Here is a 230,686-nt window from a genome sequence, read left to right as displayed (position 1 = left end):
GCGGCGTCGCGCGCCTGTTCGTGATCGCGCCGTTCTTCATCATGCCCACCGTGAGTGCCCTGGTGTGGAAGAACATGATGATGCACCCGGTCAACGGCATTCTGGCCTGGGTCGCCGGGCTGTTCGGTCTGCCGGCCATCGACTGGTTCGCCAGTCTGCCGCTGACTTCCATCGTGATCATCGTCACCTGGCAGTGGCTGCCGTTCGCGGTGTTGATCCTGCTGACCGCCATCCAGTCACTCGATGACGACCAGGTCGAGGCGGCGCGCATGGACGGGGCAGGGCCGGTGGCGATCTTCTTCTACATCACCCTGCCGCACCTCAAGCGTGCCATCAGCGTCGTGGTGATGATCGAGATGATCTTCCTGCTGACCATCTTTGCCGAGATCTTCGTCACCACCTCCGGTGGTCCGGGGCTTGCCTCGACCAACCTGGCGTACCTGATCTACATCCGCGCCCTGCTGGACTTCGATGTGGGTGGTGCCTCCGCCGGTGGCGTGATCGCCATCATCCTGGCCAATATCGTGGCCTTCTTCCTGGTGCGTACCGTCGCCAAGAATCTCGAGAACTGATGACAAGCGCTCAGCACAGGGAGACTCAATGATGTCGACTTCAACTTCCAATTCCGTGGCCGCCGCCAGCGCTGCCGTCAGCGCCAGCCGCGCGCGCCGCAGCGTGATCAACAAGAAGCTTGTCCTGACCCTGGTGGCCTGGACCATCGCGCTGGTGATGTTCTTCCCGATCTTCTGGATGATCCTCACCAGCTTCAAGACCGAGGCCGAGGCGATCGCCACGCCGCCGAGCCTGTTCTTCACGCCCAGCGTCGAGGGCTATATCGAGATCCAGGCGCGTGCCGACTACTTCAAGTACGCCATGAACAGCGTGGTGATCTCGCTCGGCGCGACGCTGCTGGCGCTGCTGATCGCGATCCCGTCCGCCTACTCGATGGCCTTCCTGCCCACCAAGCGCACCCAGGGCACGCTCCTGTGGATGCTCTCCACCAAGATGCTGCCGTCCGTGGGCGTGCTGCTGCCGGTCTACCTGATCTTCCGCGATCTGGGGCTGCTGGATAGCCGTACCGGCCTGATCATCATCTACATGCTGATGAACCTGCCGATCGTGGTCTGGATGCTCTACACCTTCTTCAAGGACATTCCCAAGGACATTCTCGAAGCCGGTCGCATGGATGGTGCCAGCACCCTGCAGGAGATCTTCCACCTGCTGTTGCCGCTGACCCTGCCGGGCATCGCCTCCACCGGGCTGCTGTGCGTGATCCTGAGCTGGAACGAGGCGTTCTGGAGCCTGAACCTGACCACCTCCAACGCCGCGCCGTTGACCGCCTACATCGCCTCCTTCTCCAGTCCTGAAGGACTGTTCTGGGCCAAGCTGTCCGCGGCTTCGACGCTTGCCATCGCGCCGATCCTGATCTTCGGCTGGATGACCCAGAAGCAGATGGTACGCGGCCTGACCTTCGGTGCCGTCAAGTAACGGTTCGCCATACGCATGTTGCACGCATGCCATGCCACCCAAATTTGCCATCACCTGCCCTCGGGCAGGTGCGGATAAGGAAACTTCCCATGTCCACACTCACGCTCAAGAACATCGTCAAGGAATTCACCTCCGGCAGCGGCGCCAGCGCCTCCACCACCCAGGTCATCAAGGGAGTCGACCTGGAAGTGAAGGACCAGGAATTCGTGGTCTTCGTCGGCCCGTCCGGTTGCGGCAAGTCCACGCTGATGCGCATGATCGCCGGTCTCGAGAATGCAACCTCCGGTGACATCCTGATCGATGGCAAGCGCATGAACGATATCGGCCCGGCCGAGCGCGGCCTGGCGATGGTGTTCCAGAGCTACGCGCTCTATCCGCACATGACGGTGGGCGAGAACATGGGCTTCAGCCTCAAGCTCGCCGGCGTCTCCAAGGAAGAGCGCGCCGAGAAGGTCAACGCCGCCGCCGAGGTGCTGCAGCTCGGGCCGCTGCTGGACCGCAAGCCCAAGGCGCTCTCCGGTGGTCAGCGCCAGCGTGTCGCCATCGGCCGCGCCATCGTGCGCAACCCGAGCATCTTCCTGTTCGATGAGCCGCTCTCCAACCTGGACGCCGCACTGCGGGTGCAGATGCGCATCGAGCTGGCGCGTCTGCATGCCGAGCTCAAGGCGACCATGATCTACGTGACCCACGACCAGGTCGAAGCCATGACCATGGCCGACAAGATCGTCGTGCTGCAGGGCGGCGTGGTCGAGCAGGTCGGCTCGCCGATGGAGCTCTACCATCACCCGCGCAATCGCTTCGTGGCCGGTTTCATCGGCTCGCCGAAGATGAACTTCCTCGACATCACCGTCACTGGCGTGGCCGGCGAGGGCGTCACGGTGCGCCTGCCCGACGGCAGCGAGCGCCTGATTCCGGTGGTGAGCCAGACCGAAGATGGCGCCTCGGTCATCGTCGGCGACAGCCTGACGCTGGGCGTGCGCCCCGAGCATCTGATGCTGGACGAGCAAGGCCCGTTCAGTGGCCAGGTTCAGGTCATCGAGCGTCTGGGCGGGGTGACCTCCCTGTACCTGGCGACTCCGGATGGTTCCGGCGACACGCCGATCGGCGGCCTCAAGTCCGACGAGCAGTCCGACAGCGGCTGGATCCTGATGGCGGATGGCGACGTCAACAGCCGCGTGGGTGACAGCATCCGCTACGGATTCGATACCGAGCGGGCGCACCTCTTCACCCGTGAAGGGCTGGCGCTGCAGAACCTCAACCGCCACCCGCTGACCAGCCTGACGCGTCAGGACAATTCCCTGTCCAGTGCCAGCGCCGCACAGGAAGCCCGCGCATGAACCGCGCAGCCGAGAATCTGGAGGCCGGAGAGGAGGACGAGATGAGTACACCCTTGCAGCAGGTGATCTTCGATTGTGACGGCGTGCTGGTGGACAGCGAAGTGCTGGCCGAGGAGGAGCTGTCGCGTCAGCTGGGTGAGTGGCTACCGGACCTCGACACCGAGGCTGAGCTGCGCGCGGCGCTGGGCATGACCACCGAGGCCATCCTGGGGCATCTGGAGGCCATGAGTGCTCATACCCTGCCGCCGCAGGCGATGGAGCGCATCGACCACGCCATCGAGTCACGTCTGGCGAAGGAGCTTGCGCCCATCAGCGGCATGGCGGAACTGCTTGGCGGGCTGTTGGCGAATGGCGTGGCCGTGGCGATCGTCTCCAACAGCGCCGAGCGGCGGGTGCGCGCCTCGCTGGCCGCCACCGGCCTGGATCGCTGGCTGGGTTCGGTGCCGCTCTTCACGGCCGAGCAGGTCGCGCGACCCAAGCCCGCGCCGGACGTCTATCAGCTGGCGCTGCGTCAGCTGGGACGTGATGTTCAGGAGTGCGTGGTGATCGAAGATAGCCTCGCCGGCGTCAGCGCGGCAGTCGCGGCCGGTCTGCGCGTGATCGGCTTTACTGGCGCCGGGCATATTCCGCCGGGCCACGCCCAGCGTCAGCTGGAGGCGGGTGCCTGGCAGAGCCGTGCAAGCATGGAGGAGGTCAGTGGTCTGATCAGTCAGCTGCGTATCGGTCAGGCCAGCGACCTGAGCGCCACATGAGCACCGTCAGGGAGTGACAACATGCAGACGCTATCCGAGTCGGCCAGCAGTGAGCCGTTGACCTCGCCGCGCAGCGCCCGACTCGCCGGCAAGGTGGCGGTGGTCACCGGCGCTGCGGGCGGTATCGGCCTGGCCATCGCCACCCGCTATGTCGCCGAAGGCGCCTATGTGGCGCTGGCGGACATCAATGGCGAGGCGGCGGAGCGCGCCGCCCAGCAGCTGCGCGAGCAGGCCGGGCCGCAGGCACGCGTCCTGGCGGTGACGCTGGACGTGACGTCGAGCGTCTCGCGTCAGAGCATGCTGGAATGCGTGCAGGCACAATTGGGGCCGATCGATATCCTGGTCAACAATGCCGCCGTCTTCGCCATGGCGCCGGTGCTGGAGGTCAGCGAGGGCATGCTGCGCCACCAGCTGGCGGTCAATGTCGAAGGCCTGTTCTTCACCCTGCAGGCGGTGGCCAGAACGATGGTCGAGCGCGGGCAGGGCGGCAAGATCATCAACATGGCCTCGCAGGCCGGACGACGCGGCGAGGCGCTGGTCAGCGCCTATTGTGCCTCCAAGGCCGCCGTGATCAGCCTGACCCAGTCCTGCGGGCTTGATCTCATCCGCCATGGCATCAATGTCAATGGCATCGCGCCGGGCGTGGTCGACACGCCGATGTGGGATCAGGTCGATGCGCTGTTCGCCCATCATGAACAGCGCCCGCTGGGGGAGAAGAAGCGCCTGGTCGGTGAGGCAGTACCCTATGGACGCATGGGGCTGCCGGATGACCACGCCGGCGCCGCGGTATTTCTGGCCTGTGAAGACAGCGATTTCGTCGTCGCCCAGACACTCAATGTCGACGGTGGCAACTGGATGAGCTAAGGATGAGAGACACCTTCCGTCCCGCTGCAAGGGTGCGCATCCATGAATGAGGTAGTCACGTGACATCTTTACCCGATTCTCGCCTGGCCCACATGTCGCCCTCGTTGGACGACATGGCCAGCCGTGTGCTGGCGGAACACGCCTCCAGTCAGCGCACACGTACCATCGTGGCCCTCGCCGGCCCGCCGGCGGCGGGCAAGTCGACGTTGTCGGAATCCCTGTGCGAGACCCTCAATGCGCTGGAACCCGGCATCGCCGTGGTGGTACCGATGGATGGCTATCACTACGACAATGCCGTGCTGGCGCCGCAGGGCCTGCTCTACGTCAAGGGCGCACCGGAGACCTTCGATGCGCGCGGGCTATATCATGATCTCGTCAGGGTGCGCGCCGATGATGGCCCGGTTGCCGTGCCGGTCTTCGATCGCCCGCTGGACCTGGCGCGTGCCGGTGGCCGCGTGGTCGAGACCCACCATCGCATCGTGCTGGTCGAGGGCAACTATCTGCTGCTGCGCCACGCGCCCTGGGACGCGCTGCTCGGCTTGTTCGACATCAGCATCTTTCTGGATATCGAGGACGAGGTGCTGGTGCCGCGCCTGCTGCACCGCTGGCGCGAGATGGGCCAGGATGCCCGCGGTGCCCACGAGCGCACCCATCACAAGGACATGCTCAACGCGCACCTGATCAAGCAGGACTCGCTCAACGCCGACTGGCGTTGGCGCCTCGCGAATGCCCCCATCGGCCCCGACGGGGAAGACCGCTGAATGACGGATGGCAGGGAGAGCCCCATGTGGGTAGGCGTTGACTGTGGGACTCAGAGTACCAAGGTGGTGATCGTCGATCCGGCCTGCGGCAGCATCGTGGCCCAGGGCCAGCGCAGTCATGCGCTGCAGGAGGGCGCCAACGGCCGCCGCGAGCAGGACCCGCAAGACTGGGTGGCGGCGCTTGAGGGCGCCTTCGCTGATGCACTGGCCGCCTCGCGGCTGGACCCGCAGCGCATCGATGCGATCGGGGTGTCCGGTCAGCAGCATGGCATGGTGGTGCTGGATGCGGCCGGTGTGCCGCTCCATCCGGCCAAGCTGTGGTGTGACACCGAGACCAGCGAGCACAATGCCGCACTGATGGCGGCGCTGGGAGGAGAGGCGGGCTGTCTGGAGACGCTCGGCCTGGTGCTGCAGACCGGTTACACCGCCTCCAAGCTCGCCTGGCTGCGTGAGCGGCATCCCGAGCGCTACCAGCGCATCGCCAGCATCCTGCTGCCGCATGACTATCTCAACTTCTGGCTGACCGGCGAGCGCGTCGCCGAATACGGCGATGCCTCGGGCACCGGCTATTTCGATACCCGGCGGCGCTGCTGGCATCAGAATGTCTTCGCGCAGATCGCCCCGGAGCTCGACGCCCGGCGCGTGCTGCCCCGATTGATCGAATCCCACGAGCCGGCCGGGCGCATTCGCCCCGAGATCGCCGCGCGCTTCGGGCTGCGTGACGACGTCATCGTCTCCAGCGGCGGCGGCGACAACATGATGAGCGCCATCGGCACCGGCAACATCGCGCCGGGGCGGGTGACGCTCAGCATGGGCACCTCCGGCACGGTATGCGCCTGGTCGGCGGACTATCCGGCCGGCTGCGACCCTCAGGTGGCCAGTTTCAGCGCCAGCGATGGTGGCTGGCTGCCGCTGGTGTGCACCATGAATGTGACGTCGGCCACCACGCGGGTACGCGAGATGTTCGGCTTCGATATCGCCACCTTCTCCGCCCAGGTGGCAAGTGCCCCGCGCGGAGCCGAGGGCGTGCAGGTGCTGCCGTTCTTCAATGGCGAACGCGTGCCGATGCTGCCGCGTGCCCAGGCCAGTTTCCACGGGCTGGACAGCCGCAATGCCACTCCGGCCAACCTGTGCCGCGCGACCATGGAAGGCGCAAGTTACGGCCTGCGCTACGCACTCGAGTGCATGGGGCCGCTGGGCAGTGAGGCGTGCCAGATCCGTCTGGTGGGCGGTGGCGCCAAAAGTCCGCTGTGGCGTCAGATGCTGGCGGACATTCTCGGCCTCGAGGTGGTCTGCCCGCAGGTGACCGAGGCCGCGGCGCTGGGCGCCGCGATTCAGGCGGGCTGGTGTCTGGGACAGTCAGGCGATGAAGGACAGGGTCGCCACGGCGAGACGCTTGAGCAACTCTGCGAGCGGCTGGTCGCGCTGGATCACGCGACACTCGCCCGGCCCCAGGCCGAAGGAGTGGCCGCCTACCGCAAGGGCTACGCCGATTACCGCGCGCTGCTGGCCAGCGAGCACGGCATTGCCGCCGGCGGCTGAGCTCGTTGTCAGAGCTTGTTGTCAGAGCTCGTTGTCAGAGCACGGCGGCTGAACTCAATACATCAGCACGTCACGCCAAATACATCGCCCCCGTCGAGTCTCACTCGGCGGGGGCGATGTGTTTCACGCGCTTCACTGCATCAGTTGCAGCTCAGGCACGAGCTCAGGCATTGGACGAGCGTGCCCACAGATTGACGCCGCCATCGACGGCGTAGCGATCGATCTCGTCGAGCTCGGCCTGGGTGAAGTCGAGATGGTCCAGCGCCTTGACGCAATCGCTGACCTGCTCCGGACGGCTGGCACCGATCAGTGCGGTGGTGACGCGGTTGCCACGCAGCGCCCAGGCGAGGGCCATCTGGGCCAGCGACTGGCCACGGCGCTCGGCGATGGCGTTGAGGGCGCGCACCCGCTCCAGATTGTCCTCGGTGAGGTGGTCTTCCTTGATCGCTCCGCCGCGTGCCAGACGGCTATCCTGTGGCACGCCGCCCAGATACTTGTTGGTCAGTACGCCCTGGGCCAGCGGCGAGAACACGATGGAGCCGATGCCCTCGTCGTCGAGGGTGTCGAGCAGGCCGTCTTCCTCGATCCAGCGATTGATCATCGAGTAGCTGGGCTGATGGATGATGCACGGCGTGCCCAGCTCGCGCAGGATGGCGGCGGCTTCGCGGGTACGCTGGGCATTGTAGGAGGAGATGCCCGCATAGAGTGCCTTGCCGGAACGCACGGCACTGTCAAGCGCCCCCATCGTCTCTTCCAGCGGCGTGTCGGGATCAAAGCGGTGCGAATAGAAGATGTCGACGTAATCGAGATCCATGCGCTTGAGGCTCTGATCCAGGCTCGAGAGCAGGTACTTGCGGCTGCCCCATTCGCCGTAGGGGCCAGGCCACATGTGGTAGCCCGCCTTGGTGGAGATCACCATCTCATCGCGATAGCCGGCGAAGTCGCGCTTGAGCATGCGACCGAACATTTCCTCGGCGCTGCCCGGTGGCGGCCCGTAGTTGTTGGCCAGATCGAAGTGGGTGATGCCCAGATCGAAGGCGGTCTGGCAGATGGCGCGCGCATTGTCTTCGTGGGCGTTGTTGCCGAAGTTGTGCCAGAGCCCCAGTGACAGGCGGGGCAGTTTGAGGCCGCTCTTGCCGCAGCGCTGGTAGTGCATGCGTTCGTAGCGATCTTCAGCCGGGGTATAGCGCATGGCGGAGTCCTTTCACGAGTGGAGGCGTCGATGTCACACAGGGGGGAGGTGACATCGCATGACGCCTTCAGTCTAGGTCGCGTCTGCAGGTCTGATAAGCACATGCGAACGAATAGATTGTTCGCCAGAACGGACAATGCTGTGGCAGGCTCGATCACTGAAATTCCGGATGGCTGGCATGAGGAGCAGGCAGGATGCGGCATCACAAGCAGGTGGAGCGACTGATGTTGTTCGCTCAGGTGGCGGAAACTCTCAGCTTCACCCGGGCAGCCAAGACGCTGGGCGTGTCGCGTGCTCATCTTTCCGAGCAGGTGAGGCGGCTGGAGCAGGACATCGGGGCGCCCTTGCTGATCCGCACCACGCGGGCGGTACGTCTCACCGAGGAGGGCGAACGCATTCGCCAGCGCATGCAATCGGTACATGGCGAGTTGCTGGCACTGGAGCGCGAGCTTGAACACGACATCGAGCAGTCGAGTGAGTCGGAGCGTCAGGGCTACAGCGGCGTGTTGCGCATCACGGCGCCGGTACTGTTCGCCGAGCGTTATCTGGTCGAGGTCTGCAATGCCTTTCAGGCGCGCCATCCGGCAGTCGAGCTGCGTCTGGACGTCAGTTACGAGAGCCATGACCTGACCCGTGAGCCATTTGATGTGGCATTTCGCGCCACGCGCACGCCACCGGACAACATGATCGCGCGTCGCCTGCTCGATTACGTCCACTGCTGCTGCGCCTCGCCCGAGTACCTTGCCGCGCATGGCACGCCGCACACGGCCGCGGCGCTTGGCGATCATCGCTGCCATGTCTGGTCAGGGCACTCCGGCTGGCCGCTGGCCAGTGGTGAGGTCAGTCTCGCGGGGGGATTGGCCATCAATGATCACCGCCTGCTCAAGCAGCAGGCGCTGGGACATGCCGGCATCATCCGGGTTGCCCATTACCTGGTCGATCGTGAGCTGGCCGAGGGCCGTCTGGTGCGTCTGCTGGCGCACGAGGAGGGCGAGCCCAACAGCATCTACATGCTCTATCCCCAGCGCCTGCCGCAGTCGGCCAAGCTGCGCGCCTTCATGGCCGCGGTGGAAACCGCCATGCCACCTCGTGGTGCGTGAAGGAAAGACACAGACGCGAGAGTGGCGTATGCAAAAAGACCGCCGTGCCCTGATGGGCGCGGTGGTCTTTTCATTCGCCTCTTTTATCCAGGCTGGCGGGGCCTCTTTATCCAGGCTGGCGGGGCCTCAGAGGCCCAGCGCGGCGACCCCGGCCTTGGCGATCTGGGCATCCTGCTCCGGCTTGACGCCGGACACGCCGATGCTGCCGGCAATCTGGCCTTCGACCATCACCGGCACGCCGCCGCCCAGCATGCCTTCAAGCTGCGGCGCTGACAGGAAGGCGGTGCGTCCGCCGTTGATGGAGTCCTCGAACAGCTGGGTCTCGCGGCGACCCAGGGCGGCGCTCTTGGCCTTCTCCTGGGCGAAGTAGCCGGTCATCGCCGGGGTGTCGTCGAGGCGACGCAGGCCCAGCGGGTGGCCGCCATCGTCGGCAACGGCGATGGAAACGGCCCAGCCATTGGCCTCGGCTTCCTTCTGGGCGGCGTCCAGCATCTGATTGACGTCAGCGAGGGTCAGTACGTGGCGAGTGATCATCGGGCTTCCTTGGCAGTGGTGAGGGAAAAGGACAGTGAAAGAGATACTGAAACAGATAATGAAACAGATAGTGAAACAGATAGTGCCGCTTCATTTCTGCGGGAGCGTCTCGGGCAGGGCATCATCCACCAGTTCGATCCAGTGACTCACCGGCGTGCGTCCGGCGCTCGAGAGATGCGTCTGACAGCCGATGTTGGCGGTGGCGATGCGTGCAGGCCCGTTGGCCTCCAGCGCCTCAAGCTTGCGGTCTCGCAGCTGGCGTGACAACTCCGGTTGCGTGATCGAGTAGGTGCCGGCGGACCCGCAGCACAGATGGCCCTCCATGACAGGGGCCAGTGTGAAGCCCAGTTGCGACAGGATCTTCTCCACCTCGCCGCCCAGCCCCTGGGCATGTTGCAGGGTGCAGGGGCAATGGAAGGCCAGCGGCTGTTGGTCGGGCGCGGCCGCGAGACTCTGTCGATCATCGCGAGCGATCTCCTCGCCGAGCACCTCGACGATATCGCGGGCTAGGGCGCTTACGCGCGCGGCGCGCTCAGCATAGTCCGGGTCATCGGCCAGCATCTCGCCATATTCCTTGACGAAGGCCCCGCAGCCACTGGCGGTCTGCACGATCGCTTCCGCACCGGCTTCGATGGCCGGCCACCAGGCATCGATGTTGGCACGCATGCGCGCGCGACCGGCCTGCTGGGCGTTGAGATGATAGTCGATGGCACCGCAGCAGCCGGCCTCCTGAATGGGCGTGACGCCGATGCCGAAGCGCGCCAGCACACGGGCAGTGGCGGCATTGATGTTGGGGGCCAGGCCCGGTTGCACGCAGCCTTCCAGCATCAGCACCTGGCGCGAAAGCCCTTGCTGAGAAAGCCATTGGCGAGAAAGCGACTGATCGGAAGGCGTCGCGGTGACAGGGGCGGTCGGGGGCTTGGCTTGACGGTCGCGCTCGCGGGCCAGCGGGATCTTGTCGGCCAGCGCGCCAGGCGCGAGGGGACGAAAGCGCACGCCAAGTGCCAGCAGGGCCTTGAAGCGCGTGGGTTCGACCAGCGCATGGCGCAGGCCGCTGCGCAGCAGACGCTCTCGCCACGGACGGCCGACGCGACGCTCCAGTTCCTGACGCCCGATATCGAGCAGGGTGTGATACTGCACGCCCGACGGGCAGGTGGTTTCGCAGCTGCGACAGCTCAGGCAGCGATCCAGATGCCGCTGGGTTTCGCGGGTGATCTCGCTGGCCTGCTGGCGGGTGCTTGCGTCCTGGCTCTCGGGGTCGCTTTCCAGCAGCTGCTTGATCAGATAGATGCGCCCGCGCGGCCCGTCGCGCTCATCGCCCAGCAGCTGATAGGTGGGGCAGGTGGCATTGCAGAAGCCGCAATGCACGCAGCTGCGCAGGACCTTGTCGGCCCGCTGGATATGCGGTCTGGCAAGCGCGGCGTCACTGAAGTGAGTCTGCATTCAGGTGCGTCTCCTGTCGTGGCGTGAGTCACATCTCGGCATACAGGCGCCCGGGATTGAGGATGCCGTGGGGGTCCAGCTGCTGCTTGAGCTGAAGGTGATAGCGGGCATTGGGGGCGGCCAGCGGCATCAGCGGGCTGTCCTCGGCGGCGACGGTGCCCGGGGTATAGCAGATGGCATGGCCCCCCAGCCGGCTGGCCAGCGCGCGGATGCGCTGGGCCGGGGCATCGCTTGCAAGCCAGCGCTGTGCACCCGCCCAGTCACACAGCAGGTCGGCATCCCCCACAGGGCCCAGCAGTTCGCTGACGGCGGCTTGCCACTCGAGGTGGTCCAGCGCCAACGGCAGCGACAGTCGCCACAGTGCCTGATGCGGTGCGCGCGCGCTGAAGAAGGGCAGGCGCTGCTCACGCAGCTCAGTCCAGTGCGCCGTCGCCTGATCCTCCGTCAGGGCCTCGCCGCCCAGCTGCTCGCACCCGGCCTGGACCGAGCGCTCGCCCCCTTCCAGGCGCAGGGTGAGGCGGCCGTCATGCCAGCTGGTCGCCGTGATCGGCAGCGGCGTGCGGCCCCAGGCATTCAGGTGAGTCAGCGCCTCGGCGAGGCTGAGTTCCAGACACAGCGATTCGCTTGCCACCGGGCGCGGCATCACCTTGAGCGAGACTTCGCTGATCACGCCCAGCGTGCCCTGGGCGCCGCACATCAGGCGCGACAGGTCATAGCCCGCCACGTTCTTCATCACTTCCCCGCCGAAACGCAGCGCCTTGCCGTCGGCACTGATGATGCGCGTGCCCAGCACCAGGTCGCGCAGACTGCCGCTCCAGGGGCGGCGTGGGCCGCTGAGTCCCGAGGCGAGCGTGCCGCCGACGGTCGCCGCGGGCCCGAAGTGGGGCGGCTCGCAGCTCAGGTGCTGACCCTGCTCGGCGAGTACGGCCTCAAGCGTCGCCAGCGGCGTGCCGGCGCGCACCGAGACCATCAGCTCCACGGGGTCGTAGTGGGTGATGCCATGATGCGCGCGCATGTCGAGCACTTCCTCGGCGGCCACTTCGCGGCCGAGGAAGGCCTTGCTGCCACTGCCGGCGATACGCAGCGGGCGCTTCGCCTCATGGGCGGCGCGGACCTGTGCGCGGAGTGCCTCGCTGGCATCCTGTTGCTGCGGGTGCTGGCTGGCGGCAGGCGTAGCGCACTCGGCATGGCTCGGCACCTGATCCTGGAGCGAATCATCTGGCTCTGGCATGGCATGTCTCTATTAAAGTGGCGATGAAGTGGCGAACGTTATGTAGCGAAAGGTCAGGCGGCAGCGGATTCGAGAGCTGTCCATGACAGAGAAACCGTCCAGCCACGCGGCAGCTGTCTAGAAACGCGGCAGATCGGGATGCGGCAACTGGTTGTCATGTACGTGCATGGCACCGAATTCGGCGCAGCGCGCCAGCGTCGGGATGTTCTTGCCGGGGTTGAGCAGCCCAGCGGGGTCGAAGGCGGCCTTCACGGCATGGAAGACGCTGATCTCCTCGTGGTTGAACTGGGCGCACATCTGATTGATCTTCTCGCGGCCCACGCCATGTTCGCCGGTGATGCTGCCGCCGGCGGCCACGCACAGTTCGAGAATCTTGCCGCCGACCTCCTCGGCCAGTTCCAGCTCGCCGGGCTGGTTGGCATCGAACAGGATCAGCGGGTGCATGTTGCCGTCACCGGCATGGAAGACATTGGCCACCGCGAGCCCCGATTGGCGCGAGAGCTCCGCGATGCCGTTCAGCACGGCGGGTAGCTCACGGCGCGGAATGGTGCCATCCATGCAGTAGTAGTCGGGCGACATGCGGCCCACGGCGGGGAAGGCATTCTTGCGCCCGGCCCAGAAGCGCGCGCGCTCGGCCTCGTCCTGTGCCTGACGGATCTCGGTGGCGCCGGCGCGCTCCAGCACCTCACGAACCCGCGCGCAGTCATCGATGACATCGGCCTCGGCGCCGTCCAGCTCGCAGAGCAGAATGGCGGCGGCATCGATCGGATAGCCCGCATGGATGAAGTCCTCGGCGGCGCGGATCGCCAGGTTGTCCATCATCTCGAGCCCGCCGGGGATGATGCCGCAGGCGATGATGTCGCCCACCGCGCGGCCGGCCTTGTCGATATCGGCGAAGCTCGCCATCAGCACCTTGGCGGTCTCGGGCCTGGGCAGCAGGCGCACCGTGACTTCCGTGACCACCCCCAGCATGCCTTCGGAGCCGGTCATCAGCGCCAGCATGTCCAGGCCGGGCGAGTCGAGGCTGTCGGCGCCGATCGTCATCGCCTCGCCTTCGATGGTCAGCATCTCGAGCTTGAGCAGGTTGTGAACGGTCAGGCCGTACTTGAGGCAGTGCACGCCACCGGCATTCTCGGCCACGTTGCCGCCGATGGAGCAGGCGATCTGCGAGGAGGGGTCCGGCGCGTAGTAGAGCCCGAAGGGCGCGGCGGCCTCGGAAATGGCGAGATTGCGCACCCCGGGCTGCAGGCGCGCGGTGCGGGCGTCGGGGTCGATCTCGAGAATCCGCGCCATGCGCGACATCACCAGCAGCACGCCTTGCGCCAGCGGCAAGGCGCCGCCGGACAGCCCGGTGCCGGCGCCACGTGTCACCACCGGCACGCCCAGCGCATGACATTCACGCAGCAGGGCGGCGACCTGCTCGACCCGCTCCGGCAGGGCGACCAGCATCGGCATGACGCGATAGGCGGAGAGGCCATCACATTCGAAGGGGTGCAGGTCCTCCTCGCGGTGCAGCAGCGTCAGGTCCGGCAGCAGGGTGGTGAGATGCGCCAGCACCTGGCCCTTGTCGTGCTGGCCCAGCGGTCCATCCAGCGTCGGGTCATAGAGGATATTCATGCACTGCCTCCCGGGAGGTTGGGGTCTGCGCGGCTGCTGTCTGTCGTTTCTGTCTGCTGGTGCTGTCTGTCGTTACTGTCGGCTGATGCGGGGTTCGAGCGAGTCGCCTGTCGATTCCGCCGCACCTGATCTGCACACAATCTGGCCTGCCTCCCCGGCCTTGTCCATGCTTCACATCAGTGGTCTGACCAGACATTCGTCTAGTGTTTGTGCAAGGAAAACCACGCTTTACTGGCCTCACGCCCGCTGCCATCAGGCGGCTTTGCGTCATTCGATCGACAGGTCTGACCAGTCGGGAATCGCAGGCGCTGCCAGCGGGTTGATCAAGGCCCAGCACACAAAGGTCGAGCAAAAGGGGAGGGGCAGGATGCTGCGAACCATCGCCGAGTCAGGAGCTGACCCCCGCGCCGCGGATCAGGCGGCGGCGCGTCTGGAGCAATTGATTCTGGACGGCGTGCTCAAGCCCGGGCAGATGATCCCCTCGGAGCGCCGGCTATGTGAGCGGCTGGGCATCTCGCGGGCCTCGCTGCGTGAAGGGCTCAGGCTGTTGCGTGGCAAGGGCATCATCGAGACGCGCCATGGCAAGGGCTCGAGCGTCGCGGCGCTGCTGCCGAGCGGCGATATCAGTCCGCTGATGCACCTGTTTCGGGATCAGCCGCGCACCCTGTATGACCTGCTGGAAGTACGGGCCCTGCTGGAAGGGCAGTCGGCGCGACTGGCTGCCCAACGCGGCACGCCGGCGGATAGAGTACTGATCCGGCGTCATTACGAGGCGATGGCGGCCTGCGTGCGCGAGTATCCGCCTGACTTTGCGTCCTCAGCGCCGGGCGATGAGGCGCTGCCGGATGCCCAGCAGCTGGCGCGTCACGACCACGCCTTTCACCACGCCATCTGTGAGGCATCCCACAATCCGGTGCTGGTGCATACGCTCAAGGGCATCAATGACCTGCTGCTCAGCTCGGTGTTCGCCTCGCTGCGCAATCTCTACCATCGCCCGATTCCCCGCGGCCAGATCAATGCCCAGCACACGGCCATCTACCGCGCGGTGATGGACCAGCAGCCGGAGGCGGCGGAGAAGGCGGCGCTGGAGCATCTGCACAGCATTCGCGACAACCTGCGCGAGCTGGAGGCGGAGGACGAGCGGCTGGTGCGCTCGGCCATGCGGCTGGAAGGCTTCGAGTAGCGCGTCAGGGTTTTTGGCTCAGGCGTGCGCGCTGGCGGACAAGCTGGCTGGCAAGCGGGGCGGACTCAAGGCAAAGTGGTCAGCTCATCGCCCAGGACAACGTGCTGCCTTCATGTGGAAACTCTCTTCCGCGAGTGATTGGCTTGACCGCCTCAACCACTCCCGCCACGCCATGCTGTGGCTGTTCATCGCCTCGATGCTGGAAACCCTGCTGATCCCGATTCCCATCGAGGTCGTTCTGATCCCGTGGATGCTGCGCCACCCCGAGCGCCGCTGGCGCGTGGCCGCGGTGGCACTCGCCGGCAACCTGACCGCAGCATTGCTGGGCTTCTATCTGGGGGCCTTCGCGCTGGCGACGTGGGGCGATGGGCTAATCGGCTTCTTCGGCGGGCAGCAGGCCTTCGAATCCTTCCAGCAGCGCTTCAGCGAGCAGGGCTTCCTTGCCATCATGCTGATCGGCATCGTGCCGATTCCCTTTCAGAGCGCCATGCTGGTCGCCGGTGCCAGCGGCTATCCGGTCGCGTTGTTCCTGCTGGCAGCGTTGATCGGGCGCGGGGTGCGCTATTTCGGGCTGGCAGCCCTGGTGGCACTGGTCGAGGATCAGGCGCTGGCGCTCTGGCAGCGCTACTCGCGCCCGCTGGGAGTGATCGGGCTGGCGCTGACAGGCGTGTGGCTGTGGCAGGCCTTCATCGCCTGATGGCTCACTCTTGCCGGCTTGTGCTGACCTGCGACAGCAACGCCTTGCCGCGCTGATAGTCGGCCCGCCAGATCGCCTCGGGCACCATGCTGCCGCCGGTGGCCCAGACGACATGGGTGGTGTTGGCCTGCACCTCGCTGTCATCCAGCCCATTGGCCGCCCGCCAGGCGTGCCACTCGGGGGCGTCATTGCGCAGTACGTGGCGGATACCGGGTACGCCGGCCAGCGCGGACGGCTCAAGCATGAGGCCTTCGCTGTCATGCACCAGCGCGAGCAGTTCGAGCAGATGCTCATCGCGCACGGTATGGATTCCGCTGAGCAAGGGGGCCATCACGCGCCCGACGAAGGCCGAGGCGCGCCCCACCGCCAGGCCATCGGCGCAGGTGCGATTGTCCAGCCCGATATCCTCGACCGCGATGCCGTCATGTTCGCCGGTCAACATGCCCAGCAGCATGCAGGGGGAGTTGACCGGCTCGGCGAAGAAGCAGTGCACGGCGTCACCGAAGACCTGCTTGAGGCCGTAGGCCACGCCACCCGGGCCGCCACCGACGCCACAGGGCAGATAGACGCAGAGCGGGTGGCGGGCATCCACCGGGATGCCCTGCGCCGAGAGCTGCTCCGCGAGGCGGCTGGCCGCCGTGGCGTAGCCGACGAACAGGTCCCGCGAGCTTTCGTCATCGATGAAGTGGGCGTCGGGCTGCTGCGCTTCCTGGCGCCCCGCGGCGACGGCCTTGCCGTAATCCCCGCTGTGCTCCACGACCTCCGCGCCCCGCGCGCGCAGCAGATCCTTCTTCCATTGCTTGGCATCCGCCGACATGTGCACGGTGACGCGAAAGCCGAGCCGCGCGCTCATGATGCCGATGCTGAGTCCCAGGTTGCCGGTGGAGCCCACCACGACCTGTTGGCCGGCCAGCAGGTCACGTATCTCATCACGCTGGAAGGCGCGGTAGTCGTCTTCCTGATGCAGCAGCCCTGCGTCAATGGCGAGACGCTCGGCATGCTTGAGCACCTCGTGGATGCCGCCGCGCGCCTTGATCGAACCCGAGATGGGCAGGGCGTTGTCACACTTGATCATCAGGCGGCCTGGCAGCGGGGATTCGGTTGCGCTGAGGGGAGAAGCGGTCGAGGCTATGCCGCTCAGCGCCTGCTGCAAGCCGGGCGCTGCCATCAGCGGCGATTCGATGCGCCCTGACGCGGCGGCCGTCTCGGGGAAGGCTTCGGCAATCCAGGGAGCGAAACGCATCAGGCGTGCGGCGGCGTCCTCGATGTCGTGGGCTTCCACGCCACTCGCCTGCAGCGCCGGTGAGGCGAGCGCCTTGGCGGTCGCGACGCGTTCAGGGTTGAGCCAGCCGATTTCGCGGCCGGCCATCAGGCTAGCGATTTCCGGGTGACGCAGCGTCAGGGCGTGGAGGTCATGGGGCGTGGCAGACATGCGGTGTCCTTGTGGGGGCTCGATCCAGCGATCAGGTCAGATCACAGGTTAGCGCGTCTTCCACTGGCAACGCACGTAGCCCAGCTTTCACATTTCGTAAAGGTCAGTGACAAAAAAGACCGAATTTTTTGGCAACCGTCGGGATAGAAATGCAAAAGGTGCAGTCATAGTAAGCAAGGACATGATGTTATCGCGATGTTATGTCTGGCTTTAACTGTTCTTTGGTCCGCCACGGTTTTCCTGGCGGATTTTTTATGTCTGAAATACGCGGGCTTTGGCAGGTTTTCGCCTGGGACGTTCGAATTTTCCCAAGCTTTCAGCGACTTTCACTGTGGCCAGAGGTCTTGGTGGCAGGGCGCGGCACAGCGCTTCCCAACGACTGTCACCGCCTCGGGTTGCGGCGCGTAAATTGATGGGCGTCAGGCTGGCGGCAGAGATTGATTAGCCATTGGGTAATCTTCGAGGCGTTGGCCTGCTGGTGCAAGCATGCTGAAGGCGCTCTCGATGCACTCGGTTTTCTCAGCCATCACGTACAGAGCCCCCAGCGGCGATGACCGCTGGGGGCTCTGTACGTTAGGTCTGGCTCCAAGCAGTTTCTTGCTTGGTGAACTGTCTCAACAGCCGTTCTGCATCACCAGCAGGGCACTCAGGACATCGCGGCGGGTGACCATGCCGATCAGGCGGCCCTGCTCGACCACCGGATAGACCTTGGGACGCTGGCCATTCATGTGCTGCGCCAGATCCGTGATGCTGTCATTCGGGCCGACGCTGAGGACTTCGTGACGCATCAGGTCGCCGACCTGGGCATGCTGGCCGCAGTGATAGGCACTGTCGAGCAGCTTGCCGAGGATGTCCTGCTCGGAGATGAAGCCGATCAGGCGGTCCAGGTCATCCACGACCGGCACGCCGGGCAGACGGTGGTGGGTCAGGCCCTGGGCGAGTTCGAGAATGCTGGTGCGCGCCTTCACGCGATAACAGTCGCGGGACATGATGTCGCGAAGGGTCGAGGGCACCTTGAGCTGGGTGGCTTTCATGGGCAGGTCTCCTGCGTCACTGCTCTTCGACTCTCCGGTGAGGGAGCCGTGCGATGAATGCCGGCAGCCACTTTCGTGACTGCCGGCGACATTCAACATCTGTTCAGAGCATAGGGCATCACTGCGTGAGCTGCGCGTCCCGTTGCCTTGAGGGGGTATCAGTCACCCGGACCGCATTCCATGCAGCGCTCGACGATGGCCGGGCCCAGCTGCAGGTTGGCGTTGAGGTCACGCAGCGCGGTGCGCAGGCCTTCCTCGATCACCGGGTGATAGAAGGGCATTTCCAGCATCTGCTCGATGGTCATGCGTTGCTGATGGGACCAGGCCAATAGGTGGGCGAGGTGCTCGGCACGCGGACCGAAGATCTCGGCGCCCAGCAGCAGGCCGGTGCCTTGCTCGCCATAGACGCGCAGCATGCCCTTGTTCATGCGCATCACGCGGGAGCGACCCTGGCCGGTGAAGTCGACTTCGCCCACCGCGTAGCAGTCGCAGGCACCGTAGCGCTGTTCGATCTCGGCGGTCGAGAGGCCGATGGTGGCCATCTGCGGATCACTGAACACGACGGCGATGGTGCTCTTGCGCTGACCGGCACGCACGTCGGGGAAGCGACCGGCGTTGTCACCGGCGATACGGCCCTCATCGGAGGCTTCGTGCAGCAGCGGCAGGTCGTTGTTGGCGTCGCCGGCGATGAAGACATGGCTCGGCGTGTCGTCGTTCAGACGAGTCTGCAGGGTGTGACGATTGAAGATCGGCACGCCGCGCTCGTCCAGCTTCAGACCCAGCGCCTCGATATTGAGGCGATCGACGTTCGGGCGGCGGCCGGTGGCCGCAAGCAGGTAGTCGAAACGCTCGGTGAGGCGAGCTTCGCTGCCACGCTCGATGAAGGTGATCTCGACACCGGCGCCATTCTCGTCCTCGACACGTTCGATCTTCTCGACCTTGGCGTCCGGGTCGAGATAGAACTCCTCGTTGAAGACGCGATCGGCATTGGCACGCAGCTTCTCGTCACGCAGCGGGCCGATGGCGCCGCCGACACCAAACATGCGGATGCGCACGCCGAGACGCGTGAGCGCCTGGCCCAGCTCCAGCCCGATGACGCCCGGGCCGAAGACGGCGACGGATTCCGGCAGGTCGTCCCAGTCGAAGACGCTGTCGTTGATGATCAGGCGGTCACCGGCATTCTCGAAGAAGCCCGGGTAGCTGGGGCGTGAGCCGGTGGCGATCACGACACGCTCGAAGGTGACGCGGGTCTCGTTGTCGCCGATGATCAGGCTGTTGGCGGTCTCGAAGCGCGCATTGCCGCGCAGCTTGTCGTGGGAGGGGATGCCTTCCACGGACTCGACCACGAAACCGACGAAGCGGTCGCGCTCACGCTTGACGCGGTCCATCACGGCGCGGCCATCCACCTTGACCTCGCCTTCGATATTGATGCCGAACGGTGCGGTATCACGGGCGTGATGCGCGGCTTCGGCCGCACTGATCAGCAGCTTGGACGGCATGCAGCCGACACGGGCACAGGTGGTGCCGTAGGGGCCACCTTCGATCATGACCACGGAATCGGTGTGTGCCTTGGCGGCGCGATAGGCGCCCAGACCGGCACTGCCTGCACCGATGATGGCGACTTCAACCTGGCGTTCGTTCACGTCGTACTCCTCAAGGCGCGCCAGCGGCGCACCTGACAATGGGGTCTCAAGCGCGAGCGTGGCCCGCGCGTGATGAAAAGAGAAAGTTATCGGGGCCTGTCAGCGTGATGCGTTCAAGCGCTGGTCAGGCTGCCGAAGTAGCGGGCGACTTCATCGCTGCCGCCGACATGCTCACCGTCGATCCAGACCTGCGGCACGGTGGCCTGACCGGTCATGGCGCGCAGGGTGCGTGAGGTCACGCCGCGTGTGCCGACTTCGATGACTTCGTAGCTGATGCGCGCTTCGTCGAGCATCTGCTTCGCACGTGCGCAGTACGGGCAGCCCGGCTTGCTGAACAGGGTAGCGAAGCTGGGACGGCCGGCGTCCGGGTCCAGATAGTCGAGCATGGTATCGGCGTCGGAGACTTCAAAGGGGTCGCCCGGCTTCTGCGGCTCGATGAACTGCTTCTCGACCACGCCGTTGCGTACCAGCATGGAATAGCGCCAGCTGCGCTTGCCGAAACCGATGTCGCTCTTGTCGACCAGCATGCCCATGCCGGCGGCGAAGTCGCCGTTGCCATCGGCGATCAGGCTCAGGTTCTCGGCTTCCTGATGCTCGCCCCAGGATTCCATGACGAAGGCGTCATTGACGGACAGGCAGACGATCTCGTCGACGCCGACAGCATAGAAGCGATCGGCCAGCTCGTTGTAGCGCGGCAGGTGAGTGGAGGAACAGGTCGGGGTGAAGGCGCCCGGCAGGGCGAAGACCACCACGTTGCGGCCCGAGAAGATATCCTCGCTGGTGCGCTCGACCAGACGGCCGTCACGACGGATCTTGAAGCTGACGTTCGGGACCTGCTGGCCTTCGTGTGATTCGAGTTGCATGAAATTGGCTCCGGTCTCGATGAGACGTATCTAAAGGGGATGGCAGGCGACTGAGGCTCGATGACAATGTCGAGTGCATGAGAAATCAGTGCCTTGCGAAACTGGAGCCAGTCTAGGGGCAAGCCTCTTGCGGGTGAATTTGATTGCATCAAGCGAGGCGATAGCTTTTCTTGATGATGCTGCTGACAGTCAGGCGTGGGCTGGCTCATGGCCTCGTTCTCGGCAGGAACGTGCTGGCCAGCAAGCGGCTTTTTTACCGGAAATAGTTATACAGACTTGATATTTGCCCCTGTCAGCCATAGGTAGTGGGTACGTCACAGCATCGTCAGGCGTCGAGTCTGGCAAGCGAGGCAATAGATGAACGCACGAGAGTACATGGCGAAGCACGGCCTGGACGGCGACAAGGACAAGGAGGAGGACAAGCCTCAGAGTCTGGAAGAACATGCCTGGGCACGTGCACGTGAGTCCGGCAGCCATCGGCCACGCACCGGGACGCCGCATGACTGGGAAGACTGGGAGCGCTACCACGAGCAGCTGGCCGCGGACTCCGAGAAGCTGTCCCAGAAGATCGATCGTCAGGCCCGCGCTGGCGGATCCGCCTCAGCGCACGACGATGATGTCGACAAGGCCGATGCTGATCGAGAAGGGCAGTGATCAAGACCGTCAGTCCTCAAGACGGGAGCTGATATAGAAGGACAGTGATCAAGAAGGACACTGATCAACACGAGTACCGAACATTCATGACCTCCGTGGAGTCACGGTTGTCACAATCGCAAGGAGCAACTCATGGATATCATTCGCATCATTCTGGCCATCATCCTGCCGCCGCTGGGCGTTCTCATGCAGGTGGGTGTCGCCAACAAGCATTTCTGGATCAACATCATCCTGACCTGCTTCGGTTTCCTGCCGGGGATCATCCACGCGGTGTGGGTCATTACCAAGTTCTGACCGCCGCTGAGCCCCAGGCTCTGATATGGCTGCCCACCTCGGGCAACCCAGAGTTGAAAGACCCAAAGCCCCCGCTGCCTTGTGTGCAGCGGGGGCTTTTCAGTGGGCGCTCACCGGAGAAGCGCCATGTGACGTCGGTGATTCAGCGGCGGGGCTTGCCGAGGGCCCTGGCGAATGGCAGGCGACGGTAGTTCAACATGTAGACTTTCGCATAGCCTGATTTCAACGCTTTTCAGCGAGCGTGGCGCTTGTCGCCTCTCGCTTGCCCCCGTAGGGTCAAATGGGACTGAGGGCAGCGATCAGGGCCGGTGAAGCCTGTTCGATCACATGCTCCACGATAACAACAACACGTATGGATACCACGCATGGTCACGACTGCTGAGCCCGACGCGCCGCAGGAGACCAGCTCCTGCTTCGCGATCTTCAATGATGTGCAAAAGAGCTATGACGGCGAAACGCTGGTGGTCAAGGGCTTCAATCTTGAAGTCCAGCGCGGCGAGTTCGTCACCCTGCTGGGGCCGTCCGGTTCCGGCAAGACTACCTGCCTGATGATGATGGCAGGCTTCGAAACGCCGACCCACGGCGACATCCTCCTCGACGGTACCCCCATCAATGACTTGCCACCGCACAAGCGCGGCATCGGCATGGTCTTCCAGAACTATGCACTGTTTCCGCACATGAGCGTGGCTGAGAACCTGGCCTTCCCATTGGAAGTGCGCGGCATGAGCAAGGAGGAGATCTCGACCAAGGTGGCCAACGCGCTGGACATGGTGCGACTCGGCGAATTCGGCGATCGTCGCCCGGGGCAGCTCTCCGGTGGGCAGCAGCAGCGGGTCGCCCTGGCACGCGCGCTGGTCTTCGAGCCGGAGCTGGTGTTGATGGATGAGCCGCTGGGGGCGCTGGACAAGAACCTGCGCGAAGAGATGCAGTTCGAGATCAAGCGCATCCACCAGCGCCTCGGCGTCACCATGCTCTACGTGACCCACGATCAGACGGAAGCGCTGACCATGTCGGACCGCATCGCGGTCTTCAATGACGGCATCGTCCAGCAGCTGGCAACCCCCAAGGCGCTGTATGAAGCGCCGGAGAATGCCTTCGTCGCCTATTTCATCGGCGAGAACAATCGCCTCAACGGCCAGGTATCGCAGCTCGACGCTCAGGGTGAGCATTGCACGGTGACCCTCGACAGTGGCGAGCAGGTACGGGCACTCAAGGTGGCCGTCAATGAGGTCGGCGAGCGCACCCAGCTGTCACTGCGCCCGGAGCGGGTGCGCCTGCTGTCGGCGGAAGAGCCAGGCGCCGCGGGCACGCAAAGCCCTCCCGACAATGTCTTCTCCGCCGAGGTGCTCGAGGTGATCTATCTTGGAGATCATCTACGCACGCGCGTGGCGGTATGTGGCAGTGACGAATTCATCATCAAGACACCCAACGCCGAGGGCTATCCGCCCTTGCGGCCCGGGCAGACCCTGCAGGTCGGATGGGACGCCTGCGACTGCCGGGCGCTGGATGCCTGAGGCCAGCAAGGGTCAGAGCAGACCAGAAGAACAGGCGAGAAAAGGACAGGCTAGACAGGACCGGCGAGAAAGAAAAAGCAGCACGGGAGGTGAAGCACGCTTCCTCAGCAGAGCAAGAGCAGATTTCGCGACAAGAGTGCAGCACAACAACAAGAAATCAGGGAGATTCATCCATGTCAGTCATCAATCAGTTCACCGCGTCATTCACTACCTCACGTCCGGGCATGCCGCTGCGCAGCCTGCTGGCGGTTGCCGTGGCAGCGGCCGGCATGAGCGCCGGTGCGGCCCAGGCCGAGACGCTCAATATCGTCTCGTGGGGCGGCGCCTATACCGACAGCCAGAACAAGGCCTATCACGAGCCCTGGGAGGAGAAGAGCGGCGACACCGTCGTCAATATCGACAAGTCATCCAATGCGCTTTCCGGTCTGCGCGCACAGGTCCAGGCCGGCAACGTCACCTGGGACCTGGTCGACATGCTGCCCAGTGATGCCTTGATTGCCTGTTCGGAAGGCCTGATCGAGCCGCTGGACCCGGACACCCTGTTCGCGGCAGCGCCGGATGGCACGCCGGCCAGCGAGGACTTCATCGAGAATTCACTCAGCGAGTGCTTCGTTCCGCAGATCGTCTACTCCAACATCGTGGCCTTCAATACCGAGATGTTCCCCGAGGACAAGCAGCCGGATTCCATCGATGACGTCTTCAATCTCGAGGAATTCCCCGGCAAGCGTGCGCTGCAGAAGAAGCCGATCAACAACATGGAGTGGGCGCTGGTGGCCGATGGCGTGGCCCCGGAAGATGTCTACGAGATGCTGGATTCCGAGGAAGGCATCGAACGTGCCTTCGCCAAGCTCGATACCATCAAGGACAGCGTGATCTGGTGGGAAGAGGGCGCACAGCCGCCGCAGCTGCTGGCGGACAAGGAAGTGGCCTTCGCCTCGGCCTACAACGGACGCATCTTCGATGCCGAGGTCAACGAGAAGCAGCCATTCTCCATCGTCTGGGATGCCCAGGTCTTCGAGCTGGATGGCTGGGTCGTCCCGACCGGCAAGCTCGACAAGGTCAAGGATTACCTGATGTTCGCCACCGATACCCAGCGTCTGGCGGATCAGGCGAAGTACATCTCCTACGGGCCGGCGCGTACCTCCTCCGCGGCACTGGTCTCGACCCATGCGGACACCGGCATCGACATGAAGCCGCACATGCCCACCTATGGCCCCAACTTCGAGACCGCCATCCCCAAGGATGACGAATTCTGGGCCGACAACCTCGATGAGCTGAGCCAGCGCTTCAACGCCTGGCTGGCACGCTGACCCCTGCACTGACCCGCTGGCCCCGGTGGCGCACACCCGCGCGCCGGGGCCTTTTTGATCATGCCTGATGGCCCGTCGGCCATGCTCGATTCCGCCAGGTTGGCTTCCGTCACTGTCACGCGGAAGCCGGCTGGCGGCCCAGGCATCCTCGGATAGCCGATCAAGGAGTGCAGGATGAGCGATTCCTCCGCCCCGGCCACGTCCGGAAGCGCAGCACATGACCCCAATGGTGCCCCCGGCGCGGCGCTGACCACCGCCGATGGCGTACCGCTGAAACAGAGCCTCAATCGCGCCATCCGCCGCAGCCGCATCAAGGCGTTGCTGCTGGTGGCGCCATTGCTGGTCTTCATCGGGCTGGCATTCGTCATGCCCATCTTCGACATGCTGTCACGCAGTGTCGACAACCCGGAAGTCTCCACCTATCTGCCACGCACCAGCGAGGTGCTGGTCGACTGGGACGGCGAAGGGCTGCCGGAAGAGGCCGCCTACGCCGCCCTGGCGCAGGATCTGGCCGCGGGACTCAAGGCGCGCAATCTCGGGCGCGTCGCCTCGCGTCTCAACTACGAAAAGTCCGGCATGCGGTCGCTGTTCATGAAGAGCGCCCGCCGTGCCGGTCGCATGGAGGCCCCTTACAAGGCCGCGCTGATCAAGGCCGATGAGGATTGGGAGGACCCGGATATCTGGCGTCTGATCAAGCGCGAATCGTCGCCTCTCACCGCTTCCTACTATCTGGCGGCGGTGGATCGCCAGTTCTCACCGACAGGCGAGATCGTCGAGAAACCGGAGTATCTGCAGATCCACGTCTCGCTGTTCATCCGCACCTTCTGGATGAGCGCGGCGATCACCGGGCTGTGTCTGTTGCTGGCCTATCCGGTGGCCTGGCTGCTGGCGACCCTGCCGGCCAGTCGCGGCAATCTGCTGATGATTCTGGTGCTGCTGCCGTTCTGGACCTCGCTGCTGGTGCGAACCACCACCTGGATCGCGATCCTGCAGCAGCAGGGGGTGCTCAATGACATGCTGGTGGGTGTCGGGATACTCGCCGAGGAGGCGCGTATCCAGATGATCTACAACAAGACCGGCACCATCATCGCGATGACCCACATCCTGCTGCCGTTCATGATCCTGCCGCTGTACTCGGTGATGAAGACCATCCCGCCCAGCTACATGCATGCGGCGCGCTCGCTGGGCGCCGGGCCGATCACCGCCTTCCGGCGCGTCTACTTCCCGCAGACCCTGCCGGGTATCGGGGCGGGCTCGATTCTGGTCTTCATCCTCTCCATCGGCTACTACATCACGCCGGCACTGGTGGGCGGGCAGTCGGGCCGCTTCATCACCAACTTCATCGCCTATCACATGCAGACCTCGCTCAACTGGGGGCTGGCAGCGGCCATTGGCTCGATTCTGCTGGTCGTGGTGATCCTCTTCTATCTCGTCTACAACCGCCTGATCGGTGTGGACAAGGTCAAACTGGGGTGACAGATGGCCATACCTTCCTATGCAACTCGTGGTGAGCGGATCTGGCATTGGGTGTTCTGCGTGCTGTGCGCGCTGATCTTCCTGTTCCTGATCGGGCCGATCCTGGTGATCATTCCGCTCTCGTTCAATGCCGAACCTTACTTCACCTTCTCGGAGAAGATGCTGTCGCTGGACCCGGAGGGCTACTCGCTGCGCTGGTATCAGGAGTTCTTCACCTCGGATGAGTGGATGCGCTCGATCAAGAACAGCATCATCGTGGCGGTGTGCGCGACGGTGCTGGCCACGGTACTGGGCACGCTTGCCGCACTGGGGCTTTCCAGCAGCTTCATGCCGTTTCGCAATACCATCATGGCGATCCTGATCTCGCCGATGATCGTGCCGCTGATCATCAGCGCCGCGGCGATGTTCTTCTTCTTCTCGAAACTGGGGCTGACCCAGACCTATCTGGGCGTGATTCTGGCGCACACGGCGCTGGGCATTCCCTTCGTGGTGATCACGGTGACGGCGACGCTGTCCGGCTTCGATCACTCGCTGACACGTGCGGCGCACTCGCTGGGGGCCAGTCCAAGTCGCACCTTCTTCCGCATCATCCTGCCGCTGGTGACGCCGGGAGTGGTGTCCGGTGCGCTGTTCGCCTTCATCACCTCGTTCGATGAAGTCGTGGTGGTGCTGTTCATCGCCGGGCCGGCACAGACCACCATCCCGATCCAGATGTGGTCCGGTATCCGTGAGGAGATAAGTCCGACGATTCTGGCGGTGGCCACGCTGCTGGTGCTGGTCTCGATCCTGCTGTTGACAACACTGGAGCTGATTCGCCGCCGCAATGAACGACTGCGCGGCCTGACGCCGAGCTGAGCACTGTCCTCGACCCTCTGCCATCTGTCCTCTGCCGTCTGCCCTCTGCTCTTGAGTGCTGGGCGCTTGATAGTTGTGAGAAACAGGAGTCGCAAGAAACGCCCGTGCCCCCGCAGACAGACTCTGCGGGGGCGCGGGCGTTTCAGGGCCGGGGCTTGAAGAAAAGCCTGCTGCGTCAGGCCGCGCCGAGTCGCTTGTAGAGCGTGGTGCGACTGATGCCCAGCTCCCGCGCGAGACGCGAGACGTTGCCGCCCAGCGCGTCCAGCGCACTCTGCAGCTCCTCGGCGCTGGAGAGATCATGCAGCGAGGGCTGGCGGCTCGGTTGCGAGGGCTTAAGGGCAAGCTCGCCCTCTGCTGCGGTACAGTCGCCTTCTACCGCGAGGCAGTCGCCCGCCAGCATCACATGGCACGGCTCCAGGGCCGGCCCGTCGCACAGTGCCAGCGCCAGACGCAGCACGTTGTCCAGCTCGCGCACGTTGCCGGGCCAGTCATGCTGGGTGAGGCGATCGAGGAAGGCGGGCGTGATGCGCGGCAGCTCACGTTGCTGCTCCCGGCACAGCCGTGTCAGCAGGGCGCGACTCAGACCGGCGATGTCGTGACGCTCCCTCAGCGGCGGCAGAGCGATGGTGGCGCCACACAGGCGATAGTAGAGATCTGCCCGGAAGCGTCCGGCCTTGACCAGCTCACTGAGGGGCTGATGGGTGGCGGCGACCAGTTCGAAATCGACCCGCTGCGACTTGCCGCCGCCCAGCGGGGTGACTTCACGCTCCTGCAGTACGCGCAGCAGACGCGCTTGCACATGCAGCGGCATGTCGCCGATCTCATCCAGGAACAGGCGCCCGCCATTGGCCTCGAGCAGGCGGCCTTCGCGCCCGGCGGGGTCGGCACCGGTAAAGGCACCGCGCCGATAGCCGAACAGTTCGGCCTCGACCAGCTCATCAGGCAAGGCGGCGCAGTTGATGGCGACCAGCGGCTGATGGGCGCGATGACTGGCCTGATGCAGCGCCTTGACCACTTCCTCCTTGCCGACGCCAGTCTCGCCCTGCAGCAGTAGTGGCAGGCGGGCGTTCACCAGCCGCGCCAGCAGTTCGCAGACCCTGGCCCAGCCGGCATCGCCATGATGCAGGCGCGCAAGGCTCGGGTGGCACGCAGTCTTTCGAGTGGCGGCTTCGGCCGGTGTCTGGCTTGCAGAGCGCTCGGCCGGCGCACGGGCCACGACCCGTGGGCTGGGTGGGGCTGCGCACAGGGTGTAGCCCGTGAAGCGCGGGTGCTGCGTGAGTGTCACACACTGCGCCTCGGCGAGCTGGGACAGTGGCGCCCAGTCCAGCTGCCAGCGTGCCAGCGGCTGGCCCAGCAGCAGGTGGATGTCATCGCGGGTGGCGCAGCTATCGCTGTCCGCTGCATGGGCTGCGCTGTTCGATGCATTGGCTGCATTGTCTGCATTGTCTGCGCTGTCGGAGGCGGGCGTGAGTTCAAGGTGAGCCGCCAGCAGCTGCAGTCCCCGGCGACTGGCGGCAGCGACCTGACCTTGCGGTGTGATGGCCAGCAGGGCTGCGCTGGGCGAGTCCAGCTGCGAGCGGTTGAGATGCAGGCGCAACAGGTGATGGTCGTGCCCATGCGCCTCGCCCAGACGGCGTTGCTCGATGTCATCCGCCAGTACGCCGAGCATGCCGAGGCTGTACTGGCGCACACGGTAGGGATCGCAGATCAGCCCCAGGCACCCCTCGCAGGCGCCGGGCGTCAGGCCGCGACTGGCACTCCAGCTGGCGGGCGCCAGCAGTGCGGCACTGGCGCTGGCCAGCCCCTTGAGGCATTCGGCGTCATGCGCTTCGAGCGCGATGCGCGCCAGGCGATTGGCGCGCGGCGCATTCAGGGTCTCGGCGATGGCGTTGTGGCCCAGCGACTCCTCACGCCAGCGCGCGCCGGGGTGCAACAGGGCGGCATCATTGCCCAGCAGTTGTTGATGGCCGTAGCTTGCCAGCACCATGCCGTCGCGGTCGGTCAGCACCAGGCACGCCTGCCAGTGATCGAGCAGGTTGAGGGTATGACCGGCCACCGCTGACGCCACCGTCGTCATCAGGCTGGCGGCCTGACGCTGCCGCCAGACGAGCTCTTCCGGCGGACACCTGAGGGTTGAGGGCGGCAGCGCCGAGGGAGAAGAAGAGGGAAGAGCAGAGGGAAGAGCAGAGGGCAGAGCCGCCGCAGACGTTGCGCAGGCGGCGCCTCGATCGAGCGCCTGATCCTCCGCGTGGTGAGCTGGATGCTTGGCCGAATGATGAGCAGCATGGCGCGCTGAGTGCTTGGCGGCGTGGGGTAGTGGCATGCGACGTCCCTTGTGCGGTGGGCCTTTCAGGCCTCTGTTGTTATGGGTGCTGTTATCGATGTTGTTTCCGGTGCTTTTATCGGTCTGGGGGAGTGTTCACGGCAATGTTCACTTGTGCGTGGTGAGTGTTCAGTTCCGAGAACTTCAGTGTTCAGACACTGTTCATCAGAGTAGCGGCAGACGCGGCGGATGACGGGCTAGACCATGGTCTGCCCCTGCCTTGGTCGCATCCGGCAAGTAACTGAATGATCGACAGAAGAGCGGAATCCGGCGCCCTTCGAGGGCTAGAGGAGGGTGTCTGTGGGCAGGTGTCTGCGCGCGGCTGGCACAGGGTTCGCTTGAGGATAGTCACCAGGTGGGTGTGAACACTCGGCAGTGGTTGGCCGTGTCCTTGCCCCGATGACTTTCACCAGACGAGACAGCGCCATGTCCTTGAGCCTTGAGGCGGTCACCCGCCGGGTTGGCCGCGAGACCCATATCGACAGGGTGGACCTGACCTTCGAGCCCGGCTCCTTCAATGTGCTGCTGGGACGCACCCTGTCCGGCAAGACGTCGCTGATGCGCCTGATGGCGGGTCTCGATGTGCCCAGTGACGGGCGCATCGTGATGAACGGCGAGGACGTGACCGGCCGGCCGGTGCGCGAGCGCAACATCTCGATGGTCTATCAGCAGTTCATCAACTACCCGAGCCTGAGCGTCTACGACAACATCGCCTCGCCGCTGAAGCTGGCGCGCATGGCGCCTGAGGAAATCCGCCGCCGCGTGCACGAGATCGCCGAGATGCTGCATATCGAGCAGTTCCTTGCGCGTCAGCCGGCGGAGCTGTCCGGTGGCCAGCAGCAGCGCACGGCCATGGCGCGGGCGCTGGTCAAGGACGCCGACCTGGTGCTGTTCGATGAGCCGCTGGTCAATCTCGACTACAAGCTGCGCGAAGAACTGCGTCACGAGATGCGCAGCCTGTTCGCGACCCGCAACACCATTGCCGTCTACGCCACCACCGAGCCCGGCGAGGCGCTGGCACTCGGCGGCACCACCACCCTGATGCATGAAGGGCGGGTGCTGCAGTCCGGGCCTACCGAGGCCGTCTACCATCATCCGCTGAGTGTCGAGGCGGCGAAGCTCTACTCCGAGCCGCAGATCAATCTGTTCGAGGCCGAGGTGCGCGGACGTGAGCTGGCGTTCTCCGGCGCGGCCAGTGCCGGCGAGCAGGGCAGCCGTTTCGTGCTGCCCGCGCCACTGGTGGGGATCGAGAGCGGGGCCTACCGCTTCGGTATCCGCCCCAGCCATCTGGGGCTGGCACCGCTGGCCGATGATGATCTGGAGTTCGCCGTCACGGTGGATATCGCCGAGATCTCCGGCTCCGAGACCTTCCTGCATGTCAGCAATGCCGATCACTCGCTGGTCCTGCATCTGGCCGGCATCCACGACTTCGCCGTGGATGATGCCATCCGCGTCTATGCCCCCGCCCACAAGCTGTTCGTCTATGCCGCCGATGGTGGTGACGGGGCGGAACAGCATGGCGATGGGGCACTGATCCGCTCGCCCGAGCGACCCACCACGACTGGCGGAGGGCTGGCCTGATGGCGGAAATACACCTCAATGATCTGGCGCACAGCTACCTGGCGGTGCCCACCGCCGACAGTGATTACGCCATCCGACGCATGAATCATGTCTGGCAGCAGGGCGGCGCCTATGCACTGCTCGGCCCGTCGGGGTGTGGCAAGAGCACGCTGCTCAACATCATCTCCGGGTTGCTGGCCCCCTCCGAGGGCGAGGTGCGCTTCGATGATCGCGTGGTCAATCGGCTGCCGCCGGAAGAGCGCAACATTGCTCAGGTGTTCCAGTTCCCGGTGGTCTACGACACCATGACCGTCTTCGACAATCTGGCCTTCCCGCTGCGCAATCAGCGCCAGCCGGAGCACAAGGTGCAGTCCCGGGTGCGTGAGATCGCCCAGGTGCTGGAGCTGGAAGACCTGCTGACGCGGCGAGCCAGCAACCTGACGGCCGACGAGAAGCAGAAGGTCTCGATGGGCCGTGGCCTGGTGCGCGATGACGTGGCCGCCATCCTGTTCGATGAACCGCTGACGGTCATCGACCCCCACCTCAAGTGGAAGCTGCGCCGCAAGCTCAAGCAGATCCACGAGCAGTTCAACATCACCATGGTCTACGTCACCCATGATCAGCTGGAGGCCTCGACCTTCGCCGACAAGATCGCGGTGATGTACGAGGGCCGCATCGTGCAGTTCGGCACCCCGCGCGAACTGTTCGAGGACCCCGCTCACACCTTCGTGGGCTACTTCATCGGCTCGCCGGGCATGAACCTGGCCAGCATCACGCTGGAATCGCAGGGCGTGCGGCTCGGCACGGGGGAGGATGCGCCCTTGCTGCATATCCCACGGCCGCTGCTGGCGACACTGGCGGAGCGCAAGGGCGAGTTGAAGCTGGGCATCCGGCCGGAATTCGTCGAGCTCGAGGCCAGCGACAGTTCACCAGCGGCGGCGGTTCCCGACACCCGCGAGCATTGGCTGAGTGGTCAGGTCACGCTGGTGCAGGACCTGGGGACCTACAAGGTGGTGGATATCGACATCGGTGGTGGCTGCCTGTTCAAGGCGCGCATCGAGGAAGATGCGCCGCTGCCGACAGGCCGCGTGCGTCTGCGCTTGCCGGCCCGCTGGCAGCGCTTCTATCTCGATGAGCATCTGCTGGATCTGTCGCAGGCCGGCGCGCATGACAGTGGCGAGGCGGACAGCCTTGCCAGAGGGGAGAGTGGCGGCTCTGTCATAGGGGAAGATGATGAGCGGCCGGGAGGTAACGCCTGATGCAACGCACACACAACAATCGCGCCTGGTGGCTGGTGCTGCCGGTGGTCATCGTGGTGGCGTTCTCGGCCATCATCCCGATGATGACGGTGGTCAACTACTCGGTGCAGGACATCTTCGATCCCTCCACGCGTTTCTTCGTCGGCACCGAGTGGTATCGCGAGATCCTGCGTGACGAGCGCCTGCACGACTCGCTGATCCGTCAGTTCGTCTATTCCTTCGCGGTGCTGGCCATCGAGATTCCGCTGGGGATCGCCGTGGCGCTCTCGATGCCGCGCAAGGGCTTCATGGTCTCGCTGTGCATGATTCTGCTGGCCTTGCCGCTGCTGATTCCCTGGAACGTGGTCGGCACCATCTGGCAGATCATCGGTCGTGAGGACATCGGTCTCTACGGCTGGGCGCTGGGCCAGCTGGGCATCGACTACAACTACGCCTCCAATCCGGCTGACGCCTGGGTGACGGTGCTGGTGATGGATGTCTGGCACTGGACGTCGCTGGTGGCGCTGCTGTGCTATTCGGGGCTGCGTGCCATTCCCGATGTCTATTACCAGGCCGCACGCATCGACCGTGCCTCGCCCTGGGCCGTGTTCCGCTACATCCAGCTGCCCAAGCTCAAGAGCGTGCTGTTGATCGGCATCATGCTGCGCTTCATGGACAGCTTCATGATCTACACCGAGCCCTTCGTGCTCACCGGTGGCGGGCCGGGTACCACCACCACCTTCCTGTCCCAGACCTTGACCCAGATGGCGATCGGCCAGTTCGATCTCGGACGTGCCGCTGCCTTCTCGCTGATCTACTTCCTCATCATCCTGCTGGTCTCGTGGCTGTTCTATACCGCCATGACCCATCAGGACAGTGACGACGCCTGAGGAGACGAGTGATGACCACACGCAAGCGTCTGGTAATGACGATCTATCTGCTGTTCCTGCTGGTGCCGATCTACTGGCTGCTGATCATGTCCTTCAAGTCGAATCAGGAGATTCTCGGCGGCCTGACCCTGTGGCCCGAGAACTTCACCTTCGACAACTATCGGGTGATCTTCACCGACCCCAGCTGGTACATGGGCTACCTCAACTCGATGAGCTACGTGGTGCTCAACATGCTCATCTCGCTGGCGGTGGCGCTGCCGGCGGCCTATGCCTTCTCGCGCTATCGCTTCCTGGGCGACAAGCATCTGTTCTTCTGGCTGCTAACCAATCGCATGGCGCCGCCGGCGGTCTTCCTGCTGCCGTTCTTCCAGCTCTATTCCTCGGTGGGGCTGTTCGATACTCCGCTGGCGGTGGCACTCGCGCACTGTCTGTTCAACGTGCCGCTGGCGGTCTGGATTCTGGAAGGCTTCATGTCCGGCGTACCCAAGGAGATCGATGAGACGGCCTATATCGACGGCTACAGCTTCCCGCGCTTCTTCCTGACGCTGTTCATTCCGATGATTCGCCCGGGCATCGGGGTGACCGCCTTCTTCTGCTTCATGTTCTCGTGGGTGGAGCTGTTGCTGGCGCGAACCCTGACCTCGACGGAGGCGAAACCGATAGCGGCGGTGATGACGCGAACGGTCTCGGCCTCGGGCATCGACTGGGGCGTGCTGGCCGCCGCCGGTGCCCTGACGCTGATTCCCGGCATTCTGGTGATCTACTTCGTGCGCAACCATGTCGCCAAGGGCTTTGCCCTGGGCCGGGTGTGATCGGCACCAGGCCGAGCGCCGCTGTCATTGCCGTCAGCAAGTCTCTGCTGGCGGCCCACAAGAGGACATGATGATGGAATGGATGGCCTGGACACTGCCCACGTCACTCTTCTTTGCCGGTATCGGCACCCTGCTGCTGGGCATGACCGCCTGGCAGTTCGTGACCCCGACGCTGAGTCGGCAGGGATTTCTGCCCATCGCGACCACGCGGGGCGACAGACTGTTCATCGGCCTGCTCTCCAGCGGCTGGCTGCATCTGCTGTGGTTGGGCTTTACCGATCAGGTGCTGTGGATGATCAGCATCGTGTGTGTCGTCTGGATGCTGGTGTTGATGAAGTGGGGATGAAGTGGGGATGACATGCGGGGAGATGTGAAGAGGAGAGAGCGCTGACGACAGGCAGCGTCGCCCGGTGGCAACACGGAACCGGACAGCCTGAGGGGAGTCCCAAGCGGTTCTGACTGGCATCCGCCAGTGTCATTCGCCGCTCTGGAATCTCGTTGCATGTCGTCATCTCGTTCACAGCATCGCTCGTCTACTGATAGTGCTTCAAAGGGGGCTTCAAAGGGTGCTTTACATGGCGCTTCACGTGGCGACTCTCCCTCGCCGGGCCGCAAGAACCGCAGTCGTCTCTGGGCGGGCGTGACAGGGCTGAGCATTGCCTGCGTTGTCGCCCTCGGTTGGTGGGCCGGTACACCGCTCGACACCCCGGGCACCGCGACGCCTGATCAGCAGGTCGGGGATGGCGAGGCGGAAGATGCAGGGCAATCAACATTGTGGCAGCAGTATCAGCGCGTGTGGCAGGCCAATCAGACCCGCCCACCCGAGGCGCGCAAGCCACTGCCACTGCCTGACGTTTCCCGCGTCGGCTACCACCAGGGCGAGGCACTTCCGGCGCCTGAGCTTGAGCTCGAGTCGCGTGATGCTGGTGAAGCGTCAGATAAGGGCTCGGCGGGAAAGGGCACGGCAGCAAAGGGCACTGTAGATGAGAGCGAAAAGGGCGTGCTGCGCCGGTTCGATGTCACGGCCTACGGCGCGGATGGCAGTGACACCCTGAGTGATCGCCGCGCCATTCTTGAGGCGCATGCCGCCATGCGTGACTGGCAACGTCAGGGCAGTGATGACGCTGACCGCCCCGCGCGCCGCGGCGTGCTCTATTTCCCGGCGGGGGATTACGTGGTGTATGGGGCGGCCGAGCGCGACTGGTTTCACTCCCGCCTGGTGGCACTGAAAGCCGCGGTGGCGGACGCAGAACGCCAGCAGGCGCTGCGCGAGGCATTGCTCAAGATGCAGGGGTTGAGTCTGGCAGGCAGTCATTGGACCTTGATGGGCGCGGGCAGTGATGTCACGCACCTCAGGCAGACCCGGCCGATGCTGCCGTTGCACGCCAGCTGGTACTGGAGCACTCCCTGGCTGCTGCATCTGGGCAATCTGGCCGAGGGGGGCAAGCAGGAAGAATGGCAAGCCGTCACGCCGACGAGCCACCGGCAGCCGGCGGATACGCAGGACACGATCACGCTGGCGGATGAGGCGGATGAGGCGGATGAGGCGGATGAGGCGGATGAGGCCGATGGCGTAGCGCTCGCGCCAGGCGATGAGGTGTTGCTGGAGAGCATCGACAAGCGGCCTGAGTCAGTGGCGCGTGCCCTGGCGCCCTATCAGATGGAAAAGGACGCCAGCACCGGCGAGTCACGCTGGTTGATCGAGCGTGACGGAGTGATCAAGCGGGCGCGCTACCGCGTGGTGGCACGTGACGGCAAGCGCCTCACGCTCTCGTTGCCGGTGGTGCATGAGCGCTTTCCCGGTGAGCAGTGGCGCATCGCACGCCTGCACCCGGCGCGGGAAGTCGGGGTGCAGGGCATCACGCTCAAGGGCAACTGGCGGGGGCACTTCAAGCATCACCGCAGCGCCGAGGATGACAGCGGCTTCGGCCTTTTGGACCTGGATGGCATCACGGATGGCTGGATACGTGACGTACGGCTCGACAGTTTCAATCAGGGGGTGAAGGTGCGCCACAGTTCACAGCTGACGCTCGAAGACGTGACGATGACCGGCAAGCCCGGGCATATCGCGATGACGATCAGTGACAGCAATCAGGTACTGGCCCGCCAGGTAGTCGACCAAAGTCATGCCTGGCATGCGCCCGGGGTGGCCCGCTACGCGACCCATAACGTCTACCTTGAACTGGAGCACGCCGGTGACAGTGGTATCGAGCTGCATGGTCAGCAATCGCGCGACAACGTGTTCGATCGCAAGCGTGGCGGTCATGTGCGCGACCGCTGGGGCGCGAGTGTCGGCCATCAGCCCAATCATCTGCGCGGGCTGGTGCTGTGGAACCCGGTCAATACCGGCAAGCCGCATGCTGCCTGGCCCTTCATGCGCGCCGACTCCCACTTCGGCAAGGTGATCATGCCGACGGTCGTCGGGGCGACCGGGCATGCGCTGGGCATCGCCAATCGCCATGACTATGCCCGGGTGATGAATGCCAAGGGCGTGACCGAGTATGACCCCTTGCCGCCGATGGATGCCTTGCAGGCCCGCGTCGAGTCACCGGGCGAGGCCGTGAAGCCCGCCTCGCTCTACCGCGCCCAGCGCGAGCTGCTGCAGGAGACGCGAGAGTGACAGCAAGCCACTGAGTATCAGTGCATCAGTGCATCAGGGCATCAGGGCATCAGCGCAGCAGAGCAATCAGGACAGCAAGGACAACAGAGCAGCAGCCAACGACAGCAGATCGCAACGGCAGGAGGAAGAGCAGCACCGAGAGCAAGCAAGGCGGCGAATCGCGCCGCGCGACACGTGATTGACGGAAGTGGTTGTTGGAAGACGCGACACAACAATAACGCCAATGAAGGGACATCCCATGAGTCAGCACATCATTCGACCCGCACGCCTGCGTTACGCCATCGCCTTCGCCACGGCGGCGGGGCTCGCCGGCCTTTCCAGTCAGGCTATGGCCGATCAGTATCAGGATGCGGCAAGGAAGTGGATCGATCAGGAGTTCTCACCCTCCACGCTGAGCAAGGACGAACAGATGTCCGAGCTCGAATGGTTCATCAAGGCCGCTGAACCGCTGCGCGGCATGGAAATCAAGGTGGCCTCGGAAACCCTGACCACCCATGAATACGAGTCCAAGGTGCTGGCCAAGGCCTTCAGCGAGATCACCGGCATCAAGCTGACCCACGACTTGATTCAGGAAGGCGACGTCATCGAGAAACTGCAGACCCAGATGCAGTCCGGGCGCAATATCTACGATGGCTATGTCAACGACTCCGACCTGATCGGCACGCACTTCCGCTATGGCAAGGTCGTGCCGATCAGCGACATGATGGAAGGCGATGGCAAGGCCTTCACCTCGCCGACGCTGGACCTGGATGACTTCATCGGGCTGGATTTCACCACCGGCCCGGATGACAAGCTCTATCAGCTGCCGGACCAGCAGTTCGCCAACCTCTACTGGTTCCGTGCCGACTGGTTCGAGCGCGAAGATTTGAAGAAGCAGTTCAAGGACAAGTACGGCTACGAGCTGGGGGTGCCGGTCAACTGGTCGGCCTATGAGGACATCGCCGACTTCTTCACCAATGACGTCAAGGAAATCGACGGTGAGCGGGTCTATGGCCACATGGATTACGGCAAGAAGGACCCGTCACTCGGCTGGCGCTTCACCGATGCCTGGTTCTCCATGGCGGGCGCCGGCGACAAGGGCCTGCCCAACGGCCTGCCGGTGGATGAGTGGGGCATTCGTGTCGAGGAATGTCAGCCGGTGGGCTCCTCGGTGACGCGTGGGGGCGCGGCCAACGGCCCGGCGGCCGTCTATGCCACCACCAAGTATGTCGACTGGCTGGGCAAGTACGCACCGCCGGAAGCCCAGGGCATGACCTTCTCCGAGTCCGGCCCTGTGCCGTCCCAGGGCAACATCGCCCAGCAGATCTTCTGGTACACCGCCTTCACCGCCGACATGACGCGGGATGGCCTGCCGGTGGTCAACGACGATGGCACCCCGAAGTGGCGCATGGCGCCGTCGCCGCATGGCCCGTACTGGGAAGAGGGCATGAAGCTTGGTTATCAGGACGTGGGTGCCTGGACCTTCTTCGATTCCACCCCGGAGAAGAACCGTCATGCGGCCTGGCTGTACGCGCAGTTCGTCACCGCCAAGACCGTCTCGCTCAAGAAGACCCTGGAAGGGCTGACGCCGATCCGCGAGTCGGATATCCAGTCCCAGGCGATGACCGATGCCGCGCCGAAGCTGGGCGGTCTGGTCGAGTTCTATCGCAGCCCGGCGCGGGTGCAGTGGTCGCCGACCGGCACCAACGTGCCGGATTACCCCAAGCTCGCCCAGCTGTGGTGGCAGTACATCTCCCAGGCCGCCAGTGGCGAAGCCACGCCGCAGGAAGCCCTCGATGGCCTGGCCAAGGCACAGGACCGCATTCTCGAGCGTCTCGAGCGCGCCAAGGTGATGGACAACTGTGGGCCGAAGCTCAACGAGGAGCGTGATGCGGAGTACTGGTTCGCCCAGCCGGGTGCGCCGAAGGCCAAGCTGGACAACGAGAAGCCCAAGGGCGAGACCATCGCCTACGACGAGCTGCTCAAGAGCTGGAAGGAGTAAACGCGACTGGCGCGACACTGCGCCATCGAACAGCCTGCTGAAAGGCTGCAGCAACGACAACGCCCCTGCCGGTTTCCCGGCAGGGGCGTTTTTGTGCCACAGCGATCAGCGACAGTGTTTCATCACCGCCTCATTGCTGGCTCTCAATCGCGGCTTTCAATCATGGCTCTCAATCACGGTAGAGATCGATGCTCGGGCAGGAGCAGATCAACTGACGATCGCCGTGCACGTTGTCGACCCGGTTGACCGCCGGCCATTGCTTGGCGGCCTTGACGTGCTCGCTGGGGAAGGCACCGATCTCGCGGGAGTAGCTGCGCGTCCACTCGGCGTCCATCAGGTCGGCCTGGGTGTGCGGCGCGTGCACCAGCGGGTTGTCTTCCAGTGTCCACTCGCCTTGCTCGACACGGGTGATCTCGGCGCGAATCGCGATCATCGCCTCACAGAAACGGTCGATCTCGTAGAGCGACTCGGACTCGGTGGGCTCGACCATCAGGGTGCCCGCCACCGGGAACGACATGGTCGGCGCGTGGAAGCCGTAGTCGATCAGGCGCTTGGCGATGTCTTCCTCGCTGATGCCGGAAGCGGCCTTCAGCGGGCGGATATCGATGATGCACTCATGCGCCACGGTGCCGTTCTTGCCGCGATAGAGCACCGGATAGTGCCCATCGAGACGCGTGGCGATGTAGTTGGCGTTGAGGATCGCAAGCTCGGTGGCTTCACGCAGCCCCTGCGCGCCCATCATCTTGATGTAGGCCCAGGAGATCGGCAGGATCGCCGCGGAACCGAAGGCGGCGGCCGAGACGGCGGTGCATTCCGGCTTCACGCCTTCCAGCGGGGTGACCACGTGGTTGGAGACGAACGGCGCCAGGTGGGCCTTGATGCCGATCGGGCCCATGCCCGGGCCGCCGCCACCGTGGGGAATGCAGAAGGTCTTGTGCAGGTTGAGGTGCGAGACATCGCCACCGAAGTCCCCCGGGCGGCAGATGCCGACCTGGGCGTTCATGTTGGCACCGTCGATGTAGACCTGGCCGCCGTGATCGTGAACGACCTGACAGGCCTCGCGCACGGTTTCCTCGAACACGCCGTGGGTGGATGGGTAGGTGATCATGATCGCGGACAGCTTGTCGCTGTGCTGCTCGGCCTTGGCGCGCAGGTCGGCGATGTCGATGTTTCCGTTGGCGTCACACTCGACCACCACCACCTTCATGGCGGCCATCGCGGCGGAGGCCGGGTTGGTGCCGTGGGCGGAGCTGGGGATCAGGCAGATGTCGCGCGCGCCTTCGCCGATGGAGGCCTGATAGCGACGGATCGCGACCAGCCCCGCGTATTCCCCCTGCGCGCCGGAATTCGGCTGCATGGAGATGGCGTCGTAGCCAGTGATCTCGACCAGGAAGGCCGACAGCTCATCGATCATCTGCTTGTAGCCGACCACCTGATCCGACGGTGCGAAGGGATGGACGTTGGCGAATTCGGGCCAGGTGACCGGGATCATCTCGGTGGTGGCGTTCAGCTTCATGGTGCAGCTGCCCAGCGGGATCATCGCGTGGGTCAGCGACAGGTCCTTGTTCTCCAGGCGCTTCAGGTAGCGCAGCATCTCGGTTTCCGAGTGGTAGCGGCTGAAGGTCGGGTGGGTCAGGAAGTCGCTGTCACGCTGGCAGGCCGCCGGAATCGCGCTTGCGCCCTTGGCCAGCAGGTCCTGGTCCAGCGCGGCGACGGATAGGCCATGCTCCTCGCCGAGCAGCACGTCGAACAGCACGCCGACGTCAGCGGCGGTGGTGGTCTCGTCGAGATTGATGGTGATGCGGCCGTCGCCGTGGTGGCGCAGGTTGATCTCGTGGGTCAGCTCGCGACCGTGGATCTTGCCCTCATCCACACCGGTCACGGTGATGGCGTCGAACCAGCTGTCGTGGGCCAGTGCCATGCCGCAACGGCTGACGCCCTCGGCGAGAATGCTGGTCAGGCGATGCACGCGGGTGGCGATGCGCTTGAGGCCTTCGGCACCGTGATAGACGGCGTAGAAGCCGGCGATGTTGGCCAGCAGCGCCTGGGCGGTACAGATGTTGGAGGTCGCCTTCTCGCGGCGGATGTGCTGCTCGCGGGTCTGCATCGCCATGCGCAATGCCGGGTTGCCGCGCGCGTCCTTGGAGACGCCGATGATGCGGCCCGGGATGGAGCGCTTGAGCTTGTCGGTGGTGGCGAAGAAGGCCGCGTGCGGGCCGCCGAAGCCCATCGGCACGCCGAAGCGCTGGGAGGTACCGACGACGATGTCGGCGCCGAGGCTGCCCGGCGACTTGAGCAGCACCAGGCTCAGCAGGTCGGCGGCCACCACGCTCATCGCGCCATTGGCGCGCGCGGCGTCCAGCAGCGGCGCGAGGTCGCGCACCTGGCCGGTGTTGCCCGGATACTGGAAGAGGGCGCCGAAGATGTCGTGCTCGCCGACGTTCTCGGCGGCATCGATGATCAGCTCGAAGCCGAAGTAGTCGGCGCGGGTGCGCATGACGTCCAGGGTCTGCGGCAGCACGTCATCGGCGATGAAGAAGCGCTTGCTCTTGCTCTTCTTGTTGCCGCGCTGACACAGCGCCATGGCCTCGGCAGCGGCGGTGGCCTCGTCCAGCAGGCTGGCGTTGGCCAGCTCCATGCCGGTCAGGTCCATTACCGCCTGCTGGAAGTTGAGCAGTCCTTCGAGACGGCCCTGGGCGATTTCCGGCTGATACGGCGTATAGGCGGTGTACCAGCCCGGATTTTCCAGCACGTTGCGCTGGATGACCGCCGGCAGGTGGGTGTTGTGGTAACCCTGACCGATATAGGTCTTGAATACCTTGTTCTGACGCGCGAGGCGCTTCAGGTAGTCCAGTGCTTCGGATTCCGTGCGTGGCCCTTCGAGATCCAGCTCACGGCCCAGACGAATGGCGGTGGGCACCGTGCGGTCGATGAGCGTGGCGATGCTCTCTTCGCCCAGCGTCGCCAACATGCGCGTCACATTGGCATCGGTCGGCCCATTGTGGCGGGAGATGAAATCGTCGTGTCCGGCCAGCTGGGCCAGGGTAAGCGTCTCGTGAGCCATGCAAGAAATCCTGTGCTGCAACGGGGACTGCAGAGGGCAGTCCGCGGGAGGAACATCACCGTGCCAGCGAGGAAGCGGCGGGCAGGGCGTCGGGAATCATGGGGGCATCGACATCACTGCCGAGCATGCTGCAGTTGCTTCACTCCCCGCGCGACCTGCAAGGGCGGTCGTGTCAGGGGCGTCGTGCCATCGAAACGGGGTGGCGCAGTCACGAGGGTGGCTGTGCGCGAGTGCGGCTGTATGCGAGCGCGGAAAGGCGCTGAAACCTCCTGCCCTGAGCGTCTGCGACATGGACAGGAGGTTGACGGCGATCAGGCTTCGCTTTCGACCAGCTGAGAATAGGCATCAGCGTCGAGCAGCTTGTCGAGTTCGGCGCTGTCAGCGACCTTCATCTTCAGAATCCAGGCATCGTCATAGGGGCTTTCGTTGACGGATTCCGGCGCGTCTTCGAGGCTCTCGTTGACGGCGATGACTTCACCGGCCAGCGGCGCGTACAGATCAGAGGCCGCCTTGACGGACTCGATGACCCCGAACTCTTCTTCCAGCGCCAGCTCACGGCCGACTTCCGGCAGTTCGACGAAGACGACATCGCCCAGCGCTTCCTGGGCGTGGTCGGTGATCCCGATGGTCACGGTGCCATCACCGTTGTCCTGAACCCACTCGTGACTCTCGGTGTACTTCAGCGTGGCGGGAATATTGCTCATGAGTGTTTTCCTATGTGAAAAGATTTTCTGATTCAGGGAATCGGTACGTCATTATGCCCCAAGGTCCCGGCGTGTGGCAGTGGCAGACTGCCGCGTGATGCTACGACTTTGGGCGTGTATTGCTGACGGCCGTACCTCTATCGTGGTCTGTCACTCTTCGGGCGTCCAGTGTCTTGCGTGGTTCACTCATGAAGCCCGCCATCACGGGCCTGCCTGGCCCATGGCTGTGCATCGCTGGCCAGGCCGCCCGGCGCCTTTCCAGCGCGCCGTGACACCTCGTGAGAGGTTGAGTGCATTGCAGCAGCGCGGGAGATCGGTCGCGCCAGTGGGCGAGGATGTCCGAGTCACTGTTGCGAGGCGCTCAAACTCGCGTTATGGTGCCGACAGTTTCTTATCGGAAACTTGTTTCCATGTTGTGTCGTGAAGACCCGGCTGTCAATGCCTGATGCGTTCAAGCAAAGCGAACCTGATGAGAGCGCATGAGAGCGCTGGTGGCGCTGAGAGAGTCTTTACCTGAGGGTTACCGCGCCCTGCATGCGGCTCGACTTTCGGTTCGTCATTCGGCTTGGCTTGTTGTGAGACTTTTTTTCGTCAGTCTCGAGATCACTCGGCGCAGGATCTGCTGCCAGAAGACACGATGAGGCGATGAAACATGCGAGTTGGCGCAGTCTCATCGTACTTTTTACGCAATGATTGCCTCACCTGCCAGCGTAAAGCCCTGTTGGGCTAGTGAAGTGAGATAGCTTCCGCTAATGTGAGCTGTCCCAACGGTGAAAATGCCGTGGGAGGCTCGTCGCGGGTCGATCACCCGCCTGGGGATGGCACCGCCACGAGTCACTGCGCATCGTGTGATAACAACAATTCAGCGGAGGAAATCTGCGTGGAAATGATCAGTTCCGTCTTTAGTGCCATCAATGGCGTCGTCTGGGGCCCATTGATGCTGATCCTGTTGCTCGGGGTCGGCTTCTATCTTCAGGCAGGCCTCAAGGGCATGCCGCTTCGCAAGTTGGGTACCGGCTTCAAGCTGTTGTGGAGTGGTCGTGCGCCGGGCAAGGATGGCGACGGCGAGATTTCTCCTTTCAATGCCCTGATGACGTCGCTGTCGGCGACCATCGGTACCGGTAACATCGCGGGCGTGGCAACCGCCATCGCGCTGGGTGGCCCGGGGGCGATCTTCTGGATGTGGATCACCGCGCTGGTCGGCATGGCGACCAAGTACGCCGAGGCCGTGTGTGCCGTGCGTTATCGTGAAGTCGATGACACCGGCAACCATGTCGGTGGCCCGATGTACTACATCCGCAATGGTCTGGGCGCCAAGTGGGGCTGGCTGGGCGGTGCCTTCGCCTTCTTCGGTTGCTTCGCGGCCTTCGGCATCGGCAACACCGTGCAGTCCAACTCGGTCGCGGATGCGCTGGAAACGTCCTTCGCCATCCCGCACTGGGTCTCCGGTGTGGTGATGATGGTGCTGGCCGGCGCCGTGATTCTCGGTGGCATCAAGCGTATCTCCAGCGTGGCGGGCAAGCTGGTGCCGTTCATGGCCATTGCCTACTTCCTGGCCGGTATCATCATCCTGGTGATCAACGCCGACCAGATCGGCCATGCCTTCGGTCTCATCTTCACCTATGCCTTCAATCCGGTCGCAGCTACCGGCGGCTTTGCCGGGGCAGCGGTGATGGCCGCCATCCGCTTCGGTGTGGCGCGCGGTATCTTCTCCAATGAAGCGGGCCTGGGCAGTGCGCCCATCGCCCACGCGGCGGCGCAGACCAAGAACCCGGTCCGTCAGGGGCTGGTCGCGATGCTGGGGACCTTCATCGACACCATCATCATCTGCACCATCACGGCGCTGGCGATCATCACTTCCGGCCTGTGGTCTTCCGGGGAAACCGGCGCGGCCCTGACCTCGATGTCCTTCGATCAGGCGCTGCCGGGCGTGGGCAACCACCTCGTAGCCATCGCGCTAGCGGTCTTCGCCTTCACCACCATTCTTGGCTGGTCCTTCTATGGTGAGAAGTGCTTCCAGTACCTGTTCGGCACGCGTGCCATCATGCTGTATCGCATCGTGTTCGTGATCGCGATTCCGCTGGGCGCGATGGCCAAGCTCGACCTGATCTGGCTGATGGCGGACACCTTCAATGCGCTGATGGCGATTCCGAACCTGATCGGTCTGGCGCTGCTGTCGCCGGTGGTCTTCAAGCTGACGCGTGATTATTTTGATGGCAAGGAAGTGCTGGCTGGCGAAGATCGCTGAACGACGCTGATGACTCGCCTGGCCCTACCGTGCCACTGACTGCCTTCTGCATCGCCCGGGTCACCTGACCTGGGCGGTGCAGGCGCAGGGCGCCCTGTTCAAATCGGCAGTGCTTGAGAGCAGTGCCCATGACAACAAGCCTCCAGAGAGCGTGTGCCGTTCGGGCGCCATCTCTGAGAGTCATCGCAAGCCAACCTGGAGAATGACGATGTCCGATTCCGCCGCAGTGACGGGTCTCAAGCAGACCGCCCTTCATGACCTGCATGTCGAGCAGGGGGCCAGGATGGTCGAGTTCGCCGGCTATTCCATGCCCGTGCAGTACCCGCTTGGCGTCAAGAAGGAGCATGAACACACGCGCGCCAAGGCAGGGCTGTTCGATGTCTCGCACATGGGGCAGTTGATCCTGCGTGGCGAGAATGTGCAGGCGGCGCTGGAGGCCCTGGTGCCGACGGATATCATCGACCTGCCGGTGGGCATGCAGCGCTATGGCCTGCTGACCTCCGACACCGGCGGTATCCTGGATGACCTGATGATCGTCAATGGCGGTGATCACCTCTACGTGGTGGTGAACGCTGCCTGCAAGGATCAGGACATCGCGCATCTGCGGGTCGGCCTGCCGATGGATATCGAGCTTGAGGTGCTGGATGATCGGGCACTGCTCGCACTGCAGGGGCCGATGGCTCACGCGGTGATGCAGCGCCTGTCGCCCGAGGCCTGCGAGCTGACCTTCATGCATCATGCCCACGTCACCATCGAGGGCATCGAGTGTTGGGTCAGCCGCAGTGGCTATACCGGCGAGGATGGCTTCGAGATCTCCGTGCCCGATGCCGACGCAGAGCGCTTCGCGCGGCTGTTGCTGGCGATGGAGGAGGTGGAGTTCATCGGTCTTGGCGCGCGGGATTCACTGCGTCTCGAGGCGGGGCTGTGCCTGTACGGTCACGATCTCGATACCACCACCTCACCGGTGGAAGGCAGCCTGATCTGGGCGTTGGGCAAGGTGCGTCGTCAGGGCGGCGAGCGTGAAGGCGGTTTCCCGGGGGCCGATGTCATCCTGACCCAGATCGCCAACAAGGATCACACCCGCAAGCGGGTGGGGCTGGTCGCCCAGGGGCGAGCGCCTATCCGCGAAGGGGCTGAGCTCTATGATGCCCAGGACAACCGTATCGGTGTTGTGACCTCCGGCAGCTTCGGGCCGACCTATGGCAAGCCTGTGGCGATGGGCTACGTGGGCATCGCTCACAGCGCTCTCGAGACCGAAGTGTTTGCCGATGTGCGTGGCAAGCGCCTGCCGATGACGGTGACGAAGATGCCGTTCGTCGAGCAGCGCTACTATCGGGGGTAAGCGCACCGTGGCCAGGTGAGCCACAGTCAGGCTCGCTGCGAGGCGTGACGCTCCGTCGCTGGTAGCAGCGCCTTGAAGATATGCGAAAAAGGAGGAGGAACGAAAAAGGGACTGCCCAGGCAGTCCCTTTTTTCATGTCTGGCACTCGAGCACTCGAGCACTCGGGCATGCGGAAGGATGCGATACCCCGCGGCGTGCGCGAACGCCAGACGCAGAAAAGCCCGCCGAAGCGGGCTTTTCTGTCGGAGGAGGGGTTAGCCTCTTCCAGCTAAAATCAAAGCTTAGTCGATCAGCTTGATGTTAGCGGCCTGGAGGCCTTTCTTGCCCTGGGTGACGTCGAAGGAGACCTTCTGACCGTCTTGCAGAGACTTGAAGCCTTCAGCCTGGATTTCGGAGAAGTGTGCGAACAGGTCGTCACCGTTGTCGTCCGGAGAAATGAAGCCGAAACCTTTGGTGTCGTTGAACCACTTGACTGTGCCAGTTGCCATGATCGTAATTCCTTACTGATGATATTGCCGGGAGTTACCCGATAAACGTGGGTAAAACAAGGAGGATATACACCAGGTACCGAAGTGCTTCGATCACGACTGACGATATTCGACTTGCTAACCAACGAGAGCAATACTGCGCTGCTCGGGCGGCAAGGTCAAATGAAATATCAAAAACTTATCCTTTTGCCTAATAATCGTGCGCAGAATTCGCCCGCAAAGCCGTGCCAATAGTGCTGAGAATTTCGCCACACCGAGGGCAGGGAGTCCGCTTGTTTTTATCCCGTTATCTTGGTGTGAGTGATGACGCCTGTAGGAAAAAGACCATAGTGCGGCTTTGCTTGTATAGGGGGTTGAATGGCGCAAAGCCCCGTATGGCGGGCGATGGACACAAAAAAGCCGGCAGCGATGGCAGCGCTGCCGGCGGATGGCGTCGAAGCCATCAAGGCTCTCGGAGAGAGGATGTGATGCGCCCATCACATCATGAGAGATTTTCCTCAAAAGAGTCGGCAAAAATCCGTGGGATGTCGGGGCCGTGTTTTGCCACCCTCGAGCGCAATTGTTTCGTGAGTCAAAAGTGGCTCGATGGTCAAAAGCGGCGCGAGGGTGGCCAGTGCCCGGGGCAGAAGGTGCCTCAGGCGTCCAGCTGCATTTCCGGCACGTGTTCCGGGACGACCAGCTTGCCTGCGGTCAGACGCTCGATTTCCTCGACGCTCACGCCTGGCGCGCGCTCCAGCAGGTGGAAGGCACCATCCTTGATCTCGAGGAAGGCGAGGTCCGTCAGCACGCGACGGATGCAGCCGGCACCGGTCAGCGGCAGTTCGCACTGGCTGAGCAGCTTGGATTCGCCGTGCTTGGAGGCGTGGGTCATGGTGCAGATGATGTTCTCGGCACCGGCGACCAGGTCCATGGCGCCGCCCATGCCCTTGACCAGCTTGTTGGGGATCATCCAGCTGGCGATGTTGCCGTTCACGTCCACCTCGAAGGCGCCGAGCACCGTGAGGTCGACGTGGCCGCCACGGATCATGGCGAAGGATTCGGCCGAATCGAAGATGGCGGCGCCATCGATGGCGGTCACGGTTTCCTTGCCGGCGTTGATCATGTCGGCGTCGACTTCGTCTTCATAGGGGTAGCGGCCCATGCCGAGCAGGCCATTTTCGGACTGCAGCATCACCTCGATACCGTCGGGGATATAGTTGGCCACCAGTGTCGGGATGCCGATCCCCAGATTGACGTAGGAGCCGTCCTGGATTTCCTGAGCCACTCGCTGGGCCATCTGTTCGCGTGTCAAAGCCATGATTGTTTCCTTGTCTTGGGTGCCATCAACCATGAGGCACTGTGCCGTGTCGTGAAGGCGGTCGAGAAAGTTCGCCGTGGGGCCTGTCGCCCTGATGGCGGCGATTCATGCCGGCGGAGCCCTGGGCTCAACGCGAGCGGACGGTGCGTTTCTCGATGCGCTTCTCGAAGTTGCCCTTGATGACGCGATCCACATAGATGCCGGGCGTGTGGATGTCGGCGGGGTCCAGTTCCCCCGGCTCGACCAGCTCTTCGACTTCGACCACGGTGATCTTGCCGGCGGTGGCGGCCAGCGGGTTGAAGTTGCGCGCGGTATGGCGGTAGACGACGTTGCCGTAGCGGTCCGCCTTCCAGGCCTTGACGATGGCGAAGTCGCCCTTGATGGACTCTTCCAGAATGTAGGGGCGGCCATCGAACTCGCGCACTTCCTTGCCTTCGCCGATCGGTGTGCCGTAACCGGTGGCGGTGAAGAAGGCGGGGATACCGGCGCCGGCAGCACGCATCTTCTCGGCCAGCGTGCCCTGGGGAGTGAGGATCACTTCCAGGTCGCCGTCGAGCAGCTGCTTCTCGAACAGCGCATTCTCGCCGACGTAGGAGGCGATCATGGTCTTGATCTGACGGTCTTCCAGCAGGATACCGAGCCCGAAGCCATCGACGCCGCAGTTGTTGGATACCACGGTGAGGTCCTTGGCGCCGAGGCGCTTGATCTCTGCAATCAGGTTCTCCGGGATACCACACAGGCCGAAGCCACCGGCGATTACCGTCATGCCATCTTCGAGGCCTGCCATGGCCTCCGCGTAGCTGGTCACCACCTTGTTGAATCCTGCCATGCGAATCTCCTTGAGTATCCAAGCTGTTGTTGTCGGGATGTCTTCATCATTGCCGACAATCCTGAGTCTGTATATATTTAATAAGTTTGTTTTTTCTATCCATTGATCAGTTTTTGATAAGAATTGATCTGCTGTTTATCGCGCCTGCTCGCGAGGAAAAAGTCCGCCAAACCCCATGTTGGCAGGGGCTGACGCGGTAGCGGGGTGGAATGGCCTGAACTGTGCGGTCAGTCATGTGAGAGCTTCGTGGCTGTCATCTATGACCAATGGCCTAGATGCCCTGCAAGCGCCTGCTCTGCGAGCGCCAGACGATGAACTGCGCCGCATCGCCTTTGTGACATCTCTTGTGACATCTCTTGAAACACTCCCGGGACAGGACACGACATGACTCTGAAACAGTTGAAGGCCTTCGTGGCCGTGGCGCGCACGTTGTCCTTCGCCGAGGCGGGCACGCTGGTACATCTCTCGCAGCCGGCCCTGTCGTTGGCGGTCAAGAATCTGGAGGAGTCGCTGGGCGGGCGCCTGTTTCAGCGCTCGACCCGACAGGTCAGCCTGACGCCGGAGGGGCGCGCCTTCTTCCCGCTGGCCAGGCGACTGCTGTCGGACTGGGAGCATGCCGAGGATGAGATGCGGCAGCGCTTCAGCCTCGGGCGCGGCCGCGTGGCCCTGGCCGCGATGCCGACCTTCGCCGGAAATCTGCTGCCCGGGGTACTGGCCGATTTTCGCCGCCAATATCCGGAGATCACCATCGAAGTGAATGACGTCATCGCCGAAGAGGTGGTTGAGCGGGTCACCGATGGCCGTGTCGAGCTGGGGATCTGCTTCGACCCCGGCGTGCGCCAGGACCTGGTGTTCGAGCTGCTGTTCGAGGACCGCTATGTGGCGATCATTCCCCCCGGCCACGCCTTGCTGGCAGAGGCGCCGACCTCCATCGAGTGGTCACGGCTGCTCAAGGAAGACTTCATCACGCTGCAGCGGCCCTCGGGGGTGCGTCGCATGCTCGAGAAGCGCCTCGAGGATGCGGGCATGGCGCTGCATGTCGCCTTCGAGACCCACCAGCTGGTCACCTGCGGACGCATGGTGGCGGAAGGCCTGGGTGTCAGCGCGGTGCCGGCGATGAGCGCGGCGCAGATGAGTGCGCTGGGCTGTCAGTGCCTGCCGCTGACAGGCCCCGAGATTCAGCAGCGGGTCGGGGTGATCCGTCGCGGCCGTCATGAGCTGTCGGTGGCGGTACAGGCGATGCTGGAGACCCTGCGCGCGCGCTACCCGTCGACGGATTGAGTCCGGGGCGCAGTGACGCAGGGAGCGACAACAAGGAAGGCGTTAGAGCAGGAAGTGGGCAGGAAGAGAGCAGGAAGAGGGCAAGAGGAGAGCGAGAAGAGAGAAAGCAGAGAGCAACAAGAAAGATGACCTCAGCGAGAGGGCGTCAGCAGTTGGCGATAGGTCAGGCTGATGCGCAGTCCCTCCAGCTTGCGCGGCGGCAGCGCATGATGGAGGCGGTCCTGACAGCCACGACCCATCACCAGCAGCGAGCCGTGCGGCAGCCACAGATTGAACGCCGGCGTGTCGGCATAGGGGCTGCGCGGATGGCCCTTGAAGCGCAGGGGGCGCTCTCGTCCCAGCGAGATGGCGAGCACGATCGGGCGTGTGCCCAGTTCCGGCTCGTTGTCGCTGTGCCAGCCCATGCGGTCGGCGCCATTGGCGTAGCGATTGGCCAGCAGGCTGTTGAAATGCTCCGCGATCACGGGCTCGTTGCGCCCCAGGTCATCGCGTTGCGGGCTGAGCTCGTGATTGATGACATGTCGCGACAGCTCGCCCAGCTGCCAGGCGGTCATGTGCCAAGGGTTGGGTTCGAACAGACTGCCGGAGTAGCGATAGCGGGCGCCGACATCGCCCATCCACACCTGACGGCGTGGAATCGGGTGCGTCTTGCCATGCACGCTCAGGCTGGGGCGCTGCCAGTCGAGATCGCCCTCCAGCGTGGCGAGGGCCTGATCGGCCTGCAGTGGCGTCAGGGCGCGCGGCTTGAGATACAGCGGATGCAGAGGATGGCGGTACCAGCCGTGCGCGAGGGTGAGCCAGTCCTCGGGCAGCTCGCGCGGGCGAGCTGCCAGGGCCGAGCCATCCGCCGCCGTCTGGCGCGCAGCTCCATCAGCCGCGGACGTCGAATCAGAGGTCGAGAGGGCGGCGAAGAGATCATCGCCAGCAGAAGGAGTCGTCATGCGGCGAGAGTGCCAGAGCCGCGTCAGGTTGGGCAAGTGGCTCTCGATTCGCGCCGACCCCGGGCTGACGCATGCCTCGCGAGCGTCAGGTCGTCAGCAGCGCCTCGAAGGTCAGGATGGCCACCTCGGCAAGGCCCAGCCCCAGCAGCGCGCCGGCCAGCACATCACTGACGTAATGCAGGCCGAGGATCACCCGGGAAAGCGCGATCAGCAGCGCCAGCGGCGTGACGAGGATGGCAAGCTCCGGCAGCTGCTGAGCGGTCAGGCTGGCGAAGAGGGCAGCATGCAGGGTGTGACCGCTGGGAAAGCTGTAGCGGTCCAGCGGCGGCATGGTGCAGTTGATGGTATTGAAGGTTATGAACGGGCGTTCCCGACACAGCCGCGTCTTGAGCGCGCGGTAGAGCAGGGCCCCGGCACCGGCCGCCAGGCCGAATTCCAGAAACAGCCAGCCGCCCATGGCATGGTGCAGCGGCAGGCTCAGCGTCAGCAGCGCCCATACCGGCCAGTCGCCCAGGCGCGAGACGATACGAAACAGGGTGAGTATCGGCCGGAACAGCGCCAGGCGCGCGACCTGGCGGCACAGGCGCCACTCCAGAAGATCCAGTCGCTCAAAGACGGGAAGGCTGCGATCGTGCATCGGGCTTCTCCTCGGCGTGACGCAGGCAGGTCAGAAAGCCCTCGGCGATGCGGCTCCAGCCCAATGGTTCGACGCGCACGCGGGCGGCACGTCCCAGTCTGGCGATGCGGGCCGGCCGCTGGCAGGCCTCCACCGCCTGTTCGATGAAGCGTTCCGGCTGGCTGCAGGGCGCCAGCAGGCCCTGGTGATCGTCGCGGATCACCTCGGCGGCCGCCGCGTAATCGAAGGCGATCACGGCCAGTCCGCTGGCCATGGCTTCCAGCACCACATTGCCGAAGGTCTCCGACAGTGACGGGAAGACGAACAGGTCGGCACTGGCGTAATGGGCGGCCAGCGCCTCACCGGTCTGGAAGCCGGCGAAGATCGCCTCGGGCAGGCGCTGTTCCAGACGCTCGCGCAGCGGGCCGTCTCCGACCAGCACCAGGGCGAGGTCCGGTTGCACGGCCAACATGGCCTCATAGGTGCGGATCAGCAGCTCGATGTTCTTCTCGGCGGCCAGGCGCCCGACGTGCAGCGCGACGGGTTGCTGTGAGCTGACGCCCCATGACTTGCGCAATGCTTCGCTGCGATGACTGGGCGAGAAGCGCTCGCAATCCAGGCCGCGTCCCACCACCTGCACATGCTCGAAGCCTTGCTGCATCAGGCTGTCTGCCTGGGTGCGGGTCGGTACCAGCGTCATGTTGGCGGCGTTGTGGAAGCGGCGCAGGCCGCGCCGCACCAGCGGGCGTAGCGCCTTGAGCCGGTAGTGGGTGCTGTATTGATCGAAATTGGTATGAAAGCCCGCGACCACCGGCAGGCCCAGACGGCGGGCGACCATCAGCGCGCTGATGCCCAGCGGGCCTTCGGTGGCGATATAGACGACGGAGGGGCGATGCTCGCGCCACATGCGCATCAGGCGCTGCGGCGCCGGCACGCCGACCTGCACGGTGTCATATCCGGGCAGGCGGAAGCCGCGTACCTGAAGCTCCTGCTGGACCCGCGGCTCCAGGCTGCCATCTCGGGTGGCGGGACGAATGAGTTGGAGCTCACAGCCGCGTGCGATGAGTTGATCGCACAGATGACTCAAGGTATGAGCCACGCCATTGATCTCCGGATGCCAGGTTTCACTGACGAAGGCAATGCGCTCCATGACGTCTCCCTAGATGACTATTGTGGTCATTATCGAGAGAGGGAGTGACGGCGGCATAACAAGCAGGTGACGAAGCGATGACACACCCTCAACCCCTCACAGCTCAAAGGTATGAGGGTTGTCTCATGAATCGTCAAGCAAGGACGACAGTCACCGGCGTGGCACCGGCGCTGTCGTCATCTGGCGGGGATTGAAGGTGGCGCCATATCGGGCTGGCGCCGTGAAGCAACGCTGGTTCAGCGCTTCTCGAGAATCTCGCGCGGGTCGATCGGCTTGCCGCCGTGGCGCACGTCGAACAGCAATTCATGCTGACCGTTGTTGCCGCGTGCGACGCGACAAAGCGGCGTGCCCGGAGTGACCTGCTGACCCACCTTGACCAGAATCTCGCCGCACTGGGCCAGCACGCTCTGCAGGTTGCCGGAGTGGTGCAGGATGACCACGTTGCCCAGTTGGCGCATGGAGTCGGCGAAGCGCACTTCGCCCCGCGCCGGTGCACTGGCGATGCCGCTGGCGGCGGTACGAATCTGCATGGGCGCCAGCTGGCCATTGCCGTTGGTGCCGAATTCACGCGTCACGCTGCCGGCGGCAGGCCAGCGCCATGACTGGCCCGGCTTCTGCAGCGGGCCGGGGTCCGGGCGGGCGACCAGGCTGCCACCGCTGGCGCGCGCGGCCGGGGCGCTGCGGCTCGGGCCACCGTTGAGCGGCACCGAGATTAGCATGCCGACATCGAGATCATTGGGGTCCTTGCCGGGGTTGGCGGCCTGAATGCGCTGCGGGCTGGCACCGAAATAGCGCCCGACCTTGGAGTAGGTATCGCCGGGGCGCAGCTGATAGCGATACGGGCCGCCGGAGGGCGCTCGCTCACGCGCGGTGGGCACCAGGATGCGCTGACCGACCTTGAGGTCACGAATCTTGACGCCCGGATTGAAGCGCGTGAGGCGCAGCAGGGGAATATCGGCATCGCGCGCGATCTGCCCCAGGGTATCGCCCTTCTGGATGGTGACCCACTGGCCGGCCGGCGAGCCGGAGTAGCTGCCGGTCGCGCAGCCGCTCAGCCACAGACCGAGGCAGATCAGCGCCAGCCAGCGCAGCGCGACGCCAACACGCTGCAGAAGTGGACGGTTCACGTCAGGTTCGGCCTGCGCTCGTGCCGAGAAGTCCGCGGCATTCAGGCCGTATTCAGTGTTCATCAATGTCATTCCCTGCACGTGACAGTCGGGCATCCTTGTCCTTCCAGACCTGATTGAGCCATTGCTGGAAGCGCTCGCGATAGGCGGCGTCCGCATGATAGTTGCCGTCCAGCATCCAGGGCTCCAAGGGCCGCTGAGTGATGACGAGCGTGATGTCGCCCCCGTGACCGCACAGGAACTGCCAGAAACTGGCATCGGCATGCCGGTAATCGAGGGTGGCATCCAGAATACCGGAAAGTCGATCGCCAAGCGTGTTGATCACCTGGGCACTGCCGCCGGCACGCGGTTTGAGCAGGTGCTGGAAAGGGCTTTGCTGCTGGTTGTGCTTGGCGGGCGTGAAGCGAGTGCCTTCCACGAAGTTGAAGATCGCCATCGGCGCCTGACGCGAGCGCTCGCACATGCGTCGCGTCGCTTCGCGATCACGCTCGGCGAGCCGCGGATTGCTGGCCAGTTTCTGCTGGCTGTAACGGCGCATGAACGGGAACTCCAGTGCCCACCAGGCAAGGCCGATCACCGGCACCCAGATGAGCTCCTGCTTGAGGAAGAACTTGGGCATCGGCGTACGACGGTGCAGGGCGTACTGGAGAACGAAGATGTCAGTCCAGCTGCGGTGATTGGCGATCACCAGCCACCAGCGACGTCGGGCAGACCCATCGCGCAGCGATTGCGGCACGTGGATGTCCCAGCGCGGGCGCAGCACATGGCGAACCCACAGGTTGTTGGTGCCGATCCAGCCCATGGCGAGGCGGTTGAGCCCCTCCAGCATGTGCAACTGCAGGCGGCGCGATGGCGTGATCAGCTTGAGTGCGGCCAGCAGGTAAAGCGGCAGCGCCCAGCACAGGGTATTGATGATCAGAAAGACAAGGCTGATGACACCTCTGATACTCGACATGCATGACTCCTCCATCAGGTGGCGCCATCGTAATTCACCCAAGAGTGGATGCCCACCCCGCTTGCGTGGGGGATGGCAACCCTGCGTTGCACGAAGCGAACGCCCCTCAGGTCGAATGGCGGGGCGCACGCAGCTGTGATGAGATGCATCGCCGGTCGTGTGACGGGTCGGTGCAAGGGAAAGGTCGTGGCAGGGTTCACGCTGAAGTCACGCCGGGCACCGTCAATCATCGCCGCCGCTGCGCGGCGATATCTCAGGGAGTGAGAGTGGCATGTGGTTGCAGGGACTGTTGATCGGGCTGGCGCTGGCCGCCTTCGTGTTGATTGCCATCGAGGATGTGATCCATCTCAACAAGGCCAAGACGACCTTGTTGCTGGGCACCTTCAGCTGGTTGCTGCTGTTCATCTTCGGACCCGCGGCCCTGGCGGTGGATGATGTCCCCGAGGCCTTGAACGAGAACCTGCTCGAGATCGCCACCTTGTGGCTGTTTCTGATGGCGGCGATGACCTTCGTGGCCTTTCTCAATGCCAAGGGGCTGATCGCCAATCTGATCTACCGCCTGCTGCCGAAACGCATCGGGGAGCGCGGCCTGCTGTATCTGACGGGGCTCTTTGCCTTCGCCTTTTCATCGCTGGCCGACAACATCACCGCGACGCTGGTATCGCTGACCCTGGTGCTGTCGCTGGGCCTGGCGCCGAAGAAGACGCTGCGCTTTGCGGTGCTGGCGGTATTCGCCGTCAACTCCGGCGGGGTGGCGCTGATCACCGGGGACGTGACCACGCTGATGATCTTCTTGGCGGGCAAGGTGCGCATCAGCGAGCTGATGCTGCTGGCGCTGCCGTCCTTCCTCAGCGTGATGCTGCTGGCGACGCTACTGCTGCCCGGGCTGGGAGGCGAGGTGAACCTGGTGCGCGAGCCGCGCGAGACCCGGCGTCTTGATCGTCTGGTCGCCTGGCTGTTTCTGGCCACCATCCTGTCGACCCTCGGGCTCAACGTGCTGTTTGGCGTGCCGCCGCTGCTGACCTTCCTGTTCGGGATGTCGTTGATGTTCCTGCTCGGGCATGTCGCCGAACGCCGCAGCGACAGCGAAGAGCGCCGCATACTTGATTACATTCGTATTATCGAATTCGATACATTGCTATTCTTCCTCGGCATCCTGCTGATGGTCGGGGCGCTCAAGGAAGCTCGTCTGCTGGAAGGCCTGGCACAGCTCTATGCCCTGATGCCGGCGATGCAGGCCAATTATCTGGTCGGGCTGCTTTCGGCGCTGGTGGACAACGTGCCGCTGACCGCCGCAGTGCTCAAGGCGGATGTCAGCATGAACGATGCCGAATGGCTGGCGCTGACCTATGCCGCAGGCGTGGGTGGCTCGCTGCTGGTGATTGGCTCCGCCGCCGGGGTGATCGCGCTTTCCAAGGTGCGCGAGGTGAGCTTCATGAGTTATCTGCGCTTCTTCCCCGCGTTGTTGCTGGCCTACAGCGTGGGCTATCTGGGGGCATACTGGCTGGGCGGGCAGATCACGAACACGCCAGTGACATTGGCGCTGTCGTCTCTGGGCTGATGTGGAAGTTGATGGGTGTGTTCACTACGGCCACAGCCGCTGCCGCAGCGGCCGTTTGATCCACTGTCAGATGCACTGCCAGATGTGTGGTCGGAAGGGGAATTGGAGCTGTTTGCGGCCGGCTGATCATTTTTTGATCAATCTGTCTGCGCTCGCCTGATCTCGATGGCGATACCTAGATGTACAGAGATTCTTCACAGCTTTTTCCACAGCTTCTGTTGATAACCTGTCTGCGACGTTAGGTTTAGAGGCTCAGACACAAGACGCAGGCACGGCGGGGGAAAGCGGCGGGGGGAAGCGGCGAGTCGTGCAGTGATGACACCATGGGGTGATGCCATGAAGGGTGATGGCAAGAGAGGGTGTGAAGGGTATGGCATGACAGGGCATGTCACCCTCTGAATACAAGAGCCCCCTACGTTTGCGCAGGGGGCTGAATGCGACTCATCTCATTGCGCAGTGCTGCCAAGAGGCCATCACGCGCTGAGCTGGCACAGCGTATGTTCCGGCAGCAGTTGTTCTGCGGGACGCTGTTTTCCTTCTTGTTGAGTCGTCACCGGTGCCGTCGCCAGCAGGGCGATGCCGCCCAGCACCACCATATGCTCGTCACCGTCCGCGAACACCATGCGCTGGGCGTGGGCCGGGTAGTAGTGATACTGCAGCTTGGGATTGATGGGCAGTACCGCATGATGGCGCTCGGTCTGCGGTGCCATGCCGTAGGCCAGCATGCCCTCGCAGACCGCTTCCAGCGTTTCGCCAAGCTCTTCGGCATTGAAGCCGACATGGTGCAGGCGCGGCCCCATCACGGAGAGCCAGGCAGCCAGCGGATTGGCCTCGAGCAGGCGCTCGAAGGTTGGCCAGTCCGGCATGTCCCACGGACGGCAGGGCGCGAGCAGGTTCTGTCCTTTGCAGTCATCACGATGACTCTGACTGATCAGGCGCTTGAGCAGGTCGCGGTGCATCGGCGGCAGGCTGTTGGCCTGCAGTTCCGCCAGCATGACGGCAGCGCCACCATCCGGGGGAAGCAGCAGATCGACCAGCAGGCCGCGGTCGGCCATGGCGTACTGTTTCACGCGGCGATAGCCCTGGTGATACAGGCTGGGTAACAGTTTCTCGCTTCTGAAAGGCCCCTGATTCAGCGTCAGGAACATCAGATATTCAGGGTTGATGCTGTCTGGCCAGATATCCAGCGCCCCGATGTCGGGATGGCGGTGGACGAAGTCCAGCCATAGCTGCTGTTGGAATTCCTTGCGTTGCATGATGCCTCCTTGGACGGCCCCTATGACCTCATTGCTGGAGCGATTATAGGTAGTCGTGCAAAGGGGTATTCAACGCCATTATCCGTTTTTTCGCGTTTCTTGATCGGAGAGTAAAAATGCCAGTGCTGGTGGCGTATTGCGTGGTTCTCATGGTGTGGTCGACGACACCGCTGGCCATCTCGTGGAGCGCCTCGGGCTGGCTGCCTGCCTGGTCGGCGATGGGCAGAATGTTAATTGCCGCATGCCTCGGTTACCCATTGTTACGCATGATGGGGCTGAAAATGGACCTTTCGCGTGGGGCGCTGCGCAGCTACTCGGCAGCCGCTCTGGGTATCTGGGGTGGCATGTACTTCGCCTACCTCTCTGCGGCCTGGTTACCAAGCGGTATCATGTCGTTACTGTTTGGACTGGCACCTTTGCTATCAGGGCTTTATGCACGCTGGTGGTTGAAAAGTGCTCCACTTGACAAGTTGCAGTGGATGGGGTTTGCGTTGGCATTGAGTGGACTGGCCGTCGCGGTCTCGGATTCCCTGGCGTTGCCGCCGGGCAGCTGGAAGGGAGTCCTGACCATGCTGCTGGCCGTCAATTGCTTTGCCGCCTCGGGCGTACTGGTGCAGCGCGAACGGGCAGGGCTGCATCCGCTGGTGCAGACGGAGGGGGCGCTGCTGGTCTCGCTGCCGCTCTATCTGGTGTGTGCGCTGATCGTCGATGGCGTGCCGCAGGCCCTGCCGGAGGGGCGTCCGATGGCGGCCATCCTCTACCTTGGCATCTTCGGCTCGCTGATCGGCTACCTGTGCTACTACTTCGTGCTGTCACGCCTGTCGGCCAGTACGGTGGCGCTGGCGACCTTGATCACCCCCATCTTCGCCATGAGCCTGGGCGCGGTGCTCAATGATGAGCTGATCTCCAGCCGCGTGCTCGCCGGGGCCTTGCTGATCGTGATCGGGCTGTGCGCCTATCTGTTCGGCCCGCAGTGGCGGGCGCGCCTGACGTCCCGCCGCCTGTCGAAGGGCTGAGCAGGCCTCGGGCCGCCCGCCTGCCCCTCGGGAGGCGGGCCAGTACGCAAGGCCTTGCCGAGTGCCCCAACGACAAGGGCCGCCCCTGCCGGGGCGGCCCTTGTGGCTTTTCAGGCGCGACTGAGCGCTCTGGCGAGTGGTGCGACGTCAGTCCTGATTGTTCTGGAACAGACGCTTGAGCTCGACCATGGCGGCCTGCTCGCTGTTGACGAGCGCTTTCTGGTCGTGACGGTGCTCGTAGTTCTGCTTGAGCATGTTGTCATCCATTTCCCGGAATGCACGCGCCACTTCCGCCGCGCGAGCACTGGGGTAGCCCATCGCCACCAGCAATTCTCCGCCCATTTCCAGGCTGCTGGCATAGGTGTCACGAATCACGTGCTCCACGCCCAGTTCCATCAGCTCCCAGGCATGGTGGCGGTTACGGGCACGCACGAACAGCTTCAGGTGCGGGAATTGATGGCGCACCATGCGCACGATGCCTGTCGAGGTCTCGGCATCATCGACCGCCACCAGCATGATCCTGGCCTGCTCGGCACCCGCCGCCCGCAGCAATTCGGCGCGGCTGGCATCGGCATAGAAGATGCGCGACCCGAACTGACGCACGAACTCGACCTGGGTGATATTGGGGTCAAGGGCGGTGAAGTTGATGCCCTGGCTCTTGAGCATGCGCGCGCTGATCTGGCCGAAGCGGCCGAAGCCGGCGATCACCACCTGCGGCGTTTCCTCACCGAAGTCCTCGTCATAGGGGCGCTTGGCTTCGCTGGTGGCGCCGAGGTGGCGGGCATAGCGATAGAGGAAGGGCGTGGCAGCCATCGACAGGGTCACCGCACTGATCACCAGGCTGGTGAGGGTCTGATCGAAGATGCCGGCAGCCATGCCGGCGGTCAGCAGTACGAAGTCGAACTCACCACCCTGTGACAGGACCGCGGCCAGCGGCAGGGCCTCGGCCATCTTGAGGCGTGCGACGCGTCCGACCAGCGTGATGACGATGACCTTGCCGAACATCAGCGCCAGCGTCAGCGCCAGCACGGTCAGCGGGCGCTCCATCACCAGCGACACGTCGACCGACATGCCCACGGCCATGAAGAACAGCCCCAGCAGCAGCCCCTTGAAGGGCTCGATGTTGGCTTCCAGCTCATGGCGGTAGACGGTATCGGCCAGCAACACCCCGGCCAGGAAGGCGCCCAGGGCCATGGACAGGCCCACCCATTCCATCAGCAGCGCCGTGCTGATCACCACGAACAAGGCCGCGGCGGTGAAGATCTCGTGGATCTCGCTGCGCGCGACCATCTTGAGCAGGCGCGGCACGACAAGGCGGCCGACGATGATGACCGCCGCGATCATGCCGATGCCCTTGGCGATGCCGATCCAGTTGGCGCCGGTGGAGGCATCGAAGTTGTCAGCGAACAGCGGCATCAGGGCCAGCAGCGGAATCACCGCCAGGTCCTGGAACAGCAGGATGGCGAAGGTCGACTGGCCGTGCGGCGTCGCCAGCTGCTGATTCTCGCTCAATACCTGCAGCGCGAAGGCGGTCGAGGACAGCGCCAGAATCAGGCCCAGCAACACGGCGGCGGGCAATTCCAGCCCCAGCCACAGGCCGACAGGGGTGAGCAAGGCACCGCACAGCAGCATCTGGGCGCTGCCCAGGCCCGCAAGCTTGAGGCGCATGTCCCACAGGCGCTTGGGTTCCAGTTCCAGTCCGATCATGAACAGCAGCATGACGACCCCGAATTCGGCGAAGTGCAGTACTTCGCCAGGCTCCGAGATGAAGCCGATCAACGACGGACCCAGCAGTACCCCGATGGCTAGATAGCCCAGGATGGAGCCGAGGCCCAGACGCTGGAAAAGTGGCACGGCAACCACCGCGCACCCCAGCAGCACGGCGCCTTCCATCAACATGTTCATGTGCGTGTCCTTGTGCATACACGGGCGGAGAAGGCAGCGATTGTCGCTGGCCCCTCCTTTTGTCGCAAGCGGCAAGGTGCGCAAGACGCGACCTTGCGCACAGCGTTGTGGTGCGAGTGAGTGTCGTGACCAGGGGTGGGAGGCGGTGACGCAGGCACAAAAAAGCCCCCGCCAATGGCGAGGGCTTCAGCAGTGAAGCAGCTGATGGCGGCGATCAGGCCTGCGGCATCAGAGCTTCGTCCTGCACGTACTGGTTGAACTCGGTGAAGCCACCGATGTGGGTCTGATCGACGAAGATCTGCGGCACGGTCTCGACCGGCTTGCCGATGGTCTTTTCCATGTCGGCCTTGCTGATGCCTTCGGCATGGATGTCGATGTAGCGGAAGTCGAAATCATCGCGCTTGGCGGTGAGCTCTTCCGCGAGGTCCTTGGCGCGGACACAGAAAGGGCAACCCGGACGACCGAAAATGACTGCAAGCATGAGACTCTCCTAAGGTTCGTGACTCTCGTTCAGCCCGTACTGGGTGGGCCGAGAAAATGGCGCCGGCACTGCCGGTGAGTAATGGATGACCGCTATTGTGCTTGAGCCTGCCCGGGTTTGCCAATTGAGCCGTACTACCAAAGTCATTGGGGCAATCAATCGCTGCCGTGCTGAGGATTAGCCCATCAGCAGCAGATTGGCACCAAAGCCACCGACGATCAGCAGCGTGAACAGGATCAGCGCGAGCAGGAAAGGCTTCATGCCCAGTGAGCGCAGACGATCGATGCGAGTCTCGACCCCCAGGCCCGCCATGGCCATGGTCAGTGCCACGCTGCCGAGAGTAGAGAGGCTTGAGTGCACTGCCGCCGGGATCGCGCCGGTGCTGTTGATGCCGGCCATGGCGATGAAGCCCAGCGCGAACCACGGAATCGTCATGCTGCCGCCGGTCTCGCGGTCATCACCTTCGGTGCGGGCACGCATGGCCCACAGCTTCGGCAACAGCAGCAGGAAGGGTACCAGCATCATCACGCGCATCAACTTGACGATCAGCGCATTGGCCAGGGCGTCCGGGCCGACCGCTTCACCGGCGGCCACGACCTGAGCGACCTCGTGGATGGTGGAGCCGATATAGATGCCGAACAGGCCTTCATGCATGCCGCTCAGCGGGTAGAGCAGCGGGTAGACCAGCATCGCCAGCGAGCCGAACAGTACCACCGTGGCGACGGCCATGGCGGTGGCCGCCGGGCGTGCCTTGATCATCGATTCGGTCGCCAGTACCGCCGCGGCGCCACAGATGGCGGAACCGGCACTGGTCAGCAGTGCGGTGTCGCGGTCCAGCCCCAGCCAGCGCGTGCCGATGAAGTAGCCGCTGCTCAGCACCGCGGTGATCACCAGCACATCGAGGAAGACGACGCTCCAGCCCAGGCCGAGAATCTGCTGCAGGGTGATGGAGAGGCCGAACAGGATGATGCCGAGACGCAGCAGCTTCTTGGTCGCGATATGCAGCCCCGGGGAGAGCGCCGCGGCGTGACGGCTGGTGATCGGCAGGTTGCCGACCACGATACCGCACAGCAGGGCGAAGACCAGCGGGCTGATGCCGGTGGAGGCCAGCGCCGGAATGGAATGCAGTGCCAGTCCCACCAGGGTCAGGCCGCCACACAGGGCAAGGCCCGGCAACATGCGGCGCAAGCGCTCGGCAGTGGCGGGGGGAGTCAGGGTCTGTGCGTCCATGAGCATTCTCCTTGAGGAAAGTGGCCTATCCCGTGCGGAACTTGGCCTGTCTTGTTATGGGTCGTGCGCTGGCGTGTGGTGCACGGCTGTCATCGGCAAGGGCGCTTGAGCCTGCGTCGCTTGCTTAGTGTCTCTGGTTTGATGATTAGTCTATTCGGGAATATTATTCGGCAGTTAGTCGATTATTCTTTTATTACATACCGGAAAAACCGATATGCAGATCCACATCACGCTGCGCCAGTTGCAAGTGTTCGTGGCGGTGACCCGCCACGGCTCCGTCAGTGCCGCGGCGCGCGAGATCGGCCTGTCGCAATCGGCGGCGAGTCAGGGGCTGTCCGAGCTTGAGCGTCATCTCGAGGTGCAGCTGTTCGAGCGCCTCGGTCGCCGCCTGGCCCTGAACGCCAATGGCCGCCGCCTGTTGGCGCGCGCCGAGCAATTGCTGGAGCAGACCCACGCGCTGGAGCTGGAGGCCCGTGAGCCCGGCGTGGTGGATGGCAACCTGCGCGGCGAGCTGGAAATCGCCGCCAGCGCCACCATCGGCACCTGGTTGTTACCGGGGCTGGCGGGGGCCTTCATGCGCGAACATCCGGGCACCGAGCTCAACCTGCGTCTGCGCAATACCCATCAGGTGGTGGAGGCGGTGCTCAACTATGACGCCGAACTCGGCCTGATCGAGGGTGACTGCCATGCGCCGCGCCTGATGAGCCAGACCTGGCGCGAGGATGAGCTGGTGGTGGTGGCGCCGCCGAGCCATCCGCTGGCCGTGCGCGGCGTGGCGCTCAGCGACGAGGACCTCGCCTCGGCTGACTGGATTCTGCGCGAGGGGGGCTCGGGCACGCGGGCGGTCTTCGAGCGTGCACTGCACGGGCGGATCGAGCGCCTCAAGGTGCGCATGGAGCTGGGCCAGCACGAGGCCATCAAGCAGGCCGTGTTCGCCGGGCTGGGACTGGGATGCCTGTCGCACCTGTCGGTAGCGGCCGAGATCGCGCGTGGCGAGCTGGTGGTGCTGGCCACGCCCCAGCTCAACCTGAAGCGGCGCTTCTCGATGCTGTGGCACCCGGAGCGTTACCGCAGCCCGCTGTGGCAGGCGGTCAAGGTCTATCTGGAAGCCAGCCCGCGTTGAGCCGTCGAGGACGGAGCCGCCGCGCGCTTGATAGTTTGCTAACATAGGCGCTCCCCGCGAGCCGGCTGCCGCCGAGCGACGCCGCTGAGCCACGCCACTGAGCCTGAGCTACCGCGCCTGAGCTACTGCGCCTGAGCCACGGGGAGCGTAACGGTCTGTCTAGCGTCCATGGAGATGATGATGAGCACAACGGTCGAGCTTTATTACCACGAGAGCGATGCTCGTGATGGCGCCGAGGAACAGACAACGAGCCAGCAGGACGCGACGCCGCTGGTCATTCTTCACGGCCTGTTCGGCAGTGCCGACAACTGGCGTTCGCATATCAAGTCATGGTCGCGGACACGCCGCGTGATCGCGGTGGATCTGCGCAACCACGGCCGCAGCCCGCACGTGGCCGGCATGAGCTACCCCGAGCAGGCCGCGGATGTCCTCGCGCTGCTCGACCGCCTCGCCATCGAGCGCTGTGACCTGCTGGGCCACTCGATGGGCGGCAAGGTCGCCATGCAGGTCGCGATCGAGGCGCCCGAGCGTCTGCGCAGCCTGCTGGTCGCCGATATCGCGCCGGTCGCCTATGGCCACGGGCATGACGATATCTTTGCTGCCTTCGAGGCGGTACGTGACGCGCGCCCGGCCTCACGCAAGGAGGCCGACACGGTGATGGCGCAGCATGTCGATACCCCGGCCATCCGCCAGTTCCTCGCCACCAATCTGGTGCGTCTCGACGATGGCGCCATGGGCTGGCGCGTCGGGCTGGACCATATCGCGGCGGGTTACCCGCAGATCGTCGAGGCGCCGCACGGCCAGGGGCCGGTCGAGCTGCCGGCGCTGCTGCTGTGGGGCTCGCGCTCCAACTATGTGCAGTCCGAGGGCCTGGCGACGATGCGCGAGCACTTCCCTGCGTTGGAAGACGACTCGCTGGAGGCCGGCCATTGGCTGCACGCCGAGCGTGCCAGCGAGTTTCAGCAGGCGGTGGTGGCGTTCCTTGATCGCGTCGCACGCGCTTGAGTACGCCGAGCCGTCACTCCGAAAATCGTCAGCCGGCCGCGAGCGAGCGGGTCATCCCGCCGGTGACCACCCACGAGCGCCTGGTGGTGGCGCTGGTCACCCTGCTGCAGTTCGCCGTCATCATGGGTTTCACCATGGTGATGGCGCTGGGTCCCGACTTTGCCACCTCGCTGGGCATTCCGCTGGATCACCTTGGCTATATTGTCGGCAGTTATCCGCTGGCCGCCGCGGTGGGCACTCTGCTGTGGACGCGACACGCCGATCGCTTCGATCGCCGCTGGGCAGTGCTGGGCTTCCTGTTCGGCGCGGCGCTCTGTCACCTGATCGCCAGCTTCGCCACCGACTTCGAGACCCTGCTGGCGGCGCGCATGCTGGGCGGCCTGTTCGGCGGGCCGGCGGCGGCGACGGCGCTGGCCATCGTGATCGACGTGGTGCCGGGAGTACGCCGGGGGCGCGCCATGGGCCTGGTGATGGGCGCCTTCTCGGTGGCCTCGGTGCTGGGGCTGCCGTTTGCGCTGTGGCTGTCGCAGGGCTTCGGCTGGCAGGCGCCATTTCGCGCCGTGGCGCTGTTGGCACTGCTGGTGTGCGGGCTGCTGGCCTGGATACTGCCGCCGATCCGCGGCCATCTCGATAATCCCGAGACGCGTCAGCGCAGCCGCAAGGGCACCACGATCCTGAACATCCTGGCCCAGCCCGACCATCGCCTGGGGCTGGCGCTGATCGCCACGGCGATGTTCAGCAACTTCCTGGTGATTCCCAACCTGGCAAGCTATCTGCTGTTCAATCTGGGTCTGCCGCGCGAGGATCTCGGCGGGCTCTACATGATCGGTGGCGGCCTGTCGCTGGTCGGCATGCAGCTGACGGGACGGCTGTGTGATCGCTATGGTTGTGTCTGGCCGGGCACCATCACCTGCCTGATGACGGCGCTGGTCGGCTGGGCCTTCCTGCTGCATTCGCCGGGACCGTCGCTGATCTGGATCGGCTTCGGCGCCTACATGCTGTTCTCGTCGGCGCGGCGTGTGACCCAGAATACGCTCAACAGCTTCATTCCCGCCGACCACGAGCGAGCGGCCTTCACCAGCACCCAGAGTGCCGTGCAGCATCTGAGTTCTGCCGCCGGCAGCTATGTGGGCGCCGGACTGCTGGTCAGCACGCCGAGCGGCGCGTTGGAGGGCATGCCGTTGCTGGTCGCGGTGCTGATGATCGCGCTGGTGATCCAGCCGCTGCAGATCCTGTGGCTGTCGCGTCGCCTGGCACGCCGCTAGCGCTTGTCAAATAGGCACAAGACGGCGAGAGCGAGCCGGTCCTGAACCCAAAACGCCCTGTCGGAATCTCCGACAGGGCGTTTTGCATGGGGCGCGCAAGCGCTCAGCGTTTCAAGAGCTCTGGGCGCTCAACGCCTCAGGGCGCGTTGACGTCGACGGCCAGGTGGCTCAGCGACTGGCGCTTCTTGATCATGCCGCGCTCGAACAGGAAGTCCTCGAAGTCACGGTAACGGCCGGCATCCAGCGCGGCAGGACGCAGCGCGAAGCGCGGCAGGGTGGCGTACCAGGCTTCCTTGTTGAGCTCGGTATCCAGTGCCGGGTCGGAGTCGCGGAACATCTCCCAGCCCTGGTCAGGATGGTTGATGATCCAGGCAGTGGCTTCACCGACGGCGGCGAGGAAGCCGGCGTACTGGGCCTGCTTGCGCTCGTAGCTGTCGCTGTTGGCGACGAAGATCAGCTCGTCATAGGTCGGCACGCCTTCTTCCTCGATGTAGAAGGCGCGGCCCTTGACGCCTTCCTGGGCCATCTGGGCCAGCTCGAAGTTGCGGAAGGCGCCGGTGACGGCATCGACCTTGCGCGTCAGCAGTGACGGCGTCAGCGAGAAGTTGACGTTGGTCAGCGTGATGTCATCCAGCGTCAGGCCGCTGTGCTGCAGCATGGTGGAGAGCAGCACTTCCTCGACACCGCCGACCGAGTAGCCGACCCGCTTGCCCTTGAGGTCGGCGATCGACTGGATGTCGCTGTCGGCGCGCACCACCACCACATTCAGCGGCGTGGCGACCAGGGTGCCGATACGTACCAGCGGCAGGCCCTGATCGATCTGCAGGTGCAGCTGCGGCTGATAGCTGATGGCGATGTCGACGCGCTCGGCGGCGGCCAGCTTGGGCGGCACGCTCGGGTCGGCGGGGGCGATCAGCTCGACATCAAGGCCGTGCTTCTTGAACAGGCCCAGCTCCTGCGCCAGCACCAGCGGGGCATGGCCGGGGTTGGTGTACCAGTCGAGCATGACCTTGAACTGCGTCAGCGGCTGCTCGGCGGTGGCAGCGTCCGTGGTAGTGTCATTGGCGGCGCCCTTCGAGTCAGCATCAGCGCTCTGTTCGTCGCTGGCGGCTGGCGGGGCATCCGCGGCCGGTTCAGCACCGTTCTTGGCCTGCTCGGCGGCGCCGGCGGTTGCTTCCACGGCTTCCTGGCTTGCCACCGGCGCCGAGGCGGCCGAATCGCCGTTCACTCCGACCTCGGCCTGCTGAGCGACGATTTCCGGCGCTGACTGGGTGCTGGTGGCGGGTTCTGCCTCGGCGGCGTGGGCCGACATGGCGGTGGCTGGCAGGCTGCTCAGGCACAGCGTGGTCAGCAGGGTGGCGAAGGCGGTGGACAGCAGCGAGGCACGTGGTGAACGTGTCGGCTGCGCTTTGCGCCGTGGCGCCGATGACGAAAGAGACATGGCGGAGTTCCTTGTGATCACAGGGTAGTGGTGCTGCCGTTCGTGGGCGGCAGTCGTCAGGCTCATGCAATTTGTGTCGAGCGTCGTTGCGTCTTTCGGTTACGCGATCTTGCGGTCTTGCGGTAGTTACTCGAAGCCCCGGCGTGTCAGCTCAGGCGTGTCAGCCGGTCGCGGTGCCAGGGCATCAGGGCGCGCAGCAGCGCATCCAGCGAGAAATAGAGCAGCAGGGAGAAGGCGACCAGCACCAGCAGGGCGGCGAACATCAGGTCGATTTCCATGCGCGCGTTGGCGTTGAGCATCAGATAGCCCAGCCCCTGACTGGCACCGGCCCATTCCCCGATGACGGCGCCGATGGGGGCGGCGGTCGCGGCCATGCGAATGCCGGAGGCCAGTGCCGGCAGCGCGGCGGGCAACTGGATGTGGATCAGCCGGCGCCATGGGCTGGCACCCAGGGTATGGGCAAGATCCAGCCAGCCCTGCTGGGTCTGGCGCAGGCCGTCGTAGCCGGTGGAGGCGACCGGGAAATAGATGATCAGCGTCGCCATCACCACCTTGGACAGCATGTCATAGCCGAGCCACAGCACCAGCAGCGGCGCGATCGCGAACAGCGGTATCACCTGGCTGATCAGCAGCATCGGCAGCAGGGTGCGGCGCAGGCGGGGAATGAAGGCCAGCGCCAGCGCGGTGGCAAGGCCGAGCAGAATGCCCAGCACCAGCCCGGCCAGTATCTCGCTGATGGTGACGCCAGCGTGATGGGCCAGCAGCGGCGCCTTCTGGATCAGCACCTCGAGCACGGCCTGCGGCGTGGGCAGAATGTAGGGCGGTACGGCGGTAACGGCAATGACCAGCTGCCAAAGCCCCAGCAGGAGCAGCGCGCTGATGACGAGGTGACGCATGGCGTGCAGACGTTTCATGCGGCCTCCTCGCTATCACGCAGGCGGGCGATCAGTTGCGCCTGCGCCGGTGGCAGGGCCGGGTCATCCAGCGGCACCGGGCGTGCGGCGCCAAGCCCCGGCAGGCGTTCCAGCTCGGCGCCGTGACCCGGGAGGCTCGACGGGCGCAGCACCAGCAGTTGATCGGCGAGGCGCAATGCCTCCAGCGGGTCATGGGTCACCATCAGGACGGTGCGGCCCTTGAGCAGGCGGCTGGCCAGATCATGCAGCTCCAGACGGGTGATGGCATCCACCGCCGAGAATGGCTCGTCCATCATCACGACCGGCGCCTGCTGGTAGAGCGTGCGGGCGAGGGCGACGCGCTGGCGCTGACCGCCGGAGAGGGCGTCCGGCCAGGCCTGCTCACGGCCCTCGAGCCCGACCGCGGCCAGCAGTTCATGAGCGAGTTTGCGATTGCGCGGCCGCCGGCGCAGGTCATCGCCCAGCCACAGGTTGTCGATGACGCGCCGCCACGGCAGCAGCAGGTCCTGCTGCGCCATCCAGGCCACGCGGTCGGTCAGCGGCTGACCGTCATCGGTGGCGAGGTCGAGCTGGTGGAGATCTGACATCTCCAGACCGGCCAGCAGGCGCAGCAGCGAACTCTTGCCGCAGCCGGAGCGTCCCAGCAGTGCCGTCCAGCTACCGGCTTCCAGACGCGCGGAGATATCGCGGAACAGCGTGTGGCCGGCGTAATCGATTCGTGCGTTGTTGAGGGTGAGTCCCAGCGACACAGGCAATTCCGTGGTCAGGCGGCGTGCCGGCAGGAGGAAGCAGGTGACGCGCCATGCAGGGCACGCGTCGGGGATTCCCTCCGCCGGTATCAACCGGATCAGGTTCCAGGGGTTGTCGCGCGACGTATCGCTGCGGCTCTCAGCCCATCCTCGGGCACCCCCATCCAGGTCGACAGTGTAACGTCACTCTCTTGCCGGTGTCTTGTCCGACGCGGGTCAGGGGCGGGGGGCGGGTCCGGTGAGCAGGGCAGAGGTGGGCAGGGCAGAGGTGGCGTGCGAAACGGACTATGCCGATGTGCCACGCCTTGGGTATGCTGAGCTTTACTGTAACAAGACGTGTAGCCCAAGGAGATCATCATGCCCGACACACCGGATCTCTCGACCTGTTCCAGTTATCCCGTTCCCCCACGGCGGCCGAGCACGGCTGAGGCCGTGGGCGAGCCGCGTCCCGTGCCCAGGGGCTGGCCCGAGGAGTCACTGACCCGCCGGCTCTCGACCTATCTGGGTCAACCCCTTGAGCCGTTGGCACTCGCCTGGCCGGATAGCGCCAACTGGCTATGGCGCCAGCGTGGCGGCACGCCCGGCCTCATCAAGCTGGCGCGCACCGGGCCAGACCATGACCCCTTCTGGCGCGCCATGCGCGGGGTCTTCGGCGCCGATCGCTGGGCGACGCCGGAGGGGCTGACGCGACTGGCGGGCGCCTTGCCCGCGCGCCTGCCGATTCCGCCACTGCCCCTGACCTTTCTCGGGCGTCTCGATGGCGCGCCCATCTGGCACCTGCCGTGGTCCAGCGGGCAGCCGAGTGATCTCAGCATCACCTTCTGTGAGCTGCTGGGCGACCAGCTCGGTCGCCTGCATCAGGATACGCTGTCGGGCTTCGGTCAGCCGCTGGCGCAGCCGATGCCGCTATTGCACTGGAATACCCGCGTCACGCGCTTTCTCGCCCATCACCCGCGTCGCGCGGAGCTTGGCACGCTGCTCAAGCGCACCTTCCCGGCACCGACTCGCGCGGTGTGGTGTCTGCCGGACATGCGCGCCGATCAATATCTGTGCGCCGCCACCGGCTGGGTATGGAGCGATTGGGAAGCGCTGGTGTGGGCGCCGATCGAGTTCGACTGGGCGCTGGTGGAGTTGCTGCTGGAAACGCCGGAGCAGCGTCAGGCCTTTATGAAGGGCTATTCGCGCCATGGGCGCATGATCGATCTCGATGGCCAGCGTGAGCTGTGCCGTGCGCTGTTGTGGGCGATGGAGGCCTTCGGCCCGCGGTCCTATGCTGAGCTTGCGGCAGCCCCTGCCTGGGTCTCGCCGCGCAGCCTGGCGTGAAATCCGCGTGCTGCACGCTGCAAGTACATGAAAGGTGTGAAATTTCTCTGCAGCCCCATCGCTGACATGGAATACTGTGGGTGAGTCGTCGTGGACGTCACTCGAGATCTGATGTAGGGCTTGGCGGGGGAGCACTCGTGGTAGAGAACCTGAATTATTATTTCTTGCTGGCAGGCACGCTGATCGCCTTGAGCGTGTTGGCCAGCCGCGTCTCGGCGCGTCTTGGCATGCCGCTGCTACTGCTGTTCCTCGGCCTTGGCATGCTGGCGGGTGAAGATGGCGTGCTGGGCATCCAGTTCGATGACGCCTCATCCGCTTACATGATCGGCAACCTGGCGCTGGCGCTCATCCTGCTCGATGGCGGCCTGCGCACGCGGCTGTCCACGTTTCGTGCCGGCCTGAAGCCGGCGCTGGTGCTGGCCACCGTCGGGGTCTTCATGACCAGCGGCCTGGTGGGCCTTCTGGCCATGTGGCTGTTTGATCTCACCCTGATCGAAGGCCTGCTGGTCGGGGCCATCGTCGGCTCCACCGATGCCGCGGCGGTCTTCTCGCTGCTGGGCGGTCAGGGCGTTCACCTCAATGAGCGTGTCGGTGCGACGCTGGAAATCGAGTCCGGCACCAACGACCCGATGGCGATCTTCCTGACCATCACGCTGGCCGAGATCCTGACCGGTCAGCTCTCCGGCGTCGCGTCGGGCATCATGAGCTTCCTGCTGCAGTTCGGTGTCGGCGCCGCCATGGGGATCGCCGGCGGCTGGCTGATCGCCCGTCTGATGCGCTATCTGGACCTCGCGCCCGGCCTCTATTCGCTGCTGGCGCTGGCGCTGGGCCTGAGCCTCTTCGCCACCACCAACGAGATGGGTGGCAGCGGTTTCCTTGCCATCTATCTGTGTGGCCTGATGATCGGCAATCACCCCGGGCGGCATCTGGAGCACATCCTGCCGGTGCATGATGGTATGGCGCATCTCTCGCAGATCGTGCTGTTCCTGATGCTGGGCCTTTTGGTCTCGCCCTCGACCATGCTGCAGTTCGCGCTGCCGGCCGCCATCCTCAGCGTGGCGCTGATTCTGGTGGTGCGCCCGCTGGCGGTCATCCTGTGTCTCAAGCCGTTCTTCCGCTTCCGCTGGCGCGAGCTGTGGTTCATCAGCTGGGTCGGGCTGCGAGGGGCGGTGCCGATTGTGCTGGCGATCTTCCCGGTGATCACCGGGGTCGAGAATGCCGGTCTCTACTTCAATGTCGCCTTCTTCGTGGTCATCATCTCGCTGCTGGTACAGGGCTCGTCGCTGGCGCCGATGGCGCGCAAGCTGCGGGTGGTGGTGCCGCCGGGCGCACAGCCGAGTCGCCGCAACCTGCTCGGCATCATGCCGGTCAATGACTACGAGATGCTGGTCTATCGCGTCGACAACACGGCGCTGGAAGGCGTGGCGCTGCGCATGCTGCGCTTCCCGTCGGGGGCCAAGGTCGGGGCGCTGTTCCGCAACAAGGTGTTGATCCACCCCAAGGGCAGCACCTGTCTGCATCAGCAGGATGTGCTGTGCGTGGTGGGGCGCTCCTGTGATGTGCCGAGCCTCAACCGCATGTTCAATGGCGAGAGTCTGCAGCACGAGCAACGCGCCTTCTTCGGGACCTTCACGCTGGAAGGCGATGCCAACATGCAGGATATCGCCGATGTCTACGGCTTGACGCTCTCCCAGGGCGAGCACCACCTGACCATCGCCGAATTCATCACCCGGCGAGTCGGCGGGGTGCCGGTGGTCGGCGACGATGTCGACTGGCATGGCATCCACTGGGTGGTGAACGAGGTGGAAGGCAATCGCATCACCAAGGTCGGCCTGCGACTGCACTGAGTCTGAGTCCGTTTCTGGGCCTGAATCTGTGTCAGGGCCTGAGCCTGCGCCTGCGCTTCACACGATACGACGCCCCCATTGCACTGCGTGTAATGGGGGCGTCGTGTTTGGACTCATCAATATCGTATTCTGTTGATGTCAGGCCAATTTGTCCGTGACAGCGCCTGGCCACCGATTGTGGCCAGCGACAAGGAGGTGACTACATGGCCAGCCCACACCCTCATCTCGCGGGCTTTCTGCGGCGATTCGAGCAATTCCCGCCCGGACTCACGGCGGATGAGAAGACCTTTCATGCCACCTTCAACGTGGTCTACGTGCTGGCGGTCAGTTGCCATCTGCTCTACGCCATCCTGCTGTTGTGGCTGGGCGAGATGGGCATTCTGGCGCTGAATCTGGCGATGCTGATCGTCGATCTGGTCTGTCTGCAGCTGCACCGTGCTCGCCGTGAAGCCCTGGCGGCCACGCTGATGGCGCTGGGCACCTGCGCGCAGATCAGCTTCTCGCTGCGCTATTTCGGCTCGGAAGCCGGGTTCGACTACTTCTACTTCGGCGCCTTGCTGTGCATCTACTCGATCCGCATGTCGTTCATGCGGCGCGTTTTGCTGTGCGCCGCCTGCCTGAGCATGCCGCTGCTGGCCTATATCATCCTGATGCTGGAAGGGCCGACCAATCCGCTGCCCGCCGGCTGGATGCTGGCATTTCGCATCATCAATCTGGGCGTCTTGACCATCTTCTTCACGCTGGTGCTGGTGCAGATGGGCTGGTCGGTGGAGCGCCTGCAGCAGCGTTTCGAGACGGGAGGGCGCTTCGATGCGCTGACCGGCGCCCTGAGTCGCGCCGAGCTGGTCGACAGCGGGCGTGGCATGTTGATCAACAACGGGGCGCTGAGCGTGATGATGGTGGATGTCGACCATCTGGCGCTGATCAACGAGACATGGGGTCGCCAGGCCGGTGATCAGGTGCTCAAGGAGCTGGTGCGGCGCATGCGCAGCATCCTGCGCGGGGAGGACCTGGTCGGGCGCTATGGCGGCGAGGAATTCGTGCTGCTGTGCCCGGGGCTGCATGGCGAGCGCGTCGATCAGGTGGCAGAGCGCCTGTGCAAGGGCGCCTCGGCATTGCCGTTCGTCATCAATGACGGCCTCAACAGTCTGGATGTCAATCTGTCGATCGGTGTCGCCCAGCGCCAGTCCGGCGACAAGGACCTGGAAGGCCTGATCGCCAAGGCCGACGTCAATCTGTTCCGTGCCAAGCAGGACGGCGGCAATGGCTTCGTCAGTGACACCCAGCTGGGCCCCGTGGGTGGGCCGGGCATCGCCGCCATCAATTGAGCGCAATTCACTGCGCGCAGAGCTTTGTGCATAGAGGTTTGCGCATAGAGATTTGCGAACAAAGCTAGGTATACAGCCCAGCACGCCCCCGGAGAATGACATTCATGTCTCCGGGGGCGTGCGTGTGTCAGGGCGTCATCAGGCTGCCCTGAGAGGTATCAGCGGCGGTTGGGCTGGCGACGACGGCTCTTGCTTGCGGACTTGGGGGCGTAGTCGCTGTTCGAGGCCGGCACCGCGAGCTTGGGCGCAAAGCCTTCCACGACTTCGCGCGTCACGAAATAGCCCAGGTGCTGCTCGATGGCGCACAGGTTGCGGAAGTCATCACGCGAGACCAGCGAGATGGCTTCACCGCTGGCTCCGGCGCGACCGGTACGCCCGATGCGGTGGACATAATCCTCGGCGGCGTCCGGCAGGTCATAGTTGACCACGCGCTGCAGGTCATCGATGTCGATGCCCCGCGCGGCAACGCCGGTGGCCACGAGATACTTGATGGTGCCGGCCTTGAAGTCGGCCAGCAGCTGCTCGCGCATTGCCTGGCTGCGACCGCTGTGGAAGGACTCGGCGGCGATGTCACGCTTCTCCAGCTGACTCACCAGCTTGGCGGCGCCACGCTTGGTCTCGATGAAGATCAGCGCCTGCTGCCACTGCTTCTCGTGAATCAGGTGGCTCAGAAGGGCGGACTTGAACTCCTTGTCGACCGTGATCAGATACTGGCTGATATCCGGCGCGGTAACGTTCTCCGGTGCGACCATGATCTCGACGGCGTCCGTCACTGCGGTCTTGGCGAGCACGCGCACCTGAGCCGAGAGCGTGGCCGAGAACAGCAGGTTCTGGCGCTCTCTGGGCAGCTTCTCGACGATCTTGTTGATGTCGGCGATGAAGCCCATGTCGAGCATGCGGTCCGCTTCGTCGATGACGAGGGTGCGTGTCTCGTCGAGGTGGATCGCGCGGCGGGTCAGCATGTCCAGCAGGCGGCCGGGCGTCGCCACCAGGATGTCCACGCCCTCGATCAGACGCTGTTGCTGGGGTTCGATCTCCACGCCGCCATACATCGCCATGGAGCTGACTTCCAGATACCTGGAGTAGTGCTGGATGTTGTCTTCGACCTGGATCGCCAGCTCCCGCGTCGGCGTCAGGATGACGGCATGTACGCGCTTGGCGCGCACCTTGGGCGCCTGCTGCAGGGTCTGCAGGATGGGCAGCACGAAGCTTGCCGTCTTGCCGGTACCCGTCTGGGCGGCGGCGATCAGGTTGTTACCGGCCAGCACGACGGGGATCGCCTTCTCCTGGATGGGAGTCGGGGTCTGGTAGCCTTGCTCGGTGACGGCCTTGACGATGGAATCGCTCAAACCAAGGGCAGAAAATGGCATGGTGTCTCGACTTGTCTAAAGGGGGAGGGGCAAGCGCACATTCTGCGGCAAGGAATGTCTGGCGCAGTGATGCTCACTGTAGCCGAAAGTCCGCTGACGGCCCGGCGCATCAATGGCCATCGCTGCTCAGGCAGGGTAGCGAAGTGGCGGCGATGGGCGCTGCGCGGCAACAATGAAAAAGCCCCGCCTACCTGAAGTAGACGGGGCTTTCGGAATTCAAGGTGGTGGAGGGACAGGGATTCGAACCCTGGGTAGGCTATTAACCTACGCCGGTTTTCAAGACCGGTGCATTCAACCGCTCTGCCATCCCTCCGACTCACGGAGCGAAATACTACCGAACCTGATGAGAATAGCAAGGGATAGGCGAAGAAAAATCTTCGGAAAAGCCATCGCGGACAATCACTTGCAGCTGGATGGCGCCGGGGTGAGGCCGCCGGAGCCGCCTGCTGGCACCAGACCATGAATCGGGTCATGTGTCAGGCCACGAAAAAGCCCCGCCTACCTGAGGTAGACGGGGCTTTCGGAATCAAGGTGGTGGAGGGACAGGGATTCGAACCCTGGGTAGGCTATTAACCTACGCCGGTTTTCAAGACCGGTGCATTCAACCGCTCTGCCATCCCTCCGACTCACGGGATGAAATACTACGGATTTTTCAGTCAGGGTCAAGGACTTGGCGTAAATTTCCTTGTCGTTCAGATGCTTGAAAGGTCGCGCATGCCACAATGGCTGCGGAGACTGACGATGTCGTTGCCTTGCACGCGCCGGATGGTTGCCTCAATAGGGCTTTTCATCGTTCTGTCTCTTGATTAGGCAAACCCCTGAGGGCATGCTGGGGTCAAATCGATGAATCCATCGTAGCAACCTGAGGATAGACACCATGGCTAACAGCTCCTGGCAGGTCTCGCAGGATACCGCGAGCCGCTCGCTCAGTACTCACAAGGTACTGCGCAACACTTACATGATGCTGGCAATGACGCTGCTGTTCTCCGCGCTGACCGCTGGCGTGGCGATGAGCATGGGCGTCGGCCGCATGAACATCTTCGTGCTGCTGATCGGTGCCTACGGCCTGATGTTCCTGGTCCACAAGACTGCGAACTCCACCGCCGGCATCTTCGCGACCTTCGCCTTCACCGGCTTCATGGGCTTCACGCTCGGTCCGGTACTGAATGCCTACCTGAGCCTGCCCAACGGCGGCCAGCTGGTGATGACCGCGCTCGGCATGACCGGCATCACCTTCGCCGGCCTGTCCGCGGTGGCTCTGGTGACGCGCAAGGACTTCTCGTTCCTTGGCAACTTCCTGTTCGCCGGCGCCATCGTGCTGATTCTGGCGATGCTGGCAGCGATGATCTTCAACATCAGCGGGCTGGCACTGGCTGTCTCCGCCGGCTTCGTGCTGTTCGCCTCCGCGGCGATCCTGTTCGAGACCAGCCAGATCATCCACGGCGGGCAGACCAACTACCTGCTGGCGACGGTGAGCCTGTACGTCTCCATCTACAACATGTTCGTCAGCCTGCTGGCCCTGCTGGGCTTCGCTTCCGACGATTGATCGTCAAGCGAAGGAACATGAGACCTGCAAACGACCCCGCCTCGGCGGGGTCGTTTGCGTTCGGGTGTCAGGTGGCGTGACTCGCGCTAGAATGGCGCCCATTCATGAGCAGTCACACGAGGTTCGCATGCGTTACGCTCTGGCCGTCTACGGCGGCCCCTACAGCCAGCAGGCCAGCCATTCGGCGCTGCGCTTTGCCGACGCCCTGCTGGCGCGCGGCCATCAGCTGACCACGGTGTTCTTCTATCACGACGGCGTCTACAACGCCGCCAACATGATGGCACCGCCCCAGGACGAGCCGCATCTGCGCGATCGCTGGCTGTCGCTTGCCGAGAATCACGCCACCCGCCTGCAGGTGTGTGTCGCGGCGGGGCTGAGACGCGGCATGCTCGATGAGCGCGAAGCGGCGCGGCATGGCAAGCAGGGGCATACCCTCGAGGCGCCGTTCGAGCTGACGGGGCTGGGCCAGCTGGTCGAGGCGACGCTGGACAATGACCACCTGATCACCTTTGCATGACGTCATTTCTTGTCGTCACTGATGATGTCACTTATCGAGTGAGGAGCAGACCATGAGCGATGTGATGACGGCAGCCCCAGCAGGCGATGACGCCGGGATAGCCGCCGGTGATCTGCTGGTCATGCTGCGCCATGGCCCGCATGGCAGCAGCTGGCTGCGCGAGGGGCTGGAGGCGGCGATGGTCGCGGCGGCCTTCGGGCGCGAGGTCGGGTTGCTGTTCACCGGCGATGGCGTGATGGCGCTGCTGGAAGGGCAGCAGGTCGGGCCGCTGGGGCAGAAGGGCAGTGACAACCTGCTGGCGGCGCTTGAGATGTATGACGTCGAGCGCTGTTACGTCGATGCGGCGGCGCTGCGCGCACGGGGCCTGACAGCGCAGGATGTCACGCTGTTGCCGGTCACGCTGCTCGAGCACGACGAGGTGGTCGCGCTGACCACCGCGTTCTCGCGCGTGTTGAGCTTCTGACACGTCACTGCCGCCAACGCTGACGACTGATATGCTCGCATCAGTTTCCTGATGCCATGTCATTGATATCTCTTGATTGATGGCCAGTGGCAGTCCCAGCTTCCCTTGCCTGGATAATTGCATGAATCTACATCTACTCAATCGTTCGCCATTCTCCAGCCGCATCCATGATGATGTGCTCAATGCCATGGGCCCGGAAGACCAGCTGCTGTTGATCGAGGATGGCGTCAATGGCGCCCTCGACAACGCCGGGCAGCACCTTGCCGGGCTTGAGGGACGGCTGTTCGCGTTGCGCGAGGACCTCGAGTCCCGCGGCCTGCTGGGGCGCTGCGCGGAGAACGTCATCGTGGTCGACGTTGACGGTTTCGTCGCCCTGACCGAGGCCGCCGACAAGACCGTCAGCTGGTTCTGAGGCGCCAGGCGCTTCTCCCTTTCAATTTTCATGCAAGACAGTGAATCAGGATCTGTATGGCCAGTAGTGAAGCGGTGCGCACACTGACGCTTGATGGGCGTGATATCGGACTGGATGCGGAAGGCTATCTGGTCGATCTCGATGACTGGAGTCCGGCGCTGGCGGAAATGCTGGCCGCCGAGGAGGGGCGTGAACTGACGCCGGAGCACTGGGAGGTGATCGAGGTGTTGCGCGACTTCTATCAGCGTTTCTCGCTGTCACCGGCCATGCGCCCGCTGAGCAAGGCGATGACCCAGCGCTTTGGTCCCGACAAGGGCCGCTCGCTGCATCTGATGCGGCTGTTCCCGGACAGTCCGCCCAAGGTGGGCGCGCGCATCGCCGGGTTGCCCAAGCCGACCAACTGTCTGTGACGGTCAGCCGCATGCATGAGTCGCCTTGCCCGTCGTGGTGCGCTGCGCTCAACGCGCAAGACCCGGCAGGGATGGCGACGTACGGCGTTGTCTGCGTTACTATTCGTCACAGCGTTGCAGTGTCGGCCAGGAGGCCGATGCTGCTTCAGGTCCCGCGACATGGTCGCAAGGGCATTTGAATTCAGGCGGACAAGAGTCGACTTGCATGGGAAGAGCATTCCAGAACCGTAAAGAATCAATGGCGCGTACCTCTCTCAACAAGGCACGCGTGTATTCACGTTACGGGCGCGAGATTTACGTCTCGGCCAAGAGCGGTGGCCTCGACCCCAACGGCAACCTGAGCCTGCGTCGTCTCATCGAGAAGGCCAAGAAGGACCAGGTGCCGACTCACGTCATCGACAAGGCGATCGACAAGGCCAAGGGCACCGGCGGCGAAGACTTCGCTCTGGCGCGCTATGAAGGCTTTGGTCCGGGCAACGTCATGGTCATCGTTGATTGTCTGACCGACAACAACAACCGCACCTTCGGCGAAGTCCGCACCTGCTTCAACAAGGGCAAGGGCAAGCTGGGCGCGCAGGGTTCGGTGTCGCACATGTTCGACCACCGCGCCATCCTGGCCTTCAAGGGCGCGGAAGAGGACGAGGAAAAGGTCCTGGAAGCGCTGATGGAAGCCGACGTCGATGTCAGTGACATCGAGCTCGACGAAGGCATCATCACGGTTCTCGCGCCGACGACCGAGTACTTCAAGGCCAAGGGTGCGCTGACCGACATCTACGGTGAAGACCTCGACTTCGAAGTCGATGAGATCAGCTTCATTCCGCAGATCCATACCGAAGTCGGCGGCGATGACGCCGAGCTGCTCAACAAGATGCTCGAGCTGCTGGATGATTGTGAAGATGTGCAGCAGGTCTATCACAACGGCGAGTTCGTCTAGGCCAGCGTCTTGAACGTGATGCGACTGACGGCTTCACGCTGACTGGGATGCGAATGTCAGTGTGAAAACTCAGTCAGAGAAAAGCCCCGTCGGCATGCCGACGGGGCTTTTTCATGTCTCAACCCTCAATACTCAACACTCTGCGCGCCTCAGCAGTGCGCGCTTCAGCAATGTGCGTGATGCTGCGCTTGCGGGTCCGTCTCGCGTGGGTCTGCCATGCCCCCCTTGACGCCATGCTTCACCAGCCAGACGTTGACGGGCCAGGCGGCGAGCAGCCCCAGACTCAGGGAAATGATCAGCGAGTTCCAGAACAGCGGCTGGTGCATGCCGGCACCGCCCGCAAGCTAGAGGTCCACGGAAATCGCCACCACTTCCATCACCACGATGGAGGCCGTCTCGCTCTTGAAGGCATCACGAATTACCTGCGGCTTGTCATCACTGCCGCCCTGCAGCATCGGGCCGACCGTCAGCAGGAAGCCGAACAGGTAAGCGAAGATGAAGGTGATGATCGCGGTGGAGATATTGCCCATGGCCAACAGGCCCACCGCCAGGCTGACGCCGACGAATTCCCCCAGTCCGCAGCCTGAATAGCAGTGCGCGACGCTTCTCAGCCCCTTGCGGGCATCACCGTTGGCGGCGATCTGGCGACGCCCGGCGAAACGATAGACCAGCAGTCCCACGACACCGGAGTAGAGCGTGGTCAGCCCCCACACCCACTTCATCATCGGGGCCAGATGGGCATTCTTCGTGGTCAGGTCACGCAAGACCCAGATCAGCGCCGGTACCATCAGCAACAGCCAGCACAGCAGCAGGCTCCAGTGGGAAAGTGACTCACGTAATAGATCTTGCATGGTGACCTCCTGTCGAGTGGATGTCGCAGATGGCCGTGCGCCGATAGCAATACGCTGATAGCAGTACGCTGATGGCGCGGCCCTCCTTGATAGCTGGTGGGGGCAGCGCGCCATATCAAGGGTGGCCTGTCATCGCCTGCTCGCAACCGCCCGTTGCTTTCGCCTGACAGGGTGACAGGCGAGGGTGTGTTCTCACGCCTTGTTAACCTTGCCGCAAGCCTCCATGGTGAAGGATGTCGGGCATTGCCCTTGCAATGTCGCCACTTTTCCCAGGAGTCACCATGTCGAGACACGCTGCTACATCCCTTGCGCGCGCCGCCCGTCAATTCGCCGGTGTCGGCTTGATAGCCTCGCTTGCCGCGCCAGCCGTGGCCCAGGCGGCAGACGACAAGGTCTTCGGTTGGGTGGAGAAGGCAACCATCGAGCCGTGGGGTGTGATGGTGAAGGCCAAGCTGGATAGCGGCGCGCTGACCTCCTCGATGCATGCCGAGAATATCGAGACCTTCGAGCGTGATGACGAGGAATGGGTGCGTTTCGATGTGGAAGTCGAGGACGAAGCCAAGGGTGACAAGGTCGAGAACACCTTTGAGCGCCCACTGTATCGCGACCTGACGGTGTCCGGCGCAGGCGGACGCGATACGCGCCCGGTGGTGCTGATGACGCTGTGCATGGGCGGCGAGCGCTACGAGGAGCAGTTCAGTCTGCGCGATCGTGACGGCATGAATTACCCGGTGCTGCTGGGGCGCCGCACCATCCAGAGCCTGGGCGTACTCGATGTGCGCAAGACCTTCCAGACCAGCCCGGACTGTGCCGAGGACGCGCCGCTGCATCGCTATGAAGACAAGGAGTATTCCGATCGCATCGGCGCGGCGTCCTGATCTTATGTCGCTCTGAACGCTCATTGAGGAACGCGTACCGCGCACATTCATCACAAGAGGGAGGCCAGCATGTCGGACATCGCCAGCCAGCGACCTCAGCGTGACGGTTTGCCACTCATCAGGATCTACTACGACGCGCGCTGCCCGGTGTGTCGTCGTGAACGCGCCCGCTACGAGCGGCTGTCGCGCCAAGACGCCAACGTCGAGTGGTGGGATGCGACGGATAACGCCGAGCATCTCGCCGCTCGCGGCATCGGCCTCAAGCAGGCATTGCTGTCGTTGCATGTCGAGACAGCGCAAGGGCAGATCCGTGAGGGCATGCCGGCGTATCGCCTGCTGCTTGCGCGCATCCCCGGTCTTGCCTGGCTGGGGTGGCTGATCACGCGGCCGCTGATCGAGCCGGCGCTGACGCGAGTCTACGATGCCTGGGTGCGTCGTCGGCTGTGTCGGGACGGCAGGCTGTGAGTGCTGGCGAGCCCGACGCAGCGAGCTGGAAGCCCCGTTGCAAGCCCTGCTGGTTCATCATGCTTTTTTGATATGCAAATGCTAATAGTTTTCGTTAGTATGTGAGGCACTGTCTGTTTCTTCACGTCTGCGAGCTTCCCGATGATCGACGCGCTTTCCCCGCTCTTTGCCGGTCCGATGGTTGCCTATCGGGACCTGATCACTACCTACGCTCAGGTGCAGGCAGGTGATGAGGCGTCGCTCCAGCGTGTCGTGCCGGCGCGCGATGTGCTCAGCCCCGGGTGGCTGGCGGCGTGCATCGCCGCGCATGGCATGCAGTACGAGACCGGCCCGGCAGACGCCGCTTCTCACCACAGCGCCCCCGATGAGCAGGCGCTGCTTTCCCAGTGGTCCAAGTACCTGCTGTCCTCGATGGTATCGCTGCCGCTGGCGGCCAACCTGCTGCTGGACCATCAACTGCCGCTGGAGCTGCGGCATCTTTCGCTGCGCCTTGGCGAGCATGGCGTGGTCACGCAGCTGATACTCGATGATGCGGCGGGGCAGGGCGCAAGCCTCCCGGCGGAGATCGAGTCGGCCGATGAGGCGACGCGACTCCAGGCACGCTTCCAGGGCTACCTGGCGCATCTTGAGGCCGTCATCGAGCGCCTGGTGCCGCACACTGCGCTGGGGCCCAAGGTCTTCTGGAGCAACGCGGCACATTACTTCGTCTATATCGTCGGCATGCTGGAAGAGCAGGGCTGGGTCGCGCAGACGGCGCCGGCCCGTCAGCTGATGGCGACCAGAATTCTGGCCGACGGGCGGCGCAATCCGCTCTATCAGCCGGTCAGCGACGTGATGGACCGCCATGGCGAACGGCATACGCCGCGCAAGGTGTGCTGCGTGCGTTATCGCATCGAGTGCCTGGGCTATTGCAGCAATTGTCCGCTGAGCATCGAGCGCGCCACGGCACGTCGCGCCCAGACCCGTCGGGTCGATCAGCGTGCCAACTCGCGCGCGGCGCTGATCGGCAGCGACCTGTCCTGATAGGTAGCGTCCTGAGCGGCAGCGGTCTGTGTTGATCGGCGCCCTCTGGTAAGATGGCGTCCCCTGTCATTGTCCGGTATGTCGTCATGTCCTCGTCTTCGCGCCGCCCACGCGGTGCTTCCCTCGCCAAGTCCGGCGCATCCTCCCGACACGACTCGGCTGACAGACGTCAGCAGGGCGCCGCGGCTGACCGTCGTGATCCGGCGGCCCGCGAGAAGTCCAGCGCGGCCAAGGCACCTTCCGTCCAAGCGCCTTCCAACAAGGCGCCTTCTATCAAAGCGCCTGCCATCAAGGTGATCCCGGCTCGCAAGGGTCAGCTGCATCCCCGCAACCCGCACCGTGGGCGCTATGACATGGCCGCGCTGGTCAAGGCGAGCCCGGCACTGGCGGCCTTCGTGATCAAGACACCCGCTGGCAGCGAGTCCATCGACTTCGCCGATCCCGCGGCGGTCAAGGCGCTCAATCGGGCCCTGTTGAGTCGCCATTACGGTATCGCCCACTGGGACATTCCCGCCGGCTATCTGTGTCCGCCCATCCCCGGGCGCGCCGATTATCTGCATTATCTGGCGGACCTGATCAGTGAGGCGAATGGCGGTCAGCTGCCGGCGGGTGAGCACGTGCGCGCGCTGGATGTCGGCACCGGCGCCAACCTCATCTACCCCCTGCTGGGCAATCGCAGCTTTGGCTGGCAGATGGTCGGCAGTGATATCAGCGCGCAGGCGATCGACTCGGCTCGCGCGATTGTGAGCGCCAATGTGCGCCTCAAGGGCCAGATCGAGGTGCGACTACAGGCCGATCGCACGCGGCACTTCGCTGGGATCTGGGGCGCGGATGAGCATTTTGATGTGGTGCTGTGCAATCCACCGTTCCATGCCAGTGAAGCCGATATGGCGCGGGAATCGCAGCGTAAATGGCGTGGGCTCGACAAGTCGCGCCAGCAGCGCGGCAATGCCTCACGCAAGGGGCGTGCACGCAACGCGCCAGCGCTGAATTTCGCGGGGCAGGCGGCCGAGCTCTGGTGTCCGGGCGGGGAAGAAGCCTTCGTCACCCGCATGATCCAGGAGAGTCGCAACCTCGCCTCGCAGTGCCTGTGGTTCACCTCGCTGGTCGCGCATTCGGCGAGCCTGACCGGTATCAGGAAAGCCCTCAAGCGCAGTGGCGCCAGCGAGGTCAGGGTGATCGAGATGTCCCAGGGGCAGAAGGTCAGTCGCTTCGTCGCCTGGTCGTATCTCACGCCCGACCAGCGTCGGCAGTGGGGGCGGGATCACTGGCAAGGGAAGTGAAGCGTCTGTCATAGCCGTATCAAGAGAGTCTTCGACTCAATGATGTCTTTGCATTGAAGCCCCCGTCGCCCAGCGCGACGGGGGCTTCTTGCATTGGCGGTTGTCATCCGCGCTTCACTTAAGCCTGTCTTAATAGTTTGCGGGCAAACTTTCTGCCAGAAACGCGCAGCCTGCCGGTTCCGATCGCTGCAGGATCTGACATCTATCCGGCTTGCTCGACGCCCAGTCATTGCTCAGGAGTTATTCCATGAAGTCCGCGATCACCATGACATCGCCTGGTCCAGACCACCCCTGGGCGCAGGGCGAGGAGCCCTTGTGCGGAGGAGTTTCGGTGTTGATACCGGCTCGTGATGAGCGTGACAACTTGCCGGGCCTTATTGCCGAGGTGCATGAGGCGCTTGCGGGGCAGCGCTACGAGATCATCGTGGTGGATGATGGTTCCAGTGATGGCAGTTGGAGTTGGCTCAAGCAGGCTGCGCAGGAAGATTCACGATTGCGTCCCTATCACCACGGCACCAGTTTCGGACAGAGTACTTCGCTGTGGCAGGCTGCCCGGCTGGCGCGCGGTCGATGGTTGGCGACCCTGGATGGCGATGGCCAGAATGATCCAGCGGACTTGCCGGACATGTTGTCACTGGCAACGCTCGAAAAGCTCGACCTGGTGGCTGGTCATCGCACGCAACGTCGCGATGATGCCGTCAAGCGTGTGTCATCACGCTTGGCCAATGCCATCCGACAAGCGCTGCTGCACGATGACACGCCAGATACCGGCTGCGGAATCAAGGTCATGCGTCGTGACGTCTTCCTTCGGCTGCCGTATTTCGATCACATGCACCGTTTTCTTCCGGCGTTGGTTCGCGCTCAGGGTGGCAAGGTGCAGTCATTGGCAGTCCGTCACCGCGAACGAGTGGCAGGAGTATCCAAATACGGCTTCTTCGATCGGCTCTGGGTCGGTATTGCCGATATCGTCGGAGTGATGTGGCTGGTGCGTCGCTCACGTCTACCGTCACCGCTCGAGAATATCTTTGGCCATGCTGCCAGTGAGGCCATCGACCATGGTTCGCTGCCGTTGGTGGGGACGCACGTGTCGACGCCCTCTGCATCCGCGCCAACAAGCCTGTTTGACTCCCCCTCTAGATATCAGGCTGACGGTCACGATGCAGCAGCAGGTGACAGCAACCCGGACCAGGCCGACGTGGCGCGGGGTGCCTGCTGATGGATGTCAGTCCGTGGTGGGTCGCTGTCGGTTTTGGAGGCCAGGCGCTGTTCTCGGCGCGTTTCATCATTCAGTGGCTGGCCAGTGAGAAGGCACGTCGTTCCATCGTTCCTCGTGCCTTCTGGTGGTTCTCGCTTGCCGGTGGCATGACGCTGCTTGCGTATGCCATCCATCGCGAGGACCCGGTATTCATTGCCGGTCAGGGTGCAGGGCTTTTCATCTATCTGCGTAATCTGAGCTTGATCAAGCGGGATCGCCGGTCACTCACGTCGCCTGGCAGCGAAGCGTCGTCCCAGGCACCGCAGGAGTCCACTGTCGTCGAACACGCTTGTGGCAAGACGGAAGAATGCGAATCGGGCACTGACGACTCCCTGAAGGCCAGGCTCGCGTCGCTGGAGATAGAAAACGCCCGACTCAAGACTGAAGTGGCACACCTCCATGCCAATCCCGTTCAGCACCAAGGGACAGGCGCATGAAGGCAATGACGCCAGCTGGCGGTGTGTACCGAAGACTTTCCCGCCATCCCTGGTGGGTCCTGGGGGCGTTGTATCTATCTGTCTCTGCCATCGGGCTTGGCATGCGTATGCCGTGGCCTGCCGATGAGCCACGCTTCGCGCTCAATGGTCTCGAAATGTGGATCACTGGGGACTGGTGGTTGCCACACCGCGCGGGAGAGCTTTATCCCGACAAGCCGCCGATCTTCATGTGGCTCAGTGCCTTGTCCACTGGCTTGGTGGGGGATATCCGCATCGGCTTTGCCCTGCCATCGCTGGTGGCCGGGGCCGCGACTCTGGGGCTGAGCGTGGACTTGATTCGTCGCCTGCATGGCCCGCACACAGCCTTCATTGCCGGGCTGTGGTTGCTCGCGTCAGTGCAGTTCATCCTGCAGGCCCGTACGGCTCAGATCGACATGCTGGTCACGGCTTTCATCCTGCTGGGTAGCTGGGGATTGTTGCGGCATGCATTGCTCAATGATGGCGTGCGCTATTTCTATCTCGGCTGCTTTGCGATGGGGCTTGGCATCCTCACCAAGGGGGTCGGGTTCCTGCCGTTGCTGATGTTGCCTTTCTGGCTGATGGCTGCGCGTCACGCATCGACTTGGCGCAGCAGTGGTCGTCGCGCAGGGCAGCTGACATCACGCGAGCTGTTGATCGGACTCTGCTGGATGCTGGCGGCTCCGCTGCTCTGGGTAGGGCCGATGCTGGTAATGTCCTTCGTGTCCGGCGATTCGGAGCTTGCCGCCTATCGCGACAACATCCTGCTCAAGCAGACCGCTGAGCGATACACCGACAGCTGGCATCATCTGAAGCCTTGGCATTACTTCCTGACCAGTGTGATTCCCTGGGCATGGATGCCGCTGCTGCTGACGCTACCCTCGTGGCCGAAGGCACTCGCTCGCCGCTTCTCGCGCCGCGATCTACGAGTCTGGCTGCCCCTGGTGGGTGCGGCATTGATGGTGGTCTTCTTCTCGTTGTCTCCAGGCAAGCGGGGAGTCTATATCCTGCCGGCGCTGCCGTTGTTGGTGATCGGTCTGGCACCCATGTTGCCGGGGTTGTCACGTAAGCCTCATGTCTCCTGGCTGGGGTTTGCACTTTGCGCCGGATTGGCAGGCATCTTCCTGATCGCGGCACTGCTCGGTGTCTTCGGGTACCCGGCATTGGCGACGCTTGCCGAAAAGGAGGGAGTGGTGCCGTGGGGGTGGTGGGGGCTGCTGGGTGTCAGCGGTATCACGCTCTGTACCTGGCTGAAACCACGGAACGGCTTGTTGGCCTTGGGGATTTGGCTCGTGGTGTTCTGGAGTCTGTGGGGCACCTGGGGGGCACGATTGATGGACCCGGTTCGCAATCCTGCCGTACTGATGGCGAAGGTTGCCGAGAAGAGCGATTACCAGGCATTGGCCATTCCCGACTTTCGTGAGCAATACATCCTGCAGGCGCGCCAACCATTGTGGCACTTCGGTTACAAGACGCCGGAGGAAGACCAATTCTCGCGCCTCTATGCATGGCTGAAGGAGGCCCCTCAGAACCGCTGGGCCTTGTTGACACCCCGCAAGCTCAAGCGGCATGCCTGTCTGAATGGCGCACAGGCCATCACATTGAATGAGCCGGATGAGCAATGGGTACTGCTACCTGGCAGCGCGGCCGTGAAATGTCAGGGCAATCCCGATGCTGCGCCGATGTATCTGGCGCCGACCTCGGTCTCGAATGAAGCGGCACAGCTGATCGGACTTCCCCAGCGACATACTCTGATGCCGGAGGCTCAGCCATGAAGTGTCAGAAGCAACTTTCATGTGCGATATCCCTGGTGGGAAGAGGCTCCCATTCGTTGATCAACCTGAATGCCAGCGAGCGAATATGTTGGACGCTATGGGGAGTGTTGCTGATGTCAGCAGCGCTGGCACGACCCTATCTGCCCATCGATGAAACTCGCTATGTCTCGGTGGCATGGGAGATGTGGCATGCCGGCAGTGGGTTCGTCTCGACCATGAACGGGGCGGCCTACGCTGACAAGCCGGTACTGTTGTTCTGGTTGATTCACGCCGGATGGGTGGTCTTCGGAGTCAATGATGTCTGGCCAAGATTGGTGATGCCACTGGTCAGTCTGCTGGGTATCTGGCAGATAGGGCGTGTTGCCCGCACCCTGTGGCCGGCCACTGGCCTGGCCGATGCCGAACGGCAGAGACATGAACTTTGGGTACGCATGGTACGTTGGATACTCGCCGGTTGTCTGATGTGGGTGCTCTATAGCCAGGCCTTGATGTTCGATGTGCTGTTGACGACGTGTCTACTGGGCGCGTTGCGGCCCTGGTGTACACCACAGGGAGGGCAGCCGTTCAGCCTGAGCATCGTGCTCGAGAGTGGTGTGTGGCTGGGGTTGGCCTTGCTGGCCAAAGGGCCGGTCGCACTCTTGTGGTTTCTGTTGGTGGTCGGCTCGCGCCCCTGGTGGACGCAAGCACAAGCCCGCGAGGTGTGGGTCTGTGAGTGGCGCGGTTGGGTGTTGAGCCTGCTGCTGGGCATCGCGGTGTTGTGCATCTGGTTGCTTCCCGCCGTCATCACTGGCCCTCCCGACTATGTCGAGGATCTGCTTTGGGGCCAGACGGCAAGCCGCGTCGTCTCCGCGCAGGATCATGCTCGACCGCCATGGTGGTATCTACCGTGGCTGGCGGTGTTGATCTTCCCGCTCAGCCTGCGCCCGCGATTGCTGATCGAGGGGTTTCTGGCCTCGGTTGCTCGGCGGCCAACGTCAGAGCATCCCTTGCTGAAGCTGGGACGCTTCTGGGCACTGGGCGCACTGCTGGTCTTTTCACTTATCTCCGGCAAGCAAGTGCATTATCTGATGCCGCTACTGGTACCGGTGAGTCTGCTGCTGGCCTGGGCTGCTCTGCGCCAGCCTCCGGCTCGCACATCGCTGAAACTGCTGGCAATGATCAGCGGTGGCCTGGGACTGACAAGCCTGGCGTTGGCGGTCATCGTCATGCCCGCAGGCTGGCTGACTGATGCCTCATTTCTGCCGACCAACGCAGCGCTGGTGGCTTCGGGCAACGCAAGCCTTGCGTGTCTCATGGCGGGAGCTAGCTTGCTGGCCTTGATGGTATGGCTATGGCCTTCCGTGGATGAGGCGAGACGCTCCATCATGGCTCAAACACCTGCCGCTGAGTCGCTGGGCAATAGCGCGCTGAATGCTCAGCGGCGACTGGCGCTGGGTAGCGTGTTGCTGGTGACCTGCTTGCTGGCCCTGACATTGCGTCCGTTATGGCCACGTCTGGATCAGACTGCCCTGGCTCAATGGGTTCAGCACCATCAACAGGAAGGCCAGGAGGTGGCCGTCGTTGGCTGGGACTATCAGGCAACCTGGCAATTTCTGGGGCGACTGACCCAACCGCTGAAGCAGTTGAAGCGCGATTCGAGTCAGCTGGATTCCTGGCAGACAGCGCATCCCGATGGCTGGCTGATAATCGAGGCTGACAAATGTCTGCGTCTACCCGACACGCGAGGCCCTCTGGCCGGCATGCGTGATTGGTGTCAGGCGGCAGTAGACGATGGAGCCAATGCCACGCCGGTCTTTCATCAGGGACGCCACCGATTATTGACGGTACCCGCAGCGGCATTGGGCGGCCCCTCATCAGCACCAACGGCGTTGGTCATGACCGCTCAGGAGAAACGATGAGCATGAAAATACTGGTAACTGGGGCTGCAGGTTTCATTGGTGCTGCTCTGTGTGAGCGACTCTTGAAGGAAGGCCTGCAGGTCGTCGGTCTCGACAATCTCAACCCCTACTATCCGTTGGCGCTGAAGCAGCACCGCCTGACACGTCTCGAAGCACTTGCCGGGCAGTGCGTTGCTGCCCCCGGGAATGCACGCCGGCTGGGCAGCTTTCGCTTCGTCAAGCTGGATCTTGTCGAACGTGAGGCGCTTCGCACATTGATGCAGGAAGAGGAGTTTGATGTCGTCGTCAATCTGGCGGCCCAGGCTGGGGTGCGCCACTCCATCATTCAGCCTTTTGATTATGTCGACAGCAACCTGGTCGGCTTCGTCAATCTTCTTGAGGCTTGTCGTGACACGGCTCCGAGCCATTTGCTCTATGCTTCCAGCAGTTCCGTTTACGGGGATGATACCCGTCAGCCTCTGCAGGAATCCCAGGCGGGTGTACGCCCGCTCTCGCTGTACGCTGCCACGAAGCGCTCAAATGAATTGATGGCTTACAGCTACGCGCATCTCTATGGTTTACCGGTGACAGGGCTACGCTTCTTTACCGTTTATGGCGCCCGCGGGCGCCCGGACATGGCGCCACTTCGTTTCGCACGCAAGCTGCTGGCCGACGAGGTGATCGATGTCTACAACCATGGACAGATGGCACGTGATTTCACCCATGTCAGTGATATCGTGGAGGGCATCTACCGGCTTATGCACCTGCCGCCGACGCAGGAAGTGAATGCCGCTCCCTCGCGTGTCCTGAACCTCGGGCGTGGCGAGCCCATCGCATTGGGGAATTTCATCAATGGCCTCGAGGCAGCGCTGGGTGTCCCGGCTCGCAAGCGTCTGCTGCCGATGCAGCCAGGGGATGTCGAGCGTACCTGGGCAGATACCTCGACACTCGAGACGCTGACCGGCTTTCGCCCCAGTGTCAGTCTTGCGACAGGGCTTGAGGAGTTGGCTGAGTGGGCGCAGCAGTATCCGTCACTGCTGAGAGAAACCGATGATGAGCAATCGCCCCGGGTGGGATGTCCTGACGAAGCAGGCGTCGCTGCAGGTGGACATTCTGGACGCATGACAAAGGCCGGCATGTCCGCCATGACGGCCTTGGCCTTCAGTAGTGGAACTCTCTTGAAGGCCTGAGTGGGATCAGTGGCTGTATATCTGAGGTCAGGTCGAGAAGAGACCAGTTCCCAACGCAAAGAGCCCCGCCAGTGACTGGCGGGGCTCTTTGTGTCTTGCCTGTCAGCCGCTATCAGCAGCGACCCTCGCAGTTGGCAGGCTTGTCATTGGCGATGCGCCAGTCTTCCTCGTTGGCCAGCGTGGCCAGCGGCGACAGCATCGAGAAGTCGAACTCGGTGAGGCAGGTACCGCGTTGTACGCGCTTGGGCCAGTCATGATTGGCCAGCGCCGAGCGACCGATGGCGACCAGGTCCGCGTGCTGCAGGGCGGCCTGCGCCTTCGCGACGCTGGCGACATTGCCATTGGTGATCAGACTCACCTCGGCGGCCTTCTCGCTGCGCACCTGTGCCGCCAGTGCGGTCAGGCTGAGACTGCGCTCACGCTCGTCGTCTGCCTCGGGGAAGGCGGGGGCATCGACATCGCTGCCGGTCAGGTGCAGGAAATTCAGCCCGGCCTCCATCAGCTTGGCGAAGCGCTCGCGGGCCTCGTCAGGTCCGCCCTGCCAGGTGAGGTTCGGTTCGGTCACGGTGCCCTGGGACAGGCGCATGCCGATGGCGAAGTCGGCGCCGACCGCCTCACGCACGCTGCGGATGACTGCCAGCGGGAAGGCCAGACGCGCGATGGCGTCGCCGCCCCAGGCGTCGTCACGCTGATTGAAGCGCTCACTGATGAACTGGTGGATCAGGTAGCCGTTGGCACCATGCAGCTCGATACCATCGAAGCCGGCTTCCTTGGCGCGACGGGCGCTGGTGGCAAAGCCGGCGATCGCGTCATGGATCTCCGCTTCGCTGATCTCGCGTGCCAGCGGGAAGGGGCCGGAGCCACCGTAGAAGCTGAGCATCTCGCCACTGGCGCGGCTCTCGGAGGGGGCCACGACCTCATCCTTGAAGCGGTTGTGCTGGGTCTGGGCGCCGGCATGCATCAGCTGGGCGATGATACGGCCACCTTGTTGATGCACGGCGTCGACCACCGGACGCCAGCTGTCCTGCTGCGCCTGATTGGCTAGCCCCGGCTGGTTGGCGTAGCCCTGGCTAAAGGCTTCATCGGTGTAGATGCCTTCGGTGATTAGCAGCGAGAAGTTGCCCCGCGCGAAATCGCGATAGTAATCGACCATGTCGAAGTGCACTTGGCCGTCATCCTGCGCGCTGGTACGCGTCATCGGGGCGAGCACCAGGCGATTGCTGAGCTCAAGCCCTGCGAAGGCATGGGGGGTGAACAGTGCGGTGGTGTCTGTCATCTAGTACGTCTCCCGCGGAAAGCATTCCGCTGTCGTATCCGGTCGTAGGCCCTGAGCGTCTGCGTGCACAAAGAGGTGAAGATCGACGCAGTGCGGTGGCCTGAATGAATGATCGACGGATCATCTGCATGTCCTATATCGTGCCTGCCGCACCTGGGTGTCACAAGCCGGAACGCTGGAAGGAGAGTGTTGTCGTTTTGACAACCTGTGCATGTAATTGACTGAATTTGCGAGATTTTTTCTCAAATAATTCAGGATTGCTGCATGAAGTGGCAACGCAGTGCTGCTTTCCATGCACATAAGCATATGCGCGCAATGAAGCAGGCCCCGCAACCGTGGGTTGCGGGGCCTGCTTCATCAGCGCCAATCGTGCCTAGGGCGAGTGTTCCGTGCTGGCGATCACTTGCCGTCGCATTGGGCGTTCTGCTTGCTGCTGCCGGAGGGCGGGCAGCCGAACCAGTTCTCGGTCGGCTTGGCCTGGCCAGTGTTGGCGTGTCGGCCGCCCTGGCTACCTATCTCGCCGCCATCGAGACTTTTCTGTACCTGGCGGGTGGCGTTGTCCTTGGCTTGCTGGCGTGCCTCGGGCTGTTCGTTCTGTTGATAGTGCGCGCCGTTGTCAGCTGCGCCGTCTGCGGTGCGCTTCGAGTGGCTGGGCGTTGGCTGGCCCTGCGAGGAATGCTGGGAAGAGGCCGCGCCGCTGGTCCCTGTCTCGGTGTTCATCTCGTCGAAGGCCTGGGCCGGGGAGAGGCCCAGCAGGCCCAGCATCACTGCGGCGGCGCCGATGCCACGGCGCAGGCGGGTGCTCGCGGCAGAGCGCAGACCAGAGCGCAGGCGATGGAGAGAGGCGTTGTCGTCAGTGATGTCTGTCGAGGTCTTGTAGAACATGATGAGGGGACTCCTTGCGGGTCTGGCTGCCGGTGTCGGCAGCCGCGCGGGTGAGGGATTCACCGGCGACGTATGAGGTGTCGGCGAATGCTGCGCCAGCTTGCGAGCGCACGATGCCAGACATGAAAAGATGATGTGAGTGACTGCAACTCGGCGTTGCGCGCCAGGTAATCGATAGAACAGTTATCGGGGCACGCGGCGGGAATTCAACTCTTGTTCAATAATTGGCCGTGGCGACGGGCGCACTCGCCGGGGTGGGTGGCGTGTCTTGCTCACACAATTGATAGGCAGCCGGCACGCGATCGATCAGACACTTGTGATGGCAAAAGGGCAGACGCCCCTTGAAGTCGCGACGCGCCATGACAATGTGAGTGGTACAGGGCAACGGCCCTGAGTGTTCACCCAGGTCAAGGAGACAGGCATGACGATCAAGAAAACCGGTTCCGCGCATTGGGAAGGTAGCGTCAAGCAGGGTAAAGGCACTGTCAGCAGTGAAAGTGGTGCGCTCAAGGATCAGCCTTACGGCTTCAACACGCGCTTTGAAGATGGTGCCGGCACCAATCCCGAAGAGCTGATCGGGGCTGCCCACGCCAGCTGCTTCTCGATGGCACTTTCGATGATGCTGGGCGAGGCGGGTCATGAGCCCAAGGCCATCGACACCACCGCCACCGTCCATCTGGAGAAGGACGACAGCGGCTTCAGCGTGACCAAGGTCGCCCTGGTGACCAAGGCCGATGTGCCGGGCATCAGCGAGGCAGACTTCCAGTCCACCGCCGAGAAGGCCAAGGGTGGCTGCCCGATCTCCAAGCTGTTCACCGCCGAGATCTCACTGGAAGCCTCGCTGGTCAACTGAGGCGTCGCTTGTCGACCCAGTCGTCGCGGGCGAATAGCCGTCAGGCGTCGACGACAACGACAGCGACTCGCGTGCCCTCAAGTTTCATCTCTGCGATGCGCGCACAACGAAAAAACCGCCCTTCGGGGCGGTTTTTTCGTTGTGCGCGCGGTGAGCTTTCCGGGCGCGTGTACTAGCGCTTGTCTGAGCCGTTTGCTGAACCGCTTTCTGAGCCGGTTTCTGAGCCTCTGCCTGACCCCCTGCCTGACCCCCTGTCTGGGTTCATTGCCAACTCATCCTCCTCGCTGACCTCGCCGGCATGCTGCATGGCATTGCGGCGCGATTGCAGCCGCGTCAGTGGCTTGCGATCCGGCGTGTGGTACCAGCGAATGTTCTCGCGTGAGCATTGCTCCAGCTCGGCGATCACCTGGGCGCCGAGCAGCAGGATCACGGCACCGATCTCCAGCCCCAGCAGCAGCACGATCAGCGTCGCCAGCGAGCCGTAGACGGCGCCGACGAAGGACAGGTGGGTGAAGTACCAGCTCAAGGCGAGACGCGTCAGCTCCCACAGGGTGGCCGCGACCAGGCCACCGACCAGCGCGCGGCGGGTCGAGACGCGGGTCTGGGGCAGTATCTTGTAGATGGCGCTGAACAGCCCGAACATGCCGACGATGCTGATCAGATAGATCACCTCGCTGCCGGCATCGCCCAGGGTCAGCTCGATACCGGTCAGCAGCGTCAGGGCGTCATTCATCGCTGAAGCCAGCGCCACCAGCAGGGTCAGCGCCAGCAGGCCTGCGCCCAGCACCATCACGAAGGCATAGGGCAGCAGGGCGGAAATCCACGCGCTGCGCTTACGAATCACCGGATGCTGATGGAAGATCAGCGCGATGGCGTCTTCCAGCATGCGAAAGGCCAGTCCGGCGAAGAACAGCAAGCCGCCCATGCCGATCCAGCTGATCACCTCGCGATTGGCCAGCAGCTTGCGCACCGCGTCCAACAGGATATCTTCCTGGCCCGGCCCCAGATGCTGGACCTGAATGGCGATGATGCTCATCAAGCGCGTTTCATCCACCAGGTGCGTCAGCAGCACGCAGAGCAAGGCGAACAGCGGCACGCTGGACAGCAGGATGTTGTAGCCGACGCCACCGGCCAGCAGCACGCCACGGTTGGCGATGAACTGCCCGATGACGCGCAGGGCGAAGGCCAGCAGGCGCGGCAGAAAGCGCAACAGGCGGCTGCTCACGGAGTCTGCAGCAGGGTCTGGCATGGCTGGGCATCCTCGCTTTGGTTCGTTAAGTCAGTTCAAGGGTGATGTCAGCCGCGCTGCCGGGCGCGATGCTGGAAAAATGTCGAGGCGGTATAGAGCGCCAGACCACTCCAGATCAGCACGAAGGTGATCAGCATCGTCGGATGCAGGGTTTCCTTGAAGATCAGCAGCGCGATCAGAAACTGCATGGTCGGGTTGATGTACATCAGAAAGCCGACCGTGGCGAGGCGCAGGCGACGCGCCGCACCGGCAAAGGCGAGCAGCGGCAGTGCGGTGAGCACGCCGCTGGACATCATCAGCACGCTGGCGGGAAGCCCCAGCGGGCCGACATCGCTGGCCGTGAAGTGCGATTCGCCGGAGAACCACTGGCCGCCGATCAGCAGCAGCGCGAGTGGCGCGAGCATCATCGTCTCGACCAGCAGGCCCGACAGGCCATCCAGCGCGATGCGCTTTCTGAGCAGCCCATAGGTGCCGAAGGTGACAGCCAGCGAGAGCGTGATCCACGGAAGTTTCGTCAGCCCGATCAGCTGCAGGCTCAGGCCGAGAACGGCCAGCCCCAGCGCGAACAGCTGCACGCGCGACAGGCGCTCCTTCAGGAACAGCATGCCCAGCCCGACATTGACCAGCGGCGTCATGAAGTAACCCAAGCTTGCCTGCAGTACCTCATGCACCTCCACCGCGTGGATGTAGATGCCCCAGTTGAGCGCGATCAGGATCGAGCAGGCCAGCACCGGTACAAGCTTGCGGGGTTCGGCGAAGGCGGCGCGCACCGGCGACCAGCGCCGGATGACGCTGATCAGCAGCACCATGAACACGCAGCTCCACAGAATGCGGTGCAGCAGCACTTCCCAGGCGGGAATACCCTCGAACAGCGCGAAATAGAGCGGAAAACAGCCCCACATCACATAGGCGCCCAGTCCGAAGCCGACACCCTTGGCGCTCTCGCGGCGCGCCTGCGCCAGACTCTCGGCGCAGGGGCTTGCCTGCTCCCGCCTCATTCGGAGTCGCTCGAACCATCCTGCGCCAGCGGTTTACCTGCGATGTAGTAGCCAGAAGGTTCAAGGGCGATGAAGAAGCTTTCGGCCTCCGGATAGCCGGCCTCGTTCATGGCCTGCGCGATGGATTGGGCGCACAGATCACGCACCTTCTGGCCTCGTTCGAACCACAGCACCTCGACGAAGGGGAAGGCATCGACGAGCTGACCATCGAACACATACTGGGTGGTGATGCATTCCAGCGTGAATTCGTCGCGCGCGGTGGCGGTCGCTTCGCTCAGCTGATCGATCAGTGCGCGCGAGACAGGGGCGAGACGGGCAGGCGTGACACCGTGGAAGCGAAGCTGAGGCATGAAGCTCTCCTGTGAGTCGGGATAGGGAGGGGGCGAGCAAGCTCGCGGTGAACTGGCGTCGTCGCAACCTGGCGTGGCGACTTTGCGTTCATCGCCAATATATCACTGGCTTCTGATGCTCACACCCGCCGCCAGGGATTCGTGCGCGTGCTGAGCGGTACGGCGATGACAGATCATGCTTTGCCTCTCACATCTGATCGCCACAGACGGTAGAATGAGCGCTTTCAAGGCGTGGCACGACCAGCGGCAGGGTGGGCAAGGCTCACGCCGCCGCGAATCCGCCAGTCGCCACTCAAGCGTCCATTCAGTCAGCAGGGAGGCACGACGACCATGACGACACAGCCACAGGCGACTTCCTCGCAAGCGAATGCTGGCGATGCCTCGCGAGGGGCGACACTGCGTGTCAGCCTGGTGCAGGCGGACCTGCGCTGGGAAGACCCGGCGGAGAACTGTCGCCTGCTCGGCGAGCAGCTGGATGCCGCTGGCCTGGTCATGGGCGCCGATGGCCGCAATGCCGAAACGGACCTGATCGTGCTGCCTGAGATGTTTGCCACCGGCTTCACCATGAATTCGCGCGAGATGGCCCAGCCGATGGAGTCCAGCGAGAGCGTCGACTGGCTCAAGGCACAGGCCATCACCCGTGGTTGCGTGATGACCGGCAGCATTGCGGTGCTGGATGACGGCGAGTGTTACAACCGCATGCTGTGGGCCACGCCTGACGGCGAGGTGACGCACTACGACAAGCGCCATCTGTTCCGCATGGCCGGTGAGCATGAGCGTTATGGCATGGGCTATGAGCGGGTGCTGGTCGAGCTCAACGGCTTTCGGATTCAGCTTTCGGTCTGCTATGACCTGCGCTTCCCGACCTGGCTGCGTCAGCGCCCTGTCATCGGTGGCGTGAGTGCTGCCGAGACCGCCGCCGACAGCGCCTTTGAATATGACCTGCTGCTGTGCGTGGCCAACTGGCCGGGCGTACGGCGTCATCCGTGGCGTACGCTGCTGCAGGCGCGCGCCATCGAGAATCTGGCCTATGTGGTGGGCGTCAACCGTGTGGGTGACGACGCCAACGGGCTGCACTATACCGGCGACTCCATGGTCTGCGACTTCAAGGGCGAGCCCATCCTCGACCCTGCGCCAGACCAGCCCTTCATCGAGACCGTGACGCTTGAACGCGGCGCGCTCGACGAGTTTCGAACCAAGTTTCCGGCGTGGATGGACGCCGATCATTTCACTCTGGAGGCCTGATGCGCCTGGACAAATTCCTTACCGAAACCACGGATCTCAGCCGTAGCGATGCCAAGAAGGTCGTGCACCGCGGCGATGTCACCGTGGATGGTGAGGTAGTCAAGAACACCGCGAGCGCCGTCAAGGATGGAATGCGCGTCGAATGGAATGGCGAGCACCTGGAGCTGATGGGGCTGCGCTATCTGATGCTGTACAAGCCGGCCAATGTGGAATGCACCAGCAAGCCGGGCCTCTATGAGCGCGCGCATGACCTGATCGATCTGCCCAATGTCGAGCGCCTGAGCATCGTCGGGCGTCTTGATGTCGACACCACCGGCCTGGTGCTGATGACAGACGACGGCCAGTGGAACCACCGTGTCACTTCGCCCAAGAAGGCCTGTGCCAAGCGCTATCGCGTCACTCTGGCGCGTCCGCTGGAAGGCGATGAGCTGGCGCGCGCCGTGGAGGACTTCGATCATGGCCTGATGCTGGATGGCGAAGAGAAGCCGACCCGTCCGGCGCGTCTCGAGATGGAAACCGCCACCGTGGGCCTGCTGTGGATCACCGAAGGCCGTTACCACCAGGTGAAGCGCATGTTCGCGGCCATCGGTAATCATGTCGAAGCCCTGCATCGCGAAGCCATCGGGGCTGTCGAGCTGGACCCGGAGCTGGAGCCGGGCGAATGTCGCTTCCTGCGTCCGGAAGAGATCGCCAGCTTCTGATCATTCGCTTCTGGTCGCTAGCTTCTGATTCATCGACGCATGCGTCATGAAAAGCCCCCGTCATTTTCACGAATGGCGGGGGCTTTTTCATGCGCGTCGTTGGCCGCCGAGCCTTGTATCGATCCAACGATCGCGCTTAAGGTAGGCAATTGTCTGCTCATATTGTGAATTATTTGCTGGAAGTGGGTTTTGCAGAAGTGGTATTTATGCAGAGGCCGTCTTCAATCAAACGCTTGTTTCCAGTATTTTCATGACAATGGCGTATTCATAACAACAACGAGGAAAATCCACTATGTCGTCCCCCTTCTTCAAGTCGTCTCCCTTCACCAGGTCCCACCTGCTGAGACCTCTGCCACTGCGCATGGCGATGGCGGGCAGTGGCCTGTTGCTGGCAACCCTGTCAGCGCCGGCGTCTGCCGCGGAAGATGCCAGTGTCGTGTTCGCGGCGCCGCCATGGCCGGGCGTGACCATGAAGACCGAGATTGCCTCCGAAATCTTCGAGGCACTGGGTTACTCCCCCACCACCCGCCAGCTGGGCGCGCAGATCACCTACGAAGGCATCTCGCTCGGGGAAGTCGATGTCTACCTGGCCGCTTGGTTGCCGGGTCAAAGCACCATGTACAAGGCGGCTATGGCAAAGGATGCCATGGTCGACTTCGGCAACAATGTGGATGGCGCACGTGCCAATTTCGCCGTGCCACGTTACGTGGCCGAAGCCGGTGTCACCTCACTGCATGACGTCGACAAGCCGGAATTTGCCGACAAGTTCGAAAAGACCATCTATTCCATCGAGATCGGCTCGGGCTCCAGTGAAATCGCCAACCGTGCCGTCGATGAGGATATCTATGGCCTCGGCGATTGGGACCTCAAGGAGTCTTCCACTGCCGGCATGCTTGGGACAGTCGCCAATGCCATCAAGCGTGATGAGTGGGTCATGTTCGTCGGCTGGACTCCGCACTGGATGGGCGTCGAATACGACATGGTCTTCCTCGATGACCCGGAAGACCTCTGGGGCCCGGGTGGTGGTGCCAGTGATGTGAAGACCTTGGCCAACAAGGCGTGGTCGGAAGCACATCCCAATGCATCCATCTTCCTGGACCAGATCTCCTTCACCTCCGAGGAGCAGAGTGAACTCATCTATGGCTATGGCAAGGAAGAGCGCCCGCAGGAAGAGGTGGCGGGAACCTGGATGAAGGCCAACCCGGCCAAGGTCAAGGCCTGGCTGGAAGGCGTGACCACCCGTGATGGCGAACCTGCATGGCCGGCCGTCAAGGAGGCTCTCGGCCTGCCGGAGGCATGATCGACAGCTTGAAAAGGTGCCACTGATCTTTGTGGATTGAACACCTTGAATATTTTGGTCAGTACACGAAGCCCGCTCATTGAGCGGGCTTCGTGCGTTCTACAGCAGTGAACGTGTCAAGAAAGCGCACAGCGTCAGAGCCGGGAATAGCCTCTGGTATACCGCGCATCAGGCGGAGAATTCGTAGTCATGCAAATCTTGCATGGAAAATCCAAATAAAGAATTGGTCGCGGGATAGGGGCCTGTATCACCATCAGTCTGCACTCTGCGCTGCTTCCACGCGCAGCCAACAATAATGACAAGAAGGAAACACTCATGGCTGATTCAGGCTCTTCCTCCGCCCCGATGCCCCACTCTCCCGGGCCCATTGCGCGCTTTCTGTCTCCCTGGACACGGCTGGCGCTGTGGAAGCAGATCTTCATCGCGCTGGTTCTGGGCCTGGGGCTGGGTATCGTGCTCAACCAGACCGGGCGCGCCGATATCGCCGCCGATATCAAACCGCTGGGTGACCTGTTCATCCGCGGCATCAAGATGCTGATCGTGCCGCTGGTCTTCATCTCGCTGGTCACTGGCGTGGCCTCGCTCAACAACCTCTCCAAGATCGGCCGCCTGAGCGTCAAGACGCTGGTGCTCTATCTGGGCATGACGGCGGTCGCCATCACCATCGGCCTGGGGCTGGCCACCGTCTTCCAGCCGGGCGTCGGGATCGACCTGGGCAGCGCGGCCAATGTCGAGGTGCGTGAAGCGCCGACCGCCGTCGATACGCTGCTCGGGCTGGTACCGACCAATGCCGTCGAGGCCTTCGCCGAAGGCAATGTGCTGCAGATCATCGTCTTCGCGATCCTGTTTGGCCTCTCCATCACGCTGGTGGGGGAGAAAGCCCGTCCGGTACGCGTGTTCTTCGAGTCCGCGGCGGAAATCATCTATCGCATGACCAGCATCATCATCGCCTTCACGCCCTACGGTGTCTTCGCTCTGATGACCTGGGTGGCCGGCACCTATGGCCTGGCAATGCTCGCGCCGCTGGCAAAGGTGATCGGCATCGTCTATCTCGGCTGCTTCGTGCATGCCATCGTGGTCTATGGCGGCATGCTGCGCTTTCTGGCGCGCTTGAACCCGCTGCGCTATTTCCAGGGCAGTGTCGAGCCGATCATGCTCGCCTTCACCAGCACCTCCAGTTCCGGCACCTTGCCGGTGACCATGATGGCCGCCGAGCAGAACCTGGGCGTCAAGCGGGGTGTCTCGAGTTTCGTGCTGCCGCTGGGTGCGACCATCAACATGGATGGCACCGCGCTGTATCAGGGCGTCTGCGCGCTGTTCATCGCCCAGGCCTATGGCGTTGATCTGGGCATGACCGAATACGTCACCATCATCATGACCGCGACGTTGGGCTCCATCGGTACCGCCGGTGTGCCGGGTGCCGGCCTGATCATGCTCTCGCTGGTGCTGACCTCCGTCGGCCTGCCGCTGGAAGGCGTTGCCATCATCGCCGGCATCGATCGTGTGCTCGACATGGCGCGTACCGGCCTCAACGTGGCGGGTGACTGCGCCGTCAGCTGCCTGGTCGCCAAGAGCGAAGGCGAGCTGGACGAGGAAGTCTTCAATACGCCCCACGTCATGCGCTCAGAGCTCAGTTGAGCGCTCTTGTCTGAACACCCACCGCGTCATCATCATCGGCTTGTCGGCATCCGCGTGATAAGCGTGTCAAAGACATCAGGAGAACATCGTCATGGAACGCCCCAACGCACCTTCACATAAAGCCAGCCCCTCTGTCGTTCGCTACGGCGTCGTGGGTGGCCTGGGGGCGATCGGCAGCGCGGATGTCCTGCTCAAGACGGTGCGCGCAGCGCAGTACTGCAAGCCGCCGGGCGGAGTGGATATCGCCTTCGAGCAACGCCATTTCGATGATGGGCCAGGAATCGCGGCGGAGGCCTACGACCCGCTGCGGCGCAAGTTCTACGTCTACAACGTGCTCAAGGACATGCAGGGCAAGGTCGAGAACGCGATGGTGCCATGCTTTCTCTCCCACACCTTTCTGGCCGAGATCACTCCGGAAATCAGCTTCAACGTCGTCGATATCTTCGATGCGCTGCTGGCGCGCATTCGCCGTGACTATCCCGAGGTGCGCAAGATCGGCGTGCTGACCTCAAGCTACGTGCGCGCCTCCGGTATCTTCGAGCAGCGCTTCGGTGAGCCGGATGCCACGATGGCTGTCACGGATGCCAAGCTAGACGGTAACTTCGTGGCAGGTGACGGTCTCGCGACAGCTGGCGGCCTTGAGGTCATCTACCCCGATGCCACGCTGCAGCGTGATGCCCTGATGCAGGCCATCTATGGGCCCAGCGGCATCAAGAGCGGCCATCATGGTGGCGAGTGTCTGCAACTGTTGCTCGAGGCCTGTGATGACCTGGTCAGTCAGGGTGCGGAGATCATCGTGCCGGGCCTGAGCGAGATTCCGGTGCTGATGGAGTCGCTGCAGCCGCTGGTGCCGGTGCCCTTGCTCGACTCCAACCTCATCTACGCCGAATACGCCCTGGGCGTGGACCGCGAGCGCGAGAATCGCAACTTCAAGCTCGGCGTACTCGGTGGGGTAGGGCCGGCGGCCACGGTGGACTTCATGCGCAAGGTGGTCAGCCTGACGCGTGCCGAGCGCGATCAGGACCACCTCAAGATGGTGGTGGAGCAGAATCCGCAGATTCCCGATCGCACCGCCAATCTGATCGGCAAGGGCGAAGATCCGAGCATTCCGATGCTCGCGACCTGTCAGCGGCTGGAGGCCGATGGCGCCAATGCCATCGCGATTCCCTGCAACACCGCGCATGCCTTCGTGGCGCGTATCCAGCCCTATATCGGCATCCCGATCATCAACATGCTGACGGCGGTGGTCGATCATATCGCGGCGATGCAGACGCCGGTGACGCGGGTCGGGTTGCTCGCGACCAGCGGCACCGTGACCAGTCGGGTCTACCACGACATCATCGAGGCCTCGGGGCGTGAAACGCTGGTGCCTGATGCGCGCTGTCAGACCCAGGTGATGGAGGCGATCTACGGGCATCAGGGCGTGAAGGCGGGCCATACGACAGGGGAGTGCAGCGAGCATCTGCAGGCTGCCATTTCTCACCTGCTGGCGCGGGGCGCAGAAGTGATCATCCTGGGCTGTACCGAGCTTCCGTTGATCGAGCTCGATGCGGCACTGCGAGAGAGGGTAGCGCTGCTCGACCCCGCGGAAATACTCGCGCAGCGCTGTGTGGCACTGGCGCAAGCCGAGGCCTGATCAGCGCTGCATCCATCCGATCAGCCAGTGAAGAGAGCTTGAAGAAAAGACACGCAGCGACGCGATATACTGCGCTCACGCAGGCTCGCTGTGTGCCTTTGTCTCATTCATGCCTCTCTTCAGGTGCTCGCCGTGGAAATGAACTGGCTGGAAGACTTCCTCACCCTGGCGGTGACGCGTAACTTCTCGCGCGCCGCCACCCTGCGCAACGTGACGCAACCTGCCTTCAGCCGTCGTATTCGCAATCTGGAATACTGGGTCGGCGCCACCCTGATCGACCGCAGCCTGTTCCCCGTCGGCCTGACCCCTGCGGGCGAATCCTTCCAGCGCACCGCCCAGGATGCGCTCTCGGTATTGCGCGTCGGGCGCGATGAAGCGCTCGGCTTCGTGCCCAAGATAGAGGAAGTCGTCTCGATTTCCGCCTCGCACACGCTGGCGGTCAGCTTCTTCGTCGACTGGCATGAACAGCTGCAAAACCGACTGGGCAATCTCAAGGCTCGCATCGTGCCCGACCACGTCGCCGGTTGTGTCGATGCCCTGATCAGCGGCAACTGTGATCTGATGCTGGCCTACAACAGCCCGCTACTCCCGACGCTCACCGACATCGTGCGCTATCCCTCCATCGTGCTCGGCTCCGAGCGACTGGTGCCCGTCAGTGCCGTCGATGACACAGGCCAGGCGCTTTACTCCCTCGACAGCGACTCGCCGCAACCCTATCTCTGCTACTCCAGTGACAGCTATCTCGGCCGATTGACCGCACTGATCATTGGCCGCCAGAACCTCGCCGCGCGCCTCAACTTCCGCTACGAATGCTCGATGTCTGACGTGCTCAAGCGTGGCGCACTCGCCGGTAGCGGCATCGCCTGGGTACCGGAGCGCGCCGTACGCGACGAGCTGGCCGCCGGGCGCCTCGTCATCATCAGCGATGATAGCCACACCGCGCCGCTGGATATCTGCCTCTTCCGCCACGCCGAGCATGATCAGCGCGTGGCTGAACGCATCTGGCAAGCCTGCCTGACTGCCGAAGACGAGACCCTCGAGCCAGACCAATCACCCGCTCGCGGCGTGCCAGAGAAGGGATAGGTAAAGAAAGGGCCCGCAACAGAAAGGGCACGCAAAGCAAAGAGCACGGCAATGACCTGACATCATCGCCAGAGCACAACGCAAGACGGGAGCCACCAGGGCTCCCGTCTTGCGTTGTGGCATCTAAGCGCATCTGACCATATCTGACCGCATCTCAGCTCACAGCCTATCGGCCACAGCTGCAAGTCATGCAACGCCTCTCACGACAGTCGACGCGAGTTGGCCGTCGTGCGCTTGTGCAACGGCTTGATGAAGAGGGTGCCCGTCGTCCACCACGGCGCCACCTTGCCGCCCGTCATCGCGTTCATCCACGCCTTCTGCATCACGAACCACATCTCCCAGCTGGCCGCGATCTTCTCCGACACCATCTTCTGGTTCTCGGTGATCATCTTCGGGTCCAGCGGCGACTGGGTCCCCCACAGCTGAGTGCGCGACATGATGGTCGACATGGCCGTCGACCACATCTCCACCGACGTCGTGCCCAGTTTCCAGACATCGAACATCGCAGCCGGCGTCGTCGGGACCAACTCTGACCAGGCAGGTTGTTTAGCCATTGTGCTCTCCAAGTAAGGAAACTGAGTACATTGATACGCCTGTTTTTGCTGCAGTGCAATATGAGTTTTGGCTGTGAGACGAGATAGATCGATCCGGATCCTCCATTATCACCAGTTTCTATACGAATCAGTTAGTTAGAGATGGTAAGAGCCTGAAGATACGGAATTTTCCGTGTCTGGACGGAAATTTCCCGCGGGGTTGGGGGAAGTGGGTTTTTGGGATTTGTTGGCAATGTCTTACGTAGGCCTACGAATTTAACGAAGCTGGGTATCAGTTCAGTCAGACGTGTCACGTAAGCGTTGGCGAATGGCGCGGAAATTTCCGGCGTGAAGTTAGGCAGCGATAGAGGGAAGGGCGCAGCGAGGTGCGCTGATTATCGAGTCTGGTGTCTCGTTAATGCGACGCAGAGTGTCGCACTGAACTAACGATTGCTTCTCGCGCATGTCTCGACTCGGCTATTATTAGGTTTCTTGAAATTTCCTATATTCAAATATGCATTTCTCGCCAAGGCAGGACGCCATGGTGGAAGACCATGAGACGGAGCTCGCCCTAGCGGTAAGCGGCGTGCGGTAGCCGTGGTGTCAAAATCCCTGATTTTGCCCACCAACAGCGGACACCCCGTTAAGGCAGTACACTGAACAAAGTGGCTCCATGGCAAGGGAAGCAACGTCGATCAATAAGACTTGCATCCGTTACTTCCAAGTCTACAAGGATACTGAGTGCAACCCCCCTATTGGATTGGGGCCGGTGCATTACCGTGTTTTGCGATCAGTTTGTTCATCACCTCGGTAGGGCATTTGAAGTCGAAGCGCTTCCGGAGATGTATGTTCAGCTCGAAGGTAATGGCATCTAGCTCTTCTTGACGGGTCAGTGGCAAGTCCGTTCCCTTGTGGAGGTAATGGCGAATCAGGCCATTGATCTTGCCCAGTGACAGTGTACCTCCTTGTTAGGGTGTCCACTGTTACTGGGCAAGATCATGTTTCCCGTCGACAGCAGCATCGGAGTCGTGGCTTCCCTTGTCTCGCTCGGGATCTATATCGCCTGCGGCATCAACGGAAACCGCTGGCGGGAGAAGAGCCTCTTCAGCCGCGGCTATGATCATGTGGATACCGTGTCGGCCGCGAATCGCGAGGGTGCTGTTATCCTTTATTTGAAGGGGCGGTATGCAGGTGAATAACTATGGAAAGCAGCGACGCGCAGGGAGTTGAACCAGTATGAAGATTTCGACGCTACTCGATCAGATCGATAATGGACAGACGGCACTACCCGAATTCCAACGCGGCTATGTGTGGAACCGCGATCAGGTACGCGGCCTGATGACCTCGCTCTACAAGCGCTATCCCGTGGGCAGCCTGCTCTCTTGGGCGACCGATGCTTGCACCGTCGGCCATCGGGGTGATCAACAGCTCAACGCCGGTACTGTCAACCTGCTGCTGGATGGCCAACAGCGAATTACTTCACTGTATGGCATCGTGAGGGGGAAGGCTCCGGTCTTTTTCGATGGAGATGAGCGCGCTTTCGCCGATCTCTATTTCAACGTGGAGAACGAGGAGTTCTCCTTCTATATGCCAAGCCGCATGGCCAATGATCCCAAGTGGATCAGCGTGACGCAGTTGATGATCGATGGGGCCGAGTCGGTGACAGAGCGTCTGGCCGAGTCTCTTGAGTTGACCTTCAAGGAGGGGAGCCGATACAACAACCGGCTCAACCGGCTGCGTGATGTTCGCGATATCGAAGTGCACGTAGAGCAGATCTCCGGAGAGGACAAGACCCTTGACGTGGTTGTAGAAATTTTCAACAAGGTCAACAGTGGTGGTACTAAGCTCTCCAAAGGTGACCTGGCGCTGGCGCGTATCTGCTCCACGCAACCGGATGCGCGAGCCAGGATGCGCAAGGCCCTGGATGACTGGCGCGGCCAGGGTTTCCATTTCTCCCTCGACTGGCTGTTGCGCTGTATTACCACCCTGACCACCAACGAAGCCAAGTTCTCCTTCATCCACGACCTTGACGGCGAGCAGTTTGTTACAGGTCTGAACAAGGCCATCAAACACATCAGCTATTTGCTGGATGTGATAGGTGATCGTCTGGGGTTGGACCACCAGCAGGTACTCACCGGCCACTATGGTTTCCCGGTATTGGTGCGCTTCATCGAAGAGAAGGGCGGCAAGATCAACGATAAGGCCACACTCGAGTCGATGCTTTTCTGGTTCATCCACGCGGCGATATGGGGGCGATACTCCGGCTCGACCGAGAGTGTGCTCTCACGGGACCTCGACATACTCCTAGATAACCAGCCCCGCGGCATTGAGGCGCTTATCAAGGAGCTGCACCTCTGGCGTGGCAACCTCAAGGTTCGCGCCGATCACTTCTCCGGGCATACTCGCGGCAACCGTTTCTATTCGTTGCTCTACATGCTGACGCGTACCGGCGAAGCGCAAGATTGGGGCCTGGGGATCGTGCTCAAGAAGAATATGCTCGGCAACAACTCATCTCTCGAATTACACCATATCTTCCCCAAGCACCGTCTTCGTGAGTTCGGTTACGATCATCAGCAGGTCAACTCCTTGGCGAATTTCTGCTTCCTGACCAAGGGCTCGAACCTCAGCATCTCCAATCGCTTGCCTGTTGAGTATTTTGAGGAAGTGCTCAATAGTTACCCGAATGCCCTGCGGAGCCAATGGGTGCCGATGCAGCCAGAGCTGTGGCAGATCGAACGCTATCCAGACTTCCTCAAGGCACGCCGTGAATTGCTCGCTGAAGCCACCAATCGGCTTCTGGATGAACTCTATTACTTCGATGGCAGCCAGGATGCTGAGACTAACTCGGGGCCTGTTCGCGTAGTCCCGGGGGGAATCGAAAGCGAAGAAGAGGAGCAGGAGCTTCGCGGGCTTCAGGCGTGGATGGAACTTCACAAGCTGCCCGTCGGCGAGCTCGAGTACGAGCTAAACGACGCTCAGAGTGGCGCGCTCCTTGCCATCCTCGACCTAGCATGGCCCGAGGGTATCCAGCCAGGGTTGAGCGCACCCGCAGTCCTGCTGTTGAATGAAGAAAGTGAACTGATCAAGGTGGCTAACCGAGCTGGCTATCACGTCTTTGCACACATTGATCACCTCAAGCGCCATGTGGCTGAACAGATTCTTGATGATCCCCTAGCGGTGCTCCCCTCCTGGGCGCAGCACCTGGAAGATATGGCAGCGGTTCCCGTGGTGGAGTGGATTGTCGACCAGGAACTGCCTCGCCCCGTTATCGGGCAGGATATTGAGGGAGCCAGCGGCGAAATCGTCGGCAACTTCGAGCTTTCCTGGCCGGAGCAGCGAGTGGGCATCTGGAACGACCAGGGAAAGGCTTCACCCATCCCGCAGACGCTAGCCGGCTGGCAGCTCTACCAACTGGATGAGATTCGACAGGCGCCCTACCTGCTGTCACACCAGCTGATACAGGGCGTCAGTGCCTGATAAGGGGCACGCCATAATGAAGATTACTCAATTCTCAGGACTGATCCTTACTTTTCGCAGCTGGCACGCCGGGATTTCCGACGAGGAGCTGTATGTGGTGATGCGTGTGGGCTAGAAGATTGGCAAGCATCCTAGGAAAGCGTGCGACGATGTCTGCGTTGACGGAGGTAGGAGATGTGTCAGTGTATTTTTCAGAAGGGAACAGTGATCCAATACGTCAACGCCGGGATGTATATATTTAAATTAATTGAGTGGAATTAATAATGTTTGAGTCGATTTCGCATCTTTTACCAAATCTTCAAGCTATGAACCCTTTAGTTTTCCAGAGCAATGATCTCCAGATGAGCGACTGGTTCTGGTTAGCCATGATGGCGATAATGATGATCGCTATTGTATCTTTAGGATATTATTTTAATAAGTACAAGAAGAGCATTAAGTTTGTTGAGAGCCTTATCAAGGGGCAGTCAAGGGAAGAGCTGGCTTGGAAACGACAACAAATACTAAAACAGGCAGAAGATTCAGACACCCAGGCAGGGAAACTATGGGGAGAGTTTGATGAAAGCCTAGTATATTCTCCAGATAAAGATAAGCTTTTCAATACACTAGATGCCGACCATTTCTTTAACGGAAGAACGTTAGCATACGGTCTGACATCAAGTCGCCTTCTAGCGGCTACGCCAACCTTTCTCACCGCGATCGGGGTATTAGGCACTTTCATTGGTCTAACAATCGGATTAAGAAACCTGCAGGTCAATACAGACGATGTTGATACGTTGCGAGTTGGCATTGCGAGCATGATCAATGGCGCCGCAATTGCTTTTTTGACATCCGTATGGGGGGTTGGACTCAGTCTCTTGCTCAATGTGATAGAGAAGATGGTGGAGCGAAGCGCTTTGAGGCGTATCAACAGGCTTCAGCATGACATTGACTTTCTTTACCCTCGTATGTCTGCCGAGCACTCCCTTGTCCATATCGCTGAATCCAGCATGGCAAGCAAGGAAGCATTGCAGGAGTTACATGAACGTATCGGAGATAGGCTTCAAGAAACCGTTAGTGGAATGAGTGAGGCCATGCAGCAGGCAGTATCAGACTCCCTGAACAATGTCATGGCTCCCGCCATTCAGGCATTGGTAGATAACGCGAGCAATCAGTCTACTGAAGTGCTCGAAAAGCTCGTGACTAACTTCACAGAAGGCGTCAAATCGGCAGGAAGTGAGCAGAGCCGAGCGCTTGAAAGTGCCTCCGAACAGGTAAATCAAGCAGTAAGCTCAATGACCATGAAAATGGATGAGCTCTTTACTACACTAACGGAGCAGCAAAATAAGAGCGGAGCACAGGTTGAGAATACCTCTCGTAAATTTGCACATCAGCTGGAACAGCAGCGAGAGACTGCTCTGGAGCAACAGTCGGCATTGACTCAAAAGTTCGAATTTTTCATGGACCAGATGACGCAGTCAATGGAACACCAGTTCCGTCAAACCTCTGAGCGTGATGAGCAACGTCAGCAAGCGCATGAAGAAAGCCTAAAGCAGATGTCTGAATCTCAGGCAGAGGCAATTGATCGTCAAATGGCACTGGAAGCAGAAAGAGATCAGGATCGTGCCGCCAAGTTTAGTGAGCAACAGAAAGCGGTTGAAGAAAGATTTAGTATTCTAATAGAGAAGCTTGTCAGTGAGCAGCATGAGTTGATGAGACAGGTAGGAGAGGCTTCGAGGAGTGCTAATCAGCATCTTGATGGTATTTCTTCACAGTATGGCAAGCTGTCTGGCGCGCTGAGTGAAGTCGCCAAGTCGGCTGAGCGTAGCAGTCAAAATATGACTAATAGCGCGACCCAGCTAGGAACATTGTCGGCTAATCTTCACAAGACTACTACGGTACTTGATGAGAGAGTCAAGGCTGTTACGGAAAGCCTGGATAGTGTTTCGATAAGAAATAGCGAGGTTCTTGATAATATTACAGAACATGCAAATTCTCTATCCAGGTTGCAGGAGACTATCAGTGATACGGCCCACCAACTTGAATCCGCAGCTAGATTTGCTAATGAAGGGTTCGGTGAACTAAGTAACCAGAATGAAGAATTTATCAGTAAGCTGAGAGATGAATTTAACCGGCTGGGCGAGTCTCTTGGTGAGCAGGTAGGAAATATTGAAAAGCAAGCAGAAGAGTGGCTGAGGGCGTACAGCAAGGAAGTTCGTGAGCAAGTCTCCGAACGTATGGAAGAATGGAATAAAAACACTCTATCCTTTGCGGATCAAATGAAGAGAACTGTGATGGCTATCAATGGTATTGTGGATGATTTGGAGCGTCGTTAATGAAGCTTTATAGACGTGAAAAAGCCACAGTCGATGAGGAAAATCCTTATTGGATGTCATTTTCTGACATCATGTCAGCCTTGTTGATCATTTTTATATTGGCGTCGGTAGTGCTAATAGTTCAGATCATGGAGATTCGTGAGCAGCTGGAAGAGCAGCAGCAGGAATTCACGGAAGAAATTCAGATGCTCGGTCAGGCGGACGAAGTCAGAAGAACTATTCTCCATGAGGCTGCTGATGAGCTTCACCGTCGGGGTATTCGGGTTTCTGTCAGTGAAAATGATACCGTATTAAGCATACCAAATGAGATTCTAGGGTTTGAAACTGCTGAATTTGATATTGGACCTCAGTATCGGGAGACTGCCTCGCAAATCGGTAACGTCCTGGCTGAGGTGATTCTTAAGAACAACAGAATTAAATATCTCGACACTGTTTTTGTCGAAGGGCATACAGACAACCGTCCTTATCAAGGAATGAATGGAAAGGGAAACTGGGGGCTTTCGGCATTTCGGGCGATTTCTCTGTGGCAACATTGGCTAAACGTTTTGCCGGATAACCGAAGTCTGGAAAGCTTGACCAACCTGGATGGGCTGCCGGTATTTTCAGTTAGTGGCTATGCCGAAACACGTCCTGTCACAGATGTTCAGGTATCCGAGGAAGATCTCCGGGCCAATAGAAGGATAGATATAAGGTTTACGATACGTCGGCCTACAGTAGAAGATTATCAAGAAATCCAAGATAAATATGTGGATGAGTCGTTGTGATACTGCCATCTCTAGAGGTAGTTAATATAACTTGGAAGGCTCTTTCACTAGAGCCTTGGGATGAGATCACTTCGTCCGCAAAAAAGGTTGAGAACGATGCTGGGCGAGGTGAAGTTTATCAAAAAGCTGAAGGGGAAATTAAAGAGGTTGCCAATAATAAAAGATTTGAGGTGCTACCAAGCCTGCTCATGAAAAGAGTGGCCGTGCGCGCACTCACTCAGCTATGGCTCGATGATCCTGAAGTTCTGAAGAAATTGATTAGTCCTAGGCTTCTTGAGGTTATCGTTGAAGCTCAGCAGCCTCGCCTAGGTAGAGTGCCTCTTCTCAATATTCTCCAGCTCTATTTCCAGGAATTCGATAACTTGGATCGCCTGCCTTCATCAAGCGATGGTTCGCTGAGAGAATCCATTGAGAAAACTCTTATTGATCAGGCAAGTAAAATCAAGGTTGTGGAAGAAGAACTGGCTATTGATGACCTTATAGAAGTTGTCAACCGTCAAAGCGACTGGATCCTGACAGTTGATGGGCCGTCCCAGTTAGTGAAGTATGCTGTCAATAATAGCATTTCGTTGCAGGAAACATTCTCTAGGTTTGGATTATTAGGAGTTGATGGGGGCCGTTATTCGGATATTTGTCGTGCGCATTATTATTTAGAAAAGTTAAAGTGCGTTAACGAAAATGAGTGGTCGCCGATTTTTGATGAACTTTTGCACCAGGATGTGTCGAGGGCACCCTATCGGAGCGAAGGTAAAAGGATTGGTCATGCAGCTCTTGAGATCCTTATTGATCGTGTAGCGGAGGCGAGCGAAACTTGGCAAGATTTCATGTTGAGTTTGGCTGGTGATCCGCGTGTTTCAAGTAAGGTTAAGAGCTACCGAGAGTGGTGGGCACCTTTAGGTGAAATGCGTGTTGAAAAGGTTAGAGGGTGGCTTTCCAAGCAGGATCTTCGCCTCTTTCTTCAAGCGCTGGAGCAGTATGGGGAAACCACCAATAATGCAGAATTGGTGAGGATGTTTCCCGCTAGGAGAACGTTCCTAGAGGGGCTTTTCAGGCTTAAGATGATCAAGAGCACTAGACTGATGCTTGGCAGCAAGGCTGAGCACTCAGTAAAAAGAATCTTGAAGGATGAGCTGAAGGTTAACTATATAAAGTTAAATGGTCAGCTTTCCGACAAGGCGATCATATACTTGGATTGTGGAGACTTCCATTTAATAGAGGGTTCACATAGTTTCAAACTTTGGGTTTACCTGGCTCCACCGAGTCACCGGTATGTTGGATATGAGGTGTCAGTATTATCTCATTCTGACTTGACAATCCTGTTGCCCAAGGGATATCGGGAAGAGTATCCTGGCTTGAATCACGCTGCCATCGTTCATGCACCTTCTACTTGGCAGAATAAAGTATTTGAGTTTTTGGCTAATAATGGTATTGAGTTGGATATTGAAGCCTTGCTGAGAAAGGAAGATTACAAGCGATATATTTCCAGGTTTGGTATGCCAGTTGTGAAGCCCATACCACCGGTCATAATGTCATCGCCAGCTGAAAAACTTATTACTGCTGATAAAAATAAAGGTTTTGATGAGTTGGTAAAAAGGAATCATTTCGAAGGCGTCTCATCACCTTTGGCAATTCAGATTTTGCTTTATTTATATATGTATCCAGGTAGCAAGGCAAGGGATGCTTCTAAACATTTAGGCCTGCCATTGACAGACATCAACCATACCTTGCACTGGGACCTGCAAGGTTATTGTCAGCAAACGTCTGATTTCAAATGGATTGTTACAGAAGATGGTGAGAGCATATTGAGGAACAGTGGGGTTCTCGATGATGAAGAATAAACTTCGGAAAATCCTGAGAAGTATTCTGTCTGATGAAGGTGATCATCAAGGTGGTGCAGAGAGATTTGAGCTAACATTTGATGATGACGGTGTCAAACTATATCTTGATAAGCATGAGTTTGAGACATTTCTTTCGGGTAAGGGCTCTCCCAACCTTAACCTGCAGGGGGTTGTTCTTCGTATGCTCGAAGAGCAGGGGCTTGCCACGCGGTTTCCTAACGGTTTCAGCCTTGACACGCTCGTCGCTGCTTCGTTGGATAATGAGCAAATAGAAATTCTGGAGCTTCCACCCCAGTTTAAGGGAGAGTTTACGGCATCCATCAAAGGTCACTCTAACAATAAAGGTTTTTCTGTAAAGGTTTATCCTGTTTTTAATGGAAATCAGGTTCCCTGTCGTATCAAAGGTGCTCTCATGGAAGTCGGGCCTGATAATCGCTACTTACTCGCTCACTCGCAGTTGATAGCATTTCAGGCGCTGGAAAAGCATTCAATGCTACCTGAGAATCTTAAGGAGAGCAGTGACAACCTACGACTTCTAGCTTCACTGCAGATGGCCAAGCGAAGCGGTATGAACGTTGACTTGAGCCATTTCGAAAGAATCAATGTTGAAAAGGCAGAAGAGATTGGTGTTATTGCAAAACAGTTGCCTGATGGTAGCTTGGAGCTTTTTCCTAGTGTTGGCGATGGCTTGGATGAGATTGAAAACAGGCTTGGTCAGTTGGATATTAATTCAGATGACGGTGTGATTAGAATAAAAAACAAGGTGATAATACTTGACGAAGAAAGGATGAGCGGTGTTAGAGAGGTAATGAATAATCGCCGCATTCCCTCAGAAAGCGTGGCTGACTTTATCAATTCTCCCTCTGCTTTTCTTGATGCTTCTTTAGTTAATCTAGACCTTGGTTTTTCGGTTCGCGTGCTTGGTGTAGGAAAGATAAAGCATATGGATTTTGGAGGCTTGGAAAAAGGAAATAACGACTGGTTTGGCGTTGAACAGTCAGCCTCACCTCCCGAGATTATCAATAAGCTCATCAAAAGCCATGAGGAGTTTGAGGATTTTCAGAGGAAACTCGATGTAGCTTGTTCTCAAGGAGCGCAGACTGTTGACTTTCAAGGAGAGAGTGTCGACATATCGAATATCGAGAATGTAGAAAGTATTCTAGGTAAGGTGGCGAACCGTCTTGATAAAAAAGAGAAGTCAGAAGAAGATATTGATCAAATTGTCGATAGAACTGATACCCAAGTTGGTATAATTGTAAAAGATGCTGAAGACAACGGTGAATCCCTAAGAGCCAGGCTCGATGCACACACGGTAAAGAACCAACCTGACTGGGAGATTTATGCCAGGAAGCCTTTCCCCCACCAGGAAGAGGGGGTGAACTGGATGCTGAAGCTGATTGAACTGAGTACTCTGGATAAAGGTGATAGTTTTGAGCGTATCCAAGGGGGGGTTCTAGCTGATGACATGGGGTTAGGTAAGACATACATGTCACTCGTGGCCATCAATGAGTATCTATTACACAGCAGACGGAATGAGTTGAAAGAGAAACCCATTCTCATTGTTGCCCCTCTTAGCCTTGTGGAGAATTGGGAGCAGGAGGTTTCACTTACTTACAAGACTATTCCTTTCAAAGATGTCAAGATACTTCAGTCTGGCCGAGATCTTGCCGAGTTCAAGAAGAAAGGTGAGAAACGGGAGTCCGCACAGGCTTCAGAGCTATTGAACGAAGAGGGCCAGATGGACCAAGATAAGGTTCGATTTGCTCTCCATGTTGGGCCAGACGCAGGCTCAAAAAGGCTCGATATCAATAGACGACTCGTTGTTACGACGTATCAAACTCTCCGTGACTACCAGTTCTCACTATGTCTCGTTGACTGGGGAATGGTCATCTTTGATGAGGCCCAAAATCTCAAGAATCCCAATACGCTGCAGACACATGCAGCAAAGGGGCTTAATAGCGATATCAAGATATTGGCTACTGGTACTCCTGTTGAGAACTCTCTCGGTGACTTCTGGTGCCTGATGGATACTGCGCAGCCTGGCTTGTTGGGAGATTGGGTTTATTTCAGAGATAAATGGGTGTCCCCTATACTACGTGCCTCTGAAGACGAGAAGGATTCCATTCGTCAATCGATTGGTCAAGATCTACGTTCTGCAGCCGGTGGTTTTATGCTGCGTCGCATCAAGGAAAATCAACTCTTAGACCTTCCTACTAAGAGTATCTATAGTGGTGTGCCAGTATCATCGCATAACGTTTCCTACAGTCCAAAGCTTTCATCTGTTATGAGCGGTGCTCAACTATCCCACTACAATGAAGCAATAGAAGTCTATCGAAAACTGAGGGCTGAAGCAGATGATGTCAGAGGCATCGCGCTTTCGACACTGCAGAAATTGAGGACAATATCGCTTCACCCACGTGCTGGTGCGCCATTGCAGTCCTTGATTTCCAATCCTGAGTCATACCGAGAGATTATGTCTCAATCTGCCAAGATGAGGGTAGCCCTCAATGTTCTTGATGACATAAAGGAGGCTCGTGAAAAGGTTATTATATTTATTCTTTCAAAAAATGTGCAACGTTTCGTGAAGATATGGTTGGATAAAATATATGGACTTGATATCATTATTATAAATGGCGATACATCTGCGGTAGAAAAAAAAGGAGATAGCCTCACTAGGAAGGGCTTAATTGAGCAGTTTGAATCTGTTCAGGGCTTCAATGCCATTATCATGTCACCGGTTGCTGCAGGTGTTGGTCTGACGGTTGTGGGTGCTAACCATGTCATTCATCTGGAACGCCACTGGAACCCCGCTAAAGAGGCACAAGCTACCGATCGGATTTATCGTATTGGTCAGAGGAAAAATGTCTATATTAATATTCCTACGGCCTTACATCCTGTGCACGACTCCTTTGATGTTCATCTCGATCGATTGCTCAGCGGGAAGCTTCTATTAAAGGATGCTGTTGTGACCACTGATGTGGTCAGCGAAAGTGATGTGTTGAAGTCGCTGGGGCTTGAGTAGTACTAGCTTTACACCATTGTTGTTAATTTGTGAATAGGCTGAATGCTCGGATTCTATTTAACTACCGCTGGGGAAGACGCTGCTATGCTGCTTTTGAGGCCGTTCGCTAGTACTTCAGAATCTCTCGCTTCGCCGCCATAATCCTAGTCTGGGGTTATGTAGCGAAGGATACTGTGGCTATGTTCATACTTGTATCCTTCGCTAAATTACGGGCTTCTCTCCTGAGCCTCAGCCAAGGACCAGGCCGTCAACGAGGAAGTTCGCCGATATTACAGTGCTTTGAAAGCTGTCTATACTGGTAGATTTCGCTCCAGATCAGCTTAATGGATAAGATTGTATCAATTACAATCGTGGATACTTACAGTTCTTCAATCCTAAATATCTGTAAGCAACTCTAAGATTTTCGTCAGTAGGCTCTTCGTCACGCAGCCATCTCACAGGTATCCCTAAATACTTTGCCCACAGAGCTGCTTTTTTGAATTCTCTCCATTTGTCAAGTTTTGCACAAATCTCTATGTGCTGGTTTAGGGTCCGATAGAAAGTGTTTCCTGCTCTATATTTTCCATACTGAAACGATTTCTGAAAATGCTGATGTGCTTTTTCAAAATCATCCTTTCTATAGTAATAGCCGCCATACAACCAGTCCGTTACCCACGGAAGTTGCTTGTCAAGATTATATGCTTGTAGTGAATTGCTAAAGTCATCGATATCTTTTGATGTAATGTTATTATCGTTTATCATGGTCAATGCTATCGGCATCAACAGTGAAAAGCCTTCGGGTACGTTGACAGGGCTAATATCATACGCATACTCAGGCACTTTGGCAGCATAGTTACCATATTTTTTTGCCAACCAATTGACCATTGCTCTATCGATAGATCTTTGGTGCAATATATATTCAGATATAGGGTGTCTAGCTCGCTGACATTTTTCATGAAAAAACGGTATGTATGAGGATAGCATTTTATATTTTAGCTTTTGTGCAGAAATATTGTCATCTATTTCTCGTGCCTGAATCTCTTCAGAGTAATTTTTCTGGAACTCATCGATTTCTTCTCTGATCCAACATACATATTGTTTTATTTGGTCTGTTAGCTGGAATAATGTCTCAGTGCCATAGTTTCTCTTCACGTCTTGCGCTAATGAAGTCAGAGCTAGAGATAGAGATATAGTGGCTAGTATGCTGTCCTTTACTTCACTCGGTATCTTCTTTCCATTGTTTTCCTGAGCTTCCAGCGAGTCGCGAATATTTTTTGTCAATCCGAGCATGCTGGGTATAGACTTTCCGCGCGTCCATTTACTGGCATTTTTGAAATTATTCTCTAATCTATTGAAAACATCCTGGCTATCAGCTGGTTTATGGAATTGAGTTTGCGAGAGGTCGGTTACTGAGTATGCCCATTTCATTGCGTTGGCTATCGGCCATACTATTTTTCCATCCTTTTCTTCTGGAAGATACCAGAAGTCCTCTTCGGGCCATACTGCGTCCGGTCTTAAGTCTTGGTATATTAGATATGCCAAGCTTGATTCCGTAACACAAGCTTCTATAGCAAAGTTTTTTATAAAGTATAGGACGGTATCCCTTTGACTCATGAAGGTACCTTGACTAACTAGCAGCTCTTTATAGCTGTCGTGTAACTTGTTGGCTACTGAGCATATCTGGGCAGCTACTATAGGACAGGAAATAGAGTCTTTGAGATAATTATTTATTGAGGGAATCAGGGCATCAAATTGTGCCTGTAAATGCCCTTCCTCTCGGGCAAGCCTTTCAATTTGCTTTTGAATTTTCTTTTTTTCTGCTTCACTCGTATGTGTATTCTCTTTGGCTTCATTCTTACGAGGTAGAATACCCATAGTAGACACAAAATATTTGATAGCCTCTCCCAAGGAGGGGTAAGTATATTGAGTTGTCATGTGTATAGTTAGGCCTCGGTTTTTAGCCGAGGCCTTGACTCCATGTTTATTTGTTGTTTGGATTGAACTGCTTGCCGCGGTTTCCATGAACCTTGGAATTCTCGCGATTTGTACCAGTAGTACCACGATTGGGATTAAGCGCCCGAGAGCGGTCATTTTGTTGTTGCTGGTTAGATTGCTTGGAATGTTTCATGTGTGGCTCTCTCCTGTGGGTGAGAGTGAATCTTATAAAATTGACCTTGACTCGGACCAACCTCTTTTTGGCGACGAACTTTTTCGTTCTGTCGATCCCTGGTACCCAGGACTGCTTCCAGCCCTTACCCCTGCACCACCTTGCTGCCTTCACTCCGCTGCCGGAGCAGCTGATACATCAGGTGTGCGAAGCGTTTCTCTATCCGGCCGTCTTCCAGTATCGGCATGGACATCTTCTCTTGGTCAGCCAGTGCATCGAGCAGTACGTCGTTTAGGCGCTTGGGTAGCAGGCCCTTCATGGCGTCTTCGAGGCTGTAGCTGTTGACCTGCCCCATGAGGTCTTCATCTCGCTCAAGGCGGGTGGCGAGACCATTGGCGAAGTGGAGCTTGTCGTCGTCCTGGATCTCGGCACCGTAGAGGTCATTCAGGGTGTCGATGATCTCATCCAGCTTCTTCTTCTCCGGGTCTTTCGGGGTGCCGGAGCCCACCTCGGTGATGGAGTCCAGCCCGAATTCGCCTTCCTGCTCCTCTAGGCGCAGCTCCTGCTCCTGATGCTTGGTCTGGCGGTAGTGCGTCAGCTCCAGCTCGCTGACGTCCAGCTCCGGGTCCTTGAGGCGGTCTTCCCGCAGCAGTGGGCTCAGGTGCTTGGCGAACACGCAAAGCTGCTCCAGCTCGGTGTCTTCGTAGGAGATGATCTGCGACAGAAACTCGTAGGCGCGCACGAAGCTCTTGAGGTTCTTGCGGAACAGGTCGAGCTCATCACGTGAGGTACCCGCATCCTTTAGCTCTTGCTCGGCTCGCTTCAGGCCCATCTCATCGCCGTTCTTCTCGGCAATGTCACGCGCGTCACGCCACACGCGTATGTGCTCGGTCAGCGCGACATAACGCTTGTTGAAGCGATCACGCGCCGGGTCACAGTAAAACGACAGCTTCGATGATGGCGCCTTGGGATCAAAGAAGGCTTCGGCAAACTGGGTGACTTCCAGGCCATGATAGATACCGGTGTCATCCAGGCTCTGCTGCATGTCATAGATGACTTGCGGGTCTGACACCGTGGCCAGCTCGCTTTCCCGGTAGTAGGGCGCGAAGGCATCCAGAATGTCCTGAGTGTCATTGAAGAAGTCGAGGATGAAGGTTTCCTTGCCGGGGAAGAGACGATTGAGGCGCGAGAGAGTCTGCACGCACTCCACGCCCTGTAGTTTCTTGTCCACGTACATGGCGCACAGCTTGGGCTGGTCGAAGCCGGTCTGGTACTTGTTGGCAGCGATCATCACGTTGAAGTCGTCGCTATCGAGCGCCGTGGCAAGGTCGCGGCCTTTTACGCCGGCATTGAGCAGGGCGCTGGCCTCGGTGACTTCCTCGGGGATGACATCGTCGGCCGGTACGCTTCCCGAGAAGGCAACCAGCGGATGCACGTCGTCATAGCCCTTGTCCTTCACATAGGCGAGCATCGCCAGCTGATAGCGCACGGCTTCCTGCCTACTGCTGGTCACCACCATCGCCTTGGCCTGACCGTTGAGCAGATGACGCACGTTGTGGCGGAAGTGCTCGACGATGACTTCGACCCGCTGATTGATGTTATGCGGATGCAAGCGTACCCAGCGCGCCAGGGTGCGGCTGGCCTTCTTGGAGTCAACCTCGATCTCGTCACCGTCCGGATGCGAGAGCTTCCATGCCGTCTTGTAGGTGGTATAGCGGCGCAGTACATCGATAATGAAGCCTTCCTCGATGGCCTGACGCATGGAGTAGAGGTGGAAGGGGCGAGGCTTGTTGCTATCGCTTGCCGGTAGTTCTGGCTCTGGACGTACCCCGAACAATTCCAAGGTGCGGCCCTTGGGCGTGGCGGTGAAGGCGTAGTAGCTGATGCGCTGACTGGCACTGCGCGCGGCCACGGCGGCTTCCATCACTTCTTCGCTGCTCAGCTCGGCTTCCGGGTCATTGGTCTGCCCGGCGCTGTTGAGCAGGGCTTTGAGCTTGCCCGCAGACGAGCCCGTCTGGGAGGAGTGAGCCTCATCCGCGATGACGGCATAGTGGCCCTCTGCCAGCTTGGGACGTTTCTCCAGCGCATCGAAGAGGGCGGGGAAGGTCTGCAGGGTCACGATGATGATACGAGTGTTGGCCGCCAGAGCATCCGCCAGCTGGGCTGACTTGCTGGCGCTCGCGCCTTCCCGGCTGATAGGGCACACCACGCCGTGGGCATGCTCAAATTGATAGATGGTGTTCTGCAGCTGGCTGTCCAGCACGGTGCGGTCCGTCACCACGATGACAGAGTTGAACATGCGGCTGCCATCCTCGGCATACAGGTTCGCCAGTTGATGCGCCGTCCAGGCGATCGAGTTGGACTTGCCCGACCCCGCACTGTGTTGGATCAGGTAGCGGTTGCCCGCCCCCTCATTGCGTGTGGCCTCCAGCAGTTGATTGACGACCTGCCACTGATGGAAACGCGGGAAGATCATCGTTTCCTTGGTGATGCGGTTGCCTGCGAAGTCCTCGCTGGTCTTCTCCTCCAGGTGCAGGAAGCGGCCGATGATCTTCAGCCAGGCATCCGGTTGCAGCACCTGCTTCCACAAATAGTCGGTGGCATAGCTGTTGGCGTCCTCCGCAGGCGGGTTGCCGGCTCCGCTTTCCTCGCTGCCTCGGTTGAAGGGCAGGAAGAAGGTCTTGTCGCCCGCCAGGCGGGTGGTCATCGCTATCTCATCCTGACGTGCCACGAAGTGCACCAGTGCCCCGCGCTTGAAGGCCAGCAGTGGCTCTTCCTTGCGGGTGATGGGGTCTTTCAGCGGGCGGTCCTTGCGGTACTGGCGCTTAGCGGCTTCCAGCGATTGCTTGAAGGCGCTCTTCAGTTCCAGCGTGGCCACCGGCAGGCCATTGACGAACAGCATGAGGTCCAGCCGTGGGTTGTAGCTGGCCTTGCCATTGCTGCTGTCCTTGGCATGCGGGGAGTAGGACACCTCCGGCACCACGCGCAGGATGTTGGCCTGATAGCGCTGCACTGACTCCGGGTTCATGGCGTGGTCTGGCATGAAACTGCACATCACTAGCGTATTGCCCGGCATCTTGAAACCGTGGCGCAACACGGCCAGCGTGCCCAGCTTCTTGAGGTGGCGTTCTACCTGCTGAATCAGCACCTGCTCAGGCTTCTGTGGATTGCTAGTGCAGAGCTTGTCCCAGCGCTCCGGCCAGGCGGCCTTCTGGTAGGCAACCACATCTTCGGGGTAAAGCGCTGTGGCGCGATCGTACTGGCTCGCCTTGCCCAGTTGCCAGCCACTGGCGACGAGGCTATCGACGATGTCCTGCTGAAACTGCGCTTCCTTGCTATCAGCCATGAGGCATTCCTGCTTGTTCGTGAGGAGTCGGCATGCTGGGCTGACTCACTGATACGTTACTGGGTGTAGCCTTCATCGGTGGCGCTGGGGGTCGTCATTACCACGCTGTCTTGCCAGTCAGCGTAGGTCTGGCCGGTGGCTTCTGTCTTCCAGTGCTCGCGCCCATTGGCTGCACGACCTGACACCACCGCGGCGGCGGCGCTGGGGCTCGAGAAGGCCTGATCGGTAGAAAAGCAGCGTAATCCCTTTTCCGCTTCGATCAGCACCCCGTTGTCACAGAGTTGCTGGTAAAGGTTCTGATAGCCCCCGCCTTTGCCTGTCCAACTACCCTTGGCCAATGACCCCTTCAAGACATAGAACTCGCCTTCGATTTCCTTGCCCAGCGCCTTGATACCGAAACGCGGTACCTCTGCCACAAAGAGTGGTGATGCTTGAGCACTGATGTCTGCCGGTTCGACAATCGTGCTGGAAGCTGAGGGCTTGGGTCGCTCACGCAGGAAGTCGAAGCTGAGTACCGGCAGCACGGTACGAATCTGCTCCATGAAGAAGGCCATGTCGGCGCGGTCTGACTCTGGCAGGCCGCCGTACTCATGGGCGGTGCCATTGAGCAGACGGCATTGGCCGGCCTCCCGCGCGGCCTGCATCAACAGGCTCTCGAGATGTTTAACGTGGGCCTTGGTCAGGTTCTGGTCCTTGCTTGTCACCAGGCACACCCGCTCCCAGAAGTCCTTGCCGCCCTTGTCCTCCGGCCGGTTGTGCTGTTTGAGGCGGGTGGCCACGTCATCGCTCTCACCGATGTACACCGACGGCAGAGAACTATCCTCGGCGGGTGGACCGATCAGGAAGTAGATCCCGGTGCGGCTGCACTCAGGGCGCTGCACCAGCTGGCTCAACTTGCCACGAGGGCCGGTGATGACATGGCCGGTCCAGTTCATGATCTCGGCGGTCATCAGGCCACTCGGTGTGCCATCGACCAGAAACAGTCGGATGCTGCGTCCCTGGCTCATGCGCTGGCCTCCGCTGGCTTGGCCGCTGTTTGGCTCGCCTCCGGTGGCTGCCAATCACGCACGTCGATCTTGCCGGTGACAGCGGCGGAGATCAGGGCAGAGCGACGTTCTTGTAAAAAACTTATAGACTGAAGCCCTGTGCTTGCTAGCACATCCAATCTATTACATTCAGCTTTGATAAACCTCAATATTTTCTCTTGCTCTGAGTAAGATGGTAGAGGTATTGGACAAGACATTACATTGCTTGAGGATATGGATGCGAGATTGGTGCTCTGCTTTGAATGCAGATAGAAGTAAGAACGAGCTGAACTTGAGCGCGTGAATTCTGCGAGCCAGTATGGAGATAGTGCCTCATTAGTCCTTATTGAAAAGACATGGTTTTGGTGAAGGCATTTTTCTATTTCCCCCTCCCATACTGTACCTCTACCAAGTTTATCATTGTCTCCACCTTCATTCATTAGCACATCTTTTGGCTGTAGGAGGTACCTGTTTACTTCTTTGATCGCGATGTTGATTTCTTTTACTTCAGATAGATCAACATGACCGTCTTGTACGTTTGCAACTCTAAGATAAGGAAGTTCGACTACCGGGGTAGCATCATCGTAGTCCTTTCCTTTCGCGACCCCCCCTTGGATAGTGGCATACCATCGTAGGGAGCCAACTCCCCAATGCGCTGGCACTTCTCCCAGCCATTCCACACCAGAGTCTTTCATCGGCACATTCGGGTCCAGCCCCTTGGTGACGGCGTGTGAGATCACCGCCTGACGCTTCTCCTTGAGGAGTGCGATCAGGCGTTGTTGCTCATCGATCAGCGCGTCGATACGCGCGGTTTCGTGGTCGAGGAAGGCCGCGATGGTGGTTTGTTCTTTTTTAGAGGGCATGGGGATTTTCGTAGAATCCACAAGCTCAGAATCTAAGCTTTCGACTGTAGCACCTTGCTTCGACCATTCAAAAATCAGTTCACGATTTAAGCCCTGCACTAGCCTTAAGAAAAAGTTAGAGCTGACATAGGGTGCTAGATTATAGGCTCTCATGTCTTGATTTATCGTTACGGCATTACGATTGATTGCTACAGGTATGGTGTGGCGTAAAATACCAGAACGAAATACTATCAGAGTATGTCCAGGTGGAATCATTTGCACTGATGAGGCATCGATAGCTTTTGGTGTTATGGTATCCATTGTTTTTGTGATTATTTGTCTTCTCATATCTTTGGGCGTGACCCATGAGATTCCACCATTCCAATACTCAAGATTGTCTTTAGGTGGTGTTCCACCACCCTTGGAGGAAGATATATAACTTAATTTTACAACTTGCCAGTGTGCGGGCACTTCTCCCAGCCACTCGACGCCGGAGTCCTTGTATTCTTCATAGGCCTTGAAGCTCATGCCGACATCTCCTCGATCATCTGCTTGATGCGGTCGGTACAGGCCTTGAGGTCGGCATCGATGGCTTCCAGCGGACGCGGCGGCACGAACTGGTAGAAGTGGCGATTGAAGGGGATTTCATAGCCTTCGATACCGAGACGGCCAGTGAGCGGGTCACGCTTGGTGTCGTCGATCCAGGCATCGGGTACGTGGGGTTTCACTTCACGCTCGAAGTACTCCAGTACCGATTCATTCATCGGCACGTTCTCGTAGTCGCGCAGGCCGCTATCGGCTTCCGGGTTACCGTGCTTGTCACAGCAGATATCGGCTGTGTCGCTGCGCTCGCTCAGGGCGTTCATGACTGCCTTGAGCAGTGGCGCACCGACTTTCATGCTGGCGGGCAACTCTGCCTTGAAGGCAGCCTTGAGCACCTTGGTGAAGGCATCACGGTTGGTGAACAGGGTATCCGGCAGGGTGGCGCAGGCGGCGAGCAGGGCGCTGCGTTCTTCTTCCTTGAGCTTCTGGATGGCCTTCTCATCATTCAGGCGGGCGAGGCGTTCCTCACTGGCCTGGAAGTCGAGGCGCAGCGGACGCTCGACAGTGATACGGCGGTAGCCGAAGTCTTCATTGGCGAAGATCTTGCTGCGCGGTGCGCCGTCTTCCGTGAGGCTTTCGTCTTCCCCTGCAAAGCTGCCGTAGAGGCGCACCAGCTCATCAATCTGGCCGTCTTCCAGGTACTTGCGCTTGCTGCCGAGCGACTTGCGCATCTTGCTACCCATGTCACCGGCGTTGATCAGCTGCACCTTGCCCTTGCGTGCCTGCGGCTTGCGATTGGAGAGAATCCACACATAGGTGGCGATGCCGGTGTTGTAGAACATGTCCGTCGGTAGCGCGATGATGGCTTCCACCATGTCGCGGGTGAGCAGGTAGCGGCGAATCTCCGACTCACCACTGCCGGCGCCGCCGGTGAACAGCGGCGAGCCATTGAGGATGATGCCGATACGCGAGCCGCCATCGCTGGCTGCACGCATCTTGGAGACCAGGTGCATGAGGAACAGCAGCGAGCCATCGGAGACACGCGGCAGGCCGGGGCCGAAACGACCATCGTGGCCCTTGAGGGTGTGCTCATCGGTGATCTGCTTTTGTACTTTCTTCCACTCCACACCGAAGGGCGGGTTGGAGAGCATGTAGGTAAAGCGCTCACCGGCCAGCTGGTCATCGGATAGGGTGTTACCGAGCTTGATCTGATCCACAGCCTGGCCTTTGATCAGCATGTCGCCCTTGCAGATGGCGTAGGACTCGGGGTTGAGCTCCTGCCCGTGCAACGAGACGCTGACGTTGTGGCTGATGTCCTGGATGTAGGCATCGCCCTCGGAGAGGAAGCCACCGGTACCGGCCGTGGGGTCATATAGGGTGACGATACCACCGGGTGCGATGTGTTCTTCTTCACCGGTCATCAACAGCGAAGTGGTGAGGTGGACGATATCGCGTGGAGTGAAGTGCTCACCGGCTGTATCATTGGAGCTTTCGGCAAACTTGCGGATCAGCTCCTCGAATATGATGCCCATCTCGTAGTTGCTGACGGCCTTAGGGCTGAGGTCGATCTCCGCGACGCGTTCGGCCACCATGTAGAGCAGGTTATTGTTGCTCAGCTGCAGAGCGAAGTTCTCGAACTCGAAGTGCTCGAAGATTTCACGTGCACTGGGGCTGAAGGCCTGCACGTAGCTCATCAAATCTTCAAGCGTTTGAGTGGTGGAAAGAGTGCCTAAGGTGAGCGGCGAGGTATTGAAGAACTCGTGGCCTGCAGCGCGTATCAATTGCTTCTCGCGGACGCTGTCCCTCTTTTCGATATTTTCTTCCGCAACGGTTAGTACGTTTGCTTTAGTGTTCTGTAGGACACATTCCAAGCGACGCAGAAGGGTGAAGGGCAGGATGATGCGCCCGTATTGAGACTGCCTAAAATCGCCGCGCAGCAGGTCCGCGATGGACCAGATGTAACTCGCCAGCTGGGAATGACTTTCCGTGTTCACGATGATGCTCCCGCGTATGGAACTGCTATAGGAATTGCAGATAAGGCTGTAGGGGCATGATAGCGCGTCATGCACCATGACTAAATCAGGGTATGGCGAGGTGCGTCGCATATTCAGGCAGTTAGCGAAATACCATCGTCCGAGAGGGGAGGGGCAGATCGCATGCGATGCGCAGATGGAATCTGTGATATCTGTATGACTACCAGCATGTAGCACTGATTATCAGAGGCGTAGTGACAAATGGAGTGTCTGGACAAGCGCGCGCTTTATCTGCAGGAAGTCAGCAGTTGTGGTGGGGTTCGGGCGGCTGCGGAGCATCTGGATGTGAATCCTTCTGTCGTGACGCGTCAGATCCGGAGTCTGGAGAATGAGCTGGGCGTGGCGTTGCTCGAGAGAAATGGTCGCCATGTACTGCCCACGGAGGCGGGGAGACTGGTGCTGGAGAGTTATCTGGCACAGCGGCAACTCAACTCCGAGCTTCGCGATACGCTGTCACGCTGGAAGAACCTGCAGACGGGGCAAGTCACTGTCTCTGTCGGTGATGGTTTCGTGGACAGCTTCATCAAGTCGGTGCTGAGCACCGTCGCAAAGCGTTATCCGGATGTGATGATCGATATGCGGACCGGCATCTATGTGCCGCGCGAGCCTCATGAGATGGTCTTGCATGATGAGGTGGATATCGCGGTGACTTACGGCCCGGTGGTAGACCCACGTCTGGTCGTGCATTCCTTTGCCCGCGGGCCTCTATGTGCTCTCGTGGCGAGGGATCACCCCTTGGCAGATCATGAAAGCGTCTCCGTGGCGGAGTTGGCGCGTCACAAGTTGATCTTCCTGCCGGAGGTTTCGGGGTCGCAGCGTCTGGTCAATGACATCTTCCGTACGGCAGGCCAGGTCGCGACGCCTTCCTACCGCTGCAATCTGCACTCCATTTCGCGCCGGATGGCCTGTGCTGGCATTGGTGTCGCCTTCATGACGGCAGCCGCTGCACATGAGGAGGTCTCGGCGGGGCTCCTGTCTGCCATCCCCATCGAGCATCCTTTGGCAGAGGCCACCCAAGGCAATCTGGTACGCAGAGTCGGCAGACGGCTGACGCCGGCTGCCGACTATCTATGGAAGGTGATGATGGGGATGCACTGACTCAGCTCGCCATCATGTAGACCCCTGGCCCTATGGCCCAGCCCAGCGAGAGCCATAGCATCAGGAAGGCCGACCAGGCGATCAGGAAGCCAAGCGCCAGTGGAAGCATGGTGGCCACTAGTGTGCCGAGGCCCATTTCCGGTTGATAGCGCTGCATGTAGACCAACGCCACCGAGAAGTAGGGGCTCATCGGCGAGATGATGTTGGTACTCGAATCACCGATACGGAACATCGCCTGCACGAAGGCGGGATCGAAATCGATCATCATCAGCATGGGCACAAAGACCGGTGCCATCAGTGCCCATTGTGCGGAGCCGCTCGTCATGAAGATGTTGAGCACTGCCGTCATCACGATGAAGGCACCGACCAGCGGGAGACCGGTAAAGCCTGTGCTCTGCAGGATATCGGAGCCTTCAATGGCAATGAATTGGCCCAGCTCGGACCACTTGAAGTAGGCGATGAACTGCGAGATCGCGAAGAACAGCACTAGCGTCGGGGCCAGCTCGCTGGCAGATTCCGCCATCTTCTGCGGCACATCTCGGCTGCTGGTGATCTTGCCGACAGTCGCGCCGTAGACCAGGCCTATCAGTACGAAGTACAGGAACATCAACGGCACGAGGGACTTGAGGAAGGGAGAGGGGATCAAGCCGCCATCGGCATTGCGTAGCGGTGAAGCCTCAGGCAGAACCGCGATCAAGATAAGTGCCACATAGGCCAATGTGGCCAGGCCGACGCGCTTGATGCCGGTCCATTCCTCAGGCTTCAGCTCAGGCTTTTCGCCCTGTGCCGTGAAGTCCTTGCCCATGGGCAGGACACGTTGCAGACGCGGCTCCACTACCTTGTCGATGATGAGAGTCCCGACGATGGCCAGTACGAACACCGAGCAGGCGACGAAGTAGTAGTTGTCGACGGGGGAAATGTAGGCCTCGGGGTCCACGAGCCTGGCAGCATCCGTGGTGATACCGGAGAACAGAGCGTCCCCCACGGTCACGAACAGACTGGCATCGTAGCCGGCGCCGGCAGCTGCATAGGCTGCCGCGGCACCGGCGATGGGATGACGGCCCACGGAGTGGTACACCATCGCCGCCAGCGGTATCAGGATCAGGTAGTTGGCATCCGAGGCGATACTGCCGCAGATACCTGCCATGAAGACGCAGAACGTCAGCAGGACCGGAGGCGCTTTCGCGACGCTGACCTGCATGAGCGTGGACATGAGACCGACCTTGTCAGCCAGGCCTATCCCGAACATGACGACCAGGATGAGCCCCAAGGGCGGGAAGTTGATGAAGTTGCTGACCACGCTGGTCAACATGAACTCCAGACCCTCAGATGATACCAGGCTACGCACATGTACCACGGCATCGCTTTGCGGATTGACGGCAGACACACCAAGTAGATCCAGCACCGCCGAGGCGACGATGATCAACCCTGCCAGAATCGTGAACAGAATGAAGGGGTGAGGGAGCTTGTTCCCTGTACGTTCGATGGATGCGAGAACGGCTTGCATTGTTGTTGTCCTTGTTATGTTGATCTGACCGACTTGTTCAATCGCGTGCCAGCAAGTCCTTGGCCAACGACAGGAAGACACCGCCCGCGACCGGCAGGATGTCGTCATTGAAGTCGTAATGCTCGTTGTGCAGGTAGGCACTGTCGCCGTTGCCGACGAAGAAGAAGCACCCGGGGATTTCCCTGAGGTAGAAGGCGAAGTCCTCAGCGCCCATGGTGGGCATGTAATCCAGCTTCTTGATGTCATCACTGACTTGATGGTGACGAGCGATCTCGAGGACCTTGTCAGACCATTCGGCGTCATTGAGGAGAGGCGGGATCTCGAGCTCATGCGTCATTCGGTAGCTGGCACCATGCGCGCTGCACATGCCAGAAATGACTTGCTCAAGTTGACCGGCCAGTGCATCACGCGAGGAAGTGCGGTCACTGCGGATATTGATCAGGATCTCAGCTTCGCCGGGGATGATGTTGGCCGCATCACCGGCATGGAAAGCGGCTATCGTAATGACGCCTGCTTCCAGCGGCGATTTGTGACGCGCGACCAGTCCTTGAAGTTGCTGAATGATCGAGGTACCCACGTAGATCGCATCCACTGCCAGGTGCGGCATGGCGGCATGCCCGGTTTTCCCTTCGACTGTGACCCGGAAGGTGTCGTTACCCCCCATGGCCGGTCCGGGCTTGACGAATACCTGACCGGACGGGAAGTTCGGACGATTGTGGTAGCCAAATATCGCGGAGACTTTCGGATTCTCCAGCACACCTTCTTCGATCATCCGTGCTGCACCGTTGCCGCCTTCCTCCGCCGGCTGGAAGATCAGCTTCAGATGCCCTGACAGAGTACCGCGCTGTTCCATGATGGCTTCAGCTGCCAAAAGGAGTGTGGCGGTATGGCCATCATGCCCACAGGCATGCATCAGTCCACGCTTGGTGGAGCAGTGCGAAAAGGTGTTGGCCTCATCAATCGGCAGCGCATCCATGTCGGCGCGAAAGGCGATCACGGGCCCAGGACGTCCAGTGTCCAGCTCTGCCAGAACCCCCGTCTCTGCTATCCCTTCGGTGACCTGGTAGCCCAGCTCGCGCAGTCTCTCTGCGACCACCTTTGCAGTCTGCGTCTCCTCGAACTTCAGCTCGGGGTGCTGATGGAAGTGGTGCCTGAGCGATCTAGCCGTCTCTAACTGACTGTCGGTAAACATTGATTGTCCTTGTTCTAGTTTAGGAGCTGCTTGACTACGCTAGAACAAGGCGGGAGCACGAAGGGAGACCAGAGAGTGGCGTGTTTGTTGACCTGAGTGCAACAGACGTTGGTGAAGGCTTACCTGAAGCTAGTGGACATTCTATTTATTTCTAAATTGATATTCATATGTTATTAGTATGAGTGTGCAATTCTATAACGGTCGCATCTTGTAGGGGATTGAGGAATGAAGAAAGGACTCAAAAGTAAGTTGGCTGGACAGGTCGGTGAGTACTTGGTGTGTGCCGAGCTAGGTCGACGTGGATTAATAGCAACATCGTTTACCGGGAATGTACCCGAATTTGATCTTATTGTTGCTAACGATTCTCTTCAGACTTTACCTATTCAAGTCAAAACCTCCAGAGGCCATAGCTGGCCAACTTCTGCGAATCGATGGATCGATATTGAGCTTGATGAAAGAAAGGGAATTCAAATAGATCATGGGAACTTAGATATTACTAACCCAAAGCTTATATATGTATGTGTAGCCTTGTCGGCTCCTGAGGACGATGCAGTCGATCGTTTTTTTATTCTGACAAAGCAAGATATTCAAGCAATTTGCTCTGAAAATTATAGAGAATTTATGGATAAGCATAATTGGAAGAGACCCAAAAACTTCCGGTCCTATGATAACAGGTATTATATTTCAAATCTTGAGGTCTACGAGGATAACTGGCAGTTGATACAAGAGCAGCTAAATTAATTTTCGGGCGCTACTTCTGAATGCAACACCGATGCAAAGTGGTAAAGTGCTGCATTCAGAGTATGTGTTCAAAAGTTAACTCTCTAGACTTCTATTCTTGGTAGAAGCCTACTCTTCTCGGAAATTGAATAGCGTAATAAGCTAGGTATTGTGTAATTTATTAATCTCTATGAAATATCATTCTTCCCAAGCCAAGTCTCCATACTTCCCTTTGAAATAAAGCAGTGGCCGCGCCGTCCCCGCAACATCCAGATTCAGTCCCTTCACTTCCCCGATCACGATCAGGTGATCACCTGCAGGATGCTCAGCGTGAATTTTGCAGTCGAGCCAGTGCAGGCTGTCATTGATCACGGGGTTGCCGAGGGGAGAGAGCTGCCAGTCGATGCCTTGCCATTTGTCCGCGCCACGCATAGCGAACTGGTTGGAGACATGGCTTTGCTCGCTGGAGAGGATATTGACGGCGAAGCGCTCTGCCTGGCGAATCTTCGGGTAGCTGAAGGAGCTTGCCTTGACGCTGAAGGAGACCAGCGGCGGATTCATCGAAACGCTGTAGAACGATTGGCAGGTGAAGCCGATCGGTTCTTCGTCGACCTGGGTGGTGATGATCGTGATGCCGGAGGCGAAGTGGCCGAGGGCTTCACGGAAACTAGCGGGGTCGATGGTGGGGGCTGGGTTGGTGTCGGAGAGTGACATGGCAAGTCCTGCAAGATTGGGGAGGTAGTAATTGTCAGCCGTGGGGGAGGGGCTGCAGCGATGGCGCGGGACTGGGCGCTTGAGTGACAGGGAGGAGAGTGATGAAAAAATGGCCGTCGTGAATCCTTCACGATGGCCATTTTTGTTTGCGGCGGTATCAGCCGCAGCGGCTTCCACTCTCGAGCACTATCGTCGGGCCAACTCGGGTCGCAACTCGCTTGGCGCTATCTGTCAGTGCTATGTCTTGGCCCGCGCTGTACCTTGGCCAGTTCAGTGTCTCGCCAAGCGATCAGCGCTGTGCTTCGAGTTCCTTGCGCACGATGGCGGCGCCGGCGCTGAGTGCCTGCAGCTTGCCGCGGGCGACTTCACGGGAGAGCGGGGCCATGCCGCAGTTGGTGCAGGGGTAGAGCTTGTCGGCATCCACGAACTGCAGCGCCTTGCGCAGGGTCTCGGCGACTTCTTCCGGCGTCTCGATGGTGTTGTTGGCGACGTCGATGGCACCGACCATGACCTTCTTGCCACGGATCAGCTCGATCAGCTCCATCGGCACGTGGGAGTTGTGACATTCCAGCGAGACGATATCGATGTTGGATTGCTGAAGCTTGGGGAAGGCTTCTTCGTACTGACGCCATTCGGAACCCAGGGTGTTCTTCCAGTCGGTGTTGGCCTTGATGCCGTAGCCGTAACAGATGTGGATGGCGGTCTCGCACTTGAGGCCTTCGATCGCACGCTCCAGCGTGGCGATGCCCCATTCATTCACTTCATCGAAGAACACGTTGAAGGCCGGTTCATCGAACTGGATGATGTCGACGCCTGCCGCTTCGAGCTCCTTGGCTTCCTCGTTGAGGATCTTGGCGAATTCCCACGCCAGCTTCTCGCGGCTCTTGTAGTGGCCATCGAAGAGGGTGTCGACCATGGTCATCGGGCCAGGCAGCGCCCACTTGATCGGTTGATCGGTCTGCGAGCGCAGGAACTTGGCATCCTCGACGAACACCGGCTTCTGGCGGGAGACTGGGCCGACCACGGACGGCACGCTGGCCTCGTAGCGATCACGGATCTTGACGGTTTCGCGCTTCTCGAAATCTACGCCATTCAGATGCTCGATGAAGGTGGTGACGAAGTGCTGACGTGATTGCTCGCCATCGCTGACGATGTCGATCCCGGCGTGTTGCTGCTCCTGCAGGGAGACGCGCAGGGCATCCTGCTTACCCGCGATCAGTGCCTCACCTTCGAGCTTCCAGGGGGACCAGAGGACCTCCGGTTCGGCGAGCCAGGACGGTTTCGGCAGGCTGCCAGCGGTAGAGGTCGGAAGTAATCTCGTCATGATGAATAACCTTGTCCTTGAAATGGTTCAGATAGCGAATGTCGTTCGTCGATCAGCGCGCTGTTTGCGGATCAGTGAGCTGACCAATGATGGAGTTATCGATTGGCGGACCAGCTGGCGGACCACTGCTCGAGCAGGTTCTGGTAAGGCTTGATGAAGCTCTCTTCCACGAACTTGCCCTGCTCGATGGCGAGCTGGCTGCGCTCTTCGCGGTCGTACACGATGCGCGTCAGTGAATGGTCCTGCTGCTTCAGGCTCGCCTGATAGGATTTGCCGGCCACGGAATTGGCGTTGTAGACCTCAGGACGATAGATCTTCTGGAAGGTGTCCATGGTGCTGATGGTGCTGATCAGTTCCAGATTGCTGTAATCGTTGAGCAGATCGCCGGTGTGGTAGAAGGCCAGCGGCGCAACGCTGCCCGGCGGCATGAAGTAGCGCACCTTCAGGCCCATCTTGTTGAAGTACTCATCGGTCAGGGAATAATCGTCCTGGCGATATTCCACCCCGAGGATCGGGTGCACGTTCTCGGTCTGCTGATAGGTCTTGGTGGTGGAGACGCTGATGCAGATGACCGGCGGCTTCTTGAAGCATTCCTTGTAGGCTGCAGAGCCCACGAAGGCCTGGAACAGATTGCCGTGCAGCTCGCCGAATTGCTCCGGCACGCTGAAGGAGTCCTTGCCCTTGTTGTGCTCCAGCAGGCGCACGCTGAAGTCATAATCGCGTACGTAGGACGAGAAGTTGTTGCCGGTCACGCCGTCAATGCGCTGATTCGTCTGGTGATCGATGATGGTGGTCTGCAGGATCTCGATGATCGGCAGGGTGTTGTCGGAACGCGCGGCATCGAGATTCAGCTCGACGGAGATGATGTCCAGCTCGACGGAGTAACGATCGCCCTTGGGGTTGTCCCAGTTGGCCAGCGCATTGAATCGGTTGTTGATCATGTTCAGCGTGCTGCGCAGGTTCTGCTGACGGCTCTCACCACGTGCCAAGTTGGCGAAGTTGGTGGTCAGGCGGGTGTTTTCCGCCGGAACGTAGTTCTCGTCAAAGCGCAGACTGTTGATGCTGAAACCGAATTCGTTGCTCATGGCGTTCACCCTGATCCTGAGAGAGAAAATTCACTGTGTCGTCGACATCTTCCCGTGATCTTTCAGGCGTCTCGTGAGCGGGTTGCTCTCTGTGAGAACGCATCCATGCCGGGAGAGGCACGCTGCTCGCCATCACGTTCCGTGTGCTGGCTGTGAAGTGCAGCGTCATGGGAAGTCTTCATCAACGATCTGATGCAGGTGAGTATCCAGTGCCTGGCTTCATGAGACAAACTGGATTTTTTAATGTTCAAGTTGAGTGAAATTCATGATGAGAGCGAGCGTCATGTCTGGCACTGTGAAAGCCGGCGAATCGAGCGGGGTGAGGCGGGCTCAGCACGTGCGCAACGTGAGCCGCAGAGACGTTGATGCGAGGAGTGGGTAAGAAGGGAAAGAGGGGTAAGGGGGAAAGAATGGAGAAACACAACACACACGCTGGCCCGAACTTCCGCTCGGGCCAGCGTGTGTAACAAGCACCTGACGCTTAAGAGCACGACACCCTCATGCACTCTTCACGTTCTCCATACTCGGCCATGAAGATGCAGCTGGTTCATGAGGCGAGCGGCTGATGATTGGGTGCCACCAGGCCGTGGCGGCGCATGCGGCGGTAGATGGTGGGGCGCGAGACGCCGAGTTGGCGGGCGACCTGGCTGACGTTCCAGTCCGTGTGGCGTAACAGTTCGAGCAATTCGCTGGCGTCCGCATCAGTCCCCGCATCAGCCCCAGCAGACGCGGGCGCTGGAGAGGCCGGGTTCGGGGAAGCACCGGAGGCAAAGGGGGAGGCAGCGGTAAGCGGGCTGGCAGTCCCGCGGGTGCTGCCGGTGTGGGTCTGGCAGACCTCCGGCAGATCATGCAGGGTGATTTCATCGCCCTCTGCAGTGGCCATCGCGAAGGCAATCGCATTGCGCAGTTGGCGTATGTTGCCCGGCCAGTGATGACTCAGCAGCGCACTGATGGCATCGGCGCGCAGGTGGAGTGTCTGGTCGCGTTCCGCCTGTAACTCCGCATGCAGCTTGCGAATGAGGTAGTGGCGGTCGGCGCGCTCACGCAGTGCGGGCAGCAGGAGTTCGGCGCCATTGAGTCGGTAGTAGAGGTCTTCGCGGAATTGCCCGCTGGCAATCAGTTCCGTGACATCACGATGCGTGGCGGTGATGACGCGAATATCCACCTTGATGGGCGTCTCGGCGCCCAGTGGCGACACCTCTCGCTCGGCGAGCACGCGCAGCAGGCGTGACTGGAGCGGCAGCGGCATGTCACCGATCTCATCCAGAAACAGCGTGCCGCCGTCGGCTTGTTGGATCAGGCCGCGCATGCCCTTGGGCCTTCCTCCCGTGAACGCGCCCGGCAGATAGCCGAAGAGTTCACTTTCAATCAGCGATTCCGGGATGGCGGCGCAGTTCACCGCCACGAAGGGCGCCTTGGCGCGTGGCCCGCTGTCATGCAGGGCTCGCGCCAACACTTCCTTGCCGGTTCCCGTCTCGCCACGAATCAGGATGCTCACGCTCGCGTGGCGCATGCGGCGCGCCAGCTTGAGCAGCCGGTGCATGGATGGGTCGTCTCCCGCGAGCTGGTCCAGTTCGGGCACCGGGTCATCCTGATGGCTGACAGTGGGGAGGGCCCGCACTGGATAGCCGCGTGGCTCGATCAGTGTCACGAAGACGATGGCGTCATCCGCCCGCAGGCGGAAGGCGCGAATCTGATCCCGGCTGGCGTGCGGAATGTTCAACAGCTCATTGAGCTCCCCATCGAACAGCTGCGTGACGGCGGGCAGGGTGGAGACCGTCCACGGTGGCCAGCGCGCCAGATGTGCATCGATCAGGCGTCGGCCTTCGTGGTTGGCGGCGACCACCTTGCCATCTTCCTGAATGGCAAACAGGCCACGACCATTCAGATGCACGAATTCCCGCGCCGTGTCGAAGCGCAGGATCAGGCAATCCCGATAGCGATGCAGGAAGTAGGCATCCTCGATCATGCGGGCATGCAGGGTGACGAGGGAGAGCGCAAAGGTCTGGCTCTCCTGCGGGCGGGGCGACTTCAGCGCCGAGATGTCGAGGGCAGCGATCACCCGGCCCTGGGGATCGGTGATGGGGGCTGCGGTGCAGGTCAGGTCGATGTGGGTGGCATCGAAGTGCTCACGCTGATGACAAGTGACGGCTGCGCCATCGTGCAGACAGGTGCCCGCCGCCGAGGTGCCGGCATAGCGCTCGTTCCAGTCCGAGCCAAGATAGAGGCCCGCGCGCCGCAGCTCACTCAACTGATCACGTTGGCCCCGAAAATCCACCGCGATGCCGCGTTGATCGGTGAGGATCAGCGCATAGCCATGTTGTGCGATCTGACTATAGAGCCGCTCCACCCCGGCGCGCGCCACATGCAACAGCTCATCCGCCGATTCCTGATGATCGCGCAGCGCCTGCTGGGTGAGAACGCGGACCGGGCGAGGGCGGCTAGGGTCCAGCTGATATTCCTCCAGACAGCGCTGCCAGGAACGACGGATGACGTCGCGCTGCGTCTCAGGGAAGACGTCGCGGCCTTCGCCCAGTTGCATCAGGGTCTGGATATGCTGCCGTTTGTCGGGCTGCATCGTTTCGAGTTGGCGGATCATGGCTGCCTCGGCGCTGGCCGTCTCGGGACGGCTCTTTTGATAGTGGCTATGGCTCTCGTGCAAGTGGCGATGGCTCTTGTAAAAGTGGCAATCGCGGTTGTCACAACAGCGTCCATAGCAAAAGCGGCGTGTACTCCTTCAAGCGTATGCGGTGTGGCGGGAGCGTCAATTACCCTGTCCTGCATCCTTGGTCGGGGCGTTACAGGTGTAACGCCCCGTGTCAGGCGTACGGCGTACAGTTGTCACAAGGAAGGTGGAGAGCCCAGCGAGGCGAGGAGGTTGGTGGCGCGGTAGTGGCGAAATTTTGTCATTCACGACAAGCGCTTACGAGCTTTGTCTGTCGTGCATGACGAAGCTGGCATGCTTGATGCCTTGGATGGGAGGCGTGACTACAACATCCAACAACACGCGGAGAGACGCCATGACCGCACGCACGCCAACTCAGATCGCTCAGCAATGGCTCGATGATTTCGAGTCCTCCCTGACTCAGCGCGATATCGCCCGGGTTCTCTCGTTGTTTGGCGAGGAATGCTACTGGCGCGATTTGATCGCCTTCACCTGGAATCTCAAGACGTCGGAGGGCAAGGACGAGATCCAGTCGATGCTCGCGGCGACCCTCGAGCATGTCGCTCCCTCTCGCTGGCAACTGGATGGCGAGGCCAGTGAGGCCGGCGGCATCGTCGAAGCATGGTTCACTTTCGAGACCGCCGATGCACGCGGCAAGGGCTTGTTGCGCCTGAAGGAAGGGCGCTGCTGGACGCTGTTGACCGCCATGCGCGAACTCAAGGAATTCCCCGAGCCGCTGGGCATGCAACGCCCCAAGGGCGCCGAGCATGGTGCCAACAAGCAGCGTGAGACCTGGCTTGAGTCGCGACAGCGCGAAGAGGCTGAACTGGGCTACGAGCGCCAGCCGTATTGCGTGATCATCGGTGGCGGTCAGGGCGGCATCGGGCTGGCCGCGCGGCTTAGACAGATGGATGTGCCGACCATCGTGATCGACAAGAATCCGCGCGCGGGCGATGCCTGGCGCAATCGCTACAAGTCCCTGTGTCTACATGATCCGGTGTGGTACGACCACATGCCCTACATCCCCTTCCCGGCAAACTGGCCGGTCTTCGCGCCCAAGGACAAGGTCGCGGACTGGCTGGAGATGTACACCAAGATCATGGAGCTCAATTACTGGAACTCCACGGCCTGTGAGAGTGCTCAGTTCGATGAGGCGAGCGGCGAGTGGGTGGTCGAGGTGGTACGCGACGGCAAGCCCGTGACCTTGCGGCCCAAGCAGTTGGTGCTGGCCACGGGCATGTCGGGCATGCCCAACGTGCCGCACTTCCCGGGGGCCGAGACCTTCGAAGGCGAGCAGCAGCACTCCAGTCAGCACCCGGGGCCAGATGCCTATCGTGGCAAGAAGGTGGTCGTGGTGGGCGCCAACAATTCCGCTCACGATATCTGTGCCGCGCTGTGGGAGCACGATGCAAACGTGACCATGCTGCAGCGCTCCTCCACGCATGTGGTGAAGTCCAACTCGCTGATGGAAGAGGCGCTGGGGCCGCTCTATTCCGAGCAGGCGGTGCAAAACGGCATCGATCATCACAAGGCGGACCTGATCTTTGCCTCGATCCCCTACCGGATACTGCCTGACTTCCAGCGCCCAATCTTCGAGGCGATCCGCAAGCGCGATGCCGACTACTACCGTCGGCTGGAGGCGGCAGGCTTCCTGCTCGATTTCGGCGATGACGACTCGGGCCTGTTCCTGAAATACCTGCGTCGCGGCTCCGGCTACTAAATCGATGTGGGCGCCTGTGATCTGGTCGCCAATGGTGACATCAAGCTGCGCAGTGGCGTCGGCATCGAGAGCATCAAACCGCGCTCGGTCACTCTGACGGACGGCTCGGAATTGCCCGCTGATCTGATCGTCTATGCCACCGGCTACGGCTCGATGAATGGCTGGGCGGCACGCATCATCTCGCAGGACGTCGCCGACAAGGTCGGCAAATGCTGGGGCATGGGCTCCGATACGCTCAAGGACCCCGGGCCCTGGGAGGGCGAGCTGCGCAACATGTGGAAGCCGACCCAGCAGCAGGCGCTGTGGTTCCACGGCGGCAACCTGCACCAGTCCCGCCACTATTCCCAGTATCTGGCGCTGCAGCTCAAGGCGCGGCTCGAGGGTATCCCGACGCCGGTCTACGGCCTTCAGGAAGTCCACCACCTGAGCTGAGGCCAGTGGCGCTGGACCGTGTGCCAGCGTCATGGCAGCAGCGCAGCTTTTGCAGATTTCAGTGAGAGATTCAGGAGACGACTCATGCAACTGAACGACAGAATTGCACTGGTGACAGGGGGTGGGCGCGGTATTGGCCAGGGGATCGCGCTGGCATTGGCCAAGGCGGGCGCAGATATCGTGGTGGCGGATCTGGATCTCGCCATCGCCCGCGAGACGGCGGCAAAAGTGGAGGCACTGGGTAGACGGTGTCTGGCGCTACAGGTCGATGTCGCGGATGCGGCGTCCGTGCGGCGCTTGACCGAAGAGGCAGAGGCTGGACTCGGCCCGCTCGATATCGCCGTCAACAATGCCGGCATCATCGGCATCCATTCCATCGATGCGCTGACGGTGGAGGAGTGGGACCGCGTCATGAACGTCAATGCGCGAGGTACCTTCCTGTGTACTCAGGCCGAGGTCGCCGTGATGCGCTCACGCCGCGTCGGGCGGATCATCAACGTGGCCTCGATGGCCGGCAAGGTCGGCTTTCCTGATCTGTCGCACTACTGTGCCTCGAAGTTCGCGGTCATCGGCTTTACCAATGCCGTCGCCAAGGAAGTCGCAGCGGAAGGCATCACCGTCAATGCGCTCTGCCCGGGCATCGTCGGCACCGGCATGTGGCGGGGCGATAGCGGGCTCTCTGCACGCTGGAGCCAGGAAGGCGAAAGCGAGCCCGCTGCATGGGAGCGTCTGCAGAAGAGCCTGCTGCCCCAGGGAGTCGCCCAGACACCTGAGGACATGGGGCAGCTGGTGGTCTACCTCGCCCAGGCCGAACACGTGACAGGACAGGCCATCGCTGCCGATGGTGGCTTCACGCTATGAGACGGCAATGAGCCAGCATTGAGTCAGCACAGAGAGCAAGGTTGAGCTCAGTGGCTGACGGCAAGGGGTGATCGCATGACCAGCGCCGCCTTCCGGCAACGGGAGGCGGCGCTGTGGTGTCTGGTCTGTTGCGCAGAGTATTCAGTCCAGCTTCACCCTGCACTGAGCGGCCAGCGATAGGGATCAGTAGAGGTGAACGGCCTCCAGGCGGGCACGCGACACACCTTGCTCATCGGTCAGCGTCAGTGTCTTGCCTTCTATCTGCCAGCCCGACACATCGTTGAGTGTCGCGAGGAAATCGCGTTCGAGCGTTGCTGCTTCACCGGGGCACGCCATGCGCGTGGTGGCCAGACGGCCGAAGCCGAGCTCTTGCTCATCATGGTGATATTCACCCATCAGGCGATTGCAGCCGGTGGAGCCGGCCACTCGCGAGTTCTGTGTCGAAGAGTCAGGGGTATGCAAGACGATATGGGCTTCACGCTTGCCTTCCACCACGGGTGTCGGCTGGTCATCGAGTGCCACCAGCTTCCAGTAGGTGTTCTCCAGCGGCTCGTCCACGCCTTGATAATCCTCAGAGGATTGAGCGCCTGCGCAGCCGCCCAGGATGAGTGCGGCGCTCATCACGGCGGCCCATGTCATCACTTGCGCTTGTTTCATGCGGGTGTCTCCCTCACTAATAGGTTGTCTACGGCGATTCGGGGCTGTGCTTTTAAGGGGCTGTGCTCCGGGAGCGCTGCAAGCCCTCGCAGACAGCGGCATCGCCAGCGTGGTCATCTGAAGCGTGGTCATTAGAAGCGTGGTCATTAGAAGCGTTGTAGGCTGAGTCAGGAAGACGCGTTACGCATTCTGAAACAATCGCCAAGGAGTTGTCATGCCAGCCACCCGCACGCCCTCGTCCGCCAGGGAGCGGATACATCTGTGGTGGGATCTGTTCATCATCGTGCTCGTGATCGCCAATCTGGCATTGCTGCTGTTCGATAGCCTCTTCCTGATTCCCCCGCTGAACACGGCCTTCGAGGCCGTGACACCCGGGTTGCATGCGGCCTATGAGCAGAACATCCACGCCAATTTCCTCTCCATCGACCTGGCATTCGTCGCTGTCTTCCTGCTCGATGTGCTGGCGGGATGGGCAGTGGCCATCGCGGAGCGGCGCTACCACCGCTGGTTCTTCTATCCCTTCGTGCACTGGTATGACGTGCTGGGGTGTATCCCGCTGAGCGGCTTCCGCCTGTTGCGTGTGTTGCGTGTGATCTCGCTGTTGTTCCGCCTCCAGCGTCTCGGCTTGATCGATGTGCGCCGCTGGTATCTCTACGGCGTGGCGGCCAAGTATCTCGATATTCTGCTGGAAGAGCTGACGGACCGTATTTCCCTGCGCATGCTCGACAACGTGCAGCAGCAGTTGCGCGATAGCGATGACCTCTCATCTTCGGTGATCGAGCGTGTCGTGGAGCCTCGCAAGCAGGCCTTGATCCGTGAAATTACCCAGCGCCTCGAGACCATGGCGGGGGATGTCTATACCCAGAATCGCGACGATACCCTGCGCTATGTGCGGGGCCTGGTCAGCCGCACTCTCGCCGAGAGTCCGGAGCTCCAGCGTGTCTCGCGCCTGCCGATGGGCACCCAGCTGACCAAAGGGCTCGAAAGTTCGCTGTCGGATCTGGCCTGTCATCTCGTCGATGAAGCGCTGGTCGGCCTGCGCTCCAAGGAGTTCTCGGCGTTGGTGGGGCATCTGGCAGAGAGTGGTTTCGATGCCTGGTCGCGCACTGACCCGAGGACGGAGCAGATCACCGAGCAGGTGCTGATCGACATGCTGGATCTGCTCAAGGAGCGGATCGCCGTGAAGAGTTGGCAGAAGAAATATCAGTGAAGAAAGGTGTGCCTGCAGGAGGTATGTCGCAACTGACCAGCGTGCAGGGCAAGTCTCTACGCGGGGCAGCCCTTGAAAGTCGGCCACGCCCTCCCGACATCAGTCATTCGGCAATGGATTTGCAACACCCAAAAGGACGTCTCGATGTCATATGCACCGCAACCCTCAAGTGACACTCACGATGTTGAGCAGACCAGGGCATGGCTGGATACCTACCAGCGGGTACGCGCCGCCACCGAGGCGATCTGTGCGCCGCTGCACAAGGAAGACTACATGGTGCAGAGCATGGCAGATGTCAGCCCGCCCAAGTGGCACATCGCCCATGTCACCTGGTTCTTCGAAGCCTTCATCCTGAAGCCGTTTCAGCCGGACTATCAGACGCTCGACCCCGCCTACGACCACCTCTTCAACTCCTACTACGAGACCCATGGCGTACCGTTCCCGCGCGCCGAGCGTGGCGCAATCTCGCGCCCGACCGTCGATGACGTCTATCGCTATCGCGCGCACGTCGATCGCGCCATGCAAGCCTTGCTCGAGAATCCGCCCCGGGCACATCTGCCGGAAATTCTGCGCCGTCTGGAGCTGGGCCTACCGCATGAGCAGCAGCATCAGGAGCTGCTGTTGATGGATATCAAGCACATCCTGGCGCAGAATCCGCTGTGTCCAGCCTATCGGGATGACCTGGCGCCTGGCTTGGCACCGACACCTGAGCAGGAGGTGCCGCCGCTGGGGTGGCTGGACTATCCAGCCGGGATTCGCGAGATCGGTCATGATGCATCAAAAGGCGGCTTCGCCTACGACAATGAGATGGGCCGCCACCGTCAGTTCGTCGAAGCGTTCCAGATGGCGGATCGTCCGGTGACCAATGGCGAGTTTCTCGCCTTCATGCAGGACGGCGGATATGCCACCCCCGAGCACTGGCTGGCGGATGGCTGGGCGACGGTCAAGGCCGAAGGCTGGCAGGCACCGCTTTACTGGGTCGAGCGCGACGGCGTCTGGCATCACTACACCCTGAGTGGCTTGGTGCCGGTGGATCTGAGTGCGCCGGTCTGCCATGTCAGCTTCTTCGAGGCCGACGCCTACGCCCAGTGGGCGGGCGCGCGTCTGCCCACCGAGGCCGAGTGGGAGACAGTCGCTCAGGATGTCCCACTCACGGGCAACTTCGTCGATCAGGATCATCTGCAGCCAGTCGCGGCCGCGAGAGTCGAAGGCACGCCCCGTCAGATGTTCGGCGATGTCTGGGAGTGGACGGGCAGTGCCTATCGTCCGTATCCGGGCTTTCGCAAGTTGCCGGGCAGCCTGGGCGAGTACAACGGCAAGTTCATGTCCGGTCAGATGGTGCTTCGTGGAGGCTGTTGTGCCACGCCCGCCGACCACATCCGCGCGACCTATCGCAACTTCTTCCCGCCCGAGGCGCGCTGGGCGTTCTCCGGCTTCCGTCTCGCCAGGGACGGTGGGGCATGATGGGCTGACCCCTTCAGAACGCGCCTCCAAGCACCTTCATCTGCCGCTTCTATCTTCTAACCCGTAAAGGAGTGTTCATGGCCGACCACCCCGAACCGCGTATCACGCTTCATCCGCAATCCTTACGCGTGCGAATCCTGGTTGGTGAGACAGTGATCGCTGACACGGACAACGCGCTGGAATTGCGCGAGAAGGGCTATCCGCCGAGGCTCTACTTGCCGCGCGTCGATGTGGCGATGGCGAAGCTCACGGTCTCCAATACCGTCACCCATTGTCCCTTCAAGGGCGACAGCACCTATTATTCCTTGCCCGATCTTCCTGATATCGCCTGGAGTTACGACCAGCCCATCGAGGAAATGCAGGCGATCGCCGGGCGACTGGCGTTCGATACCGACAAGGTCACGCTGGAGGTGGAGTGATTCTTTCGAATGCTTCGCTGCCAATCTGACTCTCTCGTAGGTGCAAAAACTGTCCGTCGTGCCTTGCTTCAGGGATAAGTCGATAGAGAACAGTAGCTTGGCGTTTACCAGATGGTTAGAATCCTGCGCTTGATGCACCGCGCCCAGCCATCGGGCGCGGTCAGTGTTCATCCGCATTGGCCTGCCGCAAGCGCGCCGCAGCCTTATCGCTCTTTCATCACGACTCAGTACTCTCGGTTGGACGAATCACCCCGCTTGATTCCTTTCCGTAAAGGCTGCACCAGGAGTCAAGACAGTGGTTGTCCCTTCGAACATCGCGCCAGTGATGAGTGTACTGCTATGCCTCGTTTTGGCGTCTTTCGTCAGTCGTTACCTCAAGTCCCCCCGCATGAAAGGTCGCATCGGCGAGTGGCGGGTGCGTTGGATGGCACGTCGCCTCGGCAAGCAAGGCTACCGAACGCTGCACAATGTCACCCTCAAGACGCCGAGCGGGACGACCCAGATCGATCACGTCCTGCTGTCGCGTTACGGCTGCTTCGTGCTGGAAACCAAGAACATGAAGGGCTGGATCTTCGGCAGTGAGCATGAGGCGCACTGGACCCAGCAGTTTCCTCGCCAGTCGTTCAGCTTCCAGAACCCGCTACGTCAGAACTACAAGCATCTCAAGGCGCTGGAGACGACGCTTGGCGTGACTCCCGAGCATCTGCATTCGGTGATCGTCTTCGTCGGCAGCGCCAGGCTCAAAGGTGAGATGCCAGCCAACGTGACGCGCGGTACTGACTTCGTTTCCTTCGTACAGTCGTTCAAGGCCCCCATCTTCAGCGAGGCGCAGGTCGAGGCCATGCATGAGGCGCTGCTGACGGGGCGACTGGCACCGACTCGGGCGACCCAGCGTGCCCATGTACAGCATCTCAAGCAGCGCAATGATCCACAGGCGAGACGTGAATGCCCGAAATGCGGCAGCCGGATGGTGCTGCGCACTGCCAAGTCCGGTGCGCGTGAGGGCCAGCAATTCTGGGGATGCTCGGCCTATCCGGAGTGTCGTGCAACACAGGCGGTGTGATGACCCGCTTGGCTAGGGGGCGATATGAGGTGTTTGCTCCGAGCTGACCTCAATACCGCGAAAATTCGCCTCTGGCATGGCACTTTGCCATGGCATTCGGTCGAGGGAATCGGGAGAATGCTGCCTTTCTTTCAGCCGCTTAGCGAACCCCTAGTCATGACGGAGTTGGTGGATCGGCCTTTGGCCGGAATTGTTCTCAGATTGCTGTCCGGTGTGTTGTTCACCGGCATGATGGTGTGTGTGAAGGCGGTCAGCGAGACGGTGGAAGTGGGGCAGACGGTGTTCTTTCGTTCGGCCTTTGCCTTGATTCCGATCATGATCTTCATGATGTGGCGCAAGGAGTTCCCGCGTGGTCTGGCGACCCGTCGACCGGGCGGGCATCTGTTGCGCTCCGGCTTCGGTGCGGCCGCGATGTTTGCCTCCTTTGCGGCGGTTGCCTTGCTGCCCATCTCGGAGGCGACGCTGCTGGCACAGCTGACGCCGGTCATGATGGCCGTGGGCGGTGTGGTATTGCTGGGGGAGCGGTTCAGTCGGCAACGGGCGTTGGCGCTGGGGCTGGCCTTGGCGGGAGTATTGGTGCTGATTCTGCCGTCGCTGAGCTTCGAGAGCAGTACCGGCAATGTGACCGGCTACGTACTGGGAGTACTCTCGGCACTGCTGACGACTGGCGCGTTGCTGACGGTGAGGCGTATTTCGCGTACCGAGACGGCTGGGGCGATCGCCTTCTACTTCATCCTGGTCTCGGCCTTGGCAGGATTGGCGACGCTACCGATGGGGTGGGCGCCGCTTTCACAAGAGGCGTTGGGACTGTTGGTGCTGTCGGGATTGTTCGGGGGGGCCGCGCATATCTGCATGACACTGGCATTGCGCTACGCCGAAGCGTCCCGCCTGGCACCCTTCGAGTATGTCGCATTGCTCTGGCCGATACTGGCGGACCTGCTGATCTTCCATGCCCCCATCTCGAACGGCTTCCTGTTTGCCCTGCCCCTGATGCTGGCAGGAGCAGGGCTAGCCGCCTTCGAAGGGCGTCAGATCAAATGGCCTCTTCGACGATGAGCTGTGGCTGCCCCTGGGAGCAGGGCTCGATGCGGGCAGCCACGCGATAGACCTCACGCAGCCGCTCCGGAGTGACCACCTCAGCGGTCGGACCGCTGGCGATGAGGCGGCCGTTCTGAAGCAGCATGGCCTGGTCCGTGAAGCGCAGTGCCTGCCCCAGGTCGTGCAAGGCGGCAATGATCAGCATGCCTCGCTCGCGGGCGAGGCGGCGCAGAATGGTCAACAGCTGCAGCTGGCGATGCAGATCCAGTGCGGAGGTTGGCTCATCCAGCAGCAGGATCTCGGGTGACTGCACCAGCGCCTGGGCGGCACCCACCAACTGGCGCTGGCCCCCGCTCAGATCACCGATATCCCGCTCGCCCAGCGCGCTGATTCCCAGATCGTCCAGCGCGCGCTCCACCTCGGCCATGTCCTCAGGCTGAACCTTCAGGCTGCGCCCCTGCATGCGCGCCAGTAGTACCGATTCATAGACCGTCAGCACGGCATTGACGCCGGTGTCCTGTGGCATGTAGCCGATGGGGCGCTGGCGAGTCGCGCCCTCGACGCGCGCCTCCCCACCACCGTCGATCAACCCGAGGATGCGCCGGAACAAGGTCGACTTGCCGGCGGCGTTGGGGCCCAGCAGGGCCACCACCTGGCCCCCTTCAAAGCAGGGCGTCGTGACCTCCGCCAGAATCTGGCGGCGACCATAGTGGGCGGACAAGCGATCAAGCGTGAGCGTTACCATGAGGATGACTTCTGTCGCAGGATGAGGAACAGGAAGAAGGGAATGCCGACCAGTGAGGTGATGATACCGATCGGGATCACCGTACCCGGCAGGATGATCTTCGACAGCACCGAGCCGATCGAGAGAATCAACGCCCCGCACAGGGCAGAGCCGGGCACGAAGAAGCGTTGATCTTCCCCCAGCAGCAGACGTGCGATATGCGGACCGACCAGACCGATGAAGCCGATGGTGCCGACGAAGGCCACGGCGATGGCAGCCAGTAGCGAGACCAGCACCAGCACTTCCAGGCGCAGCGCCTTGGGCTTGACGCCCATGCTTTCCGCCTTGGTATCTCCCAGGCGCATGGCCGTCAGTGCCCAGCCATGACGTGCCAGCAGCGGCAGCACGATCGCGAGAACGCCGAGTGAGACCCAGAACTTGGGCCAGGTGGCCTTGGTCAGGCTGCCCATGGTCCAGAAGACCACGGCGGCCACGGCTTGCTGGCTGGCGAAGAACTGGATCAGGGCCATCAGTGAGTTGAAGATGAAGACCATGGCAATGCCGAGCAACACGATGGTCTCGATCGTCACGCCTCGCTTCATGCTCAAGGCGTGGATGAAGAAGGCCGTGATCATGGCCATGACGAACGCATTGATCGGCACGACATAGTCGAGGGCAGCCGGGATGATCGCGACACCGAAGGCAAGTCCCAATGCTGCACCAAAGCTTGCGCCTGCCGAGATACCCAGAGTGAAGGGGCTGGCCAGGGGGTTACTCAGGATGGTCTGCATCTGGGCACCGGCCACCGACAGGCTGGCACCGACCACCAGCGCCATCAGCGCAACGGGCATGCGGATTTCCCACAGGATGACTCGCACCTGATTACTGACGGAGTCCGGTGAGATCAGTGCCGCGAGCACCTCATCGAGAGGGAAGCGCGCCGGCCCGAGCGACAGGTCCAGACACAGACTCAGGAACAGTGCCACGCCCAGTGACACCAGAATCAGCTGTCGTTTGACCACCGAAGAACGGTAGTGACTCCCCCCTTGAGAGAGGGGAGTGGAAGAGGTGACATCATTCATCTTTCAGCGATACCCAGTAGCCAGGTGCATAGTCCACGGGCAGGAAGCGTTCGTGCAGCTCCTGCATGGTGGCTTCCGGGTCAAGATCGGCAAACAACTCCGGATGGAACCACTTGGCCATCTTCTGGACCGCCACGAAGTAGTAAGGGCTGTTGTAGAACTGATGCCAGATGGCGTGGAAGTTGGCGTCGTCGACGGCCTGAATGCCCGTCATGGCCACGCGCTGGGTCAGGGCCTGAAGCTTTTCGCGAGCAATGTCCTGATCGGCCCCCGGGCCGACACCGACCCATTTACCGCCCGGCACATAGGCGTCCCAGCTTCCCCCTGTCACGACGACATGCTCAGGGTTGGCGGCGATGATCTGCTCGGGGTTCAGGGTACCGAAGGTGGAGGGAATGATGCCTTCGGCAATGTTGTGGCCGCCGGCCAGATCAACGTATTCGCCGAAGTTGCCCGGCCCGAAGCTCATGCAGCAGTCGTCGGAGTAACCGCCGGCGCGATCGATGAAGACGTCAGGACGCTGTGGGTCCTGCTTCGCGATGACTTCGGTGACGCGTGCCATCTGTTCTTCGGTGTAGGCGATGAACGCCTCCGCCTTGTCTTCCTTGCCCAGCAACTGGCCCATCAGGCGCATCGACGGCGTGGTGTTCGCGAGTGGATCCTCACGGAAGTCGACGTAGACGATCGGGATGTCCAGCTGTGCCAGCTTGTCGTCATAGGCTGCATCCTCGGTTGCCTGACGCGCTTCCAGATTCATCAGCACCACATCCGGCTTCAGGGCTGCCGCCTGCTCGACATCGAAGGTGCCATCCTTGAAGCCACCGAAGGTCGGAATCTTCTCGAGTTCGGGGAAGCGCTCGGCATAGTGGGCATAGTTATCGGGATCCGCCTGAGAGAAATCTTCTCGCCATCCGACAACGCTTTCGAAGGGGGCTTCGGGCTGCAGAGCCCCCAGCAGATAGACCTGACGGCCTTCACCGAGAATCATGCGCTTCACGGGAGCATCGACGGTAACCTGACGGCCAGCGATATCAGTCAGAGTGATGTCCTGGGCCGAGATGCTACCGCTGGCCACCAGTAACAGGCCGCAGGCGGCCGTAGGGAGAAAGGTCTTCATGGTGTGCTCGTTGAGAAGTGGAGGGACAGCGCTAGCGATGGGGAGATGCTGACTTTTGCATAGCAGTTCACATCACCAGCAGTTGCATATCATTATCATCAGCGTTGCGATTATGAAGTAATTCCCAATGAGCGTCGATATGGTCCCTGTTGTCTCGATTTGTCGTCAGTGCCGTTACCTGGTACTCCAAGAGGCAACGACATGGTGCGATGGTGTCGGCCAACGGCGCCGGCTCCCAGCAAGCGACGTTGTCTGGGGGCCGGCGAGGGGGCAGGACGAGTGGTCACCAGCTTTCGGACTGGCGCTGTGTTCTGGGCTGTCACCACGCGCAAGACCGCGATGACGCGCTTGGAGTGTGGTGTTACTGGCCGCGGCACGAGATGGCTGGGGTCACTTGCCCGCGAAGATTTCCTTTACTTCCTTGTCGCGTACTTTCTTCGCCATGCCGGTCAGCAGCACCTTGAACAGCAGGCCACTCACCAGGGTGGAGAGCGTCAAGGTGAAGAAGCCGGCCAGGATCCAGTCCACCAGCACGAAGCCGCTGTGCGTCAGGGTCGGGTGATAGAACACCATGCCAGCGAAGACCACCCAGTGGCTGATGCAGAAGAAGCATTGGAAGAGGTGTCCGGTCATGTGGCCAAAGCGTTGTGCGTACTGACGCAAGGGCGCGAACAGTTCACCTTGGGTGATCGAGATTGCGATGCTGCTGGCTGCCAGGGCCATCACGAAGCAGGTCCATAGCGCGTTCAGTGTCTCGGGGGTAAATACGGTAGTCATGGGGATCCTTGTGTGTCTTCGTCAAAGTGACGAGTGGGAAAAGTGAGTGGGTCGTGCTCAATGTCTGTCGATGCGGGTGTCTGGTTATCTCTCAGCCTTCTGTCTAGCGTGCGGTCAGCATCCGCTCGACACCTCGGGTGGCGGCATCGAGGGCGCCCGCAAGGTGCCCCGCGAATCGCGGTGACCATTCACTGGCGATACCGAACAGACGTTGCTGCCAAGGGCCTTCATTTGCCTCCAGCAGCGGCACCGAGACATGGGATGCCACGTCTTCCAGATCTGCCGGGCTCGCGATGAATGGCGAGGTAGCCCAGTCCTTGAGGTATTCCTGCCGAGGATGTGCCGCCTCAGCGCCGAACAGGCGCGCCAGCTGGGATCGACAGTGCTGGCGTAATGCGTCCGGCGTGATCTGACGTCGGTGACCTGCCGGGACTCCCACGAACCCGAAGAGTGCACCCAAGCCTTCCCTTGGGCTGGCATCGTGAATCTCCACCATCGGGCCACGCGCGCTGCGTGCGACGCCGGACAAGCCGGCCTGGCGCCAGAAAGGACGCTCGTAGACCGCAAGATACTTGGCGTGGGGCGCCATCCAGGTCGCGGTCTGCTGCCACTGTGCCGCCAGTGCGCTCGGGAGAGCCGGCGTGAACTGAATATGCTGGAGTGCCTGACGTGGCGGAATAGCCAACAAGACCTGCTCCACCTCGCAGCTCATGCGTTGCCCGCTGCCATCCTCGGCGCTCAGCGCAATCCCATCTGGCAAGCGCTCGAGATGACGGACAACCTGCCCAGTCAGTATCTTGTCCGCAGGGATATCGCGACGCAGTCGCTCGATCAGCGTCTCCATCCCTCCCGCTACCCGCATGGCGGTCAGCGAATCACGGATGCCAGCGGTGCGCAGTGGGCTCTTGTCCGTGGCGCGCTCGAGGAGGCTGTCGCCCGTCACATGTTGTGCAAAGTATTCCAGGCCCAGTGTCTGCATCAGTTGCGCCATTTCGCGCTGATGCTCCGGCCAGAACCAGGTAGGCCCCAGGTCCAGGCGGTGCTGTGCCCCTGTCTCGGCAAGGGACGGCACTGCGGAAGCGATACGGCCTCCAATGACGTGCTGGGCTTCGAACACCCGATAGTCATGAATGCCATGCTGCTCCAGTTGCCAAGCGGCATAGAGACCTGAGAGACCAGCCCCGATAATGGCAACGCGTGGCGAAGGCGTGTTCATGCATCCTCCATGGCGCTCAAGTGCCCCGTCTTGAGGTAGAAGGTCGCTCCCTCTGCGCCGGCGGAGAGTGCCAACGGTTCACTGGCTGGCAAGCGCAGCCAGCTACCGGCAGGGCAGGACCCGTGCCCCGGGTGCAGGCAGCCCTCAAGCACCAGCAGTTCGGCACCGCCAGTGTTGATCAACAGCGGAAGCTCAGCATGTGGCGCCAGGCGCTGCAGGCTCACCTGCTCGGTGGCACTGGTATACAGTGAGCAGATCTCGCGGCCATCCTGCTCACGCCAGTTGGCCGGGTCTCGAGTGTTGATGCGTACCGCCTCATGCTCCTCGGACGGCATCTGTCGTAGCTTGACGAAGATCACGCAGCCGTCGGTGCTGCTGGGGGTGTGGCGCGAGTCTGGCGGGTTGCGCAGGTACCAGCCAGCAGGGAAGTCCCGCACGCCATCTTCGGTGAAGGTGCCGGACAGCACGAGAATCTCTTCACCTTGTGGATGCTCATGCGCTGAAAAGCGGGAGTCTTTGGCATATCGGACCAGACTGGTGGCCCGTGCCTTCTCCTCCCCGATACGATCCAGCATCATGCGCTCGACCCCTCCCTGGGGGGACGGCACCCACTGGTAATAGTCCGGTGTGATGCTGGCACGTTGTGAAAAGTCGGCATTGAGGCGCATGTAGGACATCTCCACGAGGGCGAGAGAGGGAAGAAAACCTTTTTCCATGTCTGGCGGTCATCACACTCGAGCGCCATGGCATGAGCAGGGCAGGGCAGGACAGACACCTATGAGCTGTCACGATCCGTCTATGCGGCGTATTCTGGAAACTGACTGAGCATTCAACAAACGAGATTAACTAGGCAGTAGGGAAAGAAAAACTTTATCGCCATGACATCGCCCAACCATCTGAATGCCTTGCGTGCCTTCGAAGCGAGCGCCCGCCACAAGAGCTTTGCCGCTGCGGCAGAGGAACTGCACGTGACCCCTGCCGCTGTCGGCCAACTTGTGCGGGGACTGGAGGAGTGGCTGGGGGACTCGCTGTTTCATCGTGCCAGCAGTGGCAAGACACGCCTTGTCCCGACAGAGCTTGCAGAGCAGGCACTACCCGATATCCGTGCCGGATTCGAGAAATTGTCACTCGGGGTGGAGCGTCTCAAGGATGGCACTCGGCGTAGCGTATTGACGGTAACGGTCAGCCCCGCCTTTGCCGCCAAATGGCTGTTGCCGCGACTGCATCGGTTTCAGGCGGCGTGGCCGGACATTGATGTGCATCTGGACACCAATCACAAGCCGGTCGATTTCTCACGGGAGCGGGTGGATATCGGGGTACGCTACGGGCCAGGCAAGTGGAGGGGGGTAGTAGCGCAGGAGCTGATGCACGAAGAGGTCTATCCCGTCTGCTCGCCCCAGCTGCTGCGTGATCCCGGACGCTTGAAGACCCCCGCAGCCCTGTTGGAGGAGACACTGATTCACGACTTGTCCATGGAAGGCTATGACGGCTTTCCGTCATGGAGTGGCTGGTTCAAGAAGGCGGGTCTCACGGATGCCGATTCATCGCGCGGTCTGCAGATCAACAACTCTGCCGCAGTGCTGCAGGCCGCGATCGATGGTCAAGGCATTGCGTTGGCACGTGGAGTCATGGTGCATGACGACCTTGTCTCGGGGCGCCTGGTCAGGCTGTTTGATGAGGTGATGTGTGCCTCCTCACTGGCCTATTACGTGATCCACCGGCCCGAGGTCACTCAGGTGGCCAAGGTACAGGCATTCCGGGAATGGTTGCTGGAAGAAGCCGGGCTCAGTTGCCGAATACCTTCCCTCCCAGCGTCGTGAATGGCTCTGTGGTCAAGCACATCGGGGGAGCCTAGAAGGTGCCCGATGGCCACTGATAGAAAGAAAAGGCGAAAATTCTACCCTGCTGCATCCAGTTGCACGATATGCCCGTATCCCCCTGCATCGAACGCAAGATGTCATGAAAACAGCACATGCAACACGCTGACCTGACAGCCTTGTCGGAATACTCGATCGACTTCCCCAACGAAGTGATGCAATCGGAGATATCAGCATGCAGCAGGGTTGCCAAGCAGTGAATCAAGGGCGTTATGGTTATTACATCGGTGTATTTGGGGTGGTGCTTCTGCTCCTGTGGCTAGGGATCTACAAGTTCACGCCCACAGAAGCGGGATTGATCGAGCCGCTGGTGGCCAATCACTTTGCCATGAGTTGGCTGTATGACGTGATGTCAGTCCAGATGGTTTCCAATCTGGTCGGGCTGTCAGAAATCCTGGTGGCGATCGCCATGATCGTCGGTCTGAAGTATCGCCAGGTGGGCTACTATGCAGGGATTGCCGGCAGCGTCATCTTCCTCTCCACTTTGAGCTTCCTGTTCACGACTCCTGATGTCTGGAAGGTCACGGATGGCGTACTGATCGGCAACTTCTTCCTGGTGAAGGACATTCTCTTCCTGGCAATTTCCGTCAGCATGGTGGAACGAAATCGACCGATCAACGCTGACTGATTTCTCTCTATGAAGCCACAAGGCGCTCGGCAATATTGCCGGGCGCTTTTTTGCGTGGCTCACGCCTGGCTTGGCGGGGCATCAGCCAGTCACATCCATGAGCTGGCTCACGACCCACTGATGCAGCGGGTCGTCGTTGTAGCGAGGGTGCCAGGCAGCGGTGACATCGAAGGGCTCCGGCAGCGCTTCGAGTGCCAGCTCCACCAATTCGCTCTCGATCACGGCTCTGGCGGGGAGGAATGCCACTGAGTCGGTAGCTTCCAGGTAGGCAGGGACGACCGAGAAACAGGGGGCGGAAATCGCGATATTGCGGGCAAGGCCCTGCGCCTTGAACCAGTCATCCAGCGAGCCCTTCAGATTCGGGCGCGAGGGCGATGCAATGATGTTCGGGTGACGGGCAATGTCTTCAAGTGTCACCGATTGGTCAGCGATCGAAGAGTGTCGTGAGGTCATGCACACATGACGGTCGGTGAAGAGATGCCGGCTGGGGTAGGACTCTGGCAGATAGTCGGGGAAGGCGATGGCCAGGTTGACGTGATTGCTCTCCATCAGCGCATGCAGGTTATCGATCTCGAAGTCTCTCACCACGATCTTGAGTCCCGGGGCTTCGCGGCGCAGCGCGGCCAGCAGGGCCGGCAGCACGATCTGCTGCGCGTAGTCCGTTGCCGAAATGACGTAGGTACCGCGCGCGGCAGCCGGATCAAATTGCTGGGGAGTGAGCAAGGCCTGTAGCTCGAGCAGGATCGCATCCACCTGTGGTGCCAGGGACTGTGCATGTGGGGTCGGCACCAGACCGTGCGTCTTGCGCAGGAACAGGCGGTCACCAAAGATATCGCGCAGCTTCTTGAGTTGGTCGCTCACTGCCTGCTGCGTCAGACCCAGCTGTCCCGCGGCCCTGGAGGCATTCTGTTCGCGCAGCAATGCTTGAAAGACGCGCAGTTGCTTGATTTCCAACCGTTCCAGCTTTGCCATGTTTGCCTCGTGAGTTCAATGCTATAGAACTATCGCACTGTGATGTTTGTGATACCAGTATGGCTTGTAACATCTACATAAAGCGCTTGTTTCTGTTTGTATTGCTGCCTTCTTACACTGTGCAGACTCGAGAGACACCTCACTCGTCAACCACAGGGGAAGCACAATATGAAAACCGTCATCGTGATTGGTGCACTGGGCAAGATGGGACAAGCGGCACTGAGCGGGCTGAAGAACCACAGGGTCATCACCGCAGGGCGTTCCGGGGAGGTCGACCATATCGTCGACATCACGAGCGAGCAGTCGATCATCAATCTCTACGAGCAGGTCGGGCACTTTGATGCGGTGGTCAACACCGTCGGCTATTGCGAGTACGCGGTTTTTGGCGAAATGAGCGAATCCCAGTGGATGACCACCGTGATGAGCAAGATGATGGGCCAGATCAATCTCGTGCGGATCGGTCAGCGCTATATCGCCGAGGGCGGCTCATTCACTCTGATCAGCGGTATTCTCAATGTGAAGCCGATTCCCATGGCGATAGCGGATGCCACCACCAGCGGAGCCATCGACACCTTCGTCAAATGCGTTGCCTATGAACTGCCGCGTGGCATTCGCATCAACGCCATCAACCCTACCGTGCTGGAAGAGGCCTGGGAGGTGTATGGCGAAATGATGCCGGGCTTCCAGCCGGTGCCGAGTGCATTGGTCGGCAAGGCATTCGAGCGCTCCGTCGATGGCTTCATCACTGGGGAAGTGATCTTCGTGGATGCCTGATGGAGCCTGATAAAGGCACCTGATGCCGTGATTGACGTTCTGCATTGAGACTCTGAACCAACATCGCCGACAAGGAGGGCCGAGGCTCCCCTTGTCGGCGATGCTCCAAAAGCCCGCCGTGACGCGAGCGTTTTCGACGCTGGAGCGCATCAATTGCATTGGGTGCAACGCACAGTTGCAGGATTGCTGAAGAAAGGTGTGCTAGTTTCCAGAACACAAATCGAACCAATTATTATTTGCACCAAGGGAATGTCGATGAAAGTGTCTGGACTCACGCTATCTGTCACCACGTTGTTGTTGGCCTCTCTGCCATTGAGCGCGCAGGCTCACGAGGTTGAAGGGGGCGAGCATGGTCCCTCCGTCGTCAGTCTGGACTGGGGTGCTGCCGATACGCTGGATGAGCTCGGCCTGTCTGAGCATCTGATCGGTGTGTCGCACAAGCCCGCGCCTGCCTACGTGGCGCATCTGGTGGAGGGGCGAGCAGACATCGGCGGGCTCAAGGAGCCTGATGTCGAGGCGATCGCGGGACTGGAGCCGGACCTGATTCTCGTCACCGGCCGTCAGTCTGGATCGCTAGAGGCGCTGAAGGCGGTGGCGGAAACACGCGATGTGACTCTCGCAGAAGGCGACTATTTCGAGGCACTGAGCGGCAAGGTACTGAGCCTGGCATCTGAGTACCATGCGGAGGAAAAGGCGCGTGAGCACTTGGCAGCGCTTGAGTCGGATATCGCGACGGCTCGTGAAGGGCTGGCGGAGGATCTCGAGGCACTGGTTGTGATCCATAACGACGGTCGCTACATCTTGCGCCAAGAGCCGGTCGTGACGGAGCTTCTGCAGATCGCTCAGCCTAAGCTGCCGGATTCCGTGGAGCCGGTCAGCCGTGGCAAGCGCACCTTCTACCCGCTGTCACCGGCAAACATCGCCGAGATGGCGCCGGATGCGCTCTATGTGATCGATCGCAGTGCCGCCATCGGCCAGACCCCGATGGATGCTGAGGCGCTGAAAGCCGCGTTGGCCGACACTGGCGGTGAGACCATTGGCGTTACCGTGCTCTCACCTGGCCTCTGGTATCTCTCCGGCAGCGGCCTGCAGAGCGTGCGGGCCCAGATGAATGAGATTCTCGAAGGGCTGTAAGTTCACGCTTGGACCACTACCAACACCGCTCTGGCAGTCTGCAGAGCGGTGTTTTTCGTTCTATGCATCGCGTTGCATGCTTTGCGTTGCAGGGTGCGGCCGCCATGGGGACAGATGCGCCCGATACGGGGTCTGACATTCCCGAGAAGACAAATAAAACACCTTCCTTTGCATCCGCGCGCGAGGAACTGCCGTATCTCATTGCATCAGTCATGCAGGAATCCTGGCCGTGGAGACATCACTGCCGGGGAGCATGATGAACGCTGAGGCCGACAGGTTTCGTGAATCGAGATGAGTGGAGTGAGGATGAGGAATGCAAGGTAATCATCAAGGGATCAAGCAGGGCAGTATCGGCTATTACGTTGGCGTATTCGGTGTTGCGTTGCTCTTGCTATGGCTGGGAGTCTACAAATTCACTCCCACGGAAGCGGGCCTCATTCAGCCGCTGGTCGAGAACCATTTCGCCATGGGTTGGCTCTATGACGTGATGTCGGTACAAGCGGTATCGAACCTGGTCGGCCTGTCCGAGATCCTTGTCGCTATCGGTATTCTGCTTGGTCTCAAGTACAGGAAGGTAGCGTTCTATTCTGGTCTCGCGGCCAGTGCCATATTCCTGACGACACTGAGCTTTCTGGTCACGACTCCCGACGTGTGGAAAGTGACCGATGGCGTATTGATCGCCAACTTCTTCCTGGTAAAGGACGTACTTTTCCTGGCGATATCCATCAGCATGATCGAGAGAAATGCCCCGTCAAAGCGTTGATGCGCTGAGCGATCTTCCCGCCGTGGCAGCGAGGTGTTCGCACATCCTTCACTCTCGCCAGGTAGCGCTTCAGCCGGTTGGAGAATACTGAGCGACGAGGTGACTCAAGGGCCCGCTGAGAATTCAGCGGGCCCTTGGCGTTGCAAGGAGAGAGTCTGTGGGCTATCAGTACGTCAACCACGAATGCTGATTGACGCCGAACAGGACTTTTTACCTCTGGCAATGATGTACCGGGCCAGGGGGGGAGGCGGTTTGATTTTTCTCGTGCAAGGGGTGATCTGATAGGGTGGTCACGTGATGCGCGGTTGTCATATCCCGGAAATATCAAGAGCTGCCGCACATGCCAATATTTACCTCGTCGCAAGTGACATGGTAAGTAGCAGCCAGGCAGGTCATGGGATGCTGGTCTTACAGGGCAGGATATCAAGAAGGCGAAATCCAGAATGAATAGTGTGACACTTGACGATGTGGCAAGACACGCGGGCGTGTCGCCGGCGACGGTTTCGCGGTATCTCAATAACCCGGATATCGTCAGTGAGCGCACCAAGCTCAAGATAGAGAAGTCGATTTCGACGACTGGCTACGTCCCACATGCCGCGGCGCGTGCCCTGGCATCCAACAAGTCACGCATGATCGGCGCTATCGTCCCGTCATTGGACAACACACTTTTCGGCCACTCACTCGAAGAGTTTCATCAGTATATTTCCAATTCCGGCTATACCATGGTGGCGGCATCGTCGCGCTATGATGTCGAGGAAGAGCGTGAGCAGATCATCCAGATGGTGGCGCATGGCGTGGATGCATTGCTGTTAGTAGGACTGTCACGAGATGACGGCATCTACGATCTTCTCAACGCTAAGGGGATCCCATATGTCATCAACTGGTCCATTGATACGACATTGCGACACCCCTGCATCGGTTTCGACAATCATGACGCTGCCAGCAAGGTGACTCAGTACCTGTTGGACCTGGGGCACCGCGACTTCGCGATGATTTCCGGGCGGCTGGAAGGCAACGATCGTGCGCAGCACCGCTTGCGGGGGATACGGGAGACATTGGCTGAACACGGAATCGTCATGCCCGATACGTCTGTCATACAGAGTCCCTTCGGCGTGGAGCATGGCCAGCAGGGGTTTCGGGAGCTGATGTCACGTGACAGCAAGCCAACCGCCATCATCTGTGGCTCGGACCCCTTTGCTTACGGGGCGATCTTCGAAAGCAGAATCATGGGCATCGATGTGCCGCGGGAGGTCTCCATCACCGGCTTTGATGACACCTGGCTGGCCGAGCACCTGACGCCGGCTCTGACGACACTGCGAACACCGCAACGCCGGATGGGGGTACTGGCAGCGGAATACCTGATCGCACGGTTGAAGGAGCAGGCGCATCCGGTCCCCGCCTTGCTGGACGTCGAGCTGGTAGTACGCGACTCCTGTGCGCCCCCGCGTTCCTGATCGAGAGGCCCGTTCACTGCAGTACGTCATTTGTCGCTTGCGCTCCCCATTGTCGCGCTCGCCCGCCCCGCGAATGGCTTTCTGACTTCTGACCCTCATTTCACCCCTCAGCCCATGGGGGGAGATATCATTCTCCGGCCATGGCGTATGGCTGGCTGCTTGAACACATCTCCTGTTTCGCCACCTGTCGCTTGGTGCGCGTTCCCTCTGATTTCTCTTCTGCCAACACCGTCTGTCGCATTGCGACCCTTCGTCTGGTGCCTTCCCATGGCCCCTTGGGCGATCACGAAGAGGGGGCGGCCGTGATTTTTTTCATGCTCCCGTGTTACCAGCCTGCCAATGAGCCCGCGATTGTAATCACTTCTCAGGACTGCCTTTCTTTCAGAAGGCGATAGCAATTGCTTTGTGCCGAATCCTTGCCAGTTGTTTCCACTGGATAGCGCGCTAGGTTGATTCCGCGTTGGACTGGTGTGGGAAGGGGCCTATTTGCTTAAAGGCAAAAAAGTGAGCAGGCGTACCTTGTCAGCCCTGAATTCTACTGCTAGAAATGAAAGCGCTTTCATTCATTGTGATGCACGGCCGAAAGACACCGCCCAAGGAACAAGTACAACGCTGAGATGAGCCCGTTCGTGCCGGTAATGTTTGATGTTTTATCAATAAGAACAAGCTGAGGAATATCAATGAAGACACATGCAAAAGTCGTCGTCATCGGCGGTGGGATTGGCGGTTGCAGCACGCTGTATCACCTGACCAAGGAAGGGTGGACAGACGTGGTGCTGGTGGAGCGCAACGAACTGACTTCAGGGACGACCTGGCATTCTGCTGCACAGGTGACTAACTTCGGCGCGGTTCAGACGATGGTGGGGCTGAAGAGTCACAGCATCAAGCTTTACAAGGAGTTGTCTCAGGATCCGGATCATCCCATCAATTACCACCATGCCACCGGGGGGATCCGCCTGGCGTCGACCCAGGAACATATGGATGGCTATAAGCACTTTATCTCCCTGGCCAAGGGCATGGGGGTCGACTTTGAACTGATCGATGCTCAGGAGTGTGCCAAGCGTCATCCGCTGCTGGAGGCCGATGAAGAGCTGTTGGGTGGCCTTTGGGATCCACTCGATGGCGATATTGATCCGGCCCAGCTGACCCAGGCGCTGGCACGTGGGGCGCGTAAAGCCGGGGCGGAGATCTATCGCCACAACCCGGTGGAGAATGTCTATCAGAAACCCAATGGCGAGTGGGTCGTACAGACCAAGAATGGCGATATCACCTGCGAGATCATCGTCAACGCCTGCGGGTACCGAGTAAACGAAGTCGGCAAGATGCTGGGTGTCGAGTACCCCGTCATCTCGATGGAGCACATGTATTTCCTGACCGAGTCGCTACCCGAGCTGGAAGCCCGCGAGGAACGTGTCCCGCTGCTACGTGACCCGCGTGATGACTTCTACAGCCGTCAGGAGAAGAAAGGTCTGCTGGTCGGTATCTACGAACAACGCTGCAAGACATGGGGCATGGACGGTATCGACCCCAACTTCGTCAATGCCCTGTGCCCGGATGATCTGGACCGCTGCCTGGACAACATGGAGCGTGTCTTCAAGCGCATGCCATGCCTGGAGCGCACCGGGATTCACAGCATCATCAATGGCCCCATCACCTATTCTGCCGATGGCAACCCGCTGGTCGGCAAGACCCCGGGGCTGACCAATGCCTATTCCATCATCGGCCTGCGTGCCGGGCTGGGTGAAGGTGGCGGTCACGGCAAGATTCTGGCCGAACTCATCGTGCATGGTGAATCCGAGTGGGACACCTGGTGTCTGGACCCGGCGCGCTTCACCGGTCATGCCAATACCGAGTTCACCGCGCTGAAGGCGATCGAGGACTATCAGAATGAATTCCGCTTCCACATGCCGCATGAGCATCGTGACGCGGGACGTCTGGCCAAGACCACGCCGTTGTATTCCGTGTTGAAGGAGAAGGGCGCCGAGTTCGGCACCGTCAATGGCTGGGAGCGTGCACTGTTCTACAAGCCGACGCCGGACTTCGAGTTCAAGCACAGCTTCCGCTTTACCGAGGTGGACAAGATCGTCGCCGAAGAGGTCAAGGCGGTGCATGAAAATGTCGGCCTGATGGAAGTCAGTGGTTTCAACCGCTACGAGATCAAGGGGCCCAAGGCGGCAGAATGGCTGGATAGCCTGATGTGCGGCAATGTGCCGAAGAAGGTCGGCCGTGTGGGGCTGTGCTACTTCCTGACCGACAAGGGCAATGTCGCCGGTGAGGCGACGCTGGCCAAGTTGGCCGATGATCGCTTCTGGTACGGCTCTGCCGCCGCCGCCGAATATCACGACATGGAATGGCTGAAAGCGCACCTGCCGGATTGTGGTGTCGAGCTGGTCCCCATGACCAATTCACACACCATCCTGGTGGTGAGCGGGCCGAAGTCACGTGATCTGTTGGCCTCTCTCTCGCCACGCACCGACTGGAGCAACCAGGCATTCCCGTGGCTGACGGCCAAGAAGGTCTATATCGGTCATGCCGAGGCCATGGCGCTGCGGGTGAGCTTCAGCGGGGAACTGGGTTGGGAGCTGCACGTCCCCAACGAGCAACTCTATCTGGCCTACAAGCTGCTGGATGAAGCAGGACAAGCCTTTGATCTGAAGCCCTTTGGCTCACTGGCTACGGAATCCATGCGTCTCGAGAAGAGCTATCGCCACTGGAAAGCCGATCTGATCACCGAATTTGATCCCTTCGAGAGTGACCTGGGCCGCTTCGTGAAGATGGACAAGCCGACCTTCCCGGGCAAGGAAGCGTTGCTGGCCAAGGAAGGCAAGCCGATGCGCCGCAAGTTCGTCACCCTGGTGGTCGATTGCCAGCATGCTGCCGCGCACCCCGGTGATTCCATCTACGCCGATGGCAAGGTGGTCGGCACCGTGACATCGGCTGGCTACGGCTACCGGGTCAACAAGAACATCGCCATGGGCTTCGTGAACCCGGAGCACGCTGAAGAGGGCGCGGATCTGCATGTCGACATCATCGGTGAGCAGCATGCGGCACGTGTCGTGGCGGGGCCATTGCTCGATCCCGACAATGCGTTGCTCAAGTCATGACATTCGCGTGAGGTCTTGAGCCATCACATTGCAGTGCCGTGATGCGTTTCGTTGAGCAATGTTGAGAGCACCTCTCTGTGGTCGTTGTCTGGCGGGCCGTCACGGCCCTGCCGAGAGGTGCTGTCTCTCAATCACTGTTTCTCAATTACTGTTTCTCAAACACTCACTGCCACTCAAACAATCATCGTCTCGCGCACACCGTTGCTTACAACACTACAAATCGACGCTAGTCGTGGAGGGATCGCATGAAGATTCTGGTAGGTGTCAAACGTGTCATCGATCACAACGTGCAAGTCAGGGTCAAGGCCGATGGCTCCGGGGTGGATCTCGACAACATCAAGATGGCCATCAACCCCTTTGATGAGGTGGCCGTCGAACAGGCCATCACACTGAAGGAAGCCGGCGTCGCCGAGGAAGTCATCGTCGTCTCCATCGGGCCGGACAAGTCCCAGGAAACGCTTCGCCAGGCACTGGCCGTCGGAGCTGATAGAGCCATTCATGTGCCTTTCGACGGGAGTACCGAGTCGCTGTCAGTGGCCAAGGTCTTCAAGGCGCTGGTCGAGCGGGAAGGGGTGGACCTGGTCATGCTGGGCAAGCAGGCCATCGATGATGACTGCAACCAGACCGCCCAGATGCTGGGCGCCATGATGGACTGGCCGCAAGGCACCTTCGCCTCGACGTTGACCACGACGGACGGTGCGCTGGAAGTCGTGCGCGAGGTCGACAACGGCCTGGAAACGTTGGCGTTGTCCTTGCCGGCAGTGGTCAGTGTGGACCTGCGTCTGAATGAACCGCGTTATGCCTCACTCCCGGCGATCATGAAAGCCAAGAAAAAGCCGCTGGAAACCTTGGAGGCCAGTGAGCTGGGCGTGGACCTCACGCCACGACTCGAGCTGGTGTCGATGAGCGAGATGCCGGCACGCGAATCCGGGGGAGTGTTGGTCAATTCGGCCGGCGAACTCGTGGAAAAACTCAAGAACGAAGCCACCGTCATTTAAGGAGTGCGTCATGTCGATTCTTGTCATCGTGGATCACGATAATCGTGAAATTGCCTCGGCCACTCTCAATACACTGACGGCGGCACATCAGCTAGGCAGTGACATCGACCTGCTGGTCATGGGGCATGACTGTGAGGCAGTCACCCAGGCAGCCGCTCGGTTCAGTGGAGTTCGTCAGGTAATGACGGTAGACGCAGCACAATTCGCGCTGCCGGCAGCAGAAGATATGGCACCGATCGTCAAGGGGTGTGCAGAGGGCTATACGCACCTGCTAGCCCCAGCCAACAGCTTCGGCAAGAACCTGATGCCGCGAGTGGCGGCGCTGCTCGATGTCGCGCAACTCTCCGACATCAGTGCGGTAGTAGACGCCAATACCTTCGAGCGTCCCATCTATGCCGGGAATGTGCTTGCGACCTATCGCAGCCAGGAGGCGACCAAGGTCATTACCGTTCGCAGTACCAAATTCGAGGCCTTCAGTGAAATGGAGGGCAGCGCAGCATGTGTGACATTGCCGGCGCCGTCACCGCAAGACAAAGCCCGGGTCATGGGGCGCTCCGCGCCACAATCCGAGGGCCCGGAGCTCGCCACCGCCCGTGTGGTCATTTCAGGCGGGCGCGGCATGGGGAATGGCGAGAACTTCGCAATGCTCGACAGCGTGGCCAGCAAGATGGGGGCCGCCGTCGGCGCCTCACGTGCCGCGGTGGATGCCGGCTTCGTTCCCAACGACTACCAGGTTGGCCAGACCGGCAAGGTGGTCGCACCTGAGCTTTACATTGCTGTAGGCATCTCCGGCGCCATTCAGCACCTGGCAGGCATGAAGGACGCCAAGGTCATCGTGGCCGTCAACAAGGATCCGGATGCCCCGATCTTCCAGGTCGCTGACTACGGCATCGTCGGTGATCTCTTCGAGGTCATGCCGCAATTCGATTCCGCTCTCTAAGAGCCCGACCCAGGAGCGTAAAAACAACAATCATGAAAAACAAGAATTCCTACATCCTCAAAGTCTCCTGCCCGGGACGTGTCGGCATCGTGGCGGCACTGGGCAACTTCATGTCCGACCGTGGTTGCTTCATCAAGGAACTGCATCAATTCGATGACCAGGAAACCGGTCGCTTCTTCTCGACCATCGAGTTCGTCTTTGAAGGGGATCGCACCTTCACGGTCGACCAGATGAAGGCGGCCTTTGAAGTCACTGCCATGAGTTTCGACATGGAATGGGAAATCCATGACGCCTCGGAACGCGCCAAGGTGCTGATCATGGTGTCCAAATATGATCACTGTCTACGTGACTTGCTGTATCGCCGTGCGACCGGCGAACTCATGATCGACATCACGGCCATCGTGTCCAATCACGAAGACCTGCGTGAGATGGCAGAGCGCGAAGGCATCGAATTCATTCATCTGCCAGTGACCAAGGAGACCAAGCCGCAACAGGAATCGCGCCTGCTGGAAATCATCCGTAGCACTGATACGGAATTGGTCGTCCTCGCACGTTACATGCAGATTCTCTCCGACACGCTGAGCAAGGAGCTGGCAGGGCGCTGCATCAATATCCACCACTCCTTCCTGCCCGGCTTCAAAGGGGCCAAGCCGTATTACCAGGCCTACGACCGTGGCGTGAAGCTGATCGGTGCCACCGCACATTACGTGACGGGAGACCTGGACGAAGGTCCCATCATCGAGCAGATGGTCGAGCGGGTCGACCATGCCCATGATCCGAAGCATCTCACCCAGGTCGGGCGTGACATGGAAGCGCAGGCGCTGGCGCGAGCTGTCAAATACCACGTCTCGCACCGTGTCTTCCAGAACGGATTGAGAACCGTCGTCTTCTGAGGCAGAGGAGTGGAGCAATGAATCAGCTGAGTGCCTCCCAGGCAATCGAAGAGACGTGCAGCATCGTGATCGATGGCAAGGCCTTCGCCAAGCGGCTGAGGGGCGAGGTGGCAGAGGAGGTTGCCATCTTCGCGGCCGAGACGGGACATCAACCGGGACTTGCGGTGGTGCTGGTCGGCAGTGATGCCGCCAGTCAGGTGTACGTCCGGACCAAGATGCGTCAGGCCGAAGAGGTCGGCATCGCCTCATTCCAGCATCTGCTGGGCGCTGAGACGACCGAGGCGCAATTGCTGTCACTGATCGCGCTCTTGAATGAAGACGACAGTGTGGATGGCATTCTCGTACAACTGCCGTTGCCTGAGCATATCAATGAAAGCGCTGTCATCGAGGCGATCGATCCCGCCAAGGACGTCGATGGATTCCATCCCATCAATGTCGGCCGCCTGAGCGCAGGTGAGCCGGGCATGGTGCCCTGTACGCCACTGGGGTGTCTGTTGCTGCTGCAGGACCGCCTTGGCGATCTGTCCGGCTTGAAGGCTGTGGTGGTCGGCCGCTCCAACATCGTGGGCAAACCCATCGGGCAGTTGCTGCTCAACGCCAACTGCACCGTCACCACGCTGCACTCGCGCAGTCAGGATGTCGTGGCGGAGTGTCGGCGGGCGGATATCCTCGTCGTCGCCGTGGGGCTGCCCGGCGTGATAGGAGCCGAGCACATCAAGCCGGGGGCCACCGTCCTCGATGTTGGTATCAATCGCATCGAGAGCGCCAAGGGCGAGACACGCCTGGTGGGGGATGTCGATTTTGACGCAGCGGTCAGCAAGGCCGGTGGCTTGACGCCGGTGCCCGGGGGGATCGGCCCGATGACGGTTGCCTGCCTGATGCGCAATACCCTGGCGGCGGCGCGTCAGCGTTCACATACCTCGATGATCGGGTGAGGAGAGAGTCCATGAGTCAGGATGATCGTGAAGCCATGGAGTTTGATGTCGTCATCGTCGGGGCGGGCCCGTCGGGGCTGGCAGCTGCCTGTCGATTGATGCAGCAGGCGCAGGCAGCGGGGACGGAGCTGTCGGTCTGCGTCGTCGAGAAAGGCTCGGAAGTCGGTGCCCATATCCTGTCCGGCGCCATTCTGGAGACGCGTGCCCTTGATGAGCTGTTCCCGGACTGGGAGGCGCGCGGGGCGCCCATCGGCGTGCCTGTGGCCGAGGACCAGGTGCTGTACCTGCCCAATCAGGAGCGCACGTTGCAGTTTCCCGATTGGCTGGTGCCCAGGACACTTCATAACCAGGGCAACTACATCGTCAGCCTCGGCAATCTGTGTCGCTGGCTGGCAGAGCAGGCGGAGGCATTGGGGGTCGAGATATTCCCCGGATTCGCCGCCAGTGAGGTGCTGTATCACGACAATGGCGCCGTGAAGGGTATCGCCACCGGGGACATGGGGGTCAGTCGAGATGGCCAGCCCAACGACAGCTATATGCAGGGGATAGAGTTGCACGCCCGCTATACGCTGTTTGCCGAAGGCTGCCGGGGCCACCTGGGCAAGTCGCTCTATCAGAATTTCTCGCTGGACGCCGAAGCCGACAGTCAGCATTACGGTCTGGGTATCAAGGAGCTTTGGGATATCGCCCCGGAGCTCCATCAGCCGGGGTTGGTCGTGCATGGCACTGGCTGGCCGTTGAGCGATGGCACCTCAGGTGGCTTCTTCCTCTATCACGGCGACAAGCAGCAAGTGGTTGTCGGCTTGATCGTCGATCTGAATTACTCCAATCCGCATGTCAGTCCCTTCGATGAGTTCCAACGACTCAAGCATCACCCGGCGCTGGCGCAATACCTGACGGGAGGCAAGCGCGTTTCCTACGGGGCGCGTGCCATCTGCAAGGGGGGCTACAACGCCTTGCCTAAGATGACCTTCCCGGGCGGGCTACTGATTGGTTGTAACGCGGGCACACTGAACTTCGCCAAGATAAAGGGCACGCATACCGCGATGAAGTCGGGATTGTTGGCGGCAGAGACTGTCTTTGAAGCGCTGCAACAAGGCGATAGCGGCGGCAATGAGCTGCATGAGTATCGCGAGCGCTTCCAGGCGTCCTGGGTACACGAAGAGTTGTATGCCAGTCGCAATTTCGGGCCGGCATTGCACAGACTGGGGCCAGTGCTCGGCGGGGCCTTCAATTTCCTCGATCAGAATCTATTCCGAGGCAAGCTGCCATTTCGTCTGCGCGATGATACCCCAGACCACGCTCAGATGAAGCCCGCCGAAAAAAGTCGTGCCATCGAGTACCCCAAACCCGATGGCGTCCTCAGTTTCGACAAGCTCTCCTCGGTGTACCTCTCCAATACCCAGCATGCAGAAGACCAGCCCTGTCATTTGACACTGCAGGATGCGTCGATTCCGATCAGCGTCAACCTGCCCAGATATGAGGAACCGGCGCAGCGTTATTGCCCTGCTGGTGTATACGAAGTCGTGCAGGAAACGGCAGGCAAGCGCTTCCAGATCAACGCGCAGAACTGCCTTCACTGCAAGACATGTGACATCAAGGACCCGGCGCAGAACATTCGCTGGGTCGTGCCGGAAGGTGGCGGCGGGCCCAACTATCCCAACATGTAAGTCACTCATACCAAGACAACAACAATACAAGGAAGCAGTGATGATACCGATGAAACATATCACGTCGACATTGATACTCTCCCTGTCCAGTGGCCTGGCAAACGCTGCAGATGTCACCGTGGGCGTCCCCAACTGGCCAACCGCTGCGGCGACCAGCCACATTCTGAAAGTCGTGATGGAGGATTATCTCGGTCTGGATGTCGGGCTGCAGAATGGCACCAACGCCGTCATCTTCGAGGCGATGGACAAGGGCACTATCGACGTTCATCCCGAAGTGTGGCTCCCCAATCAGCAGAGTCTGCATGACAAGTACGTCAAGGAGCGCGGCACCGTGCTTCAGGACATGAATGGAGTGGAGGCAACACAGGGTATCTGTGTGACCCGAGAGGTATCAGAGCAATACGGCATCTCGTCCATCTATGATCTGACCAATCCCGAGACGGCGAAGCTGTTTGATCGTGACGGGGATGGTTACGGCGAGCTGTGGGCGGGGCCTCCTGCTGCAGCTTCCAGCATGGTCGAAAGAATCAAGGCCAAGAGCTACGGCTATGATCAGACCATGAAGCTCTACGAGCTGGACGAAACCCTGTTCGTCGCCGAGCTATCTGCCTCAGACAAGGCTGACAAGCCGATCGTCTTCTTCTGTTACAGCCCGCACCAGATGTTCCAGATGTATGACCTGGTCCATCTTGAGGAACCCCCGCATGACCCGGATACCTGGCATATCATCCAGCCGACTGATGACCCTGATTGGCTGGAAAAGTCCAATGCCGACAGCGCCTGGCCGGAGGCCGCGCTTTATATCCATTACGCCAGGAAACTCGAGTCCGAGCAACCTGCTGCCGCGAACCTTCTGAGTCATGTAAATCTGGATCTCGAACAGATCAATGACATGAGTTACGCCCTGACCGTCGACAAGAAAGACCCTGAGGCCTACGCCCATGAATGGGTGGCTGACCACGCGGGTCTTGTGGAGTCATGGCTTGCGCAGTGACGCCATGCATGACAATCGACTGACAAGTGAGACGACTCCTGCCTTTCCATGAGGGGAAGGCATCAGTCATGGATTCGCCCACTGGCTTGGCTAGAGTCACGGCGCTGCCGACAGGACAAGGGGTACGCATCATGCAGGAAACGGTCATTCGCCTGGAGGGTGTCTGGAAAATCTTTGGTCAAAACCCTTCGGATGTCTTGAAGGCCATTGAAGAAGAGGATCTGGACAAAGCCAGTGTCAGAGACAGGTACGACTGTGTCGTCGGAATCTCTGATGTCTCCTTCAGCGTCGAGCGCGGTGAGATATTTTGCATCATGGGGTTGTCGGGCAGTGGCAAGTCGACCTTGATTCGCCACTTCAATCGGCTCATTGAACCTACCTCAGGCACCATCGAGGTGCTTGGCAAGGACATGGCGACACTGTCGCGCGATGAATTACGCGATATACGCGCCAAGAATATCGGCATGGTCTTTCAGCACATGGCATTGCTTCCCCATCGCAGTGTGCTGGATAACGTCGCTTTTCCTCTCGAGGTCCAGGGGATTCCCAAGTCCAAGCGTTGGGATATCTCCCAACATGCCCTGTCCCTCGTCAATCTCGATGGCTATGAGGATTATTACCCCTCTCAACTTTCCGGGGGGATGCAGCAGCGTGTTGGCTTGGCGAGGGCGTTGGCCAGTGACCCGGAAGTGTTGTTGATGGATGAGCCATTCAGTGCACTGGACCCCTTGATTCGCCGTGAGCTTCAGGATCAGTTCGTGACGCTGACCAAGACGCTCAAGAAGACCACCATCTTCATCACTCATGACCTGGATGAGGCAATCCGTATCGGCGATAGGATCGCCATCATGAAGGATGGCCAGCTGGTGCAGGTGGGAACGCCTGAGCAGATCGTCATGCATCCTGAAGACGATTACGTACGTGAATTCGTCAAGGATATCTCGAACCTCAAACTCATCTCGGCCAGCGCGATCATGCAGGAGATCGATGTCGAGATGCTCAGTGATGAAGATGCGATGCGCCAGGCGCCACGTGTCACGCAAGAGACGTCACTGGAAGCATTGATCGAGGTGTCCACCTCCAGCGACTTGCCCGTACTCGTGACGCAGAGCGATGGCGAGGAGGTCGGCATGATTACCAAGGACAGGCTGCTGTTGGGTATCCGGGGAGGGCAACAGGATGAAAGATAACGTGAAGCCATCGACGGTGTCAGGAGCCGACCATTCGGTTCAGAATTTTGCCGACAGAAACGGCAAGTACTACGAGACACAATTCCACAAGGTGCAGTCACATACCGGCATGGCGTGGACCTTCAATGTCACCGCTGCCGTCTTTGGCCCACTGTGGGCTGCATCACGACATCTCTGGGGCATGTTCTGGTTGAGTGCGATCGCCTGCCTGTTGGCGATGGTGCAGATCGGCAAGGGCCTCTGGGGGGAGCTTGGGGCAGAACAGATCTCCCGCGCCACTGGCTTGATGGCCAAGTCAGAGGAAATGTCCGAGAAGGCCAGGCTGGCCCTTGAGGCGGGGGCTGCCAATGCGGACTCCCTGCAACGTGCCTCGGATAACCTGCAGCAAGCCGCGGAAAGGATGATGACGGCGGCCAATGCCTCAGCCTCCGGTGGCAATGAGTTGATGCTGTGGGGTGGGGTCGCCCTGGTGGTGATCATGGTCGTACAGGGTCTGGTCGCGATTCCTGTCTATGAGAAGAAGTACTGCCGCTGGCGGGTCAACAAGCGGGAACGTAGTGGTTTCAGCTGGCTGAGTCTCTTCTATGGGGTGCTTGCTCTGGTGCTGATATACCCGGTCACGCTCTATCGCTACACGGTTGAGAAGCCGGTCAGCTGGTTGCTGGCATTCCCCAGCAATCAGGCTATCTACTCCTCTACGGCCAGCTGGACCGACGGTGTCTTTGATTACATCGCCCTTCACGGCGGGAGTGTCTTTGACGGCATCGCCAACGGCATCAGCCTGCTGCTCGACACGCTTGAAGTCATTCTGGTCGATACGCCCTGGCCGGTGATCATGATCCTGACGCTGGTCATGGCCTGGCGTCTGGCGGGGCCCAGAGTCGCCATCTTCACCGCAGCGGCCCTGGGCTACCTGGCATTCCTGGGCTTCTGGGAAAAGAGCATGTCGACGATAGCGCTGCTCGGAGCCGCCGCCACGATCTGCGTGCTCATCGGTGTCCCGCTTGGCATCTGGTGTGCCAAGAACCGGTACGCGCATGCCGTCACGGAGCCCGTGCTGGACTTCATGCAGACCATGCCTGCCTTCGTCTATCTGATACCCATCATCGCGTTCTTCGGGACCGGCAAGCCACCGGGGATCATGGCGACCATCATCTTCGGGCTGCCGCCGGTCGTCAGACTGACGGCATTGGGGATTCGTCAGGTGCCACCCACCATCGTGGAGGCGGCATTGGCCTTCGGCTGCACGCGACGCAAGCTGCTGCTCGATGTCGAGATTCCCTTGGCGATGCCCAACATCATGACAGGGGTCAATCAGACGATTCTGATGTGCCTGTCGATGGTGGTCATCGCCTCCCTGATCGGTGCCGAAGGCTTGGGGTCTGATGTGCTGATGGCGCTGCAGTACGCCGCCAAGGGGCAAGGATTGTTGGCCGGTATTGCCATACTGCTGTGCGCCATGGTGATTGACCGTATCGTGCAGGGGCGCTTCAAGGGCGTGGCGTGACACGCCACTGCCACTTGCCAAGCGAGAAGGACGAAGAGCGCAGAACGACAGAGTTAGACGACAGAGTTAGACGACAAGGGCCCGCTGCATCAGCAGCGGGCCCTTGTCGTTGTGATGCACTGCTGGCGGGTCAGCGCACATCTGTTCGCGTCAGCTGCCAGTTGGCATGGCTCAGCGCTGCTTGAGCTGATCACGCAGGCCCGTCGGGACCTGCTTGATGATCAGACGGTCACTCGCTTCATCGTATTCCACCGAGTCGCCCAGCAGGTGCGAGTCAAAGCTGATCGAGACGCCCGCGGCGCGCCCGGTGAAACGCTTGAACTGGTTGAGCGTCTTCTTGTCCGGCGGGATTTCCGGCGACAGTCCGTAGTCACTGTTGCGAATGTGATCGTAGAAGGCCTGCGGGTGCTCTTCATCGATCAGCTCTGACAGCTGGTCCAGCGTGATCGGCTCGCCGAGCTTGGCCTGATCGGTGGCGTAATCGACCAAGGTGTCGGTCTTCTGCCGGCTGGCTTCCTCGGCCATGTCTTCCTTCTCGACATAGTCGCTGAACGCCTTGAGCAGGGTGCGGGTTTCCTGACCGGCATCCCGCTGCTCCTGTGCGCCCAGCGTTTCGGCGAAGGCCTCGGCGAGCTTGGTGCGTCCGCGATCGCGCGCCCAGGACAGATAGGGGTGAGACGTCGAGCTGCCTTGCCACTGACTGATATCCAGTCGTGCGGCCAGCGACATCTGGGTCATGTTGAGCTGTCGAGCGGGCGTTACCGCGAGGGACTCGTCGATCGCGAAGCCATCACGATGGTGCAGCAACGCCATGAACAGATGACGCGTCTCACCCTGTTGGTGATCCACCACCAGCAGATGGCCGCCTGTCGGGAGGTTGTCATCGATCAACGGCATGAGTCGACTGGCAAGCGTCTGGGTCAGGCTCGCGAAATCGGTATCACCTGCGAGGAAAGACGCCAGCTCGGCGGGGAAGGCAGCAGGCGCGTCTTCATTGAAACGCCCCCAGTTCTTGGCCTTGCCGTGGTAGGCATCATTGAGCCCGGACACCAGATCCTCCAGTGCATCGGATGCCGGCAGGGCGGTGGCGGCAGGCACCAGCTGGGCCGGCGTCTCGCTATTGCCCTTGTCGATACGGTGAATGATGCTGTGCAGGATCGGCATAGGAACCTCCCTCGGCTGCGATGAACGGGCTGGGGATGATACCTGCCACGCCCCATAGCGTCACTCCTGGCGACGTCTCCTCACGGGCAGGTCTCGCCCTGGATCAGCTGTGTCGAGAGTCGGTGTGATGAGGCGGGCTCCAGCCCCAGAATCATTCGCGCGGCAAGGCGGCCTTTCTCGGTACTGTCCTGGTGGACGGTGGTCAGGCGCGGTGACCGATATTGTCCTTCCTCGATGCCATCGAAGCCGGTGATACGCAGATCCTCGGGAATTCGGATGCCACGTTGTTCGGCCAGGGTCACGGCGGTCAGAGCAATACGGTCTGACATGCACAGCAGGAGGTCTGGCCGCTCGCTGCCCGGCAGGTCGAGTATCTCTGCCAGTACCGGCGCGCAGACTTCATAGGTGTTTTCCTCGATGTTCCACATCGCGACGTCTTGCAAAGACACCTCTTGGTCTGCCAGGGCGCGATGAAACCCCGCCAGACGCGAGCGAGTAATGGTACGGCCGGCCGGAAGCAGCGTATGGGCATCGGTGATGGGGCCATTGCAGGGCGTGTCGGTCAGGCGCAGGTTGACGATACCGATACGACTGGCGGGTGTCTGCAAGGCATGTTGCGCGATGGCGTAGCAGGCGGGCTCATCATCCACATGGATGGCGGGGTGGTCGCCAAGATCGAAGTCGACCGCCACGATGGGCTTGTGACCCGCGCTCTGGAGTTCCTCCACCAGCGCCATGCTGGCCATCAGCCCGTAGACGATGAAGCCATCGGCGATGCTGGAAGATCCGGGCACCTGGGAGGCATTCTGGCGGCCTGAAAGCAGCAGCAGGGTATGGCCGTGAGCATCCAGCACTTCCGCGATGCCCGACAGCAGTTCGCTGGCGACGGCGTCCTTGAGGCTGTAGGTCAGCGTCTCCGCGAGTACCACGGCGATGATCCGTGAGCGCCCCGTGCGCAGACTGCGCGCCTTGGCATCCGGGCCACGGTAGCCAAGGCGTCTGGCCTCCTCGAGCACCCGCTCGCGCAATGCTGGCGAGAGCTGGTCGGGGCGGTTGAAGGCGTTGGAGACGCTGGCGGTGGAGACGCCGAGTTGAGCGGCTAGCTCCTTGAGAGTGATGCGGCGAGGCGATGACACAGGCGTCGGGTTCCTGAAGATGAAAAGCTTGAACGATTAAGTGCAGAGATAGCATATCGCCACGTACCAGAAATGCCCAGAAAGTGACGGAGTTGGCCGAACGAGCGGTCAACTGCGCACAAGGCGTCCAGCCGGGCAACGCCTGCTAGCGGTCCTGCACTTGCGAGGTATCGGCTGGCAGGACCAGCCAGGCTGCCATCCCCGGCGCCAGGCTCAATTGGCCTGCTTCAAGCGAGGGCGTTGCCATGCCGGGCAACGAGACGACCTCTATCGGGTCATGATGCTGACCATGAGGCATTCGCGAGCCCATCAGGGTAGGCAGGTCGAGCATGACGGGGGCGTTGTCGTGTTCCGGGCCGTGACCTGCCTCGTGTGCCAGATTGGCCAGGCACACCATCTGCTGGTGAGGAGTGTGACGTATCACGCCAAAGACACCCTTCGGCAGCACGGACGGGGAGATGAGCGTCTGTTGTCCCGTCCTCAGCGTCGCATTCTCGCGACGCAGTTCCAGCAGCTTGCGAACGCGATTCATCAGGCTCTTGGGCGCCTCTTGTTGCAGCGAGACCGCCTGTGACTGATGAGGGGCATGGACGGGAAGCCAGGGCGACAGGGAGTCAGCGCAGAAACCACCATTGCGTTGAGGCTCCCACACCATGGGCGTGCGACAGCCATCGCGTCCCTTGACCTCGGGCCATAGCGCGATTCCGAAGGGGTCCTGCAACTCGGCGTAGCTCAGCTCGGCTTCCTTGAATCCAAGCTCTTCTCCCTGATAGAGGCAGAGGCTGCCCCGCAATGAGCAGAGTACCGTCAGTGCCAGCAAGGCGCGTGCGCTCCCCCAGCGACTGGCACTGCGCGGGACATCATGATTGGACAATGCCCAGCACGGCCAGGCGTCTTCGCCATGCTCGGCAAAGCGTGCCAGAACGGCGTGCAAGTCCACGGCATCGCCCGTGCTGTTGAGCAGGTCGAAGGTGTAGGCCATATGCAGGCGGTGCTGGCCCGCGGTGTAGGCTGCCATGGCGGGAAGCGGGTCGCTGCCCCCGACCTCGCCGACGCTGGTGGCGCCGGGGTATTCCTCCAGCAGGGCACGAATCTCTTCCAGATAGTCGAGATTCTCTGGCTGATCCGCATTGTGTTTCAGCAGTTGATAGCTGCGGGGATGACCACGGCTACGGTAGTCGTCCGAGGACGGCGGATTGTCCGTCAGCGCCTGGTCATGGAAGTAGAAGTTGGCGGTGTCGAAGCGGAACCCGTCGACGCCCAGCTCCAGCCAGAAGCGCAGATTGTCGAGCTGTGCCTGACGCACCTCGGGATGATGGAAGTTGAGGTCCGGCTGACTGGCGAGGAAGTTGTGCAGATAATACTGGCAGCGCCGTGAATCGAAGGTCCAGGCCGGGCCACCGAAGGCGGCTAACCAGTTGTTGGGCGCACCGCCGTCCGGGCGCGGGTCTGCCCAGACATACCAGTCAGCCTTGGCATTGTCCCGGGATTGGCGACTTTCCCGGAACCACGCATGCTGATCGGAGCTGTGTGACAGCACCTGATCAATGATGACGCCCAACCCGAGCTCATGTGCGCGGGCAACGAGCCGCGAGAAGTCCTCCAGAGTGCCGAACAGGGGATCGATGTCACGGTAGTCCGAGACGTCATAGCCGAAGTCCTGCATGGGCGAGGTGAAGATGGGGGAGACCCAGATGGCGTCCACCCCCAGGGTCGCGAGGTAGTCCAGACGTTGGATGATGCCGGCAATATCGCCGACACCATCGCCATTGGCGTCCATGAAGCTGCGCGGATAGATCTGGTAAAGAGTTGCACCGCGCCACCAGTCGTGTGCGGCATGGCGATGGAGTTGGATAGATGTCATTGCACGATCCTTGTTGTCGAGGCGGCAGGGGGCACGGGCAAGCAAGAGCGCCGGAAAGGCCCCGCGTCTCTGCGCGAGACCTTCCGGGCGTCATCAGTCTGCAGGCGCAAGGCCTGGCGGGGTGAGGCCGTTGGCGTTACCAGCCGCGGCGTCCGATGCGGGTGAGTTCTCTCCCGAGCGCTTCCACCGCCTGAGCACCGGTTTCCTCGCCCGACAGCACCTGATGGGTGCGGTTGAAGAAGGTATTGGAGACGCGTGCGTAGGCATCGCCCGTCACCGAGGCCGGGCGCGCGACGCCGGTTCTGAGCGCTTCATAGAGCTCGCCCATCGAGGGGTTGCTCGCCAGCACCTCGTCATCCTGATAAAGGTGTTCGATGGTGGGGTTGCGCCCCATCTTCATGGCATGGGCCTTCTGCTGCGGAGCGGCGGTGATGTAGGCGACCAGCTCCGCTGCGGCCTGTGGGTGCTCCGAGTAGCGTGATACCGCAAGATTCCAACCGCCCAGGGTCGCGCGTGACTCGCCCTGCGGGCCATGCGGGAGGGGTGCCATGCCGACCTTGCCTGCCACCGGGCTGCCCTCGGCCTGGCTGAGCTTCCAGACATAGGGCCAGTTGCGCAGGAACAGCGCATTGCCCGACTGGAACAACCCACGTGACTCCTCCTCGGTATGATTCAGCGCGCCTTCCGGAGCGATGCTGCCGATCCAGGAGGCGGCGAGGTCGAGTGCCTCGGCGGCGCGCGAGTTGTCGATGGTGACCTCACCGGCATCATCCACCAGGGTGCCGCCGCCCTGGCTTGCGACCCACTCCAGTGCGTTGCAGGTTAGCCCCTCGTAGGCGCGCCCCTGGAAGCTGTATCCCCAGAAATCGGCATTGCCGGCGTCACGTTCCGCCGCCTGGATCGTGCGCGCCGTCTCGGTGAGTTGCTGCCAGGTCTCTGGCACCTGCTGGTCGTATTTTTCCAGCAGGTCCTTGCGGTAATAGAGCACGCCTGCGTCGGTGTACCAGGGCATGGCCACCAGACGTTGCTCTACGGTGCCGTTGTCGACCAGCGCGGGGAAGAAGCCCTCGGTGGCGTCGTCGGGCAGGTAACGGGAAAGGTCGACCAGGTGATCGTCGAGCAGCCCTGGCCACGCCATGTCGACGATCAGCACGTCGATGTCACTGGAGCCGCTGCTCAGCAACTGCTGATACAGCGAGAGCTTCTCGGTGGTGTCGTTGGGAGTGGAGATCACATTGACACGATTGCCGGATTGCTCGGCCCATTGCTGGGCGAGCTCCGGGCACATGTCGGAATCTCCACCGGGGCCACAGGCAATCGTGACCTCGGTGGCCAGTGCGAGGGGGGCCGTCAATGAGGCTCCGCTCAACAGCAGGGCACCGGCGCTACCCTTGAGGGTCGTGAGCATCCGTTGGCGTGGGGTGCTGATAACAGAAGGCATGGCGTGCGACTCCATCATTGTGATTGTTGTTGCGGCGTCCGGGATGACCGTCATCCACCGAGCATCCCGTGAAGCATCGAATCTGCCAGGCGTCAGTTGAGGGCGAGCCACATGGCGCTGCCTGGCATCAGCGACAGGGGGTGGTGAGAGGCGTGTGTCGCCGTGACACCGGCGATCTCGAGGGTGGTCCAGGTGGTGATATCTGGCGCCAGTTGACTCGGGTCGATAACGCTCGGCGTATCGCCCGTCCCGAGGTGTGCCAGACACAGCAGGCGTTGCGCTCCATGCTGACGCACGCTGGCGAAGACGTCGTCCGGGAGCCGCTCGGGGGCAATCAGGATCTGATCGCCCTCGCGCAGCACCTGGCTCGTGCCGCGATAGCGCAGCAGGCGACGCGCTCGCGACAGGAAGCTGTCATCACGGTTTTCCTGCTGCGCCACCGACAATGGCAACTGGCGTGGGGAGACCGGTAACCAGGGCGTGGCCTCAACGCCGGACTCCGTCGCGCAGCGGCTGAACCCACCGTTCAGGCCGTCATCCCAGACCATCGGCGTGCGACAGCCATCGCGGCCCTTGATCTCGGGCCACAGGTTGATGCCGAAGGGGTCCTGCAGGTCCTCGAAGGCCAGCTCCGCTTCGGGAAGCCCCAGTTCTTCTCCCTGATAGAGGCACAGGCTGCCACGCAGCGAACACAACACCGTCAGTGCGAGCAGGGCGCGCGATTCTCCCCAGCTGGTCGCACTGCGTTCCACGTCATGATTGGACAGGGCCCAGCAAGGCCAGGTGTCTTCGCCTTGCTCGGCAAAGCGCGTCAGCACGTCGTAAAGCGCGCGAGCATCGCCATCACTGTTGAGCAGGTCAAAGGTGTAGGCCATGTGCAGGCGGCGTTGGCCGGCGGTATAGGCCGCCATGGTCGGGAGAGGGTCATTGCCGGCGATCTCGCCGACACTGGTGGTGCCCGGGTACTCATCGAGCAGGTCGCGGATGCGCTCCAGATACGCCAGATTCTCCGGTTGCTCGATATTGTGCTGCATCCGCTGATAGCTCTGCGGGTTGCCCGGGTTGACGCCTTCGCGCGCCATCGCCGGGTTGTCGGTCAAGGCGCGGTCATGGAAGTAGTAATTGACGACGTCGAAGCGGAAGCCGTCCACCCCCAGATCCAGCCAGAAGCGCAGGTTGTCCAGCTGCGCCTGGCGTACCTCGGGATGATGGAAATTCAGATCCGGCTGACTGGCCAGGAAGTTGTGCAGATAGTACTGGCGGCGCTTGGCATCGAAGGTCCAGGCGCGACCACTGAAGGCCGCCATCCAGTTGTTGGGCGGGTTGCCATCCGGAAGCGGGTCGGCCCAGACATACCAGTCGGCCTTGGCGTTGTGGCGGTCCTGGCGGCTTTGCTGGAACCAGACGTGTTGATCGGAGCTGTGAGACAGCACCTGGTCGATGATCACGCGCAACCCCAGCTGGTGGGCTTGCGAGACCAGGTGCTTGAAATCCTCCAGGTGGCCGAACATCGGGTCGACATCCCGATAGTCCGCGACGTCATAGCCGAAATCCTTCATCGGCGAGGTGAAGAAGGGGGACAGCCAGATGGCATCCACGCCGAGGCTGGCCACATGGGGCAGGCGCTCGATGATGCCGGCCAGGTCGCCGATGCCGTCGCCGTTGGCATCCATGAAACTGCGGGGGTAGATCTGATAGATCGTGGCACCACGCCACCAGTCGAGGCGTGCGTGAGGATCGAGTTGAGACAGGGTCATCATGACCTCCTTGTGAGTCGCGTGATCGGCAAGCGGGAGATTCAGTGCGCCTCGCCAACACAGCGCGCGATGGCAACGCCGTGGGGCGGCAGCGTCAGGCGACCTGCCTGCCAGTGACCATTGATCATGCCGGGGGCATCCTCGAGGGCTTCCGCTCGCCAGGCGGTCTCCAGAGTCAGGGCCTGGGCAGAGAAGTTGAGCGCGATCAGCAACGACTCGCCGCCTGAGTGACGCGTGAAGCAGATGACTTCCTCATGCAGCGAGTGGAAGTGAATCTCCCCTCGGCTGAGAGCGGGGTGACGGCGGCGGAAGGCGAGCAGCTCCCGGCTGGCATTCAACAGCGATGCCGGGTCGTGTTCCTGATGGTCGACGGCCAAGGCATGATGGAAGTCGGGAACCGGCAACCAGGGAGACACGCGAGAGAAGCCCGCATGTGACTCACCGGCCTGCCACGGCATGGGCGTCCGGCAGCCGTCGCGTCCCTTGTAGCGTGGCCAGAAGGTGATGCCGGCAGGGTCCACCAGCTGGTCATGGCGTAGCTGGGCTTCGCTCAGTCCCAGCTCTTCGCCCTGATACAGGCAGACGCTGCCGCGCTGGGTCAGCAGGAAGGCGAGATAGAGGCGCAGGCGCGCCGGCGAGGCTTCGGCGTCCCAGCGCGTTGCCAGACGTGTGACATCGTGGTTTCCCAGCGCCCAGCACGGCCAGCCGTCCCCGATCTGCGCTTCCATCGTCTGCAGGGTCGCCAGGAGGTGGTCGGGTGAGGCGTTCTCGGTCAGCAGATCGAAGGAATAGGCCATGTGCAGCCGCTGGTCGCCCCGGGTGTACTCGGCCATCACGCGCAAGGAGTCATCGTCACCGACCTCGCCAACGCTGGTGGTGCCGGGGTATTCATCGAGCAGACTCCGCAGCCGTTCGAGAACGGCGAGGTTCTCGGGTTGGGTCTTGTCGTGAAGATGTTGTTGATAGCCGTAGGGGTTGTCCGGGCGCACGCCAATGAAGCCCTCGGCGATCTCACGCCGCGGCGGGTTATCCTTTAGCTCACCATGTGTGCAGAAGTTGATGGCATCCAGACGGAAGCCATCCACCCCCCGCTCCAGCCAGAATCGCACTTCTTCAAGAATGGCTGTCACGACCTCGGGGTGATGGAAGTTGAGGTCCGGCTGCTCGATCAGGAAGTTGTGCAAGTAGTACTGGCAGCGGCGAGTGTCCCATTGCCACGCGGAGCCCCCGAAGATCGATTGCCAGTTGGTGGGCGGTGCGCCATCGGGTCTGGGGTCTGCCCAGACATACCAGTCGGCGCGCGGATTATCGCGGCTCTGGCGGCTTTCCTCGAACCAGGGGTGGGCGTCGGAGGTGTGTGAGAGCACCTGATCGATGATGACTTTCAGACCACGCGCATGCGCTGCCTCGACCAGACGGTCGAAGTCCTCCAGGGTGCCGAACATCGGGTCGACATCGCGATAGTCGCTGATGTCATAGCCGAAGTCCTTCATGGGCGAGGTAAAGAAGGGAGATAGCCAGATCGCATCGACATTCAGCGAGGCGATGTAATCCAGGCGCTCGAGGATGCCCGGCAGATCACCGATGCCATCGCCATTGCTGTCCTGAAAGCTGCGCGGGTAGATCTGATAGATGACGGCGCCGCGCCACCAATCGTGGGCTGACACCTGGGTGTCTCGAATCGTGGACATGCGAGTCTCCTGGGCGGGAGCCATGGCTCCCACCCGTGCGGTCCTTGCGGAGAATGAAGCGGTTGGCCTGAGGCGCCGAGAGCAGGCGCTGGATACTCAGTCCTGGCTGCCAGGCCCTCGAGAAAAAGCCCTGCAGAACAGGCCCTGAACGTCAGGCTGCCTGGCGTTGCTGGGTCAGGCTCAGCGCGCGATCCTGGCTGTCGAAGAGATGCACGTGCTCCAGGTCCGGCACCAGCGCGACGCGTTGGCCGATCTTCCACTGACTTGGGGCTTCACTGCGGTGGATCAGCAGGCTGTCGCCGTCTTTCGGATCCAGATAGACATAGACTTCGTTGCCCAGGTACTCGACGTTGACGATCTCGAAGGCGTTGTCGCCACGGGCCTCTTCCAGGCAGAGGTGTTCGGGGCGAATCCCCAGCGTCAGGCGGCTGCCGGTGCGTTCGTCGCCGGCATCGCGAGGCAGATCCAGTTCGCCGATCCCGGGCGTCGTGATGCGACAGCCATTGCCCTCGCTTCGCAGTAGCTCTGCCGGCAGGAAGTTCATGGTCGGGGAGCCGATGAAGCCGGCCACGAAGCGGGTCGCCGGCGCCTGATAGAGCGTCTGGGGGCTGCCGACCTGCTCGATACGCCCATCACGCAGTACCACGATCTTGTCGGCCAGCGTCATGGCTTCGACCTGGTCGTGGGTGACGTAGACCATGGTGGAGCCCAGGCGATGGTGTAGGCGGGCGATCTCGTTGCGCATCTGGACGCGCAGCGAGGCATCCAGATTGGAGAGCGGCTCGTCGAACAACAGGATCTTGGGCTCACGCGCCATGGCGCGCCCCATGGCGACGCGCTGGCGCTGGCCACCGGAAAGCTCCTTGGGCTTGCGATTCAGCAACTCCTCAAGCTGGAGGATGCGCGCCGTTTCCATCACGCGCTGTTCGACGTTGTCCTTGTCGGCCTTGGCAAGCTTGAGGCCGAAGGCCATGTTCTCGTACACCGTCATGTGCGGGTAGAGCGCATAGGACTGGAAGACCATGCCCACGCCGCGCTCACGCGGGGGGAGGTCATTGACCAGATCGCCGGCGATATGCATCTCACCCTCGGTGATCGATTCCAGCCCGGCGATCAGGCGCAGCAAGGTCGACTTGCCACAGCCTGACGGCCCGACGAAGACCACGAATTCTCCGCTGCCGATCTTCAGGTCCAGATCCTTGATGATGTGCGTGCTGCCGAAGGTCTTGTTGATCTTGGAGAGGGTTACGCTTGTCATCTTGCGACTCCCAGCCGGTGCTCGGCACCGGCTTTCGAAAGAAGGTTAGTCGAGTGCCAGGAAGGCAGCCTGATAGGCCGGCAGTACCAGACGCGCTGCCTGGGGCTGAGCCTCGTCCAGTTCGGCAGTGAAGCCCGTGCCCTCGAGAAGGCGCGCGCCGCCTGCGTAGGCTTGCGGCAGTACGGTGGTCCGTTCGGTGCCGGTCAGGTTGAAGAGACACAGCATGCGCTGGCCATCGTGCTCGCGCTGAAAGCCCAGCAGCTCGTCACCCACGTCCACCAGTTCAATGTTCCCCTCGCGCAGGACCGGGTGTTGGCGGCGGAAATTCAGCAGGGTGCGTGTGGCATGCAATACCGAGTTGGCGTCGTCTTCCTGATTGGCCACGGCCAGCGGCAGGTGGCGTTCATCGACCGGCAGCCAAGGCTCGACATTCGAGAAGTCCCCCCGGGCCGTCTGACGCCAGGGCATGGGAGTCCGGCAACCGTCGCGGCCCTTAAATTCCGGCCACAGCACCTTGCCGTAGGGGTCCTGAATGCGCTCGAAGGGCACCTCGGCTTCCGGCAGGCCCAGCTCCTCACCCTGGTAGAGGCAGACGCTGCCGCGCAGTGACAACACCATGGCCAGGGCGACCTTGGGATAGGCCACCGGGTCTTCGTCGGCACCCCAGCGTGTGGCGCTGCGCACGACGTCGTGGTTCGACAGGGCCCAGCATGGCCAGGCATCACCGGCCAGGCGCTGGAAGCGCTCGATGACTTCTCGCAGATAGCCTGCGGAGTGCGGGGCATTGAGCAAATCAAACCCGTAGGCCATGTGCAGCTTGTCGCCCCCGGCGGTGTACTCCGCCATGCGCTCCAGCGGCTTGTCATCACCGATTTCGCCCACTGTGGTGGTGCCCGGGTATTCATCCATCAGGGCGCGCAGGTCTTTCAGGAAGTCGAGGTTTTCCGGGCGGCTCAGGTCATAGACGTGTCGCTGCCAGGTATAGGGGTTGGAATCCGGCGCGCCCAGTGTCTTGGCCTCGCCCGCCGGTACCGGCGGATTGTCGCGCAGGGCCTGATCATGGAAGTAGAAGTTGACGGTATCCAGACGGAAGCCATCGACGCCCAGCTCCAGCCAGAAGCGCATGTTGTCGAGCTGTGCCTGCCGGGCTTGCGGGTGGTGGAAGTTCACGTCGGGCTGGCTGGTCAGGAAGTTATGCAGGTAATACTGCTGGCGGCGTGAATCGAAGGTCCAGGCCGAGCCGCCGAAGATCGACAGCCAGTTGTTGGGCGGCGTGCCGTCGGGCTTGGGGTCTGCCCACACGAACCAGTCGGCCTTGTCATTCGTACGGTCCTGACGGCTTTGCTGGAACCAGGGATGCTCATCGGAGGTGTGGCTGATCACCTGGTCGATCATGACCTTGAGATTGAGCGAGTGAGCGCGCTCCAGCAGCACCTTGAAGTCCTCCAGGGTGCCGAACATCGGGTCGACATCACGGTAATCGCTGATGTCATATCCGAAGTCGAGCATCGGAGAGGTGAAGAAGGGCGACAGCCAGATGCCATCCACGCCCAGGGAGGCCACGTAATCGAGTCTGGCGGTGATGCCCGGCAGATCCCCGATCCCGTCGCCGTTGCTGTCCAGGAAGCTGCGCGGGTAGATCTGGTAGATGACGCCACCGCGCCACCAGCTGGAGGAGGTCTGCATTTGGGCTTCGAGCAATGACATGAAGATTATCCTTTGACGGCGCCGGCGGTCAGGCCGGATACGATGCGGCGCTGGAAGATCATCACCAGGATGACCAGCGGTATGGTGAAGGTGACGGAGGCGGCCATGATGGGGCCCCAGGGGAGCTCATGCTGGCTGCCGCCGGAGATCAGGGCGATGGCGACCGGCACGGTGCGTTCGCTGTCGGTCAGCGTGAAGGTCAAGGCGAACAGGAACTCGTTCCAGGCCGCGATGAAGGCGAGCAACCCGGTGGTGGCCATGGCCGGCCACATCAGGGGCAGGAAGACCTTGGTGATGGTCTCCCACGGCGTGGCGCCGTCCATGATCGCGGCCTCTTCCAGTTCCATGGGCAGCTGACGCATGAAGGTCGTCAGCACCCAGACGGTGAAGGGCAGCGTGAAGATGGTGTAGCTGAGAATCAGGCCACCGGGGTTGTTGTAGAGATTCAGGCTGCGAATCACCTCGAACAGCCCTGACAGCACCGCGACCTGAGGGAACATCGAGACCCCGAGGATGATCAGCATCACGGTGGAGCGGCCGCGAAAGCGCACGCGTCCCAGCGCATAGGAGGCGGTGATGCCCAGCAGCAGCGCGATCAACACGACGCTCAAGGCGATCAGGATCGAGTTGCCGATCGCCTGCAGGAAACTCTTCTGCGCAAAGATCTGGGCGTAATTGCTGAAGTCCAGTGAGGTCAGCCAGTAGTTGACCTCGAACAGCTCACTGGACGGTTTCAGTGAGGTGATGACCGCGTAATAGAAGGGGAACACGGCGTAGACGATGATGATGGCGATCAAGGCCCATTTGCCGACCAGCTTGGCGAGTCGGGTCATCTGGTAGCGATTCATCGGAGGCTGATTCATTTATCCACTCCCAGTTGGCGGCGGCCAAGGTAGAGGTAGACCACGACGGCCAGCGCGATGATCAGGAACAGCATCGTGGAGGCGGCACTGCCGTAGCCCACGTCCTGGAACTCCACCAGTTGCTGGCGGGCGTAGATCGACATGGTCATGGTGCTGGACGAGTTGGAGGTCAGCACATAGATGACGTCGAAGACGCGCAGTGCATCGAGAAGGCGGAAGATCACGGCGACCAGCAGGGCCGGGGTGATCAATGGCAGGGTGACACGGAAGAACACCTTCACCGGGTGAATGCCATCGACCTCGGCGGCTTCATAGCAATCCTTGGGCAGCATCTGCAGCGCGGCGAGTACCAGCAGTGCCACGAACGGGATGGTCTTCCACACATCGACCATGATCACGGCCCACATCGAAAGATCGGCATCCGCCGTCCAGGCCAGTGGCGCATCGATCAGCCCCAGCCCCATCAACAGATGGTTGATGATTCCGAACTGGTCATTGAGCATCCAGGCCCACATCTTGGCGGAGACGATGGTCGGGATGGCCCAGGGGATGAGCACCGCGGCGCGGACCAGCATGCGCCCCTTGAATTCGGCGTTGAGCAGCAGGGCCACGATGATGCCGAAGACGACTTCCAGCGACACCGAGATGACGCTGAAATAGACGGTGTTCCAGACGGAATTCCACCACACCGGGTCAGCCAGCAGGCCGTACCAGACGCCGTCGTCCTTCACGAGGTAGTTTTCAAAGCCGATGAAGGCGGCGCCGGTCGTGTCCGAGAGCGAGGCATCGGTCAGGCTGAGGTAGAAGGTTCTCAGCAGTGGCCAGCCGGCCACCAGGGCCAGCGCGACCAGCATCGGCGCGAGATAGGTCCAGGCCGCACGTACCCGCTGGCGTCTGACCTTGGTACCGCGTTTGCGGGTCCGGGCCGAGGGCGTGTCCGTCGGCACTGACTCATTGAGCGTGGTTGTCATGCGAAACCTCCCGGGTTACCAGCGACGACGTTTGATGCGAGCCAGCTCGCCCTTCAGCTGAGCCACGGCCTGGGCGCCGCTCTGCTCGCCGCTCAGCACACTGTGGGTCGCATTGAAGAAGGCGTTGCTGACCTGGCCGTAGTTGTCACCGGTGACGGCAGACGGACGTGCCACGGCATTGGTGAAGGTGTCGTAGAGCGTGCCGAAGAAGGGCACGGCGGTGAGCACCTCTTCGTCCTGATACAGCGCCGTGAGGGTCGGGTTGTAGGCGGCCTGGATGGCCCGGCGTTTCTGCTCGGACTCACCGGTGAGGAAGGCCACCAGCTGCGAGGCGAGCTCGGGGTTCTCGCTGTACTTCGAGACCGCCAGGTTCCAGCCACCCAGCGCCGCCGCGCTTTCTCCCTCGGCACCGTGGGGCAGCTTGACCACCCCGACCTTGCCAGCCACCTTGCTGTCATCGCTCTGGGTCAGCGACCAGGCGTAGGGCCAGTTGCGCATGAAGACGGCGTTGCCGGACTGGAAGATGCCGCGGGCTTCTTCCTCGGAATAATTGAGCGCCCCCTGCGGGGTGATCTCGCCGATCCAGCTGGCGGCCAGGTCGAGAGCGGAGGCCGTATTGGGGTTGTCGACGGTGATCTCGCCATCGGCATCGACAATGGCGCCACCGTCGTTGCTGGCGACCCATTCCAGCGCATTGCAGGTCAGGCCCTCATAGGCACGCCCCTGGAAGACGTAACCCCACATCTTCTCGCTGCCGGCCTCGCGTTCCTTGGCCTGGATCTGCGTGGCAGTCTCTGTCAGCTCCTGCCATGTCTCGGGAGGTGCGAACCCGTACTTCTCCAGCAGGTCCTTGCGGTAGTAGAGCACCCCGGCATCCGTGAACCAGGGCATGGCCACCAGGCGGCCATCGACCGTGTTGTTGTCGATGATGGTCTTGAAGTGGCCCTGCGCTGCCTTTTCGCCGAGCGTCTGGTGCAGATCAAGCAGGTGATTGCCGAGCAGGCCCGGCCAGACCACATCGATCTGCAAGACGTCGATGTCACCGGACTGGGCCGACAGAATCTGCTGATAGAGCGAGAGGCGTTCCGTCGAGGAATTGGGCGTGGAGACGATATCGACCTCATGGCCGGTCTTGTCTTCCCAGGCAGCGACGCCCTGTTCACAGAGTTCCAGTTCGGCCCCGACCGCACCGCAGGAGATGGTCAGGTCCGCGCCCATGGCAGGGGCGGTGGTGGCTGCTCCCAGCAGGGCGAAGCTTGAGGCGATTAACGTCTTGCGTTGCATGGTGGATCCTCGTCACTTGTTGTTGTTTGACCCGCATCGGACGGCTGGGTGGGGGAGAGTCATAACGTCGTCCGATGGTGGTTTCTTAATCGATTAAGGCGTGGTCACAGTCAAGCGATTGGCGTCGATATCCGCAACCTGAACTTTGGTCTTGCTGTCACCGATATGTCGCCAGAAATGGGAGTTTTACGCGGTGATCGCTCCCCTTTGGTCGAATTTCGACATAAGTCGTGTGTCTGGAGCGCCGGATTGCCACTAGGGTCTTAAACGATTAAGTGAATGTGGCCACCCCTTCAACGCCAACGCCAATGATTCGGGCGCCACTTCGCTGATCATCGCCAAGCGAGTGATTCGTCAACAACAACAAAGGCTCTCTTCAACATGACAACTCCCTCTCAGCACCCGCTCAAGACCCCACTCGTCATGGCCGTTGCCATAGCGGTCATGAGCACCAGCGGACTCGCCAATGCCGACGGGACAGGCGACATCGAGGCGCGGCTCGCAGAGCTGGAACAGCGTATCGATGACGCCGAACAACGGGCCAGAGCGGCTGAGCGTCGCGCCGCCGAGGCAGAGCGCGCGATGGCCGTTCAGCGCCAGTCGAATGAGGCTGATCAACCCGCGCGCGTGACCGCGCAGACCGAGGACCTCGAAGAGCGTCTGGCGGCCGTCGAGCGCCAGGCCAGTGGCGAAGAAGGTTTCTCCTTCAACGCCTATGCCCGCTCCGGGCTATTGATCGGCGAAGGAGGAAAGAGCATCGAAGGCGGCCCCTATCTCACGCCGGCGGGCTCGGTGGGCGGGGCGGTCGGGCGGCTGGGGAACGAGCCCGACACCTACGTCGAGTCGGTATTCAACTACAAGACCCGCTACGACAACGGGACGAAGGCGCTTTACCGCACCATGATTGCCGACGGAGTAGAGACCAGTAACGACTGGACCTCGGACGAGTCCAGTCTGAACGTACGACAGGTCTTCGTGGAGTTGAGCGATCTGCCGAGCTTTACCGGCGCCTTCGAGAATTCCTCCATCTGGGCGGGCAAGCGCTTCGATCGGGACAACTTCGATATCCACTGGCTAGACAGCGATTTCATCTTCCTCGCCGGGACCGGCGCAGGTATCTACGACGTCCAGCTTGCCGATGACTGGAAAGCCAACTTCTCGGTCTACGGGCGCAGTTACAGTGAATACCCGACAGAGGACTCCGATACTGGCGGCAATACCGACAACCTGACGTTCACCATGAATAACTATGTCGGCCACTGGCAGTGGATGGTCAGTGCCCTGTCGGCGGCAGACAATGAAGAGCGCGCCATGGACACGGGGGCCGAAGCGGCCGATTCCGGCTTCCACACCATGCTGGCCTACCATGGCGACAGCTTCTTTGGCCTCGCCGATGGCAGCTTCAAGGCCGCCGTGCTGCATGGCCGCGGGCTCGGCGCGGAGACCAAGGTCATCGGGGCTGACGGGAACCTGACGGATGACGCCACCTCTACTCGCCTGGGGCTTTACGGCACGACCTATCTCGCACCCAAGTGGCGCTTCGCACCAGCCGTTCTGGCAGAGGTAAGCAAGGATCGCTACGACGACGGAGATGAGTATTCCTGGGCGACCTTCAATGCGCGTCTGGCCAATGAGCTGACGACGAATTTCGAGATGCAGTACGAGCTGAGCTATCAATGGATGGACCTGGACCCCGGCTCGACCGGCAATGCCGTGGAAGGCGGGTATCGCAAGTTCACCATTGCACCGACCTTCAAGCCTGAGGTCGGTGGCTTCTGGAAGCGTCCGGAAATTCGCCTGTTCGCGTCCTGGAGTGACTGGGATGAGGAGCTCAATGATTACTCCGAAAACGATGCCCTCGGGAGTGCAGGCTTCACGGGAGGCGAATGGGCCTTCGGTGTCCAGAGCGAGGTATGGTTCTAGGAGCAGGATGCCAAGCTGATCATCGCCTGCCAGTGTTTCGATCTTGCCCGCGGTCAGCCGCGGGTTTTTTGTAACGTCATCGCTGGATGGTTGAGACGCTGACCGCAAACTGTCGAGCGAGATCTTGTTCGTAATGCTGGAAGGAGCTGCTTAGGAAGTCGGCATGAATTTTCGGTGTCGTTGTCTCTTGATTGTGCAGCTTGATACCCATGATGCCTTTTCTGTATGAATTGCTTGATGGGCATACGAGAGGCTAATAAAGGATAGATTCGTTGTAAGAATCGATCATCAGGCACCTTATAGTGAGTTGTTGATGGGATATGCTGAATATTTTGCCCTATACATTTAATGACAGTTGTCACATTGGTTGTTGAAAGCTGGGAAATGGCGGTATGCCACGGAAAGATGAAGGGAACTTTCTGTCGATGATGTTGTATTGAGTCGGCTGGCTCGCGCTATATTTCATGTAAAGTCAGTGGTCGCACCACCAATGAGATGAAGCGGTAGGGCTGTTGTTGAGTCCTAATATCTGTGCTAGCTTATATTCGTAGCCTGCCATGAGGCTCAATCACAGCATGTGACTGGTCATTGGTTGATTTTTATTTGTCGCATTATCTATTTGATTTAGGAGACTGCCATGAATAGTGATATCGCCGAAGGTAAGTGGAAGCAACTCAAAGGTAAGGTCCGCGAAGGTTGGGGAGAGCTTACAGATGAAGATGTCGACGAAATTGCGGGTCGCAAGGAGCATTTTGTCGGGAAGGTTCAAGAGCGTTATGGCATGAACAAAGAAGACGCTGAAAAGGAATGGAATAAACTGTCCGATTCGTGAAGCTTTTTTAATATATATTCCATGTTACCGATGCTTGCGCTTTGCAGGCATCGGTTTTTTGTGTCTGAGCTCCAGCAACAAGAGCAGCACGCATGGTATACAGGGGTTTAGAACATTCTCTCGAGAATACTTGGGATGGCTATTCGATAGCCGAGGCGCTGTCGGGAATGGTCATTCCGTTTCTCGGCACCTTGCGTAGCTCAGTATTACTGACATTCTTGGAGGCTGCCCCTTGGAGAAGTACTGGCGTGTCAAGCCATTGATATTCTCCTTGGTCCCTCGCCAGGTGGGGCTATAGAGGGCATAGCAATACATTTACTGTCAAAGCCTTTTGCGACATCTTCGTGATTGGCGACCTCCGAGTCGTATCCAGGGGCATCGTCTGGGGGTACCGCGACGAGGCTCCAGCAACCGATACATCGGCTGTTGCGTCAGTTCTACTGTGGTCCTGAGCCGTCGTGCTGCCAGAGATAGTCGCCAGGGTCGTGTTATCGAAAGGCGGCTATTGACTCCCTGGTGGCACACGTCAAAGCCAACGTGATATGGCTGTATTCTTCATCATGCGCCTGCTGCATGCTTGCGTGATCCGCGGTATGGTCGGCCAATGATTATCCAATGTGGGGTGGAATGCCTTGATGAGATGTTGAGCATTGAGCCCCGTTAGGGAGTGAGCATGAAGAAGTCCGAGGACATATCCTCATCCAAGCGTGTCACCATCACTGAAGTTGCCAAGGAGGCCAACGTCTCGATTGCGGCGGTCTCTCGGGCAATGAATCCAGAAGGCAGCAGCTCCCCCGAGATGCGTAGCCGGATCCTGGCGGTAGCCGAGCGAATGGGGTACAAGCCGAATCGTCTGGCACGAGGCATCAAGTCGCAATCCAGCCTGATCGGGATTCTCGTGACCAATTTCGAGAACCCTGTCTACCTGGCGATTCTCAGCGAATTTTCTGCTGCGATTCAGCGGCATAACTGCCACACCTTGTTGATCAACGTGAATACCGAGAAAAGCATCTCGGAGGCTGTCTCGTTGGTGATGGAATATCATGTCGATGCCTTGATCGTCACTTCTGCATCGGTGCCGCCGGAGTTGGTCGAGGCCTGTGCGAAGCAGAATACGCCTGTGGCCATATTCGGGCGTGATGGAGAAGATTCCGGCGCCTGTGTGGTGACCTGTGACGATGTCGAGATGGGGCGCATGGCAGCAGATCATCTCATTGATCTCGGTTATCGTCGGCTGGCTTATGTGGGGGCGTCGACCAAGGAACAGGCCACGCTGGATAGAAAGCGTGGCTTCATCGAGCGGCTGGAGCAGCGTGGGCTGACCTTGCATGGCGTGGGGGAAGGGCATCGCCACAGCTACGATGCGGGTTATGAAGCCACCTGTGAGTTGTTCGCAGAGGCGGAGGTCATTCCTGATAGCATCTTCTACTTTGACGATATCATGGCATGTGGCGGCATGGACGCCATACGTCATGAGTTCTCGCACCGCATTCCACAGGATATCGGTATCGTCGGGGTGGATGACATTCGCTTTGCCTCAAGCAAATCCTATGATCTGACGACGATCTGCCAGCCATTCACGGAAATGGTCAACAAGACGGTGTCGTTGTTGTTCGCGCGCATCAAGCAAGGTGGCATGGCGCCCAGTCGGGTCATCATGCCGTGTCAGATCACGCAACGCGGGTCGACTCGTCACGTCAACTGACACGCGCACTGCAGAACGCTTGATAGTTTTCTCGTGAAATCTTCTCTGGTGGCGGAGCAGCACTCTCCTGGTAGTCCGCCTGGAATACTGGCGATTCGTTGGCACATCGGTGGATTTTCGTTCTTTCTCGTCCCTTGGTCTAAATGGCTTTGAAAACATTTTCAAAGCCGGTTTGGCTGCGCTAGGCTGCTTGATATGCAGCGTACCAAAGCCAAGGAAAAGCCCCTGTGGTACGCGATAGAACAATAACGCCATCCACGCCTGAAGCCGAGACGCCCAATGACTCAGCAGACACCGCCCTCACTCGATCACCGTTCAAGCTCACAGCAGACAGCGGAACACCAGTCGAGCACTTTGGCCCCCAAAGTGCTGCGCATGGGGATGATCGGGGGAGGCGTTCAGTCTTTCATCGGTCAGGTCCATCGTGCGGCGGCGCAGATGGATGGGCGGTATCGTGTCGTCGCCGGTGCGCTGTCGTCGAATCCCGAGCGTGCTCGCCAGCAGGCGGAACAACTCAACATCGCACGTGGTTATGGCGATGGTGAATCACTGCTACGCGAGGAAGCTGCCCGCGAAGATGGCGCTGAGGTAATCGCCATTCTCACGCCCAACGATAGTCACTTCGCCCTGGCCAAGCTGGCTCTGGAGCTGGGCTTTCATGTCGTCTGTGAAAAGCCGCTGGTCAATGATCCGGCTCAGGCTCGCGAGCTTGAAGCGATTGCCGAGCGGGCAGGGCTGCGCTTCTGCATGGCCTATGGCTATACCGGTTATCCCATGGTGCGTCAGGCACGCGCCATGATCGAGAATGGCGAGCTCGGTGAAATCCGTCAGCTGCAGTGTGACTACGTTCAGGGGCACCTGGCCTGCCTGACGGATGCGGAAAAGGCAGGCCACGACTGGCATATGGACCCCGCCATCGCGGGGGAGTCGATGATACTCAATGATATCGCGACCCACGCCTTTCATATGCTCGAGTATGTTTCCGGGCTTGAGACCAGTGAATTGAGTGCCGATGTCACGGCCAGCGTGGCCGGACGCGAAGCGCACGATAATGCCAACGTAATGTTGCGCTATGGCAATGGTGCCCGCGGCCTGATGTGGATTACCCAAGCGGCTGCCGGCGCCGAGCATGGCCTGAGCTTCCGGATCTTCGGCAGTCTCGGGGGACTCGAATGGCATCAGGAAACCCCCAATCAGCTCCTGTTCCGCCGTATTGATGGCGCTCCTGTGTTGCTCTCCAAAGGGGCAGCGGGACTTCATGAAGCCTCCACGCGTATCTCTCGTGTGGCCTTTGGACACCCCGAAGGTTATCGCGAAGCCTTTTCTTCCCTGTATAGCGACCTCCATGAGGACATCACTGCTTGCCAGCAGGGGACTGAACCGCACCCATTGGCCTGCTGGTATCCCGACCTGCGCAGTGGTGTGCGTGGTGTCGAGTTCGCCGCCACCGCGCTTGACTCCAGTCGGCGCAACGGCGATTGGGTGTCTCTGCCCTCTCGGCGGGACAGTCAATTGACGCGCTGATTCGGCTGTTGAATTGAGATAGCCAACGCCACTTCATTCAGGAATGACGCAATGACGGGCCGCCCTCGAGGCAGCCGGTGCGGATTCTGCTACGCCATTGTTCGGTCAATTACGTTGTAAGGAGTACGGGATGAACAGGAAAGGGGTCGACGATCTGCGCAGTAATCGCTGGTTCAAGCAGGATGATCTGCGCTCTTTCGGGCATCGCTCTCGCGTCAAGCAGATGGGTTACTGGGGCGAGGAGTTCGTCGGCAAGCCGGTGATCGCCATCATCAATACCTGGAACGACCTCAATACCTGCCATTCTCACTTTCCTGAGCGGGTCAAGGATATCAAGCGTGGTATCACGGCAGCGGGGGGCTTTGCTGTCGAACTGCCTGCCATGTCACTGGGTGAGCAATTGATGAAACCCAGCGCCATGATGTATCGCAACATGCTGGCCATGGAAGTCGAGGAATTGCTTCGCAGCTACCCCGTGGATGGCGCCGTGGTCATGGGCGGGTGTGACAAGACCACGCCGGGCGTGCTCATGGGCGCGATCTCCATGAATCTGCCGACCATCTATGTCCCCGCTGGTGCCATGCTGCGCGGCAATTACCGTGGTCAGGTGTTGGGGAGCGGTACGGATGTCTGGAAGTACTGGGATGAGCGACGTATCGGCAACGTCAGTCAGAGTGACTGGAACGAGATCGAGAATGGGATTGCCCGCTCTCCGGGCACTTGCATGACCATGGGCACGGCGGCAACGCTGATGTCGATCGGTGAATCGCTGGGCATGAGCCTGCCGGGGGCCTCAAGCATCCCCGCGGTGGACGCCAATCACAACCGTATGTGCTACGCCAGCGGCAAGCGAGCGGTGGAAATGGTCTGGGAAGATCTCAAGCCGACCGATGTCATGAGCGAGGCCTCCTTTGATAACGCGATTGCCGTCGACATGGCGATCGGTGGCTCGACCAACGCCATCATTCACATCGTGGCCATGGCACGTCGTCTCGGAATCACGCTGCCGATGGAGCGCTTCAACGAGATATCGCGTCGTGTGCCGCTGGTGCTGAACCTCAAGCCTTCCGGCGAATATCTGATGGAAGATTTCTTCTATGCCGGAGGGCTTCCGGCACTGATGACGAACATCGGCAGTGAGCTGAAGCTCCCCGCGATGACCGTGACCGGCCGCACCCTGGGCGACAACATCGAGGGCGCCAAGGTCTGGCGCCCGGAAGTCATTCTCCCGCTGGACACGCCGGTCAATGCCTCGGGCGGGACTGCCGTACTGACCGGCAGCCTGGCGCCGAAGGGGGCCATCATCAAGCCGACCGCGGCGGACCCTCGTCTGCATGTCCATCAAGGGCCTGCCTATGTGTTCGAGAATATCGCCGACCTCAAGGCGCGTATCGATGATGAAGACCTCCCGGTCACGGCTGACAGCATCATCGTGCTCAAGAATGGCGGACCGGTGGGCGGCCCAGGCATGCCGGAGTGGGGCATGATGCCGATTCCGGCCAAGCTGCTGAAACAGGGCGTGCGCGACATGCTGCGTATCTCCGACTCGCGCATGAGTGGCACCAGCTACGGGAGCTGCATTCTGCATGTGGCGCCGGAAGCCGCCGTCGGCGGACCGTTGGCCATCGTCAAGACCGGTGACATCATCGCCGTGGATGTCCCCAATCGGCGGCTGGACTTGATGGTCGATGAGGAGGAGATCCAACGTCGACTGGCAGATTGGCAGCCGCCCAAGGACCGGCACCCTCATGGCTATGCCTCTCTCTACAAATCGCATGTCACCCAGGCAGATGAAGGCTGTGACTTCGACTTTGCCAATGGTGCCCCTGGCAGTACCCCTGAGCCCGATATCTATTGAGCGCCGCTGCCTGAAGCAGGGAGATAAGGTCGAGGGTATCGGGGGCAGAGAGATAGAAGGTGTAAGCCCGCAGGGGTATCCACGCATGTGCCATAGCCATCGTCGACGGGAGTCCAGGAAATGGCGGAAATCGAACTGCTGATAGAGAGCCGGGCGGAGTTGGGTGAATCCCCGATCTGGGATGCCAGTCGCAACAGCCTGTTATGGGCGGACCTTTATGCCCCGGCGATCGAGCGCTACTGCCTGAGTGATGGCAAGCGAGAGCGTCGCGTGCTGCCAGAGACCTTGGGTGCCTTCGGGCGCTGTGCCGATGGGCGTTTGATCGTTGCCATGCGCTCGGGCATCCATCTGCTCGATTTCGAGTCGGGGGCACTGGAGTTCCTGGCCTGCCCGCCCGGTGAGCCGTTGGCTGGCACGCGCTTCAATGACGGCAAGGTCGCGCCGAATGGACAATTCGTGATCGGCACTATGGATGAAGCGAGCCGCTCCCGGCCGTTGGGGCATTTCTACTCGGTCACGCCTGCGGGCGAGACGCATTGTCTGCAGTCAGGCCTCATTGTCGCCAATGGACTGGCCTGGAGTGCTGATGGACGGCGCATGCATTTTGCGGATACGCGGCGCGACACGATCCATGTCGCGGACTACTGCCCGGAAAATGGTGTCATGGGAACGCCGCGAGTGTTTGCCGAGACCCAGCCTGCACTGCACGGTCGCCCCGACGGTGGTGCGATGGATATGGCGGGAGGCTACTGGAGTGCAGGTGTCTTTGGCGGAGTCCTCAATTATTGGGATGCCCAGGGACGTCTGGCGCGCCAGGTCCGCCTGCCATGTCCCGGCCCGACCATGCCGTGCTTTGGCGGGGCCGATATGACAACGCTGTTCGTGACCACCTTGCGCAAGGGCATGAGCCCTGAGGCACTGGCCGCAGCCCCCTTGTCCGGCAGTGTCTTCGCGCTGGAGGTCGAGGTGCCGGGTGTCCCCATCGCCGCCTTTGCCTCTCGCTCTCCAGCATCACCCGACGTGCTGAATGGAGAACGCTCACCCTCCCTGGACACGACCCGTGAACCTCACGCGTGACTGTCCTTGTGACTGCTCTTGTGCCCCGTCCCTTGTGACCTCCACCGTTGATGAATTCCAGAGGGAGACCCCATGCGCCTCAATCGCCTCAAGCAACGCATTGCCCAAAAAGAGGGCGTCGTGAATGGCTGGCTCTCCATGCCGTGTGCCTTCTCGGCAGAGATCATGGCCCATCAGGGCTGGGACAGCCTGACCATCGACATGCAGCACGGGATGATCGATTACAGCGATCTGCTGCCGATGCTGACGGCCATCTCCACCACTGACACCGTCCCGCTTGTCCGAGTGCCAAGCCTGGAGCCGGGGTTGATCATGAAGGTGCTGGATGCGGGGGCCTATGGCGTGATCGCGCCTTTGATCAACACCGCCGATGACGCCAGGGCACTGGTGGCCGCCTGTCGTTATCCCCCGCTGGGGATGCGCAGCTTCGGCCCTCATCGCGCCATGCTGTATGGCGGAGCGGATTATGCGAAGCATGCCAATGACGAGATGCTGGTGCTGGGCATGATCGAGACCCGCGAAGGCGTGGCGAACCTGGAAGAGATTCTGGCCGTCGAGGGGTTGGATGGCATCTATATCGGTCCTGCGGATCTGGCGTTGTCACATGGACACACACCGGGGTTTGATCACGGTGATGGCCCCATGGATACCTTGATCGGCGAGATTGTCGCACGGGCTCGGCAGCACGGCAGCGTCATCGGTATTCACAACGGCAGTGCCGCGCATGCGCGACGGATGTTGGCGCGTGGCTGTGATCTGGTCACGGTCGGCGCCGATACACGTCTGTTGATGACAGGGGCACAGGCAGTACTGAAGGACATGGAGCGCAGCGCGAATCATTGTGAAGGCTATTGAATGTACCTGGCCGTGGCAGTCGTTCGCTTGAGCCAGCGATACGCTATCAAAGGAGAGACGAAATGAATCAGTTCGCACGTTATCCCAGCCTGGAAGGCCGGCATGTCTTCATCAGTGGCGGTGCCAGCGGCATCGGCGCGACCTTGGTAGAGCATTTCTGTGAGCAGCAGGCGCGAGTGAGTTTCATCGATATCGATGATGCCTCTGGCGAGGCCCTGGCGGCGCGTCTGACCGATCAGGGAGGAGAGGTGCATTACCGACATTGCGATGTAACTGACATCCAGCAGCTGCGCACGGTCATCGAGGCTGCAGCAGATGAGTGGGGGCCGATAGGGGCCCTGGTCAACAATGCCGCGCGTGATACCCGGGTACCGCTCACGGAGCTGGATGTCGAGACATGGGATGACCTTCAGGCCACCAATCTTCGCCATGTGGTGTTTGCCTGTCAGGCAGTCTTTGCCGGGATGCAGGCGGCGGGCGGCGGGTCGATCATCAATTTCAGCTCGCCCAGCTTCCTGCGTCGCTCGCGGGACATCTCGGCCTATTCGAGCGCGAAGGCGGCCACCATCGGTCTGACGCGCACCTTGTCGCGTGACATGGGAGATGCGGGGATTCGCGTCAATACCGTGCTGCCGGGGTGGATCATTACCGAGCGTCAGAAGGCGCTGTGGTGGAATCCCGAGCTGGAGAAGCAGGTATTGGAAAATCAGAGCCTGCACCAGCGGGTACAGCCCGAGGATGTGGCTCGGATGGTGTTGTTCCTGGCGGCGGATGACAGTCGCATGATGACGGCCCAGACCTATATCGTGGATGGTGGCCTCGTCTAGCCATGCTGAAGTGGTCATGGCGTTTTCGCAGAGCGTTTTGGGAGGCTGCGTTTTGCATGCATCACTCCCCATGAAGCGCTTTTCGTGCCAGCGCCATTGGCAACGAGATGGCGGCTTTCGCCGGAGTGGTGTCGAGTGCTCCTTGGGATGATCAATAGGATAAGGGTGATCGAAGCGACAGTTTTATAGGCTGCTTCAATCATGCCAAGACATCCTTATTGAACTTTGATCCAAGGAAAGCACTTTTTTTGAAAATGAAGATGAAAACGTTTTCAAGCGCTGCTAGTGTCTTTTCAAACGGCGAAGAATTCAGCGCTGACCATCATTTTCCTACGTCATCATCACTGAGCTTCAGGTGCGGATTTTTCGACCTGAATGCACACAATAAAACAACGCCATATGCTCGTCGGGAGAGAGGAATGAAAACGATAAAATTGACCGTCTCCGAAGCCATCGCCAGATACCTGGCGGCGCAGAAGATTGAACTCGATGGCAGTGTCGAGACCTTGTTCGGTTGCGGGTTCGCCATCTTTGGCCACGGTAACGTGACCTGTCTGGGGCAGCAGCTGCACAACATCCAGGACACGATTCCGATCTGGCGCGGCCAGAATGAGCAGTCCATGGCGGTTGCCGCCGTTGCCTACGCCAAGGCCAACAAGCGCCAGCGCATCGGGATCGCCAGCACCTCCATCGGGCCGGGTGCCACCAACATGATCACGGCTGCGGGTATTGCGCACACCAACCGTCTTCCGTTGCTGATGTTCGCCGGCGATGCCCATGTCTCGCGCCTGCCAGACCCGGTGCTGCAGCAGGTCGAGCATGCCCATCAACCTGGCCTGAGCGTCAATGATGCCTTCAAGCCCGTCACTCGCTATTGGGATCGCATCACTCATCCCGCACAGATCATGCAGTCCTTGCCGACAGCGATCGCGACGCTGACGGATCCCGCCAATTGCGGGCCGGTCATGATTTCATTGCCACAGGATATCCAGGGCGTTGCCTATGACTATCCAGAGGCACTCTTCGAAGAATGCATCCATCATATTCGGCGTCCGGAAGCCGATACGCGTGCTGTACAGGATGCCATTTCCCTGCTGGAAAAGGCGGAGAAGCCGCTGATCATCGCTGGCGGTGGCGTTCATTATTCCGAAGCCAATCAGTTGCTGGCCGACTTTGCACAACGTCGTAATATTCCGGTGGTCGAGACGATTGCGGGCCGTTCTTCGCTGCTGCAATCCCACCCCTGCAATATCGGCCCGATTGGTGTGACTGGCTCGAATTCAGCCAATGCCATGGCGGCACAATGTGATGTGCTGGTGGCCCTTGGCACACGCCTGCAGGACTTCACCACCGGATCCTGGTCGGTGTTTCGTAATCCAGCGCTGAAGATCGTGTCAGTCAACGTGGCGCATATGGATGCCATCAAGCATCGCGCCATGGCGGTCATCGGCGATGCTCGCCACACGCTGGAGCGTCTTGATTCCGGGTTGGGTGAATGGCAAGCCGATCAGCGCTGGCTGGAAAAGGGCCAGGCTGAGGTCGCCGAGTGGAAATCCCTGTGCGCCAACCGTGGCGAGATCACGCCCGGCGAGATGGCGTCCTACGCCCAGGTCATTGCCAGCGTCAATGCGGTGCAGGAACCCGGCGATACCGTGCTGACTGCCGCCGGTGGCTTGCCGGCAGAGCTCAACATGAACTGGCAGAGCAAGCAGCTCGGCAAGTTCGATATCGAGTTCGGCTTCTCCTGCATGGGATATGAAGTGGCGGGCGGCTGGGGCGCCAAGATCGCCAATCCCGACAACGAGGTCGTGGTCCTGGTCGGCGATGGCTCCTACATGATGATGAATTCCGACATCTACAGTTCGGTGCTGACGGGCCACAAGATGATCGTGCTGGTGTGTGACAACGCCGGGTTTGCGGTCATCAACAAGCTGCAGAACAACAGTGGCAATCCGTCCTTCAACAACATGCTGGCCGATTGTCGCAGCCAGGCCGATGAGCTGGTACGCGTCGACTTCCTCAAGCATGCCCAGTCGCAAGGTGCCTATGGTGAGCACCTGAGTGACATCAGTGATTTCCGGGCCGCCTACCAGCGCGCCAAGGAGAGCCCGCGGACCTACGTCATCGTGGTGGATATCGATTCCAGCAAGTGGTCTTCCTGTGACTGCTGGTGGGATGTGGGGCTACCCGAAGTCGTCCGCGAGGACGTGGATGAAGCGCAGGTTGCCGCCATGAATGCCGGCCGTGTCCATCAGCGTCGCGGGCTCTGATTCTGCGTGAGGCCTGGCGCACACCGCAACGGGCCTCATGAACACGCCTGGAATGACAACGCCAATTACCAGCACCCATGCATTTGCAGGAGAACCCAGATGTTCAATGAAGAACACAATATCGCACCGCTGCGCTGGGCCATGGTCGGTGGTGGCCGTGGCAGTGAAATCGGCCACGCCCATCGTGCTGCTGCCCATCGTGACAACTTGTTCCAGCTGGTCGCCGGTGCCTTCGATCTCGACGCTGAACGCGGGCGTGAATTCGGCACCAACCTGGGACTCGATCCAGAGCGTTGCTACCCGGATTACGCCAGCCTGTTCGAGGCCGAAGCTGCTCGCGAGGACGGCATTCAGGCGGTCAGCATCGCCACGCCCAACAGCACCCACCATGCCATCAGCCTGGCAGCGCTCAAGGCCGGTCTGCACGTGATCTGCGAAAAGCCGGTGACTTTCACGGTTGCCGAGGCCGAGGAGCTCAAGGCCGAAGCACAGGCGCGCGGTCTGGTCTTCGGTGTCATGTATGGCTATAGCGGCTATCAGATGCTGCACCAGGCCCGCGCCATGGTGCAGTCGGGTGAGCTGGGGCAGATCCGCATGGTCAACATGCAATTCGCTCATGGCTTCCATAGCCAGCCGGTCGAACAGGTCAGCAGCGGCGCCAAGTGGCGTACCAGTCCTGCCGTTTCCGGGCCGACTTATGTGCTGGGGGATCTCGGGACGCACATCTTCTATGCCGGCCAGTTCATCACCGGACTCAAGGTCGAACGCCTGATGTGCCACCGCCAGAGTTTCGTGGCCTCGCGTGCGCCGCTGGAAGACAACGCCCAGGTGTTGCTCCAGTACCAGAACGGCGCGGTGGGGTCGCTGTGGGCCAGCGCCGTGAACGCGGGTTCCATGCACCAACAGAAGATTCGCGTGGTGGGAGAGAAGGCCAGTATCGAGTGGTGGGATGAGTATCCCAACCAGTTGCGCCTGGAAGTGCAGGGCGAGCCGGCCCGCATTCTCGAGCGTGGCATGGGCTATCTCGCCGAAGGCGACAGCGCCGTGAACAGCAATCGCATCGGCGGCGGGCATGCCGAAGGCTTCTTCGAATCCTGGGCCAATGTCTATCACCGCTATGCACTCGCCATGCAGGGCGCCGATGCGCGCCGTGATGGCAGAAGTACTCAGCATCTCGGTCTGTCAGAGCAGGAGTTGGAGTCGCTCTGGTTCCCCAATATCGACGCCGGTATCGAAGGTGTGCGGTTGCTGGAGTGCTGTGTGGAATCGTCTGACAACGAGAATCGCTGGGTCGCGTTCTGACCTGACTGCCGGCATCTGGAGCGCCTCTCTCTGACGCTATCACCGCCATGGATTGGCGGTTGCTGTGAGGTCGCTTCGCCAATGCGCTACTGACGATGGTTATTTCAAAAGACAACGACAACGCCAAAGAGAAGGACATCCTCATGCAAATCAAGCTTTCCAACGCGCCGTGTTCCTGGGGTATCGAGTTTGCCGACAATCCCGCCAACCCCAGCTGGCAGACCGTACTGGATGAGATCGCCGGCGCCGGCTTCAAGGCGACGGAGCTGGGTCCGCTCAACTATCTGCCGACCGAGCAGGCAGCACTGGCGTCCGCGTTGGACAGCCGAGGGCTCGAGTTGATCGCCGGTACCATCTTCAAGCATCTGCATGACGCGTCACGTCGTCAGGAAATCCTGGATTACACCCGCGCGACCTGTGAAGTGCTCAAGCCGCAGCGGGGCAACTATATGGTCATCATCGATCACGTCAGCTCGCCGCGCACCGATGAGGCTGGCCAGCAGGAAACCGCAACACGTCTCAATGATGAGCAATGGAACGAGATGATGGTCACTATCCGACAAGTGGCTGAAATCTGTCAGGAATATGACGTGATGCCGGTGCTTCACCCGCATGCCGGCACCTATATCGAGTATCGTGATGAAGTCGATCGCGCCATGAAAGAGCTGGACTCTGACCTGGTCAAGCTGTGCATCGACACTGGCCATTGCACCTATGCTGGGATCGACCCCGCCGAGCTGATTCGCACCTACGGCGAGCGCGTCGCCTATATCCACTTCAAGGATATTCAGGCGCCGGTGCTGGAAAACGTGGTGAAGGATGGCATCGACTTCTACACCGCCATTGGCCAGGGCGTGTTCTGCCCGCTGGGCCAGGGCTGTGTCGACTTTGACGCGGTCCGCGATAGCCTGGAATCCATCGGCTATCAAGGCTGGATCACCGTCGAGCAGGACGTGGACCCGACCAAGGACAACAGCGCGCTGGAAAATGCCCGCGAAAGTCGTGAATTCATTGAACGCAGCATTCTTGAAAAGGGCCTGGCGGAAGCCTGATCCGCATGATGCCCTGTCGTCATCGCGCCAGAAGACGGCAGGGCACGGAAGATACCGCAATGACTTGTCTCGATAGCGTGGTGCGTCAGATGCCACGAGCACTCGAGCCACATCTGCCTCAGCAGTTCTCGTAATACTATAACAATCGATCACGAGAGGTCGTCATGCCCACTTCACACCCTGGTAGCGACACCGCTACCCCCTCAGCATCCACCGATTCCTCCTCACCCGACAATCAAGAAAAGCTGACGCCAGCGCAGCTTGTCTTCCTGATCAAGATCATTCTGGTGGCCGCCCTGGGTGGCCTGCTGTTCGGTTATGACACCGGCGTCATCTCCGGGGCCATCGGGCCCATCGCGCAGTATTTTGATCTGTCCGCCGCCGAGAAGGGCTGGGCAGTCTCATCTGTGGTCATCGGCTGTATCGGTGGCGCACTCATCGCCGGACGGCTGTCCATTGCCTATGGGCGCAAGGCCGTCTTCATGCTGTCAGCGTTGATGTTCACGGCGTCAGCACTGGGATCCGGCCTGGCGAGCACCTTTGATGCCTACATCTGGTGGCGCATTCTCGGCGGGATTGCCGTCGGCATGGCCAGTGTCATGGCACCGATGTATATCTCCGAGATGTCACCCGGTTATATGCGTGGGCGCACCGTCAGTCTGTTCCAGCAATCCGTGGTCTTTGGCCAGATGGTGGTGTTCTTCGTGAACTACTTCATTGCCAAGGGCATGGCGGAAACCTGGATCCTGAATCACGGCTGGCGCTGGATGCTGGGGTCTGAAGCGATCATTTCCATTCTGTTTGCGGTGCTGATTCCTTTCGTGCCGGAATCTCCACGTTGGTTGGTGCTGAAAGGGCGTCTGGACGATGCCCGCCGAGTCTTGGCGCGCTTCTATCATGGCGACGCCATTGAACGCACGCTGGGCGAGATCCAGAAATCCTTCCAGCACAATGAGAGCAAGCGTCACGCGTCGCTGCGTACCAAGGGGATGCTGGGGCTGGTGGCCATCGGGATCTTCATCGCGGCTGCCCAGCAACTGACCGGCATCAATGTGGTGATGTACTACGCCCCGGATGTGTTGTCCGCCGTCACTTCCAGCAATGAAGATGCCCTGTTCCAGACCTCCATCATGGGGGTTACCTTCGTCGCCGGTAACCTGCTGGGCATGCTGTTGATCGACAAGGTTGGCCGTCGTCCGCTGCTGATTGCGGGGAGCCTGGGCAGCATCGTCGGCATGACTTTCCTGGGTGTCGTGATCGGCAATGGCGAACCGGGCATCAGCGCCTTGATCGCCCTGATCGTCTATGTCGTCTCGTTTGCCATCTCCTGGGGGTGTGTCTGCTGGACACTGGTCTCCGAGATATTCCCCAATGCCATCCGCGCACGAGCCATGTCACTGGCCGTGGCGGCGCAGTGGCTGCTGGGCTTCATCGTCACTCAAACCTTCCCGATGATGCGCCAGAGCGACTTCCTCAATGAACTCGTCGGTGGTGGATTCAGCTTCTGGCTCTACGCTGTCCTGACCTTCATCAGCTTGATGATCGTGCTGCGCTACGTGCCGGAAACCAAGGGCAAGACATTGGAGGAGCTCGAGAACATCACAGGCACTCGCTTGAGCAAGCGTCGCCGTCGTCTTGCTCGTCAGGGCTTGCCACTGACCGCTGAGTAAACCAGGAGCGCTCTGGACTGTTCATCAAGCCGTCGTTATCTACTCCCGCTGGCAATCTTCACGTGCTGGCGGGAGCATGTCTTGCACCGGGCACTATCGTTCTGCCCCGATACCGATGGCATGATCAAAGGACACCAAGTCACAGCCAGAGGGCACATGGATGAAGCATAACGTCGCGCGGTATGGCCTGATATTGAATACAGAACGGTTCGAGGAGTGTGTCGCTTTCTATCAAGGTCTTTTCGAACTGCCGCTGATGTTCAGCAAGGAAGATGGCAGTTTCAGGCTGACCTGCCTGTCTTATGGGGCGGGCTATCTGATGATCGAGCAGGGTGGGAAAGCCATTGAAGGCGGCAAGACACCAGAACAAGGTAGCGCCAAGCTACGCTTCAATGTCAGGGATATCGATCAGGCATTGGCAGATGTCAAAGCCTGGGGTATCGACGCCGAAATTGAAGAGACACTATGGGGCAGGACCATACATCTGCATGATCCCGACGGTAACCGGGTGGGGATTCGGGATGAGGCGACATTTCTGACGCCCTGACGTTCTGCTACCACGCCGTGAGACGCTCATCATGGAGGCTCCCCATCAGTAGATGAGCAGTCTGGCTTGTTGCCAATGGTCGTTGCCAGTTGAACAGGTTCTTGCTTCCCCGATTCAAAATTATCACCCTCAACGCCATGAAAGGATTCTGGATATGAAGATTGCTCTACTGGGTGCAGGTCGTATCGGCCGTGTGCATGCCCGCGCCATTACCGAACATCCGACAGCGCAGCTTGCCTGCATCAGTGATGCTTACGCGCCGGCTGCCGAAGCCTTGGCCAGTGAATACTCGGTGCCGGTACTGTCCGCCGAGGAGGTCTTTGCCTCTGATGCGATTGAGGCAGTATTGATCGCGTCTTCGACACCGACTCACTCCGACTTCCTGGAGCGTGCCGTGCGTGCTGGCAAGGCAGTTCTCTGCGAGAAGCCGATCGACCTGGACCTCGCGCGCACCCGTGAGTGTCTAGCCGTGCTGGCAGAGCACCCAGTGACCTGCGCTCTCGGCTTCAATCGTCGTCATGACCCGCAATTCTCGGCGCTCAAGCAGGCGGTAACTGAGGGACGTGTCGGTGAGCTGGAAATGATCGCCATCACCAGTCGTGACCCTGAGCCACCGCCCGCTGAGTATATCGCGGCTTCCGGAGGCATCTTCCGCGACATGAGCATTCATGATCTCGACATGGCTGCCTGGTTGCTGGGAGAGCCGATCAGCGAGATATCGGTTACGGGGAGCTGCCTGATTGATCCGGCCATCGGGGAAGCGGGGGATCTGGACAGTGTTCTGATCAGCCTCAAGAGTGTCTCGGGCAAGCTTGCGAGCATCAGCAACTCGCGCCGTGCCTGTTACGGCTATGATCAGCGCATCGAGGTCTTCGGCAGCAAGGGCATGCTGGAAGCCCGCAACGAGACGGATACGCGACTGCGCTTCACGGGCGAGCAGGGAGTGATGGATGAACGACCCAAATGGTTCTTCCTCGAGCGCTATGCTCAGGCATTCGGGCGTGAGGTCGCCGATTTCGTCTCGGCCTGCCAAGACAAGCGAGCGCCTCTGGCCGGCGCTCAGGACGGCCTGGCGGCACTTGAGCTGGCGGAAGCCGCGCTCATTTCCTGGCGCGAGGGTCGCCGCGTGCTGCTCAGCGAGATTCGGTGAGCTTTTGGCACCTTGATGACCGATCAGGTGAGGCCGTACCCACAGCATGCAAAAGCCCGCTTCTGGACATTCCAGAGGCGGGCTTTTGCGTTCATGGCGTCACATTACGCCAGAGGGCTTTATACCAGCTCGCGCTTTTCTTCCCGTGCGATGCGGCGATCACGTGCGACCGCGCGGCAGATGACGATCAATACCGCCAGGGTGAGCATTGGCCATACCAGTACGTAGGTGGCAAATAGCAATGTCATGTGTGTTGTCTCCCTGTTCTGTCTCGGACGTTATCCTGAATCATGCGCCGGTGGAGGCAGCAGGCTGCGTCTGGATCGGTGTTGTCGTATCACGTTCGCCTGAGTCGAGTGCTTCGTCATAGTTGCCGACACGTGCGGTGATGGTGTCGAAGTCGAAGCGTTCCTGTCGGCTGGCGAGGCTCATGACCACACACACCAGGGTGCTGGTGCCGTAAGCGGTCAGCGATGCGAGCAGGACGGTGTAGTCGCGCAGGAAGTCAGTCGCGAAGATCAGCATAGCGATCATGGCCGCGATTCCCGCAAGGATGCCGAGAATGCGCCCCAGGAAGCCGAATACCATCAGTCCGATGATCACGCCGCCGCCGATGCTGGCGAGCAGCTCGAAGAACAGACCGCTCATGCCCGTCAGCGGCACCAGTTCAAAGCGTGCCAGGCAGAACATCACCATCGCGACGATGACCGACGTGGTGAAGGCGGTGTTGGTCACCCGGTTCCAGAAGCAGCTGGCGATGACCGGGAAGACGATCGCGCCCCACAGAGCTCCGACGAAGACCAGCATCACCAGGATATCCAGTGAGAAGCTGGCGAAGACGATACCCAGCACCGTGGCGGTGATCATGGTCAAGCGGCCGATGAAGAGCATGCGCTTCGGGTCTGGCTTGCCGCGGGCGATATTCTTGCCATACACATCGGCCATGATGATGGCGGACAGCGCGGAAAGGTCGGAGTCCGCGGTGGAGGACAGCGAGCCGATCACCAGGATGAAGAACAGCGCGATGAAGAACGGCGGCAGATACTCGGACACCATCTGCGGGATGAGGTTGTTCATGTCGCCGTTGAGCGGCTCTACCCCGAGTGTCAGTGCCATCAGGCCAATCATGCCCAGGCCGATGACGATGGCACCATAGCCCAGCGTCGCGGTGAGGAAGGTCGGCTTGATGTGGTCTTCGTTGACGGCGAACAGGCGCTGGGAAATGGTCTGGTTACCGATCGCATAGGCCAGTACCGCGACGAAGAAGGGCGCCCCCTGGTTCAGGATGGCATCCGTCGAAAAGAAGTCGGCCTGCTCTGGCGTCAGGTTATCCAGGCCTGCGACCAGCTCTGTCGGGCCACCCATCGCAAAGAATACTGCCGGAATGATCACGATGGCGATCGCCATCAGGGCAACCAGTTGCGCGAAGTCGGTCAGTACCGAGGCGCGGAAGCCCGACCACAGGGTATAGAACAGCACCCCCACGCCCGCCATGATCACGCCCGCCTGGAAGGACAGCGGCGAGAGCACGGAGACGAGCGCCCCGGCGGCGGTGAAGTTGACCATCAGGCTGATCACGCTACCCAGCAGGTTGGAGAGCGCCAGAATCAGCTGACTGGAGGAGCCGTGGCGCGCGTGGATGAGCTCGCCCAGTGTATGCGCATTGGGCGCCAGCTTGCGGAAGCGGCGGCCGAAGGGGTAGATGAACAGAATCATCAGTGCACCCCACAGGCCATAGTGGATCGGCCCTGAGACACCATAGGTATAGCCGGAGGTGGCGGCAGCATAGAAGGAGGCCGCCCAGATCCAGGTAGCCGTCATGCTTGCCGCGCCCATGCCGAAGCCAACGCGATGGTTGGAGACCATGAAGGCATCGGCATCTTCATTTTTCTTGCGGATCCCCAGCGTCATCAGGTAGGTGCCGCCATAGAAGGCAAGCAGCAGCAGTACGACAGTCAGGGTAGAGAATTGATATAGCGATTCGTTGTTCAAGAACTGGCCCTCGGTAGGGAAACAGGGCGCTACGCAACGCAGTTGCCCGAGGGCAAACGGTTGTCGATAGCGACGAGTAAGGAGGGGAAGGTTCTTAGCCGTGGACGTAGTTCTGCGTCATTTGCTCAAGCAAATGGCATCCAGCGCAGCACGTGGGCCGCGTCATCAATAATCGGCAATCTCGGTCAATGAAAACGGAGTTGGTGGCACTTCCCGGTCAGGCGGGAGCTTGGGGGAGGGCGGCGTGGCATGCATCTGCCTTCATCGGAATAATGATATCGCATACGCGTCCTTGTGATCGGTCAAGCCTTGCAAGGGCGCTGATACGAGTTGTTGGTCAGCCCCAAGCTTGGCAAAACGGTGTTTTTATTTTCTCTCGTTATCAAATTCGTTGGCAACGATAAATTATGCGCATGTCAATGTCCACACCCTGGCGGGGAAAGCTTGCCTCTCATTCACGTCAACGGTGGTTGGACGAGCGGGTGCGACGATGTTCAGTTGCGTGACACGTGCCAGAGCAGCATGGAAGATATGACGTATTATATAAATAACATTACTCGGCATGAGTTGTGTTTATTTGCTGAGTGTTCTGAATGGTGCCAGGAAGTGGAATAAATCGTTGTCATCACGTCATGCGTATTACTTGTCCAATGCTTGAGGAAAAGACTCCCTCAATGGCCCAGGCAACGGCTGACTCGGCGTGGAAGAGGAGGTTGACGCATGGGAGAGCGAGTCTTCAAAGCGGCCTACCTACAGTAAAACGCCCTGTCCGAAGACAGGGCGTTGTTTTAAACATGCCCAAGGCAGGCATGCTCGGCGCAGGGCTTGGCTTACCGAGAGCTTTCTGCCGTCTTGCGAGTGCTTTCCCAGCGCAGGTGCGCTTCGGGCGAATAGCTACGTGACGGCGTGTGCTCGAGACCGATCTTGGCGGTACCGATTGACACCAGACGCAGCAGAGACGCCGTGGCGGCAATCACGATGAACAGCGCCGGCACACCGCCGAGGTTGGAGAGCATCTTGATGCCGTCAATGCCCACGAAGGCCGTCATGATCCAGGCGACGGCGCCGATGGTGCAGCCCCAGATGATCTTCATGAGCAGACGATCATGGGTGTTTTCATCACTGTCACCGGCCATGGCGGCCTGGCTGTCGGTGCTGCACAGCTGGCTGATCGCTTCGGTGTTGGAGTCGGCTGCCGTCACGAAGGACAGGAAGGCGATGATCAGGAAGACGGCGCTGACCAGGGTGCTCATCGGCAGTTCGTCAAACAGGGCATAGATGACGGAGCCTGCACCAGACTCATTCAGCAGTTGGTAAAGCGCACCGCCACTTTGCATGTCGAACTGGATAGTGGAGCTTGCGAAGACGCTTACGTAGGTAATCGAGAACAGTGCCGGCGCGACCAGGTTGATCAGCATGAACTGTCGCACGGTATAGCCACGGGAAATCTTGCCCAGGAACAGGGCGGAAATCGGTGCCCATGCCATCCAGTTGGCCCAGTAGAAGATACTCCAGCTTTTCGGCCACGGATCGTCATCGAAGGCCCCGGTGAACAGGCTCTTTTGCATGAAATTGTTGAAATACTCACCCGCGGCTTCGGTGCCATAGCCAAGAATGGTCTGGGTCGGGCCGCACAGAAAGACGAAGGCCATGAAGACGAAGAAGGCCTTGGCGTTGATGGCGGACAGACGCGCAATGCCTTTTTGCAGACCACTGGCCGCGGAGGCGGTAAAGCAGGCCACGATGGCGAGAGTCACCAGTGCCAGCATCAGCGGGCCAGTGCCGGTCCCCAGGAAGCGGTCCAGGCCGCCGGCCAATGTCATGGCGCCGGTACCCAATGACGATGCCATGCCGCAGACCAGTGCGAACAACGCCAGTGCATCCAGCGCGCGGCCCTTGCGACCGATCAGGCGATCACCCAACAGCGGCACGAAGAGCGTGCCGAGCGAGAACGGCTTGCCAAGGTTGTAATGCATCAGAGCGAACAGCAATGCCGGCACGGTATAGATCGCATAGGGCGTGAATGACCAATGCAGGAACATCGTCGAGAGCGCAAAGCGCGCCGCCTCGGGAGAGTTCGCCGTCAGATCCAGCGAACCGGGGGGAGTATGCAGGTGATAGAGCGGTTCTGCGGTCGACCAGAACATGATGCCGACGGCCAGCGTGGTACATAGCGTGATGGAAAACCAGCGCCAGGGTGTCAGGATCCGCGTGGCATTTTCACCACCGATCCGGGTCCGGCCCAGTGGTGACAGGTAAGTGATCAAGCATGTCACCACCATCGCCAATGCCGTAATCGAGAACAGCCAACCGAACTTGTTGAGTACCCAGTCATTCAAGGCCGTCGTGGTGGCGAGAAAGCCTTCAAGATTGATGAGGCTTGCTGCCACCGCGACCATCAACAGGATGAACGGTGGCCAGAAGACCAGGGAGCGGATGGAAGAGCCAAACATACGCATTCCTATAATTTCTTGTGAGGGTGCGGATCCTAACCCATAAAATTCTGTTTTGTCAGCGTTGAGATTCGCTCATCAACGGCGTATATACGCGCGCGTTCATGTAATGCGCTGGCGGGATTTCCAGAAAGTTCTGTCCGGAAATTGCGTCAGTGGCTAACGCCCCCGAGCCGTCACGCAGGCTGCATGGCCCACGCCACTGTGCGGGTCATGACACTCAAGAGAAAACCACGACACCCCCATTGCCTTTCGGCCCGGGGGTGTCGTGGTTTCTCCTAGAGGACTTGAGTATCACGCCATCTCGAGCTAGCTCAGCTGGACTGGGAAGATTGCCAGCGCTGATGGGCTTCCGCCGAATAACTGCGTGACGGCGTGTGCTCGAGGCCGATCTTGGCGGTGCCGATCGAGACCAGTCGTATCAGAGACGCCGTGGCACCGATCACGATGAAGAGCGCTGGTACCCCGCCGAGGTTGGAGAGCATCTTGATGCCGTCGATGCCGACGAAGGAGGTCATGATCCAGGCGACGGCACCGATGGTCGAGCCCCAGATGATCTTCATCATCAGGCGGCCCTTGCTGCGGTCTTCGCTTTCATTGCCTGCCAGAGCCTCCTGGCTATCCGAGCTGCAGAGCTGGCTGATGGCGTCGGTATTGGAGTCGGCCGCTGTCACGAAGGACAGGAAGGCGATGACCAGGAAGATCCCCCCCACCAGAGAGCTCATCGGTAGCTCATCGAATAGTGCGTAGATCACCGAGCCAGCTCCGGCCTCGCTGAGGATGGTGTTGAGTGCCCCGGCGGTATCCATGTCGAGCTTCAATGTCGTGCTGCTGAACACCGCGACATAGATGATCGAGAAGAGTGAGGGCGCCACCATGTTGATCAGCATGAACTGTCGCACGGTATACCCCCGTGAGATCTTGCCCAGGAACAGAGCCGAGATCGGTGCCCATGCCATCCAGTTGGCCCAGTAGAAGATGGTCCAGCTCTGTGGCCAGGGGTCATTGTCGAAGGCCCCGGTGAACAGATTCTTGTTCATGAAGTTGGTGAAGTATTCGCCAGCCGCTTCCGTGCCGTAGCCCAGGATGGTCAGCGTCGGACCGAAGGCGAATACGAAGATGAGAAAGGCGAAGAAGGCCTTGGCGTTGATGGCGGACAGGCGTGCGATGCCTTTTTGCAGACCACTGGCCGCCGAAGCGGTGAAACACAGCACGATTGCGAGGGTGACGATGCCCAGCATCAGCGGGCCCGAGCCAGTGCCGAGGAAGCGGTCGATGCCGCCTGCCAGTGTCATGGCCCCTGTACCGAGGGATGACGCCATGCCACAGACCAGGGCGAAGAGCGCGAGTGCATCGAGCGCACGTCCCTTGCGACCGATCAGTCGATCTCCCAGCAGCGGCACGAACAGGGTCCCGAGCGAGAAGGGTTTGCCGAGGTTGTAATGCATCAGGGCGAAGATCAGCGCAGGGACGGTGTAGATCGCATAGGGCGTGAACGACCAGTGCAGGAACATGGTCGAGAGCGCGAACCGCGCGGCTTCCGGGCTATTGGCGGCAATGTCCAGCGAGGTGGGCGGCGAGTGCAGATGATAAAGCGGCTCTGCGGTCGACCAGAACATGATGCCCACGGCCAACGTGGTGCATAACGTGATGGAGAACCAACGCCATGGGGACAACAGTCGTGTCGCGTTCTCACCGCCGATACGGGTGCGGCCCAATGGCGAAAGATAGGCTATGAGGCAGGCCACCACCATGCTGAGCGCCGTGATGGAAAACAACCAGCCGAACTTGCTCAGTACCTGGTTGTTGAGATTGGTGGTGACAGCCAGAAAGCTGTCGAGATCGATCAAGCTCGCCAATACGGAGGCGAACAGCAGAATGAAAGGTGGCCAGAAGACCAGTGGGCGCACGGATGCTCCGAACATTTGATACTCCTCGATCTTGTTGTCGGGTGTAGCCGATCATCTTGTTGTCAGGTGTTACCGATCATCTCGGGGTGGCGCTTGACGTCTTGTCTGCGCCGATCAGGGGCCTCATCGGTAAGGGGGGGAATGAGCGTCTGATCATGTAGGGACGATCATCTGATTTTGCAACGTCAGTGCTCGAGGAGGAGGCGGAATGACGTCAGCTTTCCGGGCTCCCTGTGACATGCAGCGAACTGCCGTGCAGCGTATTGCAGGGCAGATCGGAAAATCTTCCATCCTGTCGCAGGCAGAATGTCAGGGGTCGTAATGGAGATAGTAAAAACGCCCGTATAAGCAGCAAGACCAGTGATCCTGATGAGGATTCATCGCACTTGAGGTTTCTCTCGCAACAATTCGCGAATCATCTCTGCGCAAGTATCGAAGATCGGATGCGTCAGGCTGGGGGAACGATGGAGTTCAATTTCGGCAGTGGGTAGCGCCGGAAGCCCTGCCTCGGTGCCCAGCTCGCACCAGTCCTCAGGCAACGAGCGTCGATCTGCCACCGTGATGGCATGGCCCTGATTGACGATGACTCTCAAGCCACTGGGGCTCTGACTGGTGGAATCGATACGCCAACTGCGTTCTGCCTGGGTCAGGGCGGACAATGCCCTCTCGCGATAGATGCATTGTTCGGGGAACAGCGCCAACGGCAGCGGAGCGGAGGGGTCCAGCACAAAGCGTTGATGCGCCGCCCACACGACAGGCTCGCGAGACAGCAGTTCCCCCTGGCGTTGTTGGTTGTGGCTGACCGCGATGACCAGATCCAGCTGGCCGGCATCGAGCTGTTCCAGCAGTTCCGTGGACATCCGGCAGTGGATGTGCGGACGGATCTGGGGGTGGCGCTCGCCGAGATGTGCCAGCAGCTCTGGCAACCAGGTGGTGGCGTAATCCTCCGGCAAGCCGAGGCGCAACGTGATCGGGTGGTCGTTTTCGCTGAGGGCCGCCACGGCTTCGCGTTGCAGTTGCAGGATGCGTCGTGCGTAACGCAGAAACGTTCGGCCGGCATTGGTCAATTCCATATGACGGCTGGTTCGCATCAGCAGTCGATAGCCAAGACGCTCCTCGAGGGTGCTGATGCGCAGACTGACAGTGGACTGCGTGCGATGCAGATGCCGCGACGCCTGAGTGAAGCTCCCGCTGTCGGCCACCGTCACGAATGCCAGCAGGAGATCCGTATCCAGCGATGGCAGCGGGCGAGGGGCGTCTGCGCTTGATGTATCGGGTTTGCCGATGGATTTCATTGGAATGACTCGTTTCTCAAATGCATGGATTCTGGCCAGCATAGTGCCTGACCCACGAGCTGTCTTGTCCCCCAGCCCCACGACGTGAGGATACCTCCGTGACTGACCTGACTTCCGCGATGCCCCCGCAATTGGCCGATGCCGAGACCGTCGATCTCTCCGCGTTGGTCGATACCGAGCGTTACCCCCTGCATGACCCCCGATCTCCAGCGCTTGAGGCCACGATCGCCAAGGCGCGTGAAGATCTCGAGCGTGAGGGTTGCGCCGTATTGAGAGGATTTCTGCGTCCGGAGCGCCTTGCGCAGATGCAAGCGGAAACGGCCCGTCTCGCCGAGACCGCGTTCTACAACACCCGCGAGGTGAATGCCTATTTCACGGCCGATGACGACCGCTTGCCCCAACAGGACCCGCGTCGCTTGTTCATGACGCGCACCAGTGGCTTCGTGACGCGCGACATGATCCCTGCCGATAGCCTGATGCAGCGGCTGTACGTCTCGCAGGCCATGAAGCAACTGGTGGCGGCCTGTCTTGGTCGTGAGCGGGTGTACGAGTATGCCGACCCCTTTGCCGGGCTCGTGCTCAACGTGCTGCCAGATGGCACCGAGCAACCCTGGCACTACGACACCAACGAATTCATCGTCACCATGATGACGCAACAGCCCGAGAGCGGGGGTCAGTTCGAGTATTGCCCCGGCATCCGTACCCCCAACGATGAGCACTACGCTGCCGTAGGCGAAGTGATTCGGGGAGAGTCGCGTGAAGCGGTGAAGACCCTGAGCCTCAACCCGGGCGATCTGCAGTTGTTCAAGGGGCGGTTCAGTCTGCACCGCGTCACGCAGGTGTCGGGTGAGGTCCCCCGGTTGACGGCGATCTTCGCGTATTCCGAAACCCCGGGAGTGGTCGGCCGGCTTGAACGTACGCGTCAGCTGTATGGACGAGTCTCGGAGCAGCACATTCTGGCGGAAGCTCAGCACGTCCGGCGTGCCGATGGTCTGCTCGACTGAGACGGGCGCGACATTCCCGTGACGCCTTCCCCCTTGTACGCGCCTTGGCGCATGACCGAACTTTTCCCACAGGGCACTTCACATGAAAATGGACCTGACAGCGATGGGCATTCTGGCCCCGACCCATGCACTGGAAGACTGCGAACCGACTTCGGAAGAGATTGCGCAGATCCAATGCGACCGACTCGCGCGTGTTCGCCAGGAACTGGCCCGTCGCGATATCTCGGCGGCAGTCCTGTTCGACCCGGCCCATGTCCGCTATGCCACCGGGTCTCGCAACATGCAGGTATACAGCTCACGCAATCCCGCTCGCTACGTATTCGTCCCCGCGGCAGGGCCGGTCGTGCTGTTCGAGTTCTCGGGGTGTGAACACCTGGCCAGCCATCTGCCGACCGTGGACGAGATTCGTCCGGCCAAGGCGATTTCCTATTACTTCAATGAGAAGAATACACAAGACGTCACCAGGGCCTGGGCGGATGAAATCATTGACCTCGTGCGCCAGTGTGGCGGAGGTGAGCGGATCGCCCTCGAAAGCGCGACTGCAGAAGCCGCTTTCATGCTCGAGCAGCGTGGCTATCAGGTGTTGGATGCCCATGAGCCCCTTGAGCAGGCACGTGCCATCAAGGTACCCAACGAGATAAAGATGATTCGCTCCTCCCTGAGAGCGGTCGAGGAGGGGGTGCGCAAACTGGAGGCCTCCATCCGTCCTGGCGTCACCGAGAATCACGCCTGGTCGCGGCTGCACCAGCACATCATCGAGACAGACGCCGATTTCATCGAGACACGCCTCATGAATTCCGGGCCGCGCACGAACCCCTGGTTCCAGGAATGTTCCGACCGTGTCATCCAGGCAGGAGAACTGGTCGCACTGGATACCGATGTGGTGGGACGTTACGGATACTATGCGGATTTCTCGAGAACCTTCCTGTGTGGTTCGGGGGAGGCCAGCGCCGAGCAGAAATCGCTCTATCGCATGGCGTATGACCAGATCCAGACCAACATGGAAAATCTCAAGCCCGGGGTCAGCTTCAAGGAATACACCGAACGCGCCTGGCGAATCCCTCCCGCTTACCGCGCGCGTCGTTACTTTGCCCTGGCGCATGGTGTCGGGATGAACGGCGAGTATCCCTACATCGTTCATCGCGAGGATATCGAGGACAAGGGTTACGACGGCATCCTCAAGCCGGGGATGACGCTGTGTGTGGAGAGCTATATCGGGCATGAGTCCGGCGGTGAAGGCGTCAAGCTCGAAGAGCAGCTGTACATTCGTGACGATGGTCAGGTGGAGCTGTTGTCCGACTACCCCTTCGACGAGCGCCTGCTGAGCTAGGCCGTCTGAGTCAGTCCGGTTGAGCCGGGCCTGTTGAGCCGGGCCTGTTGAGCCGGGCCTGTTGAGCCGGCCCCGGGTAGCTTGCCGACGCGCATCGGCATTACGCGGCATGGCGGCTTTGGTAACATGAGGTCAATTGTGCGGGTGGCTGTCAGCGACGGTCACCCGCTTTGCCATTGTCTCATGGCGAAAGAGGGCCTGATGGCAGCCGTGTGCCGTGAACGGGAGAGTGTGTCGAGAACGTCTATCGTTCATGGGATACCGGTTGCTTCCTGCTCGCCTTTTGCCTTTCGTGAGTGTCGTCTATGCCAACCCCTCTGCCACTGCAGAAACTGCCGCCCTTGAGTTCGCTGAAAGGGTTTGAAGCTGCTGCGCGTCTGCTGAGTCTCCGTGCGGCTGCCGAGGAGCTGAACCTGACGCATCCGGCCATCGCCAACCAGATTCAGCGTCTCGAAGAGAGTCTGGAGGTGAAACTGTTTGCCCGTGAAGGCCGTCATGTGGTGCTGACGGCGGCTGGCGAGCGTTTCTATCCGGTAGTGCGTGAAGCGCTGGCGGGCCTGGTGCAAGGCGCCGAGTCGCTGCGCCAGATGCAGCATGCCCAGCCGCTGACGATTCAGGTCTATGTGACGACCTCGATTCGCTGGTTGGCACCGCGCTTGTCGCATTTCCAGGCCATGCATCCTGAAGTCGAGCTCAAGCTGATGACGTGCAGTCTCGGCTGGGAGTTCGATGAGGCCAATGCCGATGTCGGTATCGTCTTCCGCGATGCGTCGCTGGCGGACCACCTGCACTGGCAGCCGTTGTTCGAGTCACGCCTCCTCCCGGTATGCAGCCCCCAGCTGCTGGGCGACGATACACGCCCGGTTCCCGCGGATGCCTTGAAGACGCTGCCGTTGATCGGGGTCTACACCGAGGGCTGGAATTGGGAGAGTTACTTCGAGGCATTGTCGCTAGGCCCGTGTCCCACCCGCAATTGCATCGTGGTCGACACTCTGGCCGTCGCCCTGGAGATGGCGGCGCGCGGGGAGGGCGTCGCATTGGTCAACGGGCCCTTTGCCGACGATGACCTGGCGAACGGTCGACTCATCAACCCGACCGGACAGGTGACGACCGGGCGCGGTGAATGGGGGGCTGTCTGTCATCGCGAGCTGGAGCGGGACCCCCGCGTCGCGACCCTCCTTGGCTGGCTTGAGGCACAGAGTCGCAGCGCGCTCACCTGATCCGCCAGAGCGAGAGCTGTTACGTGACAACGCCACCTTCGGGTGGCGTTTTTTGTTTCCGGGTTCTGACTTCTGGGCTCTGTGTTCTGAGTTATGGGGGGCTGGGCATCTGGCATCTGCCGGTTGATCGCTGTTCGCCATTTGCTGTTCGTTCGGAGACGCGGAGTCTGGGGGCTTACAAAAATTGTTACCAATCGCCAAATTCTTATGAATTGTTGGCAGGCAGGTCGGCCAGTAGGGTGAGCCTCAAGATGACATGGGCCACGACGGACAGGATTCCACTCCGTCCCAAGCGGCCCTGTGCAGTACACCGGACAGCCAGCAGGCAGACAGCAAAGAGGACAGCACATGAAAGTCGGATTCATCGGTCTCGGTAACGTGGGTGGCAAGCTGGCAGGTAGTCTGCTGCGCAATGGACACGACGTCACCGTGCGTGACCTTGACCCGGAAGCCGCCAAGCCTTTCCTCGCGCAGGGTGCCAAGTGGGCGGATTCTTCCAAGGAACTCGCCGAAGCCAACGACATGGTCATCACCTGCCTGCCGTCTCCGGCTGCCTGCAGCGCCGTGATGGAAAGCGACGACGGCATCATCGCCGGTCTGCGTGAAGGCAAGATCTGGCTCGAGATGAGCACTACCGACGATGGCGAACTGCGTCGTATCGCCGACAAGGTGCTGGCCACCGGTGCCAAGGCACTGGAAGCGCCGGTCTCCGGCGGCTGCCACCGCGCTGCCACCGGCAATATCTCCATCTTCGTCGGCGGTGACCGCGAATCCTTCGAGCAGGTGCTGCCGGTGCTGACCAATCTCGGTCGTCGTGTCCTGCACACCGGGGAGCTGGGTACCGCCTCCGTGCTCAAGGTGATGACCAACTATCTGGCCACCGCCAACCTGTGCGCCGTCGCCGAAGCCCTGACCGTCTGCAAGAAGGCCGGCATGGACATGAATACCACCTACGAGGCGATCAAGATTTCCTCGGGCAACTCCTTCGTCCACGAGACCGAGTCCCAGGTCATCCTGAACGGAAGCCGCAACATCAGCTTCACCATGGATCTGGTGCTCAAGGATGTCGGCCTGTTCGACACCCTGGCCAAGAACCTGGATGTGCCGCTGGAAATCTCCCCGATGCTGATGGACATCTTCCGCGATGGTCAGGAACGCTTCGGTCCGCGTGAGTGGTCCTCCAACATCATCCGTCGTCTCGAGGAAGCCGCCGATGTCCGTGTGCTCGGCACCGGCTTCCCGGCAGAGCTGACCGATGACGAGCCGGAAGAAGTCGGCTACGAAATCGGCGTTACCGGCCGCAGCTGAGCCGTGAAGACTGCCCCGGAGCGCCGTGCGAATGGCCTCCGGGGCATTTGCGTTTGAGACTCCCCCTCAGGGAAAGTGTTATCTCCCACCAGCAACGAGAGGTCTGGCATGCAACATCACGACAACTTCTACATCAATGGCCACTGGCAGGCACCCTTCGGGCGCGAGCGCATGGAGGTCATCAATCCGGCCACCGGCGAGCTGTGCGCCAGTGTGCCGCGCGCCGGTGAGCAGGATGTGGAGGCTGCCATCATGGCAGCACGTCAGGCGCTGCCTGCCTGGTCCACGACATCTGCGCAGGAACGCCACGATATCCTGATGGCGGCAGCGGATGAGATGCAGCGTCGCTTCGATGAGCTGCGCGACGTGCAGGTGCTCACCATGGGTTGCCCGGTGCAACTGGCCGGCGCGCTGCACGTGGAAGGCCCCATCGAAGGCATGCGTTACTACGCCGAGCGTGCCTTCCAGATGGAAGAGGACGAGCGCAAGGGCGATGTGACCCTGATGCGCGAGCCCATCGGTGTCTGCTCGCTGATCAACCCGTGGAACTATCCGCTGCATCAGTTGATCGGCAAGCTGGCCCCGGCGCTGGCGGCAGGCTGCACCGTGATCGCCAAGCCGGCGGAGCAGACGCCGCTGCAGGACTTCATCATGGCCGAGATCTTCGAGAAGGTCGGTCTGCCTGCTGGCGTGTTCAATGTGGTGACGGGCGAGGGCAGCGAGATAGGCCCGGTGATGTCCAGCCATCCGCAGGTCGACATGGTGTCCTTCACCGGCTCGACCATTGCCGGTAGCAAGGTCGCCGAGAGTGCCGCGCCCACCGTCAAGCGGGTCTGTCAGGAACTGGGCGGCAAGTCGCCGCTGCTGGTGACGGAAGATGCCGACCTGGCCGCGGCCGTGCGCTTGAACGTCGAGAACGTGATGGCCAACACCGGCCAGACCTGCGACGCCTTCACGCGTCTGCTGGTGCCGCGTTCACGCATGGAAGAGGCGACCCGTCTGGCGGTCGAGATCGCCAATGAGCAGGTGGTGGGTGACCCGAATGATCCGGCGACCACCATGGGGCCGCTGGTCTCCCAGCGTCAGCGCGAGCGGGTGCTTGATCTGGTGCAGCGGGCCATCAACGATGGTGTCGAGCTGGCGCTGGGTGGCGTCGAGCCGCCCGAAGGGCTCGAGAAGGGCTGCTATGTGCGGCCGACCATCTTCACCAATGTCAGCAATGAAATGGAGATCGCCCGTGAGGAGGTCTTCGGCCCGGTGCTGTGCATCCTGCCCTACGACGACGTGAAGCAGGGGATCGCCATCGCCAATGACAGCGTCTATGGCCTGTCATCTGCGGTCTATGCGCGTGACGCCAAGGCAGCATTGCCGATCGCCCGCTGCATGCAGGCAGGGCAATGCTATCTGCAAGGGGCAGAGTTCTCCTTCGATGCGCCCTTCGGTGGCTACAAGCGTTCCGGCAACGGCCGTGAATGGGGCGACGAAGGCCTGGCGGAATATGTCGAGGTCAAGGCACTGCTCGGCGCGCCGGTCATCTCCTGACAGGAGGCGAATGACGCCGCCGTGATGCCACGCAAGATACCCGTGATTCGTGAGGCCAGGCTGGCCTTGTGAATCACGGGTATCTTGCATTCGCGCCATCGACCATTCGCGCCATCGACAAAAGACACCCTCAAGGCGCTTGTCGGCTGTCGCGGATGCGCTTCGCTATCAGAGCAACGCCCATCGCGTCTGTCACATCGCTGGGTACTGAAAAATACCTATATGCTCAGTGCTAAAAATACCTATATATAGTGGCAAGACTTTGTGCGGTGCAGCATTGCTGGCACGTCAGGTGCCGTTTTGGACCTCAGATGATGCGCGAGGAGAGCTGACGCGCCGCCTGAACCAGATGCTTGGAGTAGGCGCGAGCCTGCTGCGGATTCAGGCAGTCCTGGCTGATGACGGCGCTGATGGCGGCGATAGGCTCATTGCGCATGTTCAGCACAGGCGCCGCGATACAGCTCAATTGTCCCTCGGCATCGCCACTGGACACGGCATACCCGAGGCGTTGCGCACGTTCAAGTTCGGCATCCATCTCGTCACGGCGTTCGGCCAGGCCGGGCGTGATACGCGTGGCAGCCTCCAGGTACAGCTGACGCGAGCTCTCGGGGCGCATGGCGAGAATCGCCTTACCGGCGGCACAGGCATGCTGGGCCATGGTCTTGCCGATATAGAGGTTGTAGCTGCCACTGCCGGAGGCATCGACCTTCGAGATCACCACCACCTGATCCCCGATGGGGATGCACAGGAAGATCGAGCGGTGAATCTCGTTCTTGAGAATCTCGGCGATGGGGTAGAAGACCGGAATCAGGCTCTGCTTGTTGTAGATCGTCGAGGAGATCTGGAAGATGCGCGAGCCGATGCAGTAGGACTTCTTGCGACCGGGATCGTGAGCGACCAGCTGATGGTGCAGCAGGGAGTTGATCACACGATGACCGGTAGCGGGCGAGATGCCGGTGGACTCACAGATTTCCGAGAGCGTCAGCGGGTAGGAGGCTGCCGCAAGCAGATCCAGAATCATGACACTGTGGTCGACGGCAGGGGCTTTGGTCTTCTCGTGATTCATGAACGCGGGGACACTCCGAAACGCGAATCTCGGCCACAGGCGGCGTGCATCCGGGGCTGTGACACCTTGACGACGGATGAACGATGCCACACACGGCATCTCTCATGCGCTGAAAATAAAACGGCCCATAGGGTACCAGACCCATGGGCCGTGCGCGGGATTGGTGGCTGACCTCGGCTCACTCGGCGTGATCGGCCAGCACCAGGTCCGCGCCTTTTTCCGCCACCATCATCACCGGCGCATTCAGGTTGCCGGAGGTGATATTGGGGAAGATGGCGGCATCGATGACGCGCAGCCCCGCCACACCATGCACCTTCAGCCGGCTGTCGACCACGGCGTTCGCCTTGTCCGGGCCCATCGCGCAGGAGCCGCACAGGTGGTAGATGGAGCCTCCCTGAGAGCGGAAGTACGCCAGCATGCTGTCCTCATCCTGGACCGTCTCGGCCGGGGCGACCTCGCACTCGGTGATGGCCTTGAGCGCGGGCGCGCCCATCAGCTTGCGCACCAGACGACTGCCCTGGATGACCTCATCAATGTCTTTCTGGGTGCTGAGGTAGTTGGGGCAGATGGTCGCCGCCGCCGCCGGGTCTGCCGAGGTCAGTGAAATGCTGCCACGGCTGGTCGGTCGACAGGAATTGAAGGCCAGCAGGAAGCCGGAATACGGCTCCGGCGTCAGCTTGGCCTTCGGGTCGTTGGGAATCTGGTAGGACATCGGATTGAAGTAGAGCTGGATGTTCGGCTCTGACTCCGCGTCGCTGCCGCGGAAGAATCCCCCGGCCTGATTGACGCTCATGCCCAGTGGCCCACTGCGATTGATAAGATACTGCAGTCCCGCCTTGGCCTGGCCCCAGAAGGATGCGAAGTCGTCATTCAGCGTGGTGCGATTGGCGCGGTAATAGTAGCTGGCACACAGATGGTCCTGCAGATTCTGCCCGACGGCCGGCAGGTCTACCTGCGTCTGGATACCATGCGTGGCCAGCGCCTCACGCTCGCCTATCCCCGAAAGCTGCAGCAGCTTCGGGGAGTCCACGGCGCCAGCGCAGAGAATGACCTCGCGCCGTGCTGACACCTCGATGACCTCGTCATCAAGCCGGTAGACGACACCCGTGGCGCGCTTGCCGCCGTTGGGCACCTCTTCCAGCGTCACGCGCTCCACCCGACAGATATGCTTGAGCGTGAGGTTGTCGCGTGACAGTGCCGGCTTCAGGTAGGCGGTGTTGCTGGAATCCCGCTGTCCCCTGCGGATGTTGGCCTCATAGATGCCAGCCCCCTCGAAGTGTTCGCCATTGAAATCATCATTGAGCGTGTAACCCAGCTCGCGGGCACCTTCCAGCCATGACTGGCAGATCGGGTGCGCGCCATGTTTCAGCGGCGTGATGCCGATCGGCCCCTGGCCGGAGCGATACTCGGTGTCGCCATCCGGGTGGCATTCAAGACGCTTGAAGTAGGGCAGTACCTCGCGATAGGACCAGCCGTCGTTGCCGGCGCGCGCCCAGTCATCGAAGTCCGAGGCCTGGCCCCGGACGTAGATCATCGCATTGATGGAGCCGGAGCCACCCTGCACCTTGCCGCGGGGGGTATAGATCTTGCGCCCCCCCATCGCGGCTTCTTCCTTGCTGTAATACATGTAGTTGTAGGTCGGGTTGTAGTAGGTCTTGGCGAACCCGACCGGCACCTTGATCCAGGGCGAGGTGTCCTTGCCGCCGGCCTCCAGCAGCAACACGCTGTGGCGTCCGCTGGCGCTGAGCCGGTTGGCGAGGATGCACCCCGCCGACCCGGCACCGACAATGATGAAATCGTATTGCATCGGCATTACGCCTCCGGCTTGCGCTTCCAGTCGGTGCTGGACTGTTCCTTCACGTCATAGGGACGCGGGTCCATGCTCAGGTGCAGGGTTCGGCCGGTGTAAGGCGAATTGGCCTTGACCACGTCCATGTCCAGCTCAACCCCCAGGCCCGGCTTGGTGGAGGGGATGATGTAGCCATCACGCCACTCGATCTTCTCCTTGAGCACATCGGCGTGGAAGCCATCCCAGGTACCGATGCTTTCCTGAATCAGGAAGTTGGGCGTGGCGGTCGCCAGCTGGATGCTGGCCGCGGCGCCGACCGGGCCGTTGTAGAGATGCGGGGCGATCTGGGCGTAATAGACTTCTGCCAGCGCCGCGATCTTCTTGCCTTCCAGAATGCCGCCGACGCGTCCCAGGTTCATCTGCAGGATGGAGGCCGCGTTGTTCTTGAGCACATCGTGGAATTCGTACTTGGTGGTCAGGCGCTCACCGGTCGCGACCGGGATGGAGGTGTGGTCTGCCACACGCGCCATGGCCTCGCTCTGTCCCGGCGGCACCGGCTCTTCCAGCCACAGCGGGTCATACGGCTCGAGATACTTGGCGAGACGAATGGCGGATGCCGGCGTCATCTGGCCGTGGGTGCCGAACAGCAGATCACAGCTGTTGCCGACCGCTTCGCGGATGCGGCGGCAGAAGGTGGCGCTCTTGTCCATGCCTTCCAGAGACAGCATCTGGCCGGAGTAGGTGGTGTAGGGGCCGGCCGGGTCGAACTTCAGCGCGGTGAAGCCCTTCTCGCGGTTTTCCAGTGCGCATTCGACAGCCAGCTCGACGTTGTCATAGTCGTAGTTGCCGCGTGCATCCTTGGGGTACAGGTAGGTGTAGGAGCGCAGCTTGTCGTGGACCTTGCCACCGATCAGCTCATAGACCGGCAGACCGGCCGCCTTGCCGACGATGTCCCAGCAGGCCATCTCGAGACCGCTGAGCACACCCATCATGGTGAGGTCAGGGCGTTGGGTGAAGCCACTGGAGAAGGCTTCGCGGTACAGACGTTCAATATGATGCGGGTTCTTGCCTTCCAGATAACGCGAGAAGACATCGGCGATCGCCTTGCTCATGACTTCCGGGTGGAAGGTGGCGGCATAGACTTCACCGACCCCTTCGATGCCGCAAGCGGTACGTAGCTGAACGAAGATCCAGTACATGCCGCCGACGTGGGGCGGCGGCGTGGCGACGATGTGTGTCTCGCAACTGACAACTTTCATGGTGGCAGGCCTTTCAGTGGTCACTGGCTAGCAGGAGATTGTGGATGCGCACTGCCTGGCATGCCGTCATTCGACGCCAACAGCGCGCTTCCGGAAAGAAATGGGGTAGGGCGTCAGCGCCTCCGGGAGAGGGTTCCCCGAAGGCGTGACAGCTAAAACGGAATGGCGTGATCAGTAGTTCATCACGACCAGACGGGTCTGGGTGTAGTCGAGCATGCCGTGCTTGCCATCATCACCGCCCAGGCCAGAGCGCTTCCAGCCGGCGTGGTAGCCCTGGTAGGGGTCCGCCGGGGTGCGGTTGATGTAGAGCTCGCCGGCTTCGATGTTGTTGGCGACCTTCATGGCAGTGCGATAGTTCTCGGTGAAGACCACGGAGGCCAGACCGAACTGGTGGTCATTGGCCAGTGCCAGCGCCTCATCCACATCGCTGTAGGTCAGCACCGGCAGTACCGGGCCGAAGATCTCTTCCTGCACGATCTCCATGTCCTGACGGCAACCGGTCAGCAGGGTCGGCGGGTAGAAGTGACCCGTGCCTTCGGGGATGTAGCCGCCGATTTCCAGAGTGGCGCCGTCATCGATGGCACGTTCCACCATCTGATGGATGTTGAGACGCGAATTCTCGTTGATCAGCGGCCCCATCAGGCTGGCATCTTCCAGACGGTTGCCGAACTTGACGCCTTCCATCTGCTGCTTCAGCTGGGCGACGAAATCGTCATAGACGGATTCGTGCACATAGACACGCTCGATGGCGGTACACAGCTGGCCACAGTTGGTGAGGGTAGAGGCCGCGATCTGTGCCGCTGCCTTGGCCAGGTCGGCATCCGGCTCGACGATGGCCGGTGACTTGCCGCCCAGTTCCAGTGAGGACTTGGCGATGTTGACCTGGGAATATTCCAGCACCTTGCGACCGGCGCCGACGCTACCGGTCAGGGTGATCATGCCCACCTTGGGGTGAGTGCAGACGGCTTCTGCGGTGCCGTGGTCCATCGCCAGGATGTTGACGATGCCTGCCGGAATGCCGGCATCCTGAATCGCCTTGGCGATCTCGAAGGCGGAGGTCGGGGTGTTGTTGCTCGGACGCACGACCACGGCATTGCCGGTGATCAGCGCCGGGGCGATCTTGCGCAGCAGGGTGAACACCGGGTAGTTGAACGGAATCAGGCAGGCCACGACGCCGATGGGCTCGCGCTGCAGCAGCAGGCTTTCATTGGGAGTGTCGCTGGGGACGATCTCGCCCTCGATACGACGTGCCCACTCGGCGTGGTAGCGCGTGATGTCGGCGGCGTAGACGGCTTCATTGGTGGCGTCTTCCAGGCTCTTGCCGGATTCATCTGCCAATGCCTGGCCGATGGCATCCTTGCGCGCCATCAGAGCCTCGGCAAGCTTGTGCATGTAGCCGGCACGCTCGGTGCTGGTCTTGGCACGCCAGTCCTTCTGAGCCTTGGCCGCAATGCTCACCGCTTCAAGCGCTTCGTCAGTGGTTGCTGCCTGCACCTGACCTACCAGTGCTTCGGTGGCCGGGTTGTAGACCGAAATCATCTCGCCCTGGGATGAGGCGACGAATTCGTTGTTGATGAAGTTCTTGTCAGTGCGCATGCATCACTCCTCCTGAATTTGGCCTACAGGCTATGAAGTGACGTCAAAGGTGTCAAACTGTTTTTCACATGTAGAAATAGATTTCCGTATATGGAATTTTTTGCAGGAGTTATGGGTGGGAGAGTACTGCTGGTGGGAATGGCGTGAAGATGATTTCGTACGCCATTGCCTACCCATGGCCATCAGTCTGGAAACAGGGAAATCAGCGTCCTGGCAGTGCGTTCAGCACCAACTGGTCAGCCTTGTTGCCGGGTACTCCAACGTTTCCGTGTTCAAGGTTTCATTGAAAGTCTTTCTCCGTGCCGCGGGTTTTTCAGCCAGGCAGCGAAAGATAGTGTCAGTCACTTCCCGAGACAGAGCTGCTGCCACGTGACGCAGCAGCTCTTGCCGTTGGGCCGATGACAACCACTGACTATAAGGGGCATCTCCATGCCCACCTTGATCGTGAAATTTGACGTCAAGCCCGAACAACTCGCTACCTTCAAGCAGGCCTTGGCTGACAACAAGCTGGGCTCAGCGGCTGAACCGGGGATGCTGGAAATGCGTTTCTTCGCGGCCAAGGATTCTCCCACCACCATCTTCGCCTGTGAGCTCAACCAGGCGGCTGTCATGAAATCCTGCAGCGTCAGCGGCACATAAGCTGGCAGGCCAGTGCGAGTCACGCGAATGTGATAGTTTCTGGAGCATCCAGCCGTTTGGCGGCGCAGAGTCCCGGGCATTTTCTTCGCCGGCGGGGCAAGTGGCGCCGTGCTATTACCCGGTAGTGGCAACCCTCTTCATCTTTTGTCAGGACTCCCCGTCATGAGTGATGCGTATTACCTCCACCTTACCGATCGCCTGCGCGAACAGCTGAAGGACCCTGATGCCTTTGAAGAGGGGCGTTTGCCTTCTGAACGAGTGCTGGCCGAGCGCTTCGATACCACGCGCGTGACGTTGCGTCAGGCGTTGGGGCAGCTGGAGGGGGAAGGGCGCATTCATCGCAGCAATCGCCGTGGGTGGTTCGTGTCGCCGCCGCGGCTGGATTACGACCCCACGCGTGACTCCGGCTTCAATGACTATGTGACGGCGCAGGGGCGGCGGCCACGCACGGAAGTGCTGCTGACCGATGTTCAGGCCTACCCACCGGCTGCGCAAGCGCTTGGCCTGGCCGCCCAGACACCGCTCTATCATATTCGCCGCCGGCGTTTCGTGGATGAGCGCGCCGTGCTCAGCGAGTCGATGTGGGTGGTGCCGGAGCGCGCCCCGGGACTGCTCGAGGAGGGCCAGTTCGGGGTGTCACTGTGGGCGGAGCTGCGCGGGCGCTACGGCCTGACGCTGGCCCACCGTGAGCTGCGCTTCTACTCCGAGTCGCTGGGGGAGCAGGCCGCTCGGGAGCTGGGGGTCGCCATGGGCAGCCCCGGTCTGACCGTGCGTCGCGCTACCTTCGATGAGCAGCATCGTCCCATCGGCTATGACGAAGAGCGCTGGCTGCACAATGCGCTGTGCATCACCGTCACGCTCAAGAACAAGCCCTGAGCCCGCGCTGCAGGGACACTATATGAGATAACACTGTTTCACCGGGCCTTCAACTGACTGTCACGGGGGTGTCATTCGGCCCGCTCATACTCTTGGTATATACCAGATGGCGAGAGCCATTCATTCCAAGCGTTGGAGAGTCCCGATGTCCTTCTTGCCCCGTTCCTTCCTCACCCGTTCCTTGCTGGCCAGTGCCGTTGGTCTGGTCGTTTCCCTCAATGCCCAGGCGGCCACCGAGCTCACCGTCTATACCGCGGTGGAGTCCGATGATCTGCAGAAATATGCCGAGCGCTTCCAGCAGGCGCATCCGGATATCGACATCAAATGGGTGCGCGACTCCACGGGCGTGATCACCGCACGATTGCTGGCCGAGAAGGACAACCCGCAGGCGGATGTGGTGTGGGGCCTGGCCGCGACCAGCCTGCTGGTGCTCGAGAAGGAAGGCATGCTGTCGCGTTATGCCCCCAAGGGAGTCGAGGCGCTGGATACCAAGTTCGTCGACCCCGCCTACCGTGATGGCCAGGACCCGTCCTGGGTCGGGATGGACGCCTGGGTCGCCTCGCTCTGCTACAACACCGTCGAAGGTGAGCGACTGGGAGTGCCCAAGCCGACGTCCTGGGAAGACCTCACGCGTCCCGAGTTCAAGGGCCACGTGATCATGCCCAACCCGAGTTCTTCCGGTACTGGCTATCTGGATGTCGCCAGCTGGTTGCAGCTGTGGGGTGACGACGGCGGCTGGGATTACATGGACCGCCTGCACGACAACATTGCCCGCTACACCCACTCAGGCTCCGCGCCCTGCAATCTGGCCGGTTCCGGCGAGGCCGTGGTCGGTGTGTCCTTCGCCTTCCGAGGCGCGCGCCTCAAGGCACAGGGTGCACCGGTGGACCTGGTCTTCCCCGAGGAAGGGCTGGGCTGGGACATGGAAGCCGCGGCGATCATGAAGGGCACCGACAAGCGTGAGGCGGCGCAGACACTGATGGATTGGGCAGTGTCCAAGCCGGCCAATGAACTCTACAACGAAGGCTATGCGGTCGTGGCCTATCCGGGGGTGGCCAAGCCGATCGAGCATTATCCGGCCAATATCACCGAGATGATGATCGAGGCTGACTTTGCCAAGGCGGCCAACCAGCGGGATGAAGTGCTCGCCGAATGGCAGCGCCGTTACGACGGCAAGTCCGACAGTCAGTAAGTCACGCCCAGCCACCTTCGTCATTGCCCCGGCGCCTTGCGCCGGGGTCGGGAGTTTCTCGCATGTCTCTTGTGACCGCACCCCCGCGTCATCACGCCTCGCGTCAAGCGCCGCCAGCGACTGCCGGCGCCTCGCCTCGCGCGGTATCCGCCCCTGCAGCCCGGGCGCCTGCGCGTGACGCAGCGCCTCAGGCACTCACCACGCGTTCTGCGTCGTCAGACAGCATCCACCTCAAGATCAGCGGCCTCACCAAGCGCTATGGCCAGTTCACGGCCCTGAGCGAGATCGATCTCGCGATCCGCGAAGGCGAGTTCGTGTGCTTCCTCGGCCCCTCCGGCTGTGGCAAGACCACCTTGCTGCGCGCCATCGCCGGGCTTGCGCCGCAGAGCGAAGGCACCATCCACCAGCGCGGCCAGGACATCTCGCGTCTGCCGCCCCAGGCGCGCGACTTCGGCATCGTCTTCCAGTCCTATGCGCTGTTCCCCAATCTCACCGTGTTCGACAACGTGGCCTATGGGCTGCGCAATCGGCGCGATGCGCGTGACGCGATGCGCCGGCGCGTGACGGAGCTGCTCACCCTGGTGGACCTGGCCGGCAGTGAAGGCAAGTATCCGGCGGCCCTGTCCGGGGGCCAGCAGCAACGCGTGGCACTGGCGCGGGCGCTGGCGACCGAGCCGGGGCTGCTGTTGCTCGATGAGCCGCTTTCAGCGCTGGATGCGCGCGTACGTCTGCATCTGCGCAGTCAGATCAAGGCGCTGCAGGCACGGCTGGGCGTCACCACCATCATGGTGACCCACGACCAGGAAGAGGCCCTGGCCATGGCGGACCGCATCGTGGTGATGAACCATGGTGTGATCGAGCAGATCGGCACCCCCGCCGAGATCTACCGTCAGCCGGCGAGCGCCTTCGTGGCCGAATTCATCGGCAGCATGAACTTCCTGCAATGCTGTCCCGAGAACGCCAGTACCCTGCGTCTGGGTCAGCAGCGTCTGGAATGCGCGGCGCATGATCTTGAGGGGCTGGATCAGGCGCGTCTGGCCATTCGCCCGGAGGCCGTCTCGCTGTGCGCAGTGGGTGAGGGGTTGTCGGCGCAAGTGGAGCACGTCGAGTTTCTCGGCGCCTTCCTGCGTATCACTCTGACGCTTGAGGGCTGTGGGCAGACACTGTCGGCGGATGTGGCGCTCAAGGACAGCGAGTCACTGGGCGTGCGGGTCGGTGCCCAGGTGGGGGTGCGTCTGCCCTCCGAGGCGATCCGCCTGTATCCGCTGGTGGAGGCGCAGGCATGATGGCGCGCGCATTGCCCTTGTCGGGTCGGCTATCAGGCGAGTCCGGCTTGCGTCTGTTGATGTTGCTGCTGGCCCTGGCGCTGCTGGTCATCGGGCTGCTGTTGCCGCTGGCCACCATGCTGATCAAGAGCGTGCAGGACCGCAGTGGCGACTTCGTCGGCCTGGCCAACTTCGCGCGCTATGTGCAGACGCCGGCGCTGGTCGGCTCGATCATCAATTCCGTCAGCATCGCGTTGATCAGTACCCTGACGGTGGTGAGTCTGGCCTTCCTGTGCGCGTACGGCATCACCCGTACCTGCATGCCGGGCAAGCGCGTCTTCCGCATGCTGTCCATCCTGCCGCTACTGGCACCGTCACTGCTGCCAGCCATCAGTCTGGTGTATCTGTTCGGCAATCAGGGCTGGTTCAAGGATGTGCTGCTGGGGGAGAGCATCTACGGCCCCATCGGCATCGTGATGGGCATGACCTTCTGGATCTTCCCGCATGCGCTGATGATCATGATGACGGCGCTCAGCAACAGCGATGCCCGTCTCTATGAAGCCGCGGATGCGCTGGGAACGCCCAAATGGCGCAGCTTTCTGACCATCACCTTGCCGGGCGCGCGCTACGGCATCATCTCCTGTGCCTTCGTGGCCTTCACGCTGGCGATCACCGATTTCGGCGTGCCGAAGATCATCGGCGGGCAGTTCAGTGTGCTGGCCACCGATGTCTATCGTCAGGTGGTGGGGCAGCAGAACTTCCAGATGGGCGCGGTGGTCAGCGTCATCCTGCTGTTGCCGGCCTTGCTGTCCTTCGCGGTGGACCGCTGGATCCAGCGCCGTCAGGTCGCGCAGCTCTCGGCGCGCGCCGTGCCCTGGCAGCCGACGCCAAGCCCGCTGCGTGACTGGGTCTTCGCGCTGCTCTGCTATGGCGTGGCCGCCGCGATTCTGGCCGTGATCGGCACCGCCATCTATGCCTCGCTCGTGCAGTTCTGGCCCTACAACCTGAGCCTGACCCTGGATCACTACGCCTTCAAGGCGCTGGCGGGTGGTGGCTGGGACGCGTGGCTCAACTCGCTGACGCTGGCCTTCTGGGTCACCTTGATCGGCACGCTGGTCATCTTCTTCAACGCCTGGCTGACCGAGAAGAGTCAGGGCTATCGCCCGCTGCGCCAGGGGCTGCACTTCATGGCGATGATGCCGATGGCCGTGCCGGGCATGGTGTTGGGTCTGTCCTACATCTTCTACTTCAACCAGGCCGACAATCCGCTGAACTGGATCTATGGCACCTTCGCGATTCTGGTGCTCAACACCCTGGTGCATTTCTATACCGTCTGCCATCTGACCTCGGTGACCGCGCTCAAGCAGCTCGATGGGGAATTCGAGGCGGTCGGAGCCTCACTCAAGGTGCCGTTCTGGAAGACCTTCTGCCGCATCACCTTGCCGGTGTCTCTGCCGTCAGTGCTGGATATCTCGGCCTATCTGTTCATGAACGCGATGACGACCGTCTCGGCAGTGGTATTTCTCTACAACAGCGATACCCGACTGGCCTCCATCGCGGTGATGCATCTCGACGAAGCCGGGCACTTCGCCAGCGCGGCCGCCATGGCAGTGCTGATCTTCTTCACCTGTCTGGGCGTCAAGCTGCTGCATGCGGTGGTCAGTCATCTGCTGTTGACCCGTGCCCAACGCTGGCGACAGGCGACTTGATTACGCCGTTGGCCGTCTTTTTTTTGTGCAAATTAACTGGTATATACCAATGAGCATTCAACATCCGTACCTGCTGACTCCCGGTCCCTTGACCACCAGTGAGAGCGTCAAGGCCGCCATGATGAAGGACTGGGGCTCCTGGGATCAGGACTTCAACACCAAGACCGCCGAGATCTGCCAGCAGTTGCTCCGCTGTGCCAATGCCAGTGAGCACCATGAGTGCGTGCCGATGCAGGGCAGCGGTACCTTCGCGGTCGAGGCGGCGCTGGGCAGTCTGATCGAGCCGACGAGTACGACGCTGGTGCTGGTCAATGGCGCCTATGGCAAGCGGCTGGTCAGTCTGCTGACCCGCATGGGGCGTGACTGCGACGTGCTGGCATGGGGCGATGCCGAGGCGCCGTGTGCCAAGGCCGTAGCCGACAGACTCGCGGCAAGGCCCGAGATCGGCCATGTTGCCATGATTCATTGCGAGACAAGCTCCGGGATGCTCAATCCGGTGGCGGACATCGCCGAGGTGGTGGCGGCACACGGTCGTGAGCTGATCCTCGATTCGATGAGTGGCTTCGGGGCGCTGGAGATCGATGCGCAACGTACCCCATTTCTGGCGCTGATCTCCTCGGCCAACAAATGCTTCGAAGGGGTGCCGGGGTTCGGCTTCGTGATCGCTCGGCGTGATGCGCTGCAGGCGGCACAGGGGCGTAGTCACTCGCTGTCGCTGGACCTGCACGATCAATGGCAGTACCTCAAACGCACCGGCCAATGGCGTTATACCCCGCCGACTCACGTGGTGGCGGCGTTCCACCAGGCGCTGAAGGAACACGCCGAGGAGGGCGGCGTCGCGGGCCGCCACGCCCGGTATCGCGCCAACATGCAGCGACTGGTGGCAGGCATGCGTCAGCGCGGCTTCACGACCCTGCTCGACGATGACTGGCTGTCGCCCATCATCACCACCTTCCTGAGCCCGGCACACCCGGACTTCGACTTTTCACGTTTCTACGCTGAGCTCAAGGCACGTGGCTTCATCATCTACCCGGGCAAGCTCACCGACGTGGAGAGCTTCCGCATCGGTAGCATCGGGCAGCTGGATGTCCGCGTGATGGATCAACTTCTGGCCGCCGTGGATGACGCGCTGGCCACCCTGGGTGTCGACGATGCCCGCCCGTGCGCTGACGCTGTCGCACTCAACTGACTGGAGTACTGTCATGCAATATCACACCCCGGATCGTCTGCAGGCTGCCATCTTCGATTGGGCCGGCACCCTGGTGGATTTCGGCTCCTTCGCGCCGACCCAGATCTTCGTCGAGGCCTTCGCGGAAATCGGCGTGGCCATCAGTCTGGAAGAGGCGCGCGGCCCGATGGGCATGGGCAAATGGGAACACATCCGCACCCTGTGTGATGACCCTGCGATCGCGGCCCGATTCGAGGCGGCCCGTGGCCACGCCCCCAGTGATGCCGATGTCACGGCGCTTTATGAGCGCTTCATGCCGCTGCAGATCGACAAGATCGGGGCGCACTCCGCACTGATTCCCGGCGCGCTCGAGGTCATCAACGGGTTGCGCGACAAGGGCATCAAGATCGGCTCCTGCTCCGGCTACCCCCGCGAGGTGCTCGAGCAGGTGGTCGCACGGGGCAAGGGCAATGGGCTGGTGGTGGATCATGTCGTGGCCACCGATGAGGTGCCCAAGGGGCGGCCCTCTCCGGCGCAGTCTCTGGCCAATGTCATCGCGCTGGGCATCACTGACGTGGCGGCCTGCGTGAAGGTGGATGACACGGCGCCGGGGCTGCTGGAAGGTCGCAGTGCCGGCATGTGGACGGTCGCGTTGACCTGCTCCGGCAACGCCATGGGGCTGGATCACGCGGCGTTCATGGCCCTGTCAGAGGCAGAGCTCAATGAAAGGCGCAGCGCCATCGAAGCCCAGTTCGCGCCGTCCGGGCCGCACTTCATGATCGACACCATCGCGCAGCTGCCCGAGGTGATCGCCGAGATCGAGGCGCGTCTGGCGCGTGGCGAGCGCCCCTGACAGCCTGGTGACGGGGCGGCGACGCCAGGCCTGACGCTGCACCGCCTGTCACCTCGCTCGCCCACCTTGATCTACCATTTCCCCACCCCTTCACTCCACCCCTTCAGGCGCCAGCCTCGGGTCCTTGCTCAAGGCCTTGAGGCTGGCGTCTTCTCGCAAAAGGTAAGGACATATGCTCATTGGCGATTGCCGCCTGGTTGCCCTGAAAGCCCGTAATTTCCACATGTCTGTCCGCATGCCCGTCTCCATGCACGGGCAAGCTCACTCTCAAGCCCAATTTCATGTTCAGGCCCAATCTCATGTTCAAGCTCAAGCTCAAGTTCAAGCCCACACGATTGCCGTGAGCGCCTCTTGAGCCCACTGGCGCTGGGACTCATCCTGATCTCGGTCTGTCTGCATGCCGGCTGGAATCTGCTCGGCAAGGGGCGGGCGCCGTCGCTGGCCTTCTTCATGCTGGCCATGGCCAGTGGTGCGCTGATCTTTGCGCCGCTGCTGGGGCTGGGGCCGTCGTTTGCCGTGCTGCCCGGTGAATTCTGGGGCTGGCTGGTGGCCACCGGACTCTGTCAGGTGCTCTACATGGGCGGACTTGCCTGGGCCTATGCGCGCGGCGAGGTCAGTGTGCTGTATCCCATCGCGCGGGCCTTGCCGGTGGTGCTGGTGCCGCTGGTGTCACTGAGTCTGCTGGGCAGTCAGGCGCTCACGGCGTTGGATCTTGTCGGCATGGGGCTGATCGTGATCGGCGCGTTGGTGCTGCCCTTGAGCAGTCCGCAGGGCCTGCGCCCCTCGACCTACCTGACCCCGGCACTGGGGTTCGCGCTGCTGGCAGCAGTCGGCACCACCGGCTATTCGCTGATCGACAAGCAGGCGCTGGATATCATGGTGAGTGTCGGTTACTCGCCCACCTCGGCGGGCGCTGTCTTTCTGGTGTTGCAGGCCATCATGACCGTCGCCTGGGGCGCGCTGCTGGTGATGTTGCTGCCGGCAGAGCGTCGCCGTCTGCCCGCGCTATGGCGGGGTGAGCGGGGCAGCATGGTGTTGACCGGCGTGATGGTGATGGCGACCTACGGGCTGGTGCTGGTTGCCATGACGCTGACGGCGGAGGTCAGCCT

General features: G+C 60.9%; 186 protein-coding genes, 2 tRNA genes, 3 pseudogenes and 1 riboswitch (2 of these 192 only partly in view). Of the genes and pseudogenes, 113 read left to right on the top strand and 78 right to left on the bottom strand.

The genetic code is table 11. The annotated features are described in order from the left end of the window. The 7 genes from MSG32_RS08315 to xylB all read left to right on the top strand — a co-directional run. Positions 1–572: the 3' portion of a sugar ABC transporter permease gene (locus tag MSG32_RS08315; protein WP_043334545.1), read on the top strand. Its footprint begins 316 nt before the window's first position; only the last 572 of its 888 coding nucleotides appear in the window; its start codon lies beyond the left edge, outside the window; the stop codon is at positions 570–572. 28 nt (positions 573–600) lie between these two features. Continuing rightward, positions 601–1,488 (top strand): carbohydrate ABC transporter permease, encoded by an 888-nt coding sequence (locus tag MSG32_RS08310; RefSeq protein WP_248379128.1) that lies wholly within the window; start codon positions 601–603, stop codon positions 1,486–1,488. A gap of 89 nt (positions 1,489–1,577) precedes the next feature. Next, complete coding sequence (gene ugpC / locus MSG32_RS08305) at positions 1,578–2,825, top strand: sn-glycerol-3-phosphate ABC transporter ATP-binding protein UgpC (RefSeq protein WP_248379127.1); 1,248 nt, start codon at positions 1,578–1,580, stop codon at positions 2,823–2,825. Beyond that, entirely contained in the window at positions 2,822–3,577 is a 756-nt protein-coding gene (locus MSG32_RS08300; protein WP_248379126.1) for an HAD family phosphatase, read from the top strand. Before ugpC (MSG32_RS08305) ends, MSG32_RS08300 begins: the two co-directional genes overlap by 4 nt. Positions 3,578–3,598: 21 nt before the next feature. After that, positions 3,599–4,441 (top strand): L-iditol 2-dehydrogenase, encoded by an 843-nt coding sequence (locus tag MSG32_RS08295; RefSeq protein WP_248379125.1) that lies wholly within the window; start codon positions 3,599–3,601, stop codon positions 4,439–4,441. Between the two features lie 59 nt (positions 4,442–4,500). After that, a complete protein-coding gene (locus MSG32_RS08290; RefSeq protein ID WP_318833280.1) occupies positions 4,501–5,202 on the top strand; it encodes a nucleoside/nucleotide kinase family protein in 702 nt (233 codons plus the stop codon). A 24-nt stretch (positions 5,203–5,226) separates the two neighbouring features. Further along, the gene (gene xylB / locus MSG32_RS08285; protein WP_248379124.1) at positions 5,227–6,744 is read left to right on the top strand and encodes a xylulokinase; all 1,518 of its coding nucleotides are present in this window, start codon (positions 5,227–5,229) and stop codon (positions 6,742–6,744) included. 163 nt (positions 6,745–6,907) lie between these two features. Here the strand turns inward: xylB and mgrA are convergent, their stop codons facing one another. Continuing rightward, positions 6,908–7,936 carry an L-glyceraldehyde 3-phosphate reductase gene (gene mgrA / locus MSG32_RS08280; RefSeq protein WP_192837910.1) on the bottom strand — a complete coding sequence of 343 codons (1,029 nt, stop codon included), beginning with the start codon at positions 7,934–7,936 and terminating at the stop codon, positions 6,908–6,910. A 194-nt stretch (positions 7,937–8,130) separates the two neighbouring features. Here mgrA and MSG32_RS08275 point away from each other — a divergent pair, with 194 nt between their 5' ends. Further along, positions 8,131–9,036 carry a LysR family transcriptional regulator gene (locus tag MSG32_RS08275; protein ID WP_248379123.1) on the top strand — a complete coding sequence of 302 codons (906 nt, stop codon included), beginning with the start codon at positions 8,131–8,133 and terminating at the stop codon, positions 9,034–9,036. Positions 9,037–9,162: 126 nt separating this feature from the next. Here MSG32_RS08275 and MSG32_RS08270 read toward each other — a convergent pair whose 3' ends face one another. The 4 genes from MSG32_RS08270 to glcD form a co-directional block, all read right to left on the bottom strand. After that, positions 9,163–9,570, bottom strand: a complete 408-nt coding sequence (locus MSG32_RS08270; RefSeq protein WP_043334532.1) for a heme-binding protein — start codon at positions 9,568–9,570, stop codon at positions 9,163–9,165. 90 nt (positions 9,571–9,660) lie between these two features. Next, on the bottom strand, positions 9,661–11,013 hold the full coding sequence (gene glcF / locus MSG32_RS08265) for a glycolate oxidase subunit GlcF (RefSeq protein ID WP_248379122.1): 1,353 nt from the start codon (positions 11,011–11,013) through the stop codon (positions 9,661–9,663). A 28-nt stretch (positions 11,014–11,041) separates the two neighbouring features. Next, positions 11,042–12,244 (bottom strand): glycolate oxidase subunit GlcE, encoded by a 1,203-nt coding sequence (gene glcE / locus MSG32_RS08260; protein ID WP_248379121.1) that lies wholly within the window; start codon positions 12,242–12,244, stop codon positions 11,042–11,044. A 117-nt stretch (positions 12,245–12,361) separates the two neighbouring features. Next, complete coding sequence (gene glcD, locus MSG32_RS08255; protein WP_248379120.1) at positions 12,362–13,861, bottom strand: glycolate oxidase subunit GlcD; 1,500 nt, start codon at positions 13,859–13,861, stop codon at positions 12,362–12,364. A gap of 367 nt (positions 13,862–14,228) precedes the next feature. Here glcD and glcC point away from each other — a divergent pair, with 367 nt between their 5' ends. Both glcC and MSG32_RS08245 read left to right on the top strand, forming a co-directional pair. Continuing rightward, positions 14,229–15,044 carry a transcriptional regulator GlcC gene (glcC, locus tag MSG32_RS08250; protein ID WP_153635413.1) on the top strand — a complete coding sequence of 272 codons (816 nt, stop codon included), beginning with the start codon at positions 14,229–14,231 and terminating at the stop codon, positions 15,042–15,044. A 112-nt stretch (positions 15,045–15,156) separates the two neighbouring features. Next, on the top strand, positions 15,157–15,741 hold the full coding sequence (locus MSG32_RS08245) for a VTT domain-containing protein (protein ID WP_215824164.1): 585 nt from the start codon (positions 15,157–15,159) through the stop codon (positions 15,739–15,741). A gap of 4 nt (positions 15,742–15,745) precedes the next feature. Here MSG32_RS08245 and MSG32_RS08240 read toward each other — a convergent pair whose 3' ends face one another. The 4 genes from MSG32_RS08240 to MSG32_RS08225 all read right to left on the bottom strand — a co-directional run bounded on the left by MSG32_RS08240 (position 15,746) and on the right by MSG32_RS08225 (position 20,713). Beyond that, on the bottom strand, positions 15,746–17,173 hold the full coding sequence (locus tag MSG32_RS08240; RefSeq protein ID WP_248379119.1) for a D-serine ammonia-lyase: 1,428 nt from the start codon (positions 17,171–17,173) through the stop codon (positions 15,746–15,748). Between the two features lie 614 nt (positions 17,174–17,787). Next, positions 17,788–18,207 carry a CBS domain-containing protein gene (locus MSG32_RS08235; protein WP_043334523.1) on the bottom strand — a complete coding sequence of 140 codons (420 nt, stop codon included), beginning with the start codon at positions 18,205–18,207 and terminating at the stop codon, positions 17,788–17,790. 158 nt (positions 18,208–18,365) lie between these two features. Next, the gene (locus MSG32_RS08230) at positions 18,366–19,850 is read right to left on the bottom strand and encodes a dihydrolipoyl dehydrogenase (protein ID WP_248379118.1); all 1,485 of its coding nucleotides are present in this window, start codon (positions 19,848–19,850) and stop codon (positions 18,366–18,368) included. Positions 19,851–19,963: 113 nt separating this feature from the next. Next, positions 19,964–20,713: a glutathione peroxidase gene (locus tag MSG32_RS08225; protein WP_248379117.1), complete on the bottom strand. Its 750-nt coding sequence runs from the start codon at positions 20,711–20,713 to the stop codon at positions 19,964–19,966. Positions 20,714–21,088: 375 nt separating this feature from the next. On the opposite strand from MSG32_RS08225, the gene MSG32_RS08220 reads away from it, so the two are divergent. From MSG32_RS08220 to MSG32_RS08195, 6 genes are all read left to right on the top strand, one after another. Continuing rightward, positions 21,089–21,367 (top strand): hypothetical protein, encoded by a 279-nt coding sequence (locus tag MSG32_RS08220; protein ID WP_216059876.1) that lies wholly within the window; start codon positions 21,089–21,091, stop codon positions 21,365–21,367. A 132-nt stretch (positions 21,368–21,499) separates the two neighbouring features. Next, positions 21,500–21,661 carry a YqaE/Pmp3 family membrane protein gene (locus MSG32_RS08215; RefSeq protein ID WP_043334518.1) on the top strand — a complete coding sequence of 54 codons (162 nt, stop codon included), beginning with the start codon at positions 21,500–21,502 and terminating at the stop codon, positions 21,659–21,661. 365 nt (positions 21,662–22,026) lie between these two features. Beyond that, positions 22,027–23,175 carry an ABC transporter ATP-binding protein gene (locus MSG32_RS08210; protein WP_248379116.1) on the top strand — a complete coding sequence of 383 codons (1,149 nt, stop codon included), beginning with the start codon at positions 22,027–22,029 and terminating at the stop codon, positions 23,173–23,175. 173 nt (positions 23,176–23,348) lie between these two features. Continuing rightward, on the top strand, positions 23,349–24,485 hold the full coding sequence (locus MSG32_RS08205) for an extracellular solute-binding protein (RefSeq protein WP_225347830.1): 1,137 nt from the start codon (positions 23,349–23,351) through the stop codon (positions 24,483–24,485). Between the two features lie 174 nt (positions 24,486–24,659). Next, entirely contained in the window at positions 24,660–25,961 is a 1,302-nt protein-coding gene (locus tag MSG32_RS08200; RefSeq protein WP_054556762.1) for an ABC transporter permease, read from the top strand. A 3-nt stretch (positions 25,962–25,964) separates the two neighbouring features. Then, positions 25,965–26,816, top strand: a complete 852-nt coding sequence (locus tag MSG32_RS08195) for an ABC transporter permease (protein WP_248379115.1) — start codon at positions 25,965–25,967, stop codon at positions 26,814–26,816. Positions 26,817–26,991: 175 nt separating this feature from the next. On the opposite strand, the gene MSG32_RS08190 is transcribed toward MSG32_RS08195, so the two are convergent. Further along, the gene (locus tag MSG32_RS08190) at positions 26,992–28,893 is read right to left on the bottom strand and encodes a sigma 54-interacting transcriptional regulator (protein ID WP_248379114.1); all 1,902 of its coding nucleotides are present in this window, start codon (positions 28,891–28,893) and stop codon (positions 26,992–26,994) included. A gap of 672 nt (positions 28,894–29,565) precedes the next feature. Here MSG32_RS08190 and MSG32_RS08185 point away from each other — a divergent pair. From MSG32_RS08185 to MSG32_RS08155, 7 genes are all read left to right on the top strand, one after another. Further along, positions 29,566–30,720: an ABC transporter ATP-binding protein gene (locus tag MSG32_RS08185; RefSeq protein ID WP_248379113.1), complete on the top strand. Its 1,155-nt coding sequence runs from the start codon at positions 29,566–29,568 to the stop codon at positions 30,718–30,720. Next, positions 30,720–31,958, top strand: coding sequence for an ABC transporter ATP-binding protein (locus MSG32_RS08180; protein WP_248379112.1), 1,239 nt, complete (start codon positions 30,720–30,722; stop codon positions 31,956–31,958). Before MSG32_RS08185 ends, MSG32_RS08180 begins: the two co-directional genes overlap by 1 nt. Beyond that, positions 31,958–32,827 (top strand): sugar ABC transporter permease, encoded by an 870-nt coding sequence (locus MSG32_RS08175; protein ID WP_043334509.1) that lies wholly within the window; start codon positions 31,958–31,960, stop codon positions 32,825–32,827. Before MSG32_RS08180 ends, MSG32_RS08175 begins: the two co-directional genes overlap by 1 nt. An 11-nt stretch (positions 32,828–32,838) precedes the next feature. Beyond that, complete coding sequence (locus MSG32_RS08170) at positions 32,839–33,639, top strand: carbohydrate ABC transporter permease (protein WP_043334505.1); 801 nt, start codon at positions 32,839–32,841, stop codon at positions 33,637–33,639. A 73-nt stretch (positions 33,640–33,712) separates the two neighbouring features. After that, positions 33,713–33,985 (top strand): DUF2160 domain-containing protein, encoded by a 273-nt coding sequence (locus tag MSG32_RS08165; protein WP_043334560.1) that lies wholly within the window; start codon positions 33,713–33,715, stop codon positions 33,983–33,985. Between the two features lie 294 nt (positions 33,986–34,279). Then, positions 34,280–36,259: a DUF4955 domain-containing protein gene (locus tag MSG32_RS08160; RefSeq protein WP_248379111.1), complete on the top strand. Its 1,980-nt coding sequence runs from the start codon at positions 34,280–34,282 to the stop codon at positions 36,257–36,259. 328 nt (positions 36,260–36,587) lie between these two features. Then, on the top strand, positions 36,588–38,240 hold the full coding sequence (locus tag MSG32_RS08155; RefSeq protein WP_225348116.1) for an ABC transporter substrate-binding protein: 1,653 nt from the start codon (positions 36,588–36,590) through the stop codon (positions 38,238–38,240). 169 nt (positions 38,241–38,409) lie between these two features. On the opposite strand, the gene gcvP is transcribed toward MSG32_RS08155, so the two are convergent. Together gcvP and gcvH are read right to left on the bottom strand one after the other, a co-directional pair. After that, positions 38,410–41,304, bottom strand: coding sequence for an aminomethyl-transferring glycine dehydrogenase (gene gcvP, locus MSG32_RS08150; RefSeq protein ID WP_248379110.1), 2,895 nt, complete (start codon positions 41,302–41,304; stop codon positions 38,410–38,412). 311 nt (positions 41,305–41,615) lie between these two features. Then, positions 41,616–42,008 carry a glycine cleavage system protein GcvH gene (gcvH, locus tag MSG32_RS08145; RefSeq protein ID WP_043334495.1) on the bottom strand — a complete coding sequence of 131 codons (393 nt, stop codon included), beginning with the start codon at positions 42,006–42,008 and terminating at the stop codon, positions 41,616–41,618. A gap of 880 nt (positions 42,009–42,888) precedes the next feature. Here gcvH and MSG32_RS08140 point away from each other — a divergent pair. Together MSG32_RS08140 and gcvT are read left to right on the top strand one after the other, a co-directional pair. Then, on the top strand, positions 42,889–44,256 hold the full coding sequence (locus MSG32_RS08140; RefSeq protein WP_248379109.1) for a sodium:alanine symporter family protein: 1,368 nt from the start codon (positions 42,889–42,891) through the stop codon (positions 44,254–44,256). Positions 44,257–44,482: 226 nt separating this feature from the next. After that, the gene (gene gcvT / locus MSG32_RS08135) at positions 44,483–45,598 is read left to right on the top strand and encodes a glycine cleavage system aminomethyltransferase GcvT (RefSeq protein ID WP_213114338.1); all 1,116 of its coding nucleotides are present in this window, start codon (positions 44,483–44,485) and stop codon (positions 45,596–45,598) included. A gap of 281 nt (positions 45,599–45,879) precedes the next feature. Here the strand turns inward: gcvT and MSG32_RS08130 are convergent, their stop codons facing one another. The 3 genes from MSG32_RS08130 to MSG32_RS08120 form a co-directional block, all read right to left on the bottom strand. Then, entirely contained in the window at positions 45,880–46,086 is a 207-nt protein-coding gene (locus tag MSG32_RS08130; protein WP_043334489.1) for a cold-shock protein, read from the bottom strand. A 634-nt stretch (positions 46,087–46,720) separates the two neighbouring features. Then, the gene (locus MSG32_RS08125; protein WP_043334487.1) at positions 46,721–47,383 is read right to left on the bottom strand and encodes a 3-oxoacid CoA-transferase subunit B; all 663 of its coding nucleotides are present in this window, start codon (positions 47,381–47,383) and stop codon (positions 46,721–46,723) included. Between the two features lie 127 nt (positions 47,384–47,510). Beyond that, entirely contained in the window at positions 47,511–48,212 is a 702-nt protein-coding gene (locus MSG32_RS08120) for a CoA transferase subunit A (RefSeq protein WP_043334485.1), read from the bottom strand. A 384-nt stretch (positions 48,213–48,596) separates the two neighbouring features. On the opposite strand from MSG32_RS08120, the gene MSG32_RS08115 reads away from it, so the two are divergent. Continuing rightward, on the top strand, positions 48,597–49,493 hold the full coding sequence (locus tag MSG32_RS08115; protein WP_248379108.1) for a LysR family transcriptional regulator: 897 nt from the start codon (positions 48,597–48,599) through the stop codon (positions 49,491–49,493). A 131-nt stretch (positions 49,494–49,624) separates the two neighbouring features. Here the strand turns inward: MSG32_RS08115 and MSG32_RS08110 are convergent, their stop codons facing one another. From MSG32_RS08110 to MSG32_RS08090, 5 genes are all read right to left on the bottom strand, one after another. After that, a complete protein-coding gene (locus MSG32_RS08110; protein ID WP_248379107.1) occupies positions 49,625–50,434 on the bottom strand; it encodes an alpha-ketoglutarate-dependent dioxygenase AlkB in 810 nt (269 codons plus the stop codon). Between the two features lie 85 nt (positions 50,435–50,519). Then, a complete protein-coding gene (locus tag MSG32_RS08105; protein ID WP_043335024.1) occupies positions 50,520–51,071 on the bottom strand; it encodes a phosphatase PAP2 family protein in 552 nt (183 codons plus the stop codon). Continuing rightward, positions 51,043–52,200 carry a glycosyltransferase family 1 protein gene (locus MSG32_RS08100; RefSeq protein ID WP_043335027.1) on the bottom strand — a complete coding sequence of 386 codons (1,158 nt, stop codon included), beginning with the start codon at positions 52,198–52,200 and terminating at the stop codon, positions 51,043–51,045. The genes MSG32_RS08105 and MSG32_RS08100 overlap by 29 nt, the downstream gene beginning before the upstream one ends. A gap of 236 nt (positions 52,201–52,436) precedes the next feature. Beyond that, the gene (locus MSG32_RS08095) at positions 52,437–53,390 is read right to left on the bottom strand and encodes a LysM peptidoglycan-binding domain-containing protein (protein ID WP_225347832.1); all 954 of its coding nucleotides are present in this window, start codon (positions 53,388–53,390) and stop codon (positions 52,437–52,439) included. After that, positions 53,380–54,282: an acyltransferase gene (locus tag MSG32_RS08090; RefSeq protein ID WP_248379106.1), complete on the bottom strand. Its 903-nt coding sequence runs from the start codon at positions 54,280–54,282 to the stop codon at positions 53,380–53,382. The genes MSG32_RS08095 and MSG32_RS08090 overlap by 11 nt, the downstream gene beginning before the upstream one ends. Before the next feature lie 271 nt (positions 54,283–54,553). Here MSG32_RS08090 and nhaD point away from each other — a divergent pair, with 271 nt between their 5' ends. Then, complete coding sequence (gene nhaD / locus MSG32_RS08085) at positions 54,554–55,843, top strand: sodium:proton antiporter NhaD (protein WP_213114316.1); 1,290 nt, start codon at positions 54,554–54,556, stop codon at positions 55,841–55,843. Between the two features lie 473 nt (positions 55,844–56,316). On the opposite strand, the gene MSG32_RS08080 is transcribed toward nhaD, so the two are convergent. After that, entirely contained in the window at positions 56,317–57,099 is a 783-nt protein-coding gene (locus MSG32_RS08080) for a DUF1338 family protein (RefSeq protein WP_248379105.1), read from the bottom strand. A gap of 116 nt (positions 57,100–57,215) precedes the next feature. On the opposite strand from MSG32_RS08080, the gene MSG32_RS08075 reads away from it, so the two are divergent. After that, positions 57,216–58,115: a DMT family transporter gene (locus tag MSG32_RS08075; RefSeq protein ID WP_348983969.1), complete on the top strand. Its 900-nt coding sequence runs from the start codon at positions 57,216–57,218 to the stop codon at positions 58,113–58,115. A gap of 147 nt (positions 58,116–58,262) precedes the next feature. On the opposite strand, the gene MSG32_RS08070 is transcribed toward MSG32_RS08075, so the two are convergent. The 3 genes from MSG32_RS08070 to MSG32_RS08060 form a co-directional block, all read right to left on the bottom strand. Further along, positions 58,263–60,020 carry a monovalent cation:proton antiporter-2 (CPA2) family protein gene (locus MSG32_RS08070; RefSeq protein ID WP_248379104.1) on the bottom strand — a complete coding sequence of 586 codons (1,758 nt, stop codon included), beginning with the start codon at positions 60,018–60,020 and terminating at the stop codon, positions 58,263–58,265. A gap of 214 nt (positions 60,021–60,234) precedes the next feature. After that, entirely contained in the window at positions 60,235–60,501 is a 267-nt protein-coding gene (locus MSG32_RS08065; protein WP_043335038.1) for a GrxA family glutaredoxin, read from the bottom strand. 177 nt (positions 60,502–60,678) lie between these two features. Beyond that, positions 60,679–61,731, bottom strand: a complete 1,053-nt coding sequence (locus MSG32_RS08060) for a YeiH family protein (protein ID WP_233593462.1) — start codon at positions 61,729–61,731, stop codon at positions 60,679–60,681. A 214-nt stretch (positions 61,732–61,945) separates the two neighbouring features. Between MSG32_RS08060 and MSG32_RS08055 the strand changes: the two genes are divergently transcribed. The 3 genes from MSG32_RS08055 to MSG32_RS08045 all read left to right on the top strand — a co-directional run bounded on the left by MSG32_RS08055 (position 61,946) and on the right by MSG32_RS08045 (position 65,124). Further along, the gene (locus MSG32_RS08055) at positions 61,946–62,854 is read left to right on the top strand and encodes a LysR substrate-binding domain-containing protein (RefSeq protein ID WP_248379103.1); all 909 of its coding nucleotides are present in this window, start codon (positions 61,946–61,948) and stop codon (positions 62,852–62,854) included. A 180-nt stretch (positions 62,855–63,034) separates the two neighbouring features. Continuing rightward, positions 63,035–63,859: an alpha/beta fold hydrolase gene (locus MSG32_RS08050; protein WP_348983968.1), complete on the top strand. Its 825-nt coding sequence runs from the start codon at positions 63,035–63,037 to the stop codon at positions 63,857–63,859. Next, positions 63,856–65,124: an MFS transporter gene (locus MSG32_RS08045; protein WP_215824181.1), complete on the top strand. Its 1,269-nt coding sequence runs from the start codon at positions 63,856–63,858 to the stop codon at positions 65,122–65,124. The genes MSG32_RS08050 and MSG32_RS08045 overlap by 4 nt, the downstream gene beginning before the upstream one ends. 136 nt (positions 65,125–65,260) lie before the next feature. On the opposite strand, the gene MSG32_RS08040 is transcribed toward MSG32_RS08045, so the two are convergent. The 3 genes from MSG32_RS08040 to MSG32_RS08030 all read right to left on the bottom strand — a co-directional run bounded on the left by MSG32_RS08040 (position 65,261) and on the right by MSG32_RS08030 (position 68,228). Then, on the bottom strand, positions 65,261–66,565 hold the full coding sequence (locus tag MSG32_RS08040) for an ABC transporter substrate-binding protein (RefSeq protein ID WP_248379101.1): 1,305 nt from the start codon (positions 66,563–66,565) through the stop codon (positions 65,261–65,263). A 146-nt stretch (positions 66,566–66,711) separates the two neighbouring features. Further along, positions 66,712–67,479, bottom strand: a complete 768-nt coding sequence (locus MSG32_RS08035) for an ABC transporter permease (protein WP_248379100.1) — start codon at positions 67,477–67,479, stop codon at positions 66,712–66,714. Further along, complete coding sequence (locus MSG32_RS08030) at positions 67,476–68,228, bottom strand: ABC transporter ATP-binding protein (RefSeq protein WP_200906787.1); 753 nt, start codon at positions 68,226–68,228, stop codon at positions 67,476–67,478. The genes MSG32_RS08035 and MSG32_RS08030 overlap by 4 nt, the downstream gene beginning before the upstream one ends. A 58-nt stretch (positions 68,229–68,286) precedes the next feature. Further along, positions 68,287–68,400: riboswitch (TPP riboswitch) on the bottom strand. Positions 68,401–68,585: 185 nt separating this feature from the next. On the opposite strand from MSG32_RS08030, the gene MSG32_RS08025 reads away from it, so the two are divergent. The 3 genes from MSG32_RS08025 (at position 68,586) to MSG32_RS08015 (ending at position 72,726) form a co-directional block, all read left to right on the top strand. Continuing rightward, positions 68,586–69,551: a hypothetical protein gene (locus tag MSG32_RS08025; protein ID WP_248379099.1), complete on the top strand. Its 966-nt coding sequence runs from the start codon at positions 68,586–68,588 to the stop codon at positions 69,549–69,551. A 137-nt stretch (positions 69,552–69,688) separates the two neighbouring features. Further along, complete coding sequence (locus tag MSG32_RS08020) at positions 69,689–71,398, top strand: potassium/proton antiporter (protein ID WP_240548729.1); 1,710 nt, start codon at positions 69,689–69,691, stop codon at positions 71,396–71,398. Between the two features lie 203 nt (positions 71,399–71,601). Beyond that, a complete protein-coding gene (locus MSG32_RS08015) occupies positions 71,602–72,726 on the top strand; it encodes a GGDEF domain-containing protein (RefSeq protein WP_054557336.1) in 1,125 nt (374 codons plus the stop codon). 158 nt (positions 72,727–72,884) lie between these two features. Here the strand turns inward: MSG32_RS08015 and MSG32_RS08010 are convergent, their stop codons facing one another. The 3 genes from MSG32_RS08010 to MSG32_RS08000 form a co-directional block, all read right to left on the bottom strand. Then, positions 72,885–74,096, bottom strand: a complete 1,212-nt coding sequence (locus MSG32_RS08010; protein WP_248379098.1) for a DEAD/DEAH box helicase — start codon at positions 74,094–74,096, stop codon at positions 72,885–72,887. A gap of 222 nt (positions 74,097–74,318) precedes the next feature. Continuing rightward, a tRNA-Ser gene (locus MSG32_RS08005) sits at positions 74,319–74,409 on the bottom strand. A gap of 219 nt (positions 74,410–74,628) precedes the next feature. Beyond that, positions 74,629–74,719: transfer RNA gene (locus MSG32_RS08000), tRNA-Ser, on the bottom strand. A 254-nt stretch (positions 74,720–74,973) separates the two neighbouring features. Here MSG32_RS08000 and MSG32_RS07995 point away from each other — a divergent pair. From MSG32_RS07995 to MSG32_RS07970, 6 genes are all read left to right on the top strand, one after another. After that, entirely contained in the window at positions 74,974–75,642 is a 669-nt protein-coding gene (locus tag MSG32_RS07995) for a Bax inhibitor-1/YccA family protein (protein ID WP_054557334.1), read from the top strand. A 127-nt stretch (positions 75,643–75,769) separates the two neighbouring features. Continuing rightward, positions 75,770–76,159 carry a sulfurtransferase complex subunit TusD gene (gene tusD, locus MSG32_RS07990; protein WP_043335054.1) on the top strand — a complete coding sequence of 130 codons (390 nt, stop codon included), beginning with the start codon at positions 75,770–75,772 and terminating at the stop codon, positions 76,157–76,159. A 52-nt stretch (positions 76,160–76,211) separates the two neighbouring features. Then, positions 76,212–76,622, top strand: coding sequence for a sulfurtransferase complex subunit TusC (gene tusC, locus MSG32_RS07985; RefSeq protein WP_235507078.1), 411 nt, complete (start codon positions 76,212–76,214; stop codon positions 76,620–76,622). Between the two features lie 121 nt (positions 76,623–76,743). Next, entirely contained in the window at positions 76,744–77,034 is a 291-nt protein-coding gene (gene tusB, locus MSG32_RS07980; RefSeq protein WP_248379097.1) for a sulfurtransferase complex subunit TusB, read from the top strand. Positions 77,035–77,090: 56 nt separating this feature from the next. After that, on the top strand, positions 77,091–77,444 hold the full coding sequence (locus tag MSG32_RS07975; protein ID WP_043335059.1) for a TusE/DsrC/DsvC family sulfur relay protein: 354 nt from the start codon (positions 77,091–77,093) through the stop codon (positions 77,442–77,444). 205 nt (positions 77,445–77,649) lie between these two features. Then, the gene (locus MSG32_RS07970) at positions 77,650–78,378 is read left to right on the top strand and encodes a YebC/PmpR family DNA-binding transcriptional regulator (protein WP_054557332.1); all 729 of its coding nucleotides are present in this window, start codon (positions 77,650–77,652) and stop codon (positions 78,376–78,378) included. A gap of 164 nt (positions 78,379–78,542) precedes the next feature. Here the strand turns inward: MSG32_RS07970 and MSG32_RS07965 are convergent. Beyond that, positions 78,543–79,100 (bottom strand): annotated as a pseudogene (locus MSG32_RS07965) (DUF4396 domain-containing protein). Between the two features lie 410 nt (positions 79,101–79,510). Between MSG32_RS07965 and MSG32_RS07960 the strand changes: the two are divergent. The 9 genes from MSG32_RS07960 to MSG32_RS07920 all read left to right on the top strand — a co-directional run bounded on the left by MSG32_RS07960 (position 79,511) and on the right by MSG32_RS07920 (position 89,430). Further along, positions 79,511–80,107: a RimK/LysX family protein gene (locus MSG32_RS07960; protein WP_052384744.1), complete on the top strand. Its 597-nt coding sequence runs from the start codon at positions 79,511–79,513 to the stop codon at positions 80,105–80,107. Between the two features lie 69 nt (positions 80,108–80,176). Beyond that, positions 80,177–80,572: a DUF393 domain-containing protein gene (locus MSG32_RS07955; RefSeq protein WP_215824188.1), complete on the top strand. Its 396-nt coding sequence runs from the start codon at positions 80,177–80,179 to the stop codon at positions 80,570–80,572. A 141-nt stretch (positions 80,573–80,713) separates the two neighbouring features. After that, positions 80,714–81,595, top strand: a complete 882-nt coding sequence (fhuF, locus tag MSG32_RS07950; protein WP_248379096.1) for a siderophore-iron reductase FhuF — start codon at positions 80,714–80,716, stop codon at positions 81,593–81,595. Between the two features lie 86 nt (positions 81,596–81,681). After that, positions 81,682–82,878 (top strand): 23S rRNA (adenine(1618)-N(6))-methyltransferase RlmF, encoded by a 1,197-nt coding sequence (gene rlmF, locus MSG32_RS07945; protein ID WP_248379095.1) that lies wholly within the window; start codon positions 81,682–81,684, stop codon positions 82,876–82,878. Between the two features lie 331 nt (positions 82,879–83,209). Further along, positions 83,210–84,094 (top strand): glycosyltransferase family 2 protein, encoded by an 885-nt coding sequence (locus MSG32_RS07940; RefSeq protein WP_240548731.1) that lies wholly within the window; start codon positions 83,210–83,212, stop codon positions 84,092–84,094. Next, positions 84,094–84,570, top strand: a complete 477-nt coding sequence (locus MSG32_RS07935) for a lipid-A-disaccharide synthase N-terminal domain-containing protein (RefSeq protein WP_248379094.1) — start codon at positions 84,094–84,096, stop codon at positions 84,568–84,570. The genes MSG32_RS07940 and MSG32_RS07935 overlap by 1 nt, the downstream gene beginning before the upstream one ends. Positions 84,571–84,671: 101 nt before the next feature. After that, on the top strand, positions 84,672–86,363 hold the full coding sequence (locus MSG32_RS07930; RefSeq protein WP_248379093.1) for a glycosyltransferase family 39 protein: 1,692 nt from the start codon (positions 84,672–84,674) through the stop codon (positions 86,361–86,363). A 113-nt stretch (positions 86,364–86,476) separates the two neighbouring features. Beyond that, positions 86,477–88,261: a hypothetical protein gene (locus MSG32_RS07925; RefSeq protein ID WP_248379092.1), complete on the top strand. Its 1,785-nt coding sequence runs from the start codon at positions 86,477–86,479 to the stop codon at positions 88,259–88,261. Between the two features lie 2 nt (positions 88,262–88,263). Then, complete coding sequence (locus MSG32_RS07920) at positions 88,264–89,430, top strand: NAD-dependent epimerase/dehydratase family protein (RefSeq protein WP_248379091.1); 1,167 nt, start codon at positions 88,264–88,266, stop codon at positions 89,428–89,430. Positions 89,431–89,542: 112 nt separating this feature from the next. On the opposite strand, the gene MSG32_RS07915 is transcribed toward MSG32_RS07920, so the two are convergent. Both MSG32_RS07915 and MSG32_RS07910 read right to left on the bottom strand, forming a co-directional pair. Further along, positions 89,543–90,706, bottom strand: a complete 1,164-nt coding sequence (locus MSG32_RS07915) for an NADH:flavin oxidoreductase (RefSeq protein ID WP_248379090.1) — start codon at positions 90,704–90,706, stop codon at positions 89,543–89,545. 399 nt (positions 90,707–91,105) lie between these two features. Then, a complete protein-coding gene (locus MSG32_RS07910; protein WP_248379089.1) occupies positions 91,106–91,591 on the bottom strand; it encodes a hypothetical protein in 486 nt (161 codons plus the stop codon). A gap of 421 nt (positions 91,592–92,012) precedes the next feature. On the opposite strand from MSG32_RS07910, the gene MSG32_RS07905 reads away from it, so the two are divergent. After that, positions 92,013–92,444 (top strand): OsmC family protein, encoded by a 432-nt coding sequence (locus MSG32_RS07905; RefSeq protein ID WP_248379088.1) that lies wholly within the window; start codon positions 92,013–92,015, stop codon positions 92,442–92,444. A 172-nt stretch (positions 92,445–92,616) separates the two neighbouring features. Here the strand turns inward: MSG32_RS07905 and MSG32_RS07900 are convergent, their stop codons facing one another. The 3 genes from MSG32_RS07900 to MSG32_RS07890 are packed head-to-tail and all read right to left on the bottom strand — an operon-like array spanning position 92,617 to position 95,041. Then, entirely contained in the window at positions 92,617–93,693 is a 1,077-nt protein-coding gene (locus MSG32_RS07900) for a YihY/virulence factor BrkB family protein (RefSeq protein ID WP_348983967.1), read from the bottom strand. Between the two features lie 47 nt (positions 93,694–93,740). After that, positions 93,741–94,691 (bottom strand): EamA family transporter RarD, encoded by a 951-nt coding sequence (rarD, locus tag MSG32_RS07895; protein ID WP_248379087.1) that lies wholly within the window; start codon positions 94,689–94,691, stop codon positions 93,741–93,743. Further along, positions 94,688–95,041: a DUF1904 family protein gene (locus tag MSG32_RS07890; RefSeq protein WP_248379086.1), complete on the bottom strand. Its 354-nt coding sequence runs from the start codon at positions 95,039–95,041 to the stop codon at positions 94,688–94,690. The genes rarD and MSG32_RS07890 overlap by 4 nt, the downstream gene beginning before the upstream one ends. 330 nt (positions 95,042–95,371) lie before the next feature. On the opposite strand from MSG32_RS07890, the gene MSG32_RS07885 reads away from it, so the two are divergent. From MSG32_RS07885 to MSG32_RS07860, 6 genes are all read left to right on the top strand, one after another. Beyond that, positions 95,372–96,286: a nitrilase family protein gene (locus MSG32_RS07885; RefSeq protein WP_052384749.1), complete on the top strand. Its 915-nt coding sequence runs from the start codon at positions 95,372–95,374 to the stop codon at positions 96,284–96,286. Further along, positions 96,286–96,987 carry a pseudouridine synthase gene (locus MSG32_RS07880; RefSeq protein WP_054555772.1) on the top strand — a complete coding sequence of 234 codons (702 nt, stop codon included), beginning with the start codon at positions 96,286–96,288 and terminating at the stop codon, positions 96,985–96,987. Before MSG32_RS07885 ends, MSG32_RS07880 begins: the two co-directional genes overlap by 1 nt. A 292-nt stretch (positions 96,988–97,279) precedes the next feature. Further along, the gene (locus tag MSG32_RS07875) at positions 97,280–98,287 is read left to right on the top strand and encodes an ABC transporter substrate-binding protein (protein WP_248379085.1); all 1,008 of its coding nucleotides are present in this window, start codon (positions 97,280–97,282) and stop codon (positions 98,285–98,287) included. Between the two features lie 315 nt (positions 98,288–98,602). Next, the gene (locus MSG32_RS07870) at positions 98,603–99,925 is read left to right on the top strand and encodes a dicarboxylate/amino acid:cation symporter (RefSeq protein ID WP_248379084.1); all 1,323 of its coding nucleotides are present in this window, start codon (positions 98,603–98,605) and stop codon (positions 99,923–99,925) included. A gap of 91 nt (positions 99,926–100,016) precedes the next feature. Next, positions 100,017–101,561: an amino acid racemase gene (locus MSG32_RS07865; RefSeq protein ID WP_248379083.1), complete on the top strand. Its 1,545-nt coding sequence runs from the start codon at positions 100,017–100,019 to the stop codon at positions 101,559–101,561. A gap of 138 nt (positions 101,562–101,699) precedes the next feature. Further along, complete coding sequence (locus tag MSG32_RS07860) at positions 101,700–102,644, top strand: LysR substrate-binding domain-containing protein (protein WP_248379680.1); 945 nt, start codon at positions 101,700–101,702, stop codon at positions 102,642–102,644. A 200-nt stretch (positions 102,645–102,844) separates the two neighbouring features. Here MSG32_RS07860 and MSG32_RS07855 read toward each other — a convergent pair whose 3' ends face one another. Both MSG32_RS07855 and MSG32_RS07850 read right to left on the bottom strand, forming a co-directional pair. Further along, entirely contained in the window at positions 102,845–103,198 is a 354-nt protein-coding gene (locus MSG32_RS07855) for a hypothetical protein (RefSeq protein WP_043335079.1), read from the bottom strand. 731 nt (positions 103,199–103,929) lie between these two features. Then, positions 103,930–104,118 (bottom strand): annotated as a pseudogene (locus MSG32_RS07850) (IS30 family transposase); the annotation flags it as partial. Positions 104,119–104,175: 57 nt separating this feature from the next. Here MSG32_RS07850 and MSG32_RS07845 point away from each other — a divergent pair. The 6 genes from MSG32_RS07845 (at position 104,176) to MSG32_RS07820 (ending at position 114,590) form a co-directional block, all read left to right on the top strand. Then, entirely contained in the window at positions 104,176–104,376 is a 201-nt protein-coding gene (locus MSG32_RS07845; RefSeq protein WP_248379082.1) for a hypothetical protein, read from the top strand. A 37-nt stretch (positions 104,377–104,413) separates the two neighbouring features. Further along, on the top strand, positions 104,414–106,654 hold the full coding sequence (locus MSG32_RS07840) for a DUF262 domain-containing protein (RefSeq protein WP_248379081.1): 2,241 nt from the start codon (positions 104,414–104,416) through the stop codon (positions 106,652–106,654). 341 nt (positions 106,655–106,995) lie between these two features. After that, positions 106,996–108,966 (top strand): anti-phage ZorAB system protein ZorA, encoded by a 1,971-nt coding sequence (gene zorA, locus MSG32_RS07835; RefSeq protein ID WP_248379080.1) that lies wholly within the window; start codon positions 106,996–106,998, stop codon positions 108,964–108,966. Next, positions 108,966–109,730, top strand: coding sequence for an OmpA family protein (locus MSG32_RS07830; protein WP_248379079.1), 765 nt, complete (start codon positions 108,966–108,968; stop codon positions 109,728–109,730). The genes zorA and MSG32_RS07830 overlap by 1 nt, the downstream gene beginning before the upstream one ends. Then, on the top strand, positions 109,727–111,568 hold the full coding sequence (locus tag MSG32_RS07825) for an EH signature domain-containing protein (protein ID WP_248379078.1): 1,842 nt from the start codon (positions 109,727–109,729) through the stop codon (positions 111,566–111,568). The genes MSG32_RS07830 and MSG32_RS07825 overlap by 4 nt, the downstream gene beginning before the upstream one ends. Further along, on the top strand, positions 111,555–114,590 hold the full coding sequence (locus tag MSG32_RS07820; protein WP_248379077.1) for a DEAD/DEAH box helicase: 3,036 nt from the start codon (positions 111,555–111,557) through the stop codon (positions 114,588–114,590). Before MSG32_RS07825 ends, MSG32_RS07820 begins: the two co-directional genes overlap by 14 nt. A gap of 342 nt (positions 114,591–114,932) precedes the next feature. On the opposite strand, the gene MSG32_RS07815 is transcribed toward MSG32_RS07820, so the two are convergent. From MSG32_RS07815 to MSG32_RS07790, 6 genes are all read right to left on the bottom strand, one after another. Continuing rightward, the gene (locus tag MSG32_RS07815) at positions 114,933–116,504 is read right to left on the bottom strand and encodes a hypothetical protein (RefSeq protein ID WP_248379076.1); all 1,572 of its coding nucleotides are present in this window, start codon (positions 116,502–116,504) and stop codon (positions 114,933–114,935) included. Positions 116,505–116,550: 46 nt separating this feature from the next. Next, the gene (locus tag MSG32_RS07810) at positions 116,551–116,697 is read right to left on the bottom strand and encodes an alpha-amylase (RefSeq protein ID WP_248379075.1); all 147 of its coding nucleotides are present in this window, start codon (positions 116,695–116,697) and stop codon (positions 116,551–116,553) included. A 124-nt stretch (positions 116,698–116,821) separates the two neighbouring features. Next, a complete protein-coding gene (locus MSG32_RS07805; RefSeq protein ID WP_248379074.1) occupies positions 116,822–120,022 on the bottom strand; it encodes a DEAD/DEAH box helicase family protein in 3,201 nt (1,066 codons plus the stop codon). 56 nt (positions 120,023–120,078) lie between these two features. Further along, complete coding sequence (locus tag MSG32_RS07800) at positions 120,079–121,029, bottom strand: GIY-YIG nuclease family protein (protein ID WP_248379073.1); 951 nt, start codon at positions 121,027–121,029, stop codon at positions 120,079–120,081. Further along, entirely contained in the window at positions 121,026–122,417 is a 1,392-nt protein-coding gene (locus MSG32_RS07795; protein ID WP_248379072.1) for a restriction endonuclease subunit S, read from the bottom strand. The genes MSG32_RS07800 and MSG32_RS07795 overlap by 4 nt, the downstream gene beginning before the upstream one ends. Beyond that, complete coding sequence (locus tag MSG32_RS07790) at positions 122,414–124,426, bottom strand: class I SAM-dependent DNA methyltransferase (RefSeq protein ID WP_248379071.1); 2,013 nt, start codon at positions 124,424–124,426, stop codon at positions 122,414–122,416. The genes MSG32_RS07795 and MSG32_RS07790 overlap by 4 nt, the downstream gene beginning before the upstream one ends. Positions 124,427–124,666: 240 nt before the next feature. Between MSG32_RS07790 and MSG32_RS07785 the strand changes: the two genes are divergently transcribed. Next, positions 124,667–125,563 carry a LysR family transcriptional regulator gene (locus MSG32_RS07785; protein ID WP_282460316.1) on the top strand — a complete coding sequence of 299 codons (897 nt, stop codon included), beginning with the start codon at positions 124,667–124,669 and terminating at the stop codon, positions 125,561–125,563. A 1-nt stretch (position 125,564) separates the two neighbouring features. Here MSG32_RS07785 and MSG32_RS07780 read toward each other — a convergent pair whose 3' ends face one another. Both MSG32_RS07780 and MSG32_RS07775 read right to left on the bottom strand, forming a co-directional pair. After that, positions 125,565–127,070, bottom strand: a complete 1,506-nt coding sequence (locus MSG32_RS07780) for an AbgT family transporter (protein ID WP_248379069.1) — start codon at positions 127,068–127,070, stop codon at positions 125,565–125,567. A 37-nt stretch (positions 127,071–127,107) separates the two neighbouring features. Further along, positions 127,108–128,262: an amidohydrolase gene (locus MSG32_RS07775; protein WP_248379068.1), complete on the bottom strand. Its 1,155-nt coding sequence runs from the start codon at positions 128,260–128,262 to the stop codon at positions 127,108–127,110. Between the two features lie 225 nt (positions 128,263–128,487). On the opposite strand from MSG32_RS07775, the gene MSG32_RS07770 reads away from it, so the two are divergent. Further along, positions 128,488–129,003 carry a hypothetical protein gene (locus MSG32_RS07770; RefSeq protein ID WP_248379067.1) on the top strand — a complete coding sequence of 172 codons (516 nt, stop codon included), beginning with the start codon at positions 128,488–128,490 and terminating at the stop codon, positions 129,001–129,003. A 177-nt stretch (positions 129,004–129,180) separates the two neighbouring features. Here the strand turns inward: MSG32_RS07770 and MSG32_RS07765 are convergent, their stop codons facing one another. The 4 genes from MSG32_RS07765 to MSG32_RS07750 all read right to left on the bottom strand — a co-directional run bounded on the left by MSG32_RS07765 (position 129,181) and on the right by MSG32_RS07750 (position 134,704). After that, positions 129,181–129,696: a flavin reductase family protein gene (locus tag MSG32_RS07765; protein WP_248379066.1), complete on the bottom strand. Its 516-nt coding sequence runs from the start codon at positions 129,694–129,696 to the stop codon at positions 129,181–129,183. 289 nt (positions 129,697–129,985) lie between these two features. Then, positions 129,986–131,020, bottom strand: coding sequence for a methionine synthase (locus MSG32_RS07760; RefSeq protein WP_054555785.1), 1,035 nt, complete (start codon positions 131,018–131,020; stop codon positions 129,986–129,988). 95 nt (positions 131,021–131,115) lie between these two features. Next, entirely contained in the window at positions 131,116–132,105 is a 990-nt protein-coding gene (locus tag MSG32_RS07755; RefSeq protein WP_248379065.1) for a DUF1852 domain-containing protein, read from the bottom strand. Positions 132,106–132,652: 547 nt separating this feature from the next. Beyond that, the gene (locus MSG32_RS07750; protein ID WP_248379064.1) at positions 132,653–134,704 is read right to left on the bottom strand and encodes a sigma-54-dependent Fis family transcriptional regulator; all 2,052 of its coding nucleotides are present in this window, start codon (positions 134,702–134,704) and stop codon (positions 132,653–132,655) included. A gap of 421 nt (positions 134,705–135,125) precedes the next feature. On the opposite strand from MSG32_RS07750, the pseudogene MSG32_RS07745 reads away from it, so the two are divergent. Next, positions 135,126–136,922, top strand: a pseudogene (locus MSG32_RS07745) (NAD(P)/FAD-dependent oxidoreductase). An 84-nt stretch (positions 136,923–137,006) separates the two neighbouring features. Continuing rightward, entirely contained in the window at positions 137,007–137,783 is a 777-nt protein-coding gene (locus MSG32_RS07740; RefSeq protein WP_248379063.1) for an SDR family NAD(P)-dependent oxidoreductase, read from the top strand. 183 nt (positions 137,784–137,966) lie between these two features. Here MSG32_RS07740 and MSG32_RS07735 read toward each other — a convergent pair whose 3' ends face one another. Further along, entirely contained in the window at positions 137,967–138,440 is a 474-nt protein-coding gene (locus MSG32_RS07735; RefSeq protein WP_248379062.1) for an META domain-containing protein, read from the bottom strand. A 214-nt stretch (positions 138,441–138,654) separates the two neighbouring features. On the opposite strand from MSG32_RS07735, the gene MSG32_RS07730 reads away from it, so the two are divergent. From MSG32_RS07730 to MSG32_RS07710, 5 genes are all read left to right on the top strand, one after another. After that, the gene (locus MSG32_RS07730; RefSeq protein WP_248379061.1) at positions 138,655–139,650 is read left to right on the top strand and encodes an ion transporter; all 996 of its coding nucleotides are present in this window, start codon (positions 138,655–138,657) and stop codon (positions 139,648–139,650) included. Positions 139,651–139,794: 144 nt separating this feature from the next. Continuing rightward, a complete protein-coding gene (egtB, locus tag MSG32_RS07725) occupies positions 139,795–141,114 on the top strand; it encodes an ergothioneine biosynthesis protein EgtB (protein WP_248379060.1) in 1,320 nt (439 codons plus the stop codon). Between the two features lie 77 nt (positions 141,115–141,191). After that, a complete protein-coding gene (locus tag MSG32_RS07720) occupies positions 141,192–141,533 on the top strand; it encodes a DUF427 domain-containing protein (protein WP_248379059.1) in 342 nt (113 codons plus the stop codon). Positions 141,534–141,921: 388 nt separating this feature from the next. Continuing rightward, positions 141,922–142,596 carry an NERD domain-containing protein gene (locus MSG32_RS07715; RefSeq protein ID WP_248379058.1) on the top strand — a complete coding sequence of 225 codons (675 nt, stop codon included), beginning with the start codon at positions 141,922–141,924 and terminating at the stop codon, positions 142,594–142,596. Between the two features lie 156 nt (positions 142,597–142,752). Next, positions 142,753–143,652, top strand: a complete 900-nt coding sequence (locus MSG32_RS07710) for a DMT family transporter (RefSeq protein ID WP_248379057.1) — start codon at positions 142,753–142,755, stop codon at positions 143,650–143,652. Here MSG32_RS07710 and MSG32_RS07705 read toward each other — a convergent pair. From MSG32_RS07705 to MSG32_RS07680, 6 genes are all read right to left on the bottom strand, one after another. Then, entirely contained in the window at positions 143,630–144,379 is a 750-nt protein-coding gene (locus MSG32_RS07705; protein ID WP_131431749.1) for an ABC transporter ATP-binding protein, read from the bottom strand. The genes MSG32_RS07710 and MSG32_RS07705 overlap by 23 nt on opposite strands. After that, complete coding sequence (locus tag MSG32_RS07700) at positions 144,373–145,440, bottom strand: iron ABC transporter permease (protein WP_248379056.1); 1,068 nt, start codon at positions 145,438–145,440, stop codon at positions 144,373–144,375. The genes MSG32_RS07705 and MSG32_RS07700 overlap by 7 nt, the downstream gene beginning before the upstream one ends. Next, positions 145,433–146,557, bottom strand: coding sequence for an ABC transporter substrate-binding protein (locus MSG32_RS07695; protein WP_248379055.1), 1,125 nt, complete (start codon positions 146,555–146,557; stop codon positions 145,433–145,435). Before MSG32_RS07695 ends, MSG32_RS07700 begins: the two co-directional genes overlap by 8 nt. 390 nt (positions 146,558–146,947) lie before the next feature. After that, a complete protein-coding gene (locus tag MSG32_RS07690) occupies positions 146,948–147,334 on the bottom strand; it encodes a DUF1360 domain-containing protein (protein WP_248379054.1) in 387 nt (128 codons plus the stop codon). Positions 147,335–147,437: 103 nt separating this feature from the next. Continuing rightward, on the bottom strand, positions 147,438–148,550 hold the full coding sequence (locus MSG32_RS07685; protein WP_248379053.1) for an FAD-dependent oxidoreductase: 1,113 nt from the start codon (positions 148,548–148,550) through the stop codon (positions 147,438–147,440). Continuing rightward, positions 148,547–149,266: a cupin domain-containing protein gene (locus MSG32_RS07680; RefSeq protein WP_248379052.1), complete on the bottom strand. Its 720-nt coding sequence runs from the start codon at positions 149,264–149,266 to the stop codon at positions 148,547–148,549. The genes MSG32_RS07685 and MSG32_RS07680 overlap by 4 nt, the downstream gene beginning before the upstream one ends. A gap of 162 nt (positions 149,267–149,428) precedes the next feature. On the opposite strand from MSG32_RS07680, the gene gcvA reads away from it, so the two are divergent. After that, positions 149,429–150,370, top strand: a complete 942-nt coding sequence (gene gcvA, locus MSG32_RS07675; RefSeq protein ID WP_043335813.1) for a transcriptional regulator GcvA — start codon at positions 149,429–149,431, stop codon at positions 150,368–150,370. A gap of 232 nt (positions 150,371–150,602) precedes the next feature. Beyond that, positions 150,603–151,055: a DUF417 family protein gene (locus MSG32_RS07670; protein WP_248379051.1), complete on the top strand. Its 453-nt coding sequence runs from the start codon at positions 150,603–150,605 to the stop codon at positions 151,053–151,055. Positions 151,056–151,136: 81 nt separating this feature from the next. Here the strand turns inward: MSG32_RS07670 and MSG32_RS07665 are convergent, their stop codons facing one another. Further along, on the bottom strand, positions 151,137–152,027 hold the full coding sequence (locus MSG32_RS07665; RefSeq protein ID WP_248379050.1) for a LysR family transcriptional regulator: 891 nt from the start codon (positions 152,025–152,027) through the stop codon (positions 151,137–151,139). 168 nt (positions 152,028–152,195) lie between these two features. Here MSG32_RS07665 and MSG32_RS07660 point away from each other — a divergent pair, with 168 nt between their 5' ends. The 13 genes from MSG32_RS07660 to MSG32_RS07600 all read left to right on the top strand — a co-directional run bounded on the left by MSG32_RS07660 (position 152,196) and on the right by MSG32_RS07600 (position 168,383). Then, positions 152,196–152,801: a short chain dehydrogenase gene (locus tag MSG32_RS07660; protein WP_248379049.1), complete on the top strand. Its 606-nt coding sequence runs from the start codon at positions 152,196–152,198 to the stop codon at positions 152,799–152,801. A gap of 162 nt (positions 152,802–152,963) precedes the next feature. Then, entirely contained in the window at positions 152,964–153,935 is a 972-nt protein-coding gene (locus MSG32_RS07655; protein WP_248379679.1) for an ABC transporter substrate-binding protein, read from the top strand. A 313-nt stretch (positions 153,936–154,248) separates the two neighbouring features. Beyond that, complete coding sequence (locus tag MSG32_RS07650; protein ID WP_248379048.1) at positions 154,249–154,698, top strand: DUF417 family protein; 450 nt, start codon at positions 154,249–154,251, stop codon at positions 154,696–154,698. Positions 154,699–155,141: 443 nt separating this feature from the next. Further along, the gene (locus tag MSG32_RS07645) at positions 155,142–156,152 is read left to right on the top strand and encodes a LacI family DNA-binding transcriptional regulator (RefSeq protein ID WP_248379047.1); all 1,011 of its coding nucleotides are present in this window, start codon (positions 155,142–155,144) and stop codon (positions 156,150–156,152) included. Between the two features lie 680 nt (positions 156,153–156,832). Further along, positions 156,833–159,256: an FAD-dependent oxidoreductase gene (locus MSG32_RS07640; protein WP_136938055.1), complete on the top strand. Its 2,424-nt coding sequence runs from the start codon at positions 156,833–156,835 to the stop codon at positions 159,254–159,256. Positions 159,257–159,501: 245 nt separating this feature from the next. Beyond that, on the top strand, positions 159,502–160,254 hold the full coding sequence (locus tag MSG32_RS07635; RefSeq protein ID WP_248379046.1) for an electron transfer flavoprotein subunit beta/FixA family protein: 753 nt from the start codon (positions 159,502–159,504) through the stop codon (positions 160,252–160,254). Positions 160,255–160,264: 10 nt separating this feature from the next. Continuing rightward, the gene (locus MSG32_RS07630; RefSeq protein WP_248379045.1) at positions 160,265–161,194 is read left to right on the top strand and encodes an FAD-binding protein; all 930 of its coding nucleotides are present in this window, start codon (positions 160,265–160,267) and stop codon (positions 161,192–161,194) included. 32 nt (positions 161,195–161,226) lie between these two features. Then, positions 161,227–162,087 carry a formyltetrahydrofolate deformylase gene (gene purU, locus MSG32_RS07625; RefSeq protein ID WP_248379044.1) on the top strand — a complete coding sequence of 287 codons (861 nt, stop codon included), beginning with the start codon at positions 161,227–161,229 and terminating at the stop codon, positions 162,085–162,087. Between the two features lie 17 nt (positions 162,088–162,104). Then, a complete protein-coding gene (folD, locus tag MSG32_RS07620; protein ID WP_248379043.1) occupies positions 162,105–163,022 on the top strand; it encodes a bifunctional methylenetetrahydrofolate dehydrogenase/methenyltetrahydrofolate cyclohydrolase FolD in 918 nt (305 codons plus the stop codon). A gap of 11 nt (positions 163,023–163,033) precedes the next feature. Continuing rightward, a complete protein-coding gene (locus MSG32_RS07615) occupies positions 163,034–164,692 on the top strand; it encodes an electron transfer flavoprotein-ubiquinone oxidoreductase (protein WP_248379042.1) in 1,659 nt (552 codons plus the stop codon). Between the two features lie 49 nt (positions 164,693–164,741). After that, positions 164,742–165,686, top strand: coding sequence for a glycine betaine ABC transporter substrate-binding protein (locus MSG32_RS07610; protein WP_248379041.1), 945 nt, complete (start codon positions 164,742–164,744; stop codon positions 165,684–165,686). Between the two features lie 68 nt (positions 165,687–165,754). Then, positions 165,755–166,876, top strand: coding sequence for a glycine betaine/L-proline ABC transporter ATP-binding protein (locus tag MSG32_RS07605; RefSeq protein ID WP_248379040.1), 1,122 nt, complete (start codon positions 165,755–165,757; stop codon positions 166,874–166,876). Then, positions 166,866–168,383 (top strand): proline/glycine betaine ABC transporter permease, encoded by a 1,518-nt coding sequence (locus tag MSG32_RS07600; RefSeq protein WP_248379039.1) that lies wholly within the window; start codon positions 166,866–166,868, stop codon positions 168,381–168,383. Before MSG32_RS07605 ends, MSG32_RS07600 begins: the two co-directional genes overlap by 11 nt. A 171-nt stretch (positions 168,384–168,554) precedes the next feature. Here the strand turns inward: MSG32_RS07600 and MSG32_RS07595 are convergent, their stop codons facing one another. The 11 genes from MSG32_RS07595 to MSG32_RS07545 all read right to left on the bottom strand — a co-directional run bounded on the left by MSG32_RS07595 (position 168,555) and on the right by MSG32_RS07545 (position 183,519). Then, positions 168,555–169,547 (bottom strand): nucleoid-associated protein, encoded by a 993-nt coding sequence (locus MSG32_RS07595; protein ID WP_248379038.1) that lies wholly within the window; start codon positions 169,545–169,547, stop codon positions 168,555–168,557. Between the two features lie 80 nt (positions 169,548–169,627). Next, positions 169,628–170,683: a LacI family DNA-binding transcriptional regulator gene (locus MSG32_RS07590; protein ID WP_248379037.1), complete on the bottom strand. Its 1,056-nt coding sequence runs from the start codon at positions 170,681–170,683 to the stop codon at positions 169,628–169,630. 145 nt (positions 170,684–170,828) lie between these two features. After that, the gene (locus MSG32_RS07585; RefSeq protein WP_248379036.1) at positions 170,829–172,547 is read right to left on the bottom strand and encodes an alpha-amylase family glycosyl hydrolase; all 1,719 of its coding nucleotides are present in this window, start codon (positions 172,545–172,547) and stop codon (positions 170,829–170,831) included. A gap of 136 nt (positions 172,548–172,683) precedes the next feature. Then, complete coding sequence (locus MSG32_RS07580; protein WP_248379035.1) at positions 172,684–173,988, bottom strand: ABC transporter substrate-binding protein; 1,305 nt, start codon at positions 173,986–173,988, stop codon at positions 172,684–172,686. A 92-nt stretch (positions 173,989–174,080) separates the two neighbouring features. After that, a complete protein-coding gene (locus tag MSG32_RS07575) occupies positions 174,081–175,745 on the bottom strand; it encodes an alpha-amylase family glycosyl hydrolase (protein WP_248379034.1) in 1,665 nt (554 codons plus the stop codon). Between the two features lie 41 nt (positions 175,746–175,786). Further along, complete coding sequence (locus tag MSG32_RS07570; protein WP_248379033.1) at positions 175,787–177,436, bottom strand: alpha-amylase family glycosyl hydrolase; 1,650 nt, start codon at positions 177,434–177,436, stop codon at positions 175,787–175,789. Positions 177,437–177,587: 151 nt separating this feature from the next. Beyond that, on the bottom strand, positions 177,588–178,694 hold the full coding sequence (ugpC, locus tag MSG32_RS07565) for a sn-glycerol-3-phosphate ABC transporter ATP-binding protein UgpC (protein ID WP_248379032.1): 1,107 nt from the start codon (positions 178,692–178,694) through the stop codon (positions 177,588–177,590). Positions 178,695–178,739: 45 nt separating this feature from the next. After that, positions 178,740–180,380 carry an alpha-glucosidase gene (locus MSG32_RS07560; RefSeq protein ID WP_248379670.1) on the bottom strand — a complete coding sequence of 547 codons (1,641 nt, stop codon included), beginning with the start codon at positions 180,378–180,380 and terminating at the stop codon, positions 178,740–178,742. A gap of 26 nt (positions 180,381–180,406) precedes the next feature. Continuing rightward, on the bottom strand, positions 180,407–181,249 hold the full coding sequence (locus tag MSG32_RS07555) for a carbohydrate ABC transporter permease (protein WP_248379666.1): 843 nt from the start codon (positions 181,247–181,249) through the stop codon (positions 180,407–180,409). 11 nt (positions 181,250–181,260) lie between these two features. Further along, the gene (locus tag MSG32_RS07550) at positions 181,261–182,235 is read right to left on the bottom strand and encodes a sugar ABC transporter permease (RefSeq protein ID WP_043334056.1); all 975 of its coding nucleotides are present in this window, start codon (positions 182,233–182,235) and stop codon (positions 181,261–181,263) included. A gap of 15 nt (positions 182,236–182,250) precedes the next feature. Continuing rightward, on the bottom strand, positions 182,251–183,519 hold the full coding sequence (locus tag MSG32_RS07545; protein WP_248379031.1) for an ABC transporter substrate-binding protein: 1,269 nt from the start codon (positions 183,517–183,519) through the stop codon (positions 182,251–182,253). 381 nt (positions 183,520–183,900) lie between these two features. Between MSG32_RS07545 and MSG32_RS07540 the strand changes: the two genes are divergently transcribed. The 14 genes from MSG32_RS07540 (at position 183,901) to iolG (ending at position 202,111) form a co-directional block, all read left to right on the top strand. Next, positions 183,901–185,442: a carbohydrate porin gene (locus tag MSG32_RS07540; protein ID WP_248379030.1), complete on the top strand. Its 1,542-nt coding sequence runs from the start codon at positions 183,901–183,903 to the stop codon at positions 185,440–185,442. 637 nt (positions 185,443–186,079) lie between these two features. Then, positions 186,080–186,274 (top strand): CsbD family protein, encoded by a 195-nt coding sequence (locus tag MSG32_RS07535; protein WP_043334054.1) that lies wholly within the window; start codon positions 186,080–186,082, stop codon positions 186,272–186,274. Positions 186,275–186,947: 673 nt separating this feature from the next. Further along, positions 186,948–187,979: a LacI family DNA-binding transcriptional regulator gene (locus MSG32_RS07530; protein ID WP_054555839.1), complete on the top strand. Its 1,032-nt coding sequence runs from the start codon at positions 186,948–186,950 to the stop codon at positions 187,977–187,979. Positions 187,980–188,258: 279 nt separating this feature from the next. Continuing rightward, the gene (locus MSG32_RS07525; RefSeq protein ID WP_248379029.1) at positions 188,259–189,503 is read left to right on the top strand and encodes a Gfo/Idh/MocA family oxidoreductase; all 1,245 of its coding nucleotides are present in this window, start codon (positions 188,259–188,261) and stop codon (positions 189,501–189,503) included. Between the two features lie 130 nt (positions 189,504–189,633). Then, a complete protein-coding gene (araD, locus tag MSG32_RS07520) occupies positions 189,634–191,361 on the top strand; it encodes an L-arabinonate dehydratase (protein ID WP_248379028.1) in 1,728 nt (575 codons plus the stop codon). 120 nt (positions 191,362–191,481) lie between these two features. Next, positions 191,482–192,438, top strand: a complete 957-nt coding sequence (locus MSG32_RS07515; protein ID WP_248379027.1) for an SMP-30/gluconolactonase/LRE family protein — start codon at positions 191,482–191,484, stop codon at positions 192,436–192,438. Positions 192,439–192,510: 72 nt separating this feature from the next. Then, positions 192,511–193,293, top strand: coding sequence for an aldolase/citrate lyase family protein (locus tag MSG32_RS07510; RefSeq protein WP_248379026.1), 783 nt, complete (start codon positions 192,511–192,513; stop codon positions 193,291–193,293). 62 nt (positions 193,294–193,355) lie between these two features. Continuing rightward, positions 193,356–194,120, top strand: coding sequence for an SDR family oxidoreductase (locus MSG32_RS07505; protein WP_192837993.1), 765 nt, complete (start codon positions 193,356–193,358; stop codon positions 194,118–194,120). A gap of 419 nt (positions 194,121–194,539) precedes the next feature. Beyond that, complete coding sequence (gene iolD, locus MSG32_RS07500) at positions 194,540–196,390, top strand: 3D-(3,5/4)-trihydroxycyclohexane-1,2-dione acylhydrolase (decyclizing) (RefSeq protein WP_248379025.1); 1,851 nt, start codon at positions 194,540–194,542, stop codon at positions 196,388–196,390. 99 nt (positions 196,391–196,489) lie between these two features. Continuing rightward, positions 196,490–197,692, top strand: a complete 1,203-nt coding sequence (locus tag MSG32_RS07495) for a Gfo/Idh/MocA family oxidoreductase (RefSeq protein ID WP_248379024.1) — start codon at positions 196,490–196,492, stop codon at positions 197,690–197,692. 143 nt (positions 197,693–197,835) lie between these two features. Then, positions 197,836–198,744, top strand: coding sequence for a TIM barrel protein (locus tag MSG32_RS07490; protein WP_248379023.1), 909 nt, complete (start codon positions 197,836–197,838; stop codon positions 198,742–198,744). A gap of 164 nt (positions 198,745–198,908) precedes the next feature. Further along, a complete protein-coding gene (locus MSG32_RS07485; RefSeq protein WP_082388443.1) occupies positions 198,909–200,414 on the top strand; it encodes a sugar porter family MFS transporter in 1,506 nt (501 codons plus the stop codon). A 160-nt stretch (positions 200,415–200,574) separates the two neighbouring features. Then, on the top strand, positions 200,575–200,961 hold the full coding sequence (locus MSG32_RS07480; protein ID WP_248379022.1) for a VOC family protein: 387 nt from the start codon (positions 200,575–200,577) through the stop codon (positions 200,959–200,961). A gap of 154 nt (positions 200,962–201,115) precedes the next feature. Next, a complete protein-coding gene (gene iolG / locus MSG32_RS07475; protein ID WP_248379021.1) occupies positions 201,116–202,111 on the top strand; it encodes an inositol 2-dehydrogenase in 996 nt (331 codons plus the stop codon). 119 nt (positions 202,112–202,230) lie between these two features. On the opposite strand, the gene MSG32_RS07470 is transcribed toward iolG, so the two are convergent. The 5 genes from MSG32_RS07470 to MSG32_RS07450 all read right to left on the bottom strand — a co-directional run bounded on the left by MSG32_RS07470 (position 202,231) and on the right by MSG32_RS07450 (position 209,761). Further along, on the bottom strand, positions 202,231–202,359 hold the full coding sequence (locus MSG32_RS07470) for a putative transporter small subunit (RefSeq protein WP_248379020.1): 129 nt from the start codon (positions 202,357–202,359) through the stop codon (positions 202,231–202,233). Positions 202,360–202,399: 40 nt separating this feature from the next. After that, positions 202,400–204,103, bottom strand: a complete 1,704-nt coding sequence (locus MSG32_RS07465) for a sodium:solute symporter family protein (RefSeq protein ID WP_248379019.1) — start codon at positions 204,101–204,103, stop codon at positions 202,400–202,402. 830 nt (positions 204,104–204,933) lie between these two features. Beyond that, positions 204,934–206,556, bottom strand: coding sequence for a BCCT family transporter (locus MSG32_RS07460; RefSeq protein ID WP_248379018.1), 1,623 nt, complete (start codon positions 206,554–206,556; stop codon positions 204,934–204,936). Between the two features lie 314 nt (positions 206,557–206,870). Continuing rightward, a complete protein-coding gene (locus tag MSG32_RS07455) occupies positions 206,871–208,481 on the bottom strand; it encodes a BCCT family transporter (protein ID WP_248379017.1) in 1,611 nt (536 codons plus the stop codon). Positions 208,482–208,843: 362 nt separating this feature from the next. Beyond that, entirely contained in the window at positions 208,844–209,761 is a 918-nt protein-coding gene (locus MSG32_RS07450) for a LysR substrate-binding domain-containing protein (RefSeq protein WP_131431801.1), read from the bottom strand. 98 nt (positions 209,762–209,859) lie between these two features. On the opposite strand from MSG32_RS07450, the gene MSG32_RS07445 reads away from it, so the two are divergent. The 5 genes from MSG32_RS07445 (at position 209,860) to MSG32_RS07425 (ending at position 216,165) form a co-directional block, all read left to right on the top strand. Then, positions 209,860–210,765, top strand: coding sequence for a phytanoyl-CoA dioxygenase family protein (locus MSG32_RS07445; protein ID WP_348983966.1), 906 nt, complete (start codon positions 209,860–209,862; stop codon positions 210,763–210,765). An 82-nt stretch (positions 210,766–210,847) separates the two neighbouring features. Then, a complete protein-coding gene (locus MSG32_RS07440; RefSeq protein ID WP_248379016.1) occupies positions 210,848–212,095 on the top strand; it encodes a Xaa-Pro peptidase family protein in 1,248 nt (415 codons plus the stop codon). A 305-nt stretch (positions 212,096–212,400) separates the two neighbouring features. After that, positions 212,401–213,315 carry a LysR substrate-binding domain-containing protein gene (locus MSG32_RS07435; protein WP_248379015.1) on the top strand — a complete coding sequence of 305 codons (915 nt, stop codon included), beginning with the start codon at positions 212,401–212,403 and terminating at the stop codon, positions 213,313–213,315. 348 nt (positions 213,316–213,663) lie between these two features. Continuing rightward, positions 213,664–214,623, top strand: a complete 960-nt coding sequence (locus MSG32_RS07430; RefSeq protein ID WP_248379014.1) for an NAD(P)-dependent oxidoreductase — start codon at positions 213,664–213,666, stop codon at positions 214,621–214,623. A gap of 108 nt (positions 214,624–214,731) precedes the next feature. Continuing rightward, positions 214,732–216,165 carry an aldehyde dehydrogenase family protein gene (locus tag MSG32_RS07425; protein WP_248379013.1) on the top strand — a complete coding sequence of 478 codons (1,434 nt, stop codon included), beginning with the start codon at positions 214,732–214,734 and terminating at the stop codon, positions 216,163–216,165. A 307-nt stretch (positions 216,166–216,472) separates the two neighbouring features. Here the strand turns inward: MSG32_RS07425 and MSG32_RS07420 are convergent, their stop codons facing one another. The 4 genes from MSG32_RS07420 to aldA all read right to left on the bottom strand — a co-directional run bounded on the left by MSG32_RS07420 (position 216,473) and on the right by aldA (position 221,875). Beyond that, positions 216,473–217,231: an IclR family transcriptional regulator gene (locus MSG32_RS07420; protein ID WP_225347901.1), complete on the bottom strand. Its 759-nt coding sequence runs from the start codon at positions 217,229–217,231 to the stop codon at positions 216,473–216,475. A 178-nt stretch (positions 217,232–217,409) separates the two neighbouring features. Next, complete coding sequence (locus MSG32_RS07415) at positions 217,410–219,044, bottom strand: GMC family oxidoreductase N-terminal domain-containing protein (protein ID WP_248379012.1); 1,635 nt, start codon at positions 219,042–219,044, stop codon at positions 217,410–217,412. Beyond that, positions 219,044–220,279, bottom strand: a complete 1,236-nt coding sequence (locus MSG32_RS07410) for a mandelate racemase/muconate lactonizing enzyme family protein (protein WP_248379011.1) — start codon at positions 220,277–220,279, stop codon at positions 219,044–219,046. Before MSG32_RS07410 ends, MSG32_RS07415 begins: the two co-directional genes overlap by 1 nt. 171 nt (positions 220,280–220,450) lie before the next feature. After that, on the bottom strand, positions 220,451–221,875 hold the full coding sequence (gene aldA / locus MSG32_RS07405) for an aldehyde dehydrogenase (protein WP_248379010.1): 1,425 nt from the start codon (positions 221,873–221,875) through the stop codon (positions 220,451–220,453). Positions 221,876–222,304: 429 nt separating this feature from the next. Between aldA and MSG32_RS07400 the strand changes: the two genes are divergently transcribed. From MSG32_RS07400 to MSG32_RS07365, 8 genes are all read left to right on the top strand, one after another. Beyond that, positions 222,305–222,514 carry an antibiotic biosynthesis monooxygenase gene (locus MSG32_RS07400; protein ID WP_248379009.1) on the top strand — a complete coding sequence of 70 codons (210 nt, stop codon included), beginning with the start codon at positions 222,305–222,307 and terminating at the stop codon, positions 222,512–222,514. A 162-nt stretch (positions 222,515–222,676) separates the two neighbouring features. Further along, positions 222,677–223,390 (top strand): UTRA domain-containing protein, encoded by a 714-nt coding sequence (locus MSG32_RS07395; protein WP_054555867.1) that lies wholly within the window; start codon positions 222,677–222,679, stop codon positions 223,388–223,390. Positions 223,391–223,535: 145 nt separating this feature from the next. Further along, entirely contained in the window at positions 223,536–224,582 is a 1,047-nt protein-coding gene (locus MSG32_RS07390) for a putative 2-aminoethylphosphonate ABC transporter substrate-binding protein (protein ID WP_248379008.1), read from the top strand. Positions 224,583–224,644: 62 nt separating this feature from the next. Then, on the top strand, positions 224,645–225,868 hold the full coding sequence (locus MSG32_RS07385) for a putative 2-aminoethylphosphonate ABC transporter ATP-binding protein (protein WP_248379007.1): 1,224 nt from the start codon (positions 224,645–224,647) through the stop codon (positions 225,866–225,868). Beyond that, positions 225,865–227,556: a putative 2-aminoethylphosphonate ABC transporter permease subunit gene (locus MSG32_RS07380; protein ID WP_054555869.1), complete on the top strand. Its 1,692-nt coding sequence runs from the start codon at positions 225,865–225,867 to the stop codon at positions 227,554–227,556. Before MSG32_RS07385 ends, MSG32_RS07380 begins: the two co-directional genes overlap by 4 nt. A 49-nt stretch (positions 227,557–227,605) precedes the next feature. Next, positions 227,606–228,745, top strand: a complete 1,140-nt coding sequence (locus MSG32_RS07375) for a 2-aminoethylphosphonate--pyruvate transaminase (protein WP_248379006.1) — start codon at positions 227,606–227,608, stop codon at positions 228,743–228,745. Between the two features lie 13 nt (positions 228,746–228,758). Beyond that, entirely contained in the window at positions 228,759–229,577 is an 819-nt protein-coding gene (gene phnX / locus MSG32_RS07370) for a phosphonoacetaldehyde hydrolase (protein WP_248379005.1), read from the top strand. 351 nt (positions 229,578–229,928) lie between these two features. Further along, positions 229,929–230,686, top strand: partial view of a drug/metabolite transporter gene (locus MSG32_RS07365; protein ID WP_248379004.1) — the 5' portion only. It continues 139 nt past the right edge of the window; only the first 758 of its 897 coding nucleotides appear in the window; the start codon lies at positions 229,929–229,931; the stop codon falls past the right edge of the window.

The organism is Cobetia sp. 1CM21F, from assembly GCF_023161745.1.
GTDB classification, from domain to species: Bacteria; Pseudomonadota; Gammaproteobacteria; order Pseudomonadales; family Halomonadaceae; genus Cobetia; species Cobetia amphilecti.
This window is presented reverse-complemented; position numbering and strand designations above follow the sequence as displayed.

Excerpts from the sequence above, each read along its gene's own strand:
- mgrA (WP_192837910.1), bottom strand. The coding sequence starts at position 7,936 with ATGCGCTATACCCCGGCTGAAGATCGCTACGAACGCATGCACTACCAG.
- MSG32_RS08055 (WP_248379103.1), top strand. The coding sequence starts at position 61,946 with ATGCAGATCCACATCACGCTGCGCCAGTTGCAAGTGTTCGTGGCGGTG.
- MSG32_RS07975 (WP_043335059.1), top strand. The coding sequence starts at position 77,091 with ATGGCCAGTAGTGAAGCGGTGCGCACACTGACGCTTGATGGGCGTGAT.
- zorA (WP_248379080.1), top strand. The coding sequence starts at position 106,996 with ATGAGCGACTGGTTCTGGTTAGCCATGATGGCGATAATGATGATCGCT.
- MSG32_RS07580 (WP_248379035.1), bottom strand. The coding sequence starts at position 173,988 with ATGCCTTCTGTTATCAGCACCCCACGCCAACGGATGCTCACGACCCTC.
- MSG32_RS08090 (WP_248379106.1), bottom strand. The coding sequence starts at position 54,282 with ATGTCGAGTATCAGAGGTGTCATCAGCCTTGTCTTTCTGATCATCAAT.
- MSG32_RS07400 (WP_248379009.1), top strand. The coding sequence starts at position 222,305 with ATGCCCACCTTGATCGTGAAATTTGACGTCAAGCCCGAACAACTCGCT.
- phnX (WP_248379005.1), top strand. The coding sequence starts at position 228,759 with ATGCAATATCACACCCCGGATCGTCTGCAGGCTGCCATCTTCGATTGG.
- MSG32_RS07955 (WP_215824188.1), top strand. The coding sequence starts at position 80,177 with ATGTCGGACATCGCCAGCCAGCGACCTCAGCGTGACGGTTTGCCACTC.
- glcE (WP_248379121.1), bottom strand. The coding sequence starts at position 12,244 with ATGCCAGAGCCAGATGATTCGCTCCAGGATCAGGTGCCGAGCCATGCC.
- tusC (WP_235507078.1), top strand. The coding sequence starts at position 76,212 with ATGAGCGATGTGATGACGGCAGCCCCAGCAGGCGATGACGCCGGGATA.
- MSG32_RS08235 (WP_043334523.1), bottom strand. The coding sequence starts at position 18,207 with ATGAAAGCCACCCAGCTCAAGGTGCCCTCGACCCTTCGCGACATCATG.
- MSG32_RS08075 (WP_348983969.1), top strand. The coding sequence starts at position 57,216 with ATGCCAGTGCTGGTGGCGTATTGCGTGGTTCTCATGGTGTGGTCGACG.
- MSG32_RS07410 (WP_248379011.1), bottom strand. The coding sequence starts at position 220,279 with ATGAAAGTTGTCAGTTGCGAGACACACATCGTCGCCACGCCGCCGCCC.
- MSG32_RS07810 (WP_248379075.1), bottom strand. The coding sequence starts at position 116,697 with ATGAAACATTCCAAGCAATCTAACCAGCAACAACAAAATGACCGCTCT.
- ugpC (WP_248379127.1), top strand. The coding sequence starts at position 1,578 with ATGTCCACACTCACGCTCAAGAACATCGTCAAGGAATTCACCTCCGGC.
- MSG32_RS07585 (WP_248379036.1), bottom strand. The coding sequence starts at position 172,547 with ATGACATCTATCCAACTCCATCGCCATGCCGCACACGACTGGTGGCGC.
- MSG32_RS08300 (WP_248379126.1), top strand. The coding sequence starts at position 2,822 with ATGAACCGCGCAGCCGAGAATCTGGAGGCCGGAGAGGAGGACGAGATG.
- MSG32_RS07440 (WP_248379016.1), top strand. The coding sequence starts at position 210,848 with ATGAAAATGGACCTGACAGCGATGGGCATTCTGGCCCCGACCCATGCA.
- iolG (WP_248379021.1), top strand. The coding sequence starts at position 201,116 with ATGAAGATTGCTCTACTGGGTGCAGGTCGTATCGGCCGTGTGCATGCC.
- glcD (WP_248379120.1), bottom strand. The coding sequence starts at position 13,861 with ATGAATATCCTCTATGACCCGACGCTGGATGGACCGCTGGGCCAGCAC.
- MSG32_RS08190 (WP_248379114.1), bottom strand. The coding sequence starts at position 28,893 with ATGACGACGGTGGCGTCAGCGGTGGCCGGTCATACCCTCAACCTGCTC.
- MSG32_RS07605 (WP_248379040.1), top strand. The coding sequence starts at position 165,755 with ATGGATTCGCCCACTGGCTTGGCTAGAGTCACGGCGCTGCCGACAGGA.
- MSG32_RS08270 (WP_043334532.1), bottom strand. The coding sequence starts at position 9,570 with ATGATCACTCGCCACGTACTGACCCTCGCTGACGTCAATCAGATGCTG.
- MSG32_RS07375 (WP_248379006.1), top strand. The coding sequence starts at position 227,606 with ATGAGCATTCAACATCCGTACCTGCTGACTCCCGGTCCCTTGACCACC.
- MSG32_RS07575 (WP_248379034.1), bottom strand. The coding sequence starts at position 175,745 with ATGACCCTGTCTCAACTCGATCCTCACGCACGCCTCGACTGGTGGCGT.
- MSG32_RS07510 (WP_248379026.1), top strand. The coding sequence starts at position 192,511 with ATGCGCCTCAATCGCCTCAAGCAACGCATTGCCCAAAAAGAGGGCGTC.
- MSG32_RS08070 (WP_248379104.1), bottom strand. The coding sequence starts at position 60,020 with ATGAACATGTTGATGGAAGGCGCCGTGCTGCTGGGGTGCGCGGTGGTT.
- MSG32_RS07380 (WP_054555869.1), top strand. The coding sequence starts at position 225,865 with ATGATGGCGCGCGCATTGCCCTTGTCGGGTCGGCTATCAGGCGAGTCC.
- MSG32_RS07775 (WP_248379068.1), bottom strand. The coding sequence starts at position 128,262 with ATGTTTACCGACAGTCAGTTAGAGACGGCTAGATCGCTCAGGCACCAC.
- MSG32_RS08245 (WP_215824164.1), top strand. The coding sequence starts at position 15,157 with ATGTGGAAACTCTCTTCCGCGAGTGATTGGCTTGACCGCCTCAACCAC.
- MSG32_RS07425 (WP_248379013.1), top strand. The coding sequence starts at position 214,732 with ATGCAACATCACGACAACTTCTACATCAATGGCCACTGGCAGGCACCC.
- MSG32_RS07480 (WP_248379022.1), top strand. The coding sequence starts at position 200,575 with ATGAAGCATAACGTCGCGCGGTATGGCCTGATATTGAATACAGAACGG.
- rarD (WP_248379087.1), bottom strand. The coding sequence starts at position 94,691 with ATGAGGCGGGAGCAGGCAAGCCCCTGCGCCGAGAGTCTGGCGCAGGCG.
- MSG32_RS07535 (WP_043334054.1), top strand. The coding sequence starts at position 186,080 with ATGAATAGTGATATCGCCGAAGGTAAGTGGAAGCAACTCAAAGGTAAG.
- MSG32_RS07845 (WP_248379082.1), top strand. The coding sequence starts at position 104,176 with ATGTTTCCCGTCGACAGCAGCATCGGAGTCGTGGCTTCCCTTGTCTCG.
- MSG32_RS07730 (WP_248379061.1), top strand. The coding sequence starts at position 138,655 with ATGCCAGCCACCCGCACGCCCTCGTCCGCCAGGGAGCGGATACATCTG.
- MSG32_RS07880 (WP_054555772.1), top strand. The coding sequence starts at position 96,286 with ATGCGCCTGGACAAATTCCTTACCGAAACCACGGATCTCAGCCGTAGC.
- MSG32_RS08170 (WP_043334505.1), top strand. The coding sequence starts at position 32,839 with ATGACCACACGCAAGCGTCTGGTAATGACGATCTATCTGCTGTTCCTG.
- MSG32_RS07960 (WP_052384744.1), top strand. The coding sequence starts at position 79,511 with ATGTCGAGACACGCTGCTACATCCCTTGCGCGCGCCGCCCGTCAATTC.
- MSG32_RS07665 (WP_248379050.1), bottom strand. The coding sequence starts at position 152,027 with ATGGCAAAGCTGGAACGGTTGGAAATCAAGCAACTGCGCGTCTTTCAA.
- MSG32_RS07865 (WP_248379083.1), top strand. The coding sequence starts at position 100,017 with ATGGAACGCCCCAACGCACCTTCACATAAAGCCAGCCCCTCTGTCGTT.
- MSG32_RS07765 (WP_248379066.1), bottom strand. The coding sequence starts at position 129,696 with ATGTCACTCTCCGACACCAACCCAGCCCCCACCATCGACCCCGCTAGT.
- MSG32_RS07595 (WP_248379038.1), bottom strand. The coding sequence starts at position 169,547 with ATGCCGATCCTGCACAGCATCATTCACCGTATCGACAAGGGCAATAGC.
- glcC (WP_153635413.1), top strand. The coding sequence starts at position 14,229 with ATGCTGCGAACCATCGCCGAGTCAGGAGCTGACCCCCGCGCCGCGGAT.
- MSG32_RS07820 (WP_248379077.1), top strand. The coding sequence starts at position 111,555 with ATGATGAAGAATAAACTTCGGAAAATCCTGAGAAGTATTCTGTCTGAT.
- MSG32_RS07815 (WP_248379076.1), bottom strand. The coding sequence starts at position 116,504 with ATGACAACTCAATATACTTACCCCTCCTTGGGAGAGGCTATCAAATAT.
- MSG32_RS07450 (WP_131431801.1), bottom strand. The coding sequence starts at position 209,761 with ATGAAATCCATCGGCAAACCCGATACATCAAGCGCAGACGCCCCTCGC.
- MSG32_RS08010 (WP_248379098.1), bottom strand. The coding sequence starts at position 74,096 with ATGCCATTTTCTGCCCTTGGTTTGAGCGATTCCATCGTCAAGGCCGTC.
- MSG32_RS07915 (WP_248379090.1), bottom strand. The coding sequence starts at position 90,706 with ATGACAGACACCACCGCACTGTTCACCCCCCATGCCTTCGCAGGGCTT.
- MSG32_RS08165 (WP_043334560.1), top strand. The coding sequence starts at position 33,713 with ATGGAATGGATGGCCTGGACACTGCCCACGTCACTCTTCTTTGCCGGT.
- MSG32_RS07660 (WP_248379049.1), top strand. The coding sequence starts at position 152,196 with ATGAAAACCGTCATCGTGATTGGTGCACTGGGCAAGATGGGACAAGCG.
- MSG32_RS07735 (WP_248379062.1), bottom strand. The coding sequence starts at position 138,440 with ATGAAACAAGCGCAAGTGATGACATGGGCCGCCGTGATGAGCGCCGCA.
- MSG32_RS07545 (WP_248379031.1), bottom strand. The coding sequence starts at position 183,519 with ATGCAACGCAAGACGTTAATCGCCTCAAGCTTCGCCCTGCTGGGAGCA.
- MSG32_RS07805 (WP_248379074.1), bottom strand. The coding sequence starts at position 120,022 with ATGGCTGATAGCAAGGAAGCGCAGTTTCAGCAGGACATCGTCGATAGC.
- folD (WP_248379043.1), top strand. The coding sequence starts at position 162,105 with ATGAATCAGCTGAGTGCCTCCCAGGCAATCGAAGAGACGTGCAGCATC.
- MSG32_RS07525 (WP_248379029.1), top strand. The coding sequence starts at position 188,259 with ATGACTCAGCAGACACCGCCCTCACTCGATCACCGTTCAAGCTCACAG.
- MSG32_RS07970 (WP_054557332.1), top strand. The coding sequence starts at position 77,650 with ATGGGAAGAGCATTCCAGAACCGTAAAGAATCAATGGCGCGTACCTCT.
- MSG32_RS07435 (WP_248379015.1), top strand. The coding sequence starts at position 212,401 with ATGCCAACCCCTCTGCCACTGCAGAAACTGCCGCCCTTGAGTTCGCTG.
- nhaD (WP_213114316.1), top strand. The coding sequence starts at position 54,554 with ATGTGGTTGCAGGGACTGTTGATCGGGCTGGCGCTGGCCGCCTTCGTG.
- MSG32_RS08195 (WP_248379115.1), top strand. The coding sequence starts at position 25,965 with ATGGCCATACCTTCCTATGCAACTCGTGGTGAGCGGATCTGGCATTGG.
- MSG32_RS07885 (WP_052384749.1), top strand. The coding sequence starts at position 95,372 with ATGACGACACAGCCACAGGCGACTTCCTCGCAAGCGAATGCTGGCGAT.
- MSG32_RS07420 (WP_225347901.1), bottom strand. The coding sequence starts at position 217,231 with ATGAATCACGAGAAGACCAAAGCCCCTGCCGTCGACCACAGTGTCATG.
- MSG32_RS07780 (WP_248379069.1), bottom strand. The coding sequence starts at position 127,070 with ATGCAAGCCGTTCTCGCATCCATCGAACGTACAGGGAACAAGCTCCCT.
- MSG32_RS07505 (WP_192837993.1), top strand. The coding sequence starts at position 193,356 with ATGAATCAGTTCGCACGTTATCCCAGCCTGGAAGGCCGGCATGTCTTC.
- MSG32_RS08185 (WP_248379113.1), top strand. The coding sequence starts at position 29,566 with ATGTCCTTGAGCCTTGAGGCGGTCACCCGCCGGGTTGGCCGCGAGACC.
- MSG32_RS07920 (WP_248379091.1), top strand. The coding sequence starts at position 88,264 with ATGAAAATACTGGTAACTGGGGCTGCAGGTTTCATTGGTGCTGCTCTG.
- MSG32_RS07485 (WP_082388443.1), top strand. The coding sequence starts at position 198,909 with ATGCCCACTTCACACCCTGGTAGCGACACCGCTACCCCCTCAGCATCC.
- MSG32_RS07795 (WP_248379072.1), bottom strand. The coding sequence starts at position 122,417 with ATGAGCTTCAAGGCCTATGAAGAATACAAGGACTCCGGCGTCGAGTGG.
- MSG32_RS07830 (WP_248379079.1), top strand. The coding sequence starts at position 108,966 with ATGAAGCTTTATAGACGTGAAAAAGCCACAGTCGATGAGGAAAATCCT.
- MSG32_RS07870 (WP_248379084.1), top strand. The coding sequence starts at position 98,603 with ATGGCTGATTCAGGCTCTTCCTCCGCCCCGATGCCCCACTCTCCCGGG.
- MSG32_RS08180 (WP_248379112.1), top strand. The coding sequence starts at position 30,720 with ATGGCGGAAATACACCTCAATGATCTGGCGCACAGCTACCTGGCGGTG.
- MSG32_RS07690 (WP_248379054.1), bottom strand. The coding sequence starts at position 147,334 with ATGACTACCGTATTTACCCCCGAGACACTGAACGCGCTATGGACCTGC.
- MSG32_RS07930 (WP_248379093.1), top strand. The coding sequence starts at position 84,672 with ATGCGTATGCCGTGGCCTGCCGATGAGCCACGCTTCGCGCTCAATGGT.
- MSG32_RS08110 (WP_248379107.1), bottom strand. The coding sequence starts at position 50,434 with ATGACGACTCCTTCTGCTGGCGATGATCTCTTCGCCGCCCTCTCGACC.
- ugpC (WP_248379032.1), bottom strand. The coding sequence starts at position 178,694 with ATGACAAGCGTAACCCTCTCCAAGATCAACAAGACCTTCGGCAGCACG.
- MSG32_RS07495 (WP_248379024.1), top strand. The coding sequence starts at position 196,490 with ATGTTCAATGAAGAACACAATATCGCACCGCTGCGCTGGGCCATGGTC.
- MSG32_RS08125 (WP_043334487.1), bottom strand. The coding sequence starts at position 47,383 with ATGGCTTTGACACGCGAACAGATGGCCCAGCGAGTGGCTCAGGAAATC.
- MSG32_RS07890 (WP_248379086.1), bottom strand. The coding sequence starts at position 95,041 with ATGCCTCAGCTTCGCTTCCACGGTGTCACGCCTGCCCGTCTCGCCCCT.
- MSG32_RS07860 (WP_248379680.1), top strand. The coding sequence starts at position 101,700 with ATGAACTGGCTGGAAGACTTCCTCACCCTGGCGGTGACGCGTAACTTC.
- MSG32_RS07995 (WP_054557334.1), top strand. The coding sequence starts at position 74,974 with ATGGCTAACAGCTCCTGGCAGGTCTCGCAGGATACCGCGAGCCGCTCG.
- MSG32_RS07670 (WP_248379051.1), top strand. The coding sequence starts at position 150,603 with ATGCAGCAGGGTTGCCAAGCAGTGAATCAAGGGCGTTATGGTTATTAC.
- MSG32_RS07750 (WP_248379064.1), bottom strand. The coding sequence starts at position 134,704 with ATGATCCGCCAACTCGAAACGATGCAGCCCGACAAACGGCAGCATATC.
- MSG32_RS07785 (WP_282460316.1), top strand. The coding sequence starts at position 124,667 with ATGGAGTGTCTGGACAAGCGCGCGCTTTATCTGCAGGAAGTCAGCAGT.
- MSG32_RS08105 (WP_043335024.1), bottom strand. The coding sequence starts at position 51,071 with ATGCACGATCGCAGCCTTCCCGTCTTTGAGCGACTGGATCTTCTGGAG.
- MSG32_RS08025 (WP_248379099.1), top strand. The coding sequence starts at position 68,586 with ATGCCCGACACACCGGATCTCTCGACCTGTTCCAGTTATCCCGTTCCC.
- MSG32_RS07430 (WP_248379014.1), top strand. The coding sequence starts at position 213,664 with ATGAAAGTCGGATTCATCGGTCTCGGTAACGTGGGTGGCAAGCTGGCA.
- MSG32_RS07935 (WP_248379094.1), top strand. The coding sequence starts at position 84,094 with ATGGATGTCAGTCCGTGGTGGGTCGCTGTCGGTTTTGGAGGCCAGGCG.
- MSG32_RS08065 (WP_043335038.1), bottom strand. The coding sequence starts at position 60,501 with ATGCTTGCAGTCATTTTCGGTCGTCCGGGTTGCCCTTTCTGTGTCCGC.
- MSG32_RS08120 (WP_043334485.1), bottom strand. The coding sequence starts at position 48,212 with ATGGCAGGATTCAACAAGGTGGTGACCAGCTACGCGGAGGCCATGGCA.
- MSG32_RS07530 (WP_054555839.1), top strand. The coding sequence starts at position 186,948 with ATGAAGAAGTCCGAGGACATATCCTCATCCAAGCGTGTCACCATCACT.
- MSG32_RS08275 (WP_248379123.1), top strand. The coding sequence starts at position 8,131 with ATGCGGCATCACAAGCAGGTGGAGCGACTGATGTTGTTCGCTCAGGTG.
- MSG32_RS07415 (WP_248379012.1), bottom strand. The coding sequence starts at position 219,044 with ATGCCGATGCAATACGATTTCATCATTGTCGGTGCCGGGTCGGCGGGG.
- MSG32_RS08015 (WP_054557336.1), top strand. The coding sequence starts at position 71,602 with ATGGCCAGCCCACACCCTCATCTCGCGGGCTTTCTGCGGCGATTCGAG.
- MSG32_RS07760 (WP_054555785.1), bottom strand. The coding sequence starts at position 131,020 with ATGACGAGATTACTTCCGACCTCTACCGCTGGCAGCCTGCCGAAACCG.
- tusD (WP_043335054.1), top strand. The coding sequence starts at position 75,770 with ATGCGTTACGCTCTGGCCGTCTACGGCGGCCCCTACAGCCAGCAGGCC.
- MSG32_RS08210 (WP_248379116.1), top strand. The coding sequence starts at position 22,027 with ATGGTCACGACTGCTGAGCCCGACGCGCCGCAGGAGACCAGCTCCTGC.
- MSG32_RS07740 (WP_248379063.1), top strand. The coding sequence starts at position 137,007 with ATGCAACTGAACGACAGAATTGCACTGGTGACAGGGGGTGGGCGCGGT.
- MSG32_RS08050 (WP_348983968.1), top strand. The coding sequence starts at position 63,035 with ATGAGCACAACGGTCGAGCTTTATTACCACGAGAGCGATGCTCGTGAT.
- MSG32_RS08200 (WP_054556762.1), top strand. The coding sequence starts at position 24,660 with ATGAGCGATTCCTCCGCCCCGGCCACGTCCGGAAGCGCAGCACATGAC.
- MSG32_RS08100 (WP_043335027.1), bottom strand. The coding sequence starts at position 52,200 with ATGGAGCGCATTGCCTTCGTCAGTGAAACCTGGCATCCGGAGATCAAT.
- MSG32_RS07615 (WP_248379042.1), top strand. The coding sequence starts at position 163,034 with ATGAGTCAGGATGATCGTGAAGCCATGGAGTTTGATGTCGTCATCGTC.
- MSG32_RS08080 (WP_248379105.1), bottom strand. The coding sequence starts at position 57,099 with ATGCAACGCAAGGAATTCCAACAGCAGCTATGGCTGGACTTCGTCCAC.
- MSG32_RS08040 (WP_248379101.1), bottom strand. The coding sequence starts at position 66,565 with ATGTCTCTTTCGTCATCGGCGCCACGGCGCAAAGCGCAGCCGACACGT.
- MSG32_RS07555 (WP_248379666.1), bottom strand. The coding sequence starts at position 181,249 with ATGAATCGCTACCAGATGACCCGACTCGCCAAGCTGGTCGGCAAATGG.
- MSG32_RS07630 (WP_248379045.1), top strand. The coding sequence starts at position 160,265 with ATGTCGATTCTTGTCATCGTGGATCACGATAATCGTGAAATTGCCTCG.
- MSG32_RS08035 (WP_248379100.1), bottom strand. The coding sequence starts at position 67,479 with ATGAAACGTCTGCACGCCATGCGTCACCTCGTCATCAGCGCGCTGCTC.
- MSG32_RS07645 (WP_248379047.1), top strand. The coding sequence starts at position 155,142 with ATGAATAGTGTGACACTTGACGATGTGGCAAGACACGCGGGCGTGTCG.
- MSG32_RS07680 (WP_248379052.1), bottom strand. The coding sequence starts at position 149,266 with ATGGAAAAAGGTTTTCTTCCCTCTCTCGCCCTCGTGGAGATGTCCTAC.
- MSG32_RS07560 (WP_248379670.1), bottom strand. The coding sequence starts at position 180,380 with ATGCAGACCTCCTCCAGCTGGTGGCGCGGTGGCGTCATCTACCAGATC.
- MSG32_RS08095 (WP_225347832.1), bottom strand. The coding sequence starts at position 53,390 with ATGAACACTGAATACGGCCTGAATGCCGCGGACTTCTCGGCACGAGCG.
- MSG32_RS07710 (WP_248379057.1), top strand. The coding sequence starts at position 142,753 with ATGACGGAGTTGGTGGATCGGCCTTTGGCCGGAATTGTTCTCAGATTG.
- MSG32_RS07720 (WP_248379059.1), top strand. The coding sequence starts at position 141,192 with ATGGCCGACCACCCCGAACCGCGTATCACGCTTCATCCGCAATCCTTA.
- MSG32_RS07455 (WP_248379017.1), bottom strand. The coding sequence starts at position 208,481 with ATGTTCGGAGCATCCGTGCGCCCACTGGTCTTCTGGCCACCTTTCATT.
- MSG32_RS07550 (WP_043334056.1), bottom strand. The coding sequence starts at position 182,235 with ATGACAACCACGCTCAATGAGTCAGTGCCGACGGACACGCCCTCGGCC.
- MSG32_RS08310 (WP_248379128.1), top strand. The coding sequence starts at position 601 with ATGATGTCGACTTCAACTTCCAATTCCGTGGCCGCCGCCAGCGCTGCC.
- MSG32_RS07385 (WP_248379007.1), top strand. The coding sequence starts at position 224,645 with ATGTCTCTTGTGACCGCACCCCCGCGTCATCACGCCTCGCGTCAAGCG.
- MSG32_RS08225 (WP_248379117.1), bottom strand. The coding sequence starts at position 20,713 with ATGCAACTCGAATCACACGAAGGCCAGCAGGTCCCGAACGTCAGCTTC.
- MSG32_RS08130 (WP_043334489.1), bottom strand. The coding sequence starts at position 46,086 with ATGGCAACTGGCACAGTCAAGTGGTTCAACGACACCAAAGGTTTCGGC.
- MSG32_RS07395 (WP_054555867.1), top strand. The coding sequence starts at position 222,677 with ATGAGTGATGCGTATTACCTCCACCTTACCGATCGCCTGCGCGAACAG.
- MSG32_RS07540 (WP_248379030.1), top strand. The coding sequence starts at position 183,901 with ATGACAACTCCCTCTCAGCACCCGCTCAAGACCCCACTCGTCATGGCC.
- gcvP (WP_248379110.1), bottom strand. The coding sequence starts at position 41,304 with ATGGCTCACGAGACGCTTACCCTGGCCCAGCTGGCCGGACACGACGAT.
- MSG32_RS07470 (WP_248379020.1), bottom strand. The coding sequence starts at position 202,359 with ATGACATTGCTATTTGCCACCTACGTACTGGTATGGCCAATGCTCACC.
- aldA (WP_248379010.1), bottom strand. The coding sequence starts at position 221,875 with ATGCGCACTGACAAGAACTTCATCAACAACGAATTCGTCGCCTCATCC.
- araD (WP_248379028.1), top strand. The coding sequence starts at position 189,634 with ATGAACAGGAAAGGGGTCGACGATCTGCGCAGTAATCGCTGGTTCAAG.
- MSG32_RS07650 (WP_248379048.1), top strand. The coding sequence starts at position 154,249 with ATGCAAGGTAATCATCAAGGGATCAAGCAGGGCAGTATCGGCTATTAC.
- MSG32_RS08215 (WP_043334518.1), top strand. The coding sequence starts at position 21,500 with ATGGATATCATTCGCATCATTCTGGCCATCATCCTGCCGCCGCTGGGC.
- iolD (WP_248379025.1), top strand. The coding sequence starts at position 194,540 with ATGAAAACGATAAAATTGACCGTCTCCGAAGCCATCGCCAGATACCTG.
- MSG32_RS07685 (WP_248379053.1), bottom strand. The coding sequence starts at position 148,550 with ATGAACACGCCTTCGCCACGCGTTGCCATTATCGGGGCTGGTCTCTCA.
- MSG32_RS07900 (WP_348983967.1), bottom strand. The coding sequence starts at position 93,693 with ATGCCAGACCCTGCTGCAGACTCCGTGAGCAGCCGCCTGTTGCGCTTT.
- MSG32_RS08060 (WP_233593462.1), bottom strand. The coding sequence starts at position 61,731 with ATGGACGCACAGACCCTGACTCCCCCCGCCACTGCCGAGCGCTTGCGC.
- MSG32_RS07800 (WP_248379073.1), bottom strand. The coding sequence starts at position 121,029 with ATGAGCCAGGGACGCAGCATCCGACTGTTTCTGGTCGATGGCACACCG.
- MSG32_RS08155 (WP_225348116.1), top strand. The coding sequence starts at position 36,588 with ATGGCCGATCAGTATCAGGATGCGGCAAGGAAGTGGATCGATCAGGAG.
- rlmF (WP_248379095.1), top strand. The coding sequence starts at position 81,682 with ATGTCCTCGTCTTCGCGCCGCCCACGCGGTGCTTCCCTCGCCAAGTCC.
- MSG32_RS08220 (WP_216059876.1), top strand. The coding sequence starts at position 21,089 with ATGGCGAAGCACGGCCTGGACGGCGACAAGGACAAGGAGGAGGACAAG.
- MSG32_RS07490 (WP_248379023.1), top strand. The coding sequence starts at position 197,836 with ATGCAAATCAAGCTTTCCAACGCGCCGTGTTCCTGGGGTATCGAGTTT.
- gcvA (WP_043335813.1), top strand. The coding sequence starts at position 149,429 with ATGACATCGCCCAACCATCTGAATGCCTTGCGTGCCTTCGAAGCGAGC.
- glcF (WP_248379122.1), bottom strand. The coding sequence starts at position 11,013 with ATGCAGACTCACTTCAGTGACGCCGCGCTTGCCAGACCGCATATCCAG.
- MSG32_RS07925 (WP_248379092.1), top strand. The coding sequence starts at position 86,477 with ATGTCAGCAGCGCTGGCACGACCCTATCTGCCCATCGATGAAACTCGC.
- MSG32_RS07695 (WP_248379055.1), bottom strand. The coding sequence starts at position 146,557 with ATGAAGACCTTTCTCCCTACGGCCGCCTGCGGCCTGTTACTGGTGGCC.
- MSG32_RS08240 (WP_248379119.1), bottom strand. The coding sequence starts at position 17,173 with ATGTCTGCCACGCCCCATGACCTCCACGCCCTGACGCTGCGTCACCCG.
- MSG32_RS08115 (WP_248379108.1), top strand. The coding sequence starts at position 48,597 with ATGACTCTGAAACAGTTGAAGGCCTTCGTGGCCGTGGCGCGCACGTTG.
- MSG32_RS07610 (WP_248379041.1), top strand. The coding sequence starts at position 164,742 with ATGAAACATATCACGTCGACATTGATACTCTCCCTGTCCAGTGGCCTG.
- MSG32_RS07855 (WP_043335079.1), bottom strand. The coding sequence starts at position 103,198 with ATGGCTAAACAACCTGCCTGGTCAGAGTTGGTCCCGACGACGCCGGCT.
- MSG32_RS07875 (WP_248379085.1), top strand. The coding sequence starts at position 97,280 with ATGTCGTCCCCCTTCTTCAAGTCGTCTCCCTTCACCAGGTCCCACCTG.
- egtB (WP_248379060.1), top strand. The coding sequence starts at position 139,795 with ATGTCATATGCACCGCAACCCTCAAGTGACACTCACGATGTTGAGCAG.
- MSG32_RS07640 (WP_136938055.1), top strand. The coding sequence starts at position 156,833 with ATGAAGACACATGCAAAAGTCGTCGTCATCGGCGGTGGGATTGGCGGT.
- MSG32_RS07570 (WP_248379033.1), bottom strand. The coding sequence starts at position 177,436 with ATGTCCACGATTCGAGACACCCAGGTGTCAGCCCACGATTGGTGGCGC.
- MSG32_RS08175 (WP_043334509.1), top strand. The coding sequence starts at position 31,958 with ATGCAACGCACACACAACAATCGCGCCTGGTGGCTGGTGCTGCCGGTG.
- gcvH (WP_043334495.1), bottom strand. The coding sequence starts at position 42,008 with ATGAGCAATATTCCCGCCACGCTGAAGTACACCGAGAGTCACGAGTGG.
- MSG32_RS07390 (WP_248379008.1), top strand. The coding sequence starts at position 223,536 with ATGTCCTTCTTGCCCCGTTCCTTCCTCACCCGTTCCTTGCTGGCCAGT.
- xylB (WP_248379124.1), top strand. The coding sequence starts at position 5,227 with ATGTGGGTAGGCGTTGACTGTGGGACTCAGAGTACCAAGGTGGTGATC.
- MSG32_RS07700 (WP_248379056.1), bottom strand. The coding sequence starts at position 145,440 with ATGAATGATGTCACCTCTTCCACTCCCCTCTCTCAAGGGGGGAGTCAC.
- MSG32_RS07840 (WP_248379081.1), top strand. The coding sequence starts at position 104,414 with ATGAAGATTTCGACGCTACTCGATCAGATCGATAATGGACAGACGGCA.
- MSG32_RS07910 (WP_248379089.1), bottom strand. The coding sequence starts at position 91,591 with ATGTTCTACAAGACCTCGACAGACATCACTGACGACAACGCCTCTCTC.
- MSG32_RS07635 (WP_248379046.1), top strand. The coding sequence starts at position 159,502 with ATGAAGATTCTGGTAGGTGTCAAACGTGTCATCGATCACAACGTGCAA.
- MSG32_RS08295 (WP_248379125.1), top strand. The coding sequence starts at position 3,599 with ATGCAGACGCTATCCGAGTCGGCCAGCAGTGAGCCGTTGACCTCGCCG.
- MSG32_RS07905 (WP_248379088.1), top strand. The coding sequence starts at position 92,013 with ATGACGATCAAGAAAACCGGTTCCGCGCATTGGGAAGGTAGCGTCAAG.
- MSG32_RS07515 (WP_248379027.1), top strand. The coding sequence starts at position 191,482 with ATGGCGGAAATCGAACTGCTGATAGAGAGCCGGGCGGAGTTGGGTGAA.
- MSG32_RS07705 (WP_131431749.1), bottom strand. The coding sequence starts at position 144,379 with ATGGTAACGCTCACGCTTGATCGCTTGTCCGCCCACTATGGTCGCCGC.
- purU (WP_248379044.1), top strand. The coding sequence starts at position 161,227 with ATGAAAAACAAGAATTCCTACATCCTCAAAGTCTCCTGCCCGGGACGT.
- MSG32_RS07755 (WP_248379065.1), bottom strand. The coding sequence starts at position 132,105 with ATGAGCAACGAATTCGGTTTCAGCATCAACAGTCTGCGCTTTGACGAG.
- MSG32_RS08205 (WP_225347830.1), top strand. The coding sequence starts at position 23,349 with ATGTCAGTCATCAATCAGTTCACCGCGTCATTCACTACCTCACGTCCG.
- MSG32_RS07600 (WP_248379039.1), top strand. The coding sequence starts at position 166,866 with ATGAAAGATAACGTGAAGCCATCGACGGTGTCAGGAGCCGACCATTCG.
- fhuF (WP_248379096.1), top strand. The coding sequence starts at position 80,714 with ATGATCGACGCGCTTTCCCCGCTCTTTGCCGGTCCGATGGTTGCCTAT.
- MSG32_RS07770 (WP_248379067.1), top strand. The coding sequence starts at position 128,488 with ATGAAGAAAGGACTCAAAAGTAAGTTGGCTGGACAGGTCGGTGAGTAC.
- MSG32_RS07715 (WP_248379058.1), top strand. The coding sequence starts at position 141,922 with ATGAAAGGTCGCATCGGCGAGTGGCGGGTGCGTTGGATGGCACGTCGC.
- tusB (WP_248379097.1), top strand. The coding sequence starts at position 76,744 with ATGAATCTACATCTACTCAATCGTTCGCCATTCTCCAGCCGCATCCAT.
- MSG32_RS07460 (WP_248379018.1), bottom strand. The coding sequence starts at position 206,556 with ATGTTTGGCTCTTCCATCCGCTCCCTGGTCTTCTGGCCACCGTTCATC.